Raw genomic sequence first — 200130 nt, forward strand, 5'->3', positions numbered from 1 at the left:
GGCGACGACCTCGGCGACCTCCCCGCCTTCGCAGCCGTCGACAAACTCCGCTCCGACGGCACCCCCGGCCTCCTCGTCTGCAGCGGCAGCGACGAGGTCACGGAACTACGGGAACGAGCGGACCTGGTGGTGGACGGCCCGCAGGGGGTCGTACGCCTACTACGGGGCCTGGCGGCGCAGCTCGGCCTTTCAGCCCGTCCGGCGTTTGAGGACAAGGCCCCTTAAGGGCCGAAAAGCGGGGGTCTGGGGGCGCAGCCCCCAGGCTCAGCCGCGCAACGCCTCCAATTGCTCGACGAACCACTGCGCCGGCGGCAACGCCGTGGCCGCGGCAGCAAGCCGCTTCGACCGCTCGGCCCGCTCAGCCGCCGGCAGGCACAGCGCGGCGTGCAGCGCCTCCGCCGTCCCGATCACGTCGTACGGGTTCACCGTGATCGCGTCCTCGCCCAGCTCGGCGTGGGCACCCGCCTCCCGCGACAGCACCAGCGCGCACCCCTCGTCGGAGACGACCGGCACCTCCTTCGCGACCAGGTTCATGCCGTCCCGGATCGGGTTGACGAGGGCCACGTCGGCCAGCCGGTAGGCGGCCAGCGAACGCGCGAAGTCGTCCTTGACGTGCAGCACGACCGGGGTCCAACCAGGCGTCCCGAAGCGGGAGTTGATCTCCTGGGCCACCCGCTGCACCTCGGCCGTGTAGTCGCGGTACACGGCGAGGTCCTGCCGGGAGGGATAGGCGAACGCCACGTGCACGACCCGCTCCCGCCACTCGGGGTGGTCCTCCAGCAGCTGCCGGTACGCCAGCAGCCCGCGCACGATGTTCTTCGACAGCTCGGTGCGGTCGACCCGCACGACCGTCCTGCGCCCGGCGCCGATCTCCTCCCGCAGTGCGGCCATCCGCTCGGCCACATCGGCCTCGTGCGAGCGCTTGCGCAGGAAGTCGGCGTCCGCGCCGAGGCCGTGCACGCCGATCGCCGTGCCCCCGAGGCCGCCCACCACCGCCGTGGCGCACGCCGTGAACGCGTCCGCCCAGCGCCGGGTCAAAAAGCCCAGCCGGTCGGCGCCCAGCATGCCGTTCAGGAGCCGCTCGGCGATGTCGTCCGGCAGCATCCGGAAGTAGTCCACCGGCGCCCACGGCGTGTGCGAGAAGTGCCCGATGCGCAGATCGGGACGGAGCTCGCGGAGCATGCCCGGCACCAGACACAGGTGGTAGTCCTGCACCAGCACCGCCGCGCCCTCGGCCGCCTCCTGGGCCAGCGCCTCGGCGAAGGCCCGGTTGTAGGTCTCGTACGACGCCCACTGCCGCCGGAACTCCGCGTCGAAGACCGGCTCCAGGGGCGTCTGGTACAGCATGTGGTGGACGAACCACAGCACCGAGTTCGCGATGCCGTTGTACGCGTCGGCGTGCACGTCGGCCGGGATGTCGAGCATCCGCACCCCGTCCTCGCCGACCCCGCGCCGTACCGCCTCGCGGTCGCCGTCGGACAGCGCCGAGCACACCCACAGGGCGTCCGCGTCGGGCCCGATCGCGGAGAGGCCGGAGACCAGCCCGCCGCCGCCGCGCCTGGCGGCCAGCGAGCCGTCCTCCTGCACTTCGTACGAGACCGGGCCGCGGTTGGACGCGACCAGCACCTGATGACCAGCGCCGTACGTGGAAGCCATACGCCTCAACCTAGCCCGGCCCGTAAACGCTCAAACGTACGTCTGCGCTCTGCGGGTGGACCGTATACACCGGCTGCAGCGCGTAACGCGCCGCCTCAGGCGACCTTGCGCGACGCGTACTCCGCGATCTCCACCATCGGCGGCCGCTCCTCCGTGTCCACGGAGTAGGTGCGCGGCTCGAAGCCGTCCTCGCCCCGTTCGAACTGGGTGAGGGAGGGACGGATGAGATGGCCGCGGGCCAGTCTCAGCTGTGCCGTGCGGTAGATCGCGGCGGACATCCGGCCCAGCGCCTGCCCGTCCTGATGGCGGTGCTTGCGCACCCCGACGTCCACCTGGGCGAGCGCGTCGAGGCCCACCAGGTGCAGGGCGTCCACCAGCATGCCCAGCTCGACGCCGTACCCGACGGGGAACGGCAGCTGTTCCAGCAGGCTGCGCCGGGCCGCGTACTCGCCGCCGAGCGGCTGCACGAAGCCCGCCAGCTGCGGCCAGTGCATGTTCAGCAGCGGACGCGCCATCAGCTCGGTGACCCGGCCGCCCTGGCCCTGCGCGCCGGCCAGCGGACGGTCGTACATGCCCTTGACCAGGTCGACCCCCGGCTCGGTGAGCAGCGGGCCGACGATCCCGGAGACGAAGTCGGAGGAGAACTCCTTCAGGTCGGCGTCGATGAAGCAGACGATGTCCCCGCCGGTGACCAGGAGCGAGCGCCACAGCACCTCGCCCTTGCCGGGGACGGTCGGGATGCGGGGCAGGATGTCGTCACGGTGGACGACCTTGGCCCCGGCCGCCGCGGCGACCTCGGACGTGCGGTCGGTGGACCCCGAGTCGACGACGACGATCTCGTCGACGAGCGGAACCTGCTGCATCAGGTCGTGACGGATGATCGCGACGATGTCGCCGACCGTCTCCTCCTCGTTGAGCGCGGGCAGCACGACGCTGACCGACTGCCCGGTGCGCTGCTTGGCGGCGAGGATCTGGTGGAGAGGGCGGTCGGTCAGGGACCAGGAGCGGGTGCTCAGCCAGCGCTCGACTTCTTCCAGCACGTAGGCGGCTCCTCTGCGTTCTCTCGGCGAAAACCGGATCACCGTGTGATCCATCTCGCGGTTCGGACGACTATCTCAACTGTCCTGGCCTTCGGTTACAGTCTTGAACAACGCTGGTGACCATCGCATGTCGGGGGTCGCCCGGCGTTGAACGAGTTGAACAACCGAATACCGCTCATCCAGAGGGGCAGAGGGATACGGCCCGATGAAGCCCCGGCAACCCTCCAGCCGGTCTCGTACCGATCGATGCCGATCGTTCCGCGAGGCTCCCGGCTAGGGAAGGTGCCAAATCCGTCTCACGGCGAGATGCGTCGTGAGGAAGATGAGGAGAAAGGGCCTCGCCTCACATGGCTGCGCAGACTGTTGCAAGCACCACCGACTCCACGACCGTCGACCTCGGTCCCGCTGCGGCGCTCTCCTGCCGCGAGTGCGGTCACCAGGTGCCTCTCGGCCCGGTCTTCGCCTGCGAGGAGTGTTTCGGCCCGCTCGAGATCGCCTACGACTTCTCGGCCTACGACACCGAGGAACTCCGCAAGCAGATCGAGGCGGGTCCCGCGAACATCTGGCGTTACGCGCCCCTGCTGCCCGTTCCGGCGGACGTGGCGGACAAGCCCAACATCAACCCCGGTTGGACCAAGCTCGTCAAGGCCGACAACCTCGCCCGCGAGCTGGGCGTCGACGCCGGCAAGCTGTTCGTGAAGGACGACTCCGGCAACCCGACGCACTCCTTCAAGGACCGGGTCGTCGCCCAGGCCATCGAGGCCGCCCGCGCCTTCGACTTCACCACCCTGTCCTGCTCGTCCACCGGCAACCTGGCCGGTGCGGTGGGTGCCGCGGCCGCCCGCGCCGGCTTCCGTTCCTGCGTGTTCATCCCGCACGACCTGGAGCAGGGCAAGGTCGTCATGGCCGCGGTCTACGGCGGCGAGCTCGTCGGCATCGAGGGCAACTACGACGACGTGAACCGCTTCTGCTCCGAGCTGATCGGCGACCCGGCCGGCGAGGGCTGGGGCTTCGTCAACGTCAACCTGCGGCCGTACTACGCGGAGGGCTCCAAGACCCTGGCGTACGAGATCTGCGAGCAGCTCGGCTGGCGGCTGCCGGACCAGCTGGTCGTGCCGATCGCCTCCGGCTCGCAGCTCACGAAGATCGACAAGGGGCTGCAGGAGCTGATCAAGCTCGGGCTCGTCGAGGACAAGCCGTACAAGATCTTCGGGGCGCAGGCCGAGGGGTGCAGCCCTGTCTCCGTCGCGTACAAGGCGGGGCACGACGTCGTACGGCCGCAGAAGCCGAACACGATCGCCAAGTCGCTGGCCATCGGCAACCCGGCGGACGGTCCGTATGTGCTGGACATCGCCCGCCGTACCGGTGGGGCCGTGGAGGACGTGAACGACGAGCAGATCGTCGATGCGATTCGGCTGCTCGCCCGGACCGAGGGCATCTTCGCGGAGACCGCCGGCGGGGTGACCGTGGGTGTGACCCGGAAGCTGATCGAGAACGGTGTTCTCGACCCGACCCTGACCACGGTCGTCCTCAATACGGGTGACGGTCTGAAGACGCTGGACGCGGTGGCCGGTACCGGGCTCACCGCGACGATTCGCCCGAGCCTTGAGTCGTTCCGTGAGGCCGGCCTCGCCTAGTCGCGTAGCCCGCGCCCCCCCATCCCTGACCGGAGGTTTTCATCGTGAGCGTGAACGTTCGTATCCCCACCATCCTGCGCACCTACACCGGCGGGCAGGCCGAGGTGACTGCCGAAGGCGGCACCCTCGGCGAGGTCATCGCCGATCTGGAGAAGAACCACACCGGGATCGCCGCCCGGGTTCTCGACGACCAGGGCAAGCTGCGACGGTTCGTCAACGTGTACGTGAACGACGACGATGTGCGGTTCGAGCAGGGGCTGGAGACGGCGACTCCGGACGGGGCGGGCGTCTCGATCATCCCGGCCGTCGCCGGAGGCTGACCGGAAACAGGTCGGACGGCCGATTATTACCGTCGGTAACGTCGGTTACGAAGAGTTCATCGAATTGCCCCCTCCGTGAGAGAAGCGGAGGGGGCAATTCTGCATGGTTGAGCACGGTACAGTTGGGGAACCTGCTCGACTCCGCTTGCCGCATGCATATGAGTTCTTGCTTCTCGGGCAGCGAGAAGTAGCCAAAGTGTGCAGGTTTTTTGCGTCTTATGCTCCATTTATGGGGCCCGACTTGCCCTGAATTCGGGCGAATTCTCCCTAAAGTCCCGACCGGCCGTGCCCGGAATTCTCGTCCGATTGACCTGTTGCAGACGGCAGTTGGACAGATACATTCAGCCGCGGTCGACGCGTTCCGGCGCACGCCCCCAACCGTGGGGGGTGAGGTCTGACCCGGATCCGCGAAGTGTGGATCTGTGCAAGGGCCAGTAATAGGGGAGTTAGGCATGGCTCAGGGCACCGTCAAGTGGTTCAACGCGGAGAAGGGGTACGGCTTCATCGCGGTCGACGGTGGTGCGGATGTTTTCGTCCACTACAGTGCGATTCAGATGGACGGCTACCGCACCCTGGAAGAGGGTCAGCGGGTCGATTTCGAGATCTCGCAGGGCCAGAAGGGGCCGCAGGCGGACATGGTCCGTCTGGCGACCAGCTGAAGCACGCGCCGGGTTAACTGCAGCGACGTTCTTCTGTTCTTGATCGAAGGGTCCGCACCTGAGGGGGCGGGCCCTTCGGCATGCCCGGAGGACCTGGCCCGGTCCTGGACGGGTGCCGCCCGCTCCGCGGGCGCACCTTGCGCCCACCCGTCGCCCGACCACCACCCCTCAACGAGCCCGCTCCGCGGGCGCACCTTGCGCCCACCCGTCGCCCGGCCACCACCCCTCAACGAGCCCGCTCCGCGGGCGCACCTTGCACTCGGGGGGGTCGAGTGCTAATCATTGGCGTTAGCACTCTGAAGGTGAGAGTGACAAAGATGGACCGGGTCGGTGAGGCCCGCAGGCCGGGTGGGGCAAGGAACCCACGGGTCGGCGAGCCGTCCGTCGCGGGCGCGGGCGCGGTCCGAAGGAATCACCCCCAGTCCTGGAGGGACCACTTCACATGGCCAAGATCATCGCGTTCGACGAGGAGGCGCGGCGCGGCCTCGAGCGCGGCATGAACCAGCTCGCGGACGCCGTGAAGGTGACGCTCGGCCCCAAGGGCCGCAACGTCGTCCTCGAGAAGAAGTGGGGCGCCCCCACGATCACCAACGATGGTGTCTCCATCGCCAAGGAGATCGAACTCGAGGACCCGTACGAGAAGATCGGCGCCGAGCTGGTCAAGGAAGTCGCCAAGAAGACGGACGACGTCGCCGGTGACGGTACGACCACCGCGACCGTTCTCGCCCAGGCGCTCGTCAAGGAAGGCCTGCGCAACGTAGCCGCCGGCGCCAACCCGATGGCCCTCAAGCGCGGTATCGAGAAGGCCGTCGAGGCCGTCTCCGGTGCCCTGCTCGAGCAGGCCAAGGATGTCGAGACCAAGGAGCAGATCGCTTCCACGGCCTCCATCTCCGCCGCCGACACCCAGATCGGCGAGCTCATCGCCGAGGCCATGGACAAGGTCGGCAAGGAAGGCGTCATCACCGTCGAGGAGTCCCAGACCTTCGGTCTGGAGCTGGAGCTCACCGAGGGTATGCGCTTCGACAAGGGCTACATCTCGGCGTACTTCGCCACCGACATGGAGCGGATGGAGGCGTCGCTCGACGACCCGTACATCCTGATCGCCAACTCCAAGATCGGTTCCGTCAAGGACCTGCTCCCGCTCCTGGAGAAGGTCATGCAGTCGGGCAAGCCGCTGCTGATCATCGCCGAGGACGTCGAGGGCGAGGCCCTGTCGACCCTGGTCGTCAACAAGATCCGCGGCACCTTCAAGTCCGTCGCGGTCAAGGCCCCCGGCTTCGGCGACCGCCGCAAGGCGATGCTGAACGACATCGCCATCCTCACCGGCGGCGAGGTCATCTCCGAGGAGGTCGGTCTCAAGCTCGAGAACACCTCCCTCGACCTGCTGGGCCGCGCCCGCAAGGTGGTCATCACCAAGGACGAGACCACCATCGTCGACGGCGCCGGCTCCACGGAGCAGGTGCAGGGCCGGGTCAACCAGATCCGCGCCGAGATCGAGAACAGCGACTCGGACTACGACCGCGAGAAGCTGCAGGAGCGCCTGGCGAAGCTCGCCGGCGGTGTCGCGGTCATCAAGGCCGGTGCCGCCACCGAGGTGGAGCTCAAGGAGCGCAAGCACCGCATCGAGGACGCCGTCCGCAACGCGAAGGCCGCCGTCGAGGAGGGCATCGTCGCCGGTGGTGGCGTCGCGCTCATCCAGGCGTCCACCGTCTTCGAGAAGCTGGACCTGGAGGGTGACGAGGCGACCGGCGCCCAGGCCGTGAAGCTCGCGCTCGAGGCCCCGCTGAAGCAGATCGCCGTCAACGCCGGCCTCGAGGGCGGTGTCGTGGTGGAGAAGGTGCGCAACCTGACCCCGGGCCACGGCCTGAACGCCGCGACCGGCGAGTACGTCGACCTGGTCAAGGAAGGCATCATCGACCCGGCGAAGGTCACGCGCTCTGCCCTGCAGAACGCCGCCTCCATCGCCGCGCTCTTCCTCACCACCGAGGCCGTCATCGCCGACAAGCCGGAGAAGGCCGCCGCGCCCGCCGGTGGCGGTATGCCGGGCGGTGACATGGACTTCTGATCGGCCTCCGGCTGATCCGGGTTCCCACCGAGGGCGGCACTCCCTGGAAACAGGGGGTGCCGCCCTCGGGCGTGTTCGAGGTCATAGGAGAGTTGCTTAAGTAGGTGCAACAATGCGTGTGCACATACCAGTCGGTTGATGCAGTCATCGCACGAGGAGCCCACCCACGTGACCACCGCCCCCTCCCGCGCAGCCGAGGTCCTCTCCCGGCCCACCGCGATCAACGGCCTGACCGTCCCCAACCGCATCGTCATGGCGCCCATGACGCGCATGTTCTCCCCGGGCGGCATCCCCGGTGAGGACGTGGTGTCGTACTACGCCCGCCGGGCCGCCGCCGGTGTCGGGCTGATCGTCACCGAGGGCACGTACGTCGGCCACGAGTCGGCCGGCAACAGCAACCGCGTCCCCCGGTTCCACGGCGAGGAGCAGCTCGCGGGCTGGCAGAAGGTCGCCGAGGCGGTGCATGCGGCGGGCGGCACGATCGTTCCGCAGCTGTGGCACATCGGGACGGTCCGCAACCAGGGTGACGGCCCCTACCCGGACGCTCCCTCGCACGGCCCCTCCGGTCTGCGCGTCACCGGCGTCGAGGACGCCACGCCCATGACGCAGGCCGACATCGACGCCGTCATCGGCGCGTTCGTCGAGTCCGCGGTCGCCGCCGAGCGCATCGGCTTCGACGGCATCGAACTGCACGGTGCGCACGGCTACCTTCTCGACCAGTTCCTGTGGGCCGGCACCAACCGGCGTACGGACGCGTACGGCGGCGACCCCGTGGCGCGTACGAAGTTCGCCGCGGAGATCGTGGCGGCCGTACGGGAGGCTGTGTCGCCCGAGTTCCCGATCCTGTTCCGGTACTCGCAGTGGAAGCAGGAGGCCTACGACGCGCGTCTCGCCGAGACGCCGGAGGAGCTGGAGGCGATCCTCGCGCCGCTGGCTGCCGCCGGCGTGGATGCCTTCCATGCCTCCACGCGGCGGTACTGGCTGCCGGAGTTCGAGGGCTCCGACCTCAATCTGGCGGGGTGGACGAAGAAGCTGACGGGGCGGCCGACCATCACCGTCGGGTCGGTGGGGCTCGACGGGGACTTCATCCGGGGGTTCGCCGGGGAGGGGTCGCCGATCCGCGGGATCGATGACCTGCTGGACCGGCTGGAGCGGGAGGAGTACGACTTCGTCGCCGTCGGGCGGGCGTTGCTGCAGGATCCTGAGTGGGCGGCGAAGGTGCTGGCCGGGCGGAGCGATGAGCTTGAGCCGTACTCGGCGAGTGCGTTGAAGACGCTGAGCTGAGCGGTGCGGTGCGGGCCGGTGGGGGTGAGCGTCCCTGGGGGCTGCGCCCCCAGACCCCCATCGGCCTTCGGCCTCGTCCTCAAACGCCGGACGGGCTGAAAGTACAGGTCAACTACGGCTAGCGTTCAGGGTTATGAGGATTCTGCACCTCTCGGACACCCACATCGAGCGTACGGACGCCCCCAACAGGCACGGCGTCAACGCCACCGACTCCCTCCGCCTGATGCTCGCCGAACTGCGCCACCAGCGGGGCGTGGACGCGATCGTCGTCACCGGTGACCTCGCCGACGACGGGGCCGTGGAGGCGTACACGACCGTACGAGAGCTGCTGACCGAGTTCGCGCTGCCGCTGGACGCGCCCGTGTTCTGCACGACCGGCAACCACGACGAGCGCGGGGCCTTCGGCAAGGTGCTGGGGAGCGGGCATCTGGCCGCGGACGGGTCCGAGCGGGCGGAGACGGTTCTCGAGTCCACGGCGGGGGAGCGGGCCGCGGTCAGTGTGGTGGACGGGTGGCGTTTCGTCACGCTGGACTCGCTCGTGCCGGGCAAGGTGCACGGGTGGGTCGGTGCGGAGCAACTCGCCTGGCTACGGGATGTGTTGGCCACGCCCGCGCCGCATGGGACCGTCCTCGCGCTCCATCACCCGCCGATCGCCCTGGACATCGGGACGCAGCGCGCCTTCGGGCTGCGCAATCCGTCGGCCTTGGCGGAGGCGATTCGTGGCACCGACGTCCGGGTCGTGCTCACCGGGCACTTCCACCTTCAGCTCTTCGGGCTGCTGGAGGCGACCCCGGTGTGGGTCACACCGGGCGTGGTCAACCGCATCGACCTGACGACACCCCCCGGCACCGAACGTGCGGTGCGCGGGGCGTCGGCCTCGTTGGTGGAGCTGGGCGACGGCGCCTCGGGCCCGATGTTCCATACCTTCCACGCGCGTGATCCGCGGGCCCACGAGACCGTGTACGAGATCGACGAGCAGCAGACACGCGCATTGATCGAACGGCTCGGCTAGTTCGCCCACCAGGAGTTGATGATGACGACCACTGTCGTGCGTACCGTCGGCGGAGCGGTGCGCGGGCGCCGTGAGGACGGGCTGACGGTGTTCCGCGGCATTCCGTTCGCCGAACCGCCCGTCGGGAAGGACCGGTTCGGGGCGCCGCGACCGGTGCGGACCTGGGAGGGGACCCGGGAGGCGTACGAGTTCGGGCCGCCGCCTCCGCAGGAGTCCGGCATCCAGGGACGCAGGGCCGTGCTGAACGCTGCTGAGGGCGATGAGTGGCTCACCGTCAACGTCTGGACCCCGGACGCGGATTCGGGCAGCCGGAGGCCGGTGATGGTGTGGATCTACGGCGGGGCCTACAAGCTCGGGCACTCCGGCAGTCCCGGTTACGACGCCCAGCGCATCGCCCGTGACGGTGACGTGGTCGTCGTGACGCTCAACTACCGGGTCGGGATCGAGGGGTTCGCGCTCATCGAGGGGGCGCCTGCCAACCGGGGACTGCTCGATCAGGTGGCGGCGCTGGAGTGGGTGCGGGACAACATCGAGGAGTTCGGCGGCGACCCCGGACAGGTGACCGTCTTCGGGGAGTCCGCGGGGGCCGGGTCGGTGGCCTCTCTGCTGGCCATGCCGAGTGCGCGGGGGCTGTTCCGGCGGGCCGTCGCGCAGAGTGTGCCGGGGACCTACTTCTCCGGCGAGCTGGCCCGTGACATCGCGTCCGCCATTGCTCAGGAGGCGGGGCTGCGGCCGACGGCGGCCGATCTCGCGACCGTCGAACCCCGGCAACTGACCTCGGTGGGCGAGGCGTTGAGCGCGCGGATGATGTCGTACGCGGACCGGTGGGGGCAGGTGGCCCCGACGGCCACGCCCTTCTCACCGGTGGTCGACGGCGAGGTGCTGCCGTGCACGCCCTGGCAGGCGCTGAAGGCGGGCGCGGGGAAGGACGTCGACCTGCTCGTCGGGCACAACCGGGACGAGTTCCGGCTGTTCCTCGCGCTCGGCGGGATGCTGGGCAAGATCGGGGAGGAGCAGGCGGGCTGGGCGCTGCGGACGTTCGGGCCGGGGCCGGACGGGGAGCGGGCGTACCGCGCGGCCTTCCCTGAGGCCACGCCGGGTGAGCTGTTCGAGCGCGTGCAGACGGACTGGTTGTTCAACATGCCTTCCCTGCAGCTGGCCGAGGCGCAGGTCGCGGGCGGCGGTCGCGCCCATGTGTACGAGCTGACCTGGGCGGCTCCCGGCGGCGGGGGCGGTCTCGGCGCATGCCACGGGCTGGACATTCCACTGCTGTTCGGCACGTTCGAGGCGGACCTGGGGCAGCTGCTGTTCGCGGGTACGGGGGCCACCGCGGAGGGAGAGGCGCTGTCGTCGCGTTTCCGGGAGTCCTGGACGGCGTTCGCGCGGACGGCCGATCCGGGCTGGCCGGCGTTCGAGACGGGAGAGCGCCTGGTCCAGGTGCTGGACGTCGGGCCGAAGGCGCAGGTCGGGCCGTATCCGGAGGAGACCTCGCGGCGGCTGTGGGAGGGGTACGAGTTCGCGCCGCTCCCGCTCCTCAAGTAGGCGGCGCTAGAGGTTTCCGAGCGGCTCGATGTCGACCTTCACCGGCGTGCCCCAGACGCGCAGCACCTCGTAGTCGGTGAACTCGTGCACCAGCCGGTACGCCATCGCGGGACGCGGGCCGCGGCGCTGAGCGGCCAGATACAGCTCGGCCTCGCGCCGGTCCCGCCTCGGCGTGCCGCACAGGTGCCAGGTCTGGCCGTTCCACGCCTCCGGCAGCCAGCGCTGCTGGGGCTGCGGGCGGTCGGCGCTGACGCCGTAGCGGGAAGGGGCCGTCTCGGTGGCGTGCGGGGGGACGGGGCCGCCGTTGAACTCGGCGCGGCGGGCCGCCCGGCGCCGGGTCTCGCAGAGCAGGCAGAGGTCGTGGGCGTTCTCGTCGACCGGGCCGTTCGGGTGCTCGCGGCAGCGGGTGGCGGGCGCGGCGGACGTGACGCTCTCGTCCAGCAGGTCCAGTGCGCGGCGGAGGTCGGCCTTGACCTCGTGGAGCTTGCCGTCGGGGGTGTCGGCGGTGAGGGATTCGCCGTGCTCGCCGAGGAGACGGAGGGCGCGGCCGAGGGCGGTCAGTTGGGCGTGGTTCATGGGTATCAGTGTGCGTAGTCCTTGAGCTTCTCGGTGTCCAGGGTGATGTTCACGGGGAGGGGATCTCCACGGTGGCCCCCCAGGGGTAGGACGGGGACTGCTGGTAGCGGCAGTCGTAGCTGTCATGTGGGTGTCCTTTCGTGTCGTCGTTGATCCATTGCGGCACGGATCTCCGCCGCGCGGGTGTGGACTGCGGGGGCCGGAAGAGGCGTGTGGTGGCGACCGGGGGCGCGTTCGCCCCGGCAGGCGCCGCAAACACCGCTCGGCAGGGCCTCCGGACGCCCCGGAGCACCGCACTTCGCACACTCCAGGACGCGCAGAGGCGGCCGTGTCTGTCGTACGGGTTCGGGTGGGAGCTTGCTGGTCAGGCGGGCGCGGACCAGGGATGCCGGGCTGTGCACGGGGTGGGCAGGCCGGAGGTCAGGGCACGGACCACGCTCTCGTCCGTGGCCCCTCGCGCGAACCACTCCGTCAGCAGCGGAGCGAGCGTCGCGCATTCCGCCTGGGAGAGCGACAGCGCGGGGGCCGTACGGCCGAGGGCGGCGAGGAGGATGTGGGCGCGGGTTCGGGTGGGGCGGGCTCGTTCCGGTGGTTCCTGCGGTACGTCGCCTCGGGTGAAGGTCGCCCACCAAATGTCGTCGCGTGCGGTTCTGGTGAACCACGTTCGGGTGATCCAGCGGGGGCTCTTCGTATCCGTCAGGTGTTCGCGGCCTCGGCGCAAGTGGCCTGCCCGTTGGAGGTTGTTGAGGGCCGTGCGGAGGGCACACTGGTCGTACGGAAGCTGCTTGGCCAGCGTTTTCACGGAGATGTCGGCGCCTTCGGGGAGGCGGTCGATGTACGCGGCGACTGCGGCTTCGCGGGGTGGCAGGTGGGCGAAGTCGTGTGCGGTGCGGCGGTGTTGGTCGGGGGCCGACCGTTTTCCGTAACCCGGACTGGCCATCGGGTGCGGGGTCGCGTGCGCGGGCGGGAAGGCGGCACTAAGCTTGGCGTCAGCCATGGGATCGAACTTGTCCTTCGATCTTGTAGGTCAAGCCCCCGCCAGGTGCTCCAACACCTGCGGGGGCTGTTCGTTATGCGGGCACGCCAGACGATCGTCACTGTGCGTGGCAAGTCGAACGCGTCAAGTCAACTCGCCGGGAGGGAGGGCGGGTTGAGGCCCGCCACCCATTCCAAGAAAAGAGGGCTCGGGGCTGGTGGCTTGAGCTTCGGGGCCTTGTCAGACCGCCCAGTAGTCGCGGTCCGGCAGTTCGACCCAGTGGTCCGGCGGCCCGAGGACCGCTCGGGCGTCGGTCGGGCGCAGGCCGGCGTACGCGAGCGAGTAGGCCACGGCCTGGTTGCAGTACACGTACGAGAACAGGACCTCCTCGGGGCTGTCCCCCACGTCCGGACCACCGCCCGGGTGCAGGTCCGAGCCCTCGCAGATGCCGTCGCGGTGGATGCTGCCCTGGTTGCCGCTCTTGGGGTTGGCGTACAGGCCGTAGGAGACGGTGCCCGCGGAGAGGCGGGTGTGTATGCCGGGCATTGAAGGCCCGTAGCCCCACGGCTGGGTGATGACGCAGCCGCCCGGCACGGTCGTCACGCCGACGATCCTCAGGGTTTCGTCCAGGTCGTAGGCGTACGGGTCCTCGTCAAGCTCGGCGATCAGCTCCGGGTCGGCCGGTGTCGCCCTCAGTCGGCGTATCGCCTCCGCCGCGTCGATCCCGCCCACGCACGCCAGCCCGAGGCCGTCGTCGTAGAAGTCGCCGAGGGCCGTGATGAGCCGTCGGCCCTCCTCCGCCACCGCCCGCTCGGACCCCGTGAGGCCGGGCCGGGCCTCGGGCAGGTCCGCGAACAGCTCAGGATCCGGCCCGGCGAGGCTCAGCCGCGCCGGTGTCCAGCCGCCGGGTCCGACCCACCCCGGGTCGGCGCCTGCGGCGACCAGCGCCCGGGCGTTCTCCGAACGCCTCTCCACCACCGCGTCCCACAGCGCCGTCGTCCCGCCCTCCAGCGCGTCGACGTCCGCGACCTGCCGGGCCACTACCGCGACGGTCTCGGGCGGGCCGAACAGCGCCGCTCGGTGCAGCGGGCGCGAGCCGCCGACGCCCCATCGCTCGGGATCGGCGCCCGCGTCGAGGCGCCGCCGCACGTCCTCATGGTCCTGCCAGCCCCGGTAGTCCATGCCCTCCCAGCCACCGCCGTCCGTGCGCGTCATCCCGTGCCCCCTCCAGCTCGTCGATCTCCGTGCCCACACCTTCGCAGACACCACCGACATTCAGTAACTCGACTTGGTCGCTTGACTTGAGCAGTCGACAAAGTCCATGATGAAGCCATCGCAAGGCGCTGTGGATCGAAGGCCGGGAACACTCTCAAGGCCGTCGGTGAGCGCCCGTCGCACCAGGAGGAATTCCGATGACCGACATGATCGCCGTGGCGTACCCCAGCGAGACCGTCGCCGGGCAGGCGCTCACGGAACTGCGCGCCCTGCACACCGAACACACCGTGCACGTGGCCGACGCGGTACTGATCACCCGTGACCACGACGGTGAGGTGAAGATCGCCGGCAAGCCCCATCCCGCCGCCTCCGGGGCTCTGGGCGGTGCGCTGTGGGGAGGTCTGATCGGGCTGCTGCTCCTGCAGCCGCTGCTCGGCGCCGCCGTCGGCGCGGCCGCGGGCGGAGCGGTCGGCGCGACCGCCGAGGACGACGAACGGACCCAGTTCATCAAGAGCCTCGGCGAGCGCCTGGCACCCGGGCACGCCGCGGTGATCGCGGTGATCTACGACGCCACCGCGGACAAGGCGCTGCCGCGTATAGCCCAGTTCGGCGGCGAGGTCCTGCACACCTCACTCAGCCAGGCGGACGAGGAGGAGATCCGCTCCGCCCTGAACGCCCACCAGGCGGCAACGGTTGCTTAGTGGGCCCGCACGTCCTCGACGAACGCGGTCCATGCCTCGGCCCGGAACACGAGCTTCGGGCCGAGGGGGTTCTTGGAGTCGCGGACGGGGACGACGGCGGGGTGGCCGTCGGCTACTTCGAGGCAGTTGCCGCCGCTGCCGCCGCTGTAACTCGACTTGTGCCAGGTGGCCGTGCTCAGGTCGTAGTCAGGGGTGTTCCTCATGGGCGTAATCCTGCGCCAACGCCTCGATCAGGGCCAGGGACTTCTCCTGCGGGAGTGCGGAGGCCACGAGAAGGTCGAACCTGAACCTCAGTTGGGTGACCGTTGACGGGTCGTCCTCCAGCCGTCCGGTGCCGACCCCCTCGAAGTAGGCCAGCGGAGGGGCGTCCTCGAACTCCATGAGCTTCAGTGCGCCCTCCATCACCGCGTGGGCTCCTGCGCTGAGCGGCAGTACTTGCACGATGACCCGGCTCCGGCGGGCCAGATCGCGGATGTGGCACAGGGCCTCCGCCATGACCGTCCGGCCGCCGGTCTCCCGACGCAATGCCGCCTCGTCAAGGACCACCCACAACACCGGCCTTGTTGGGTGGTTGAGTAGACGGATCCGCTCCAGTCGTGCGTCCACCCACTTGTCGACTGTTTCCTCTGGTGTCGTCGGGTCGTACGCGCGGATTACGGCCCGTGCGTACGCAGGTGTCTGCAGCAGGCCGGGGATCAGTTGGGGCGCATACTCCCTGATGGCCGTGGCCTGCGCTTCTGCCTCCGCCGCCTCCGCGAAGTGCTCGGGGTACTTCGACTTGGCCGCCGCCCGGCAGTTCCGCAGAAAGAAGCCCCCCGTCTCCAGGACTTCGTCCAGCATCCGTGCGTACTCCGGCTGCATCCGCCGCGTGCCCGCCTCCAGTTGTCCGATGAACGAGCCGCTCACGAACAGCCGTAGCCCCAGTTCGTCCTGGCTCAGTCCGGCCTGCTCGCGTGCGTGCCGCAGCTCCGCGCCCAGGAGGGCCCGTGGCGAAGACGACGGATCGAGGTCCTTGGGTCCCGGCATGTGCAACTCCCTGTCGGACACTGGGCGTTGTTGGAACGTGTCGTATGGCCAGGTTAGGGGCGTTGCCACCACGCTGTGTTGCGAACAGCAAACTCAGCGTGGAGGTAGGAGCGACGTGCGGTCGACCGAAGAAGTCGTCGAAAGCCTGCGGGCGGCCCTGACGGGCGTCGGGGTGGCCCTGCCGTCCCTCTGTGTCGATCCCGTGACCGGCGCGAGCGAGGAGCCGTTCGCGCTCGTCGACCTCGGGCGCTGCAATGTCCGTACGGCGGAGAAGCTGGCGTCCGTGCTGCGGGGGGAGCGGCCGGCGGTCGGTGCGTATGCAACCGATGAGCGGGACGGGCGGATCGGGGAGGTCATGGGGCATGTCGGCGGCCGGGTGCAGCTGCGTCCGGTCGGCGGCGGGCGTGAGTGGGAGTGCCCGCCGGAGGCGGTGGGGGCGGCGCCGCCGGAGGAGGTGCTGCGGGCTCGGGTGCGGAGCCGGAACCGAGGGGTGCACTTCTAGCTGAGGCCGCCATCGAGGGGCAGGCGCTGACACCATCGCCGCCAGGCTTGGTGAACTGAACCCATGAAGATCCTTACGCCTCGCCTCCTCCACGTCCTCGAACGCTTCAACTCCGCCCACCCCTGGGATCACAACGCCCACTACCACCCTTGGCTGCTACGGCAGTTGCCCCGCCGGTTCGGGCGTGCCCTCGACGTGGGCTGCGGTACCGGTGACCTGGTGCGGCTGCTGGCGGGGCGGGCGAGGGAAGTGCACGGGGTCGACTCGGATCCGGGGATCGTGGAGAAGGCGAGGGAGCTGACCGGCGACGGGTACGCCCACGTCACGTACTCCGTCGCCGACGCCCCGGACGGACTGCCTCCGGGGCCGTACGACGTCATCACCTGCGTCGCCGTGCTTCATCACCTGCCGCTCGCCGAGACGCTCACGCGCCTGCGGCGGCAACTCGCGCCCGGTGGCACGTTGTTGATCGTCGGGCTGGCCCGGGACGAGACGTTCGTCGCCCGTCTGCTGGGCTGCGCGTCGATTCCGCTCAACGCCGCCACCGGGTGGGTGAAGAACCGCGGTCGTACGGCGCCCCGGCCCGCCTCCATGACCGCGGTGACGAGGCCCGCGGAGACCACGTACGCCGAGATCGTGCGGGAGGCGCGCCGCATCCTCCCCGGCGCCCGCCTGCGCCGCCGTCTCTTCTGGCGGTACACGCTGGTGGCGCGCGCCGGGGCGGGGGGTGTCAGTTCTGCGGGACGCTCAGGAGCGTGATGATGCTGGAGAAGACACAGACGTCGTTCTGCACGGCGGTGATCAGGACCCGGTGCTGACCGGGCTGGTCCGTCGGGAACGGGTCGGTGTGGATCCAGCAGGGGGCGTCGAGCTCGGCGTAACGGGCGAAGACCACGTCCATGGAGAGCATCGCGGCCGGCTGCTGCACCGCCGTGTGGCTCGCTTGGCGCGCCGCTTCGAGGAGCAGCATGCCGGGGGCGTGGTCGACCGGGTGGTCGAAGAGCACCGGGTGGCCCAGGTCGACGCGCAACTGGTGCCGCCGGGGCGAGTCGGTCGGCGAGAGGACGACGTCGGCGAAGTCCTCGCGGGCGACCTGGGCGGGAGCGGCCGGTGGGGGGAGCGGCAGCGCGCGGGCGATCGAGGCGTCGAGGTCGGCGTAGGTGCCCCGCAGACGTCGGTAGAGCGCGGGGGCGGTGTTGGCGAACCGGGTCTGGGCGGTGCCCACCCGGACCCCGTCCCGGATCACGTCGACCTTCATCAGCATGCAGGCCAGACGGCCCATGCGCCGGATGACGTCGTGGCAGCTCACGCGGAGTTCGACCGAGGTCGCACCGGCGGTGGTGGCCAGTGCGGCGGGGGTCAGCGCGAAGCTGAAGTGGCTCCATGACTGACGGTGCCCGGCCGGGGCGTCGTAGGCGGCGTGGCTGAGCAGCGGTATGCACTGGCGGATCGATTCGGCCAGCAGCATGGGGTCGTGCAGGCCGTGCTGCGGTCCGTAGAAGGCGTGGTCCTGCGGCCAGTCGGCATGGACGGTGAAGACGTCGTTCCCGTTCTGGCACCACTGCGTCAGCAGTACTTCGGAGGCGGTGAGCTTGTGCACCTGCTCCTGGTTCACCGGCACCCAGGTCGGGGCGGTGGCGTCGACGTGCTGGATGGTGCTGGACATGGTGCTGGACATACGGAATCCCCCTGAGACGTATGTGAGCGCTGCGGCTGGCAGCCGCAGCTCCATAAACATAAAGAGTGCTCTGTTTGTTTGGCTCAAGTGGCGGTAAAGGGTCACTCATGGACCGCTCAAGCCATGTGGGGCAATGGCTTCCGGATCGCGGGGGTTTCGTGTGGCGTGTGGAGTGGCTGACCCTTGCACTGGACACCTCTCAGGGCCCGTGCGTAACCTGGGGCTGTTCTAACCAAGAGAGTGCTCTGTTTATTTAGCAAGGAGGTCCAGTGGCGCAGCCTCAACAGGAGCGTGCCGTGCGGACAAGGGCGGCTCTCATCAAGGCGGCCGCTGAGGAGTTCGACCTCGCGGGCTACGCCGGCACGAGCACCACGAAGATCATCAAGCGGGCCGGGTCCACCATGGGGGCCCTGTACTTCCACTTCGGCTCCAAGGAGGGCGTGGCCAGAGCGGTCATGGCCGAGCAGGCCGCCGACCTGCCGGAGCTGACCGGCCGCAGCGGACTCCAGCACCTGGTCGACCTCACCCTCGAACTGGCCCACGAGCTGCGGAGCAACGTCCTGCTGCGGGCCGGTGTGCGGCTGGCGGTCGAGCAGGGCGCCTTCGGCATCCAGGACGACACCGCCTACCAGCTGTGGATCACCCGGTTCAAGGAGGAGCTCATCGTCGCCGACGCGCTCGGTGAGCTGCGCGAGGGCGCGGACCCCGCCGGGTTCGCCCGTGTGCTGGTGGCCGCCTACAGCGGAACCCAGCTGCTGTCCCGGATCAGCACCGGCCACGAGGACCTGCGGGAGAGGATCGTCGAACTGTGGCGGTACTTCCTGCCCGCGGTCGCCACGCCCGAGGTGATCGGCAAGCTCGACTTCGGGGAGCGGGGACCGGAGGCGGTGCAGTGACGCCGGACGGCGAGGCCGGGCGGTGGACCGTCGCGGTGACGGGCTCCACGGGCTTCATCGGCTCCGCGGTGGTGCGACGGCTGTCCGGTTGCGCGGCTCCCGGCGGAGGGCCGCTGCGGGTGCGTGCCCTGGCCCGCGGCGCGAGTTCCGAAGCGCCGGGCGAGGGCACGGTGGAGCGGGTCCGGGCCGACGTCACCGACGCGGCGTCACTTCGCGCCGCTTTCAAGGGCGTCGACGCCGTCGTGCACGCCGTCTCCTGCGTCGGGGGCGATGCCCGGCAGGCCTGGTCGGTGAACCTCGAGGGGACCACCGCCGTCATGGCGGCCGCCCGGGAGGCCGGGGTCGACCGGATCGTCCACTTCTCCACGGCCGCCGTCTACGGCGCGGGTCCGCACCGCGGGATCGACGTCGACGGGGTCGACGCGGCGCCCGTGTCCGAGGCCAGCCGCAGCCGCCTCGCCGCCGAAGGGCCGGCGCTGGCGGCCGGTGCGCTCGTGCTGCGGCCGGGTCTGGTGCTCGGCGAGGGCGACCGCTGGGTGGGACCGGCCCTCGCCGAACTCACCCGCCGCGTTCCGCCCGAGTGGGACGGTGGGACGGCGCTGCTGTCCCTCGTGGACGTGGACGACCTGGCGCGGCTGGCCGCGGCCGCCGTGACCGCGGGCACGCCGGTGCGGGGGGTGCATCACGCCGCTCATCCCGTACCGGTGACCAGCGGTCGTCTCAGACGGGTCATGGCCGCACACGGTCTCGCCGAGCCCGCGCGCGGCGACGCCGACTGGGCGCAGTGCACCGCGCTGCTCGCGAACACGCAAGGTCGTTGGGGGCAACGGCAGTTGGAGCTGCTGGGCCGGGACCACCACTACCGCAGCGACCTGATCTGGGAACTGCTCGCCACCGACCCCGGGCCGGGCCCGCTCGAACGACTGGGCGCCGTCTAGGAAAGGCCTCAGGGTCACTCCGTCAGGCCCCCCTGCCTCGGTGAGGCAGGGGGGCCTGTTCCGTTCCCGGTCCCCGTCGTGCGGCCGATGGTGGAGTGGCTCATTCCGCCTGCTTGCGAAGCGGTCGCGGCTGCCAGAATAATATAGAGAGATCTCTTTTATTTGGGTCCACTGTACGGCCGGTGCCGACCGCGGGACGGACGGTCGGCCTCGGAACTTTGGAGGATGTATGGCAGTGCAGGCCAGGGCGGAGCGCACGCGCGAAGCTCTTATCAGGGCCGCGGCCGATGTCGTGGACGACAAGGGCTACAACGGGGCCACCCTGGTCGCGATCAGCAGGTCCGCCCGGGTCTCCATGGGGGCGCTGACCTTTCATTTCGCCAGCAAGAGCGAACTTGCCGAGGCTGTGGTGGAACGCGCCGCGACCGTGGCCGGCGAGCGGACCGCGTCCGCCGCCGCAGGCGAGGCGTCGCCGCTGCGGGCCGTCGGGGTGCTGCTGCAGGCGCTCGCCCGGCTCCTGGACGAGGACGTCGTCGTGCGGGCCGCCTCGCTGCTGGCGCGGGAGCGGCCGGACATCGACCCGGCCTGGCACTCCTCCTGGACGCCGACGCTGTCCCGGTTGCTCAAGGAGGCGGAGGCGGCGGGGGAGTTGCGGCACGGTGTCCGGCCGCCCGCGGTGGCGGGACTGGTGATGTACCTGCTCACCGCCGTCGAGGTGCACCCGCGCACCGCTTCGGGGCAGGAGCGGTTCAGGGGTGCGGCGGGCGCCATGTCACGCCTTTGGCCCTTCGTGTGCCACGGCATCGCCGCGGCCGCCGCCTAAGCAAAGAGAGCACTCTTTTTTCTTTGCCATCTGTGTACTCGTTCGGGCTCGATCTCGCTGGAAAAAAAGAGAGCTCTCTATATTCTTCTTGGGTGTAGGGCCTACTCGGCCAGGAGACCGTACGGGGGAGAGCGAGGACCCGGTGAGGGATACAGAGACAGCAGGGACAGCACAGTCGGCACCGACGGACGTCTGCAAGGTGCTCGCACGGGAGGTGCACGACCGGATCGGCAGCGGACTGGCACTGGCACTGCGCCGTCTGGACATGCTGGAGACCACGGCGGCGGGGTCCGACCCGGAGGCCGCTGCCCGTCTGCAGCAGGTACGGGCCGCCGTGGTGGACGTCCTGTGCGCGACCCGTCAGGTGACCTCGGCGCTGCGGGACTCGCCGCCGGCGGTCGCACCCTTCTCGATCGAGGACGCCCTGCGCGGCTTCGTGCAGGCCATGGAGATCAGCGAGCCGAGGGTGGACCTGCGGGTCGACGGCGTGGACGGTCTGCTGCCGGCCGCCGTGGGGGACGCGGTGTTCCTCGCGGTCCGCGAAGCGATGCGCAACGCCGTGGCCCATGCACGGGCCCGGCACGTCGCCGTCCACATCACCTGGGACGCCCGGGAACTGCACGCCTCGGTGGCCGACGACGGGGACGGCTTCGACCCCGCCGCGGTCGGCGAACGCGGTTCCACCAACGGACTGCTCGGCATGCGGGAGCGGATCCAGGCGGTCGGCGGCGTCACCACGGTCACCAGCGCACCCAGGCGCGGCACCCGGATCACGCTCTGGGTTCCGGTCAACGAGAGGAACAGCCGCCATGTCTGACACCCCGACCCGCATACTCGTCGCCGACGATCACACCCTTCTGCGCGAGGCGATGGTCGAACTCCTGCAGAGCGAGCCCGACATCGAGGTGGTCGCGCAGGTCGGCGACGCCCGTGCGGCCGTGCGGGCCGCCGCGGAACTGCGGCCCGACGTAGCGCTGATCGACGTGCAGATGCCGTACAACGAGGACCCGGGAGCCACCGTGCGCCGGCTTCTGGAGCGCCGGCCGGGGCTGCGGATCATCGTCCTCAGCATGGACGACCACCCGGCGCTGGTGCGCGGACTGCTCGCGCTCGGAGTGCGCGGTTACCTCCACAAGAGCGCCAGCCGCCAGTCCCTGCTCGCGGCCATCCGGGAGCGGCCCGGCAGCGGACGAGCCGTGGTCACGGTGTCGATGCCGCTGCTCGCCGCCGCCGAGGGAGCCGGCCGGCGGGCCGCGGTGATCTCCGAGCGCGAGACGGAGGTGCTCACCCTGGTCGCCGAGGCGCTGAGCAACCGGCAGATCGGCGCCCGCCTCGGTATCACCGAGGGCACCGTCAAGCGCCATCTGAGGAAGATCTTCGACAAGCTCGACGCGGTCTCCCGGCTCGACGCGGTGAACAAGGCGGCCGCGCTCCAGCTCATCCGCCCGCACAGCAAGCACTCCCTGCCGATGGCCGGGTGACTCCGCGCCGCACTGCGTACCGTGGCCCCTGCCGGTTGGAGGCGGGGGCCATTGGTGTGGGCCGCGGGGTCTGAGCGGCGGCTCGCCCATCGGGGAGCTGCTGTATGCCGGGTGCGGGTTCGTTGTGGCTGGACGCGCCCACGCGGCGGAGCCGCACATCGATACGGCCCCGCGCCCGTGGAGGCGGTGCCCGGACCGGCGCTGTCAGCGGCCGCCGTTCCACGGTCGTAGGGGCCGTCGCTGCTGCTTCCTCCGCGGTGTGAGTGGCCGTCGGTGCGAGTTCGGCCGACGGCCACTCGGCGCGGGGCCGGTCAGGTGAGTGCGGCGCCGGGCAGCGGTTCCCGGCGGGCGCGGGCGAGGGCCGTGAGGACCGTGGTGGGGGTCAGGTCGGTCAGGGTGGTGTGGAGGTGGCCGTCGGGACGGACTACCGCCGCGAGCGGGTGGCGGCCGAGTGCCCTGGTGAGCGGGCCCGCCGGGTGGGTGGGCGCCTCGATCACCTCGGCCGCGTCGCCGACGGCCGTGCGGATCGCCGCGCAGGTCCTGCGCCAGTCGGCCGGCCTGGTGCGGCCGGGGTGCAGCAGTACGGCGTACGAGCGGCCGGTGATCCGGGTCCAGGGCGCACCGGTGCGGACCGGTTCCGCGCCGAGCAGGAGGGGCAGCCGGTCCCCGGGGACGGCCTTCGGCCCCCCGAGGGAGGCCCTGCGTGCGGTGGGGCCGCGGTAGCCCGACGTGAGCTGGCCGATGGCCGGCGCCAGGGTCCGCTGCAGGACGCCGGTGCGGCCCGCGGCCCGTACCGCCGTGTCGCGCAGCGCCAGTTGGGCGGGCTTGGTCAGGGCTCCCCAGCGGGTCTGCAGGGAGGTGGACCGGGTCACCGTGTGCACTGCGGGGCGCCGCTCGGCGTCGTAGCTGTCGAGAATCGCCTCGTCGAGGGTGCCGCGCAGGACGCCCGCCAGCTTCCAGCCCAGGTTCGCGGCGTCCAGCAGGCCGGTGTTCATGCCCTGCCCGCCCGCGGGACTCATGAGGTGGGCGGCGTCGCCCGCGAGGAAGGCCCGGCCGCGGCGGAAGCTCGGCGCGCTGCGGACGTGCACCTGGAAGACCGTGCTGAAGCGCAGCTCGCCCACCTCGACGCCACCGGGCGCGCGCTCGGACACCACCTGCTGGAAGAACGCGCGGGTGGGCGTGGCCCCGGCCATCTCGGGCGGCACCGCGACGGCGATGCGGTGGACGCCGGGGGAGACCGGCGCGAGCCCGAGGCCGCCTGCGGCCGTGTAGCAGTAGCTCACCAGGTCCGCCGGTATCTCCCCGGACAGCTCGGCGTCGGTGATGGCGAAGTTGATCGGCAGTTTGGATCCCTCGAAGCCAAGGCCCAGTTCCTTGCGCACCGTGCTGTGCGCGCCGTCGGCGCCGACGACCCAGTCCGCCTCGATCTCCTCGGTGAGGCCGTCGGGCAGGGCGAGCACCGCCCGGGCGCACGGCCCGGTGGCGTCCAGCGTCTCCAGCCGCACCCCGCGCTCGACCTTGCCGCCGAGTTCCGCCAGGCGCTGCTCCAGCAGTTCCTCGGTGCGGTCCTGGGGCAGGCCGACGGCGAAGGGGTACGGGGTGTCCTCCAGGCGGTTCAGCCAGGCCGTCGCGAGATGACGGCGGTCCGAGTAGTACGCCACGCCCTGGATGCGGTGCCCGCTGTCGACCAGGCGGTCCGCGACGCCGATCCTGCGCAGGAGTTCGAGCGGGCGCGGCCAGATGGTGGTGGCCCGGGAGTGGGCCGAGTGGTCGCGTTCGGCGTCGACGATCCGGACGGGGACGCCTTGACCGAGCAGTTCACAGGCGATCACCAGGCCGATCGGCCCGGCGCCGACCACCAGGACGGGGTTGACCTTGGACATGTGCGCTCTCCCAGCATTTCGGATACTCGCACCGGCCGATGGGCACGGGCAATTCCGGACGCTAGTTCCGCAGCGCCGGATAACGTGCGGATATTGTCCGAACGTGCCGCCGCAAGCAAACGAAAGTAACACTCTGACCTGGTCGGACGCCCAGGCGTGCCTCCAAGGAAACACTCGCCGGACCACAAGGGGAATATACGGACCCGGTTCCGGTCCCTAGCGTGGAATTGCCATGGACACCGGCAGTTTTTCTGGAGGAAGAGAATCATGAGGGATCCGTCCCCGAATACGTCCCGCAATCCCGTCGTAAGTCTCGTCACCGTGGTGCTCGCATCGCTGCTGCTGCCGATCTCGCTGACCGGCGCGTCCGTGGCCATACCCGGTGTCGCCGCCGACTTCCACAGCAGCCTGGCCGCCGACGAGTGGATCGTGAACGGCTACGACCTGACCTTCGCCGGCTTCATGCTCGCCTCCGGCGCCTTCGCCGACCGGTTCGGACGCCGCAAGGTCTTCGTCCTGGGCACCGCCGTCTTCACGCTGTGCTCGCTGGTCTCCGCACTGGCCGGCAACATCGCGCTGCTGGACGCCTCCCGGGTCGTCGCCGGTGTCGGCGCGGCCGCCGTGCTGACGTCCGGCAGTGCCACGCTCGCCCAGGTCTTCGACGGGCCCGCGCGGGCGAAGGCGTTCGGCGTCTTCGGCACCACCGTGGGCGTGGGCATGGCCTTCGGACCGTTCATCGCCGGCGCCCTGTCCACCAACTTCGGCTGGCGGTCCGTCTTCCTGGTCCCCGCGATCGCGGGAGCCGTGGTGCTCGCCCTCGCCACCCGCCTGCCGGAGTCCCGCGACCCGCAGGCCGGCCGCGTCGACTGGGCCGGAACCATCACCTTCAGCGGCGCGCTGACCGCGCTGATCGCCGCCCTGATCGAGGGCTCCGCGCTCGGCTGGACCTCCGGCTTCAACGTGGTCATGTACCTCGCCTGTGCCGTGCTCTTCACCCTGTTCGTCGTGGTGGAGAAGCGGCAGGAGCGGCCGATGTTCGACCTGGGCCTGTTCCGGCAGCCGCAGTTCGTGTCGCTGTGCGTCGGCGTGGTGGCCCTGGTGCTGGCCTTCACCCCGCTGCTGGTCTACCTGCCCAGCTACCTCACCGCCGTCAACGGCCAGACCACCATGCACGCCGGCGTCGACATGCTGATGCTCACCGTGCCGACCATCTTCTTCCCGCTGATCACCGGATACCTGCTGCGCTGGATCCCGGTGCGGCACATGGTCACCGCCTCCGTCGGCCTGACCGCGATCGGCACGGCGTGGCTGACGGTGGTGCACCCCGGCATCGGCAACTGGGCCGCGCTGGGCCCGTACGCGGTGATCGGCATCGGGATCGGTGTCTCCTTCGGCGTGATGGACGGCGCGGCCGTCTCCAGCGTCGAGCCGGAGCGGGCCGGGATGGCCGCGGGCATGTTCAACACCATGCGACTGGCGGGCGAGGCCACCGGCATCGCGGTGGTCGGCTCACTGCTCGTCAACTTCACCCGGGTGGAACTCGGCAGCAAGCTCGACGCCTTCGGCGGCCCGTACGGCGGGAAGCCGGGCGAGCTGGCCAACGCGCTGAACCAGGGGCAGCTGTCCGGACCGGAGTCCACCGTGCCGGTGAGCGCCCGCGCCGCCTTCCACCAGGTCGCCACGTCGGCCTACACCGGCGGTCTGCACACCGCGCTGTGGATCATGGCCGGCTTCTGCGCCGCAGCGACGGTGCTCGTCGCGGCCGTCGGCGCCAAGTCCCGCCAGGCGGCACCCGCGGCCGAGGCCGTGACGCAGGCCGAGCCGGACAAGGTCGCGGCCTGACGCACCGACAGGTTGCCGGGGCGGCTGCCGGAACAGCCGGCCGCCCCGGCAACCGCCTGTCCCCACCCACCCGTAGCACGAAGAACGAGGGAGAACATCATGAGCGAGCTGACCGTCGAACGAGTCCGTGAGGCCTTCGGGGCCCTGGCGTCCGGAGACCGCCAGGCCATGCTGGAGTACTGGGACGAGGACGTCACCTTCGAGATACCGGGCAACCACGCGCACGCCGGCCGGCACGAGGGGCTGGACAGCTTCCTCGGGTTCCTCAAGACCGTGGGTGAGCTGTCCGGGGGCACCTACACCGCCGAGAACGTGACCATCATGGTCAACGCCGAGGACGGGTACTCGGTCGACGTCAACACCAACCGGGCGCTGCGGGCGGGAGCGCCCGCGGACAGCACCTCGCCCTACGACCTGCTCGACGTGACGGCGCTGCACTTGCTGCGCTGGCGGGACGGCCGCATCGTGGAGGGCCGCGGGGTCATCCTCGGCGACGGCGGCTCGACCTCCGCCCTGTGGTGGTCCCCGATCAACCAGGACGGCTCGCGCCGCGGGATCTGATCCCCGCCCGCATACGGCTTCGGGCCCTTCCCCAGCTGGGGAAGGGCCCGAAGCCGTATGCGGGCGGGACCGGTTCAGATGCCGCCGCCCACCGTGGTCAGCCCGCCGTCGACGACCAGGGTCTGGCCGGTCACCCAGGAGGCGTCGTCCGAGGCCAGGTACGCGACCGCCGCCGCGATGTCCTCGGGGGTTCCGAGGCGTCGCAGCGCGTAGTCCGCGGTGAGCTGCTGCTCGCGGTCCTCGTAGAGCTTCGACGCGAAGCGGGTCTTCACCACGGCGGGCGCCACCGAGTTGACGCGGATGTGCGGGCCGAGCTCCTGGCCCAGCTGCTCGGTGAGATGGATCAGCGCGGCCTTGCTGGCGCCGTAGACGCCGATCCCGGTCGCGGGCTTCAGCCCGGCCACGGCCGTCATGTTCACCACGCTGCCGCCGTGCTCGCCCATCCACGCCTCGCGGGCGCGGCGCAGCCAGCCCAGCGCCGCCAGCACATTGACGTCGAACACCTTGCGCCAGGCGGACTCCGTCAGATCGAGGACCGGGCCGAACACCGGGTTGATCCCCGTGTTGTTGACCAGGACGTCCAGCCGCCCGAAGGCGTCCAGCGTCCGCTCGACCGCCTCCGCGCGGTGGGCGTCGTCGTCCGCCTTGCCGGTCACGGCCACGGCGTGGCGGGGACCGCCGAGGCGCTCGACGGCCTCCGCCAGCGGCCCGGCCGAGCGGGCGGTGACGCAGACCCGGGCGCCCTCGGCGACCAGGCGCTCGGCGACGGCGAATCCGATGCCCCGGCTCGCCCCGGTGACCAGGGCGACCCGGCCTCGGAAACGGGCGGGGGAGACAGCTGTGCTCACGGTGGTGCCCTCCAGTGATGGCGATGTGGGTGGTGACATGGGTTGCGAGCAGACACGCGACGACCGCGCGGCAGTGGCCGGCGGTCGTCGTCGTGAGGCGCGGGGAGGGAGGCGGCCGGCGCGGCCGCCCGGACGGGGGATGGACGGGCGGCGGCTTGTTCCCGGAAGCAGGACCGGGTGGCCGGATCTTGGCGAATCCCCTCCCCGCGCTCCGTCGATGCTATGAATACAGGCGCTGACCAGGCCATTCCCCCTTCGAGGAGGACCCCGTGCCTCCGAAGCGGCACGAGGCGGTCGGTCCGGCGCGGCTCGTGGTTCACAGGGCCAGATAGCCCCCGTCCACGGGCACGGCCGCTCCGGTGACATAGGAGCCGGCGTCCGAGGCGAGCAGCAGCAGCACCCCGTTGAGTTCGCTGAGCCGGCCGGCCCGGCGCATCGGGGTGCGGCGCTCCACCCAGGCCCGCCCCTTGTCGCTGCCGAGCATCGACTCGGTCATCTCCGACCAGAACCAGCCCGGGCACACCGCGTTGACGCGGACGCCCCGCGCGCTCCACTCGGCGGCCAGCTCCCGGGTGAGGTTGACGACCCCGCCCTTGGAGGCGGTGTACGCGGCCTGCGGAAGGCTGCCGCTGGCCACCAGCCCGTAGATGGAGGCGATGTTGACGACGGAGCCCCGGCCGCGCTCCAGCATGCCCACACCGACCGCCTGGCTCAGCGCGAACACCGCCGTCAGGTTCAGCGCCACGATCGAGCTGAAACTCTCCACGGTCTGCGTCTCCGCGGGCACTGTCTCGGACAGCCCCGCGTTGTTGACCAGGATGTCGATCGGGCCGAGTTCCCCGGTGACCGTGCGCACCAGGTGCGCACGGTCCTCGGCCGAGGTCACGTCGCACGGCACGGCGAGCGAGCCGGGCAGCTCGGCGGCGAGTTCCTTCAGCGGGCCCTCGCGGCGCGCGGCAAGGGCCACCCTGGCACCCGCCGCGGTGAGCAGCCGGGCCACATGCGCGCCGATGCCGCTGGAGGCGCCGGTGACCACGGCCACCCGGCCGTCCAGCCGGAACAGCGCGGTCGGATCCTCGGCGGGGGCCGTCGGCTCCTCGACGGGGGCGGTCGGGTTCGTCACGGGCGGTTCACCTCCACGATCGCGGCGGACCAGGTGAACCCGGCGCCGGCACTGAGCAGGACGAGCAGATCTCCGGGCCGTACGTCGTCCCGGTCGAGCAGGTCGGACAGATTGGCGACGGCGTCTCCGGCGCCCAAGTGGCCGGTGTCCGCGCCCAGTCGGACGATCGGTGCGGCGCACACCTCGCCGAACGCGGGCTCGTACGCCTCGGCCATGACGTGCCGGGCGAGCCGGGGCAGCGCCGCCGCCCGCAGCCGCTCGTCGTCGGCGGCGACCCCGGCGTCGCGAAGGGCCCGCGCCACCACGGAGGTGACCGCGTCGTGCGCGATCGGCCCGAACGGCAGGGTCGGGTTGGCGGTGAGGAACTCCTTCTTGGCGAGCTTCGGCAGCAGCGTCTTGAAGCCGCTGGTGGGGGCGGGGCTGAAGGGTGCGTCGCCGCGGTGCATGCCCTCGAGCACCGGGGCGGCCACGGTCGCCGCCGACAGCAGGCGTACGGAGCGGCCGTGCGGGGCCCGGTCGACCAGGACCGAGGTGGCGCCGTCGCCGTAGCAGACCCCGTAGTCGCCGCCCCAGCGGTCGAAGCCGGGCTGCGGGAAGCAGTCGGCGGTGGTCACCAGGGCGGGGCTGGCCGCGGGGGCGGCGAGCAGCCGGCAGGCGGCCTGCACGAGCGCGGCCGCCCCGCCGTTGCACATCTGCTGGATGCCGACGGGCTCCGCGGCCACCGCGCCGACCTGCTGGGCGAGGTAGTGGGCGGGGGACCAGAACTCGTGACCCTGGTGGTACGTCCACGCGTGCAGCAGCTGGCCGATCCGCTCGGGTGAGACCCCGGACGACTCAAGGGACTTGCGGGCGGCGAGGGCGGCGAGCCGGACCGGCGCGAGGGTACTGGTACGCAGTGCCGTATAGGCGTACCGCTCGGCGTTGACCTCGTCGATCAGCAGGCCGGCGAGCGCGTCGGACACCGGCTGGGCGTGCTCGCCGAGCACCTGGACGGGGGCGCTCAGATGGACGGGTGCGTCAAACCGCATCGCCGGCTCCGGGGGTATGGGCCGCGGCCAGCCGGACCCGCATCCGGGCGACGGTCTCGTCCTGCTGCACGAAGGCGGTCTCGGTCCGCAGGCCGCCGTCCACCGGGTCGGACACGTTCCGGGTGACGACGGTGATGTCGCTGTCCAGCTCCGCGAAGCGCAGGTACTCGGCGTCCATGTACTGCGGGTAGTACCCGGCCGCGTCCTGTCCGTCGGCGGCGAGCAGCAGCGCGGCCTGCCGGGCGGCCTCCATCATCACCGGTCCCGGCACATGGTCCTGGGCGTGCTCGAACATGCTGGGATGCGTGGTCGGCACCCGCAGTCGCGCGCGTACGGCGCCGCCCGTCACCTCTGCGTTCTCCAGGACCACGTTCTCCGCGTGCTCGCGACCCACCAGCCGGGGAGGCGGGGCGACTCCGTCGGTGCGTACGGGCACGGCACTGGACATCGGCGGCGGTGTGGCGCGGTGGCTCATGCGCAGCTTCTCGTACACGGTGTCGGGGCGCTGCGCGGTGTCGACGGTGACGACGCCCACCTGCCGGCCACCGGCCATGACCCGCACCTGGTGCACCACGCGGGAGATGGCGTCCCGGTAGTTCTTGGCGAGCTGCACGTTGCCGAGCAGCAGCAGGTCCAGTGCTCCGCGGGCCCTGAGCGGGCCGGGGTCGGTGATCTCCAGGGAGGCGGTCGCGGTGATGGACTTGGTGTCGTGGCCCGCGTCGTGCTGCAGGTGCATCGCGCACAGCAGCATCTGGCGCACGCTCTCGAACACCGCGAGCGGGTCGTGCATCGCCGGACGGGCGGTGTGGTCGCCGTAGTAGAAGTGCCGCGGCGGCAGTTGGGCCGCCGCCCGGAAGGTGTTCTCGTCGACGGACTGGAAGTCGGTGAGGAACACCTCGGAGATCGCCGAACGGTGCACCAGCCGGCGGGACAGGGTGCGCTGGGTGGACAGGATCTGGGCCGCTTCGGTGGCCTGGACCGGCTCGACCTGGCTCAGTACGGACATGACGGGCTCCTGTGCGGTGCGTCGGGGGTGGTGGCAGGGTTCAGACGGCGGCCGGGGCGGCCGCGTCGAGGAGGCGGGAGACCTGGCGGGCGGCCTGGTCGGCGTCGTGGAAGTGCACGGCCTGCCAGCCGGCGGCGATCGCACCCACCACGTTCTTCTCCAGGTCGTCCACGAGGACGCACTGGTGCGGTTCGAGCCCGGCCCGCTTCGCGGCGAGTTCGAAGATCGCGCGCTCCGGCTTGCGGCTGCCCACGGCGTGGGAGAGGACGATGTCGTCGAAGTGCGAGTCGTCGATCATGAAACGGCGGTGCCGGTCCCACGACGGCGGCAGGTTCGAGAGCAGTCCGACGAAGGCCCCCCGGGCCCGGAACGTCTCCAAATGCGCCGCCCAGGCCTGGTTGGCGGGGCGCCCGGCGAACCAGCGGTCGCCGAAGTGCTGCAGGTCGGCGACGACCCCGAAGGTGCCGCCGAGGACGTCCTCCAGTTCGTCGGACCAGGCGGCCTCGTCGATCAGCGGGATGTCTATGGCGCCCATCGAGTCGGTGCCGTACTTCTCCCCGACCAGGCGCATCGACTCCTTCAGCGCCCACAGCGGGACGCCGACGCGGTCCGCGAACTCGTTGAAGGTGACGCCGACCGGCGGGGTGAGCACACCGCCGAAGTCGGTCCATACGGCCAGGGAGGAGGAGGGAGCGGGTGTGGGGCTGCTGAGACTCATGACAGGTCCTTGAGGTGGGTAGGTCGGCCGGGCAGAGGGCGGGTTCGGGTCACAGGCGGTACAGGAGCCCGCCGTAGTACCAGCCGGAGCCGACGGCCGTGGACAGCACCAGGTCGCCGCTCCTGACGACGCCCTTCTCGGCGTACTCGGACAGGGCGATCGGGATCGAGGCGCAGCCCGTGTTGCCGCGCTCGGCGAAGTTGGTGAGGAACCTGGCCGGCTCCAGGTCGAGGCCGTCGCGTACGCCGGCGTGGATGGCGTTGTTGCCGGGGTGCGGGACGAGCCAGTCGATCTCGGAGGTCTTGAGGTCGTTCCGGTCGAGGAGGTTGCCGGCGACCTTCAGGCTGGAGCGCACCGCCAGGTCGATGAGCTCGGGCTTCGGCCGCAGGAAGCCCTCGGGGGCGCGGGCGGCGACGGTGTCGGCCTCTGCTGCGTCGCAGTCCAGGACCGAGTCGATCAGACCGCTCGGGTCGTCGGGATCGCCCTTCTCCAGGACCACCGCGCCGGCCGCGTCCCCGAAGACCAGCTGGCCGCGGGTGCCGGGGCGGGCGCGGCGGGTGAAGCGGTCCGCCGCCACCACGACGGCGCGCTTCCAGCCGGGGTGCGCGGTGAGCATCGAGGCGGCGGTCTGGACGCCGTGCACGAAGCCGGTGCAGGCGCCGCAGACGTCGAAGGCGAGGGCACCGTGCGCGCCGAGGGCCGCGGCTACGCCGGGGGCTATCTCCGGTATCCACTGGCGGTCCGTCCAGTTGGCCAGGACCACCAGGTCGAGGTCGCCGGCCTCGCGGCCGGCGTTCGCCAGGGCGGAGGTGGCGGCCTGGACCGCCATGAACTCCAGGGTTTCGTCCTCGTCGGCGACGTGGAGGGCGCGGACGCCGAGTTCTTGTGCGGCCTGCGGGGGGTAGGTGCGGCCGTCGAGGGTGACTTCGCCGTCGTGGGTGCGGTGGGTTCGGGGGTAGTAGTGGCCGAGGCCGGTGAACTTGAGGCCGGAACCGGTCCAGGTGCGGGCTTCTGTGCGACGGTGCATTTTTTCTTTCTCCTTGTGTGGGTGGGTGGTTTTGGTGCGGGTTCGTTGTGGCTGGTCGCGCCCCGCGGCGAAGCCGCTGATGTCACAGCCCCGCGCCCCTTGAGGGGCGCTGCGGTCGCCGTCAGCCGAAGCGGCCCTGGGGATCGAGAGTGCGTAGAGCCGTCAGCTCCTCGGCCGTTATGGGCTTTTCTGGTACGACCCCCAAGGTGTCGGCCGTCCAGGACGTGCGGGCTGCTACTGCCTCTGCTGCCTGGCGGGAGAGTTCCTGCGGGTCGTCGGCGCTGTCGTCCGCGGGCAGGTAGGTCGCCAGGCGGAAGCCGGTCTCGGCTCGGGTGAAGCGGCCGAAGTCGCTGACCACCTCGCGGATGCGGTGGCCGGGGCTGGTGCGGTAGGCGACCTCGGTGACGTAGCGGCGGCGGGACGACGGGGCGATCACCACGCAGTCGGTGCTCGACGCGATGTCGTTGGCGCCGCCCGAGCCGGTCAGCCAGCGGCCGTCCGCGCCGAGGCTGGTGTTGATCGTGCCGCTCTCGTCGATCTCGGCGGCGGCCAGGACTCCCAGTGCCCGGGGGTTGGCCGCGACCATGCCGCCGAGGATCTCCGGGATGCCGGCCAGCATCTCGCTGCCCCTCGCGTGCAGCAGGCTGAACAGGAAGGTGTCCCCGCCTTCGGGCCGGAAGCCGTACATGCCCAGCTCGGCGACGACCTTGACGTCCTGTCCGCCGGCCCGCAGCAGCTCGGCCGCGAGCCACGCCGCCATGTGCGAGGTGCCGATCCCGGCGAGCAGGGTGTCGTAACCGTGCGCGCGGACCTGCTCGGCAACGGCCCTGGCACCGAGCACGATCAGGCGTTCCTGGCGGGTGGGAGGTGCCGCGGGGACCGGTACCTGTTCGACAGGTGGGGTGGGTGCGGGGCGTGCCGCGGTCGGCGTGGGGGTGACCCTGGCGACCGCCTCCTTCTCGCAGCGGTAGATCTCCGCCCAGGTCTCGGTTTCGGCGTCGTAGTCGTCGTCCGCCCGGGCGGGGTCCGGGATGCGCAGGGCGGTGCGGCGCCGGGCGCCCAGGCGGTGGACGTACTCCTGGTGGGAGCCGGGGGCGGTGACCCAGGTGCGGTACCAGTCCTGGCCGCGTTCCTCGCCGTGGCAGGAGGCGACGATGTCCTCCAGGAAGGCGTAGTCGTCCACATACCCGTCCACGCCGAGGAGTTGGTCGGTGCGCAGGGCCTGGGGGTGGGCCCCCAGGCGGGCCTCGGTCAGGCCCAGCACGCGTTGGCCGGGGATGACCACGCGGTCGTTGACGGCGCGCAGTTCCTCGCGGGTGACGATCTTCTCCACCGAGGCGATCACTCCCCGCCCGGCGGCGTACGCGGCCCAGGCGCCCTCGCCGAGCGGCGGCACCAGGGCGATGTTGCCGTCCTCGTCGGCGGCCACACCGTGCACGAGTGTCACGTCGGGGCGCAGCGGGGCGAGCAGGGTGATCTCCTCGCCCGGGCGGGCGGGGTCGGGGACGCGGTGCAGTACGTCCGGCTTGCCCTCGGCGAGATCCGTGCCGGCCAGCGAACCGGTGACCGCGTACGGGGCTCCCTGCGCGCCGGCGATGAGCCGCTGTACGTAACTGAGCAGCGACCAGGCCTCCAAGGTGAACGGTTCGCCCCTGTCCAGGTCCGTGTAGAGGGGGTTGGGCCGGGGCGAGGGATAGGTGTCCCCCACGAAACCGGCGATGACCTTGTCGGCGACACCGGACAGCGCGAGCGCATGGGCCGAGGAGTGCACGGCGGTCGTGGAGACCGTCAGACGGCCGTCGGCGCCGAAGACCCGGCACAGGGCGTAGGTGAGGGCGTTGGGGCGGGACGGGGTGCCGGCCAGATGGACGTGGTCACCGGGCCTGACCAGGGCGCGGACCAGTTCGTCCACGTCGGCGGCGATCAGGGGCCGGCTCATGACGGGGCTCCCAGCGCGACGACCGCCGTCTGGCTGCCGAAGGCGAACGACATGGACACCGCCAGGTCCAGCTCGGCCGGGCGCGGTCCCTCGAAGACGTGGTCGTGGTCGCACTCGGGGTCCGGCGTGGTGAAGTTGATGGTGGGCGCGAGCGTCCGGTGGTGGATCATCAGGCTGGTCGCGGCGACGTTGATGATGCCCGCCAGGCCGAAGGTGTGGCCGTAGATGGGTTTGTTGGAGCTCAGCGGCGGGAGGGCGGCGGGCGTGCGCTCGGGGTAGAGGGCGCGCAGCGCACGGGACTCGGCGATGTCGTTGTAGCGGGTGGCGGTGCCGTGCGCGCAGAAGTAGTCGACGTCGTCCGCGCGGCGGCCCGCGCCTGCCAGGGCGTCCTCGATGACCGAGGCGGTGACCTTGCCGGTCAGGTCCATGGTGGTGGGGTGGGCGGCCTCGTTCAGGGAGGCGGCCGAGAGGATCTCGGAGTAGACGCGGGCGCCGCGCCGGCGGGCGACCGACTCCCGCTCCAGGCACAGCACGACGGAGCCCTCGCCGAGCGCGAAGCCCTCGCGGTCGTTGCTGTAGGGGCGCACCGCGCGGCTCGGGTCCTCACGTTCGGAGGAGAGCACCCCGTGGCCCATCGCCCGGTAGCAGGCGGCGACCTCGGGCACGATCGGGAACTCGTGGCCGCCGACCAGCATGGCGTCCGCGGCACCGGAGCGCAGCTCCCGCAGCGCCAGCTGGATGGCCTGGTGGCCGCCGACGCAGGCGTTGCTGACGGTGGTGACCAGGCCCTGGGCGCCGGTGTAGACGGCGGACAGGGAGGCCGGGCAGCCGGGCAGGCCGCGGAACATCGCGCCCTTGTCGCCGAAGGCGTCCGGGTCCGCGCCGGTGAGCACGTCGCGCCACCAGCCGAACGGGCCGCGGGAGGAGGACATGACGATGCCCAGCCGGCGTGGGTCCAGGGCGCCCTGACCGAGCCCGGCGTCCCGGCGGGCCTCGGCGAGCGCCGACATGGCGATGAGGATCTCCCGGGAGTACTTGGCCGCGTGAGCGTCCGTCAGCTCCGGGAGGAAGGGGTGGTGATCGAAGTCGTCGATCTCGGCCGCCGCGTACACCGGAAGGCCCGCCTGCTCCGCGTCGAACCGGGTGAGCCGGCCCACCTGGGACCTGCCGCCCGAGATGTTCGCCCAGAACCGGTCGACGGAGAGGGTGCCCGGGAGGACGACGCCGATTCCGGTGACGACCACGCGTTCTTCGGGTATCTCGAATTCACTGTTCGTCATAAAGAAAACGGTAGGCGCGGCCGGGCCTTCGGCCATGGGCCGCCGGGTACCCTTTCAGGGGGAAATCAGTACTCGCGGTACCGGCTTCCAATTCCCCGCGGGAAATCGCCGTAGAAAACAAAAGGCCGCCCCTCCGGAATGGAAGGGCGGCCTTTTGGTGAACGGTCGTCAGGTGTTCTGGTAGCGGCGCAGTTCGCGGCGGGCCAGTGAGGCACGGTGCACCTCGTCGGGGCCGTCGGCCAGGCGCAGGGTGCGGGCGTGGGCCCAGAGCTCGGCCAGCGGGAAGTCCTGGGAGACCCCGCCCCCGCCGTGCGTCTGGATGGCCTTGTCGATGACCCACTCCGCCATCGCCGGCACCGCGATCTTGATGGCCTGGATCTCGGTGTGGGCGCCCTTGTTGCCGATCGTGTCCATCAGATAGGCGGTCTTCAGCACCAGCAGGCGGGCCTGTTCGATGCGCACGCGCGCCTCGGCGATCCACTCGCGGACCACGCCCTGCTCGGCGAGGGGCCGTCCGAACGCGACCCGGCTGCCGGCCCGCTCGCACATCAGGTCGAAGGCGCGTTCGGCCATGCCGATCAGCCGCATGCAGTGGTGGATGCGGCCGGGGCCGAGGCGGGCCTGTGCGATGGCGAAGCCCTCGCCCTCGCCCGCGATCATGTTCTCGGCCGGCACCCGGACGTCGTCGAAGACGACCTCGCCGTGCCCGCCGTGCGGACCGTCCGTGTAGCCGAAGACGTGCACACCCCGCTCGACCCGCACTCCCGGGGTGTCGCGGGGCACCAGGATCATCGACTGCTGTCGGTGGCGCGGCCCGTCCGGATCGGTCTTGCCCATCACGATCAGCAGCTCGCACTCCGGCGCCAGCGCCCCCGACGACCACCATTTGCGGCCGCTCACGACATAGCTGTCGCCGTCCCGTTCGATCCGGGTGGTGATGTTCGCGGCGTCCGAGGAGGCGACGTCCGGCTCGGTCATGCAGAAGGCCGAGCGGATCGTCCCGTCGAGCAGCGGTTTGAGCCAGCGGTCCTGCTGCGCGGGGGTGCCGAACAGGGCGAGGACCTCCATGTTGCCGGTGTCGGGGGCCGCGCAGTTGACGGCCTCCGGCGCGATGAAGGGACTGCGTCCGGTGATCTCGGCGAGCGGGGCGTACTGCAGGTTGGTCAGCCCCGCGCCGAACCGGTCGTCCGGCAGGAACAGATTCCACAGGCCCCGGCGGCGGGCCTCGTCCTTGAGTTCCTGCAGCACCGGGGGGCGTCCCCATGGGTGGCCTGCGGCGTGCTGGGCGTGGAAGACGGGCTCGGCGGGCAGCACCTGCTCGTCCAGGAAGGCGAGCATCCTGGTGCGCAGGTCCTCGGTCCGGGCGTCGTAGGAAAAGTCCATGGGGCAACTCCGTTGCAGACAGGGCGGGTTCTGGGCACAGGGGGTCAGCCGGCGGTGCGCAGGGCGTCGTGGCCGCGGGCCACGAGCAGCGGTACGGCGTCGGCGAGGTTCGCGGTCTCCTCGCCGACGGTGAGGCCCTGCACGGTGCGGCAGTGGATGCCCTCGAGGATCGCGGCGAGCTTGTAGAAGGCGAACGCGGTGTACCAGCCGAGCCGTTCGAGGCCGGCCGTGCTGTGCGCGGCGTACTGCTCCACCAGCGCCTCGCGGCCGGGCCAGCCGGGCCGGGCACCGGGGGAGGCGACCGGCGGGCGGTCGACTCCGGCGAAGCCGTCCCAGTACATGCAGAGCATGCCCAGGTCGGCCAGCGGGTCGCCGAGCGTGGACATCTCCCAGTCGAGCACCGCGGTGACCCGGCCCGGGTCCGCCCGGTCGAGGAGCACGTTGTCCAGCTTGTAGTCGCCGTGCACGACGGCCACCGCCCCGGACGGGGGACAGGTCGCCGCCAGGCGGTCGTTGAGCTGGTCGGCGCCGTCCACCTCCCGGGTGCGCGAGGCGTCCCACTGGCGGCGCCAGCGCCGCACCTGCCGGGCCATGAAGCCCTCGGGGCGGCCGAAGTCGGCCAGCCCCACCTCCTGGGGGTCCACGGAGTGCAACAGGGCCAGGGTGTCGACCAGCGCACGGGTGGTGCGCCGCGCCGAGTGCTCTCCCAGCGGCGCGAGTTCCGCGTCGCTGCGGTAGGTGATGCCTTCGGCGAACCCCATGACGTAGAACGGGGCGCCCAGCACGTCCGCGTCCCGGCACAGCGCATACGTCCGGGGCACGGGCACGCCGGCCGGACCGAGCGCGCTCAGCACCCGGTACTCGCGCGCCATGTCGTGGGCGGTGGCCAGCACATGCCCCAGCGGCGGGCGGCGCAGCACGAGGGTGCGGCCGCCCCAGGAGAGCCGGTACGTCAGATTGGACCGTCCGCCCGCCAGGGGGGTCACCCCGGTCAGCGGACCGCGGCCCGGCAGCCTGCTCTCCAGCCAGTGTGCGAGGCGCCCGGTGTCGATGCCGTCGAGGGCACCCGGCGCCGTCGTGGTGGTCGGTGTCGTCACGGTGCTCTCCGTTTCCGGCGGTAGGGGTCTGCGGCGATACGGCACGGTCCCGGCCGCCGACGAGGGGCGGCCGGGACCGTGCTGGGGAAGGGAAGAAAAGGGCAGGGATCAGCTGTCGGCGATGAGCTTGCCCGCGGCGCCCCAGCTGTCCGCCGGAACCTCCTGGATCCACACCTGAACCGTCTCCGCCGGAATCTTGTACGCGTCGACGAATGCGTCCGTGATACGGGCGACCAGATCACGCTTGAGCTCGACGTCACGCGGACCCTGCTGAACGGTCACGATGGGCATTTCAACCTCCTGGGAGTTTTCTTGGGAGTTCTGTTTCGAACGCCGCGCTTTTCGGCGACGGCCTCGGTATGAACGGAACGCTAGGCGCCGTCCACGGGCGCTTTCAAGGAGAATGACTCCTACGGCACCGCACCGTGTTTCGTAGGAGACATCGCGCCCCGGAGTTCCATGCCGGCCGAATAGCTTTGGGGCGGCCCGCCTCGCACGCTTTTCAGGAAGCGGTCGCGAGCGGGTCCCGGCGGGACAGCAATTCGCGCCGGTTCGCCACGCCGAGTTTGGCGAGCACGTTGCTGACATGGTTCTTGACGGTCTGCCGGGCCAGATGGAGTTCGGCCGCGATCTCGTCGTTCGAGTACCGGCCCAGAAGCAGCCCCAGTATCTGCTGTTCGCGTGCGGTCATTCCGGGCACGCGCGGCTGCGTTCCCGATTCGGGGGCAAGGCCGGCGTGCTCGCGCAGGTACCAGACGTGCCGTCCCGCCGCGAGGGACTCCACGGCCCGCACGAGCCGCTCGGGCGACGCCGTGCGGTGGACGAAACCGTCGGCCCCGCCGGCCAGGCACGCGGCGACCACCGCGGGGTCGTCGGCGCCCGTGAACATCAGGACGGTCGGTGGCCGGGCGAGCCCCTTGACCTGCCGGCACAGCTGCACCCCGTCGCCCCGGCCCGCCAGATCGACCTCGGTGACCAGCATGTCGGCCCGAAGCCGGCGCACCAGATCCAGGGCACCCTGCCGGGTCTTCGCCTCCTGGGCCTCGTCGACCGCTCCGGAGCGGCGCAGCAGTGAGGCCACCGCGGCGCGGGATATCGGGAACGGGTCGGCGATGACGGCGATATGACGGGCCGAGAGTGTTTTCTCCTCGCTCATGTTCTGTCTCCAGGTAGAGAGTGGCGGTGAATGCGCGACTCCTTCCGGCGGGGTGGGGGAAACAGGCCGGGGGAAACCGAATCTAACCGCAGGAGAGAGGAGTTGGCCCGGCAATGCCACCAGAGTGCCCGGGCGCCTTGTCACCTAGGAATCCCCTCGCCGCCCTTTCGGTGCGTGTGCTGCCCGGCCGGGGACGGGTCTGCCTAGCGTGGGCGGACAGCTGATTTCCGGTGCGCAGAAAAAGGAGTTCTCCATGCGTGAACGCCTGGGCGAACTTGCCGCTCTTCAAGGCGAGTTGCTGACAGGTCCCGATCCGGCGGCCACCGAGCGCCAGCACGCCCGGGGCAAGCTCACCGTCCGCGAGCGCCTCGCGCTCCTGCTGGACAAGGGCTCGTTCACCGAGGTCGAGGGGTTGCGGCGGCATCGCGCCACCGGCTTCGGCCTGGAGGCGAGGAAACCGCACGGCGACGGCGTGGTCACCGGCTGGGGCACCGTCGACGGACGGCAGGTGTTCGTCTACGGACACGACTTCAGGATCTTCGGCGGGGCGCTCGGCGAGGCCCACGCCCAGAAGATCCACAAGATCATGGACCTGGCCGAGGCCGCCGGGGCCCCGCTGGTCGCGCTCAGCGACGGGGCGGGTGCCCGTATCCAGGAGGGGGTGACCGCGCTCGCCGGATACGGCGGCATCTTCACCCGCAATGTTCGCTGCTCCGGCGTGATCCCGCAGATCAGCGTGATCCTCGGGCCGTGCGCCGGCGGCGCCGCGTACTCGCCGGCCCTCACCGACTTCGTGTTCATGGTGCGCGGCACCGCGCAGATGTACATCACCGGACCGGACGTGGTGCACGCCGTCACCGGTGAGCGGGTCGGCCACGACGAACTCGGCGGCGCCGACGTCCACTCGACGCGCTCCGGCGTCTCCGCCTTCCTGTACGACGACGAGGAGTCCTGCCTCCAGGACGTACGGCATCTGCTGTCGATGCTGCCCGCCAACAACCGCGAGCTGCCGCCCGACTCGCCGAGCGAGGACCCCGTGGACCGCAGCGGGGACGCCCTGCTCGACCTGGTGCCGGCCGACCCGCAGCAGGTCTACGACATACGCCGGGTCATCGAGGAGGTCGTCGACGACGGGGACCTGTTCGAAGTGCACGAGCTGTGGGCGCCCAACCTGGTCGTGGCCCTGGCCCGGCTCGGCGGCCAGGTCGTCGGCATCGTTGCCAACCAGCCGATGGCGGGTGCCGGCGCCCTGGACATCGCGGCCTCCGAGAAGGGCGCCCGGTTCGTACAGTTCTGCGACTCCTTCAACATCCCCCTGGTGACCCTGGTCGACGTGCCCGGCTTCCTGCCCGGCACCGACCAGGAGCACGACGGCATCATCCGGCGCGGCGCCAAACTGCTCTACGCCTACTGCAACGCCACCGTGCCACGGGTCCAGGTCATCCTGCGCAAGGCGTACGGCGGCGCCTACATCGTCATGGACTCCCGCTCCATCGGCTGCGACCTGTCGTTCGCCTGGCCCACCAACGAGATCGCCGTGATGGGCGCGGAGGGTGCGGCAAACGTCGTCTTCCGCCGTGAGATCGCCGCGGCCGAGGACCCGGAAGCCGCCCGGGCACGGCGCGTGGCCGAGTACCGGGAGGAACTCATGCATCCGTACTACGCGGCCGAGCGCGGCCTCGTCGACGACGTCATCGATCCCCGGCGCACCCGGGAGGTGCTGATCAGATCGCTGCGGATGCTGCGCGCCAAACACGCGCAGCTGCCCGAGCGCAAGCACGGGAACCAGCCGGTATGAGCGCCGGACACCCCGCGCCCGCGCCCGCGCCCGCGGTACGGCTGGTGCGCGGCACCGCCGACGCCGACGAACTCGCCGCGGTCCTCGCGGTGCTGCAGGCCGTGGCCGCCCGCAGCGCCGCCGCCCGGAACCGCCCGCCCGCCGCCCCGGTCAGAGCGGCCTGGAGCAGACCGACCCGGCATCCGGCAGCCGGCACCTGGCGCGCAGCCGGCCCGCGCCCACACGGTTGAACACACCCCCCGGACCGGGGCATGTCACTTTCGGTACACGGCGAACGCACTTGCGGAGCACATGCGTTGAGCAGCGCCGAAGACGGCTCCTAGCCTGCTGAGCACCAGCCGACACAGACACAGGACACAGGAGTCAGTCATGCCCGCAGCCGCGCCCGCAGGAGGTCACCCGATGAAGGCCCTGCTGCCCACCGGACGACCGGAGGAGATGGTCGGGCTCGGCGAGGCCGAGGTGCCGCAGCCGGCGCCGGACGAGGCACTCGTCGAGGTTCGGGCGTTCTCCATCAACCGCGGCGAGGTCTTCCAGCTCCACGGGCCGCTGGGACTGCGTGGCCGGCCGGGCAAGGACATCGCCGGAGTCGTCGTGCAGGCCGCCGCGGACGGCTCCGGGCCCGCCGTCGGGACCCGCGTCGTCGGCCACCCGCCGGCGAACGGCTGGGCCCAGTACGCAGCCGTACCCACCCACTCCCTGGCCGTACTCCCCGACGGGGTCTCCTTCGAGACCGCGGCCGCGCTGCCGCTGGCCGGGCTCACCGCCCTGCGGCTGCTGCGCGTGGCGGGCTCCGTCGCCGGCCGGCGGATCCTGCTCACCGGGGCGTCCGGCGGGGTCGGCCACTACGTCACCGAACTCGCTCTCGGTGAGGGCGCCGAGGTCACCGCGGTCACCGCGACCCCCGAACGGGGAAAGCTGCTGGCCGAGTTCGGTGCCACTGTCGTGCACGACCTCGACGAGGCCGTCGGCCCCTTCGACGTCGTCCTCGAGTCCGTCGGCGACACCTCCACGCCGCGTGCGCTCGCCCTGCTGCGTGAGCGCGGACAGCTGATCTGGTTCGGGCAGGCCTCCCGGCAGCCCGCCGAGCTCAGCTTCTTCGCGTTCTTCAAGGGCCCCCGCTCGGCCACCGTGCGCCACTTCCACTACGAGCACTTCGAGGAGCCGTTCGGCACCGATCTGGCCGCTCTGGTGCGGCTCGTCGACAGCGGCCGGCTGCACCCGCAGATCGGCCGTCTGGAGGACTGGCGGCACACCGCGACCGCCCTCGGCGACCTGCGCGACCGGCGGATCACGGCGAACGCCGTCCTCACCGTGGCACCGTGACCGGACTCCCCTCCTGAAGAGGCGTCAGCGGGCCGCCGCCAGCGCCGCCCGCAGATGCCCGTCCGAGTCCTCCAGCAGACGTGCCGCCGTGGGGCCGTCCACGCCGGCCAGGAGGGTGAGGATCGCGTTCTTCACCTCGCCGTCGGTGGCCGCGAGGGCGCGCTCGATCTCGTCGTCCGAGGCGCCCGTGGCCAGGGCGACGATCCTTCGCGAGCGGGCGCGCAGCTTCTCGTTCGAGGCGCGTACGTCGACCATCAGGTTCCCGTACGTCTTGCCGAGCCGGATCATCGTGATCGTGGAGAGCATGTTGAGGACGAGCTTCTGCGCCGTGCCCGCCTTGAGGCGGGTGGAGCCCGTGAGCAGCTCCGGACCGACGACGACCTCGATGCCGTGCTCGGCGGCCGCCGCCAGCGCGCTGTCCGCGTTGCAGGCGAGGCCGATGGTCAGCGCCCCCAGTTCGCGGGCGTGCCGCACGGCGGCGATCGCGTACGGGGTGCGGCCGGAGGCGGAGACGCCGACCACGGTGTCGGCGGCGAGGAGGCGCAGGGCGTCCAGGTCGCTGCGGGCGAGCTCCGCGGAGTCCTCGGCGCCCTCGACGGAGGTGACCATGGCGTCCGGGCCGCCCGCGATCAGGCCCACGACCTGCTCGGGGTCGGTGTTGAAGGTGGGCGGGCACTCGGAGGCGTCCAGCACGCCGAGCCGGCCGGCGGTGCCCGCACCGGCGTAGATCAGCCGCCCGCCCCGCGCCATCCGCTCGGCGACGGCGTCGATGGCGGCGGCGATGGCCGGAAGCTGCCGGGCCACGGCTGCCGGGACGGTGGCGTCCTCTCCGTTCATCAGCCGGGCGATGTCGAGTGTGGCCAGCCGGTCGATGTCGGCGAGCTCGGGCCGGAAGGCCTCGGTGGTCAGCGATTCCAACTCGGCGCGGAGGTCACGGGGGCTGGAGGTGGAGGTCATGGGGGCGGCTCTTTCAGATGTGCGGTCCGGTCTCGTGTCTGCGCGTGCTTACGACTACTTGCCACTGCCAGTGACTACCTGCGGTGCCGGTGCGCCAGTGCCTCGTACGAAGCGGCCAGCGCCGGCGCAGCCGTCTCGTACGTCTTCTGCGCCACCCCCACGAACAGGCAGTCCACGACGAGGAGTTGACTGGTCCGGGAGGACATGGCCGCGGGCCTCAGTTCGCTCTCCCGCGCCGTCGACGTCGTCAGCACATGGTCGGCGTACTGGGCGACCGCCCCGTCCGGTCGCCCGGTGATCGCCACCGTCGTGGCCCCGCGCTCGAAGGCGACCCGCAGCGGCTCGATGACGTCCCCGGTGGACCCGGAGTGCGTGATCGCGATGGCGACGTCCCCCGACCGCAACTGCACAGCGTTCGTCACGGCCAGATGCGGATCACTGTGCGCCTGGGCTATCAGCCCTATCCGCAGCAGCTTCTGCGTGAGGTCCTGGGCGACGAGGCCGGACGCCCCGACGCCGTACACATCGATGCGCCGCGCGACCGCCGCCGCGGCGACCGCCGCCCCCAGTTGCACCGTGTCCAGACCGGCCGCCGTGTCGGCCAGCGTCTGCTGCTCGTCGTAGGCGAGTTTCGTCACGACGTCGGCGATCGGATCGTCGACCGCGATGTCGGTGGTGATGGCGGGCGCCCGCCCGGACTGCTGCTGCGCCGCAAGGCCGGCGAGGGCGAGCCGCAGGTCCCGGTATCCCGGATACCCGAGCAGCCGGGCCGTCCGTACGACCGTGGCCTCGCTGGTGCCGGTGAGCTCGGCGAGGCCGGTGACCGTGAGGGCCGCGCAGCCGGCCGGATCACCCGCGACGGCCTCGGCGACGCGCTGCATGGAGCGGGTCATGGAGGGCGCGAGCGTGCGCACCTTCGCGGCGAGGGCGGCGGGAGCGGGAGGCGCGCTCGCCCGGCCCGCCGAACCGGCGAAAATTTCCTTCACGTCCTGGGTCACGAGTGAAAGATATTTTCGGCTCGGCGTCCCGGTCAAGAGTGCGCACAATGGGGGCATGCACCCCATCAGCCCCCTGGAACAGGCGCTGCACGCGGCACGCGCCCTCGTACTCGCCGATCTGGCCGCGGGCGAGGTCGCCGCGGCGGACGTGGTGTCCATGGTCGAGGAGTCCGTCGTCCAACGGCGATGGTGGGTGGAGCAGTGGCCGGAGGGCGTCGGGTACGTCGCCGGGCTGGTCGCGCAGGACGTGCAGGACGCCCTGCTGGAGAAATACGGCCGCTGGCCCCTGTGCCCGGTCTGCGGCGGCGGCGACCCGCACGCCCTCGACGTCGAGCCGGAACTCGGCCCCGACCCGCACTGGGTCTGCCACAAGGCAGGCGTGAAGGTCGCCGCGGTCGGCACGCTGGCCTCGGCCACGGGCGGGTCGTCGTCCTCGTGACGGTATACATCGACCCACCGACCTGGCCCGGCCACGGCCGCATGTGGTCCCACCTGATCAGCGACGTCTCCTACGACGAACTCCACACGTTCGCCGGGAAACTGGGCGTTCCCTCCCGTGCCTTCGAGCGGGACCACTACGACATCCCCTCGCACCGGTATGCGGAGGTGGTCGCGGCGGGCGCGGTGGAGGTCAGTAGCCGAGAGGTGGTGCGGCTGCTGACGGGGGCGGGGTTGCGGCGGGCGAAGGGGCGGGGCGTTCCTCCGGCTCAGGGGTGAACCAGTCCTCGATCTCGTGGCGCATACCGAGCCGCGCGGCGGTGAGGGCGACCTCGCGGAGGGTCTTGCCGGTCGACAGGCCCACCACGGCCAGGGTGACGAGCGAGAGCGGGGGAGCGTCGGGGGTTGTCGCCGACCGCGGGGCGCGATCGGTGGACAGCAGGGCCTGACAGAGCTCCTCCTCCAACCGGCGTTCCCGCAGCCATGCTCGGCTGGGTGGCACGACCTCGAATCCGAAATCCCGCAGCGGTCCGGCGGCCTTGGAACCCACCGCCTGGACCTCGGCCGGGGAGACCGGTCCGAACGAATGGGGGTCGGGGACCCTGCCGAGCACCGTAATGACGGCGCCGTTCCGCTCGGCCCGGGACAGGGCCTCCGCGGTGACGCTGCACTCGAAGCCCTGCCCGGCGAAGTGAGCGATCGCCTCGGCCAGGGGGATTCCGGTCGCCTCCGCACGCTGGGCCAGAGCGCTGAAATTGAGCGGACGGTTCACATCCAGCCTCGTGCCGTAACCGACGAGAGCGGTCTGTTCGTGTGAAGGCAGTTGTTCCTCGTCGGGCACGGGTGCCACCGTGTAGCCGAACTCCCGTAGACGTTCCGCGACGGCGGTGACGGGCCAGTGGATACGGCGCGCGACGGCTGCCATGTAGAGGAGCGAGACCTCCTGGTCCACCCAGGCCCACTGTCCGTTCCAGAACAGGAGGGGATAGTCGTCTTCCGTCGGCTCGGGTCCGGACGGGGCGTCAGCCGGCACGTCGAAGCCGAGGCCGGACAGGAAGTCCGCGGTGTGCCGCACGGTCGTGCGCGCGGTGTAGGTCACGGACACCAGCTGGGCGCGGGAGACGTGCACCGCCGCCTCCGGGGACGGCGGGGTGGAGTACGGCATCCACAGGTCCCGGAGCATGCTGCGCTCCTGGTCGGTCCAGTGATCCCGGGCCGGGATGTCCTCCGGCACGGTGAAGCCCAGATTCCGCAGGCGCTGTGCGGCCTGGTGGGTGGAGCAGCGCTGTTGCGCCGCGCTGACACAGACCTGGGCGACCGAGAGGCATGCGCCGGGAGTCAGCCAGTCCGTCGGATCGCCGATACGCCGAAGCAGTGGGAGGTCGGCGCAGTCTGCCTCCGCGCAGCCGGAGAGGGGTTCGACCCGGTATCCCAGGGCTGTGAGCCGGTCGGCGACTTCCACGGGCGGATGCTCCGACTTCAAGCTCAGGTCGAAGATCTGGGCGGCGCCGACCTGCTGAGCGGGATCACGCCAGCGGAAGAGCAGGCCGAGGCGGTTCACGGGGCTCTGCCATGCGCTTTCCGTCTGCCAGTCGGAGAACGCCTTGTCCCAGGACCGCATGTATGTGAAGCCGTCCTCGGCCAGCAGCAACAGGTCCGACGGCCGTGCGCACAAGGCGTCGGACTCCTCCGCGCCGGCCAGCGACCGCGGATCTCCGGCGCCCGCGCTGTACAGCACGCGCAGACGCCAACGCAGGATGAAGGAAGGGAAGTTGTAGAAGAACCGCGCGTTGCTGTGGGCGTGGTCGGCCGGGTAGTGGCCGGTCACCAGCGGGAGGAGGGCGGCATCCGGAGGGAAGTGGCCGACCTTGGTGAAAGGCAGGGAGAGGTCACCGAGCGGCCACTGGAGATCCGCGCGCCGCGCGTGCTCGGCCACCACGTCGGCGAACCGCAGAGCGGACTGGCTGACCGCGCTCAGCCACTCGGGGTTCGGAAGGGCGCGGCCGGTGCACGTCAGACTCGGCGCTGCAGCGGTCATGACGGCCAGCACATGAGGCAGGTCGAAGGAGCGCAGCGACGTGCGGTCCACGGTGAGGACCGGCGCGTGTTCACCGTGCAGATTGACGATGACGCCGTAGGGAAGGCGCTTCTCCACGGGCATGCCCGGACCCTCGGAGTTCGTCAGCAGGCCGTCCGACAGGGTGATCCCCTTGTGGTCGACCCACCAGAGATCCGGTGAGTCCGATGCGTAGCAGGCGGGAAGAACGGGTCGGCTCGCCTGCGGCCTGGAAGCCCTCATCTCCAGGGCGACACGGCTCAGTTCCCCCGGCACCCACTCGTGTTCCCGCGCCCCGTGGACGGCCTTGGTCCGGTACGGAGCAACCCACAGCAGCCGCTGCAGCGCCTCCACACACGAAACGCTCCGCCCCTGCCGCGACAGCAGCAGCCGCACCACCGTGCCCGGCTCCTCACCTTCCCCCAGGTCTTCGACCCGGAACAGGTTCCCCGGTCCGGCGATCGTCACCTGGAGCAGCCGCCCGGGCTTTCCGTCCCGTCCCATCCGGCAGGTCCGTACGACGATCTCGTCGGCGAGCATGAAGTAGCTCAATACGCCGATGCCGAAACGGGAGTTGGGGTAAATGCGGAGCTTCGGCTCGGGCAGTTCGCTCCAGGCGACCTGTTCTTCGACGTACTCCGGCAGGTCCACGAAACGGACACCGCCCTGGGAGAAGACGCTGCTGAGCTCCGTGATGCTCATACCGATGCCGTTGTCGCGGCATTCGAGGTACGGGCGCCCGTCGCTGTCGTCAACGCCCTGCACGAACTCGATCCGGCCCTCCGCCCACGGGGTCACCGGTTGCCCCGTCCGTTGCAGGTACTGCGTCCGGCAGTCCCGGTAACGCAGGGCGTCGAGGGCGTTCTGGTACAGCTCGCGGATGGCCAGCCTGCGGTCACCGTAGAGCTGTTCGCCCATGAGGAGTTCCTGGACGCGGTCCTCGGCCAGCTGGAAGCGGATGCCGTCGGAGAGCTGGTCCGGGGTGTTGCCGTCGAGGCGTACGAGGCTGCCGTCCGCGTAGGCCGGCAGGGGACGGAGGGAGATCAGGGACGGGTTGTCTCCCCGGTTGATGTCCCGCAGCAGCGCGTCGACCCGGCAGGCGTGCTCCCGCAGCGCGATCTGGACCGCGGGGTGGGTGCACAGGGCGTTGAGGGAGCGGCCCGCTCCGGAGTTGCGCCAGTCGGACCGGCGCACGGTGGTCAACAGGGAGCCGAGGTCGACGCTGTCGTAGATGCCGATGTGCTCGACCACGATCTCGGGCAGGTCGATCGGGTCCACGGCCATGGCGCATGCCGCCTTGACGAGCGCCGAGACGAGGGCGGAGCGTACTTCGTGCTCGTCTCCCGTACTCGCGGCGATGACGTCGTGGTCGTGGTGCGGCGCGCCGTCGGCCGCCGGGAGCGCGGGAGCCATGGCCCGGCGGGTCGAGAAGGGGGCCGTGCGGTGTTCCTTCAGCAGACGCATCAGACGGTCGGCGGAGAGCGCGTCGGCCACCCAGGGCGGCTGCTCCGGGTCGTGTGCCACATCGCCGAGGAGCGACTTGAGCGCCTCGGCCGCGTACAGCTCGGGTTGCTGGATCAGCCAGCGGTGGAAGAGCCACCACCGGATGCGTGCCACGGAGTCGCCGGCCGGCTTCTCGCCGTCCAGGGTGCGCAGCCGGCGCTTCAGGCGCGGGAAGCCCCTGGCGAACCTGCGGAAGCGGCTGTGGTCGGGGCCTGTGGCACCCGCGTCGTCGGTGAGCAGGCCGACGCGCTGGGCCGCCTCCTGCGCCCAGAAGGTCTGTTCGACGAGGGGGAGGAGGACGGCGAGTGCGGCCTCGGTCGGGGACAGCGGCTCACCGGCAGGCAGGCGGCCGATGAGGAAGCCGAGCCTGTCGTGGGTGCGCCGGGCCAGTTCGCTGTCGTGCCAGGGGTCGCCGTGCAGGGCGCGGGCCGCGTCCTCGTACGCCGTGGCCAGGCGTCCCCCCAGCATGACGCAGGTCTGCTGCAGCAGTTGACGGGCGCTGCCGTCCGGGGTGCGCTGCCAGATCGGGTGCTTCTCGACGGCACGGATCCAGGGGTGGGCCTCTGCGTGCCGGTCGGGGCCGGGGAGCAGCGGGAAGTTCCCACCCCCGGGAGTGGCGTCGGCGCGCACTGTGATGACCTGGGCGGCGCCTTCCTTGCCGTAGGCGCGGTGCAGGTCCGTGACCCGCTGCTGGACCCGTTCGAAGAAGTCGTGCAGGCGCAGCGCGTGGGGGTCGGCGCAGACCGTGTCCGCCACGGCGCGGGAGAAGAGGCTGAACGTCTCTCCCGGCCGGGTCGCCACGTCGTACCCCGGACGGACCTCGTCGGTAGGGCGGACGAACCGTGCCGGCTGGGGTGCCGTACAGGCGTACACGTACGCGACCTTGCGGCGCAGGGCGTCGGCGACCTTGCGCCTGGACCACTGTCTCAGGCCCGGCGGCGCCATGGTGTCGAGGTCGATGCCCTCCCGGCAGGCGTCGATGAGGAACACGACGTGGGTCGCGCGCGACTCCTCGAGCTCCCGCTCCCAGCCGATCTCGATACAGGTCTCGGCGAACACCTCCACGTCGAAGGTGGCGTCCTCCGGGATCAGGTAGTCGTTGCCCTTGAAGTGCTGGCCGTGGCCGCTGAGCACGATGAACAGCGTGTCGCCCGGGTCGGCCTCGCGCAGGAGGGAGCGGATCCGGCTGTTGACGGTGTTCGGGGTGATCCCCCGTTTGCTCTCGACGATCTCGGCGGACTGGAAACCGCGGTCGAGCAGAACGTCGCGCATCCGCTGCAGGTCGTCGGGGACGAACGGCAGGTCCGGGATCCGGGGGTCGTCGTACTCGCTCGCTCCGATGAGCAGTGCCTTGTGCTGGGGCGTCACGCTGCTTCTGCCCCCCTCGGCGTCCCGTGTCCCGTGAAGGACAACTTTAATCGCCGCTGGGGCAGTTGTGTCCGGTTCAGCGCGTCAGCCGGTAGGCGATGCCCTCCTCGTCCTCGCTCACCCGGCTGAAGCCGACGCGCCTGACCACAGCCTGGGACGGCAGGTTGTCCCGGTCGATCGTCGCGAACAGCGTCCGGACGTCGTCCCGGGCCAGCGCCCAGTCCGACAGGGCGCGCAGCGCCTCCGTCGCATACCCCTGGCCCCGTGCGCCCTCGACGAGGTCGTACCCGATCTCGGCCATGCCCTCCTCGTCGGGTACGCCGTGGAAGCCGATGCCGCCGATCGCGTGGCCGTCCTCGCGGCGTACCAGGGCGAAGACCCCGAACTCCGGTCGGTGTACGCCCCCTTCGTACGCCTTGGACATGAAGTCGGCGGCCTCCCGGGTGCCCTCGAACGGACCGCCCTCTGCCCACTCGAAGCCACCGTCGCCGCCCGCCGCCAGGTCGCGCGCGGCCGCGGGTGTGATGCCCTGGAGGGTGAGGCGGTCGGCGGGGAGGACGAGGTTGTTCTTCCAGCGCCACTCGGTGACCGGGGCGCGGCCGGGCAGTTCGCCGCGTCCGGTGGCCCACAGCAGGGTGCGCCAGTGGTCGGGGCCGGGCTGGACGTGCGGGAAGATGCGGGTGAGGACGAACTCGGGGAGGGCGGAGGGTGGTTCGTACGCCAGCTGCAGGGCCTGTGCGATGTCGTGCGTGTGGAGGAGGACTTCGGCGACTCCCATCGCGGCGAACCCCTCGCGGTTCGCACTGCGGAAGGGGTACGGGTGGAAGGCGCGGGCCTCGCGGGGCGCGGTGCGGACGGCTGCGCTGAGCAGGGCGCCCGTCGTCTCGATCACGTGCAGCAGGCCGGTGTTGTCCGTTCCCTCGTCCAGCTTGAGCTCGAAGGGGACGTAGGCGTCCTGTGCGCCACCGGCCAGGTTGGCGGCGTAGGCGACGAGGTCGTCGGCGATGTGGACCGCCGTAGCGTGCACGGACCACTCAAGCCCGGCCGCCCTCACCTGCGTCCAGTCCCGCTCCGCGGCGGGCCGCAGAGCCGCCACACAGCCCGTGACGGCGTCGGTCACGTGTTCCCCGCCCAGGTTTCTCATGACCGCAGGCTAGGGGAAGACGGGGATGAATGCGCGTCGGTTTTCGGGTGGCCGGGCGGGTGGCCGGACGGCCGGGCGGGGGGAAGGTCAGCCGCTTTCGCCGTCCCACCAGTCCTGGGCCTAGTGCAGGAAGCCGAGTTCCTGGGCGACCCCGATGAGAAGGGCCTTGTGGCGGGGCAAACCGACAGTCGCTTTCAGGGGCGCTTGAAGACCAGCGTCAGCCCGCGGGTGCCTTGCATCTGGCCGGTGCCGATGAGCTGGACGCCGCCGCTCGCGGTGACCTGGAAGGACAGCTGGGCCTCGGCGAGCGGCAGGGTGCCGCCCCGGGCCTCGGCATCGGCGAACAGCTGCTGGAGGGCGTCGACGGTCGCCGCGAGGTTCTTGCGCAGCGGACCGAGGGGCACGGACCGCAGGACCGGATCGCTGGTGCCGCCTCCGAAGATGCTCAGCGTGTCGCCCTCGCGTTCCTCGGTCTCGTTGACCCAGAACTGCAGGCTCGGCTCGGTGAGTTCGTTGTCGACGTCCATGCGCGGTCCCCTCCCCGTGACGGTGCTGGGCCAACATTAGGGCCTCACCGGACAGTTGAGGAGGAGAAACAGAAGGACATCACCCCATGAGCGCTCAGCCGGCGAGCAGTTCCAGCTCGGATGCGAGGTTGTAGCGCGCCGTCGCCTCCCACTCCGTCCGGCCGTACGGCGTCCTGAACAGGCGCGGCAGATCGAGGAGTTGGCGCAGGATCGTGGCCCGGCCCGTGCGGAAGGCGTCACTCGGGACGAAGTGGTACTCCTCGCGTACGGCGGCCGTGTACGCGGCGTACGCGGACGGGGGTGAGGCCAGGATCGCGAGGTCCGCGTCGCACAGGACCTGGCCGTCGTGGTCGTCGTCGGCCGGGTCGTGGGTGACGGTGAGACGGACCAGGCGGGCCACCTCGGCGGTCTTCGCCTCGGAGACACCCGCCTCGGGGAGGGCGCGCTCGGCGAGGCGGGCCGAGCGTTCCTCGTTCTCCGAGCGGTCGGGGAAGTAGACCGCGTCGTGGAACCAGGCGGCGAGGCGCACGACGTCCGGGTCGGCCGCGTACTTCTCCAGTACGTCGACGTGGTCGAGGACCGCCGTGAGGTGCGCGAGCGTGTGGTAGTGGCGCTGCGGTTCCTGCCAGCGGGCGAGGAGGTTGTCCGCGTACGGGGCCGGGTCGGGGCCGGCGGCGGGGGACCGGGCGCCTTCCAGGGCGCGGGTCCAGCGGGTGCGCAGGGCGTCGACATCGGGGCGGGCGTGATCGGCCATGCGCTCATTCTCCCGCCTCTCCGACGGCTGCGGCCTCTCCCGTCGATCACCCGGTGCCCCTAGCGTGGCCCCCATGACGACAACTGACGACGTACGCGACCCCGAACTGCCCGGACGCCTCCTGGCCGTCGAGCGCGACGCCCTGATCCCGCTCCTCCGCGCCCGCCCCGACGCGGACTTCGCCCTTCCCACCACCGCGTGTCCGGGCTGGACGGTGCGGGACGTCCTCGCGCACTGTTCGGCCGCGCTGCTGCGGGTGGTGGAGAGCCGTTTCGAGGAGGGCGTCTTCTCGCCCGCCTCCAACGACCGGGACATCGCCGAGCGCGCCGACTGGACGAACCAGCAGGTCGTGGACGAGCTGGAGCGCGGGATGACCGAGGCGGGACCGGCGATCGCCAAGGCGGGCGGTGTGCTGGACCGGGTCGCGCTGGGCGAGTGGGTGCACGCGGGCGACGTACGGGACGTCTGGGGTGAGCCTCAGGCCTACGGAGGCCCCGGCCTCCCGGACGCCCTCGCCCTCCTCGCCCGGATCACCCGCGAGCGGGGCCGCCTGCCGCTGCACGCCGACCTCGACGACGTGGACGAGCCGCTGCTGCTGGGGGAGGCGAGCGGGGAGCGCAACCCGGCGCGCTTCATCGGCCACTCCGCAACCCTCGTACGTCTGTACGCGGGCCGCCCGGTGCCGGAGGGCACGTCGTACGAGCTGGTGGGAGCGGAGGCGGCGGAGCTGAACATGTTCGGCTGACGCCCCGCGGCTCCGCCAGGGTCCGGGGGCGATCTCGCCCCCGCCGCCCCTACCCGTCCCGTACCGGGGGCCAGCCCCGGCCCCCGCTCCTCGAACGCCGGAGGGGCTGAATTTCGTCGGCCGGGACTGATCTTTTTTTGGGGGGCTCGCGGCGGTCGCCCTGGCCGGGCCCCTCGGCGCCCCGGGGGGGCGATCTCGCGGTCGTCCGCCCCGGCGTCGTACCCTGAGATTGGACTAGACCTGTAGTCGCTCCAGGGGAACACCGACGGAAGGGGCCCTATGAGCATGCGTGCAGTCCTGGAGGTGATCGCCCTCGACGTCGAGGACGCGGTCGCCGCCCAGGCCGGAGGCGCGGACCGGCTGGAGCTGGTCGCCGACATCGCGGCCGACGGGCTGACCCCGCCGGTCGAGACCTTCGCCGGGATCCGTGCCGCCGTCGACATCGACCTGCGCGTGATGCTGCGCCTGGCGGACGGGTTCGCGGCGGGGAACGTGGAGCGGCTGGTCCGGGTGGCCCAGGAGATGCGGGCGGCCGGGGCCGACCAGTTCGTGCTCGGGTTCCTCGACGCGGACGGGCAGGTCGACCTGGACGCCGTGGAACGGCTCCTGGCGGAACTGGACGGCTGCCGCTGGACCTTCCACCGTGCGATCGACCGGGCCGCGGACCGGGACGCCCTGCGCAAGCAGCTGGACGGTCTGCCGGGGCACGACACCTACCTCACGGCCGGTTCGGCCGCCGGGGTGGACGAGGGCCTCCCCACACTGCTCGCCGAGGCGGCGCGGTGCGGGGAGCCCGGCTACGAGCCGCGGATCATGGTCGGCGGCGGGCTGCGGCTGGACCATGTGCCCCAGCTACGGGCCGCGGGGATCGACGCCTTTCACATCGGCGGGGCCGCCAGGCCGGGGGGCTGGGACGGGTCCGTGTCGGTGGCCGCGGTTGCCGAGTGGCGGGCGGTGCTGGACGGGAGCTGAGCGCTCCGCGGGAAGTACCGCGATCGGCCGTCGCTCTGCTGCGGGCGGGTCGTGGCTCGTCGCTCCCCCACTCCCGGCCTCGCTCCAAGGGGGACCCCATCGCGGCAGAGCCGCATATCGACACAGCCCAACGCCCCTTCGGAGCGCCGCCGAACCGCGGCGGACGTCGTCCGACCTGCTCAGCGCTTCAGGGGACGCAGACACAGCGGCCCGTCGTGGTCCTTGTTGTACATCGGACCGAGGGGGTGATCCCCGGACGCGCACGAAGGGTTCCTCCAGGAGCGGACGCTGTACTGCGCGGCGGGGGAGTCACAGGACTCGGGCTTGACATCCTCCGCGGGCCAGGCGGCGTCGTTGCGGGCGCACGAACCGACCGTCAGGGCCGGGTAGTCGGTCGGATAGGCGGAGGCGTCGGTGCTCCCGGCGCTGTCGCCGCTGTGACTCGGCCCCACCACCAGGCCGATGATCAGGAGCAGCGGAATTGCGGCCATCACGAGGCCGACCAGGCACAGCGGGATCAGCGCCAGCACACCAGCCGGCCGCCGGAACACCGGCTTGCCCGGATCCAGCGGCGGCCGGAAGCCCGCCGTGACCGGCTCCGGGATGCGCCGGATGCCGGACAGGGCGCTGAGGTTGCCCAGCAGCGTGAAGGGCGTGATGAGCACCGACAGCGGTCCCCACCAGCCCATCACCATGGTGTCCGCCTGCATGTCCCGGAAGCTCGCCAGCGCGCAGGTGCGGCAGAACACCCCCTCCCGCCGCAGGAACCGCATCATCACCACCATGCCCTGGTGGCCGCGGATCGTCACCGGCGCGGCCGGCGTCGCCCCGCACACCTGGCAGGCCGCCCCCGGCCCGCCCACCGGCCCCCAGGCTCCGCCGCCGTACTGCTGCGGCCAGGCGGGAGCCGGCGGGTACGGTCCGGGAGGCTGCGGGTACGGACCCGGACCCGGCGTCTGCTGATACGGCCCGGAAGGATGCTGATACGGCCCCGGAACCGGTTGGTAGGCAGGGTGCGAGGGCGGCGGCGTGCTCAACTGGGGCCTTTCCGGGGGGACATGTCACAACGGAGCAGCACCCTACCCGGCCAGCTGCGGCGGCAGCGGTGCCGCATGCGTCACGATCAGCCCGGACACCGCGCGGGTCAGCGCCACGTACAGGCGGCGCAGGCCCGTCCGCTCGTCGGGCTCGCCGTCCACCACCGCCTGGGGCTCGTCCAGGACCACGTAGTCGTACTCCAGGCCCTTCGCGAGCGATGCCGGGACCAGGGTGAGGCGGGTCTCGGCCGTCGTCTCCTCACCGGGGCCCAGATAGGTGATCCCGGCCGCCGTCAGGCCCTCTGCAAGGGCGGGGACGCGGGCGTCGGCCGCGATCAGGCCCGTCGAGCCCTCGTTGCGGAGCAACTCCTCGCAGGCGGCGACCACTTCGGAGACGTCCTCGATGGAGCGGAGGGCGAAGAAACCCGGGTTCTCACGGACCGACGCGACCGGTGTGAGGCCTGGGGCGATGTGCGGCAGCAGGCGGGAGGCATAGGCGATGACGTCCGTCGGGACGCGGAAACCGGCCGTCAGCTCCTCGATCACGCCGTCCGGCTTGCCGAGGTGGGCGAGCGCCTCCTCCCAACTCCGCGTCGCCCAGGGCGTGGTGCCCTGCGCCAGGTCGCCGAGGACGGTCGCCGAACCGGTGGTGCACCGGCGGCCGACCGCGCGGTACTGCATGGGGGAGAGGTCCTGCGCCTCGTCCAGGACCACATGCCCGAGCGAGTGCGTGCGCTGCACGAGGTCCGTGGTCTCGTCGATCAACACGGCGTCCGCCGCGGACCACTTGGCGGCTTTGACACTGCGCACGGGCTTCGCCCAGAGGATCGTCTTCTGCTCGTCCTCGTCCAGGACTCCGTCCGCGTGCGCGGCGAGGAAGTCCGCGTCCGTCAGCAGGCGCAGCACCAGTTTCGCCGGGTCCACCGGCGGCCACATCTGTTTGACGGCCGCCTTGACCGCCGCGTTGCGGGCCACCGCGTCCTGCACCCGGTCGTCCGGCGCCTCCCCCGACCGCTCCATCTGCACCAGCACGGCGTGCGCGATGCGCTGCGGGAGGGCCTCGCGGGCGGCGCCGTAGCGGATGCCGCGGTCGAGCAACTCCCGGACGATGTCCTCCAGTTCGTATGCGGGCACCCGCCAGCGGCGTGAGCCGCGCACGACGACGACCGGTTCGGTCGGCATGGTGACGTGGGAGTGGACGGCCCGCCGCAGCACCTCCGCCATCCTCGCGTCGCCCTTGATGACCGCGGCCGCCGCGTCGTCGGTGCCCCGGATCTCGATGCCCCCGGCCACGAGGTCGTCCACCGTGGCCTGCTGGACCGTCAACTCGCCGAGGGCGGGCAGGACCTGCTCGATGTAGTGCAGGAAGGACCTGTTCGGCCCGATGACGAGGGTGCCGGTGCGGGCGAGCCGCTCGCGGTGGGCGTAGAGGAGATACGCGACGCGGTGCAGGCCGACGGCCGTCTTCCCGGTCCCGGGACCTCCCTGCACGCACACCGTCCCGCCCAGCCCGGACCTCACGATCTCGTCCTGCTCGGGCTGGATGGTCGCCACGATGTCCCGCATCGGGCCCACGCGCGGGCGCTCGATCTCCTGCTGGAGCAGTTTGCTGGTGCGGGCGGCCTCGGCGGGGTCGGAGAGATGCTCGTCCTCGTACGCGGTGATGTCGCCGCGGGTGTACCCGAAGCGGCGGCGCAGCGCGATGTCCAGCGGGTCCTTCTTCGACGCCCGGTAGAACGGCTGCGAGACCGGCGCCCGCCAGTCGATGACCATGGGGTCGCCGTCGTGGTCGTGCACGTGCCGGCGCCCGATGTAGAACCTCTCCCCCTCCGCGCCCTCGGCCTGGTCGGCGCCCGGGGAGTGCAGGTAGTCGAGGCGGCCGAAGAACAGCGGGGTGTCGCTGAGGTCGGCCAGCGCCTTGATGCGCTCGTCGATCTGGCGGGCCAGGACCTCGGCGTTGACCCAGTTCGCGGTGACGTCGCTGATGTCGAGCGACTCGACGTCCTCGCGCATGGCGCGCAGGGCGGCACGGGACTCGGCGAGGTGGGCGCGCTCGCGGGAGAGGGGGTCGTCGAGAGGGGCGGGGTCGTCGACGGGCGTGGACAAGGCGGTGCCTCCGAAGGTGCTGCTGGCTGGGGCTGCGAGGTGCCGGCCGGTTTCCGTCCGGGCGGCGGCCCTCCGTGGAGGGAGGCGGGCAAGAGCGGAGATTCTAGGTGAACGGGGGAGACGGAGGCCAACGGTTTTTCCACGCCCTGTCCACCATCAGCCCTCTCCTTCCGGGTCCCCTAGGGGATGTCCCCGTCATACCAGGGAGGGACGGCCGCGACCGGAGTCGTACGCGGCGACGAAGGAGGTTCGGTCCGCAGGCCGATGCTCCCTTTATGCCTGCCGATCCACCATGGATACATGAGCGCAGCAACCATCACCCCAGGCCCCGGCAGGCCGGGTCCGCCCGGCGCCACCCCCGTCCTCGGCAGCCACCGCCACCGCCTCGGCGACGCCCTGCGCGCCCTGAAGGTGTTCGCGGGTGCCGCCTTCGACGTGGTCATCCTCGGCGAGTACGGCGAGGAAGCGGGCGTACGCCGTAAGTAGCCGGCGCCGACCGGGCCCCGGCATGAGTACGCGATCAGCCGCCGGATGAGTACCCGCACCGGTGCCCCCGCCCTTGCCGGGCCGCTTCACTGCCCGTATGACGACGCAGCACACCGTGGCTCAGCCCACGAGCCCCTCCGGCACCACAGAGCCGGACCGCCGGGCCTGGGTGGCACCCCTCGTCGCGACGGTGCTCCTGATGTTCCTCGGCCCCGCCGCCCTCTTCTTCGGCGGTCTCTCCGCGATGGCGACCGACGCCTGCGGCCCCGACCACTGCTCTGCAGCGCTCGACTCCCGGCTGTCCGTGATCTACGGCACGCTCTCCTACGGCACCCTGCCCACGCTCGCTGCCCTGTTCACCGCCTGGGCGCTTCCCTGGCGGCTGCGCTGGCTCCCCTGGCGCGCAGGGGCTGCGGTCGCCTCGCTGCTGCCGTCGCTGTTCGTCCTGCTGATGGTGTTCACGCTGCCCGCGCCCTGACCGGCTCGGCTCAGCCCTCGGCCAGGAGCTCGTCCGCGTCCACGATCCGGTACGCGTAGCCCTGTTCGGCCAGGAAGCGCTGGCGGTGGGCGGCGAAGTCCTGGTCGATGGTGTCGCGGGCGACGACCGAGTAGAAGTGCGCCTGGTGGCCGTCGGACTTGGGGCGCAGCACCCGTCCGAGCCGCTGGGCCTCCTCCTGGCGTGACCCGAAGGTGCCCGACACCTGGATGGCGACCGTCGCCTCCGGCAGGTCGATGGAGAAGTTCGCGACCTTGGAGACCACCAGCACGCTGATCTCGCCCTCGCGGAAGGCGTCGAAGAGCTTCTCGCGCTGGGCGTTGGAGGTCTCCCCCTTGATGACGGGCGCGTTCAAGTGCTCGCCCAGCTCGTCGAGTTGGTCGATGTACTGCCCGATGACGAGGATCTGCTGACCCGCGAAACGGCGGACGATCGCCTCGGTGACCTTCCGCTTGGTCTCCGTCGTCGCGCAGTAGCGGTACTTCTCCTCCTGCTCGGCGGTGGCGTAGGCGAGCCGCTCGGAGTCGGTGAGGTTGACCCGGACCTCCACGCAGTCGGCGGGTGCGATGTAGCCCTGCGCCTCGATCTCCTTCCACGGCGCGTCGAACCGCTTCGGACCGATCAGCGAGAACACGTCCGACTCGCGTCCGTCCTCCCGTACGAGGGTCGCCGTCAGACCCAGCCGTCGCCGTGCCTGCAGATCCGCGGTGAACTTGAACACCGGCGCGGGCAGCAGATGCACCTCGTCGTAGACGATCAGCCCCCAGTCGCGGGAGTCGAAGAGCTCCAGGTGCGGGTAGATGCCCTTCCGCCTGGTGGTCAGCACCTGGTACGTGGCGATGGTGACCGGCCGGATCTCCTTGCGCGTGCCGCTGTACTCACCGATCTCGTCCTCGGTGAGACTCGTGCGCTTCACCAGCTCGTGCTTCCACTGCCGCGCCGAGACGGTGTTGGTGACGAGGATCAGGGTCGTCGACTTCGCCTGCGCCATGGACCCGGCGCCGACGAGCGTCTTGCCCGCGCCGCAGGGCAGGACCACGACTCCGCTCCCGCCGTGCCAGAAGTTCTCCACGGCCTGCTTCTGGTACGGGCGCAGCGCCCAGCCGTCCTCGTGCAGCTCGATCGGGTGCGCCTCGCCGTCGACGTATCCCGCGAGGTCCTCGGCGGGCCAGCCCAGCTTCAGCAGCGTCTGCTTGATCTGCCCGCGCTCGGACGGATGCACGGCCACGGTGTCCGGGTCGATCCGCGCCCCGACCAGTGGAGCGATCCGCTTCGAGCGCAGGATCTCCTCCAGCACCGGCCGGTCGGTGGTGGTGAGCACCAGCCCGTGCGCGGGGTGCTTGCTGAGGGTCAGGCGGCCGTACCGGTCCATGGTGTCCGCGACGTCGACCAGCAGCGCGTGCGGCACGGGATACCGGCTGTACTGCACGAGCGCGTCCACGACCTGCTCGGCGTCGTGTCCGGCCGCCCGCGCGTTCCACAGCCCGAGCGGCGTCACCCGGTAGGTGTGGATGTGCTCGGGCGCCCGCTCCAGCTCCGCGAACGCCGCGATGGCCCGGCGGCACTCGTCGGCCTGCTCGTGGTCGACCTCGAGGAGCAGCGTCTTGTCGGACTGGACGATGAGTGGACCATTCACGCGGGGCACCCTTTCCGTGGACCGGACGTCTCGGCCAAACGTCTCGGCCAAACGTCCAGTGTGCCGCATCCACGGATGATCACGGGCGGTCGCGAGGTGGCGGTAACCGCCCGCGGCCGGTCGGGTTCGGTCGTGGTCGTTCGTCTGCGCGCTAGGGAGTTCCTGTGACGCGGTGCAGCGGGTACGGCCGTACGTCGTCCGCTGTGTGGTTGTGGGGCGGTTGCGAAAGCCGCCTTCGAGGGGGGTCGGAGCGGGATCGGGAAATGGCGGTGACCGCCTGTGGCCGGTCGGGTTCGGGCGTGGTTGTTCGCCGCGCGTTCGGGGGCTCCTGTGAGGGGGTGCAGTGGGTACGTTTGTAGGTCGTGCGCTGTGTGGTTGTAGGGCGGTCACGAAAGCCGCCTTCGACGGGGATCGGAGCGGGATCGGGAAATGGCGGTGACCGCCTGTGGCCGGTCGGGTTCGGGCGTGGTTGTTCGCCGCGCGTTCGGGGGCTCCTGTGAGGGGGTGCAGTGGGTACGTTTGTAGGTCGTCCGCTGTGTGGTTGTGGGGCGGTTGCGAAAGCCGCCTTCGAGGGGGGTCGGAGCGGGATCGGGAAATGGCGGTGACCGCCTGGCCGGTCGGGTTCGGGCGTGGTTGTTCGCCGCGCGTTCGGGGGCTCCTGTGAGGGGGTGCAGTGGGTACGTTTGTAGGTCGTCCGCTGTGTGGTTGTGGGGCGGTTGCGAAAGCCGCCTTCGAGGGGGGCGGAGCGGGATCGGGAAATGGCGGTGACCGCCTGTGGCCGGTCGGGTTCGGGCGTGGTCAGTCGTCTGCGAGTTCGGCGACTCCTGTGACGCGGTGCAGTGGGTATGTCCTGACCTCGTCCGCTGTGTGGTCGTAGGCCGTCACGAAGCCGCCCTCGACGCGGATCGGGGCGATGACGCGCTGGCTGGCGGCGCCCTCGGCGTTGACGTAGCCGATCCACAGGGCTTCGCCGGTGAGGACGGCGGCCTGCATGGTGGCGAGGGTCTCGGCGGGGGTGGTGCGGGGGAGGTCGCCGGTCGGCGACGTCGACGGGGTCTGCTTGCGCGGGGCCGTGGAGGCCAGGTCGCCGGCCCGGATCGCGCGGATCGCCGCCGCCAGGAGCGTGGCGTCGGGGGTGGGCGGGCCGTCCGGGACCGGCTCGGGGGCGGTGCGCGGCGGGGTGCGGTGGGCGTCGGCGCGGGTGATCAGGACGTCGCCCTCGGCCGACTCGGCGGCCGGTGCGAAGCCCATCGCGCGCAGCCCGTCCAGGAGGGTCGCCGGATCGGCCTGGGTGGCGAGGACGGTGGGCGCGAGGCGGCGCAGCCGCAGGGCCGCGGCGCGCTTGTCGGCCATGATCTCGTTGAGCATCGTGTCGTCGTCGCAGCGGACGTACGCCGAGGCCGCGCCCACCCGCAGATGCCCGTGTTTGCGGGCCACGTCGTCGATCAGATACGTCAGCGGCTGCGGTACGGGCGTGCGGGAGTGGGCGCTCAGGAAGGCGTGCAGGTCGGTGGCCGTGCGGCCCGCGTCCAGAGCGCGCCGTACCGAGCCCGGTGTGAAGCGGTAGACCGTGGCCCCGCCCTTCGACTCCACGTCCGCCAGTACGTCCAGCATGTCGGCCAGCGGGCGCTTCAGCGGGCCGGGGGCGACCGCGGTGAGGTCCGCCTGGAGCAGCACGTGGTCCAGGGGCTCGGGCAGGAGCGGGGCGAGCAGACGGCCGGCCGTGGCGGAGGCGGTGGCCTGTTCGGTGGGGGTCAGGGGCTCGACGACGAGCGGCACGTGGTGGACGGGCAGCTTGTCGCCGGGGCCCTCCTGCGCGGGCTCGGTGTCCTTCGGCGCGGGTGCAGGCGCGGGCGCCCCGAGCAGCGCCCTGCCGTGTGCCGACAGCGCGCCCCGGCCCGTCACGCCCAGCATCTCCGCCTCCGACAGCGCCCAGGTGGCCAGCCGTCCGCGCAGGTCGTCGTTCTGCTGGGGGCCGCGCAGGGGCCGCTCCCAGCGCAGCCGGGCCAGGACGGACTCGGCGGACGGGGAGGCGCCCTCCGGCAGCCCGGCCAGCAGGCTCAGCACCCGGTGCCGTACCTCCGGAGCCGCGGAGCGGTCGAGGCCCGGTCCCAGCGCCGACAAGGTGCGTTCCTTGGCGTCCCGGCCCCCGACGACGCCCGCCGTCCGCGTCGCCGTCAGCCACGACTGCGCCAGCTGGGCCCAGCGCTCGGCGGCCGGCAGCTCCAGCCACTCGTCGTAGGCCGGGGTCGCCGCATACCGCTCGTCGGCCTCCCCGTCGGAGGCCAGCAGCCCGGCCGCGTACGCCAGCTCGACCCAGAAGGCGGCTACGGGCTCGGACACGTCGAGGGCCACGGCGGTGCGCTTGAGGTCGCGCACGCTGAGACCGCCGGCCCGCAGTACCGTGGGCCCGCCCTCGTCCCAGTCCTTCAGCAGTTCCTCCACGGTCGCCAGCGCCGTGTACGCCTGCCCGGCCGCCGTCGCGTCCACAACCTGTGGACGGTGCGCGGCCGTCACCTCCAGGGCGGGCGGCAGCGGCTCGACGGCACGATGCGCACGGCCGCCGCGCAAGTGCAGGGCCACTTCCCGGGGGAGTACGACGGTTCCGGGTGCCGTCGGCAGCAGCAGCCCGCGGTCCAGGAGCCAGCGCAGCCGGGGCGCCGGATCGGCCGTGACCTGCCCGTACGGCGGCCCCCACACCAGACGGTCCAGCACCTCCCGGGACTCCGGGGACGCCTCGGCCAGCAGCGCGGCCATCCGGGCGCGGTCGCCGAACAGGGCGGTGAGGGACGCCACGGCGGAGACCGAGTCGTGCGTCGAGGGCAGCCCGACCGCGGTGACGATCTCCTGGATGCGGCCCGGCGACATACCCGCCGTCGCCTCCTGCACCGTGGGCCCGAGCCCCGTCGGCGACGGGTGCTGCGGCGAGGGCGCGAGCAGCTCACGGGCCGTCCGCACCAGCCGCAGCCGGTCGTCACCGCCCCACACCAGGGCCTGCTCACGCAGGGTCGCCAGGGCACGGGGGAGCGCCGCTGCGACGGCCGGGTCGCCCCCGTCACCGCTCATCAGCCCGAGCAGCTCCTCGTAGCCGGCCGGATCCGCGGCCACCGCCAGCGCCTCGGCCGTCTGCAGCGCGAAACGGTCCAGCCGCTCCAGCGCCCGCACGACCGACGCACGGGTGCCGGCCCGGGTCGCCAGCTGCGTGAGGTCGGTGGGGACGGGCGTGATGAGATCGGGGCGGGCGCGCAGCAGTGCCGCCAGGGAGGCGTCGTCCCTGTTGCGCAGTGCCTCTGCGAGTGAACGCGGAGCGGCCGGGGTGCTCATCCGACCCACGGTAGCGGGTTGCCTCCGGCGGTTGGGCGGAGCAGGTGCGGGTGAGTGGGGCTCGCGGTCCCTGGGGGCTCCGCCCCCAGACCCCCGTCGGCCCTTAAGGGGCCTCGTCCTCAAACGCCGGACGGGCTGAGTTTGGCTAACGGGACGTTTCACAGGTGGCGCCTGGATGAACTTCAGCAGGACGATTGCGGCAATCCTGGCCCCACTCGGCACTCACTGGTCACCCTGGGCTCCCTGTCAACTGCGCGGCAGTTACGGGCGATTGGGCGTTCGGCGGAACACGGGGGAACTGGGGGCCCGGGGTGAACCTCGACTTCGACAAGTGGGTTGCTCTCATCAGCGTCGGCTTTCCTTTCGCGGCGTTCCTGTGGGAGTTCGCCGTCGTCGGCCGCAAGCGGCTCGGCTACCGCGTGCAGATGGACACGCTCGCCGCGGACGCGACCCAGTCGCCGTACGCCGGCGTGCTGCGGGACATGCAGCAGGACGGCCATCACCTGAAGGATCCTTCCTTCGTCCTGCTGCGGATCGAGAACGCCGGGACGGCCCCGATCGAGGAGGGCGACTACCTCACCCCCGACAGCGACCCCTGCGGCATACGCGTCACCTTCCGCGAGCGCCAGGTCGCGGCCCTGGTCGTCACCGAGCTGAGCCAGGACGAACTGCGTGACGCCTTCATCCGGGACAACCAGGCCGTCCCGGGCTTCGGCCACGACAACCACCTGCCCGAACGGCAGGGCGTCATCCGGCTGCCGAAGGTGAAGCTCCCGGTGCGGGCCGAGTACAAGGTGCTCGTGGTGTTGGAGCGCTGGCCCGACGACCAGAGCAGGGAGCCCTTCCCGAAGCCCGTCTTCCGTGGGGCCGTCGGTGGCCGCCGCCGGTGGTTCGACCCGGTGCTCCGGTTCTTCCGCTTCAAGGTCGCCAGGACCGAGAGCCATGTCTTCGCGTCCCGCCCCGCCTGGTTCGGCATCGTCCTGCTGGCGATGGCCGTCATGGTCCAGGCGGGCCTGACCCTCTTCGTACGCGACGAGCCCGCCCCACTGGACTGCGTCGGCGGCACCCTCCACCTCGGCGGCTCCACCGCCTTCGCCCCCGCGGTGAAGGCCGCCGCCGACGAATACGTGAAGCTGTGCGCGGCCAAGGGCGCACACATCCCCGTCGACGGGGGCACCTTCCAGGGCAGCGGGAACGGCGTCGCCGCCCTGGAGAAGACCGGCGATGACGCCGGGATCTCGGGCGAAGAAGGGCTCCGCGACCACATCGCCTTCACCGACGGCCCGACGGAGGGCAACCACCCCCAGATCCTGCCGCGTCCGATCGCGTACACACTGTTCACCCTCGTCGTCAACGAGGACGCCAAGGTCCGCAACCTCTCCCTGCAGCAGGTCCGCGACATCTACGCCAGGAAGATCACCAACTGGTCCGAGGTGGGCGGTGCCGACCTCCCCGTCCACCTCGTCGACCGCTACCGCAACTCCGGCACCCGCAACGCCCTCGAGAAACGCGTGCTCAAGGGCCGGCCCGTCCCCGAGGCCGACGTGAATGACTGCTCCGCCCTGGACCGCAACAAGCCCGGGGTCTGCGAGGCCGACAGCACCGACAACCTGCTGGACCGCACGGCCGCCATCCCGGGCGCCCTCGGCTACAGCGAGGTCAGCAGCGTGACCTCCGGCAGACTCGTCAAGCTCCGCATCGACGACATGCCGCCCACCCTCGACGGCGTCGAGAACGGCACCTACCCGTACTGGCAGACCGAGTACGCCTACACCTACGGCGAACCGCCCGCCGACTCCATCGCCGCCGCCTTCCTGCGCTACCTCACCGACCAGGGCGGCAAGGACGTCCTGCGCCAGTACGGCAACCGCCCCTGCTCGGAAACGAAATACCCGCTGGTGTGCCGACCGACGTGACCCGCGGCCTGCGCTACCGTCGTCACGGGAAGTACCACGGGAAAGCAACGCACCCACCCCAAAGGGGACTTCGTGGGGATCGAGAGTGACAAGGTCGTCTACGAGTATCTGAGCCGCGTCGGCGACGTGGCGCAGCAGCGGCAACTGCCGTCCGCCGCACGCATGCGCCTGGTCTCGGAGCTGCGGGGCGAGATCGACCGCCGCCGGGCGAAGGCCACCGTCGACAGTCCCGCCGCGGTCCGCCGCATCCTGTCCCGGCTCGGCACCCCCGACGAGGTCGTCGCCGCGGCGGGGGGCACCGCCTCGGAACCGCACTCCGCCCCCACCCATGTGCCGGTACAGCGCGACGACGAGCCGGAGGACGGCAGGCGCCTGCCGAAGAGCCTGCGCCGGGCCGTACCGCGCCCGCGCCCCGCCCAGCCGGTCCGGCCCGAGACGGCCGCCCCCTCCCCGCCGCACATGGCGAGCGCCGAGGAACTCGGCAACAGCGCCACCCAGCCCGACTGGTGGCGGGTCGACAGCACCCCCTTCGGCGACACCGTCCCCGGCTTCACCGGCGGCGTTGAGATCCCCGACCTGCTCAGGCCACCGCGCCCGAAGGAACTCGAGAAGGAGCCGCCACCGGCCGTCGAGCAGGCCCCGGAAGCCGGGGAGGACACCGCACCCGAGGCCGCCGCCCCGCGTCGCCGCCTCGCGCTCCCCGCCGGCGGCTGGAGCAACCCGCTCCTCCTGATCGCCGCCGGCCTGCTCGTCGTCGGCGCGATCCTCGGCAACTGGTTCGCCCTGCTGCTCGGCTGGGTCATCGCCTACGCCTCCCGTCGCCTCACCCGCAACGAGTCCAAGTGGGCGGTCATCGGCATGCCCGGCCTCGCCGTCACCGCCGGCCTCATCTGGCTCTGGGGCAGAAACACCGGCCGCTGGGGCACCCCCATACCCCAGGGCCACATGAACGAGGCGATCGCTCAGACCTGGCCGTGGGTGGTCAGGGGCGCGGCCCTGCTGTCGGCCCTCTTCATCACCTGGCGCTCACAAAGGCGCCCCTGAGGGGCGCGGGTCTGTATCGATATGCGGCTCCGCCGCGGGGCGCGACAAGCCCCCCACACACCCGCAGCCGCCACACAACGAATGGGATCGAGTCAGTAGGCACAATGGCCCATATGGCCTACACAACTGCGCCCACCGTCGGCTTCGACCTCGACATGACCCTCATCGACTCCCGCCCAGGCATCCATGCCTGCTACCTCGCACTGTCCGAGCGGACGGGAACGTACATCGACGCCGATCTCGCGATCACCCGGCTGGGACCTCCCCTCGCCGAGGAGCTCATCAACTGGTTTCCCCAGGAGCAACTGGCGGAGATGGCCGACCTGTACAGGTCGATGTACCCCACGATCGCCATCACCGCCACCCCCGCGATGCCCGGCGCCCGCGAGGCCATCGCCGCCGTACAGGCGGCCGGCGGACGCGCCGTCGTCGTGACGGCCAAGTACGAGCCGAACGCCAAGCTGCACCTGGAACACCTCGGCATCCACCCCGACGAGGTCGTCGGCGACCTGTGGGCCGAGCAGAAGGCGGAGGCGCTGCGCGAGCACGGCGCCGGGATCTACGTCGGCGACCACACCGGCGACGTACGCGGCGCGCGCAAGGCCGACGCGCTGTCGGTGGCCGTGGCCACCGGACCGTGCAGCGCGGAGGAACTGAGCACGGCCGGGGCGGACGTCGTCCTCGCGGACCTCACGGAGTTCCCCGGCTGGCTCGCCGACTACCGCCCGGCGCGAGCCTGACGGCGGCCCGCCGCGATCGACCGCAGCACTCCGGCGCCGGCGATCAGGAAGCCGACCCCCATGAGCATGCTCAGTCCGAACATGTACGTCGGAAATGGCTTCGCGTGGAGGAACAGCGGAGCCACAGTGACGAGTGTGGCCAGCGCACCGAGGAAGAACACGATGGCACCGGCACGGATCAGTCGGTCACCGGGCTCGGCGGAATTCGTTTGGGTTTTGTCACGCACCGGACCAGGGTAGTTCCCTGCGCGAAGGAACAACCCGGCGACGTCTTGTCACCGGCCTGAAGACCATTAGCCTTGGTACCGGCGGGTCCCCGACGACCCGCCCGAGTGCTATCAAGAGCCGTTTCCGAAGCAGTTTTCCGACGAGTACGAGGACGAGGACAGACGTGCCTACCGGCAAGGTCAAGTGGTTCAACAGCGAGAAGGGCTTCGGCTTTCTCTCCCGTGACGACGGCGGCGACGTCTTCGTCCATTCCTCGGTCCTCCCCGCCGGAGTCGAGACGCTCAAGCCGGGTCAGCGAGTGGAGTTCGGTGTGGTCGCCGGCCAGCGCGGCGACCAGGCGCTTTCCGTCACCGTCCTGGACCCGACCCCGTCGGTTGCGGCCGCCACCCGCAAGAAGCCGGACGAACTGGCCTCCATCGTGCAGGATCTGACGACCCTCCTGGAGAACATCACCCCGATGCTCGAGAAGGGCCGCTACCCTGACAGGGCTTCCGGCAAGAAGATCGCGGGCCTGCTGCGGGCGGTCGCCGACCAGCTGGACGTATAACCCTCAACAATTCCCGCATCCGCTACGGGAATTCGAGCGCATCCGGGCCGAGGGGCGGCACCAGCCCCTCGGCCCGCCGCTGCTCAGGGAAACGACAGGGCTTCGGGCCCGAGTGCCGGCACGAGACCTTCGGCCGCCGCACGAGTGAGCAGTCCCCGCACGGCCGCGTAGCCGTCCACGCCCAGGTCGTGGGTGAACTCGTTGACGTACAGGCCGATGTGCTGGTCGGCGACGGCCGGGTCCATTTCCTGGGCGTGCTCCATGACGTATGGCCGGGAGACCTCGGGCTCGTCCCAGGCGGCGCGCACGGACGAGCGGATCGACTCGGCGAGCCCCGTCAGCACTTCGGCCCCGAGCGACCGCTTCGCGATGATCGCGCCCAGCGGGATGGGCAGCCCGGTGGTGTCCTCCCAGTGCTCGCCCATGTCGGCGAGCTTGTGCAGGCCGTAGTTCTGGTACGTGAAGCGCGCCTCGTGGATGACGAGCCCCGCGTCGACCTTCCCGTCCCGCACGGCGGGCATGATCTCGTGGAACGGCATGACCACGATCTCGCCGACCCCGCCGGGCACCGTGTCGGCGGCCCAGAGCCGGAACAGCAGATACGCCGTCGACTTCTCGCTCGGCACGGCGACGGTACGCCCCGTCAGGTCTCCGGGCCCACGGGTGAGCACCAGCGGCCCGCAGCCCCGCCCCAGCGCACCCCCGCACGGCAGCAGCGCGTACTCGTCGAGGACGTACGGCAGCACGGCGTACGACACCTTCAGGACGTCGAACTCGCCCCGCTCGGCCATGCCGTTGGTGCTGTCGATGTCCGCGAAGGTCACATCCAGCGCGGGTGCGCCGGGGACGCGGCCGTGGGCGAGGGCGTCGAAGACGAAGGTGTCGTTCGGGCAGGGGGAGTACGCGATCTGCAGGGGCTGTGCGGGGTGTACGGGCTCACTGGTCATGCTGGTTCCAACTCTCCAGTACGGGCGCGAGCTTCCCGAAGGCCTCCGTCAGGGCCGCCAGGGCGTCGCCGATGCGCCAGGCGGCGCGGTCGCGCGGGCCGACCGGGTTGGAGACCGCGCGTATCTCCAGCACCGGCACACCGTGCGCGGCGGCCGCCTCGGCCACCCCGAAGCCCTCCATGGCCTCGGCGAGGGCGCGGGGGTGGCGGGCGCGCAGGGCGGCGGCGCGCTCGGCGGTGCCGGTCACGGTGGAGACGGTGAGTACGGTGCCGGTTCGCGCCCCGGTGGCGGCCGCGAGGTCTCGTACGAGTGCATCCGGCGGACGATGGGTGACGGTCCCGAAGCCGAGTTCCGTCACCGGGACGAAGCCCTCGGGCGTCTCGGCGCCCAGGTCGGCCGCGGTGATCTCGTCGGCGACCACGAGGGAGCCGAGCGGGGCCTCGGGCTGGAAACCGCCGGCGATTCCGGCGGAGACCACGAGGTGGTAGGGGGTGCCGCTCAGGGCGGCGGTGGTCAGGGCGGTCGCGGTGGAGGCCGCGGCGAGCGCCGGGCCCACACCTGCGGCGATCACCAGGTGGCCCTCACCCGTGAACGCCCGGGCCACCGCGTCCCGTTCGACGGGTACCGCGGTGGCCACGAGGACACGTACCAAAGACACGAAGGACCCGGCAGGCTCGGCAGGCGGGGTCAGTCGTTCTTCTTGAGCTTGAAGGACCACAGGCCGGTGACCGTGCTGCCGCCCTTCTTGCCGTCGCCCGCCTTGATGGTGACCAGGGTGGAGTTGCCCTGGGCGCCGTACTGGGCGTTGAAGAAGACGCTGCCCGGGATGGTGCGGTAGGTCTTGTTGCTGTCCTCGGTCAGCGGCTGACCGTTCATCAGGATCGTCCACCGCTTGTCGGCGATCTTGGGGTCGACGCCGAAGCGGACGGTGTCGTCGGGGTCGACCTTGATGGACTTGATGTCCGTGTCCTTCAGGCATTTCGCCAGGTCCGCGGTCTGCAGGGCCTTGCTCTCGCCGCCGCAGGTGGCCTCCGAGCTGACGGAGGAGCGGCCGACCGTGATGGTGGACAGCGGCGTCGGCTTGTCGCACGCCGACAGGACGAGCAGTCCGGCGGAAACGGCGCCGGCGGCGGCGACAGCGCGGCGGCGTCGCACAACGGATTGCATCGAGGTCATGGGCGAAGGCTATAGGGCGTGTCCGACGCTCTCTTTACCTGGGGGGCGGCGTGCCTGTGTGTTACGCCACGCGAGGCTTCGACACGCCCCCGTGCCGGGCCGAGCCGAGCAGCCCGCGGACCGTGGTGAGCCAGCCCAGGGCGATCACCGCGGCGGCCAGGGACAGCCCCGCCGCGCCGTTCAGCGGCATCACGATCCCGATCGCGCCGCCCAGCACCCAGGCCATCTGCAGCATGGTCTCGGAACGCGCGAACGCCGAGGGGCGCACCGTCTCCGGCACGTCCCGCTGGATCAGCGCGTCCAGTGCCAGCTTGGCCAGGGCCTGCGAGAACCCGGCGAACGCGGCGAGACACGCCACCAGGAACGCGCCGAAGAAGATCGCCGCCGTGATCGCCACGCCGAGCACGATCGGCAGCACCGTGACGACGATGATCTCCGGCGCCCGCTGCCGCAGCCACGCCCCGACCGCCGTACCGAGCGCGTTGCCCGCGCCCGCCGAGACGGCCACCAGGCCCAGCGACACCGCCGCGCTCTCGCCGGTCAGCGGATGCTCGCGCAGCAGGAAGGCGAGGAAGAAGGTCAGGAACCCGGACAGCCAGCGCAGGGCCGCGTTGGCGCCGAGGGCGTGGGTGACCGCGATACCGACGGTCCTCAGGCCCGGCTTCTTGACCGGTTTGATGTGCGGCCCGTGCAGATGCTGCTCGTCCGCCGCCAGCAGCGCTGTGTCCTCACCCTTGGCCGAGTCCACCTTCGGCGCCAGGGAGAAGGACAGGAACATGCCCCAGATGTAGATCACGAAGGCGCCGTACAGCGGCCAGCGCGGACCGATGGCGTGCAGCCCCGCCCCGATCGGCGCCGCGACACCCGTGGCGAGAAGACCGCCGAGCGTCACCCGGGAGTTCGCCTTCACCAGGGAGAACTTGGGCGGCAGCAACCGGGGCACGACCGCGCTTCTGACCACCCCGTAAGCCTTCGAGGCGACCAGCACGCCCAGCGCGGCCGGATACAGCTCCAGGCTGCCGCCGGCGACGGCCCCGGCGATGATCAGGGCCAGCAGCGCCCGGGCGAGCATCGAGCCCGCCATCGCCGCGCGGCGGCCGTGCGGCAGCCGGTCCAGGAGCGGGCCGACCACGGGTGCGAGGACGGTGAAGGGCGCCATGGTGATGGCGAGGTAGAGCGCGACACGCCCCCGTGCCTCGTCGGTCGGCACGGAGAAGAAGACGGTGGAGGCGAGTGCGACGGTGACCATGACGTCACCGGCACCGTTCACCGCGTGCAGTTCGATCAGCTTGCCGAGGCCCGACTCACCGGCGCCGTGCGCATGCGTGGCCTTTCTGATCCCGCGGGCCGTTCCGGTCACCGGGAAGTGCAGCGCACGGCCGATCGCGCGGACGGACCCGACGAACCGGCCCGAACCGCCACCACGACTGCTGCCCCTTATCCCACCGACCCTGGTGGCTCCTTGGGGCGTCCTTGCGGCTGCCACTCCGTCATAGTGCCCCGAGAAACCTGTGTGTAGTGCGGTTACCGCGCGTATGGGCGCGTAGTTCCTCTGCTTTTCCCAGGTGCATGCCAGATAGTTGCCGGGCCGGCGGGGGGAAACCTCCCGTCGGTGTAGGCCGAGCGGTCGGGAGAAGGTAGCGTGCGTAGCGCGTCGTGGCGAACGTTCTCGGCCGCGCGCCTCTCGGACATCCCGCAGAATGGATGCATGAGGTGCGCCCGAGTGCGATCGGGCGCGGACGTCGACGCGGTCCCCCGGTCCGCTCCGTCCGCACCCACCGCCTTCAGGCCGGCGCACCCGAGTGACGGCGTAGGAGAGAAGCGATACCTGTGAGCGCAGCGACAACGCGAAGCCGCACCCCCGACCGCCTGTGCGCCGAGGCCGTCGACCTCGCCCGCGCCGCCGCCGAGGAGGCCGCCGCACCAGGCGTGGTCGGCGAGCATGTGGGGCTGGAGTCCGAGGGCGACCGCGTTGTCACGCACTTCTTCGAGTGCAAGGAACTCGGGTACCGCGGCTGGCGCTGGGCCGTGACGGTCGCCCGCGCCTCCCGCGCCAAGTTGGTCACCCTGGACGAGGTCGTCCTGCTGCCCGGCCCGGACGCGCTGCTCGCCCCGGAGTGGGTGCCGTGGAGCGAACGCCTGCGGCCCGGCGACATGGGCCCCGGTGATCTGCTCCCGACGGACGCCGAGGACCTGCGCCTGGAGCCCGGCTACTCCGGCGAGGAGGAGCCCGTGCCGAGCTCGGCCGTCTCCGAGGAGATGGCGGAGCTGGTGGAGGCGGAGGACGCGGAGGTCACCGCGGCCGCACCCGCGAACCTCCCGGTCGCCCCGACCCGGGGCTCCATCGCCGCCGTCGCCGAAGAACTCGGCATGCGCCGCGCCCGGGTCCTGTCCCGCTACGGCCTGCATGTCGCCGCGGACCGCTGGGAGGAGTCGTACGGCGCCAAGACGCCGATGGCGCAGGCGGCACCGGCGTCCTGCGTGAGCTGCGGCTTCCTGCAGCCGATCGGCGGTTCCCTGGGCCAGGCCTTCGGCGTCTGCGCCAACGAGTTCTCCCCGGCCGACGGCCGCGTGGTGTCCTTGGCCTACGGCTGCGGGGGCCACTCGGAGGCCGCGGTCATGCCGAAGCCCCCGCAGCCGGCACCTCCGGTGATCGACGAGACCCGGGTGGACCCGTTCCCCCTGCGGCCCGCCCCGGACTCGGGGTCCGTACCGGCCGTCTCCGACGGGGAAGCGGCGGACCTGGGTCACTCGTAAGCCTCCACCGCTTCGGGCTGGGACGGGCTACGCCAGATCCAGCCCCTCCGGCGTTTGAGGAGCAGGGGTCCGGGGGCCGGCCCCCGGGACGGGACGGGTAGGGGCGGCGGGGGCGAAGAACAACTCGCGGTACCTTCGAGCTCACGCCGATGAGGGCCGATGAGGAGAGCCAACGTGAGCAAGTTCGTGCGGCCCGCACCAGAGGGCGCGGACCCCTTCGGAACCGCCCGCCTCAGGCGAGGCGTACTCGACGCCTGGGCCACCAGCCCCGCCCGCTTCCGCGAGGACGCCAACGCCGAGGAGGACCTCGTCCTCGGCGGCTACCGCGACCGCCTCGTCGTGGAGCTCGCCCAGAACGCCGCCGACGCCGCAGCCCGCGCAGCCGTCCCCGGCCGCCTCCGCCTCACCCTCCGCGACGGCGTCCTCGTCGCCGCCAACACCGGCGCGCCCCTGGACGCAACAGGCGTCGAGTCGCTCTCCACCCTCCGCGCCTCCGCCAAACGCGACGCCCACGACACGGCAGTCGGCCGCTTCGGCGTCGGTTTCGCCGCCGTACTCGCCGTCACCGACGAACCCGCCCTGGTCGGCCGCCACGGCGGCGTCCGCTGGTCCCTCGCCGAGGCCCGGGAAATCGCCGCCGACACGGCACGGCACAGCCCGGGCCTGGGCGACGAGATCCGCCGCCGGGACGGCCACGTCCCGCTCCTGCGGCTCCCCTTCGCCGCCCAGGGCACCGCCCCGGACCCGTACGACACCGCCGTCATCCTCCCGCTGCGCGACACCGCCGCCACCGACCTCGCCGAACGCCTCCTGGGCGCCGTCGACGACGCCCTGCTCCTCGCCCTCCCGGGCCTCGAAGAGGTCGTCGTCGAGATCAACGGCGGCAGCCCCCGCACCCTCAGCCGCCGCACCAACGGCTCCTTCACCGTCGTGGACGACTCCCGGGGCGGCACCACCCACTGGCGTACGTCCTCCGCGCACGGTCCCCTCACCCCCGACCTGCTCGCCGACCGCCCCGTGGAGGAGCGCCTCCGGCCGCACTGGTCCCTCACCTGGGCCGTGCCCGTCAACGCCACCGACAGCTCCCCGGCCCGCCCCCGCACCAGCGCCGTCGTCCACGCCCCCACCCCCAGCGACGAACCCCTCGGCGTCCCCGCCCTGCTCATCGCCTCCTTCCCCCTCGACACCACCCGCCGGCACGCGGCACCCGGCCCCCTCACCGACTTCCTCGTGCAGCGCGCGGCGGACGCGTACGCCGAACTCCTCGCCGACTGGCGCCCGGTGACCGGGGGCATCATCGACCTCGTCCCCGGCCCGCTCGGCAAGGGCGAGCTGGACGGCGCACTGCGCCAGGCGATCCTCGAACGCCTCCCGCGGACTGAGTTTCTCCCGCCCGCCGCCGAACCCGGCAAGGACCACGATCACGATCACGAGCACGAGCACGACTCCGACCTCCCGGAGTCCCTGCGCCCCCGCGACGCCGAGATCGTCGAAGGCGCGGGCCACGACACGGTGCAGGTCCTCGCGGAGGTGCTCCCGACCCTCCTGCCCGCCGGGCTCGAACGGCGCGTGGAACTGCGCACCTTGGGCGTCGCCCGCGTCCCGCTCACCGACGCGATCGACCGCCTCGCCGGTCTCGAGAAGGAGCCCGGCTGGTGGCGGCGGCTCTACGACAGCCTCGCCGGCGTCGACCCGGACCGCCTCTCCGGACTCCCCGTGCCGCTCGCCGACGGACGTACCACCATCGGCCCCCGCCAGGTGCTCCTGCCCACCGCCGACGCCGCCCGCATCGACCCCGAGGTGCTCGCCCGGCTCGGCCTGAAGGTCGCCCACCCGGACGCGGCCCACCCCCTCCTGGAGAAGCTCGGCGCCCTCCCCGCGACGCCCCGCGCCGTCCTCACCACCCCGCAGGTACGGGCCGCCGTGGCCGCCTCCCTCGACGACGAGGGCGGCCTCGACTGGGAGCAGGACGCGCCCGGCGCCGAGGAGCTGGCCGACACGGTGCTCGCGCTCGTACGGGACGCCGGTCTGGAGCCGGGCGACGAGCCGTGGCTCGGCGCCCTCGCCCTGCCCGACGAGGACGGCGAACTCGCCCCCGCCGGTGAACTCGTCCTTCCCGGCAGCCCCTTCCATCAGGTGATGCGGGCGGACGAACTCGCCACCGTCGACGCCGAGCTGGCCGACAAGTGGGGCGAACAACCACTGGCCGCCTGCGGTGTCCTCGCCAACTTCGCGCTCGTACGGGCCACGGACGTGGTGCTGGACCCCGACGAACTGGAGCCGCGCGAAGGCGACTACGCCGAACCCGACGACGCGGGGCTGCTGGACGCCGTGGACGTGTGGAGCGAGGACGTCCTCGACCGCTTCCCGGACACCCCCGTACCGCCGGTCGCCACCGAACTGGTCGCCGTACGGGACCTGGACCTGGTCGACGACGACAAGTGGCCGCAGGCCCTCGCCCTGCTCGCCCAGCCGCCCCTGCGCGACGCCCTCACCCAGCCGGTACGGATCCTGCTCCCCGACGGCACGCACGAGGTCGTACGGCCCTACACGGCCTGGTGGCTGCGCGGCCACCCGGTCCTCGACGGCCGCCGCCCGGCAGGCCTGCTGGCGTCCGGCGGCGACCCCCTCCTGCGAGGCCTGTACGACGAGGCCGACGCGACCGGCTTCGACGACGAGCAGGTGCTGCGGGCGCTCGGCGTACGGACGTCGGTGTCGGCCCTGCTCGACGAGCCGGGCGGCGCCGCGGAACTCCTGGACCGCCTCGCGGACCCGGAGCGTGAGGTCACGGGGGCCCAACTGCACGCTCTCTACGGCGCGTTGGCCGACCTGGACCCCGAGCAGGTGACCCTGCCGGACGAGCTGCGGGCCGTGGTCGACGGCCGGATCGAGGTCGTGGACGCCGCCGACGCCGTGGTCGTCGACTCCCCGGACCTGCTGCCCTTCACCGAGGGTGTCCCCCTCCTGCCGGTACGTCCGGCCCGGGCCGCCGAACTGGCCGAACTGTTCCAGGTGCGGCGCCTGAGCGAATCCGTGACGGGCGAAGTCACCTCCGAGGGCACCGAACACGACGTACCGGACGCGGTACGGGTCCTGCTGGGCGCCGGTACCCCCGCTACGTACGTCGAGCACGAGGAACTCGTCGTCGACGGCGTCGAGTTGGACTGGCGCCTGACGGCGGACGGAGTCCTGCACGCGGCCACCCTGGAGGGCGTCGCCGCCGGCCTCGCCTGGGCGGCGGGCCAGTGGCCCCGCCGCTTCGAGGTGGCGGCCCTGCTGGAGGACCCGTCGCGGACGGAGGAGCTGGCGCGGGACCGGTGGTTCGACTGACGGTCACGACCCGTCTGGGATGTGCAATCCCCGTAAAGAAATCCTCCTCGGCCGTACAACCTTGCACAACCGCCACGGATCTGATCACGCGAGCCAACAGGCTCCCCGATCACTTTCTCCACTTGGGGAACACATGCGCATACGTGCCACCGTGGCCGCCGTCTCCGGCGCCCTGGCCATCTCCACCTTCGCCCTGCCGGCCGCGCACGCCGCAGACTCCGCCGACTCGTTCCGGGCGGACGTCGCGAAGGTTCTGCAGGCCGCCCACGCGGCCTCCGGTAAGACCGCGTTCAGCTCGTCCGCGGACGCTGAGCCCCAGCCGTACCCGCTGGACGCCACCTTCTCCAACTTCAAGATCGCCAAGGCGATCAAGGTCGGCACGACCGCCGACGTCTCCACCAAGGTCACCTACACCATGACCCACGGCGCAGATGTCGACATCACGGCCGACGACTTCCTGACCGCCCCCTTCATCTACCGGGGCGACTTCGACAACCTGGACACGCCCGCGCTGTTCGGCGACAACCCGGCCACCTGCACCGCCACCTCGGCCACCATCGCCACCTGCACGGGCCTCATCACCGCTCACCCGGGCCAGGGCGAACTCAGCAACTCCGAAGCCGGAACCTGGAAGGGCGCGGCCCTGGCCATCGCCTTCAACGGGCAGGACCCGACCAGCGACACCTTCGACATCACCAAGGTCGGATACACAGAGAAGGGCGACCTCGGCAGCACCCTCGTCCAGCGCAACTCCAGGCTGACGGTCAACGCCACCCCGGAGCCGGTGAACAAGGGCAAGACCATCACCGTGGTCGGCAAGCTCTCCCGCGCCAACTGGGAGGACAACAAGTACCACGGCTACAGCACCCAGCCGGTGCAGCTGCAGTTCCGCAAGAAGGGCTCCAGCACCTACACCACGCTGAAGACCATCAAGACGAGCACCACGGGTGACCTGAAGACGACGACCACGGCCACGGTCGACGGCTACTACCGCTACGCCTTCGCGGGCACCTCGACGACCCCGGCGGTCAACGCCACGGGCGACTTCGTCGACGTGCAGTAGGCATCCGCACCCGCTAGGCGGGAACGCGGCGGTCGACCCACTTCCACAGCAGCTCCAGGGCGACCGCCGCCACCGCCGCGATGCCGACCGCGACCCACGGCATCGTCTCGCCGACCAGCTTCAGCGCGAAGAAGTGCTGGAGCTTCGGCACGATCAGCACGAAGAGGAACGCCACGCCCATCGAGGCCACCAGGGCGATCCGCCACCAGGTGTAGGGGCGGGCGATGATCGCCAGGACCCACATGGAGATCAGGAACAGGGTCAGCGTGGCGGCGCTGGTCTCCGCATCCAACTGGCCCGGCCCGGTGTAGTAGTGGCGGGCGATCAGATACGTCACGAAGGTCGCCACCGCGGCCAGCACCCCGCCCGGGATCGAGTACCGCATCACCCGCCGTACGAAGTGGGGCTTCGCCCGTTCCTTGTTGGGCGCCAGGGCGAGGAAGAAGGCCGGGACGCCGATCGTCAGGGTCGACAGCAGCGTCAGGTGGCGCGGCAGGAACGGGTACTCCACCTGCCAGCACACCACCAGCACCGCCAGCAGCACCGAGTAGACCGTCTTCACCAGGAACAGGGTCGCCACCCGGGTGATGTTGCCGATGACCCGCCGGCCCTCCGCGACCACCGACGGCAGCGTCGCGAAGCTGTTGTTCAGCAGCACGATCTGCGCGACCGCCCGGGTGGCCTCGGAACCCGAGCCCATGGACACGCCGATGTCGGCGTCCTTGAGGGCGAGTACGTCGTTCACGCCGTCGCCGGTCATCGCGACCGTGTGGCCGCGGGACTGCAGGGCGCCCACCATGTCCCGCTTCTGCTGCGGAGTGACCCGTCCGAACACCGTGCCCTTGTCGAGCGACTTCGCCATCTCCTCCTGCTCGGAGGGCAGGTGCCGGGCGTCCACGGTCGTGCCGGTCAGGCCCAGCTTGGCGGCCACCGCGCCGACCGAGACGGCGTTGTCGCCGGAGATCACCTTGGCGCGGACGTCCTGGTCGGCGAAGTAGCGCAGGGTGTCCGCCGCGTCGGGGCGCAGCCGCTGTTCGAGGACGACGAGGGCGGCGGGCCTCGCCCCGTTCGCGGGCTCGGGATCGTCCAGCTCGCGGCCGGCCCGGGCGAGCAGCAGCACCCGTAGACCCTGCTCGTTGAGCCGCCCGGTCTCCTTGAGGGCCGGATCGCCGGCGGCCAGCAGCACGTCGGGCGCCCCCAGCAGCCAGGTACTCGACTCGCCGTTGCCCTCGCTGAAGGTGGCACCGCTGTACTTGCGGGCGGAGGAAAAGGGCAGGGACTCCGTGCAGCGCCAGTCCTCGACGTCCGGGTAGGCGTCGATGATCGCCTGCAGCGAGGCGTTCGGCCGCGGGTCGGACTCGCCGAGGGCGCCGAGGACCTTGCGTACGTACGACTCGTCGGTGCCCTGCAGCGGCCTGAGTTCGGTGACGTCCATGCCGCCCTCGGTGAGGGTGCCGGTCTTGTCGAGGCAGACGGTGTCGATGCGGGCGAGGCCCTCGATGGCGGGCAGCTCCTGCACCAGGCACTGTTTTCGGCCAAGTCGTATGACGCCTATCGCGAAGGCGACCGACGTCAGCAGCACCAGCCCCTCCGGGACCATCGGGACGATGCCGCCCACCGTCCGCGCGACCGAGTCCTTGAAGCCGTGCTGTTTGACCACCAGCTGGCTGATGACCAGGCCGATCGCGGTCGGGATCATCATCCAGGTCACGTATTTGAGGATCGTCGAGATACCGGTGCGCAGCTCGGAGTGGACCAGGGTGAAGCGGGATGCCTCCTCGGCGAGCTGGGCGGCGTAGGCCTCGCGGCCCACCTTGGTGGCCTTGAAGGCACCGCCGCCGGCCACCACGAAGCTGCCCGACATCACCTGGTCCCCGGGCTTCTTGACCACCGGGTCGGCTTCGCCGGTGAGCAGCGACTCGTCGATCTCCAACCCGTCGGCCTCGACGCACACCCCGTCGACCACGGCCTTGTCCCCCGGCCCGATCTCGATCAGGTCGTCAAGGACGAGCTCCGAGGTGCTGATCGAGGCCGCCATCCCGTCCCGCCGCACCGTGGGCCGCGCCTCACCGATCACCGCGAGCGAGTCCAGGGTCTTCTTCGCCCGCCACTCCTGGATGATGCCGATGCCGGTGTTGGCGATGATCACGTACCCGAACAGGCTGTCCTGGAACGGCGCGACGAACAGCATGATCAGCCAGAGCACACCGATGATCGCGTTGAACCGCGTGAAGACGTTCGCCCGGACGATCTCGCCCATCGACCGGCTGCTGCGCACCGGAACGTCATTGACCTGCCCCCGCGCAACCCGCTCGGCCACCTCGGCCGCGGTCAGCCCCCGCGCCGGCACCGGAACGGGAACAGGGTGCACAGGGTCGAGCTCCGCGCCCGCGTCGATGTGCGTCATGCATTCGACGGTACGTGTGGATTTACCCCTTCACCCGCCGAGCACCCGGAAGATCCGACCTGGGGATGAGCGAACTAGTGCGGTGGTTGTACGCGCACTTCTCGGCGCCGGTCGGCATCTTCAGCCCGTCCGGCGTTTGAGGACGAGGCCGTTCAGGCCGAAAGCGGGGGTCTGGGGGCGGCAGCCCCCAGCGGGGCCCCGCACCACCGCCGGGTGCTACTCGGCCGACGTCGCCCGTTCCGTCGCCCCCGTTGCGGCCGCCCGCTTGATCGCGGCGTCCCGCTTCCTGACGAACCACACGCCGTACAGCCCGAGCACACCCCCGGTCAGGCACGTCCACAGCCACCACAGATGCCCGTGGTCGTCGAACCAGCCGTAGAAGGGAAGCTGCACCAGGAAGAGGACGAACCAGAGGATCGTGCCGCCGGTGATGGTGGCGACCACGGGGCCCTCAAGGGGCTCCGGCGCCTCGTGCTGGGGGGTCCACTTCGCCATGCGCACAGCTTACGAGGCGGACGGGTCTACGCGCGGAGATAGCGCCCTCGGACTCATATGTTCATACTGAAACCGTTTGCGCTAGTCCACTTCTGCTCGTAGGAATCTCCAATGTCCACCTCGGCTCCCGCCAAGGTCCCCACCCCCGAACAGTCGGGGAAGGCGCCCGTCTCCGGCGCTCTCGACCGCTACTTCAAGATCTCCGAGCGGGGCAGCACCCTGCCGCGTGAGATCCGCGGCGGCTTCGCCACCTTCTTCGCGATGGCCTACATCATCGTGCTGAACCCGATCATCCTGGGCAGCGCGAAGGACATGTACGGGCACCAGCTCGACAACGGCCAGCTGGTCACGGCGACGGCCGTGACGGCGGCGTTCACGACCCTCCTCATGGGCGTCGTCGGCAACGTGCCGATCGCGCTCGCCGCGGGGCTCGGTGTGAACTCGGTCGTCGCGCTCCAGCTCGCTCCCCGGATGGCCTGGCCGGACGCCATGGGCATGGTGGTCCTGGCCGGCTTCATCGTGATGCTGCTGGTCGCCACCGGACTGCGCGAGCGCGTCATGAACGCGGTGCCCTACAGCCTGCGCAAGGCGATCTCCATCGGCATCGGCCTGTTCATCATGCTGATCGGCCTGGTCGACTCGGGCTTCGTCTCCCGGATCCCGGACGTCGCCCAGACCACCGTCCCGCTCCAGCTCGGCAGCACCGGACACCTCAACGGCTGGCCCGTCCTGGTCTTCATCCTGGGCGCCCTGCTCACCCTCGCGCTCATCGTGCGCAAGGTCTCCGGCGCGATCCTGATCTCGATCGTGACGATGACGGTCCTCGCGCTGATCATCAACGCCGTCGCGAAGATCCCGACCTGGGGCCTCACGACGCCCAAGTGGCCCGGCAACCCGGTGGCCACCCCGGACTTCGGTCTGATCGGAAAGGTCAGCCTGTTCGGCGGCTTCTCCCACGTCGGTGTGCTGACCGGCATCCTGTTCGTCTTCACCGTGCTGCTGTCGTGCTTCTTCGACGCGATGGGAACGATCATGGGCGTCAGCGACGAGGCCAAGCTGACCGACGCCCAGGGCTATATGCCGGGCATCAACAAGGTCCTGTTCATCGACGGCCTCGCGGTCGCGACCGGCGGCGCCAGCTCCTCCTCGGCCACCACCGCGTTCGTGGAGTCCACTGCGGGCGTCGGCGAAGGCGCCCGTACGGGCTTCGCGAACGTCGTCACCGGCGGTCTGTTCGCCATCGCCCTGTTCCTGACCCCGGTCGCCACGATGGTCCCGTCCCAGGCGGCCACCCCGGCCCTGCTCGCGGTGGGCTTCCTGATCCTGGCCGGCTCCGTCAAGGAGATCGACTGGGCCGACTACACCATCGCCATCCCCGCCTTCGTGACGATGGTGATGATGCCGTTCACCTACTCCATCACCAACGGCATCGGCATGGGCTTCATCACCTTCGCGGTACTGCGTCTCGCGGCCGGCCGGGGCCGGGAGGTCCCGGTGGCGATGTATGTCGTCGCGGCGGTGTTCGGCTTCTACTACCTGATGCCCGCGCTCGGTCTCACGTGACGCCGTAGAACCTCTCGGTCTCCTCCACGGCGGACTGGAAGCGCTCGTCGAAGTCATCCCGAATGAGCGTCCGGACGACATAGTCCTGGACGCTCATTCCTCTTTTGGCGGCGTGGTGCCGGAGCCGTTCGAGCAGCTCTCCGTCTATCCGCAGGCTGAGCACACTGGTCCCCATGGCTACGAGGGTCGCGGCACCGTTCGGCGCGGTGTGTCACGTTCCGCGTCACGATCACCCATATGAGTGATGTTCCGGTTCAGTGGCGCGTGTCACGGGCATTCGGCGCGTCGCGCCTGGTCTTTAGCGAGAGTAATGAGTTACGCTAAAGAACATGTCGGACCTCAGCCATGGCGACGATGCTGCCGCCGTGAACTCCCTGCGATCAGCTGTCATGCGGCTGTCCCGTCGGCTCAAGCACCAGCGGGTCGACGAGTCGCTCAGCCCCACCGAGATGTCGGTGCTGGGCACCCTCTCCAACTGCGGTAGCGCCACGCCGGGCGAACTCGCCCGCAAGGAGCACGTGCAGCCGCCGTCGATGACCCGCATCGTCGCGCTGCTCGAGGCCAAGGGCCTGGTCCGGCTGGAGCCACACCCCGAGGACCGGCGCCAGAAGGTCGTCACCAAGACCGAACAGGCCGAGGCCATGCTCGCGGAGAGCCGCGCCAAGCGGAACGCGTTCCTGGCCAACCTGGTCGACGGCCTCGACGAGGACGAGTGGGCGAAACTGCGCGCCGCCGCCCCCGTGCTGGAGAAGCTCGCACACCTGTAAGCCACACCACGCGAGTGAGCCGAAGGGGCGCGCCGGTGTCGAGCGGCCGAGCGCGCGGAGGCCCGAAAAGTTGAGCACGGTCGGCCGCTCGACACCGGCTGAATGCGCCCCGGAGGCGAACGAGCCAACAAAGAGGAGGCGAACCCTTTTGAGTACGGGACCCGGAGCAGCTTCCGCCCCCGCACCGACACCTACTACCCCCGCTTCACCCCCGCCTTCCCGCAAGTCCTCGATGTTCAGCTCGCTGAAGGTCAGGAACTACCGCCTGTTCTTCATGGGCCAGGTCGTCTCCAACATAGGCACCTGGATGCAGCGCATCGCCCAGGACTGGCTGGTCCTGAGCCTCACCGGCTCCGCCACGGCCGTCGGCGTCACGACGGCCCTGCAGTTCCTGCCGATGCTCTTCCTCGGCCTCTACGGCGGAGTCCTCGTCGACCGCCTGCCCAGGCGCGGCACGCTGCTCGTCACCCAGACCTCGATGGCCGTCACCGGTGTCGCACTCGCCGCGCTGACCCTCTCCGGTCACGTCCAGGTCTGGCACGTCTACCTCGCCGCCTTCGCCGTGGGCCTCGCCACGGTCGTCGACAACCCGGCCCGGCAGTCCTTCGTCTCCGAGATGGTCGGCCCGGACCAGCTGCAGAACGCGGTCAGCCTCAACTCCGCCAACTTCCAGTCCGCCCGTCTGGTCGGCCCCGCCGTGGCCGGCCTGATGATCACCGGTGTGGGCACCGGCTGGGCGTTCCTCTTCAACGGTCTGTCCTTCGTCGCCCCGCTCGCAGGCCTGCTGCTGATGCGGGCGCGCGAGCTGCACGTCGTCGAGCGGGCACCGCGCGGAAAGGGCCAGCTGCGGGAGGGACTGCACTATGTCGCCGGGCGCCCCGACCTGATCTGGACCATCGTCCTGGTCGGGTTCATCGGCACCTTCGGCTTCAACTTCCCGGTCTATCTCTCGGCCTTCGCGGACGACGTCTTCCACGCGGGCGCCGGCTCCTACAGCGCCTTCAACACCGTGATGGCGGTCGGCTCCCTGGCAGGCGCACTCCTGGCCGCGCGGCGCGGTACGGCCCGGATGCGGGTGATGATCGGGGCGGCGGCGGCCTTCGGTGCCCTGGAACTGGTGGCCGCGACCGCCCCCTCCCTCTGGCTGTTCGCCCTGCTGATGGCCCCGATCGGCATGTTCGGCATGACCATCAACGTCACCGCCAACACCAGCATCCAGATGGCCACCGACCCCGCCATGCGCGGCCGGGTCATGGCCCTCTACATGATGGTCTTCCTCGGCGGATCCCCGATCGGCGCACCCATCGCGGGCTGGGTCACGGACTCGTACGGCGTCCGGGCGGGCCTGGCCGTGGGCGGCGCGATCTCCGCGGCGGCGGCCGTCACCATCGGCTTGATCCTGGCCAGGGTCGGCGGCCTGCGGCTGTCGGTGGGCTGGAACCACGGCCATCCGGTCGTGCGGTTCGTACCGCGGGAGCGGCGGGAGGAGCTGGCGGCCGCGGCGTAGGAAGAACGTCGGGCTCAGTCGCGGGGGAACTCGTCGGTCTTGAGGACGAGGCCCACCGGGGTGCCGGTCAGGTCGATGTCTTCCCCGAAGGGGAAGCTGACCTCGCTGTGGTACTTGCCGTCCTTCGGCAGGGTGTGCAGGTGCCACTCGCCGGCGTACGGGTCCACGATCAGGTAGAGCGGTACTTCTGCTGCGGCGTAGGTGTCCTTCTTGGGGCCGTAGTCGTTGCCCGCCGTGTCCTTGGAGATGACCTCGGCCACGAATTCGACGTCCTGATAGCGCCAGCGGCCCCTGCTGTCCTTGACCGACCGGTCGGCCATCGCCGCCAGGTCGCAGGCGAAGCCGTTCAGATGCCCGGGGAAGTCGATCCGCACGTCCGATGCCAACCGCTTGCGGGGGTACTTGGCGCGCAACTGCTCCGCGATACCGAAGATGATCTCCCAGTGGTTCTGCCGCTGCGGTGACATGAAGATGTTCCCCCCGACGATCTCGATCTTCGTACCCTCGGGGATGGGCATCTTCTCGAGCCACTCGAACAGAACGTCCAGCGTCAGCTCGCCGCACTCCTCGGCCATCTCGATCCTGTCGTCAAGGACGGTCATCGTGGCGCTCCTCCCCGGCTGCCGCTCGGTCACGGACAGCCGCGCAGTACAACGATACGCACGGTGACCAGGACACGGGGGGAGCGAACGCGCGTCCGACAGCGAGACTGGCCTCATGAGACTCTTCGCCGCCGTGCTGCCTCCCGAGGGGGTCGTCGATGAACTCGCCGCCGAGGTGGCCGAGTTGAAGGAGCTGCCGGACGCGGGGGCGCTTCGCTGGACGGCGCGGGAAGGGTGGCACTTCACGCTCGCCTTCTACGGGGAGGTCGACGACGGCCTCGTACCGGAGCTGTCGGCCCGGCTGGAGCGGGCGGCACGACGATCCGAGCCCTTCGCGCTGGCCCTGCGGGGCGGTGGCCAGTTCGGGCACGGGCGGGCCCTGTGGGTGGGGGCGGAGGGGGAGCTGCCGGCCCTGCGGCTGCTCGCCGACCGTGCCGAGGCCGCGGCGCGGAAGGCGGGGGTGGAGATGGGGGAGCACCGGCGGTACAAGGCGCACCTCACGGTGGCGCGGAGCCGGGACGCGGTGGACGTACGGCCGTATGTCGCCGCGCTCGGGGAGTTCACCGGCCGTACCTGGACGGTGGGGGAGCTGGTGCTGGTGCGGAGCAGGCTGCCGAGGTCCGGGGTGCCGGGGGAGCAGCCGCGTTATGAGGCGGTCGCCCGTTGGGCGCTCGGGGGTGCCGGTTAGGCTCGGGTACGTGGACCCGAAGACCCGGAACCGGATCATGGCCGGTGCGCTTGTTCTCTTGTTCGTTGTCGTTGCCCTGGCCGCCGTGCTCGGTAGGTAGCGGCGGGGAACTGCGCGTTCGTCGCCGGGTGCGGGCCGTATGTGGCTGGTCGCGCCCACGCGGCGGAGCCGCATATCGAATGCAGCCCCGCCGCCCCTAAAGGCGCGCTACCACGCGAAGGCCTCCGGGGACGGGCCAGGCCCCGGGAAGACCTCGTCCAGGCCGGTCAAAAGCTCCTCGCTCAGTTCCAGCTCCGCCGCCCTGATCGCCGACTCCAGCTGTTCCGCCGTGCGCGGGCCCACGATCGGGCCGGTGACACCGGGGCGGGTCAGGAGCCAGGCCAGGGCGGCCTCACCCGGTTCCACGCCGTGCTTGTCGAGCAGGTCCTCGTACGCCTGGATCTGCGCGCGGATGGTGGTGTTGGCGAGGGCGTCCGCGGCCCGGCCGCTCGCCCGACGGCCGCCCTCGACCTCCTTCTTGATCACACCGCCGAGCAGGCCGCCGTGCAGCGGTGACCAGGGGATGACCCCGAGGCCGTACTCCTGCGCGGCCGGAATGACCTCCATCTCGGCGCGGCGCTCGGCCAGGTTGTAGAGGCACTGCTCGCTGACGAGGCCGATGGTGCCGCCGCGGCGGGCGGCGATCTCGTTGGCCTGGGCGATCTTGTAGCCGGGGAAGTTCGAGGACCCGACGTAGAGGATCTTGCCCTGCTGCACCAGGACGTCGATCGCCTGCCAGATCTCCTCGAAGGGGGTGCGGCGGTCGACGTGGTGGAACTGGTAGACGTCGATGTGGTCGGTCTGCAGCCGCTTCAGGCTGGCGTCGACCGCGCGCCGGATGTTCAGCGCGGAGAGCTTGTCGTGGTTGGGCCAGGTCTCGCCGTCGGCGGCCATGTTGCCGTACACCTTGGTGGCGAGGACGACCTTGTCGCGGTGGGCCGCGCTCTTGGCGAACCAGTTGCCGATGATCTCTTCCGTACGGCCCTTGTTCTCGCCCCAGCCGTACACGTTGGCGGTGTCGAAGAAGTTGATGCCGGCGTCCAGCGCCGCGTCCATGATCGCGTGGCTGTCGGCCTCGTCGGTCTGCGGTCCGAAGTTCATGGTGCCGAGGACCAGTCGGCTGACCTTGAGTCCCGTGCGTCCGAGCTGCGTGTACTTCATGACCACCTAGCCAACGGCTTGGAGTGCGCTCTACGCAAGGGATTCCCCAGAAAATGATCTATCCCTGCAAATGATCTTCGCTGTGCGAGAAGAATTCAAAAGACAAACTGCTGGATGAAAAACGCTCTAGTCGATGTTTTCGTCGAATTGGCCTCACTCGTTTGCCGCGCATCCGGAGGAGGGGACGCGGCGTTAGCGGAATATGGCGAAAGCAAGGTTCCTTAACCCGTACCGTTCCGGAGCGACCGCGGAGGATCTGCCCCCCGCCCGTGCGGTGACAGTGGGGCGCTACACCTTCACGCCCGCCGCGGCGTACTCGGCGGCCGACGCGTGCGGCACCTTGCACGGGGACGGTGCGCGGATCGAACTGCAGGTCACCGGGACCCTCTTCAGCGAGTTCCTGGGAATCCTGGACACGGCTCAGGAGGAACTCGGGCGGCGGTGGAACGATCAGGGACGGTCCGGCTGCCACGCGGTTACATGACGGGGGCGGACCTCTATGAACGACGAATACCTGGATCTTTCCTTCACCCCGCACGAACGGTATCCCGGTGACTACCCCACCGGGCTGGCCACCGGCCGCCACCGGGGTCCCGCAGAGGACATGTACGCCACCGGCCCCCTGGTGGAGGGCTGGGACCCGGTCGAGGAACTCACGTCCCTCCTGCAGAACGCCGTGACGGCGGAGCAGGCGGGCACCGTTTCGCCCCCGCCTCGCCGCGAGCCGACGCCGCAGCCCGACCTCGACTTCACGGGCGAGTCGATGGACAACCTGGCGAGGATCACCGCCGAGTTGCCCCCCATCCGGCGCCGTACCGTCCGGCACCGGAAAGTGCGGTTCCGGCTGCGCTTCCGCTTCGGGTGGCTGCAGACCGTCAGCTTTCTGATCGCCGCGCTCGCCGCCGTGATCGTTTCGATGGTGAGCGTGTTCGGCGGCATGGTGGCCTACGCACCTCTGCGGCATGTCGCGTCGGCCACGCAGGGCGGAATACTGACCTGGTGGCCGCTTCTGGTCTACGGCCCCTGGATGGTGGCCTCGCTCTCCATCCTGCGCAGCGCCCTTCACCAACGCAGGGCCGTGCACTCCTGGTTCGTCGTTCTGCTCTTCTCCTTCCTTGCGATGTCACTCTGCGTGGCCGAGGCCGACAGGAGTTTCACCGGTGTCGCCGCGGCGGCCCTGCCGACGCTCGCGTCCCTGGCCTGCTTCCAGCAACTGGTCCGCCAGATCACGCTGACCCGGCCGCCCCGCAGAAACATCTCCCGCCACCGTCATCGCCAGACGCCCGCAAGCGCGAAATCCCCCGCCTCCAAGAGCGGTTCGACCACGTCGAAGCCGCGCCCCAGCGGTGGCGGCACGGCGTCCCGAAGCTGACCGGGATCAGGCCGGCTTCCGGTCGGCCTCCCGCGCCGCACGCTCCACCCGGTCCAGGTGGTTCTCCCACCAGGCCGCGTCGTCCGACGGCATGCTGTCGTTGCCCTGGTTCATCCCCACCGCGCCGTCCGTGAGTTCGCGGAGGATGTCGGCGTGGCCGGCATGCCGGTGCGTGTCGGCGATCACGCGCACCACGGCGTGATGCAACGTCACCTGGTCCCTGCCCTCGGGCCACCAGGGCACCCTGCCGAGGGTGCCCAGCGGCAGCGCGTCGATCGTCGCGTCCGCGTGCGCCCACACGCTGCGGTAGAGGTCCACGATGTACCCGCGGGACTCGTCGGCGGTGGCCCACATGTCCGCGTTGGGTTCACCGCCCGCGGCCATCCAGGGCAGCGGTCCGCCGGACAGCGGCCGCCCGAAGGTGTCGCCGAGGTAGCCCAGCTCCACGCCGGTCGCGTGCTTCACCAGGCCCAGGAGGTTGGTGCCGGTCGGTGTGCGTGGGCGGCGGATGTCGTACTCCGAGAGCCCTTCGAGCTTCCAGAGCAGGGCATCGCGGGCGGACTGCAGATAGAAGTGAAGGTCGGCCTTGGCGTCAGGGGCTGGGGAGGTCATGGGGGCAGTCTGCCGCCGGCGCGATCTTTGGGCACGGGCTTTTCCCGGCGGCTTTCCGCCGCCTGGGGGAGCCGCCGGGTTCAGTCGCGGGGGAACTCTTCGGTCTTGAGGGTGAGGTCGACGAGGGTGGTGGTCATGTCGACATCGCCGCCGAAGGCGACGGACAGCTCGACGACGTATTCGCCGTCCTTCGGCTGGGTGTAGAGGTGGCACTTGCCCTGATAGGGGTCGGCGATGAGGTAGACGGGGACCTCGGCGACGGCGTAGGCGGTCCTCTTGGGGCCGTAGTCGTTCGGGGCCGTGCCCTTCGAGATGACCTCGGCGACGAACTCGACGTCCTCGCAGCTCCACAGCCCCTTGTCGTTCTTCTCGGCGCCCTCGGCGACAAGAGTCACGTCGGATGCGAAGCCGTTGAGGTGGCCCGGATAGTCGACGCGGACGTCCGACTTCACGCGCTTGCGCGGGTACTTGGTGCGCAGTTGCTCGTAGATGTCGGCGATGATTTCCCAGTGCGTGTCCCGCTGCGGCGACATGAAGATGGCCCCCTCGACGATCTCGACCTTGTAGCCCTCGGGGGTGGTCCGCTCAAGCGACTCGAACAGGCTGTCCAGAGTCAGCTCGCCGCTGTGTTCAGCCATCTCGATCCTGTCTTCAAGGACGGTCATCGTGGCGCTCCTCCCCGGCTGCCCCACCGACGAGCGCAGCCGCGCAGTACCACGATACGCACGGTGACCAGGACACGTGGGGGATGCCGAACCTTCGTATGGCTCAGCCCTCGTAGGGCTCCCCGACGCCCCACGCCTGATACATCGCGTCCGCGAACGCCCCCGCGATCTTCCGCTCGCCGCTCGCGTTCGGGTGCGTGCCGTCGTAGGTGTCGAGACGGATGTCGTACGACGGCGGGGGAGAGGCCAGCAGGAGCGGGGAGCGGGATTCGTCCAGGTCGGCGACCGCCTTGGCCAGGAGTTCGTTGAAGCGGGTCACCTGCGCGGCGAAGGGGGCGTCCGCGGTGGCGCGGACGTTCGGGATCACCGGCAGGACGACCAGGCGGACGCGCGGGTTGGCCGAGCGGGCCGCCGCCACGAAGCGGTGCACGTTCTCCGCCGTCTGTTCCGCGTTCGTGTAGAAGCCCAGGTCGATCAGGCCGAGGGAGACCAGCAGGACATCCGCCTCGCAGGAGTGCACCGCCTCCCCGATCAGCGGCGCCATGTGCAGCCAGCCCTCGCCCCACCCCGCCAGATGGGCGCGCGGGAAGTCGGGATCGGCGTACTCGTACGACACCGGCGCGTCCGCCGCCTTGTCGTACAGCGTCTCGCGCGGGCCGACCAGGGCGAACGGGCCGCCGTACGTCTCGCGCAGGTGCTCCCACATCCGGTAACGCCATGTGTGCTCGCCCGCGCTTCCGATCGTCATGGAGTCGCCGACCGGCATGAACCTAAGCATCCGCTCATGATGGACGATCGGGGAGGGATCAGGGAGGGACCAATGGGACGCGTGGGATGTGAGGCCTGCCACGCGCGCCTCCCCGTCGCCCCTCCCCGTCACCCGTCGGTGAACACCGGGCCGGGATGGCAGGCTTGGGCCATGCGCCGACCGTTCGCTCTCCTCGCCGGGGTCCTTCTCGTGGGCGCCTTCGCCGCGCCCGCATCCGCCGCAGACGGCGACGGCAACGGTGACCAGGGGTTCACCATCAAGGACTCGCGTATCGCCGAGTCCAGCGGGCTGGCCGCCTCCCGCCTGCACCCCGGCATCTACTGGACCCACAACGACAGCGGCGACGGCCCGTACATCTACGCCGTCGACAGCGGCACCGGGAAGACGGTCGCCCGCGTCACCCTCAGCGGCATCGGCGCCCCCCGCGACACCGAGGCCATCTCCATCGGCCCCGGCAACCAGATCTATGTCGGCGACATCGGCGACAACCTCGGCGGCAAGTGGCCGTATGTGTGGATCTACCGGCTGCCCGAGCCGAAGAAACTGGTCGACCAGACGGTGCGGGCGACGCAGTACGTGGTCAAGTACACGGACGGGGCGCGCAACGCCGAGTCGCTCGTCATCGATCCGAAGACCGGGCGCGCCTACATCATCGACAAGAACGAGAACGGCGGGCACCTGTACGAGGGGCCGGCCAAGCTCTCCACCTCCGGGACGAACTACTTCAAGCCCGTCGCCACCGTCGACCTCTGGGCCACCGACGCCGCCATCTCCCCGGACGACAAGCAGCTCGCCGTGCGCGGCTACTTCGGCGGGATCTACTACGACTGGAACGGCGGCAGGATCAAACGCAAGGGGCGCCTGAACGTTCCGCTGCAGGGGCAGGGCGAGTCCATCACCTACACCGTCGACGGCTCGAAACTCATGTACGGCAGCGAGGGCGCCGACAGCTCCGTGCAGGCGCAGGACGTGCCGGGCGGGGGCGGGGGTTCGAAGTCGTCCTCCGGGGGCGCGAGTTCGAGTGCCTCGGGCGGGAGCGGTGGCGGTATGGGCGGCAACCTCAAGGTCGGCGCGCTCGCCGTCGCCGTAGCGGCGGCGGTGGTCTTCGGAATCCGGCGGCTGCTGCGCCGCTGACTGACGCCGTAGTCCTTGACGTGTCCATGTGGCGTGGCTTCCATGGAGGTGCCGGGTTGTGGGAGCGCTCCCACTCGTTCCGGGCCCGTGCCTCCCGAGAGGAAGCAGCGACATGTTCCGCAGCCTGCGAAGAGCGCTGTGCGCTGTTGCAGCGGCGCTCCTGATACCGCTGGGGGCCGGTGCGCACACCGCGCACGCGGCCGCCGTCCCCGGCGCCGGCTACTGGCACACCAACGGCCGTCAGATCCTCGACGCGGCCGGGCAACCGGTCCGGATCGCCGGGATCAACTGGTTCGGCTTCGAGACCGGCAACCACGTCGTCCACGGCCTCTGGTCCCGCGACTACAAGTCCATGATCGACCAGATGAAGTCGCTGGGCTACAACACCATCCGGCTGCCCTACAGCGACGACATCTTCAAGTCGTCCACCGTCCCCAACAGCATCGACTTCAGCAGTGGCAAGAACGCCGATCTGCAGGGCCTGAACTCCCTCCAGGTCATGGACAAGCTCGTGGCGTACGCCGGTCAGGACGGTCTCAAGGTCATCCTCGACCGGCACCGGCCGGACTCCGGCGGACAGTCGGCGCTCTGGTACACGGCGGCCGTCCCCGAGTCGACCTGGATCACCGATCTGAAGGCACTCGCGGCCCGTTACAAAGGCCAGGACACCGTCGTCGGCATCGACCTGCACAACGAGCCCCACGATCCGGCCTGCTGGGGCTGCGGCGACACGGCGACCGACTGGCGGCTGGCCGCCGAGCGGGCCGGCGACGCGGTGCTCTCCGTCAACCCCGACCTGCTGATCTTCGTCGAGGGCGTGCAGACCTACGGCGGGGTGTCGGGGTGGTGGGGCGGCAACCTGATGGGCGTCGCCCAGTACCCGGTCCGGCTCGACGTGGCCAACCGGGTCGTGTACTCCGCCCACGACTACGCGACCAGCGTGGCCCAGCAGCCCTGGTTCAGTGATCCGGCGTTCCCCGCCAACATGCCGGGCGTCTGGGACAAGTACTGGGGCTACATCTTCAAGCAGAACATCGCACCCGTGTGGGTCGGCGAGTTCGGTACGACGCTGGCCTCGACCGTCGACCAGAAGTGGCTGGCGGCGCTGGTGAGCTATCTGCGGCCGACGTCGACGTACGGGGCCGACTCCTTCCACTGGACGTTCTGGTCCTGGAATCCCAACTCCGGTGACACGGGCGGGATCCTGAAGGACGACTGGACGACCGTCGACACGGTGAAGGACGGCTATCTGACGAGCATCAAGGCGCCGCTCTTTCCCGGCACCGGTACAGGTGGAGGCGGCGGGGGCGGCGGTGGGGGTGGCGGCAGCACGGCCGCGTGCTCGGCCTCCTACACCGTCAGCAGCGACTGGGGCAGTGGCTTCAACGCCGAGGTGACGGTGACCAACACCGGGACCAGCTCGATCAGTTCGTGGAAGGTGAGCTGGACCTGGAACGGGTCGCAGCAGGTCACCAACATGTGGAACGCGTCGTACACCCAGAGCGGCGCGACCGTGACCGCGGTGAACGCCGCCCACAACGGCAGTGTCCCGGCGGGTGGCTCGGTGAGCTTCGGGTTCGGGGGAGCGCCGGGCGGCGGGGCGGTGCCTTCGCCGACCTGTACGGCGGCCTGAACCGGTGAGGGGCGGCCCCGGCATGCACCGGGGCGCCCCTCACCGACGTACGAGCAACGACGTCAGAGCTTCTCGATCACGTAGTCGATGCACTTCGTCAGCGCCTCGACGTCCGCCGGGTCGATCGCCGGGAACATCGCGACGCGCAGCTGGTTGCGGCCGAGCTTGCGGTACGGCTCGGTGTCGACGATGCCGTTGGCGCGCAGCACCTTGGCGACGGCGGCCGCGTCGATCTCGTCCGAGAAGTCGATCGTGCCGATGACCTGCGAGCGCTTGGCCGGGTCGGCGACGAAGGGGGTCGCGTACTTGGACTCCTCCGCCCAGGAGTAGAGGCGGGTCGAGGAGTCCTTCGTGCGGGCCGTGGACCAGGCGAGACCGCCCTGGCCGTTGAGCCACTCCAGCTGCTGGTTCAGCAGGAAGAGGGTGGCGAGGGCCGGGGTGTTGTACGTCTGGTTCTTGCGGGAGTTGTCGATCGCCGTGGGGAGGCTGAAGAACTCCGGGACGTGGCGGCCGGACGCGTGGACACGCTCGGCGCGCTCGATCGCGGCCGGGGAGAAGACGCCGATCCACAGGCCGCCGTCGGAGGCGAAGGACTTCTGCGGGGCGAAGTAGTAGACGTCCGTCTCGGACACGTCCACCGGGAGGCCACCGGCGCCGGAGGTGGCGTCGACCAGGACCAGCGCGCCCTCGTCGGCGCCGGCCACGCGCTTGATCGGCATGGCGACACCGGTGGAGGTCTCGTTGTGGGTGAAGGCGTAGACGTCGACGCCCGCCTCGGCCTGCGGCTCCGGGTGCGTGCCGGGGTCGCTCGCGATGACGGTCGGCTCGGCCAGCCAGGGGGCGAGCTTGGCCGCCTTGGCGAACTTCGAGGAGAACTCGCCGAAATTGAGGTGCTGCGACTTGTTCTCGATCAGGCCGTGCGTCGCGATGTCCCAGAACGCGGTGGAGCCGCCGTTGCCGAGGATCACCTCGTAGCCCTCGGGCAGGGAGAACAGCTCACTGATGCCCTCGCGCACCTTGCCGACCAGGTTCTTGACCGGGGCCTGGCGGTGGGAGGTGCCGAGGAGGGAGGTACCGGTCGCGGCCAGCGCGTCCAGCGCTTCCGTCCGCACCTTGGAGGGGCCCGCGCCGAAACGTCCGTCGGCGGGCTTGATGTCAGCGGGAATCTGGATCTCAGCCACGGGGTGAGGTTAGCCGTTTCGGGAAACCTGGGTGAAACGTGGTCCGTCCGGTGAGACGGCGGTGTCGTGCGCGTCGGAACCGGGGGCTGCACCCCCAGACCCCCCTTCGGCCTGAACGACCTCGTCCTCAAACGCCGGACGGGCTGGATGACCGCGGCCTTGGCTGATTTGCTGACTGCATGGCGGGTCTGGAGGCACGTTTGCGCGAGGTTGTCCGGGGTGAGGTGCGGTTTGACGTCGCCGCCCGGGCGCTGGTCACGATGGATGCGTCCAATTATCGGAGGGTTCCGCTGGGGGTGGTTGCCCCGAGAGACGCCGACGACGTGGCCGCCGTGCTGGAGGTCTGCCGGGCGCATGGTGTGCCCGTCGTGGCGCGGGGCGGGGGTACGTCCATCGCCGGGCAGGCCACCGGTACCGGGGTCGTGCTGGACTTCACCCGGCACATGGACCGGATCGTGTCCCTGGACCCTGAGACCCGTACCGCCGTCGTTCAGCCGGGGCTCGTTCTGGATCGGCTGCAGGAGGCCGCAGCGCCGTACGGCCTCCGGTTCGGGCCCGATCCGTCGACCCACAGTCGCTGCACGCTCGGCGGGATGATCGGGAACAACTCGTGCGGCTCGCACTCGGTGGCGTGGGGGACCACCGCGGACAGTGTGCGGGAGCTGGACGTGGTCACCGGACGCGGGGAGCGGCTGCGGCTCGGGCAGGGGTGGGGCGGGGCGCCGGACGGGTTGCGGGGACTGGTCGAGGGGGAGTTGGCGCGGCTGCGGACCGGGTTTCCGGAGCTGCCCCGGCGGATCTCCGGATATGCGGTGGACGCCCTGCTGCCGGAGAAGGGGGCCGATGTCGCCCGTTCCTTCTGCGGGAGCGAGGGCACCCTGGGGGTGCTGACCGAGGCCGTCGTACGGCTCGTGGAGGCGCCACGCGCGCGTGCGCTGGCCGTGCTGGCGTACGCCGACGAGGGCGCCGCCGCCGAGGCCGCGGCCGGGCTGCTGCCGTACCGGCCGCTGACCGTGGAGGGGATGGCGGCCGATCTGGTGCCTTCCACGGCGGGGCTGCCGCGGGGCGGGGCCTGGCTGTTCGTGGAGACCGGCGGGGAGACTCAGGCGGAGGCACGCGCGCGTGCGGAGGCGATCGTGCGGGCCGCCGATGTCGTCGACTCGCTGGTCGTCACCGATCCGGGCGGGCAGCGGGCGCTGTGGCGGATCCGGGAGGACGCCAGTGGTACGGCGACCCGGATGCCGGACGGGAGCGAGGCCTGGCCCGGGTGGGAGGACTGCGCGGTCCCGCCCGCGCGGCTCGGCGCCTACCTGCGGGACTTCCGGCGGCTGCTGACCTCCCACGGGCTGCGCGGCACCCCGTACGGGCACTTCGGGGACGGCTGCATCCACGTCCGTATCGACTTCGACCTGCTGAGCGAGGCGGGCGTCGGCCGGTTCCGGCGCTTCTCGGAGGAGCTCGCGGACGTGGTCGTGGCGCACGGCGGATCACTGTCCGGGGAGCACGGGGACGGGCAGGCGCGGGCGGAACTGCTCCCGAAGATGTACGGCGAGGACCTGGTCGCCCTCTTCGGGCGGGTGAAGGGCGTCTGGGACCCGGACGACCTCCTCAACCCCGGCATGCTGGTCCGCCCGGCACCGCTCGACTCCAACCTCCGCTTCTCGGTCCTGCCCCGGAAGCCGGTCGACGTGGCCTTCGGGTACCCGGCGGACGGCGGCGACTTCTCCGCGGCCGTACGGCGGTGCGTGGGCGTCGCCAAGTGCCGTACGACCTCCGCGTCCGGCGCGTCCGTCATGTGCCCGTCCTTCCGGGCGACCGGCGAGGAGGAGCACTCCACGCGCGGGCGTGCCCGGCTGCTGCACGAGATGCTGGCCGGCGAGGTCGTCACCGACGGCTGGCGCTCGGCGGAGGTACGGGACGCGCTCGACCTGTGCCTGTCCTGCAAGGGGTGCCGGTCCGACTGCCCGGTCGAGGTCGACATGGCCACGTACAAGGCGGAGTTCCTGCACCACCACTACGCGGGGCGGCGCCGCCCGGCCGCGCACTACAGCATGGGGTGGCTGCCGGTGTGGCTGCGGCTGGTGGACCGCACTCGCACCGCCCGGCTGGTCAACTTCCTCGCCTCGGTGGGCCCGCCCGCGGCGCTCGCCAAGCGGGTGGGCGGGATCGCGCCCGAGCGGCGGATTCCGCGGGTGGCGACCGAGACGTTCAGCCGGTGGTTCGGGCGCCGTGCCAGGGCGCGGGAGCGGCAGATGATCCGCGAGCTGGGACTGGAGTACGAGGAGCCCTTCGGCAGGCCTGTGCTGCTGTGGCCGGACACCTTCACGGAGCACCTCTCGCCGGAGGTGGGGATGGCGGCCGTGCGGGTCCTGGAGGCGGCCGGACTGACGCCGGTTCTGTGGCCGGCCCGCCGCCACCCCGTCTGCTGCGGGCTGACGTACCTCTCGACCGGTCAACTCGACCGCGCCCGCGCGGTGTTGCGCCGCACCCTCGACCAGTTCGACGTCCTGGGCTCCTCCCAGGCGGTCGAGAACTTCGCGCCCCTCGTCGTCCTGGAGCCGAGCTGCGCCGCGGCCCTGCGCACGGACCTGCCCGAGCTGCTGCACGACGATCCGCGCGCCGCCCGTCTCGCCGCCTCGGTGATGACCTTCGCGGAGGCGCTGGAGCGGTACGCGCCCGACTGGGTGCCGCCCGCCCTCGACCGCCCGGTCACCGGGCAGACCCACTGCCACCAGCACGCGGTCCTCGGCGACGGCGCGGAGCGTCGGCTGCGCGAAGCGGCCGGGCTCACTGGGGAGTTGGCGGGCGGGTGCTGTGGTCTGGCGGGCAACTTCGGCTTCGAGAAGGGCCATTACGAGGTGTCGACGGCCTGCGCGGAGGAGCAACTGCTGCCGGCCGTGCGTGACGCGGCGGACGGCACGGTCGTACTGGCGGACGGCTTCTCCTGCCGGACGCAGCTGGAGCAGCTGGCCGGGGTGCGCGGGAGGCATCTGGCGGAGGTACTGGCGGAGGGACTTCTCAAAGGGTCCTCCCAGGATTCATAAGCCGGTACGGGCCGTTCGAGGCGTGGCGGGTGCCGTCGTACGCCTACGACCCGTACGTACCGCAGCAGGGGGAGCCCTGGCCCGGTATCCGAGGCTGCCGTGTCCACCATGCAGGACAGTTGCAAAACGAGTTCACACGCCTGACCAGGTGCACTACCCTGGACCTGCCAGTGCATCGCGATGAACGAATCGTGAACCCCGAGCCGAGCACCTGGACCGCCCGTGACCAGCCCCAGCACCACCACCTCACCGTCAGCGGTGCACACTCCGACGGCCCCGCACCGCCGAGGCTCCCTCGGCCCGGTCGGCCTGGTCCTGTCCGGCGGTGTGTCCGTGCAGTTCGGCGCCGCGCTGGCGGTGAATCTGATGCCCAGGGCGGGCGCGCTCGGGGTGGTCACCCTCCGTCTCCTCGCCGCCGCCGTCGTCCTGCTGCTGGTCTGCCGCCCCCGGCTGCGCGGCCACTCGCGCACCGACTGGGGCACGGTGATCGTCTTCGGTATCACCCTGGGCGCGATGAACGGCCTCTTCTACCAGGCGGTCGACCGCATCCCGCTCGGCCCGGCGGTCACCCTGGAGGTCCTCGGCCCGCTCGCCCTGTCGGTCCTGGCCTCGCGCCGCGCTCTCAACCTCGTCTGGGCCGGACTCGCCCTCACCGGCGTCTTCCTGCTCGGCGGCGGAGGCTTCGACGGCCTCGACCCGGTCGGCGTCGCCTTCGCGCTGGGCGCGGGCGCCATGTGGGCGGCGTACATCGTGTTCAGTGCGCGTACGGGCCGACGGTTCCCGCAGGCGGACGGGCTGGCGCTGGCCATGGCGGTCGGGGCGCTGCTGATGCTCCCGCTGGGGATCGCGGAATCCGGCGCGAAGCTCACCGACCCGACGACGATCGCGCTGGGCTCGGCGGTGGCCCTCATGTCCTCGGTGCTCCCGTACACCCTGGAACTCCTGGCGCTGCGCCGCCTCCCCGCGTCCACCTTCGCGATCATGATGAGCCTGGAACCGGCCCTCGCCGCGACGGCCGGCTTCCTCATCCTGGGCCAGTCCCTCTCGCTCTGGCAGGCGGCCGCGATCGCCCTGGTCATCGGGGCGAGCATGGGGGCGGTGCGGACGCAGGTGGGGCGGGGGAAGGCGCCGGTGCCGGAGGCCTGACGGCCTCTTGTCGGATGCGGTCAGCCGGCGGGCTTCTCCCAGACCGACACGTGCTGTCGGCTGTCGCCGGTGAAGGGTTCGCGGGTCCAGCCGTCCCATCGGTCGCACAGCCGCATTCCCGCCAGTCGGGCCATGAGGTCGAGCTCCGATGGCCATACGTAGCGGAAGGGGACGGCGAGATACGAAGCGTGGCCCTCGCCGTCGACCCGCACATGATGCGAGCTCATCGACTGGGTGGCGACGTCGTACAGATCGAAGCCGAGCCGTCCGTCTTCCACCCGGAACGGTACGGCGTTCTGCCCGGGCGGCAGCCGGCGCAGATCGGGGACGCCGACCTCGACGACGAAGCGGCCGCCGGGTTCCAGATGCTCGGCGACGTTGCGGAAGCAGTCGACCTGGGCGTCCTGCGAGGTCAGGTTGTTCATCGTGTTGAAGACGAGGTACGCCAGCGAGAACCGGCCCTCCGCCTTGGCCGTCGCGAAGTCCCCGATCGTCACGCCGATCGCGTCACCCCCGGGCTTGGCCCGCATCCGCTCGACCATCGCCCGGGACATGTCGATGCCGTACACCTCCACACCGCGCGCCGCGAGCGGCAGAGCCACACGTCCCGTCCCGATGCCCAGTTCGAGCGCGCGCCCGCTCCCGGCAAGCTCCGCCAGCAGCTCGACCACCGGATCCAGCGCCTCCGCCGCGAACATCTCCGCCGCCGACTCGTCGTACCCCGCCGCGACGGACTCCCCGAAATAACCGTCCCCATCGATCACCCGGGGACCGTACTGCGGGGGCGCCGGGCGGCGCGCCTCAATTTTCAGCGGTTCGCGTTCAGCAGTTCGCGCTGTAACGGACGCAACCCGGTGGCGGGGAGTGGTCGTGGTTCCACTCCCGCTGCGCGGCCGTCAGCGCTCCGCCGGCCAGGAGCGCCACCAACAGGTGCGCGACCACGGTCCAGCGGGCACGGAAGACTGCCGCCACGACCGCCAGGACGAGTACGGCGATCAGCAGTTCCCGTAGCCGGTCCATGTGCGCGAGGGCTGCCGCGTCGATCTGCGCCCGGTCGCCCTGCGCCGCCCATACCGCCAGGCCGTAGCCGTATATCGAGTCCAGCACGAGCCACCCGGCCTCCAGCAGGAACAGGGGGATCGCGAGGGCGAGGTCCACGCCCAGCCGCGTTCTGCGCGACCAGGGCCACCGGCGGCCTGGGCGTACGAGGGTGTCGGTCATGCGTGCAGCGTGCCGCGCCGGGCGGCGACACGCATGAGCACCCGTACTCAGCCGCGAGCGTTCTCGACGGCACCCCGGAGGAAGGCGGAGAAGGCGGCCGCGCTGAGGGTGAGGACCCCTGCCGGGGGGTTCTTGGAGTCGCGGACGGCTATGAGGGCAGCCAGGGGCGCTACTTCCACGCACTCGCCGCCGCTGCTGCCGCTGTACGACGACTTACGCCACGTCGCGGTGCCGAGAGGGGCGCACTCGACACATTCGCCTCCGGTGCCGCCGCTGTAGGACGACTTACGCCAGCGAGCTCCGGTCAGGTCCTGGCTGTTCTGCATACCGTTCCTCCCGTACGCGGGCGATCAGCGCTGCCGAGTCCTCGACTGAAAGGGCTGCGGCCTGCAGATGATCGTAACGATGCGAACAGTCCCTGACGACGTCCGGGTTGGCGGTCATGTATCCCTTGTCGTAGTTCTCCGAGTAGGCGATGTCGGGGTCGTCATCGAAACGCAGGATGGTGAACGAGCCCGCCGTGGCCGGGTGTTGACCCACTCCGAACGGCAACAGCTGCACACGCAGCTGGCGACGTTTCTGGAGGTTCAACAGGTGCGTCAGCTGCTGGCGCATGACTTCCCTGCCGCCGAAAGGCCTGTGCAGCACCACCTCGTCCAGCACCACCCATGCCAGGGGCGGTTTCTCCCGAGTCAGGATGCGCTGCCTCTCCATGCGCGCCGCCACCTGGTCGTCGAGCTTGTCCGCCCAGCCTGCCTCCAGCACCGCACGCGCGTACGCCGGTGTCTGGAGCAGCCCGTAGACCACCTGGGCCTGGAACGTGGCGATGTTCGTCGCCCGCGCCTCCATCTCCGCATACGGCTGAAACCAACTCGGCAACTGGTTGCGCAGAACCAGCCCCACCAGCCTCGAAAACGTCCCGTCCGTCCCCAGCGCCGCATCCACCCGCTCGGAGAACTCCCGGGTCGGCACCCTCAGCGTCGTCTCGACCTGGCCGATCAGTGACCCCGTACAGAACACGATCGAACCGAGCGCCTGTTGGGTCAGCCCCGCTGCCTCACGGGCACGCCGTAGCTCGAAGCCGTAGTAGTCCAGCGGCGACGCACTGGGATCAAGTTCGCGGATATGCACGGCGACCACCTCCATTCACTGAGGGTAGCCATCTGACTGCGAACGGGTGTCAGGCCTGTGGAAAACAAATTAATGCAAGCACGCTTGCTTGTTTCTGGCCCCCCTGCCATGCTCGCCCCATGGCTGACCCGACGCCCGTGATCGACGATCTCTGCGCGGAGAGCGAGGAACTCGACCTGCTCGTGGCCGAGTTGAGCCCGGAGCAGTGGGCGCTCGCGACCCCGGCACCCGGCTGGACCGTCGCCCACCAGATCGCGCATCTCGCCTGGACCGACCACTCCTCCGTGCTGGCCGTGACCGACCAGGACGCCTTCGCCCGCGAGGTCGAGAAGGCGCTGGCCGCGCCCGGGAACTTCGTGGACAACGGCGCGGAGGAGGGGGCCGGGAAGCCGCCCGAGCAGTTGCTCGCGGACTGGCGGGCCGGGCGCAAGGCCCTGGCAGACGCCCTGCGTGCGGCGCCGACGGGGGCGCGTTTCCCCTGGTACGGCCCCCCGATGTCCGTCGCCTCCATGGCCACCGCCCGCCTCATGGAGACCTGGGCGCACGGCGGGGACGTGGCGGACGCGCTGGGCGTGGTACGCACCCCCACCGACCGGCTCCGGCACATCGTCCGCCTCGGCGTCCGCACCCGGGACTTCGCCTTCGGCGTGCACGGACTGACCCCGCCGTTCGAGGAGTTCCGGGTCGAACTGACGGCGCCTTCCGGCGAGTTGTGGGCCTACGGCCCCGAGGACGCCACGGATCGCGTCACCGGACCCGCCCTCGACTTCTGCCGCCTGGTCACCCAGCGCGCCCACCGCGCCGACCTCGCCCTGCACACGGAGGGCTCCGACGCCGACCGCTGGCTGGACATCGCCCAGGCCTTCGCGGGTCCACCGGGTGACGGACGCCCGCCGAAGGGCGGCACCGCATGACGACCTTGCGCATCGGCAACGCCTCCGGCTTCTACGGCGACCGTTTCGACGCCATGCGCGAGATGCTCACCGGCGGTGAGCTGGACGTGCTCACCGGCGACTATCTCGCCGAGCTGACCATGCTGATCCTGGGCCGCGACCGACTGAAGGACCCTGCCGCCGGATACGCCCGCACCTTCCTGCGTCAGCTGGAGGAGTGCCTCGGTCTCGCGCACGAACGCTCCGTCAAGATCGTCACGAATGCCGGTGGCCTCCATCCCGCCGGACTCGCCGACGCCGTACGGCAGTTGGCCGAACGCCTCGGCATTCCCGCCCGCGTCGCCCATGTCGAAGGCGATGACCTCAAGGCCGGCTATCCGGACAGCCTGGCGGCCCACGCCTACCTCGGCGGCTTCGGCATCGCGGCCTGCCTCCGGGAGGGTGCGGACGTGGTCGTCACCGGGCGCGTGACGGACGCGGCGCTGGTCACCGGGCCCGCCGCCGCGCACTTCGGGTGGGGGCCCAGGGAGTACGACCGGCTGGCGGGAGCCGTCGTCGCCGGGCATGTGCTGGAGTGCGGGGCGCAGGCCACCGGGGGCAACTACGCCTTCTTCGCCGAGCGCGCCGGTGACCTCCGGCGCCCCGGCTTCCCCCTCGCCGAGATCCACGAGGACGGCAGCTGCGTCATCACCAAACACCCCGGCACCGGCGGTTTCGTCGACGTCGGCACGGTCACCGCGCAGCTGCTGTACGAGACGGCCGGGGCCCGGTACGCGGGACCGGACGTGACGGCCCGCCTGGACACGATCCGCCTCACCCAGGACGGCCCCGACCGCGTCCGTATCGAAGGCGTGCGCGGCGAGGCCCCGCCGCCCACCCTGAAGGTCGGCCTCAACCGCCTCGGCGGCTTCCGCAACGAGGTCGCCTTCGTCCTCACCGGCCTCGACATCGAGGCCAAGGCCGCGCTTGTGCGGGGGCAGATGGAAACCGCCTTTGCGCAGGCCAAGTCCGCGCCGGCCGACATCAGTTGGGACCTCGTACGCACCGACGCCCCCGACGCCCCGACGGAGGAGACGGCGAGCGCACTGCTCCGGCTCGTCGTACGGGACCCGGACGAGCGGCTCGTCGGGCGGGCGCTGAGCGGAGCCGCGGTAGAGCTGGCGCTGGCCAGCTACCCCGGCTTCCATGTGCTGGCGCCACCCGGAAAGGGCGCGCCTTATGGGGTCTTCGAGGATGTGTACGTGCCCCATGGTGCCGTCGACCATGTGGCGGTGCTCGATGACGGGCGCCGGGTTCCTGTGGCCCCGGCACACGACACTCTCGTACTCGAAGACCTCCCGACCCCTGAGTTGCCCGAACCGCTCCCGGACGGGCCGACCCGGCGGGCCCCGCTCGGCCTCGTCGCCGGTGCCCGCAGCGGGGACAAGGGCCCGAACGCCAACGTGGGCGTGTGGGTGCGGACGGACGAGGCCTGGCGGTGGCTCGTCCACGAGCTGACGGCGGAGCGTTTTCGCGAGCTGCTCCCGGAGAGCCGCGCCCTGCCCGTCACCCGGCACGTCCTGCCGAACCTGCGTGCCCTCAACTTCGTCGTCGAGGGCATCCTCGGCGCGGGCGTCGCCGCCCGGCACCGTTTCGACCCGCAGGCCAAGGCCCTCGGTGAATGGCTGCGCTCCCGCCACCTGGACATCCCGGAGGCCCTGCTGTGACCGTGCTGCCGACCACCCTGGACATCAACGGACCGGACTACCGGGCGGCCCGTGAGGCCATGCTCGCCAAGCTCGCCGACCTCGACGCCGAGCACGCCAAGGCCCTCGCGGGCGGCGGCGAGAAGTACGTCGAACGGCACCGGGGGCGCGGCAAGCTGCTCGCCCGGGAGCGCATCGAACTGCTCCTCGACCCGGACACGCCCTTCCTGGAGCTGTCGCCGCTCGCCGCCTGGGGCAGCGAGTACGCGGTGGGCGCCTCGCTCGTCACCGGCATCGGGGTGGTGGCGGGCGTGGAGTGCCTGATCACCGCCAATGACCCGACCGTGCGCGGCGGCGCGAGCAACCCCTGGTCGCTGAAGAAGGCCCTGCGCGCCAACGACATCGCGCTCGCCAACCGCCTCCCCTGCATCAGCCTGGTGGAGTCGGGCGGCGCCGATCTGCCCTCCCAGAAGGAGATCTTCATCCCCGGGGGCGCCATCTTCCGGGACCTCACGAGGCTGTCGGCGGCCGGGATCCCCACCGTCGCCGTCGTCTTCGGGAACTCGACCGCCGGAGGCGCGTACATCCCCGGCATGTCCGACCACGTGATCATGGTCAAGGAACGCGCGAAGGTCTTCCTCGGCGGTCCGCCCCTGGTCAAGATGGCGACCGGCGAGGAGAGCGACGACGAGTCGCTCGGCGGCGCCGAGATGCACGCGCGCGTGTCGGGCCTCGCCGACTACTTCGCCGTCGACGAGCCGGACGCGCTGCGCCAGGCCCGCCGGGTGGTCGCCCGCCTCAACCACCGCAAGGCGTACGGCGATCCGGGACCGGCCGAGCCGCCCAAGTACGCCGCCGAGGAGCTGCTGGGCATCGTCCCGGGGGACCTGAAGATCCCCTTCGACCCGCGCGAGGTCATCGCCCGGATCGTCGACGCCTCCGACTTCGACGAGTTCAAACCGCTGTACGGGACCAGCCTGACGACCGGCTGGGCCACACTCCACGGCTATCCCGTGGGGATCCTGGCGAACGCCCAGGGAGTCCTCTTCAGCGAGGAGTCCCAGAAGGCCGCCCAGTTCATCCAGCTGGCCAACCAGCGCGACATCCCGCTCCTCTTCCTGCACAACACCACCGGCTACATGGTCGGCAAGGAGTACGAGCAGGGCGGCATCATCAAGCACGGCGCGATGATGATCAACGCCGTCTCCAATTCGAAGGTGCCCCATCTGTCGGTCCTGATGGGCGCCTCCTACGGCGCCGGTCACTACGGCATGTGCGGCCGCGCCTACGACCCCCGCTTCCTCTTCGCCTGGCCCAGCGCCAAGTCCGCCGTGATGGGCCCGCAGCAGCTCGCCGGCGTCCTGTCCATCGTCGCCCGGCAGTCGGCGGCCGTGAAGGGGCAGCCGTACGACGAGGACGGCGACGCCGCCCTGCGGGCCATGGTGGAGCAGCAGATCGAGTCCGAGTCACTCCCGATGTTCCTGTCCGGGCGGCTCTACGACGACGGCGTCATCGACCCCCGCGACACCCGCACGGTCCTGGGCCTGTGCCTGTCGGCCATCCACACCGCGCCGTACGACGGTGCGCGCGGCGGCTTCGGCGTCTTCCGGATGTGAGGCTCATGATCAGTTCTGTCCTGGTGGCGAACCGCGGCGAGATCGCCTGCCGTATCTTCCGCACCTGCCGTGAGTTGGGAATCCGGACGGTCGCGGTGCACTCCGACGCCGACGAGAACGCCCTCCACGCGCGCGTGGCCGACACGGCGGTACGGCTGCCCGGCGCGGCGCCCGCGGAGACGTATCTGCGCGGCGACCTGATCGTGAAGGCGGCCGTCGCCTCCGGCGCGGACGCCGTCCACCCCGGCTACGGCTTCCTCTCCGAGAACGCCGACTTCGCACGCGCCGTCATCGACGCCGGCCTGACCTGGATCGGACCGCCCCCCGAGGCCATCGAGGCGATGGCGTCCAAGACACGCGCCAAGGACCTCATGGGCATCGCCTCCCTGGAGCGAGGGCGGATCACCGAGGCCGACCTGCCCGTCCTGGTGAAGGCGGCCGCGGGCGGCGGAGGACGCGGCATGCGTATCGTGCGCCGCCTGGCGGACCTCGACGCCGCCCTGGAGGGCGCACGGGCCGAGGCCGCGAGCGCCTTCGGCGACGGCGAGGTCTTCGTCGAGCCGTACCTGGAGCACGGCCGTCACGTGGAGGTCCAGGTCCTCGCGGACACCCACGGCACGATCTGGACCCTCGGCACCCGCGACTGCTCCCTCCAGCGCCGCCACCAGAAGGTCATCGAGGAGGCGCCCGCGCCCGGCCTCCCGGACAGCCTCGTCGAGGACCTGTACGCGCTGTCGACACAGGCCGTGTGCGCCGTCGCCTACGAGGGCGCCGGCACCGTCGAGTTCCTGGTCGCCGACGGCCGCGCGCAGTTCCTGGAGATGAACACCCGCCTCCAGGTCGAACACCCCGTCACGGAGGCCGTCTTCGGCGTCGACCTGGTGGCCCTGCAGATCCGGGTCGCCGAAGGCCACCGCCTGGACAACGAACCCCCACGCGCGCGTGGCCACGCGATCGAGGCCCGCCTCTACGCCGAGGACCCGGCGAACGACTGGACCCCCCAGACCGGCACCCTCCACCGCCTGACCGCCCCCGAAGGCATCCGCCTGGACACCGGCTACGGCGACGGAGACGACATCGGCGTCCACTACGACCCCATGCTCGCCAAGGCCGTCGCCCACGCCCCCACCCGCGCGGAGGCCGTCCGCAGACTCGCCGGAGCCCTGGAGCGCACCACGATCCACGGCCCCACCACCAACCGCGACCTCCTCGTCCGCTCCCTGCGCCACCCGCAGTTCACCTCGGCCACCATGGACACGGCCTTCTACGACCACCACCTCCCCGAACTGACCACCCAGACCCCCGATCCCTACGCCCCCCTGGCCGCCGCCCTCGCCGACGCCCGATCCCACCCCTCCCGCTTCGGCGGCTTCCGCAACCTCCCCTCCCAACCCCAGACCAAGCGCTACGCGACAGCGGGCGAGGAGCACGAGGTCCACTACCGCCACACACGGGCGGGCCTGGAGGCGGACGGGGTACGGGTCGTACACGCGGACGCGCGTCTCGTCGTACTCGAAGTGGACGGCGTGCAGCAGAGGTACGAGGTGGCCCGGTACGGCGACGACGTGTACGTCAACACCACCCACCTGACCGCCCTGCCCCGCTTCCCCGACCCGACGACCCAGCACGCCCCCGGCTCCCTGCTGGCGCCCATGCCGGGAACGGTCGTCAAGGTCGCCGAGGGCCTGACGGCAGGAGCTGCCGTGAAGGCCGGGGAGCCGTTGCTGTGGCTGGAGGCGATGAAGATGCAACACAAGATCACAGCCCCGGTCACAGGCACGCTGAGCGCTTTGGAAGTAGTACCTGGCCAGCAGGTGACGGTCGGCGAATTGCTGGCGGTAGTGGAGCCGACCTAGAGGGGCGCGGGACTCCATCGATATGCGGTGACCGCCGCGAGCGCGACCAGCCACATGCAACCCGCACCCCGAAGGAGCCGAGATGGCCCACATCGAATCCGAAGAACAAAAAGCCCTCCGCTCAGCGGTCGCCGCCCTCGGCAAACGCCACGGCCGCGACTTCGACCGAGAGGCCCTCTGGTCAGAGGCGGCCAAGCTCGGCTACCTGGGCGTCAACCTGCCGGAGGCATACGGCGGCGGAGGCGGTGGCATAGCCGAACTCTCCATCGTGCTGGAGGAGTTGGGAGCCGCAGGCTGCCCCCTCCTCATGATGGTCGTATCCCCGGCGATCTGCGGCACAGTGATCGCCCGCTTCGGAACCGACGCCCAGAAACAGGAATGGCTCCCCGCCCTGGCGGACGGCACCCGAACCATGGCCTTCGGCATCACGGAGCCGGATGCCGGTTCGAATTCGCACCGCATCACCACCACGGCCCGCCGCGACCCCGACACCGGCGACTGGCTCCTGACCGGCCGCAAGGTCTTCATCTCCGGCGTCGACATCGCGGACGCCACCTTGATCGTCGGCCGCACCGAAGACGCCCGAACCGGCAACCTGAAGCCCTGCCTGTTCATCGTCCCCCGCGACGCCGAAGGCTTCACCCGCCGCCGGATCGACATGGAACTCCAGGCCGCGGAGAAGCAGTTCGAGCTGACCCTGGACGACGTACGCCTCCCCGCCGACGCTCTCGTGGGCGACGAGGACGCAGGCCTCCTCCAGCTCTTCGCCGGCCTCAACCCCGAACGCATCATGACCGCCGCCTTCGCCATCGGCATGGGCCGCTACGCACTCGCCCAGGCGATCACCTACGCCCGCGACCGCACCGTCTGGAAGACCCCCATCGGCGCCCACCAGGCCATCGCCCACCCCCTCGCCCAGGCGCACATCGACCTCGAACTCGCCCGCCTGATGATGCAGAAAGCGGCCCATCTGTACGACGCCGGAGACGACGTCGGCGCGGGCGAGGCCGCCAACATGGCGAAATACGCGGCCGGAGAGGCCTGCGTCAAAGCCGTCGACCAGGCCGTCCACACCCTCGGCGGAAACGGCCTCACCCACGAATTCGGACTCGCCTCGTTGATAACCGCCGCACGTGTGGCTCGTATTGCTCCGGTGAGCCGGGAGATGATTCTCAACTACGTCTCCCACCAGACTCTGGGCCTTCCCAAGTCGTACTAGACCGTCGTGGCCGCCTTGGAGGAACCGTGTTCCGCAGCGAGTACGCAGACGTCCCGCCCGTAGAACTCCCCATCCACGAAGCGGTGCTGGGCCGGGCCACCGAGTACGGTGACGCACCCGCCCTCATCGACGGAACCGACGGCACCACCCTCACGTACGAGCAACTGGACCGCTTCCACCGGCGCATCGCGGCCGCCCTCGCCGAGGCCGGCGTACGCAAGGGCGATGTGCTCGCCCTGCACAGCCCCAACACCGTCGCCTTCCCGACCGCCTTCTACGCGGCGACGCGCGCGGGCGCCTCCGTCACCACCGTGCACCCCCTGGCCACCGCCGAGGAGTTCGCGAAACAGCTGAAGGACTCGGCGGCCCGCTGGATCGTCACCGTGTCACCCCTGCTGGAAACGGCACGCAGGGCCGCCGAACTCGCCGGCGGCGTCGAGGAGATCTTCGTCAGCGACAGCGCGCCCGGACACCGCTCGCTGATCGACATGCTGGCCTCCGCCGCCCCCGAAGCGGACGTCGACATCGACCCCGCAGAAGACGTCGCCGCACTGCCGTACTCCTCGGGCACCACCGGCATCCCCAAAGGCGTCATGCTCACGCACCGCCAGATCGCCACCAACCTCGCCCAGCTCGAACCCGTCATGCCGGCCGGCCCCGGCGAACGCATTCTCGCCGTCCTGCCCTTCTTCCACATCTACGGCCTGACGGCCCTCATGAACGCACCCCTCAGGCAGGGCGCCACCGTCGTCGTCCTCCCCCGCTTCGAACTCGAAACCTTCCTCGCGGCCATCCAGAACCACCGCATCACCAGCCTGTTCGTGGCCCCGCCCATCGTCCTGGCCCTCGCCAAACACCCCCTCGTCGCCCAGTACGACCTCTCGTCCCTGAAGCACGTCATCAGCGCCGCCGCCCCCCTGGACGCCCAACTCGCCGCCGCCTGCTCCCAGCGCCTCGGCCTGCCACCCGTCGGCCAGGCCTACGGCATGACGGAACTGTCACCCGGCACCCACGTCGTCCCCCTCGACGCCATGCACGACGCACCCCCCGGCACCGTCGGCAAACTCATCGCAGGCACCGAGATGCGGATCGTCTCCCTCGACGACCCCGACAAGGACCTCGGCACCGGCGAGTCCGGTGAGATCCTCATCCGCGGTCCCCAGATCATGAAGGGCTACCTCGGCCGCCCCGACGCCACCGCCGCGATGATCGACCCGGACGGCTGGCTGCACACCGGAGACGTCGGCCACGTCGACAACGACGGCTGGCTGTTCGTCGTCGACCGCGTCAAGGAACTCATCAAGTACAAGGGCTTCCAGGTGGCCCCCGCCGAACTCGAAGCCCTCCTCCTCACCCACCCCGGCATCACCGACGCCGCAGTCATCGGCGTCTACAACGACGACAACAACGAAGTCCCGCACGCCTTCGTCGTCCGCCGGCCCACCGCAACCGACCTCACCGAAACAGAGGTCATGATGTACGTCGCCGAACGCGTCGCCCCCTACAAACGCGTCCGCCAGGTCACCTTCATCGACGGCATCCCCCGGGCCGCCTCCGGCAAGATCCTCCGCCGCGAACTACGGGAACTCCAGGAGCGCACATGACGTTGATCGGACGTACACGCGCGCGTGGCATCGAAACCCTCAGCCTCGACTCCCCGGCCAACCGCAACGCACTCTCCGCCGCACTCGTCGGGGAACTGGCCGACGCCCTCACGGACTGCGCCAAGGACACCGCCGTCCGAGCGATCATGCTCACCCACACCGGCAACACGTTCTGCGCGGGCGCCGACCTCCGCGACCCGCCGGCCCCCGACGCACTCGTTCGGGTGCTGAGGCAGATCGTGGAGCTGCGCAAACCGGTCCTGGCCCGCGTGACAGGCCATGTGCGCGCAGGCGGCCTCGGGCTGCTGGCCGCCTGCGACATCGCCGCCGCCTCGACACAGTCCACCTTCGCCTTCACCGAGGTACGCATCGGAGTGGCCCCGGCGGTCATCTCCCTGCCGTTGCTTCCCCGCACCGACCCCCGAGCCCTCGCCCGCTACTACCTCACCGGCGAACGCTTCGAGGCCCCCGAGGCGGCCCGCATCGGCCTCCTGACCGCCACCGGCGACGACGTGGACGCCGTACTGGAACCGATCCTGGACGGACTGCGCCGAGCCGCCCCACGGGGCCTGGCCGAGACGAAAGCGCTGCTCACAGCTAAGGTGCTCGAAACATTCGACCGGGACGCGGCCGACCTCACCGCGCTCTCGGCCCGGCTGTTCGCCTCCCCGCAGGCCCGCGAGGGGATGACGGCCTTCCTGGAACGACGGGATCCCACATGGGTGCTGTGACCACCGACAACGGCGTCGACCGCGCCGACCGCGTACCCAAACAGGACCGCAGCCGAGCCACCCGGCAGCGCCTCCTGGAAGCCGCCGTGGCCTGCCTCGCCGAACACGGCTGGGCAGGCTCCACGGTCTCCGTCGTGGCCGAACGCGCCGGCGTCTCCCGCGGCGCCGCCCAACACCACTTCCCCACCCGCGAAGACCTCTTCACGGCAGCAGTCGAATACGTCGCCGAAGAACGCTCCACAGCCCTCCGCGCCCTCTTCCCCCAGGGCGCGGCAGGCGACCGCCGGGCGGTCGTGTCGGCCCTCGTCGACCTCTACACAGGCCCCCTCTTCCGGGCGGCGCTGCACCTGTGGGTCGCCGCCTCCAACGAAGACCAGCTCCGCCCCCGCGTGACGGAACTCGAAGCCCACGTCGGCCGCGAAACCCACCGCATCGCCGTCGACCTCCTCGCCGCCGACGAATCCCGCCCCGGCGTCCGCGAGACCGTCCAGGGCCTCCTGGACATGGCCCGCGGCCTCGGCCTGGCAAATCTGCTCACGGACGACACCGGACGCCGGGAACGGGTTGTTGCGCAGTGGGCGGCCATCCTGGACCGGGAGCTCAGGGACTGAGCCGCTCCACCCGCCACCCCCCGTCCGCCTCCGCCGCATACCGCAACCGGTCGTGCAGCCGGTTCTCGCGGCCCTGCCAGAACTCCACCGCCTGCGGGGCGACCCGGAAACCACCCCAGTTCGGAGGCACCGGCACCTGCTCGCCCTCCGGGTAACGGGCGGCCAGTTCGGCGTACGAGGCATCGAGGTCGGCGCGGGTGGAGATCACGCTCGACTGGGCGCTGGCCCAGGCGCCGAGCTGCGAGCCGTGCGGGCGGGTGCGGAAGTAGGCGGCGGTCTCGTCCCGGCCGGTGCGGCGCGCGACGCCCGTGACGATGACCTGGCGGGCCATCGGATGCCAGGGGAAGAGGAGCGAGACGTACGGGTTCTCGGCGAGGTCGCGGGCCTTGCGGGAGTCGTAGTTGGTGTAGAACACGAAACCCTGCTCGTCGAAGTGCTTCAGCAGCACGGTTCGGGAGGTGGGGTGGCCTTCGGCGTTCGCCGTGGAGACGACCATGGCGTTCGGCTCGAAGAGGTGGGCCTCAGTCGCGGCCTGCTGGAACCAGCGTGCGAACTGCGCCACCGGGGTGGCGGCCAGATCGGACTCGGCGAGGCCCTCGGCCCGGTACTGCTTGCGCATCGAGGCGGGATCGAGGGGGACGGCGTCTCGGTCGGTCACCCGATCATCCTGCCGTATGCGCGGGTGCCGTTCGTCATGGCGTCCGTCATGATTTCGGCATGGGCGCCCATCGCCGTCCAGGAGCACCTGTGGCACTGAGTGCCGCGAAGCCTCCCCAAAAGTGGCACTCGGAGATATCGTGCTGGTGCGTTCTGGTTGAGCGACCAGCCGCGTGGGGCATCACCAGGGTGGCCGCCCAGGACCACGAGTCGCACGATACGACCGGGGATCCAGCGGCCGAGCCGCCGTTTTTCCGCCGTGCACATCTGTCGTACACATCACGAGGAGCCGCCTGATGTCCGACTTCGTACCCGGACTCGAGGGAGTCGTCGCGTTCGAGACGGAGATCGCCGAACCGGACAAGGAGGGCGGCGCCCTCCGCTACCGGGGCGTCGACATCGAGGACCTGGTCGGTCACGTCTCCTTCGGGAACGTCTGGGGGCTCCTCGTCGACGGCGCCTTCAACCCCGGCCTGCCGCCCGCCGAGCCGTTCCCGATCCCCGTGCACTCCGGCGACATCCGGGTGGACGTCCAGTCGGCACTGGCCATGCTGGCGCCCGTGTGGGGGCTCAAGCCCCTCCTGGACATCGACGCCGAGCAGGCCCGCGCGGACCTCGCCCGAGCCGCCGTCATGGCACTCTCCTACGTCGCCCAGTCGGCCCGCGGCCAGGGTCGGCCCATGGTTCCGCAGCGGGAGATCGACAAGGCCCACTCGATCACCGAGCGCTTCATGATCCGCTGGCGGGGCGAGCCGGACCCGAAGCACGTCGCCGCCGTCGACGCCTACTGGACCTCCGCCGCAGAGCACGGCATGAACGCGTCCACGTTCACGGCCCGCGTCATCGCCTCCACCGGAGCGGATGTCGCCGCGGCGCTCTCCGGCGCCGTAGGAGCGATGTCCGGCCCGCTGCACGGCGGCGCGCCCTCGCGGGTCCTCGGCATGATCGAGGAGATCGAGCGGACCGGGGACGCGGAGGCGTACGTCAAGCATGCCCTCGACAAGGGTGAGCGGCTGATGGGCTTCGGGCACCGCGTGTACCGAGCCGAGGACCCACGTGCGCGCGTGCTGCGGCGTACGGCCCGTGAGCTGGGCGCTCCGCGGTTCGAGGTCGCCGAGGCGCTGGAGAAGGCGGCGCTGGCGGAACTGCACGCGCGGCGCCCGGATCGCGTGCTCGCCACGAACGTCGAGTTCTGGGCGGCGATCGTTCTCGACTTCGCCGAGGTGCCGGCGCACATGTTCACCTCGATGTTCACGTGTGCTCGTACGGCCGGCTGGTCGGCACACATCCTGGAGCAGAAGCGCACGGGCCGACTGGTGCGACCCTCTGCACGGTATGTGGGGCCGGGAGTGCGGCGTCCTTCGGAGATCGAGGGATACGAGGGCATCGCCCGCTGAGAGGCAGCACCGAAACGCAGACGACCCGCGAACTCTGGTCCCTCCGCCTCGGCGGAGGAGCCGGCCGGACGTACCGGCGAGCTCGCGGGTCGGGTGACTGCTTGGGATTGGGCCGGCTGCACGGTTCTCTCCCGCGCTGGTCCGGCACCGCACTCGGTGTGGTGGCGAGCCGCTAGCCCGCAGTCACCTCACGCGTCCGGTATTCATACATCTGCCGAACCACCTCCCTTCTCGTGTAGCCCACACCTTAGGAACCGGTCGGCGCACGATCAACCACTTTTTTGACGGGGGCCGGTGACCTAGCTTTTCGACCATGACGGAGCGACGCGCGATTCTCAGTGGATCCACCTTCGAGGAGCAGATCGGTTACGCACGGGCCGTGGTCGACGGGGACTGGGTGCATGTTTCCGGGACCACGGGGTTCGACTACTCGACGATGACGATCTCGGACGGTGTCGTCGAGCAGGCCGAGCAGTGTGTGCGGAACATCGGGGCGGCGCTCGCGGATGCCGGGTGCGGGCTGGGCGATGTCGTACGGGTGCGGTATCTGCTGCCTGAGAGGGACGACTTCGAGCCGTGCTGGCCCGTGCTGCGGGAGGCGTTCGGGGAGGTGCGGCCGGCGGCGACCATGATGGTGGTCGGGCTGGCGGATCCTCGGATGCGGATCGAGATCGAGGTGTACGCGCGGCGACCGGTGCTGCGGATCGAGGCCGTGGGCTCCGAGGCGATGCTGGAGGAGTGGCGGTTCGTCCACAACGAGACAGTGCCGCCTGCTGCGATGTCCCTGGAGGAGGCTCGGGAGCGGCTTGGGCGTTATCGGCTGGAGAACGCGTATCTGGGGGATGTTCTCGTCGGGTGTTCGACCGTGCGGCCGCCGGAGGGTGATGAGGGTGTGGCCACGGTGATCGCGCGGGTGTTGCCCGAGTTCCGGGGGCGGGGGTTCGGGCGGGCGATCTACGAGAAGGGGCTGGCGCACGCGCGTGTGCTGGGTGCCGGGGTGGTCGAGACCTGTGTGCTGGCGGTGAACGAGGGTGGGCTGCGGTTTGCCGAGAAGTGCGGGTTTGTGGAGACCGAGCGGTATGCGTTGGACGGCGAGAGCGATCTGTGGATTGATCTTCGGCTGGTGATGGCCGGATCATAGGGATCGGCGGGTGTTACAACGATTCCTTCAATCTTGGGGAACTCGGTGTGTGCTGCGTCACGTTCCAGTTAGATGATTGCGAGTGAGCGAACCGACGCGCCGTACGTGCGGACGCAGCTTGGCAGGGGGTCCAGGTGAGTGCTTCCCGGCGTAGTGGGACCACCGACGAGCTGGGGCCTGATGAGCCCGAGCGGGCCGGCCCGGTGGGTCCTGACGGCTCCGATCTGCTGGCCGCGCTGCTCGACGGGATGGATGCGGCGCTGTGTGCCTTCGACGCGGGCGGGGTCGTCACGCATTGGAATCGTGAGGCCGAGCGGATTCTGGGGTGGACCGCGGCCGAGGCGGTGGGCCGGCACGGGTTCGCGGGGTGGGCGGTGCGCCCTGCGGATGCCGAGGAGGTCGAGAGGCGGCTGATGTCCGCCATGGAGGCCCCGGGGCGGCAGGTGCACGAGTTCGCGCTGCTGACGAAGGACGGCGGGCGGGTGCTGGTGCGGACGCAGTCCGCGGCGGTGCGCGGGCCCGACGGCAAGCCCGCGGGGGTGTACTGCGCCTTCAGTGAGGTGCATACGCAGATCGATCTGGAGCGGTCGATCGCGTTGAGCGAGGCGTTGTTCGAGGACGCGAGCTGGGGTGTCGTGCTGGTCGATGCCGATCTGCGGCCCGCGGTGGTGAACGCTCATGCGGCGCGGGCGCTCGGGATCGGGCGTACGTCGGCGCTGGGACGGCCGCTGGGGGAGTTGCTCGCCCAGGGTGTGGAGGAGCTGGAGAGCGCGCTCACGCATGTGCTCGCGGAGGGTGCGCCGCCGGCGCCGGCCGAGATCTGGGTGAGTGTGCGGACGCCGGATGGCGATCAGCGGCGGTGCTGGCGCTGCGGCTTCGTGCGGCTGGCGTCGCCGCTCGCGGAGGAGCCGGTGCCGTTGGGTGTCGCGTGGCTCTTCCAGGACGTGACGGAGGGCAAGCAGGGCGAGCAGGAGGCGGCGCTGCTGCGGTTCAGGACCAATCAGCTGCATCGGGCGGCTCGGGCGGCAGCGGAGTGCGAGGACCCGGGTGAGGCGGCGACCGTGCATCTGGACTTTGCGCTGGCCGGGTTCGCCGATCATGCGCTGATCGACCGGGTGGCGGGCGGTGCGGTGGCCGACGGGGCGGCGGAGGGGCCCGTACGGCTGGTGCGGGTCGCCACCACGCCGTCGGGGGCGCCGGGGCCGAGTCTGCTGACCGGGCAGGCGGGGTTGCCGGTGCGGTACGGGCAGGGGCATCCGGCGTTGCAGTGCGTGGAGCGGGCGGGGTCCGTGCGGGTGAGCGTGGGGGCGGTGCCGGCGGAGCAGGCGCGGGAGTGGGCGCTGGCTCGGCAGTGGCCGGGGGATGCGGTGCATGCGTTGTGTGCGGTGCTGCGGAGCCGGGGGCGGACGTTGGGGGTCGTGACGTTTCTGCGGGGGAGTGGGCGGAGTCAGTTCGAGCGGGCGGACGCGGTGTACGCGGAGGATGTCGCCGTGCGGATCGCTGCGGCGCTGGATTTGGCGGGGGTCGTGGGGCGGTAGCGCAGCCCGGCGCCGAAACGGTGCGCCGGTTCCTACTGTCTGGTTCCTACTGCTGGTAGAAGATCCGGTCCCCGTACTCCCGCATCACCCGTGCGTTCCATTCGTGGCCGCCGTCCACGTTTCCCGAGCGCAGCAGGGGCGGTTCGATGCCGCGTTCGGCCAGGGTGCCTGCTGCTGTGGCCATGACGGCCTGGAGGATCGCGCTGGTGACGACCGTGGAGGCCGGGGCGAAGGGGGCCGGGACGGTGTCGAGGGTGAGGGTGGCGTCGCCGATGGGGATCTTGGAGTCGAGGACGAGGTCGCAGTGGTCGCGCAGATAGGTGCCGGAGCTGTGCCGGGACCGGGTCTCGGTCGCGTACGCCACTGAGGTCACGCCGATGACCTTCACGCCGAGCGCGCGGGCGTGGAGGGCCATTTCGACGGGGAGGGCGTTGCGGCCGGAGAGGGAGATGATCACCAGGGCGTCCCCGGCGCGGAGCGGCGAGGAGTCGAGGACGGCGGTCGCGAGGCCGTCGACGCGCTCCAGGGCGGAGCCCAGGGTGGCCGGCATCACGTCGACGCCGACGACGCCCGGTACGGCGAGCAGGTTCATCAGGGCGAGGCCGCCCGCGCGGTAGACGACGTCCTGGGCGGCGAGGGAGGAGTGACCGGCGCCGAAGGCGAAGAGGCGGCCGCCGTCCGTGATCGTGTCGGCGAGGAGGGTGCCGGCCGCCGTGATGGACTGTGCCTCCTCGTCCCGGACCCGTTGCAGGAGGTCGATCGCGGCGTCGAAGAACTGGTCGGCCAGTTTGCCGTCGCTCATGCGGGTCCTTCCGGGGCGGTGTGGGGTCCGGGCGCGGATGTGTCGCGGATCACCGTGCGGTCTGGACCAGTGCCGTGTCAATACGGGGGGTCGAGGGCCCGGTCGTAACGCCGTGGTTTCAGCGGCGAGGCACGGTTGTCAGTGGTATGCGTCAGAATTGAAGCCAGGGCCAGCGCACACGCCGGGAAGCTGTCGTGCTTCCGGCAGATCTCATCGAGGGGCACGTATGTCCGGACTGATCGACACCACGGAGATGTATCTCCGCACCATCCTCGAGCTGGAGGAGGAAGGTGTGGTCCCCATGCGCGCCCGGATCGCCGAGCGGCTGGACCAGAGCGGGCCGACCGTCAGCCAGACGGTGGCGCGGATGGAGCGGGACGGTCTCGTGTCCGTCGCGACGGACCGCCATCTGGAGTTGACGGACGAGGGCCGGCGGCTCGCCACGCGCGTGATGCGCAAGCACCGGCTCGCCGAGTGTCTGCTGGTCGATGTGATCGGCCTGGAGTGGGAGCAGGTGCACGCGGAGGCGTGTCGCTGGGAGCACGTGATGAGCGAGGCCGTGGAGCGGCGCGTGCTGGAGCTGCTGCGGCATCCCACCGAGTCGCCGTACGGCAACCCGATTCCGGGGCTGGAGGAGCTGGGCGAGAAGGACGGCGCGGACCCGTTCCTGGACGAGGGCATGGTGTCGCTGGCGGACCTCGACCCGGGCGCCGACGGCAAGACGGTCGTGGTGCGCCGTATCGGTGAGCCGATCCAGACGGATGCGCAGCTGATGTACACGCTGCGGCGGGCGGGTGTGCAGCCCGGTTCGGTGGTGAGTGTGACGGAGTCGGCGGGCGGTGTGCTGGTGGGCAGTGGTGGTGAGGCGGCCGAGCTGGAGGCGGATGTCGCCTCCCATGTGTTCGTCGCCAAGCGCTGAAGTCGTCAACTTCCGTTGTTCCAGGGGGGTTTGGGGCGCCCTGCGGGCTTGGCGTCGATCTCTTCGACGGTCGGGATCCGGTGCGTCGAAATCGCAGCGCTCGGACGTTTCGCGTGCGAGGCTGTCGCGTGAGGCATATGACCTGAGGGGGCCGGGAGGATGTGCCGCAGACGTGTGGAGGGCCCCGGCGCCGTGTGGCGCCGGGGCCTGTCCTCCCCTGTGCTGACCCGGAGCCCCGAGCTCTCAGGGTCATCCCCTTCGGACCGTTTTCCCCGAGCGGTCCGCCTCCCGCTGAAGATCTCCCCTCGGTGGCGGCGATCATTCCTCGGGCGAGGTCACTCGTACGAGGGGTGTTGCCCGCAGGCACCACATTTTCGAATACCCATTCGATAGCCTTCGGTGACAGGTCACGCGGAATGTGCGCTTCAGGAGTGAGCGCACGAGAACTGAGCTCACACGAACAGCCAGCTGCACGGCACGGCAGGACACGGTTCACAGGACCGGCCGGCTCGAGCGGGAGCGAGCGGTCCGAGCGGAGCTAGGGGGGTGCCAGACCATGGCGCGACGCATCGACGTGACGGGCGCGGGCGGCGTACGCCTCGCGGCCTGGGAGTTCGGCGACCCTCCCAAGGCCGACCCGGCGCAACCCGCGCCCGAGACCACCCCCGGGGTGCTGTTACTGCACGGCCTGATGGGCCGCGCCTCGCACTGGGCGTCCACCGCCCGCTGGCTCTCCGGGCGGCACCGTGCCGTCGCACTCGACCAGCGCGGCCACGGCCAGAGCGACAAGCCCCCACAGGCCTCCTTCACCCGTGAGGCGTACGTCGAGGACGCCGAGGCCGCGCTCGAACAGCTGGGCCTCGCCCCGGCCGTCCTCATCGGCCACGCCATGGGCGCGCTGACGGCCTGGCAGCTCGCCGCCAAGCGCCCCGAACTGGTGCGGGGTCTGATCATCTGCGACATGCGGGCCTCCGCACTGGGGGTCGCCTCGCAGCGGGAGTGGGCCGACTGGTTCAAGGCCTGGCCCGTCCCCTTCGCCACGCTCGCCGACGTACGCAAGTGGTTCGGCGAGGACGATCCGTGGGTGGAGCGACCGAATCCGGCACGCGGGGAGTTCTACGCGGAGGTGATGCACGAGTCGCCCGACGGCTGGCGGCCCGTCTTCGACTACGAGCAGATGCTGCGCTCCCGGGAGACCTGGGTGTACGACGCGCACTGGGAGGAGCTTGCGCAGGTGCGGTGTCCCGCACTTGTCGTGCGCGGGGTCGACGGGGAGTTGGGGCGGGCCGAGGCCCAGGAGATGGTGCGGGTGTTGCCTCTCGGCGAGTATGCGGAGGTGGCTGATGCGGGGCATCTTGTGCACTATGACCAGCCGGTGGCTTGGCGGGCGGCCGTCGAGCCGTTCCTCGACGCGGTGTTCACTGCGTGAGGCGGGGCGCCTCATGGCTCGGGGGTGCTGGTTGTTGGGCGGGTGCGGGTCGGTGGGGGCTTCGCGCCCACGCGGCGGAGCCGCAAATCGACACAGCCCCGCGCCCCTTTGGGGGCGCTCCATGCCCCGGTGTCAGAAAGATCCGTCAGCCTTTGCTCACCGCCGTGAGGATCTCCGGGAGGCGGGCTGCCGTGCGCGGGGCCGCCAGGCGTAGGCCTGCCAGGGTGATTCCCGCTCCGTACGCCGCGCCGACCGGGAGCAGTAGCCAGCCCCACCGGTCGCCGTCCTTGGCCACGTTTGCCCAGATCGTGGCGACGATGACGGGGGCGGACAGCAGGGCCGCGGAGACCATGCCGCCGAAGATGGAGATCCAGGCGAGGCCGGCCTGGCCGGGGGCCACGTTCTTGTAGCCCTCCTGGGGGATGGAGTACGGGAAACGGGCGGATGTCCACGCGCCGGTCGCCAGCATCGCGCCCAGCAGGGCGAAGGACAGGCCGAGCACCTCGGGCAGACGGGGCCAGTCGCCGAGCATCGCGGTGGTCAGGACGGTCACGAGGGTGGCGTACGGCAGGGTGATCACCAGTAGGGCGAGGGCCCGGCCACGCAGCTCGACGTAGGCGTCGTGCGTGGAGGAGATGGTCGTGGCGACCATCCAGAACGCGGAGGTGTCCTGGCCGAACTGGTTGTACATCTGGATGCCGAGCATCCCCGCGGCGAAGCACGCGAAGTAGATCGAGCCGGTGCCCTGCAGCGCGTTGAACACGGGCACGATCAGGCCGATGGCGAGCGAGGTCACCCAGGCCGCCTTGGTCTTGGGGTCGCGCCAGATGTAGCGCAGGCTGCGTTCCATGACCGTGCCGGTGCGGCCGGAGGGCAGCAGGCGGGCGAGGCCGCCGGTGGAACGTTCGCGGGCGGCGGGTTCGGCGGCCTGGAGGGTGGAGCCGTCGGGCGAGGTCATCAGCCGGGTCAGATGGCGTGACCAGACGGCGAGCAGCAGTGTCAACGCGGCGATGCTCAGGGCCAGTTGGAGGGCGGCGATGCCGTACGAGCCGTTGCTCACCGAGTCCACCGCGCCGACGGCCGACGCGGGCGGCACCCACTTCAGGACGTCCGCCACCGGGTCGAGTTGCGAGAGCCCGGAGGAACCCAGGTGCTGTGCCCCGAAGTTGACCAGCTGCGCCCCGATCGCGATGACCAGGCCGCTCAGCACCGCCAGGTCGCGGCCCTTGCGGCTGGTCAGCAGGCGGATGTTGGCGGCGGCGACGGCCCGCGCCAGGGCCACGCACACCAGCAGCCCGAGGACGACGGCGAGGACACCGACGGCGTACGCCGCGCCGCCGTGCGCGACCGCGATCACCGAACCGGCCAGCAGAAGCAGCGTGAACAGCGGTCCGATGCCCACCAGCGAGGCCGCCAGCAGCGCCCGCACCAGCGGCCGGGGCCGCAGCGGCAGCATCACAAGGCGCGTCGGGTCGAGCGTCTCGTCTCCGCTGGGGAAGAACAGCGGCATCACCGCCCAGCCCAGCGCCAGCACGGCCATCAGGAGCACGACCACGGACAGGGCGTGCCTGTTGCCGTGCAGCGCGATCAGCCCGAGCAGCTGCAGCGCCCCGAACAGCACCACCACGACGGCCGATACGACATAGGCGGCCCGCCGTCCGCCGGACTGCCTGAGCCCGTTGCGCAGCAGCGACAGCTTCAGCCGTACGAAGACGGGTGTGAGGTTGGCTTCGCCCGTCATCGCGCGCCGCCGCCCAGCCAGTCCAGGTTCGAGCCCGTGTCGCGGCCGCCCGCGCCGACGAGTTCGAGGAATGCCTGCTGCAGCGAAGCCGCCTCGCCGCGCACCTCGGCGAGCGTGCCGTGCGCGCGGATACGGCCGGCGGCCATCACGGCCACCCAGTCGCACAGCGACTCGACGAGTTCCATGACGTGGGAGGAGAAGACGACGGTGGCGCCCGAGGCCGTGTACCGCTCCAGGACCCCGCGGATGGTCTGGGCGGACACCGGGTCGACTCCCTCGAACGGCTCGTCGAGGAAGAGCACTTCGGGGTTGTGGAGCAGCGCGGCCGCGAGGCCGATCTTCTTGCGCATACCGGTCGAGTAGTCGACGACGAGTTTGTGCTGGGCGCCGGCCAGGTCGAGCACGTCGAGCAGCTGAGTGGCCCGCTTGTCGACCTCGGCCCCGGGCAGCCCGCGCAACCGCCCGCTGTACGCGAGCAGTTCACGCCCCGACAGCCGTTCGAAGAGCCGCAGCCCCTCCGGCAGCACCCCGATCCGCGCCTTCACCGCCACCGGATCCCGCCACACGTCGTGCCCGACGACCTCGACACTCCCCTGATCGGGCCGCAGCAACCCGGTCACCATGGAGAGGGTCGTGGTCTTTCCCGCTCCGTTCGGCCCCACGAGCCCGATGAACTTCCCGGCGGGCAACTCCAGATCAATCCCGGCAACGGCAACCTGCTGCCCGAACCGCTTCCACAGCCCTCGCACACGTACGGCCGCTGTACCAGCCACTGCTCCCGACGTCATACAAGAACCCTACGGTGCGACAGCCGCCCCTTCAGGGGCGCGGGGAACGGCGCGAGCAACCACACACAACCCGCAGTCGCGAAACTACCGATCCCGCCCACACGCATAGGCAAGCGGAGAGATCAGTTCCTCCGCATCCGGCAGCCACCGATTGGCGGGCGTGGGCCGACACGCCCACTGAACGGCCCCCCGCGACCCGTACCGCGTAGGCGGCGCGGCCACATACGCCCCCTCCCCGAGCGCAACGAGATCCAAGGACGAGGGCGACCAGCCCAACTTCCGCACCAGTTCGGGCATCTTCACCGCCGCTCCGGGCAGCACGAAGAAGTGCATCCGACGATCCGGCGTCAACGTCACAGGACCGAGCGTCAACTCCATGCGCTCCATGCGCGCCAGCGCGAGGAAGCCCGCGGTCTCGGCGACCTCGATCGCGTCGAACGTGCGCCCCGTCGGCAGCAGGATCGACGCCGTCGGATGCTTCTGCCACATCCGGCGGGCGACGGTCGCGCTGCCCGTCGCCAGCGCCTCCCAGTCGTCGTCCGCCGGATGCGCGCCGCGCGCGGCGCACGCGGGGTCGCCGCAGGAGCAGTGCCACACCCCGTCGACGGCTTCCAGCCAGGTGCCGGGGAAGACGTCCCAGTGGCGCTCCTCGGCGTAGCGGACGGCGGTCTCCTGCAGCGATTCCCCACGCTGCTTCGGAATCTGAGCGGCTTCGGGGCCGGCGATCGTCTCTTCCACGGTGAACTCAACTCCCGTACCTACCTGGAGTTACGGGGGTAGCGCGCGCGGGGGAGGAGCATTGATTCCGTATCTGGGGCGCATGGATGCACGTGTGGGGGCGCGCGGGAGGAACCTCGGCGTGAGCTGGGTAGCCACCGGTGGGGTCGGGTTCCGCCTTTACCCCGGCAATCCGCGCAAGCCTCGCATTTTAGGTCTGTCGGCGGGGCATTGATCTTCACGGCCGGATCTTTTCGCTTCAGGGGTTGTTCCCAGGGGGTACGCCATGGCCGCAAGGCCTCTCGTCGCGCGACAGCCGAACGAACGGTTGCAGGCGCTCATCCAGGAGGCGGGGTGCTCGAACGCCGGGCTCGCCCGCCGGGTCAACATGTGCGGCGCCGAGCACGGCCTCGACCTGCGCTACGACAAGACGTCCGTGGCCCGCTGGCTGCGCGGGCAGCAGCCGCGGGGCCGCGCCCCGGCGATCATCGCGGAGGCGCTGGGACGCAAGCTCGGCCGTACGGTCACGATCGACGAGATCGGCATGGCCAACGGCAAGAACCTCGCCTCGGGCGTGGGTCTCCAGTTCTCGCCGACGGTACTGGGGGCCATCGAGCAGGTCTGCGAGCTGTGGCGCAGTGACGTGGGGCGCCGGGACTTCCTGTCGGGTTCGTCCGTCGCCGCCTCCGCGCTGGTCGAGCCGAGTCGCGACTGGCTGATCTCCTCGCCCGACTCGCAGGTGTCGCGCTCGGCGGGGCCGCGGGTGGGGCAGTCCGACGTGGCGGCCGTGCGCGCGATGACGCAGGCGCTGGTGGATCTGGACCATCAGTACGGCAGCGGGCATGTGCGCCCGGTCGTGGTCCACTACCTCAACAGCGTCGTCTCGGGGCTGCTGGCGGGGTCGTACCGGGAGGCCGTCGGCCGTGATCTGTTCGCCGCGGTGGCCCGGCTGACCGAGCTCGCGGGCTACATGGCCGTCGACACCGGGCAGCCGGGCCTTGCCCAGCGCTACTACATCCAGGCGCTGAGGCTCGCGCAGGCCGCCGGGGACCGCGGCTACGGCGGGTATGTCCTCGCCGCCTCCATGAGCCACCTCGCGGCGCAGCTCGGAAACCCGCGTGAGATCGCGCAGTTGGCGCGGGCGGCGCAGGAGGGGGCGCGTGGGCGCGTGACACCGCGCGCGGAGGCGATGTTCTATGCGGCGGAGGCGCGCGGGCATGCGTTGATGGGCGATGCGCGGGCGGCCCAGGTGGCGTCCGGGCGGGCGGTCACGGCGCTGGAGTCCGCCGATTCCGCCTCCGGGGACGACCCGGCGTGGATCGGGCACTTCGACGAGGCGTACCTCGCCGACGAGTTGGCGCACTGCCACCGGGACCTCGGACAGGCCGAGGCGGCGGCGCGGCGCGCGCAGGAGTCGCTGGCCGGGCTCCCCGAGACCAAGGCGCGCAGGCGGGCCATCGGGTATGTGCTGCTGGCCACCGCGCAGGTGCAGCAGCGGGAGATCGAGCAGGCCTGCAACACGGGGCTGAAGGCCGTGGAGCTCCTCGAGTCCCTGCGCTCCAACCGGGGCGCCGAGTACCTGGAGGACTTCCAGCAGCGGCTGGACCCGTACCGGGACGAGCCGGTGGTGCGGGAGTTCGGGGCCCGGCTCGACCTGCAGGCGGCTGCGTGAACCTGCGGACAACGGCCGGTTGCCGTGCGGGGTCGGCCGGAGCGGGTGACAGATACAGCGGTCTGTAGAGCGGTTTTGTTACTGCTGTCACAGGGAAGGAGGTTGCGCCCTGAGCTGCGTGGCACCCGGCTCGGGGGACCCGGTAGCGTGAGCCGACGATTCCGAAGGTCCCCCATTCGTAGGAGTCCCGGTGACGCAGAGTGGACAGGGCGAGGAGCCCTCGCCGCGCGAAGCGCGCGAAGGCATCGTGCTGCCCTCCGACGGCGGCGAGCCCCTGCTGCCGGGCATGCTGGGCGCCCAGGCCCCGACCGGCCCGCAGCCCGGCCCCTACGGCGGACCGCCTGCCGGCCACTCCGCCGGTCAGCAGTCAGGCCCGTACAACGGCCCCCAGGCGGGTGCCCACGGCGGTCAGCAGCCATGCCCGTACGGCGCGCAGGCCCCGGGTGCGGCCCCGCCCGGCGGCCAGGCCTGGGGCACGCCGTGGGGCCCCGAACAGCAGCAGGGCCAGACCCCGCCGCCGGGCCAGGGCTGGCCGACACCGCCGGCCCCGGCGTGGGGGGCACCCGACCAGCAGCAGTCGCCGCCCCCGGACCAGTGGGGGGCGCACGCGTCCGGGCCGCTGCCCCCCGAGGGCACCCCGGCCCCGTCGTACGGCGGGCAGCCCGCGATACCGCAGCCCCCGGCGAACGCACCCCTGCCGCCCGCCGCGCCGGGCGCGTATGGTGCCTCGGCTTCGGGCGCCGCGCCGCTGCCTCCCGCCGTCCCCGGTGGTGCTCCGCTTCCGCCCGCTGTGGATGAGGGCGCCACGCAGTACATACCGCCCGTTGCCGCTGCTTCCCATGCCGAAGGGGCGACGCAGTACATTCCGCCCGTTGCACCGGGGGCGTTGCCGCCCGAGGTGGGTGGGGGCGGTTCGGTGTCCGAGGCGACGCAGTTCCTCGGGCATGCGCCGCATGCGGCCGGGCCCGACTCGCAGGCCACCCAGTACATACCGCCGGTCACCGGGCAGGCGCCGTACGGCATGCCGCCGGGCGGGGACCGGCAGCCGCCCGCCGAGTTCGACAACCTGTTCCGCAGCGGACCCGGTGCCGAGAGCCCCGCCCAGGCCACGCAGCAGATGCCGCGCTTCCAGCAGCCGCCCCCACAGGTCCCACAGCCCCCGCAGGGCGCGTACTCCCCGCCCGGTGACGGCGGCGGTCGGAGCCGCTCACGGGTGCCGCTCATCGCCGCGATCGGTGTCGGCATCGTCGTGCTCGGCGTCGGCGCCGGCGCGCTGCTCAACGGCGGGGGCGGGGGTGGTGGCGGCAAGGACAAGAACCAGACCGTCTCCGCCACGGCCCCGGCGACCGACGGCTCCGCCTCGTCGGCCGGCGATGCGGCGAAGCAGCAGGCCGTAGCCCTGGACAAGCTGCTCGCCGACAGCGGTGGCAGCCGGGCCTCGGTGATCCGGGCGGTGGACAGTGTGAAGGGGTGCAAGGACCTCGGCCAGGCCGCCTCCGACCTGCGGGACGCGGCCAAGCAGCGCGCCGAGCTGGTCACCCGGCTGTCCGGCCTGTCCGTGGACAAGCTCCCGAACCACGCCGCGCTGACCGCCGCGCTCACCAGGGCCTGGCAGGCGTCCGCGGCGGCCGACAACCACTACGCGGCCTGGGCCGACCAGGTCGGCGGCAAGAAGGGCTGCAAGAAGGGCCAGGCCCGTCCCACCGGCCAGACCGCGGCCGGCAACCGCGAGAGCGGCACCGCCAGCCAGCAGAAGGTCAAGGCGGCCCAGCTGTGGAACGCCATCGCGACGACGTACGGCCTGAGCCTGCGCCAGCCGACCCAGCTGTGACGTGAAAGCGCGGACGTGGGCCTCAGTTCACGTCCGCGCTCTGCAGTGTCTTCGTCACGTCCACGAACCCCTTGTTCGCCGCCACGAGTTGACCCTGGCGCACGACCTGGAGCGTCACGTCGGCGTTGACCATGCGGGAGAAGCCGATGCTGGCCAGCGGGCCCTCGGAGGACCACTGCAGGGTCGGCGTCAGTCCGCCCGTGTCGACCTTCAGCCCGTCGTCGAGGGCCTTGCGCACCGTGTCGGCGGAGACATCGCCACTGCCCAACGACGCGACGACGGACCGGAACACCGTGTACGCGATCCAGGTCGTCTGCACCCCGGTGTCCGAGGCGTCGATGCGGTTGTCGCCGAAGGCCTGCTCCTGGATCACCTTCTTCATGGCGTCCCAGCGCGGATCGCTCGACACCGGGTACCAGCCGGTGACGTAGGACCCCTCGTACGGCCCCGACTGTCCGCCGGACTCGTTGATCACCGTCTGGTCGACGCTGTCGAGCGTGGCGGCGGTCTTCACCGCGGGATAGTCCTCGCGGTCGCGCCGGAAGGAGTCCATGAAGGTGTCGGTGCGGTCCCCGAGCGCGGGGATCACGCACCCGCCCTTCGCCGGGGTGCCGGTCGTGGCCGTCAGCGCCTGCCGCGAGGGGCCCGAGTACTCGGTGGTGTCGTCCGCCGCCCGCTGGTCGATCGCGGGGCGGTGCCCGCCCGCCTTCAGTCCGGAGTCGAGCATGGCGGGCAGTTCGTCGCCCGCGATGCTGTCGGGCCGTACGAGCGCCACCGGGCCGCAGCCGCCGGCGAGTTCCCTGCCGAGGCCGGCCAGCAGGGCGGGCTGACCGCCGTTGACCGGGTAGGACATAGGGCTGGTGAACTCGGCGGTCGTGACACCGTAGCCGCCGATGTAGGGGATGCCGGCGCCCTCCAGCTCGGGGAGGTAGGAGTCGCCGTACTGGCTGTAGGAGCCGACGACCGCGACGACGTTCTCCTTGACGGCGAGGCGGGCGCACTTCGCGGCGGCCACGCTGTCGTTGTGCTCGTTGCAGGTCAGGACCTTCAGCTTGCGGCCGTTGATGCCGCCCTGGGCGTTGATCCAGCGGGCGTAGGCCTGCGCGAAGGCCGGCATGCCGGGTTTGTTGGTCGCGCTGGTGTCGGAAGGGGCCCAGGTCATGACGGTGATCGGGGTATCCCCGGAACCCCCCGTGGTACCGGGGATGACCCCACAACCGGTGACGAGCGAGGCACAGGCGACCAGCGCCCCCGCCGAGAGGGCGGTGACTCTGAGATGCCGGGTGCGGGTGGGGAGGAAGGTGCTGCGATTGCGTCGCCTGCCGGTCATGGGCACACACGCTTCCGCCACATCGCCAACCCGGGGGTGACCTTCGGTTATCGACCGGTGACGGCGAGGTGAATTACGGGGGCCGGTGGGACGCCCGAGCGGGAGAACGTACGATCGATGACCGTGCAAGGTTCGGAGAACTCTTCCCGTCGCGGCCGTCGCTCCTCCACCATGGGCGGCATGCCACTGAACGACATGCCGTGGTGGCGCTGGCGCAGCAATGTGCGCTCCGCGCTGCACATGCTCTCCGACCCGGCGTTCCAGCAGAACGTCTGGCTGGCCGGCGTCGACGGATACGGGGACGTGACCGACGCCGTGTACCGCCTCGTCGAGGACACCTGGCTGGACAACTGGTCCGCCGAGAAATACGTCGGCACGATCTTCCGGGACTCCCAGGAGGCGGCCCTCGTCGACACCGCCGTGCTGCGGGTGCTGCGGATCATGCACCAGGTCGGGCCCGACGCGCCGGTCTCCGCATACGTCGAGAACCAGGCCTGGCCGGAAGCCGTCAGGGCGGCCCGGGACGCGCATGTGCGGATGGCGACAGCCGACGGCGAGGACCCGGACGCGCCGCCGCGCACGCTCGAGGTGCTGCGGATCATGACCAGGTCCGCGTAGCGGACTCCGGTCCGGACCGGGGGCCCGTTTATGGGACCCTGTCCTGCATGAACGAGCAGTCCACCCGAGCCGCGGCGCTCGACGACCAGTACGTCCTCACGCTCTCCTGCCCCGACAAGCGGGGCATCGTGCACGCCGTGTCGAGCTATCTCTTCATGACCGGCTGCAACATCGAGGACAGCCAGCAGTTCGGCGACCACGACACGGGTCTGTTCTTCATGCGCGTCCACTTCTCGGCCGAGGAGCCGGTGACGGTGGACAAGCTGCGGGCGAGCTTCGCGGCGATCGGTGACTCCTTCCACATGGACTGGCAGATCAACCGGGCCGACGCGAAGATGCGCATCGTCCTCATGGTCAGCAAGTTCGGGCACTGCCTGAACGACCTGCTGTTCCGGACGCGGATCGGGGCGCTGCCGGTGGAGATCGCGGCGGTGGTGTCCAACCACACGGAGTTCGCCGAGCTGGTCGGCTCGTACAACGTTCCTTTCCACCACATTCCGGTGACGAAGGACACCAAGGCGGAGGCCGAGGCGCGGCTGCTGGAGATCGTCCGCGAGGAGGGGGTCGAGCTGGTGGTGCTCGCCCGCTATATGCAGGTGCTCTCCGACGATCTGTGCAAGGAGCTCAGCGGGCGGATCATCAATATCCACCATTCCTTCCTGCCGAGCTTCAAGGGTGCGAAGCCGTATCACCAGGCTCATGCCAGGGGTGTGAAGTTGATCGGCGCGACGGCGCATTACGTGACCGCGGATCTTGATGAGGGGCCGATCATCGAGCAGGAGGTCGAGCGGGTGGGGCATGACGTCACGCCGGATCAGCTCGTCGCGATCGGGCGGGACGTGGAGTGCCAGGCGCTGGCGCGGGCCGTGAAGTGGCATGCCGAGCGGCGGATTCTGCTCAACGGGCGTCGGACGGTCGTGTTCGCCTAGGAGCACGGGGGCTTCTGCCGTCGGGCGAGTGCGGGATCGTCGTGGCTGATCGCGCAGTTCCCCGCGCCCCTTCAGGGCGCACCCGCAGCCGCCGACGAAACCGCACCGCCCCCTACATCCGGCTCAAACTCGCCGCCGCGAACAACACATCCCTGATCGCCTCCCGGTCCCCGACCTGCCCCACCGCTGCCTCCGCCGGAGGCACATGGCCTGCTGCCAGGCGGCAGAACTCCGCGCCGTCCAGGGCCACATGGGCCACCTCGTGCGCGGCGGAGCCGACCGCCGCGGGGGAGTCGAGGGGGATCAGCCACTCGCCGCCGCCCATCCCTTCGATCTCCAGCCGCAGGCTGCGGCCCGGCTCGCCCGCCGGGACCAGGTGCCGGTGGTGGGGAGGCGAGGCCAGGCCGGCCCGGCGGCGGGTCGCGAGTACGTCCGGCAGGACCCGCGCCGCGAGGTCGATCATGCGGTTCATATGGCGTGGGGCGGGCGGCTCGTACGGGTAGTCGACGGCCTCGGCGATGTCCTCGGCGTGCACCCAGCACTCGAAGGCCCGGTCCACCATCGCGTCCCGCAGCGGCAGCTCGAAGTCACCGTAGGAGACGGTCGGCCGGGCCGGCCCCGAGTCGCTGATGAAGGACGCCGTGCGGACGAGGTCATGGGTCTGCTCGCGCCAGGGGGCCCGTACGGAACGGCCCGGCGGGAAGTGCGAGGTGCGCCAGTACGCCTCGGTGCGGGCCCGGGGTGTGGAGCCCGCCTCGGCGACGTCGCCGAGCGGGTCGTCCATGCCGAGGGCGACCGCGACCAGCCCGTCGACCGACAGCAGATGGGCGATGACCCCGGCGACCGTCGTACGACGGGTCATCGGGCCCTCCGCCTCGAACCAGCGCAGCCGCACCGGCCTGTGCCACTCGGCGTCCCCGATGTCCTGCAGCAGCGCGTCGAGCCGGGCGGCCTCCGCGTCGTACGGAGCCGCCCATCCGGGCACCGGGATGCGGGGCGGGCGCCGGTCGAGGCAGCCGTCCAGGACGCGGGTGCGCAGGCCCGGGTCCAGGTCGAGGCTCTCCGGCTGGTGCAGCAGGCCGACCGCCTCGCGCAGCCGCAGCGCCTCGTCGGCGCAGGAGCCGCAGTCGCCCAGGTGCTCCTCGACGGCCGCCGTCTCTTCCGCCGAGCAGGCGGCCAGCGCCCAGGCGCCGAGGAGCGACTTCAGGACGCGGTGCTCCAGGACCGGCGGGGCGGGCCGCTGCGCTGTCTCGTCCAGGTCCTCCAGGGCGGGCAGCGGCCGTCCGCCGTCCTCGACGGAGGCGCGGGGCATCGGTATGCGGGGTGGCCGGCCGGAATCCTGGGAGATGTCGTCACCGTTGTCGTGCGTGGGTCCGCCCGGGATGCCGTACCCCTCCTGCCGCTCGCCCTTGTCCTGTTCGTCGTGTTTGCCGCTCTTGTCCTCGAAGTGGCCCTTGTCCGCGGGGCCGTTCGTGCCGCCCGGGTCGTCCTCGCCGTCGAATCCTCCGGGATCGAAGCGGTCCGCGCTGCCTGCGTCGTTCACACGGCACCCCCGTAACCGGGCGGTGCGCCGGGTGCGCCGACGTCGTGGGCGGTGGCCAGGAGCTGCAGGCCCAGGCGGAGCCGGCGGCGGGCCTCGTCCTCGGTGACGCCGAGGTCGGCGGCGGTCTGGCGGTAGTCGCGGCGCTGGAAGTAGGCCAGATCCAGGGCGGCGCGCAGCGGGGCGGGCATGGACGTGACGATGTAGTCGGCGCGGGCGGCGACCGAGGCGCGGCGCACCTTGCGCTCCAGGTCCTCGGTGGAGCCGCCGGAGCCCTGGGCCAGGGCGGCGGTCTCGGTGGTGCGCAGCCGCTGCACGGCGAGGCGGTGGGTCAGCGTGGCGACCCAGGAACGCAGCGGACCCTGCTGGGGGTCGTAGGCCTCGGGGTGTTCCCAGACGTGCGCGAAGACGTCACGCGTGATGCCGTCGGCCGCGCGCTCGTCCCCGAGGACGCGGTGGGCCAGGCCGTGCACGAGGGAGGCGAACCGGTCGTAGAGTTCGCCGAGGGCGGCCGCCTCACCGCGTGCAAGTCGCTGCTGCATCTTGCGGTCCCAGCGGGGCGGTGCGTCCTTCTTCGTCATACGGCCCCCTCACCCCTGCCCGTTCGTCGGCCCGGCCTGCGTCCATCGTCTCCTCGAATGTAGTCGGCACCTACGACAGTGCACGTCGCTTTGTCGCAATGTGTGCAGCCTGCGTTCTGTGCCTGCCTACCCGCTCGACCTCCGATCAGACCTGATCGAACAGGATCGAAGTCGATTAAAACAAGCCTCTTCCGATCGGTTCCCGTTTCTTGCGTCGTGTTTCAGGGAACGGCCGCTGGGCAGCCGCGCTGCAAGGAAGCGTAGGAACGGCTTCCGTTTTGCGGGGACTCCGGCGAGCGAAGGGCATGGTGGTGGCGTTCTATGTGACCGGTGGCGAGCAGGGCGACTGGACCGTGCTCCGTGTGTCGGGCGAGCTGGACCTGGTGACGTCGCCGGTGCTGCGTCAGCGGGTGCACGACGTGGTGGCCGACGGCCGCCACGGCCTCGTCCTCGACCTCTCCGAGGTCTTCTTCTGCGACTCCAGCGGCGTCGGGGTGCTCATCGCCGCCCGCCGCCTCATCCGCTCCTGCCAGGGCACGCTGCGCCTGATACTCCCGGCGCAGGGTGCGGTCGAGGGCTCACACGTCAACCGCGTCCTGGGCGCTCTGGGCGTGCGCCGATTGTTCGACGTGTACGCCGACGTGGCGTCGGCGGTCGCGGAAGAGGCCGATCCGCTTTCGGCCTGACCTGGGCCGAAGCCGTGCAGGGGGTCGTAGCTCAGCTCCATGTGCCACACAGTTGTCCCGAAATTCCCCCGGTCTTGGCACAAGCGCCGCTTTCCCGCGCCCGGACGGTCTCCCGCGTCGTACGCTCCGACGAGATGCACCCGAGATGACGTAAGGCGGCCCGAAAGACATGGTCAGCAGCGAGTACGAGCGCAGGATCGCCGCCCGGTTCGCCACCTTCGACCAGGACGGCAACGGCTTCATCGACCGCGAGGACTTCAGCGCAGCGGCCAAGGCGCTGCTCGCCGAGTTCGCCGTCGCGGCCCGCTCCGACAAGGGCCAGGCCCTGTACGGCGGAGCCGAGGCGTTCTGGCAGGGCATGGCCGGCATGGCGGACCGGGACGGCGACCAGCGCATCGACCGCGAGGAGTTCGTGAACGGCGCGGTCAAGCGCCTGCGCGACAACCCCGAGCGGTTCGCCGAGATCGCCCGCCCCTTCCTGCACGCGGCCCTCGACCTCGCCGACACCGACGGCGACGGGGCCGCCACCGTCGAGGACACCGCGCGCGTGCTGCGGATCCTGGGTGTCGAAGAGGGCATCGCCCACAGTGTGGCCGCCGCGCTCGACACCGACGGCGACGGCAAGGTCGGCGAGGCGGAGATCGTCCCGGCGTTCGCCCGCTACTTCACCGTCCCCGAGTAGCGTCCTGCCGCGGGTCGGCGTCCCGTCCGTAGCGCTCGCGCAGCCGGTACTTGAGCACCTTGCGCAGCGTCTCGTTGCGCGGAAGGGCGTCCACCACCTCCAGCTGCTCCGGCAGCTTGTGCACCGACAGCCCTTCCGCGCGCAGGTACGACGTCACCAAGTCCAGGGTCAACTCCGCGGCGCCTTCGGGCTGTGCCCCCACCTCGATCACCGCGCACACGCGCTCCCCGCGCTCCGCGTCCGGCAGTCCGATCACCGCCACGTCCCCGACCGCCGGGTGGGCGGCCAGCAGGTCCTCGATCTCCTTCGCCGAGATGTTCTCGCCCTTGCGGATGATCACGTCCTTGAGCCGCCCGGTGAGGACGAGATGCCCGCTGTCCGTCACGAACCCCAGGTCACCGGTGCGCAGAAACCCCTCCCCGTCGAAGGCCTCCGCCGTCTGCGCCGGATCCAGATAGCCCTGGCACACGGCCTCCCCGCGCAGCCGCACCTCCCCGTCCACGATCCGTATCTCCATCCCCTCCGGCGGCCGCCCCTCCGTCGTCGCGAGGTTCTCCGCGGTGTCGTCCGGCGCCCCCATGGTGATCATCGGCACCTCGGTCATGCCGTACCCGTGGGTGAGCTGCACCCCCATCTCCCGTACGACGCAGTGGTACACCTCCGGCGGCTTCGGCGCCCCGCCGCCCGCGAGCAGCCGGAGCGAGGGAATGACCTTCCGGCCGGGCTGCTTGCGCTGCTCGGCCAGGAACATCGAGTAGAACGCCGTCGACCCGCCCGCCACCGTCACCCCGTGCCTGCGGTACTCCTCCAGCGCGTCCGGCAGGGCGAACTGCTCGAACATCACCGCCGGGAAGCCGTACAGCAGCAGCATCACCGTGTAGTCCGGCCCGGCGATATGGGCGTACGGGAAGGCCATCGAGCCCACGTCGTCCGCCGAGAGCCGCAGCGCGTGCGCGAGACAGGAGCCGCCCGCTATCAGCGAACGGTCCGTGTGCAGCACGCCCTTCGGGTCGGAGGTCGTCCCCGAGGTCCAGTAGATCCAGCGCACGGAGGTGCCGTCGCGGGGCGGCGGGGGCAGTACCCGCGGATCTCCGTCCGGCAGCACGTCGTACGCCTCGAAGACCCCCTTCGCGCCGAGCCGCCGCGCCATCCCGGTGTGGTCGAAGCCCCGCCACTCACCGGGTACGGCGAAGAACTCGGCCCTCGACTCCCGCAGCGCGAAGCCGACCTCGCGGTCCCGGTAGAACGGGATGACCGGAGTCTGTACGGCACCCAGGCGGGCCAGCGCGAAGGACAGCAGGGCGGTCTCGATCCGGGTGGGCAGCTGCCAGGCGACCACCGTGCCGGGACGTACGCCCATGTCGTACAGACCGGCCGCGACGCGCTCGGCACGCGCGCGTAGCTCGCCGAAGCTCAGCGAGCGGTCGTCCTGGAGGAGAACCGGCCGGTCGGGGGTGAGATCGGCGCGGCGGGCGAGCAGGTCCCAGAGGGTGCGGGATGCGCTCAGTGCGTGGGCGGTGTCGTTCACGGCGGCCCCCTCGTGGAGCTGACACGGAGCTGATGCCGAACTGACGGGCAGTCAGATCGTGCGCAGAGCGTAGGGCTCGGCGCCTTGTCGGTCCAGGGGTGCGCGACTAGCCTGCTCGATGGAGCGAATCTGACGGTCCATCAGATAACTGAGTGCCCAGTGGGGGACCCATGACCGAACTGCCCCGCATCATCAGCGTCGACGACCATGTGATCGAGCCCGCCCACCTCTTCGAGACCTGGCTGCCTCAGAAGTACCGCGACCGGGGCCCGCAGGCGCTCACCGCGGGGATCGGCGAGCTCGCCTACATCGGCGGGAAGTACCGGATCACGATGGACCCCGAGGGCCAGCCGACCGACTGGTGGATCTACGAGGACCTGAAGTTCCCCTACAAGCGGAACATCGCAGCCGTCGGCTTCGACCGGGACGAGATGACCCTGGAGGGCATCACCCGGGAGGAGATGCGGCGCGGCTGCTGGGACCCCAAGGCCCGGCTGGAGGACATGGACCTCAACCACGTCGAGGCCAGCCTCTGCTTCCCGTCCTTCCCGCGCTTCTGCGGGCAGACCTTCGCCGAGGCGCACGACAAGGAGGTCGCGCTCGCCTGTGTGCGCGCCTACAACGACTGGATGGTCGAGGAGTGGTGCGGCGACAGCGGCGGCCGGCTCATCCCGCTCTGTCTGATCCCGCTGTGGGACGTGGAGCTCGCGGTCGCGGAGATCCGGCGCAACGCCGCACGCGGGGTGAAGGCGGTGACGTTCTCCGAGATCCCCACCTACCTCGGTCTGCCCTCCATCCACTCCGGCTACTGGGACCCGTTCTTCGCGGTCTGCCAGGAGACCGGGACGGTCGTCAACATGCACATCGGCAGCAGCTCCCAGATGCCCGCCGCCTCCCCTGACGCGCCCCCCGCCGTCCAGGCCTCGCTGAGCTTCAACAACGCCATGGCCTCGATGATGGACTACCTGTTCAGCGGGGTGCTGGTGAAGTTCCCCACCCTGAAACTCGCCTACTCCGAGGGCCAGATGGGGTGGATCCCGTATGCCCTGGAGCGTGCCGACGACGTGTGGGAGGAGCACCGCGCCTGGGGCGGGGTGCGCGACCTGATCCCGGAGCCCCCGTCGACGTACTACTACCGGCAGATGTTCTGCTGCTTCTTCCGCGACAAGCACGGGGTCGCCTCGCTGGACGTGGTGGGCCGGGACAACGCCACCTTCGAGACCGACTACCCGCACGTCGACTCGACCTTCCCGCACACCAAGGAGGTCGCCCTCGACCATGTGAAGGGCCTCGACGACGAGACGGTCTACAAGCTGATGCGCGGCAACGCGATCCGCATGCTGGGCCTGGACCTCGACCGCTGATGGACCTGTCGTACACGCCCGAGGAGGAGGAGTTCCGGGCACGGCTGCGGGAGTGGCTCGGCAAGGTGCTGCCGACGCTGCCCGTGAAGCCCTCCGCGGAGGACTGGCCCGGGCGCAGGGCGTACGACCTCGGCTGGCAGCGGATGCTGTACGACGCCGGATACGCCGACGTCCACTGGGACGCCTCCCCGACCACCCGGCTGATCTTCCTGGAGGAGACCGAGAAGGCGGGCGCCCCCTATGTGGGCGCGAACTTCGTCGGGCTGCTGCACGCCGGGCCGACCATCGCCGCCGAGGGGACCGAGGAGCAGCGGGCGCGCTGGCTGCCGCCGATCCTGCGCGGCGAGGAGGTCTGGTGCCAGGGCTTCAGCGAACCGGACGCCGGCTCCGACCTCGCGGCACTGCGCACGCGCGCGCGTAGGGACGGCGACGAGTATGTGGTGAGTGGGTCCAAGATCTGGACCTCGCACGCCGAAGTGGCCGACTGGTGCGAGCTGTTGGTGCGTACGGATCCGACGGCGGCGAAGCATCGGGGGATCAGCTGGCTGGCCATGCCCATGTCCTTGCCGGGCGTCACCGTACGGCCGTTGCGGACCCTGGCCGGGTCGGCCGAGTTCGCGGAGGTGTTCCTCGACGACGTACGGGTGCCGGTCGCCAACCGGGTCGGGGACGAGAACGACGGCTGGCGCGTGACCATGGTGACGCTGTCCTTCGAGCGCGGTACGGCGTTCGTGGGCGAGGTGGTCGCCTGCCGGCGGGTGCTGGGCGAACTCGCCGCGGAGGCGAGGAGGCGCGGCCGCTGGGACGATCCGGTGGTGCGGCGCCGCCTCGGGAGGCTGAATGCGGAGTTCCGGGGGCTGTGGCGGCTGATCCAGTGGAACGTGAGCGAGGCGGAGGCCTCCGGCGGTGTGCCGGGGGTGGGAGGTTCGGTTTTCAAACTGCGGTATTCGCATGCGCGGCAGGAGTTGTACGACGTTGCCGCCGAGGTTCTGGGAGCGGACTCCCTGGACTTGGAACGGCCGTGGACGCTCGACCGGCTGTCGTCGCTGTCGTACACCATCGCTGCCGGTACCTCGCAGATTCAACAGAACATCGTGGCCGAGCGGATTCTCGGGTTGCCGAAGGGGAGGTGAGCGGTGCGGTTTCAATTGACCGTGGAGCAAAGGGCCTTGCAGGCGGCTGTGCGGGATGTGACTGGTAGTCGGTCGTCTGCGGGCGGGTGGGGGCTGGGCGCGCCCCGCGGCGGAGCCGCTGATGTGTACAGCCCCGCGCCCCTGTCCGGCACTGCACGGGTCGGCGGTTCTACGTTCCGTCTCGACCGGGTTCTGTGGCGGGCTCTCGGGGGCCTCGGGTTCTTCTCCCTGCGCCTTCCCGAAGCCGATGGGGGAGCCGGACTCGGGCTTCCGGAAGCCGTGTTGGCATTCGAGGAGGCCGGGCGGGCGCTGGTGCCCGGGCCGCTCGTGGCCACGCATCTCGCGGCCGGGGAAGTGCCCGGAGCCGCCACCGGGGAGGTCGTCGTCGCCGCTGCGGACGGCAGGATCGTGGAGTGGCTGGACGAGGCGGACGTGGTGCGCCGCGGTGCCGAGGGGGCCGTACCCATGCGGTCGGTGGACCCGCTGACTCCCCTGCACCGGGTACCGGCGCCGGCACCCTCCGATCCCGTCGCAGACCTCCTCACCGCCGCGGAGCAGCTCGGCACGGCCACGCGTGTGTGCGAGCTGGCCGTGCAACACGCCCGGACACGTGAGCAGTTCGGGCAGCCGATCGGGGCCTTCCAGGCGGTCAAGCATCTGTGTGCGCAGATGCTGGTGCGCGCCGAACTGGCACGCGCCGCGGTCTATGCGGCCGCCGTCACCGCCGACCGCGGCGACATCGCCGCGGCCCGGCTGCTCGCCGACGAGGCCGCCGTGCGCGGCGCCCGCGACTGCCTCCAGGTGCACGGCGGCATGGGCTTCACCTGGGACTCCGAGGTGCATCTGCATCTGAAGCGGGCATGGGTGCGGGCGCAACGTGGCGGAGCGGTCACGGAGAGTGAGGAGCTGCTCGCAGCGGATCTGGTGGCCTGAACAGCGCCAGCCTGGGATGTCGCGGAAGCCGGGCTCGCGGTTGTCGCGGATTGTGGCATACCGGAATTACGGAGCGTTGATATCGGGTTGTGTCCTACGCGTGACCCGTCACGTCCTGGAGTCGGCGTCCCGCTCCGGTACCTTCTGTGGGATGCGAGAGGCTGCGAGCATGAGCCGTACCGGTGTTGCCCCCGGGGTGATGCCGGAACTGGCCTGTTCGAGTCCCCGCAGTGAGCGTCGCACAGTATGCCGCACGGGTACTCCTTCGCGCTGGAATATGCCCGAAGCGCTTGTTGGCGTGACTGTACGTCAACCATGCTGTCTCTTAAGGGATTCACGTTCCGTGACCCTTGCTCTGGGCTCTGCACTGGCCATTGTTCTGGTCATGCAGAAAATGGCTACGATCGTGGCCCTCGTTGCGGCGCGCGCGTGGCGCGAGGTCATGTGTCCGCCGGTTCGGATGGTGTGAGCGGTGCAGGTGCTTCAGGTGCAGCTGGAAGTCCGGCCCGACCCCGCTGAGGTGGGGCGAGCCCGGCGGTGGGCGCGTTCCCGCCTTGCCGGGTCCGGGATAGAGGCCGACGAGCCGCTCGCCGAGACGCTGATCCTGCTCGTCTCCGAACTGGTCACCAATGCCGTGGTGCACACCGGCTGTCCGGCCGTGCTGCGGCTCTCCCTGCCCGGTGTGGCCGCCGAATCGGCCACCGTCCGCCTCGAGGTGGCCGACAGCAGCGACCGGGCCCCCGTGCCCCGGTGCGCCGACGGTGACGCGACCGGCGGCCGCGGCCTCGCCCTCGTCGACGGTCTCGCCGACCGCTGGGGCTGGAGCCCCGAGGGCGCGGGCAAGCGCATCTGGTGCGAACTCGACCGCTGCGCACAGACCCGGCAGACCGCACAGGCCTGTGTGGGCGGCGCGACGGCGTACGAGGGGCTGGCGTTCGAGGCGGTGTGACCGGCGCACGGGCGCGGAGAATCCGTCAGCTCGGGTGCACGGTCGCAGAAACCGCTCTCACGCCTTGGCCGGCTGAGGCGATGCGCCCGGGTGTGCTTCTGTGCGCGCCCACGACAAATTGGGCTTAAGTAATAAATCCCCGTACGGGTGTTGACGCATCGTGTCCGTTTGATCACGCTTGTGGTCAGCGATTCGCCGTGAGGGGACGACGAGGGCTTCGGTGACGGGAGCCCTCGACGAGTGCGGATCGTGATTCGGCGTCGGCTCCCTCAGGGCCAGGAGGAGCCGATGGGGGTCCCCCCGCTCGAGCGAGGTCGGGAGCGGGGAGGGTGCGCCGAGTCGGTCGGCGGCGCGTGGTGCCGTGCTCGGGGCGGGAGCACCGCGCCGCCGGTCGGCGAACCTCACAGGATGGCGACGGGGGCCACCGGAGTCCCTGTCGCACCGACGAAGGGCTCGGGCATCGCCGACAGCAGGAACGTGTATCTGCCGGCTTCTCCACAGGCTGTGGACAACTCTTCGAGATTCCAGTTCTGGCCCTGCAGCATCCCCATCTCCACCAGGTCGAGCGCGTGCACGGGCAGCCACAGGTCCTCGATCTCGGGCGGGAAGATCTCGAACGTGAGGGTGTCGTTGGCGACGGCTGCGACATCGCGCGCGTGGAACCACTCCGGGGTGCGGATCGACAGACCCGGAGAGGGGTAGCCGTACGCGTGCCTGTCCCCGGCGAGACAGACCTGGATCTGCCCGGTGCGTACGAGCACGACGTCACCGGCACGCACGCGCGTACCGGCCATTTCCTCGGCGGCCTCCAGGTCTTCGGGGGTGACCGCGTGCCCGCCCTCCAGCCGGTCGACGCCACGCGCGCGTGCCACATCCAGCAGCACCCCGCGCGAGACGACGTGCCGCGCCTTGTCGATACCGCTGAACTCGGCGCCGCCGTGCGCGGTGACGGTGCCGGCCGGGCGGCCGTTGTAGAGCCGGCCCGAGTGTGAGACATGGGGCAGCGCGTCCCAGTGCGTGGCGGCCTGCAGCCCCATGGTCACGGCGTCGTCGCTGCACGCCACCGACCCCGGGCCGAACAGCTCCTGGTTGATCTGCACCATCGCGTGCAGCGGATTGACCCGCCCCGGGATCATCCCGGTCTGCACGCCGTCCTGCTGCAGGGGCAGCGCGAGGGGGATGCGGCGGCCCGTGCGGACGGTCGCGGCGGCCTCGCGGACGACCTCGTCGGTGATCAGGTTGAGGGTGCCGATCTCGTCGTCGGCGCCCCAACGACCCCAGTTGTTCACGCGCTTGGCGATCTCGTCGAACTCCGCGGGCATCGACATCGGCTTTCCCCGGGGCTTGTCTCCAGGTATCTGACGGGTCATAAAATCTAACGGTCCGTCAGAAACCGCGGGAAGGGGCCGGACGTGGGGAACTTCTTGGCAGGCAAGGTCGTCGCCGTGACGGGCGCCGGACGGGGCATCGGCCGTGCGGTGGCGCTGGCCGCGGCGGCCGAGGGGGCGAAGGTCGTCGTCAACGACTACGGGGTCGCCATCGACGGGGCCTCGCCCACCAGCGAGGTCGCCGAGGGTGTCGTCAAGGAGATCGAGGCGGCGGGCGGAGACGCCGTGGCGGTGGCCGACGACGTGTCCACGATGGCCGGCGGGCAGCGGGTGGTCGACGTCGCGGTCTCGACGTACGGGCGGCTCGACGGGGTGGTGTGCGTCGCCGGGATCCTGCGTGAGCGGATGCTGTTCAACATGTCCGAGCAGGAGTGGGACCCGGTCGTGGCCACCCATCTGAAGGGCACGTTCACCGTGTTCCGGGCGGCCTCCGCGGTGATGCGGGGGCAGCGGGCGGGCACCCTGATCGGGTTCACCAGCGGCAATCACCAGGGCTCGGTCTCGCAGGCGAACTACAGCGCGGCGAAGGGCGGGATCATCTCGCTGGTGCGGAGCGCCGCGCTGGGCTTGCACAAGTACGGGGTGAGTGCCAATGCGGTGGCGCCTGTTGCTCGCACGCGGATGTCGGCGAACGTTCCCATGGAGCTGACGGAGATCGGGGAGCCGGAGGATGTGGCTGCCCTGGTGGTGTACCTGCTGTCCGACCGGGCGAAGGAGCAGGGGATCACCGGGCAGGTGTACACGATCGCGGGGCCGAAGTTGGCGGTGTGGGCTCAGCCGCGGGAGCTTCGCTCGGCGTATGCCGAGGGTTCCTGGACTCCGGAGCGGATTGCGGAGGTTTTGCCGGGGGCGGTGGGGGTGGATCCGATGCCGATGCTTTTGCGGTTGGACGCGATGGAAAAGGCGGCGGCACGGGGTGACAGGCCGAACGCCTAGGAGCTCGTGGGGGCTTTGCGGTTCGGCGGGTGCGGGTCGGTTGTGGCTGGTCGCGCCCACGCGGCGGAGCCGCAAATCGACACAGCCCCGCGCCCCTAGGGAAGCGACCCTGAACGGCGCTAAGAGGAGACCCGTGGACTTTGCATTCACCACAGACGATGAGGCGTTTCGGATGGAAGCCCAGGCGTGGCTCTCCGAGCACGCCGAACCTGGGCTGGATCGTCGTGCCTGGGAACGCACCCTCGGTAAGGCGGGGTGGATAGGGCTCGGATGGTCCGAAGGGGGATATGGCAATCGGAGCGCCACGCTCACCCAGCAAGTCGTCTGGGCCGAGGAGTACGCGCGGTCTGGAGCTCCGCCGCGGTCGGGGCATATTGGGGAGAAGCTGCTGGCGCCCACCCTTCTCGCGCACGGAACGCCGGACCAGAAGAGCCGGTTTCTTCCTCCCGTCGCCGCCGGTGACGAGCTGTGGTGTCAGGGGTACAGCGAACCCGGTGCCGGGTCCGATCTGGCGGGGGTCCGGACCGCGGCCGTGCGGGACGGGGCGGGGTATCGGATCAGCGGGCAGAAGATCTGGACCTCGCTGGCGCACGAGGCCGACTGGTGCTTTGTGCTGGCCCGGACCGAACCCGGGTCCCGGCGGCACCATGGGCTGACCTTTCTGCTCGTTCCCATGGACCAGCCGGGGCGGATCGAGGTGCGGCCCATTCGGCAGCTGACCGGGACCAGCGACTTCAACGAGGTCTTCTTCGACGGGGCACACGCGCGCGTGGAGCACGTCGTCGGGGGTGAAGGGGGCGGGTGGAAGGTCGCGATGAGTCTGCTCGGGTTCGAGCGGGGGGTTTCCACGCTTGCCCAGCAGATCGGGTTCGCGGGGGAGTTGGGGCGGGTGGTGGGGGCTGCCGTCGAGACGGGGGCGGTCGCCGATCCCGTCGTACGGGAGCGGCTGGTGCGGCAGTGGGCCGAGCTGCGGGCCATGCGGTGGAACGCGCTGCGGACGCTGGGGGGTTCCACGGATGCCGGGGCGTCCAGCGTGGCCAAGTTGTTGTGGGGCGGCTGGCATCAGCGGCTCGGGGAGCTGGCGATGCAGGTGCGCGGGGCCGCGGCGGGGATCGGACCGGTGGACTGGTCGCCGACGGCGCCGTACGAACTCGACTCGTTGCAGCATCTGTTCCTGTTCTCCCGGGCCGACACGATCTACGGCGGTTCGGACCAGGTCCAGCGCACGATCATCGCCGAGCGTGTGCTCGGCCTGCCCAGGGAGCCCAAGGGGGTCTTCTGATGCGCGGTGTGGTGTTCGACGGCAAGCGGCTGGAGGTCGTGGACGACCTGGAGGTGCGGGAGCCGGGGCCGGGAGAGGTGCAGGTCGCCATCTCGGCAGCCGGGTTGTGCCACAGCGATCTGTCCGTGGTGGACGGGACCATACCGTTCCCCGTTCCTGTGGTGCTCGGGCATGAGGGGGCGGGGGTGGTGGAGGCCGTCGGCGCCGGGGTCAGGCATGTGAAGGTGGGTGATCACGTCGCACTGTCCACGCTGGCCAACTGCGGTGCGTGCGCGGAGTGCGACCGGGGGCGGCCGACGATGTGCCGGCAGGCGATCGGCCGTCCCGGGCAGCCGTTCGTACAGGGCGGCCGGCCGGTCTACCAGTTCGCCTCCAACTCGGCGTTCGCGGAACGGACCGTGGTGAAGGCGGTGCAGGCGGTCCGGATCCCCGGGGACATTCCCCTGCCGGCCGCCGCACTGATCGGGTGCGGGGTGCTGACCGGGGTGGGAGCCGTGCTCAACCGTGCGAAGGTCGACCGCGGGGACAGCGTGCTGGTCATCGGCACCGGCGGCATCGGGCTCAACGTCATCCAGGGCGCACGGATCGCGGGCGCCCTGCGGATCGTCGCCGTCGACGCGAACCCGGCGAAGGAGGCGGTGGCCCGGCAGTTCGGGGCGACGCACTTCCTGACGTCGACGGACGGGGTGAAGGAGATCCTGCCCACGGGGGCCGACCACGCCTTCGAGTGCGTCGGGCGGGTGGAACTCATCCGGCAGGCGATCGACCTGCTCGACCGGCATGGCCAGGCGGTCCTGCTGGGGGTGCCCGCGGCGACCGCGGAGGCCTCCTTCCTCGTCTCGTCCATGTACCTCGACAAGTCCATCCTGGGCTGCCGGTACGGCTCTTCACGCCCGCAGCGGGACATCGCGCTCTACGCCGAGCTGTACCGCGAAGGACGGCTGCTGCTGGACGAACTGGTGACCGAGACCTACCCGATCGAGGACTTCGAGAAGGCGAAGGCGGACGCGGAGGCGGGGCGGGTGGCCAGGGGGGTGCTCACTTTCTGACACCGGGCAGGCGGCGCCGAGTTGTCCACAGACCCGTGGAAATCCGATGGGTCACTGTCAGTGGCGGCCCCTACGGTCTTCGCATGAGCTACCGCGATGTCGCCTCCCCACAGGTCCTGGTCTGGGCCTGCACGTCCGTCGGCGCCCGTATGCCGGTGGCGATGGCGCCGCTGGCCCTGGTCTTCCTGGTGCGCGAACGCCCCGGAGGGTACGCGCTGGGTGCGGCCGTCGCCGCGGTCTATGTCCTCGGCGAGATCATCGGCGCGCCCCTCCTCGGCATGCGGCTGCGCCCCGATCGTGCCCGCCCTCAACTGGCGGCGGGACTCGGCCTCGGAGCGGTCGGTTTCGCGGGGATCGGGGTGCTTCCCGACACGCAGCCCGTGGTTCTCGGCGCGTTGGCGTTCCTCGCCGGTGCCGCGCCGGCCGCCGCGGCCGGGGGACTGCGTGCGCTGCTCACCGGCCTGGTTCCCGAACGGGCCGCGTCGCAGGCGCTGTCCGCCGAGTCGATGCTGGTGTCGGGCATATGGGCCGTCTCCCCGTCCGCCGTCACCGGCCTCGCCCTCGGCGTCGCACCGCGCGCCCCGTTGCTGCTCGCGGCCGCCCTGATGGCGTCGTCGGTCGCGGGTCTGTCCCTGCTGCCGGCCGGCTGGGACACGCGGAACATGAGGGAGGAGGGCGGTGAGGGGCGGTCGGACAAGTCCCCACTCCGGTTGCTGGCCGGTGCCTGGCCGCTGTTCGTCACGGGTGCGGCGGGCCTCGCCCTGCTCGGTCTGGCCGAGCTCGTCCTGCCCGCTCTGCTGCAACAGCGGGGCACAGGTGTCGGCTGGTCCGGGCCGATGCTGACCGGACTGGCGGTGGGCGGGGCGCTCGGGGCGTTTCTGCACGGTCTGCGCGCCTGGCCCGGTCCGCCGCGCACCCGCAGCGCCGTGCTGATGGTCGCGGTGATGGCGTGCGTGACGCTCGTCGCGCTGATACCGGACCCGGCGGGGATCGCGGTCGCGCTGGTCGTCGGCGGCATGCTCCAGTCGGCGGTACTGCTCGTCCGCACCCTGGCGCTGCGCGAGGCGCTTCCGCCCCGCGCCCAGGCGGCCGGCTACTCGGTCATGTACGCGGCTTCGGGCGCGGGTTATGCGGTCACAGGTTCTCTCGCCGGCGCGCTGCTGCGGGTGACGGCGCCCTCCACGGCGATCCTCTGGGGTGTGGCCCTGACCCTGGTGCTGACCGCGATCGGCTGGTGGGGCGAGGTCCGCCGCGCCCGGCGGTCAGCGCACGGCGCCGACACCGCCGTAATGTCCGGGACCGCTGCCGGTGGACCTCTCGCGGCCCTCCCCGGCACGGAAAGTACGGCGATACGCGGTGGGTGTGACCCCCAGGAGTGTCTGTAGGTGCTGGCGCATCGACTGGGCCGTGCCGAAGCCGGACTGCTGGGCCACCTGGTCGACCGACAGGTCGGTCGACTCCAGGAGGTGTCGGGCGCGCTCCACGCGCTGCTGGGTGAGCCACTGGCCTGGGCTGACGCCGGCCTCTTCGCGGAAGCGGCGGGTGAAGGTGCGGACCGACATGGACTCCTGCGCGGCCATGTCCCGGAGCTGGATCGGCTCGTGCAGGCGGCCCAGGGCCCAGGCGCGGGCGGCCGTCGTGGTCGCCGACTGGGGCTCGGGGACCGGGCGTTGGATGTACTGCGCCTGGCCGCCGTCGCGGTGCGGGGGTACGACCGTGCGGCGGGCGATCTCGTTGGCGACGGCGGTGCCGTGGTCGCGGCGCACCATGTGCAGGCACAGGTCGATGCCGGCGGCGACGCCGGCCGAGGTCAGGATGTCGCCGTCGTCGATGAACAGTACGTTCGGGTCGACGTCGATCTTCGGGAAGAGGCGTTGCAGCTGGTCGGTCTCCGCCCAGTGCGTGGTCGCGGGGCGGCCGTCCAGGTAGCCGGCCGCGGCGAGGACGAACACGCCGGTGCAGATGGAGGCGAGCCGGGTGCCGGGCCGGATGTGGGCGAGAGCGGCGGCCAACTCGTCGGTGAGGACGCCCTCCTCGAAGACCGGACCGAGTTCGTACGACGCCGGGACGACGACCGTGTCGGCGGTGGCCAGGGCCTGAGGGCCGTTCTCGATCTGGATGGCGAAGTCGGCGTCGGTCTCCACCGGGCCCGGTGGCCGGATCGAGCAGGTCACGACCTCGTACAGAGGCCGCCCCCGGGCGTCCTTGGGGCGTCCGAAGATGCGGTGCGGGATGCCCAGCTCGAAGGGGAGCAGTCCGTCGAGGGCGAGGACGACCACACGGTGCGGGCGGAACTCCGGGTCTGTCGGCTCACTGCTCATGGCCCGATCCTAGCGAATACTGTCCTTCGGGCCAGTGGTTGCGTCCGGTTCCGGCCTGGATGCTCTATGTCGTGACCCAGACAACCGAACCCGCAGCAGTCGAAACGGCGCCCGAGTCCGGGCGATCCCCTGGCACCCGTGTCCACCGTGCGTGGTTCGTCGCCGCCGTCACCTTCGTGACGATCATCGGCGCGGCCGCCTTCCGTTCGCTTCCCGGCCTGCTCATCGATCCGCTGCACCAGGAGTTCGGCTGGTCGCGCGGCACGATCGGGGCCGCGGTCTCCGTCAACCTCGCGCTGTACGGCCTCACCGCCCCGTTCGCGGCGGCGCTGATGGACCGCTTCGGCATCCGCAAGGTCGTGGCCGTCGCCCTGACCGTGATCGCGCTCGGCTCCGGCCTGACGGTGTGGATGACGGCCGCCTGGCAGCTCCTGCTGTGCTGGGGTCTGCTGGTCGGCCTGGGCTCCGGGTCGATGGCGCTGGCCTTCGCCGCGACCGTGACCAACCGCTGGTTCACCGAGCGCCGCGGCCTGGTCACGGGCATCCTCACCGCCGCCTCGGCCTCCGGCCAGCTGATCTTCCTGCCGCTGCTGTCCTGGATCGTCCAGCACCACAACTGGCGCCCGGCGGCCGTCACGGTGGCCCTCGCCGCCCTCGCGGTCGTCCCCTTCGTGTGGCTGCTGCTGCGCGACCACCCGGCGGACGTGGGCCTCAAGCCGTACGGCGCGAAGGAGTTCGTGCCGAAGCCGGAGCCCGCGGTGGGGGCCGCCCGCCGAGCGGTGACCGTGCTGTTCTCGGCGTCCCGCACCGGCACCTTCTGGCTGCTGGCCGGCACCTTCGCGATCTGCGGCGCCTCCACCAACGGGCTGATCCAGACCCACTTCGTGCCCGCCGCCCACGACCACGGCATGCCCGTCACGGCCGCGGCCTCGCTGCTCGCGGTCATCGGCGTGTTCGACGTGGCCGGCACGATCGCCTCCGGCTGGTTCACGGACCGCTTCGAACCGCGCCGGCTGCTGGCGGTCTACTACGCCCTGCGCGGCATCAGCCTGCTCTTCCTGCCGATGCTCCTGGCCCCGTCGGTCCACCCCCCGATGCTGTTCTTCATCGTCTTCTACGGCCTCGACTGGGTCGCCACCGTCCCGCCGACCGTCGCCCTGTGCCGCGAGCAGTACGGCGAGGACAGCGCCATCGTCTTCGGCTGGGTCCTCGCCTCCCACCAGGTCGGCGCCGCCCTCGTGGCCTTCCTCGGGGGCGTGGCGCGTGACGTCTTCGGCTCGTACGACATGGTCTGGTACGCGTCCGGCGCGCTGTGCGCGGTGGCGGCGCTGATGGCACTGGTGATCCGGCGCCGCCCGGCGGTTCCCGTGCCGGCCGTGGCCTGAACCCGCCTGAAGGGAAGGGCACGTGCTTGCCGGGTGTCCAGGTCGAGGCCTGGACACCCACGTCCGTTGTACGTCCTGTGGCGGGACGCCTCTATGCCGTCACTCCCTGTCCGCCGCCATCATGTCGACGCATTCGTCGAGCGCCGCGTGCAATGGCGGCACGAGAGCGGCGAGTTCGGCGTCTGACGCCTTGCCCGCCTCCAATACGGCCCCGACGACCGCCGCCAGGACGGCGGCGCTTTCCAAGGCGCGCGCGTCGGCCAGCGCCTCAAGAAAACCACCGGGGCGCGCGATCACGAACGCCTCCTTGCCGGTGGCCGGATCGACGCCGAGGCTCCGGGGATGCCGTGCGTTCATACGGCGACCTCCCAGGGGAAGCAGCGCCATTCGTCTTGGTCACGCTCGCGTTCCCATGCGACGACGTATGGACGGACCATGGGCTGGCCGTCGACGGCGACGACGTCCGTCAGGTACGGGAGCGACCGGCGCACGGGCATGGGACTGCGGGCTGGAAGGGGCGGACAGGATGTGGGAGATGGTGCTGTAGCGGCGCGGTGCGCTCCGCGCGGAGGCAGGAAGAGGCTCAGGATCGCGGCCAGTAGGCTGCGCATGGGTCGACTCCAGTTCAGTCGGCTCAGCCCCGGCATGGAAGCTCTCATCCTTCCCGCCGGGGCGTTTTCATGTCTTCCATGGTATCGCCTTGTATCGACTTGACGCGAGACGTATCTCAAAGAGCGCACATCAATCCACTTGCTTAGCGTCGACTTCATGAATCCTGACGCTGAGATTGATCATGGCGCTCCGCTGACCCCGTACCGGCAACTTGCCGAGATCCTGCGTGCGCAGATTTAGCGCGGAGACTGGCAGCCGGGGCGGATGCTGCAGAGTGAAGCTCAGCTTGTGCAGCGGTACGGGATCGCGCGGACGACCGTCCGGCGGGCGCTTGGTCTGCTGGCCGATGAGGGCTGGGTGTACGCCGTACCTCAGCGGGGATGGTTCGTCTCCGACCCTTTGCCGCCGTCACCAGAAATCCCTGCGTAGCCGAGTCGGCCCTCGGCCTTCTCCGAGCCGCGTGAGCAGCCACACTGGACCCCATGGACCTTGATCGCACGCGTCCGCTATGGCGGCAGATCGCAGCGGAGATCATCCGGCGCATTGAGGACGGCGTGTATCCGCCGGGAAGCCGTGTGCCGTCCACCCTGGAGATCGCCCATGAGTTCGGCGTGGTGAACGCGACCGCGGCGAAGGCCATGCGGCATGCACGGGAAGAGGGCTGGACGCGAGGCGAAGTCGGGCTTGGAACCTTCGTGGCAGACCCTTTGCCGCCCTCTCCCGAAACCCCCGACTCCTCCGCCTAGGCCAGCCGAGCCTCAGCTTCCGCCGAGCCGCCCGAACCGCCCCCGGTGAAAGACCAGCGGTCCGTCGGGGGCCTCGCCCGTCCCTAGCGCGTCCACCCGGCCGACCACGATCAGGTGGTCGCCCCCCGTGTGCACCGCGTAGATCGTGCAGTCGATCCAGGCGAGCGTGCCGGTCAGGCGCGGTGAGCCGGAGACCGGTGCCGCGTCGTAGGCCACGCCCGCGAACTTGTCCGCGCCGCTCACCGCGAAGCCGCGGCACAGGTCGCCCTGGTGGGCGCCGAGCACATTGACGCAGAAGACGCCCGCGCGGGCGATGCGCGGCCAGGTCGTCGACGTACGGCCGACCATGAAGGCGACCAGCGGTGGGTCGAGGGAGAGGGACGAGAAGGACTGGCAGGCGAAGCCGGCGGGACCGTCCTCGTCGCCCGCGGCGGGTGCGGTGACGACCGTGACCCCCGTCGCGAAATTGCCGAGGACACGCCGGAACTCGGCCTGGCCGACGGAGGCGCGCTCGTCCTCGCCGACGCACCGCAGCTCCGGGCGCGGCAGCGCTTCTACGGGGGCCGGGGTGCCGGCCGACCTGAGGTAGCGGACGGCGGCGGCGGCCGCCCCTGCGTGTCCCATCACCCCTCCATTGAAGCTGACGGTTCGTCAGATGGGAAGGTCAGCGCCCCTTGTACTCGGGGATTCTGCGCTCCACGAAGCTCCGTACGCCTTCCTGGGCGTCCCCGGTCGTCATGTTGATCTCCTGGGCGGCCGCCTCGGCGGCGAAGGCGGTCGCTCGGTCGGTGTCCAGGGAGGCGTTGACCAGCTGTTTGGTCAGGGCGAGGGCGCGGGTGGGACCCGCGGCCAGGCGGGACGCCCAGTCGCGCGCCGTCTTGTCCAGGTCGCCGTCCGGGACGACCCGGTTGACCAGGCCCAGGCGTTCGGCGTCGGCCGCGGACAGCGCGTCGCCGAAGAACATCAGCTCCTTGGCGCGGTGCGGGCCGATCAGACGGGGGAGGAGATACGCCCCGCCGCCGTCCGGGACCAGCCCGCGCCGTACGAACACCTCGATGAACCTGGCCGACTCCGCGGCCAGTACGAGATCGCAGGCGAGCGCGAGATGGGCGCCGAGGCCCGCCGCCGTGCCGTTCACCGCCGCGATCACCGGTTTCTCGCAGTCCAGGACCGCGGCGATCAGACGCTGGGCGCCCAGGCGGAGAACGCGGGCCACGTCCCCGGGGACCCGCTCACCGGCCCCCGAGCCGCCTCGCAGGTCGGCTCCCGCACAGAATCCACGCCCGGTTCCGGTGATGACGACGGCCCGTACGTCCGGGTCCGCGGAGGCGTCACCGAGCAGTCGGATGATGCGTTCGCGCTGGTCAGGAGTGATGGCGTTGAGGGCTTCGGGGCGGTTGAGGGTGATGCGGCAGACCTGGTTGTCAGTGGCGTGCTGTACCAATGACTCAGTGGAAATTTCCGGCTCGGAACTCTTCGCGCCGGTACGGGGGGAATCAGGCATGTTCATCTCATTACGCAGGTTCATCTCAGCGGCACACCGCCAGCGCGTCCAGCGCCACGGCTCCCTGCCCCCTGGGCAGCACCATCAGCGGGTTGATGTCGAGCTCCGCGAGCTCGTCCCCGAGTTCCAGCGCCATGCGCTGCACCCTCAGGACGACTTCGACGAGCGCATCGAGGTCGGCCGGGGGACGCCCCCGGACCCCGTCGAGCAGAGCCCGCCCGCGCAGGTCGCAGAGCATGTCCCGGGCCTGCTCCTCACCGAAGGGCGGCACGCGCACGGCGACGTCGTGCAGCACCTCCACCAGCACCCCGCCGAGCCCGACGGTCACGGTCGGCCCGAACAGCTCGTCGTGCGTGACGCCGACGACCATCTCCACGCCCCGCTCGACCATCTGGCACACCAGGACGCCGTCCAGGGACACGCCCTCGTAGCGCGCGACGTCGGTCAGCTCCCGGTAGGCGTCCCGGACCTGGCTGGCGGACGTGAGCCCGACCTTGACCAGCCCCAGCTCCGTCTTGTGGGCGATCTGCCCGCCGGACGCCTTCATCACCACCGGATAGCCCACCTGGCCCGCCGCGCGTACGGCCGCTGCCGCGCTGGTCACCAACTGCTCGCGCGGTACGCGGATCCCGTACGCCCGCAGCAGCTGTTTCGCCGCGTGTTCGCTGAGCTGCTTGCCCGGGCGCATCAGTGCCTGCGCCTTGCGGAAGGAGGGCGAGGTGGTGCGGGGCGCCTCGTCGAAGGGGGAGCGGTAGCCGGTGGTGAAGCGGTGGTGGTCGAGGTAGGCGCGGACCGCGGTGATGCAGTTCGCGACGGTGCGGAAGGTGGCCACCCGGGAGGAGCCGAGGAGGACCTCGCGGTAGGCCGGCTCGGTGCCGACAGGGGAGCCCCACACGACGCAGACCAGCTTGTCCGTCCGCTCGGCCGCGTCCACCAGATCCTGGACCAGCTTGTCGCTGAGGGGAGGGAAGGGGCCGGTGATCGGGCAGATCAGGACGCCCACCTCGGGGTCGTCCAGGATCGCGTCGATGATCTTCCGGCCGCGCCGGTCGCCGACCGGATGCCCGCCGTTGTCGACGGGGTTGGCCACGCTCAGGTAGTCCGGTATCCACTGGTGCAGCTCGGCCTGCTTGGCCTGGGAGAGGACCGGCAGCCGCAGCCCCGCCTCGGTCGCCAGGTCGGCGAAGTGCGCGCCCGTGCCGCCCGAGATCGAATACACGACGACACCCTCCGCCCGCGGCGGCCGAGCACGCGCCAACAAGGCCGCGGTGTCCTGGAGTTCGTCGAGCCCGTCCACCCGGATCACGCCGAACTGCCGCATCGCCGCGTCCACCACCGTGTCCGCGCCGGTCAGCTTGCCGGTGTGTGAGGCGGCCGTGCGGGCGCCGGTCTCGGTGCGGCCCACCTTGACGGCGACGACCGGCACCCCGCGCCGGGCGGCCCGGTCGGCGGCGAGCAGGAAGGACCGGCCGTCCTTGAGCCCCTCGACGTAGCAGGCGATGGCGCCGACCTCGGGCCGCTCGGCGAAGTAGGAGATGAAGTCGGCGGTCTCCAGGTCGGCCTCGTTGCCGGTGGGCGCCCAGTGGGAGAGCCGGATGCCGAGTTCCTGGAGGGCGAAGACGGGCCGGCCCTGGTGGCCGGACTGGGTGATGAGCGCGATGGCCGGACCGTCGAGGTCGTCCCGGAACCGCTCGAAGGCGTTGAGGTTGGTGTTGGGCCCGAGCAGCCGCATCCCGGAGCGCCGTACGGCCCCCGCCAGACGCTCCTGCGCGGCCGCACCCTCCGCACCGGTCTCCGCGAACCCGGAGGCGAAGACCACCGCGAACTTCACCTTGGCCTCGGCCAGTTCCTCGAGCACCAAAAGAGGCTCTGCGATCAGCAGGACGGCGAGATCGACCTGCTCGGGCAGGTCGGCGACGGAAGGGGAGCAGGCTATGCCGAAGACCGACGGGCGGCTCGGGTGTACGGGATGCAGCCGCGCCCCGACCCGTTCCGCCCAGGCCACCAGCTGCCGGGTGATACCGGTGTTGGGCCGCCCCTCGGTGTCCGAGGCGCCGATCACGGCGACGGATTCGGGCCGGAAGAACCGGTCCAGATCGGGTACGTCGGCGTACAGGGGCAGGCCGCTGACGTCGAGGTCGTCGGCCTCGGCGGGCCTGCCGTGGACGGCGGGCCCGGGTTGCTCGCCACAGGCGATGACCCGGGCCCGGCGGGAGTCGGTGGTGAGGGTGCCGTGGGTTGATCCAAGCATCGGTCCGCCCGCTCCTCTGAGAGACAGCCAATAACTGACGCCCTGTCAGATTACTGAACTGACGCCGTGTCAGGAACGGGCGTGTACGCAAAGTTGAACGGGCACTCAAGGCCGGACGGGAAGCCGATCGATCCCGGCGGGGCGCCTCACAGCTCGGCGAGCACCTCCTTGGCCACCCGTTCTCCCGACCGCACGGCCCCGTCCATGTACCCGTTCCAGTAGGTGGAGGTCTCGGTGCCCGCCCAGTGGATGCCGCCGACCGGCTTGCGCAGAGCGGCCCCGTACTCGGTCAGGACGCCGGGCGGGGCATAGGCGACCGGGCCGCCGCGGGAGAAGCCCTCGTTGTCCCAGCGCTGCAGCACGAAGGAGGTGGGCGACTTGGCCTTGTCGCCGAAGTAGTTGACGTAGTCCTTGAGCACGGCGGCCTTGACCTCGGCGACGCTCGACGCGTCGTACGCCCGCATCTCGTCGGCCTCGATGAACCCCATCAGGGCGCCGTAGGAGGCGTCGGGCGGTGAGTTGTCGAAGGTCGAGCGGACCACGCCGGAGTCGCTGACGACCTGGCCGTTGAGACCGTCGGCGCGCCAGAAGGGGGTGTCGTAGACGGCGATCGCCTTGCCGATCGAGCCCATCGGCAGCCGCTGGCTCAGCTGGTCCCGGGAGGCCGGCAGCAGCGGGTCGAAGGTGATGCGCGCGGCCAGCGGCGGCGGCACGGCCACGACGACCTTCCCGGCCGTCACCGTCACCCCGTCCGCGGTCACCACGTACTTGCCGCCCGACTGGGCGATCGACCGCACCGGCGCGCTCAGCACCACCCGGTCGCCGAGTGTGGCGGCCAGCTTGATCGGCACCTGCTGGGAGCCGCCGACGAAACGGGACTCCTGGGCGCCCTTCGCGGTGTCGGTGAGGCGTTCCAGGGTGCCGGCGTTGGACTCGTTGCCGGCGGCGGCGATGTAGAAGAGCACGAAGAGGAGGGAGAGTTCCCGGGGCTGGGCGGAGAAGATCGAGGTGCAGGCCACGTCCAGCAGGAATTTGGCCGAGGGGATGACCGCGTTGGCGTTCAGCCAGCTCTCGAAGGTCTGCTTGTCCCATTCGGCGGCCTTCGCGGCCGTCCAGGGCGCGTCGACCGGGACCTGCTTGGCCATGTCGTCCAACGACGCCTGCACGATCGCGGCGTTGGCGAGGCCGGCCGCGTCGACGGGCGGGACCGAGCCCAGGATGCCGTCGGTGGCGTACGGGGTCCTGGTGCCGTCCTTGTAGAGGAGGTTCTTGCCGGTGTTGTAGGTGGTGAAGGTCGCCACGCCCAGGGAGTCGGCGAGGGCCTTGATGCGGTCCTGGGTGGGGCCGATGAACTCGCCGCCGCCCTCGGTGAAACCGCCGTTCGTCAGGGACAGGTTGACGACCCGGCCGCCCACGCGGTCGCGGGCCTCCAGGACGGCGACGGTCCTGCCGGCGGCCACCAGGTCGCGGGCCGCCGTCAGCCCGGCGAGCCCGCCGCCGACTACGGCGACGTCCACGTCACGCGTGGTCGCGGCGGACGCCGTACCGGCGGCGGTGGCGGTGAGGGTGACGGCTCCGGCAGCGGCGGCGGCACCGCCGAGCAGGGAGCGCCGGGAGAGGGCTTGCGGGTGGTGCTGTCTTTCGCGTGCCACGTGCATCCTCCGTGTGGAGAGAGTGTGGAGCCAGAAAGTGAGCGGTGTTCACATTCTGGCCCCGAACGGCGGCACGCTTCAACGCCCCCGTCGCATCTGACTCAGGCGTAACAAGAGTTCCAGGGAAGGGAGTTGAGGGTTTTGCAGGGGGTTGCGGGCTTCTATGTCATCCGGGCAGACGGGACAGCGCGTCCCCGCCGTTCTTCACGATGGTCTTCGCGATCTTCTCGGAGTCCATCGCCACCTCGCGGAGGGTGCCGCTGATGGGGGTGGTGAAGCCGGTGAAGTGCAGACCGGGGGCGTGCTCCGAGGTGCGGGCGCCGTGCGCCACGGGTCTGCCCCGCCCGTCGAGCACGTCGAGGTGGCCGACCAGGCCTTCCAGGGCGCGGACGTAGCCGGTGGCGGCGACGACGGCTTCCGGGGAGACGCGGGTGCCGTCGGCGAGGACGACCTTGCCGTCCTCGAAGCCGTCGACGGCGGCGACGACCTCGACCCGCCCCTTGCGGACGGCGTCGATGAGACCGACGTCCTGCACCGGGATGGCGCCCTCCTTGACCCTGCTGTACAGCCCGGTGTCGGGGCGGGGCAGCCCCTGCGCGGAGAGATCGGGGACGCTCAGCTTCGCCATCGGCCGCGCGAGCCGGTCGACCAGCCCGGCCGGCAGCCGCCGTACCAGCACGCCCGTGTACTGGGCGGCCCAGCCGGCGGTCGAGCGGCGCACGATGTGCGGGGCCGTCCGCACCGAAAGCCGCACCCGCGAGGCGCCGCCCTCCACCAGGTCCACGGCGATCTCGGCGCCGGTGTTGCCCGCGCCGACGACGAGGACGTCACGGCCGGCGTAGGGGGCGGGGCTGCGGTACTCGCCGGCGTGCAGGAACTCGCCGGTGTAGGCGTCGAGACCGGGCCAGTCGGGGACGTACGGCGTGTGGTTGTAGCCGGTGGCGACGACCACCGCGGCGCCGGTCAGTTCGCGGCCGCCCGTGGCGTGCAGCAGCCAGCCCTCGCCGTCGGGTGCGCGCTCGACGCGGGAGACCTCGACGCCGGTGACGATCTCCAGCGCGTGCACCTCGGCGTACTTCTCCAGGTACCGCACCACGTCGTCCCGGGCCACCCACCGCCCGAACCGGCGCGGTATCGGAAGCCCGGGCAGGGCCGAGAGGCGGCGGGTGGTGTGCAGGTGGAGACGGTCGTAGTGCCGCCGCCAGGCCGCACCCACCCGGTCGGACTTCTCCAGGACGACGGCGCGTATGCCCCGGGCCCGCAGCGCATACGCGACGGAGAGCCCGGCCGGGCCGCCGCCGATGACGTAGACGGGGCGCCGGCGGTCCGAGGCGCTTGCGGACGGAGAGGAGTCGGCCATGAGCGCGAGCGTAATCACGCACCGGGTTGATGGGTCTCGGTCAAGCCCGGAATTGGTTGCGGATTGATCACGCCTGTAGGAGGGCCGGGTGGGACTGGTGACGTAGACCACCCGGTTGTGGCCATTCGGCGAGTGCTCGCCCCCCGGCCGGGGGCTCGCCGCGAGGGCGGGGCCTGTCTCTTCCTGGCCGCACAGCCCGGCCCCGCGTTCGCGGGAGGTGCACGGCGCTTCCCGGAACGCGCTATCTGACGTACCGTCAGATTCATGGATGCGATCTGGCTCACGGGCGCGGAATGGCTGGCCGTGCTGCGCATAGGACTCGGGCTGTGGTGGCTGGAAAGCTGGCGGCACAAGGACCGGAAGGCCTGGTTCGAGCGGGGGACCGGGATCGCGTGGGCGGCGGGCATCGCCGCGAAGCACCGCTGGAACGCGGTCCGGTCCGGCTTCGAGGTCATGGTGGCGCCGCGCCCGCGGACGATGGCGTACGTCGTGGTGTACGCGGAGCTGGCGATCGGCCTGGGGCTGGTCCTCGGGTTCCTGAGCCCGGTCGCGCTGGTCGGGGCGCTGCTGCTGAACGTCCTCTACTTCACCCTCATGATCCACGACGTGGCCGAGCAGGGGCAGAACTCGATGATGGCGCTGATGTCGGTGGTCGCGCTGTTCGGGATGTCGTGGCAGACGTGGTCGCTGGACAGTGCGTTGGGGCTGTTCTGATGGCCGGCTCCGGGGCGAGGGGCGCTGGGCTGAGCGGTCCTCGGTTCGACATACCGGAGGCCGACGCCTTCACGCGGACCTACTGGGACGCGGCCGCCGAGGGCAGGCTGCTGATCCGGAGCTGCGGGGCGTGCGGGCGGGCCCACCACTACCCGCGCGAGTTCTGCCCGCACTGCTGGAGCGAGGACGTGGAGTGGGAGCGGGCGAGCGGCCGGGCGGTGCTCTACACCTGGTCCGTGGTCCACCGGAACGACCTGCCGCCCTTCGGCGAGCGGACGCCCTACGTGGCCGCGGTCGTCGACCTTGCGGAGGGGCCGCGGATGATGACGGAGGTGGTGGGGTGCGGGGCGGGTGAGCTGCGGGCGGGGGCCGAACTGGAGGTGGCGTTCCGGGAAGGGGTGCCGGTATTCCGGCGGCGTGAGTGAGGCGTACGGGTTTGAATGGGCCGATGAGCTCTGTGGACGCGCGGCACATCGACCCGCCTTCGGCACCCCTGTCTTCGTCCTCCTCCTTCCCCTTTCCTGATCTGCACGGCCATGGCATCCGACTGCGCCCGTGGGACGCGGACTCGGACGCCGATGTCGCGGCCTGGCTGCGCGGGCTCACGGACCCGGAGTTCCGGCGCTGGAACACACCGCTCAAGCAGGTCGACGACCTGGCCGGCGCGCGCGAGTCGCTGCGGGCCAAGGTGCTGGCCTCGGCGGACGGTTCGGGGGCGTCGTACTGCGTGACCGACGCGGCGAGCGGCGCGGTGCTGGGGCACATCGGCGTCAACGCGATCGACTCCGTCCTGAGCGTTGCCCGCGTCGGGTACTGGGTGCTGCCCGAGGCCCGGGGGCGGGGAGTCGCCATCCGGGCTCTGGCCGTGGCCTCCCGCTGGGCGCTGACCGACCTGGGGATACACCGGCTGGAGCTCGGCCACGCCCTCGGCCATGAGGCCTCGTGCCGTATCGCCGAGCGGTGCGGCTTCCGCTACGAGGGGACCTTGCGGGGCGCGATGTTCGAGGCGGGACGGTACGACGTGTTCCGGGACGTGCATCTGCACGGGCGGATCGCCACGGATCCGGAGCCGCAGGTCCCGTAAATTCGAAGGCGTCGGGGCGGGGGTGGGCGGGATCATGGGGCATGCGTCCCGATGACTGGTATCTCACCGACGACCTGGACACGTTCCTCACGCGCGCCGGGGATTTCCTCCGCTCCCGCCCAGCCCTGCACACCGTCCCACTGACGGTGACCGAGGGGCTGCGGACGCGAGGCTCGCGGTACTACGGCGCCGAGGCGCCCTACTTCGGCGTACTGGAGTCGGAAGGCGCGGTCCGGGCGGTCTACTTCCGCACGCCGCCCTACCGGTTGAGCGTCACGCCCCTCACACCCGAGGAGGCCGACTCCCTTGCCGCTCACCTGACCGGTCTGGGCCGCCCGGTGCCGGGAGTCACGGGCGAGCGCTCCACGGTCGAGGCGCTCGCACGGTCCTGGGAGCGCCGCACCGGCGTGACGGCCACGCTGCACCAGCGGCAGCGGCTCTACCGGCTGGGCACGCTCACGGTCCCGCAGCCGATCCCGGAGGGGCGTCCGAGGATCGCCGACGCGGCGGACCGGGAGCAACTGGTGCGGTGGTACGGCGAGTTCATGCAGGCCATCGACGAGAGCGGCGCGCAGCCTGCGGAGGGGTGGGCCGACTCGCGCATCTCCTACGGCGGGGCGACGTTCTGGGCGGCTGCCGACGGGACCCCGGTGGCCATGGCGGGCGTGACACCGATGGTCGCCGGGCAGATCCGGGTCGCCCCCGTCTACACCCCGGCCCCTCTGCGCGGCCGCGGATACGCCGGGGCGGTCACGGCCGAGGTCAGCCGGGCGGCCCTCGCGGCGGGCGCGGGCGAGGTGCTGCTGTTCACGGACCTCGCCAACCCGACCAGCAACGCGCTGTACCAGCGGATCGGGTACCGGCCGGTGGCGGATTTCGCGGTGTACGACTTCACGGCCTGAGCCGCGACCTGAGCCCGGGGCTCGAGAGCGCGGTCCTCGTCGTCCCCGTCCGACCCGGATGCCTTGCTCCGGCCTTACGGCCACAGCAGCTCCTTGGCCCAAGTGCCGTCCTTCCGGCGGTAGCTCAGCCGTACATGCCGCCGATGTTCGTCCCCCTGGAAGAACTCCACCTCGTCCGGCCGCAGGCGGTACAGGGTCCAGGTCGGCACCGGAGCGTCGGGCTGCTGCTGGGCCCGTTCCCAGGCGGCCTCGGATGCCCGCGCCAACTCCTCGACGGAGCCCAGCACTTCGCTCTGCCGTCCGGTGAGAGCGGCGGCGAGGGCGCCGGTCGAGCGGGCGTGCAGGTCGCCCTGGGACTCCTGTGCCGGGGCGGCGGTGACCGGGCCGCGTACCCGGACCTGCCGGCCCAGCGCCGGCCAGTAGAAGCCGAGTGCCGCATACGGCCGGGCCGCCAGCTGCCCGCCCTTGCGGCTCGTCGCATGCGTCGCGAAGGCCCAGCCGTCGGCGTCGGCGCCGTGCAGCATCACGATCCGTACGTCCGGGTTTCCCTCCGCGTCCGCCGTGGCCAGGGACATGGTGTGCGGCTCCTTCTGCCCGGCCGCCACAGCCTCCGCGAACCACGCCGTGAAGAGGGGCAGCGGCTCGGCGGGGGCATTCTCCGGGTCGAAGGGGCGCAGCTCGGTGACCTCCGGGTCCCAGACTCGCAGCGACCTCAGCAGTTCATGAAGATCCGTTCCCATGGGGTGAGTATCACCCGCCGGATCCGCGCGTACGTCCAGCCGAACTGCCGGATGAAGGCCTGCCAGCGTGTCACGCGGTCACCACAGCCACACGCCCAGGACGACGACACCGAGGCCGATCATGATGATCACCGGCCCGACCGCGTAACCGGCCCACTTCCTTCGACCCACGACGTCCCGCACACCGATGGACATGGCTCCGCCGACAAGGACGATCACGCACCCCGCGAGCACGACGAGCGCCGCAACGAAGGAAACCCAGCCGGGGTCGTGGTTCGGGTTGTCGTGCGCCACCCCTGCCAGGATCAAGTCGCCGAGCCCATCGGGCACTGTCACCACAGCCCGAAGTCCCAGCCGGCGATGGCAAGACCGATCGCGAGAATCATCGGCCCGAGAACGTAGTTGCCCGACTTCTTCTGATCGCTGACTCTCCAGAGAGCGACGGTCAGGGCGGCGCCCACAACGGCGATCAGGCACCCGCCGACCCCGAGGAGCGCCCAGAAGAAGCCGGCCCAGGTGGCGGGGTGGTTCGGGTTCGGGGTCACCGTGGCCGCAAGCCTCACGTCGCCGATCATGCTCACGCGTCCTTCGCCGGATCCTGGACGTCTGCCTCCCTGGGCGTGATTGACGCCGTGGTTTCAGGTGTTGCCGAAGGCAACGGGCGTGGCGTCAAGGCCTCCTCCGCGATGGTTTCGCCGTCCTGGTGGTTCCAGACGTCGGCCGTGAGGTCGCTGACCCCATGGCACCGCTGACGGTGGTGCTGTTCAAAACAGCCACACGCCGAGGGCGATGATCGAAAGGCCCACGACCCCGAAGCACCCCGTCGTGGCGAGGAGCGCGCGCCAAAGGCCTCGTTCACGCGGCCGCTCGGCACTACGCCACGCAGTGCGGCCCGCGATCACACCCGCGACGACGAGCGCACCCCCGGCAATCACGACCAGCGCCGCGAAGAAGCCCTTCCAGCCGGGGTCGTAGTTCGGGTTGTTGTGCGCAACCCCCGCGAGGATCACGTTCCCGAGCTCGCCGTGCACAGATCACTCGCTCGCTTTCTTGGCATCCTTGGCCAGGTTCTGGGCATCCGACTCGATGCCGGAGCCCGCCGCGTAGACGGCCGTGTTGAGGCCGGTGGCGGCAGAGTTCTTGTACGCGGCGTCGGCGAGCTTGCCCTGTTCGCTGAGGTTTTCGCCGCCGAGGCTGCCGTGTTCCTCCATGTGATGGAAGTGCGCGTCGTTGGCGGCGTTTCCGGTAGCTCCGGTCAACGCGTTCGTCGCCGCGTCCCATCCGATCGTCGCGCCGTCCTGGTGGTTCCACACGTCGGCCGTGAGGCCGCCGCTGATGTTGCCCAGCGCGCCGTTGACCGCACTGCCGGCCCGGCCCTCGCCGCTGAGAACCTTGCCGACTGCGCCCGTCAGGTGAGCGCCTTCCGCCAGCGACGCGCCACCCACTGTGAACGCGGCCGTGCCCAGAGCTTCCTTGCCGCCAGTGGTGACGTCCTGTCCCACCGTGATCGGCTGGCCGTTGAGCGCCTGACTGAGCATCATGCTGCCCGAGTCGGCGACGAAGTTCGTGGCGTAGCTCTCGATCCCTTTCTTGGCGAAGTTTCCCAGCACCTTGGCCCCGGTTGTGAGTACCTTCTCCACGAATGCGGCTGTCTCGTCGGCAAGGTTGCAGAACCTCTCCAGCAGCGCCGCCACCTTCTCCGCCGCCGAGCTGAACAGCTTCACCAGATCGACGATCTTCGCCACCCGCGTGGCCACGGCCGTGTTCGCGACGAGGTCGGAGAGGAAGCCGGTGAAGAAGGACAGCGCCGCGCCCGCGATCTCCATCTCGGCGATCTCGACGCAGATGTCGATGATCTCCTCGTTGATCTTGTCGATCTCGTCGGCGTACGCCCGCAGCCCGTCGGCCACCTGGTGGAAGTTGTGGGCGACGTCGTCGATGACGCGCTTCTGCTCCGCCCAGTGCTTCTCGAAGGCGTCGCGGGCCTCACCGTGCCAGCCCTGCTTGTCGACGCCCTGGATTTGCACGTCGAGGGCGTGCGCGACTTCCGTCAGCTCGTTGCCCATGGTGTCCCAGGCACCGGCGATCGTGCGGAGCGTGTCGCCGTTGCCGCCCGGGAGCTCCACCCCGCAGGCCTGCAGGATGTCCAGAACCTTGCCGTCGATCCAGCTGTTGATGCTCACGCCGGGCCTCCCGCCGGGCGGGTCGCGGCGCGGAGGTGGTCGACGGCGGTCTGGTCCGAGTTCTTGTAGTTGGTGGCGTTGAGACGCAGCCGGTCGCCGTCGCTGGTGAGAACGGCGGGCAGCTGCCCGAGCGCCTTGAGGGTGCTGGTCAGCAGCGTCTGGTACTTCTGCGCCGCACCGTCGCAGGCGCCGAGCAGGCCGAAGGCCTCTCCGATCCGGGACGCGCTCGACGCGAAGCCCTCGATCGGCTTCGCCAGGTCCTTCGCTTCCCTGTCGAACTTCCCGGCTAGTTCGTTCAGCGTGTCCGGGTCGACACCGAACTGGCTCATTCCCGCTCCCCCGTTGTTGAGTACATGGACAGACACCAGCACTACCGGAGCCAGTGATCCACCGGGAAGGGCTGTTTGCGGGTTCCGGATGCGAAGATGGCGCGCCCTTTGCCGGAGACACCAGAGACCGCTTACCTCTCCGGTCATCGAGACCCCGCTTACCTCTCCGGTCATCGAGACCCCGCTTACCTCTCAGGTCATCGACCCCGCCGTGCCCGCCTGCCACGCTCGTCGCATACGGAGCCCGACCGACCGGAAGGACGGCAACACCCCATGACCGCCTACGCGATAGCCCACCTGCAGGAAGCCGCCCCGCACCCGGAGATCGCCGAGTACATCGAGCGGATCTCGGGCACTTTCGAGCCGTACGGCGGCCGTTTCCTGGTGCACGCCACGCAGCACGAAGTGAAGGAGGGCAGCTGGCCCGGGCACGTCGTGGTGATCGGTTTCCCCGGGATCACCGAGGCGCGGGCCTGGTGGGACTCACCGGCGTACCAGGAGATCGCTCCGCTGCGCTCGCGGCACATCGAGGGCGACATCATCCTGGTCGACGGCGTCCCGGGGGACTACGACCCCACCTCCACCGCGCGTGCGATGCGTGAGGCACTGCCCGCCGAGTAGCCCTCGCCCCTGATCACCTGCCCAGCACCACCGTCCCGGAGGAGCAGAACCAGCCACCGGTGCCGGAGGCGACCCCCAGCCGAGGCAACTGGCCGTCGGACGCCCGCACTTGCCGCGCCCCCGCCTCGCCCCGCAGCTGCCGCACCGCCTCCACCAGCAGGAACAAGCCCCGCATCCCGGGGTGTTGGGCCGACAGCCCGCCGCCGTCCGTGTTCACCGGCAGCTCCCCACCCTCGACCCTCAGTCGCCCCTTCTCCACGAACGCCCCGCCCTCCCCCTTTCCGCAGAACCCGAGATCCTCGAGCGTCACCAGGGTCATGTAGGTGAACGCGTCGTATATCTGAGCGAAGTCCATCTCCTCCGCCCGCACCCCGGCCCGCTCGAACGCCAGCCGTCCGCTCACCGCCGCAGGCGACACCGTGAAGTCGGGCCACTCGGACATCGCGGCGTGCGAGACGTGCTCCCCGGTGCCGAGCACCCAGACCGGAGCGGTACGGCAGTCCCGTACGTACTCCTCGGCGGCCAGCAGCACCGCCGCCCCGCCGTCGGAACGTATGCAGCAGTGCAGCTTGGTGAAGGGGTCCGCGATCATCGGGCCGGAGAGGACCTCGTCCACGGTGATCGGCGTGCGGAACATCGCGTCCGGATTCAGCGCGGCGTTCGCCCTCGCCTGTACGGCGACGGACGCCAACTGCTCGATGGTCGTGCCGTGTTCGATCATGTGGCGGCGGGCCGCCATCGCGTACTTGGCGATCAGCGTGTGGCCGTACGGCACCTCGAACTGCAGCGGGCCCCGCGCGCCGAAGGAGAGGTCGCCGGTGCGGCGGCCCGCCTTGATGTCCGCGCGGGCCGTCGAGCCGTAGGCCAGCAGGACCGCGTTCGCGTGCCCGGCCGCTATCGCGTCCGCCGCGTGGGCCGCCATCACCTCCCAGGTCGAACCCCCGACCGCCGTGGAGTCGACCCAGGTGGGGCGCAGGCCCAGGTACTCGGCCACCTCGACGGGGGCGAGGGTGCCCGTGCCCGCCGAGGCGAAGCCGTCCACCACCTCACGGGCCAGCCCCGCGTCGGCCAGAGCGCGGCGGGCCGCCTGGGCGTGCAGGGTGTACGGGGTCGCGCCGTCCACACGGCCGCAGTCGGAGAGGGCCACGCCGACCACGGCGACTTTCCGGCTCCGGGGCGTCGTCCGGTGTGCCGTCCGGGGAGTCATGAGCGGCCTCCTGCCTCTGTGCATATCGTTCCGGCGCTCCTAATATGACGGACCGTCAGATCCTGAGGGAAGAGAGTGGGGGACAGCCATGGACGCCGGCTTCACGGCCGAGCAGGACGGGATCCGCCGCACCCTGCGCGAACTGCTCCGCAAACGCTGCGGCCCCGCCGAACTGCGCGCCGCCCTCGACACCCCCGCCGGACACGACCCGGCCCTGTGGACCGCCCTCGCCGACCGGCTCGGCCTGCCGGGGCTCGCCCTCCCGGAGGCGTACGGCGGAATCGGCTGCTCGACGACCGAACTCGCCCTCGCGGCCGAGGAGTCGGGCAGGACCCTTGCCCCCTCCCCGCTGCTCGCGACCTGTGTGCTCGCCGCACCCCTGATCCTCGCCCTCGGCACCGACGCCCAGCGCGCCGCCCTGCTGCCCCGTATCGCCGACGGCACCCTCACGGCCGCCCTCGCCGTCCCGGGCACCGCCCTCGCCACCGCGCTCGCCCTCACCGGCAGGGGCGACGGCGACTGGGCGGGCGGTGGTCGTGCGGGAGGCGTCCAGGCCCGGCGGGCGGGCGACGGCTGGCGGCTGTACGGACAGGTCGACCAGGTACTGGACGGCCACAGCGCGCAGCTCCTGCTGGTCGCCGCCCACACCGGCGGCTTCGCCCGCTCGCGCACCCTCCTCTTCCTCGTCACGGGGGACGCAGCCGGGCTCGTACGCACACGGCAGACCGCGCTCGACGCGACCCGCCCGCAGGCCCGCATCCAACTACGGGAGGTGGAAGCCGAGTTGCTGGGCGCGGAAGACGGGGGTGACGTCCTCGACACCCTCTCCGCCGTGGGTGACACGGCCGCCGCCGTACTCGCCTGCGAAGCCGTCGGGGCCGCCGATCAGGCACTGGAGCGGACCGTGGCATACGTGAAACAGCGCGAGCAGTTCGGCCGGGCGATCGGCTCCTTCCAGGCCGTGAAGCACCGGCTGGCCGACGTGTACGTCCAGGTCCAGGCGGCGCGCTCGGCCGCCTACTACGCCGCCTGGGCCGCCGCCCAAGGAGAGCAGGTGGGCGGGCTCGCCCTGGCGCAGGCCCTTGAGGCGCTGCGCGGTGCCGCCGCCGAAGGGATCCAGTTGCACGGCGGCATCGGTTTCACCTGGGAGCACGAGGCGCATCTGTACTTCAAGCGCGCCGCGGGCGACGAGCTGCTGTTCGGGCCGGTACACAGGCTGCGGGCGCACGCCGCCGACGCGGCGCATCTCTTCGAGCAGGGTCGCGAGGTGGCGGTGTGATCGGTGAACGGCTGGTGCAGAAGGTGTCCTCCACGAGGGGCTTCGCGAAGGTGGCGCCGCACGTCGTGCCGCCGCTCGACAAGGCCGTACACCGCCTGACGCGCGGAAAGTACCTGCTCAGCGCGCAGATGCTGCCGGGAGTGATCCTGACGTCCACGGGTGCGCGGAGCGGCCTCCCGCGGCGCACGCCCCTGGCCTGTATGCCGGAGGAGGGCGGCTGGCTCCTCATCGGCTCGAACTTCGGCCGCACCGACCATCCGGCCTGGACCCACAACCTCCTCGCCCATCCCGACGCCGAGATCAGCTGGAAGGGCCAGGACATCCCGGTCACGGCCCGGCTGCTGGAGGGTGAGGAGAGGGCGGCGGCCTGGAAGGCGTTGTTGGCCTTCTGGCCGCCGTATGCGACGTATCAGGCTCGGGTGGAGCGGGAGATACGGGTGTTCAGGGTCACGAGGCGTGCTGAGTGACCTGGTAGCAGGCGACGTCGTACTGGGAGACCGCGTTGCCGCTGCCGGCGTGCTGGGTGGAGCCTGGGCCGTTACCGGCGTACATGCTGCCGGCGACGCCACCGGGGTCTTCGTTGAAGGCCGAGCCGCGGGCGCTTGAGGCGTTACCGGGGGAGCTGGTCGCGCCAGGGTCGCCGCAGGTCTTGCTCGGCTGACCCGTTGCGAAGGCCGGCCCCGCGGCGATGCCCGCGGTGCCCGCCACGAGCGCGGCCGAGGCCACCGCCAGGGCCGCACGCTTCAGAAGCTTCATGATCGCCTCTCCTCTCGTGAGGCATGTGCGGAGTACGTGCTCATACGTACGTAAACCGGGCGTGGAGTGTTCAATGAGCTACAACGTGGCCAACCGTTGCACCAGCAAAAACGCCCCGATCCCCAACATCGCCGCCCCCGACGTCCGCGTCACCGCACGGGCCGCGGACGGGCGGGTGCCCAGGACGGCTCGGGCGCCGAGGCCGACCGTGAGGTAGACGGCGGCGCAGCACGCCATGTGGAGCAGGCCGAGGGTGGCGGTCTGGACGGGGACGGGCAGGCCGCCGTGCGTGGTCAGGAACTGGGGCAGCAGGGAGAGGTAGAGCAGCAGGCCCTTGGGGTTCAGACCGCTGATCGTCGCGCCGCGCAGGAAGACGCGGATGCGGGATGCCTCGGCGGGTTCGTCCGTCGTGCCGGGGGTGCCCGGGCGGCGCAGCACGCCCCAGCCCAGCCACACCAGATACCCGGCACCCATCACCGTCAGTGCGGTCAGCAGCCGTGGCTCGCCCGCCACCAGCACCGCGAGTCCTGCCGCCGCCAGCGCCGTGTGCAGTGCGTACCCGGCGACCAGACCGCCCACCGCCCACCCGACCGAACGGCCGCGGAGTCCGGCCGAGATCGCGTACGCCCAGTCGGCACCCGGCACGCACACCAGCAGAAGGTCGAGGGCGAGGAAGGAAAGCAGTAGTCCGGTGTTCATGCGAGTGACATTAGGCCTGAATGTCCCGAAAGTGTTCCCGGATTTTGCTCACTGAGGCCCGATTCATGGAAGGATCTGCTCCATGGACGACGTTGATCGGAAAATCCTTGCCGAGCTGCAGCAGGACGGGCGGCTGACCGTGACCGAGCTGGCCGGGCGGGTGCGGCTGAGTGTCTCGCCGTGTCATCGGCGGCTGCGGGAGCTGGAGCGGTCGGGGGCGATCAGCGGTTACCGGGCGGTGGTGGAGCCGGCCGCGGTGGGGCTGACCTTCGAGGCGCTGGTCTTCGTCTCCATGCGGCAGGAGGACCGGGACACGGTCGCCGAGTTCGAGCGGGCGCTCGCGGACATCCCCCACGTTCTGGACGCGCAGCGGCTGTTCGGTGAGCCCGACTATCTGCTGCGGGTGGCCACCGCCGACCTCGCCGCCTTCCAGCGGCTGTACGACGAGCGGCTGGCGACGCTGCCGGGAGTGCAGCGGCTGACCTCGACGCTGGTGATGAAGCACGTGGTGCGGGATCGTCCGCTGCCCGCATAGCGCAGCAGGCGGCGGCTCACCGTCGGGTGAACCACCGCCTGCCAGACAGGACTTGGGCCTCGAAAGAGAGACTCCAGAGAGAGACTCGAAAAAGAGATCGTGAAGAGATCTGCGGAGAGACTATTTCGTCGGCTTCTTGCCGGTCACGCCCAGGTGTACCAACAGCGCCAGATTCGGCTTGAGTTCGGCCTGTTTGACGCCCCAGGTCTGGAATCCCTTCTGGTGCGAGGCGACCGCCGCGAGCATCGCCACCAGTGAACCGGCGACCGCAGCCGGGTTCACGTCCTTGTCGACCCTTCCCTTGGACTGCAGTTCGGCGATCGAGTCGGTGAGGGAGTTGTTCACCGAGTTGAGGATTTTCATGCGGATCTTGTAGAAGCGTTTGTCGCCCTCGGCCGCACCGAGGTCGACGACGCGCAGAATCGCGTCGTTCTTGCGCCAGAACTCGAGGAAACCGTCCACGAGTTCCTGCGCGGTCTGCCAGCCGGCCTTGCCGACCCAGGAGCGGCCCTCCAGGAGCGCGGTCAACTGCCCGCCCTCCGTGGCCATTTGCTCGGCGATCTCCAGGACGGCGCCCTCGACGTCCGGGAAGTACTGGTAGAAGGTCGCGGGCGAAGTCCCCGCTTTCCGGGCGACATCGATGACTTTGACGTCCCGGTAAGGGGAGGAGCTGAGCATCTCGCTGAGGCAGTCGAGCAGCTTCTGCCGGGTCGCCTGCCCACGCCGGCCGGCCACGCGGCCGTCGACGGTACGCACTTGTCCTGTCATGTCGTCAGCTTACCGAGGGGTGATGGGAGCGCGATTCGGCCGACTGCAAATGGGGTGCACGAGAGGGCGGAGACTGGTGTGCCTGGTCCTGCGGGGTGCGTGAGTCGCCGTTAGTTTGGCGGTATGGCCGAAAACAGGGCATCCGCGTACGGAGAGGGCGTCCCGTGCTGGGTGGACGCGCAGCTTCCCGATGTGGAGGCGGGCAAGCGGTTCTACGGCGAGCTCTTCGGGTGGACCTTCGAGGACCGGCCGGAGGTGTCCGGCGGCTTCGTGTGGGCCCGCAAGCAGGGGGAGCCGGTCGCCGCGCTCGCGCGCAAGGCGGACGGGCGGCTGCCCACCGTGTGGACCGTGTACTTCGCGACGCCGGACGCCGAGGCGCTGGCCGACCGGATCTGGGCGGCCGGCGGGCAGGTCGTCACGGCGCCCACGCAGCTCGCGGGACTGGGCACGGCCGCGCTGGTCACGGACCCCGAGGGCGCCGTCTTCGGCCTCTGGGAGGCGGGCGGCCACCCCGGCTTCGGCCGGCGGCACGAGCCCGGCACCTTCGCCTGGGCCGAGCTGTACGCCCGGGACGTGGAGGTCGCCAACACCTTCTACGGCGATCTCTTCCACGATGCCCTGTTCGGGCCGGACGCCAGGCCCGACTTCGGGCGGGCGGCCGTCTCGGAGGTCTTCCCGGCCGAGATGCCGCCCCACTTCCTGGTGCATTTCGGCGTCGAGGACTGTGACGCGGCACTAGGGACGGTGAGCCGTCTCGGGGGCCGGATCTGGGCGCCAGTATTCGAGACGTCGTACGGAAGGGCGGCCGTCGTCACCGACAATCAGGGGGCGTCGTTCGCGGTGCTGGAACGACGCAAGCAGACCGACTGAAAACTGCTGAAATAGACCGACTGAAACAGATCGTGCGGTGAAACGTACCGTTTTGGGGTGAGGCATCCCGACTCGGTCCCGGGTTCGCAACCAGTGCCCGGGACAGGAAGAATCAGGGTGCGTGCCGCCATGGCGGTGCGGTGGTGAGACGCTGCACGGGGTCGCGTAGAGATGTGGCCGGCGCGGCCCGTACGGGGAGGTGGCAGGCAAGTGGTGGATCAGCTGACACAGCACGATCCGCGGCGTATCGGTCCGTTCGAGGTGCTGGGGCGGCTCGGCGCCGGCGGCATGGGGCTGGTCTATCTCGCACGCTCGGCGTCCGGCCGGCGCGTGGCGATCAAGACGGTCCGTACGGAGCTCGCCGAGGACCAGCTGTTCCGCGTCCGCTTCTCTCGCGAGGTCGAGGCCGCCCGGGCGGTCTCCGGCTTCTACACGGCGGCCGTGGTCGACGCCGACGCACGCGCCGCCGTGCCGTGGCTGGCCACCGCGTACGTGCCCGCGCCCTCCCTCGAAGAGATAGTGAACGAGTGCGGGCCGCTCCCGGCCCAGGCGGTGCGCTGGCTGGCGGCGGGGGTGGCCGAGGCACTGCAGTCGATCCACGGCGCCGGGCTGGTGCACCGGGACCTGAAGCCCTCGAACGTCCTCGTCGTCGAGGACGGCCCCCGGGTGATCGACTTCGGTATCGCCTCCGGTGTCTCGAACACGCGTTTGACGATGACGAATGTGGCGGTGGGTACGCCCGCCTATATGTCGCCGGAGCAGGCGAAGGACTCGCGCTCCGTGACCGGTGCGAGCGACGTCTTCTCGCTCGGCTCGATGCTGGTGTTCGCGGCCACCGGGCACCCGCCCTTCCACGGCGCCAACCCGGTCGAGACGGTCTTCATGCTGCTGCGGGAGGGCCCGGACCTGGAGGGTCTCCCGGACGAGCTGCGCCCGCTCATCGAGTCCTGCATGCAGATGGAGGCCACCGCCCGTCCCAACCCGGCCGACCTCCAGGCCCAGCTGGCCCCCCACCTCTTCGGCTCCGGCACGGACGACAGCGGTACGGCCTCGGCCTGGCTGCCCGAGCGTGCGGTGAGTCTGATCGAGGCCCGCCGCAACGGCCGCCCGGCGGCGAAGCCGGGCCAGGGCGGTGGCCGCAGCGGCGGCGGCGCACGCCCCGCCCCTCTGCCGCCCCCGCCCTCGCACGACCCCGTCGTACCGGCGTCCCCCGTGTCCGTCGGCGCCCCCGACACCGGCCCCGTCCGGCTGGCCGGCGCCCAGGTGCCCATCGGGCCGGGGCCGCGGGTCTCCGACGTCCGTGCCGCCGCCGTGAAGGCACCTCCTCCGGAGGCCGCCCTCGCCGCCTCCTGGTCCAAGCCTCGCCCCGGAGTCAACGGCGCGGACCCCGTCGTACCTTCGTCGCCCCCCCGAGGCCGCGGCGGGCTGGCGTCCCTGGCGTTTCCGCATGTCGAACGATGTGTGGGGCACCCCGGCGGTCTCCGGCGACCTCGTCTACGTCACCTCCTTCGAGGTGCACGCCCTGGACGTGGCCACCGGCCGCCGGCGTTTCAAGACGCGGGACGTGGCCTGGTCGATGGCGGTCGCCGACGGCCGTATCCACGCCTCCGACGGGCCGACGCTGTTCGCCCTGGACTGCCGTGAGGGCGCCGACCTGTGGCGGCTGTCCACGGACGCCTGGGTGTACTCCCTCAAGGCCGACCGTGGCACCGTCGTCACCGGCACACGCGGCGGCGGGGTCCAGGCCTGGGAGGCCTCGAACGGCCAGAAGCTGTGGGAACTGACCGGGGCGCAGACCGACTTCGAGTCCCCGGAGGCCGGGCCCGTCGTCCACGAGGGCACGGTCTACGTCTGGCAGGACGCCCGGCTGCGCGCCCTGGAGGCCCGCACCGGCAAGGAGCGCTGGTCCTACCCGATCGGCGACGCGGCCTCCTGCGGCGGCGTGCCGGTACGGGTGACGCACGCCCCGGACGGATACGTGTACGTCTGTGCCGGCACCCGGGTCCTGGCGATCGACGTGGCCGGCGGCCATGTGAAGTGGCACTTCGAGGCCCCCGCGGTCTTCCTGTGCCCGCCCACCTTCGCGCCCGGCCCCGCGGTCACCGGCGGCGGCATCTACCTGGTCGACTACCTCGGCACGGTCTACGCCCTCGACGCCACCGACGGCCGTGACCGGTGGCGCATCGCCACCGAGTCCCGGGCGTCGATCGACCCCGTTCTGGTGGCCGCCGGGCACGTCCACGTCGGCAGCGGCAAGGGCCTGTACACCCTGGACGCGGTCACCGGCACACCCAAGTGGCGCTTCCAGGCGGGCGGCGACATCGTCGGTGCCCCCGCGGTGGCGGAGGGCCGCATCCACTTCGGGTCCACGGACCACCTGCTGTACACCCTGAAGGCCGACGACGGGCGGCTGCGCTGGAAACTCGCGACCGGCGGGGAGATCACCGGCTCCCCGGTCGTCAAGGACGGCGTCGTGTACGCGTGCAGCAAGGACCGCTGTGTGTACGCGCTGGACGCGGAGAAGGGGACGGGGACCGCGCGGCCCGCCTGAGGTGCGGGTGACGGCCGTCGTACCGGTGTCACGGAAGGGTGTGGACGGCGGCCGTCCCACCTAGACGCTACGCCGGGTACGCGCCGGTCGCCACGCGGTGACGCACCCGTCCCGTACCTGGGGGCTGCCGCCCCCAGACCCCCGCTTTCGGCCTGAACGGCCTCGTCCTCAAACGCCGGACGGGCTGAAAATCAGCGCGTTCGGAACGACCTCCTGCGCCCGGCGAACAGCTCCGCCTGCCGTTCCTCCGGGAGGTTTCCGAGCGCCACCAGATGGGCCGCCTGCGCGAACCCCGGCGCGACGGAGCTCTCCCTCGTCGCCCACAGGGCCCGCACGGTCCCCTGGACGCCCTCGGCCGGATACCCGGCGATCACGCCGGCGCACGCTGTCGCGGCCGCCAACGCCCCGCCGGGCTCGGTGAGTTCGGAGACGAGCCCGAGGTCGTACGCCCGTCGGGCCCCGATCCGTTCCGCCGTCCCCATCAGCATCATCCGCGCGACCTCCCCGTACGGCATGCGCTGTGCCATGAGCACGGACTCGTAGGCGCTGACCATGCCGTACGTGGTGTGCGGGTCGAAGAAGGCGGCGGTGGTGTCGGCGACGACGAAGTCCGACTCGCCGAGCAGATAGAAGGCGCCCCCGCAGGCCATGCCCTGGACGGCGGCGACGACCGGCTTCCACAGGTCGTTCGCCTTGGGGCCGACGCGCAGCAGCGGATCGTCGGCCATGTAGGGGGAGTCGGGCTGCGGGACGACGGCGCTCCGGTCGAGGCCCGTGCAGAAGGCGCGGTCACCGGCGCCGGTGAGGACGACGGCCCGTACCGAGTCGTCGAACCGCAACTCCCGCCAGATCTGCCGCAGTTCGTCCCGCATGGTCAGATCGACGGCGTTGAGCCGCTCGGGCCGGTCGAGGGTGACGACCGCGACGCCGGTGTCCTTGTCGGCCGTGAGCCGGACAGCGGTGGTCATGAGCGCTCCAGAACCCACTGCGGAAGACCCTCGCCGTCGAACACCACCTGCACCTTGGCGCCGATCCGGATGCGCCCGGCCGGCACCGAGTCGAGGCGGGCACCGGCCTCGGCGACGAGGTTGCCGACGAGACGGATCCGCGGGGCGTCGGTGAGCTCGACGACGATCACGTTGTACGGGGCCTGGTCCGCGTAGTCGGGCAGGAGCGGCGGGTGGGGTACGACGTACGACCAGATACGTCCGTGACCGGCGACCTTGCGCCAGTCGCCGGCGAAGGACTGGCAGTGCGGGCAGCAGGGCCGGGGCGGGAAGCGGAGCTCTCCGCAGTCGGCGCAGGCCTGGACGCGGAGTTCGCCCTGGCGGGCGTAGCCCCAGAAGGGGGCGCCGTCGGAGTCGATGACGGGATCGAGCATGGTCAGCTCCTCAGCAGGAGGGCGGAGGTGGGGACGCCTTCACCGGCGGTGACGAGGCAGGTGGCGGCGCCCGGGACCTGGGCGGTGCTGGTGCCGCGGAGCTGCCGTACGCCTTCGGTGATGAGGTTGAACCCGTGGACGTAGGCCTCGCTCAGCCCGCCGCCGCTGGTGTTGAGGGGCAGCCGCCCGCCGATCTCCAGGGCGCCCTGCTCGGTGAACGCGCCGCCCTCGCCGCGGCCGCAGAAGCCGTAGCCCTCCAGGGAGAGCGGTATGAGCGCGGTGAACGCGTCGTAGATCTGGGCGACGTCGACGTCCTGGGGGGTGAAGTCCGCGTGTTTCCACAGGTGGCGCGCGGCGGTCCAGGCGGGGCCGGTGAGCGGGTCGTCGTTCCAGTAGTTGACCATGCCGTGGTGCTGGGCGGGCAGGCCCTGGGCCGCGGAGTGGACGTACACGGGCCGTCGTCTGCAGTCGCGCGCCCGCTCGCGGGACACCACGACGCACGCCAACGCCCCATCTGTCTCAAGGCAGTTGTCGAAGAGGCAGAGGGGCTCGCTGATCCAGCGCGAGGTCATGTACATCTCGCGGGTCAGGGGCCGCTCGTACATGACCGCGGCCGGGTTCTGGTTGGCGCGGTTGCGGCAGGCGAGGGCGACGTTGAAGAGGTGGTCGCGGGTCGCGCCGTACTCGTGCATGTAGCGGCGCGTCAGCATGGCGATCTCGTCCGCGGGGCGCAGCAGGCCGAAGGGGCGGGTCCACTGGGCGGGGGTGGGCAGCTGGACGGTGGTGTTCTTCCACGGGCGGGGGCCGCTGCCGCGTTTGCGGGAGCGCCAGGCGACGCCGACGGTGGCCTGACCGGAGGCGATGGCGGCGGCGAGATGGGCGACGGTGGCGCACGAACCGCCGCCCCCGTAGCCGACCTTGCTGAAGAAGGTGAGGTCGCCGAGGCCGACCGCCTTCGCCAGCTCCACCTCGTCGGTCTCCTCCATGGTGTAGGAGGCGAGCGCGTCGACCTCGCCGGGTGCGATGCCGGCGTCGTCGAGGGCGGCGAGGACGGCACGGCAGGCGAGGGTCCGCTCGTCCTCGTCGAGGCGTTTGGCGAAGGGGGTCTGCCCGATGCCGACGATCGCGGTGGCGTCCTTGATTCCGGCCATGCTGGTGCACCTCCGCATGCTGTCCCCTCAGCTGACAGGGCGTCAGGCTACAGCTAATCTGACGGGTAGTCAGCTAGTAGTAGGGGGCTGTTGTGCGCGGTGACGTGGAGTGGGGCAGCATTCCGGGACTCGTCCGGTCGGCGGCCGAGCGGTACGCGGAGGCCGAGGCGGTGGTGGAGGGCCGTACCCGGATCTCGTACGCCGAACTGGGCGCCCGCGTCGAACGGTCGACGGCGGCCTGCGTCGCGGCGGGCATCGCACCGGGTGACCGGGTCGCGATCTGGGCCCCGAACTCCTCGGACTGGATCGTGGCGGCGCTGGGCGCGGTGTCGGCCGGGGCGGTGCTCGTGCCGATCAACACGCGCTTCAAGGGGGCGGAGGCGGCGGACGTCCTGCGCAGGAGCGGAGCGCGGCTGCTGTTCGTGACGGGGACCTTCCTGGGGACCTCGTACGTGGCCTCGCTGCGGCGGGCGGTCGAGCGGGGGCCGGGGCTGCCGGACCTCGACCAGGTGGTGGTGCTGTCGGACGACGCGCCCGAGGACTTCCGTACCTGGAAGGACTTCCTCGCGGGCGGGGACGGGGTCGGACCGGCGGAGGTGCGGGCGCGTTCGGCGGCGGTGGAGGGTTCCTGGCCGTCGGACATCGTCTTCACGTCCGGTACGACGGGCCGCCCCAAGGGCGCGGTGATCACGCATGCGCAGACGCTGCGGGCGTACGAGATCTGGTGCGACCTCGCGGGGTTGCGGCAGGGCGACCGCTATCTCATCGTGAACCCCTTCTTCCACACCTTCGGTTACAAGGCCGGGGTCCTGGCCTGTCTGATGCGCGGCGCGACGATGATCCCCCAGCCGGTGTTCAACATCGACACGGCCCTCGCGAACATCGCGGCGGAACGGGTGTCGGTGCTGCCGGGCCCGCCGACCCTCCACCAGTCCCTGCTCGACCACCCGGCCCGCGACGCCCATGACCTCTCGGCGCTGCGGCTCGTGGTGACGGGCGCGGCGGTGGTGCCGCTGCGACTGGTGGAGCGGCTGCGCGGGGAACTGGGCGTGGAGACGGTCCTGACGGCGTACGGCCTCTCGGAGGCCAGCGGCATCGTGACGATGTGCCGGCGCGGCGACGACCCCACGGTGATCGCCTCGACGTCAGGACGAGCGATCCCCGGCACGGAGGTACGGGTCGAGGCCGAGGTCGGCGAGCCCGGCGAGGTCCTGGTCCGCGGCTTCAACGTCATGCGCGGCTACTACGAGGACCAGGCGGGCACGGCGGAGGTCCTGACGCGGGACGGCTGGCTGCGGACCGGGGACGTGGGCGTCCTGGACGCCGGGGGCAACCTGCGGATCACCGACCGGATCAAGGACATGTTCATCGTCGGCGGCTTCAACGCCTACCCGGCGGAGATAGAGCAACTCCTCGGCCTGCACCCCGATGTGGCCGACGTGGCCGTGATCGGCGTGCCGGACGCGCGGCTCGGCGAGGTCGGGAAGGCGTACGTGGTGCGCCGTCCGCACTCCGCGATGACCTCGGACGACCTGATCGCCTGGGCCCGACGGGAGATGGCCAACTACAAGGTGCCGAGGTGGGTGGCGTTCGTGGCGGAGCTGCCGCGGAACGCGAGCGGGAAGGTGCTGAAGGGGGAGCTGCGCAGATCCTGACAACGCGTCGGCCGCGGCAGCTCCCCTCCGGGCTGCCGCGGCCGATCCCCGCGGGGAGGAAGGACTGGGCCTCAGGCCTTCTGGTCGGTGGCGTGCAGGTTGTCCGGCGTGACGGTGGCGGTGCCGCTGTCCGCCTTGAGCGGGTTCACCCCGGTGAGCTGTTCGCTCGTCGCGTGCAGGTTGTCCGGGCTCACCTCGGTGCCGTCCTCGACGTCCGTGGCGTGCAGGTTGTCCGTGGTGTTCTCGTCGCTCATGACGACTGCCTCCCCTGACAGTTCGGGTCTCTTGATGTGGCGACCGGCCCGGCGACTCCCCCGAGGACCGCCGGGCCGGCTTCGTGACCGCTCACCGTAGTGCAACGGTCCAGGTCGACCCGTCTGCCCCCCGACGCGACGGAACGACAGGACGAGAGTGCCGGTCGGCGATAAACGAACGATGAACGCCCGCCCCGGCCCCCCGGGGGGCCGTCGCGTCAGCGGAGCGCTCAGGCGAGTGTCAGCGGAGTGAGGAGCCGGCGGACCGTCTCGGCCTCCGGGGCACCGAGCGCCTCGAACAGCTCCAGGGCCTCGCGCCAGCAGACCTGCGCGCGCCCCGACTGGCCGATGCCGCTCAGCCCGTGGCCGAGGGTGACCAGGACGCCCGCCCGGCGCCAGTCGCCGCCGATCCCGCGCAGCACGGTGAGGGCGCTCTCGGCGTTGGCCGCGGCCTGCGCCGGGCGCCCGGCGGCCAGGTCGACCTCGGCCAGCCGGAACAGGGACATGCCCTCCCACAGCCGCTGCCGGCTGTCCCGGAACACGGTCAGGGCCTCCTGGAGGCGGGCGGCCGCCTCGGGCAGCTCGCCGTGCTCGGTGAGCGCGAGCCCCAGCGCGTAACGGCCGTTGGCGCCCTTGAGCGCATGCCCCATGGCGTCGTACATCTCCATGCCCTGCCGGGCCAGGGACACCGCGCTGTCGGTGCGCCCGGTGGCCAGGTGGATCCGGGAGAGGTTGCACAGCACGGCCGCCTCGCCCGCCCGGTCGTCGCAGGCACGGAAGCCCTCGATGGCGCGGTTGATGTGGGTCTCGCCGTCCTCGTGGCGGCTCTGGTAGAGCGCGATCACGCCCAGGATGTTGGACGCCCAGCAGCCGGCCAGCGGATCGGGCGCGGCGCCGATCAGCTGGTGGGCCAGGGCCGCCTCCTCGTCCGCCAGGTCGAAGCGGCCCGTCACGCTGTGCGCGTACCCCAGCGTGATCAGCGCCCGCGCCTCCGCCCGGGTGTCCCCGGCCTCCCGCGCGGCCTGGCGCAGGGCGGAGGCGACCCCTTCGTACGCCTTGGAGTTGGTGCCGGACTCGGCGAGGTCCACGGCGGCCCACAACAGGTCGACCGCGCGCCGCAGGAAGCCGGAGCCGGCGGACTGGCGCACGCAGGCCAGCAGGCAGACCGCCTCGGAGTACAGCCAGTCCTGCGCCTGGTGGCGGTCGGCGAAGCTCAGGCCCTGGTACTCCGGGGCGGCCAGGTGGTCGACCAACCGGTCACCGGGCCGCTCGATCAGATAGACGCCCGCCGCGGTGGCCAGATAGAAGTCCAGCAGCCGCGACATCGCCGCATCGCGCTCGCTCGGCGGCCACTCGTCCCGCTCCGCGCATGCACGCGCGTAGAGGCGTACGAGATCGTGGTACCGGTAGCGGCCGGGGGCCGCCGACTCCAGCAGCGAGGTGTCGACGAGGGCCTCCAGCAGGTCCTCCGTCTCCTCCACCGGCAGATCGAGGACCGCCGCGGCCGCCGCCAGCGAGATGTCCGGCCCGTCCGCGAGGCCCAGCAGCCTGAACGCCCGTGCCTGGGCCGGCTCCAGCGCGCCGTAGCCGAGTTCGAAGGTGGCCTTGACCGCCAGGTCGCCGGCCTGCAGTTCGTCCAGGCGTCTGCGTTCGTCCGCGAGCTTCGCGGCCAGCACGGAGACCGTCCAGGTGCGGCGGGCCGCCAGCCGGGACGCGGCGATGCGGATCGCCAGCGGCAGGAAACCGCAGGCCGCCACCACGTCCAGGGCGGCCTCGCGCTCGCTCGCCACCCGTTCCTGGCCCACGATCTTCGTGAACAGCGACAGGGCCTCTTCGGGGGACATCACGTCCAGGTCCACCAGATGGGCCCCGGCGAGATCGACCATCCGCACCCGCGAGGTCACCAGCGCCGCGCAGCCCTCCGTGCCCGGCAGCAGCGGCCGTACCTGCGCCGCGTCCCGTGCGTTGTCGAGCAGGACCAGCACCCGGCGGCCGTCCAGGACGGACCGGTACAGCGCCGCCCGCTCCTCCAGCGAGTCCGGGATCGCCGAGTCGGCCGTGCCCAGGGCCCGCAGGAACGAGCCCAGGACCGTCTCCGGTTCCGCCGCCCGTGCCCCCGCGCCCTGCAGGTCGACGTACAACTGGCCGTCCGGGAAGGCCGTCCGCGCCTGGTGGGCGACGTGCACGGCCAGTGTGGTCTTGCCGACGCCGCCGATGCCGGCCACCGCGGAGACCGCCATCACCCGGCCCTCGGCCGAGGACAGCACCTCGCCGAGCTCCTGCACGAAGGCCGCACGGCCGGTGAAGTCCGGGACGGTGGCGGGCAGTTGGGCCGGGCGGACGGGGGCAGCGGCCGGCTCGGCCTGCGGGGACTGCGGCTCCGCGAGCCCCGGGTCCGCCCGCAGGATCCGCTGCTGCAGCTCCCGCAGCCCCGGCCGCGGGTCCACGCCCAGCTCGTCCGCCAGCAGCCGGCGGGTGTCCGCGTACACCGCCAGCGCCTCCGCCTGGCGGCCGCTGCGGTACAGGGCGAGCATCAGCAGTTCGCGCAGCCGCTCGCGCAGGGGATGGGCGGCGGTGAGGGCGGTCAGCTCCGACACGGCCTCCGCGTGGCAGCCCTGCTCCAGGTCCATGTCCAGACGGGACTCCAGGAGTTGCAGCCGCCACTCCTCCAGGCGGACCCGCTGTGCCTCCGCGTACGGGCCGGGCACGCCGGCCAGCACCTCCCCGTCCCACAGCGCCAGCGCGCGGCCGAGCAGCTCGCGGGCCTTGCACAGGTCCCCGGCGCTCTTCGCCTTCTCCGCCTCGGCGGCCAGGTCCTGCGCCACCGCCAGGTCGAGGGCGCCCTCGGCCAGCCCGCGCACCGCGTACCCGCCGGACTCGCTCACCAGGACCCCGGGGTCCAGCACCTTCCGTAGCCGGGAGGCGTACGTCCGCAGCGCCGCGAGGGCCTGCGAGGGCGGCTCCTCGCCCCACACGGCGTCGATCAGCTCGCCCGCGGTGGCCGTGCGGCCCTCGCGCAGCAGCAGGGCGGCGAGCAGGGCACGTTGCTGCGGGGAGCCGGTGCTCAGCTGCTCCGATCCGCGTCGGGCTCGTACCGGACCGAGCACGGCGAAGCTCAGCGGAGCAGGCTCCGCGCAGGAGCCGGCCCGCCTCTGTTCCGGCACTCGCGGTACACCGTCCATCGCCGTCTCCCTAGACACAGTGGGCAAGCAGGCCCTGCCGTTCGGACCAGCTCAGCGTCGCGGGCCCGCTCGGGGCGGCCGGCAGGCACCGTTCCCTGCAGCTCCCTACAGCCGACCTGATCCAAACGACAGGGCCTACGTCAGTTTGCCTTGTTCATGCCGGATGCGTCAGCCGGGGAGAGCGCTTGTGCAGGCAGACGCGCGGGATATCACAAGGCCCTCACCTGCTCTTCGCACTCGCGGCGGAACCGCTGATGGCTCCCGCATAGCTGACGGGTCGTCAGATCGGCGCTACCGTGACCGCCATGGAGACCACGAAGGACTTCCCGGACTTCCCGCTGATCATCTCCGTCGACGACCACACGGTGGAGCCCGCCGACGTCTGGCAGAGCCGTCTGCCGAAGAAGTACCTCGACACCGGCCCCCGCATAGTCCGTGCGCCGCTGAAGGAGATCTCCTTCCTCGGCGGCCGCTTCCGCCCGGTGATGGGCGCCCCCGGCGACGACGGCCCCCTCGGCGACTGGTGGCTGTACGAGAGCCTCCAGCGGCCCCTCACCCGCCTGGACACCGCGGTCGGCTACAGCAGGGACGAGATCAAGCTCGAGGTCATCACCTACGAGCAGATGCGCCCGGGCTCGTACGACGTCCCGCAGCGCCTCGCCGACATGGACGTCAACCACGTCCAGTCCTCCGTCTGCTTCCCGAGCTTCCCCCGCTTCTGCGGCCAGACCTTCACCGAGGCCGCGGACCACGAGCTGGCACTGCTGTGCGTCCGGGCCTACAACGACTGGATGGTGGAGGAGTGGTGCGGCCCGCAGGCCCAGGGCCGGCTCATACCCCTCACCCTCATCCCCCTCTGGGACGCCGAGCTCGCGGCGGCGGAGGTCCGGCGCAACGCCGCCCGCGGGGTCCGTGCCGTCGCCTTCTCCGAGATACCCCCGCACCTGGGCCTCCCGTCCGTCCACTCCGACGACTGGGACCCCTTCCTCGCCGCCTGCGACGAGACCGGCACGGTCATCGCCATGCACATCGGCTCCAGCAGCCGTATGCCGTCCACGTCCAAGGACGCCCCGCCCGCCGTCGGTTCCACCATCACCTTCGCCAACTGCTGCTTCTCGATGGTCGACTGGCTGATGAGCGGCAAGTTCGAACGCTTCCCGAAGCTGAAGATCATGTACGCGGAGGGCCAGATCGGCTGGATCCCGTACATCCTCGAACGTGCCGACGTCGTCTGGGAGGAGAACCGAGGCTGGGGCGGCGTCGCCGACAAGGTCCACCGCCCGCCGTCCGAACTCTTCGCCGAGCACATCTACGGCTGCTTCTTCGACGACGCCTTCGGGCTGAAGAACCTCGACGCGATCGGCGTCGCGAACGTCCTCTACGAGACCGACTACCCCCACTCCGACTCCACCTGGCCGAAGTCCAGGCAGGTCGGCGAGGCGCAGATGGGTCATCTGGACCCCGAGGTGGTGGAGCGGATCGTGCGCGGGAACGCCATCGAGCTGCTGGGGCTCACCCCTGAGGGGCTCTGGCGGTGAGTGCCCTGACGTACGGGATGCAGCTGCCCGTCCAGTCCCAGAGCACCATCTACGCCGAGGGCTGGGAGGCCGCCGCCGGTCCCGAGGACCTGGTCGAGATCGCCCGGACCGCCGACCGCGCCGGCTTCGGCTATCTCGCCGGCTGCGACCACGTCGCCGTCCCGCGCCGGCTGGCCTCCGCCATGAGCACGGTCTGGTACGACCCCGTCGCCACCCTCGGCTTCCTGGCGGGCGTGACCGAGCGGGTACGGCTGCTCAGCCACGTAGCCGTCGTGGGACTGCGGCACCCGCTGCTGACGGCCAAGCAGTACGCCACCCTCGACCATCTGTCGGGCGGCCGGCTGATCCTGGGCGTCGGCGCCGGTCACGTACGGGAGGAGTTCGAGGTGCTCGGCGTCGACTTCGAGCGGCGCGGGGCCGTGCTCGACGAGTCGATCGACGCCCTGCGGGCCGCCCTCGGCCCGGACGAGTTCCCCGAACACCACGGCAAGCTCTACGAGTTCGAGGGGCTCGGGCAGCAGCCGCGTCCGGCCCAGGAGCACGTGCCGGTGTGGGTCGGCGGATCCTCCCCCGCCGCCGTACGCCGGGCCGCCCTCAAGGGCGACGGCTGGCTGCCGCAGGGCGACCCGCGGGACCGGCTGCCCGCGCAGATCGAGCGGATACGGCGGCTTCGGGACGAGGCGGGCCTCGACGGGCCGTTCACGATCGGCGCCATCACCGAGCCGCTCCACCTCGGCACACCCGCCTGGGACGTCGGCCGCCGCACCCTCACCGGCCCTCCGGACGCGCTCGCCGAGTCCCTGCGGGCCTATCGCGCGATGGGCGTGGATCAGATCCAGGTGCGGTTCCGCAGCCGCAGCCGCACCGAACTCACCGACCAGATGGCGGCCTTCGGCGCCGACGTGGCGCCCACTCTCTGAGGAGTTACGGCATGGGCAAACTGGACGGACGCGTCGTGATCGTCACCGGAGCGGCGCGCGGACAGGGCGAGCAGGAGGCCCGCCTGTTCAGAGCGGAGGGGGCCGAGGTCGTGATCGCCGACGTCCTCGACGAGCAGGGCGGCGCCCTCGCGGCGGAACTGGGCGCGCGCTACGTCCACCTGGACGTGAGCCAGGAGGACCAGTGGCGGTCGGCCGTCAGCGCCGTGAAGAACTCCCTCGGCCGGGTCGACGGCCTGGTCAACAACGCCGGCATCCTGCGCTTCAACTCCCTGCTCGACACCCCTCTCGACGAGTTCATGCAGGTCGTACAGGTCAACCAGGTCGGCTGCTTCCTCGGCATCAAGACCGTCGCACCGGTCATGGAGGACGGCGGCACGATCGTCAACACCGCCTCCTACACCGCCGTGACCGGCATGGCCGCCGTCGGCACGTACGCCGCCACCAAGCACGCCATCCTCGGCCTCACCCGCGTCGCCGCCCTGGAACTCGCCGACCGGCGCATCCGCGTCAACGCCATGTGCCCCGGCGCCATCGACACCGCCATGTCCAACCCGGCCCAGCTGGACCCGGCGGCGGACGCGGAGGAGACGGGGCGGGCCCTGGACGAGCTGTACCGCAAGCTCGTGCCGCTCGGCCGGATCGGGAAGCCGGAGGAGGTCGCGCGGCTGGCGCTGTTCCTGACCTCCGACGACTCCTCGTACATCACCGGGCAGCCGTTCGTGATCGACGGCGGGTGGCTGGCGGGGGTCAGCATTATCTGACTGCTCGTCAGCTATTGACCCTCCGTGCGGGTGGTGCAACAGTCATCCAAAACTGACGGTGCGTCAGAAACCTTCAGAACCGGGGACGGTGAACCTCCTTGGAATTCGGGCTCTTTGTACAGGGATACGTGGGCAAGCGCGCCGAGACCGACCCGCTCGCCGAGCACAAGGCACTGATGGAGGAGACCGAGTACGTCATCCAGGCGGACAAGTCGGGCTTCAAGTACGCCTGGGCGTCCGAGCACCACTTCCTGGAGGAGTACTCGCACCTCTCCGCCAACGACGTGTTCCTGGGCTATCTGGCGCACGCGACGGAGCGGATCCATCTGGGGTCCGGCATCTTCAACCCGCTGGCCCAGGTCAACCACCCGGTGAAGGTCGCCGAGAAGGTCGCCATGCTCGACCATCTCACCGGCAACCGCTTCGAGTTCGGCAGCGGGCGGGGCGCCGGTTCGCACGAGATCCTCGGGTTCATACCGGGTGTGACCGACATGAACTACACCAAGGAGATCTGGGAGGAGACGATCGCCGAGTTCCCGAAGATGTGGCTCCAGGACGAGTACGCCGGCTTCCAGGGCAAGCACTGGCAGCTGCCGCCGCGCAAGGTCCTGCCGAAGCCGTACGGGAAGTCGCATCCGGCGATGTGGTACGCCGCCGGGTCGCCGCCCTCGTACGCCATGGCCGCCCGCAAGGGCCTCGGGGTGCTCGGGTTCAGCATCCAGAAGGTCTCCGACATGGAGTGGGTGCTGGAGCAGTACAAGACGGCGATCGTGAACGCCGAGCCGGTCGGGGACTTCGTCAACGACAACGTGATGGTCACCACGACGGCCATCTGTGCGCCGACGCACGCCGAGGCGATCGAGATCGCGGTGAACGGCGGGCTGCACTATCTGCCGTCGCTGGTGTTCCGGTACCACGACACCTTCCCGCGGCCCGAGGGCTTCCCGGTGTGGCCGGAGACGCTGCCGCAGTACACGCCCGAGTTCGTCGAAGTCCTCATCGAGGAGGAGCTGCTGATCTGCGGGGATCCGGACGAGGTGCTCACGCAGTGCAAGCGGTGGGAGCAGGCGGGGGCGGACCAGCTGAGCTTCGGGTTGCCGGTGGGGGTGCCGAAGGAGGAGACGCTGCAGACGATTCGGTTGATCGGGGAGCATGTGATTCCGAAGATCGACACCGATCCTGTGCATCGGACGTCCCGGTTCCGGCAGTCCGCCTAGTCGCCGCAGGGGTGCGGACCGTTCGCGGGTGCCGGTTGTCTGTGGCTGGTCGCGCAGTTCCCCGCGCCCCCGAGGAGGCATGCCCTACGCAACTCAGGGAGTCACCGCATGCTTGATCACCTCATCAAGGGGGCGACCGTCGTCGACGGGACGGGTGCCCCCGCGTACACCGCCGACGTCGGGATCCGGGACGGGCGTGTCGCCGTCATCGGGATCGTCACCGAAGAGGCCCGGACCACGGAGGATGCCTCCGGGCTGGTCCTTGCGCCCGGGTTCGTCGACCCGCACACGCACTACGACGCCCAGTTGTTCTGGGACCCGTATGCGACCCCGTCCCTCAACCACGGGGTTACCACCGTCGCGGCCGGGAACTGCGGGTTCACGCTGGCGCCCCTCAATCCCGCCCGGCCCGAGGATGCCGATTACACGCGTCGCATGATGTCCAAAGTGGAGGGCATGTCGCTGGTCGCCCTCGAAGAAGGGGCGCCCTGGAGCTGGCACTCCTTCGGTGAGTATCTGGACGCCCTCGAGGGGCGTATCGCCGTCAATGCGGGGTTCATGGTCGGGCACTGTGCCCTGCGCCGGTATGTGATGGGGCCGGATGCGGTCGGCGGGCAGCCCAGTGCGGAGCAGCTGGCGGAGATCGTGCGGTTGCTGCATGCCGCCATGGATGCCGGGGCCTGGGGGTTCTCCACCACCCAGTCGTCCACCCACTCGGACGGCGACGGGAAGCCGGTTGCCTCCCGGCATGCGAAACCGGCGGAGCTGCTGGCGCTCTCGCGTGCCGTCGGCGAGCACGAGGGCACGCAGATCGAGGCGATCGTCGCCGGCTGCCTCGACCAGTTCAGCGACGCGGAGATCGACCTGTTCGCGGAGATGAGCGCGACGGCCGGACGCCCCCTGAACTGGAACGTCCTCACCATCGACGCCTCCGTACCCGAACGCGTGCCCCGGCAGCTGTACGCCAGCGAGCAGGCACGGAAGGCGGGCGGCCGGGTGGTCGCGCTGACCATGCCGATCCTGACGCCGATGAACATGTCCCTGGGCACCTTCTGCGCGCTGAACCTGATACCGGGGTGGGGTCCGGTCCTCGGGCTGCCGGTGCCGGAGCGGATCGCCCGCTTGCGCGACCCGGACGTACGCGCGGAGATGCTGAAGCACGCCACGTCCAAGGAGGCTGGTGTCTTCCGGCGGCTCACGAACTTCGGGCGGTACGTCATAGGGGACACGTACAGCGAGGCGAACGAGGGGCTGACCGGCAGGGTCGTCGAGGAGATCGCGCAGGAGCGGGGGCAGGACCCGTTCCAGTGCCTCGTCGAGATCTGCGCCGCCGACGAGCTGCGTACCGTCCTGTGGCCCATGCCCACCGACAACGACCCCGCGTCCTGGGCGCTGCGTGCCGAGACCTGGCAGCACGAGGACGTGCTGCTCGGCGGGTCCGACGCCGGTGCGCACCTGGACCGCATGTGCGGAGCCCCGTACACCACCCGCTTCCTGGGCGACTGTCTGCGCCGGCGGAAGCTGGTCGGTCTGGAGCAGGCGGTGAAGATGCTGACCGACGACCCGGCCCGGCTCTTCGGGCTGCGGGAGCGGGGCCGGGTGGAGGAGGGCTTCCATGCGGATCTGGTCCTCTTCGACCCGGAGCGGATCGACGCGGGCACGGCCACCCTGGTGCACGACCTGCCGGGTGACAGTCCGCGGCTGGACGCCAAGGCGATCGGGGTGCGGGCCGTGTGGGTCAACGGGGTCGAGGCGATCCGGGACGACGTGGTGAGCGGTGCCGTGCCGGGGAAGGTGCTGCGGTCGGGGCGGGACACCCGGACGGTGAGCACCAGGTGAACCAAGGGGCGGACGGGCAGCGGCTGTTCGTGGGCGGCCGGTGGGTCGAGCCGGACGGCGGCCACTACGAGGTCGTCGACCCGGCGACCGAGGAGACCATCGGGTGGGCTCCGGAGGCCTCGCGGGATCAGGTGCACGCGGCCTGCGCCGCGGCCCGCGAGGCCTTCGGGCCGTGGTCGAGGACCCCGCCGGAGGAACGCGCGGCGGTGCTCGGCCGCGCGGCGGACATCATCGCCAGCCGGTTCCTGCCGTACGCCGAGCTGGCGCAGGCGGAGACCGGGGCGACCACGGGGACGGCACGGGCGATGCAGGTCGGGGTGGGCGTGGCCCGCTTCCGGCGGTACGCGCGCGTGGAGCCCGCCGAGTGGGCCGTCCCACCGCAGATCAACGAGGCCGGGCCGATGGGGAAGGCGGGCGTGATGGGCGCGCTGGCCGTCCGCCAGCCGGTCGGCGTCGTCACCTGCATCACCTCGTACAACAACCCGTGGGCCAACCCGGCCGGCAAGATCGCCCCCGCTCTGGCCATGGGCAACACGGTGGTGGTGAAGCCTGCCCCCCAGGACCCCTTGTCCGTCTACCGGATGGCGGAGGCACTTCAGGGGGCGGGTGTCCCGGCGGGTGTGGTGAACGTGGTCTCCGGGCGGGCGGTGGGGGTCGGCGAGGCGGCCGTGGCGTCCCCGGACGTCGACATGGTGAGCTTCACCGGGTCGACGGCGGTCGGGCAGCGGATCGGTGAGGTGTGCGGCCGTTCCATGAAGCGGCAGCTGATGGAGCTGGGCGGCAAGGGCGCGGCGCTCGTCTTCGACGACGCGGACGTGGGCTCCGCGGTGGCCGGCATCGGCACGACCTTCTCCTTCTACAGCGGCCAGATCTGCACGGCACCGACCCGGGTGCTGGCGCAGCGGGGCGTGTACGACCGCCTGGTCGAGCAACTGGCGGCGTATGCCGGCCGGTTGACGGTCGGCGACCCTCGTGATCCGAACACGGTGGTCGGACCGGTGATCTCGGCCGCCCATCGGGAGCGTGTGGAGTCGTACGTCGAACTGGGCCGGAAGGAGGGCGCGGCGGTCGTGACGGGCGGCGAACGCCCGCCGTCCGACCGGGGTTTCTACGTCGCACCGACCCTCCTCGCGGACTGCACCAATGACATGCGCGTGGCCCGCGAGGAGATCTTCGGCCCGGTGGTGTCCGTCATCCCCTTCGAGGAGGAGGAAGAGGGCATCGCCCTCGCGAACGACACCGACTACGGCCTCATCGACTACGTCTGGTCGGGCGACGTGGCGCGGGCGTTCCGGGTGGCCCGGCGGCTGCGGGCGGGCGGGGTGGGGATCAACACGGTGGGCCGCAACATGGAGGCGCCGTTCGGGGGGTTCAAGAAGAGCGGTGTGGGGCGGGACGTCGGCGTGTACGCCCTGCATGCGTACGGCGAGGTGCAGGCGATCGTCTGGCCGGGGTGAGCCGGGCGGCCGCACCCGCCGCGCTCATCCGTCCAGATCCACCCGCACCGTCAGCTGTCCCGACCCGATCGCCCGTACCGCCACGCTGTTCAGCGAACGCAGAGCACGCAGACGGGCGGCGATGTCGTCGTCCGGGAGCAGATGCGCCGTGCCGGTGTGCCAGCGGCCCCGCAGCCGGACGCGCACCCGCGGGTCGGCCTTGATGTTGCGCACGTACTGGGACCGCTCCCCGAACTCGGAGACCAGCCAGAAGGAGTCGCCGACCCGGCGCCCGCCGACCGGTGTGCGGCGGGGCAGGCCCGAGGTGCGGCCCGTGGTCTCCAGGAGGGTCTGCAGCGGCAGGCGGCGCATGACGGGGTTGAGGCGGCGCTGGAAGGCCGTGGCAAGGCGGTACTTGGTCTCCGAGGGGGCGGGCCGGGGCATGGTGTCGGGGGCTCCTTGTTCGGTTGCGGCGCTCGTACTCTTCAATGTCTCCCACCTTTCCTCGACGAGAGACGGTGGGGCCATGCGCGTGGTGACCTGGAATCTGTGGTGGCGTTTCGGGCCCTGGGCCGAGCGGCAGAAGGCGATCCTCGCCGTGCTGCGCGAGCTGCGGCCGGATGTCGTGGGACTGCAGGAGGTGTGGGCCGCGGGCGGCGAGAACCTCGCGGAGTGGCTGGCCGGCGAACTCGGCCTGCACTGGACCTGGGCCGCCTCGCCCGCCTCCGAACGCTGGCAGCGGCGCATCGGGGAGCCCGGGGTCGAGATAGGCAACGCCGTGCTGAGCCGCTGGCCGGTGGCCGAGCGGGAGGTGCTGCGGCTGCCGGCTCCCGCGGACCTCGACGACGGACGCCTCGCCCTGTACGCCCGCCTCGATGCGCCCGGCCACCAAGTTCCCTTCTTCACCGCCCACTTGACCTCACCCCTGCATGCCTCGGCCGTCCGCCGTGAACAGGTCACCGCCTTGGCCGAGTTCGTCGCAGCCCATCGCCGTGGCACCGCCTTCCCGCCCGTCGTGACCGGCGACTTCAACGCCCTGCCCGACTCGGACGAGATCCGGCTGTTCGGCGGGACGAGAACGGCACCCGCCGTGCCCGGGCAGGCGTTCTTCGACGCCTGGGAGTACGCCGATCCGACGGCACCGTCAGCGACCTGGGACCACGCGAACCCGTACGTGCACCCGGGCCTCGGTCCCAGCGCCCGCATCGACTACATCCACGTCGGCGCCCCGGCCGGCCCCGACGGCATCGGCACGGTGTCGGGCGCACGACGAGCGGGCGCCGGTCCGGTCGACGGGGTCTGGCCCTCGGACCACGCGGCGGTCGTCGCCGACCTCACCGTGCTGTGACCGGAGCCAAGAACACCGGATTGGTGAACGCCGCCATCACGCCCGGCACGGGCCCCACCGCCGCCTCGTGCCGCAACTCCGCCCGCACATACGTGGCGTAAGAGGCAGTCGTACGCCACTCCGCCACCCCCGAGCCCGCCACCGGCAGCGGTTCGCTCGTGAACAGGACGCCCTGGTCGGTCACGAAGCGGATCGTGCAGCGCGGGGCGCCGGTCGCCTCCAGGCGTACGGTCACCGGCGTGTCATGATCGACGACCTCCAACCGCTCGCCGGGACCGGCGACCTGGCCGTCGGCGGAGGCCGTGAAGGCCAGCGAGACGCTCCGGGACTCGGCGACGTACGACCGCCCCGCCCGGATCCCCTCCAGGATCGCCTCCCGGGTCAGGTCGTCGGCGAGGACGACCGTCTGCGGCAGTCCCACCGTGTCCGGATCGCGGTGTGCGTCGCTGTTGCCCATGGCGGGCAGCCACCCGCGCCCCTCGCGTACGGACCTGACCAGTTGGTTGTCCCACTCCGCGAGCGTCACCTCGTCGTCCGGCGTCCACGGCCCGTTCCACACCTCCACCGCGTCCGCCTCGCCGAAGCCGAACTTCCAGCCGCAGCCGACGCAGGTGCCGTGCGGATGGGCGGGGACGACCAGGCCGCCCGTCTCGCGGATCCGGTCGGCGAAGCGGCCGAAGCGACGGTCCCGGGCCCGGTAGCGCCAGTCGACGAAGGTGCCGGGATCGGTGCCGAGGGCGAGGACATGGCCGTTCCTCGTCGTCACCTCCTCGCCGAGCATGATCAGCAGGTCCTCGCCAGCCTCCGGGGCCCAATGGGGATGCGAGGAGTGGGTGTTGTGGTCCGATGAGTTGATGAAGTCGAGGCCGGCCGCCCGCGCGAGGGAGGCGATCTCGGCCGGGGTGCGGCGGCCGTCGGAGTACCAGGAATGCAGGTGGCAGTCGCCGCGGTACCAGGCGCGCCCCCGGCCCTTCGCCCGCGCGGGTGGATACACCGGCTCGGGTGTCCCGCCCGGCTCCCCGTGCGTGAGCGTGACCGTGAGCTCGTACGACAGGCCCTGCGGGGCCACCGTGTACGGGCCCAGCACCACGTGCCAGGTGCCGGGGCGGATCGGGCCGGGGAGGTACCCGGGCGTCGCGTCGTCGGCCCGTACGAAGAACTCCGTACGCGCCCCGCCCGACCACCCCCGGAACCCCTCCCCGCCCAGCCCGGTGCCGCGCTCGTCGAAGAGGCCGATGTCGAGCGCGTTGCCGGGGGTGCCGGGCGGGACGGCGGGCTTGTCGTAGGTGTAGGAGACCTGCACCTCGCTTACACCGGGCGGTACTTCGACGGGTACGTACACGTAGTCCGGCGAGCCTGGGGGCAGCGTCCCGCGCATTGTCACCACACCCTCACCGTAAGCCGCCCCGGGGGCGCGGGACAGTATCGATGTGCGGCTTCCGCCGCGTGGGCGCGACAAGCCCCGACAACCCGCACCCGCCGACGATGACCAACCAGCCCCACCTCATGCGTAAATCCCGACCGGTCGGTATCGACATATGAGACCGCACCCGGTACAGATGACCCATGCGAATCGCCGTGACAATCTTCCTCACCGACGAGACCGTCACCCCGACCCGGCTCGCGCGGGAGCTGGAAGCGCGCGGTTTCGCGGGCCTGTATCTGCCCGAGCACACGCACATCCCGGTGGAGCGTGCGACCCCGTACCCGGCCGGCGGCGACCTGCCGCCCGAGTACGGCCGCACCCTCGACCCCTTCGTCGCGCTCGGCCAGGCGGCCGCGGTGACCGAACGGCTCGGCCTCGGCACCGGCATCACGCTGGTGGCCCAGCGCGACCCGATCGACCTGGCCAAGCAGATCGCGACCCTCGACCACCTCTCCGGCGGCCGCTTCACCCTCGGCCTCGGCTTCGGCTGGAACGTCGAGGAGGCCGCCGACCACGGGGTCGAGTGGCGTACGCGGCGGGAGCTGGTGCGGGACCGGATGGCGTTGATGCGGGCGCTGTGGAGTGACGAACCCACCGCGTACGAGGGGGAGTTCGGGAGCGTACGGGCCTCGTACGCCCACCCCAAGCCGGTGCAGAAGCCGCGCGGTCCGGTCGTCGGCCCACGCACTCTCGTCGGCGGGGCCGCCGGCCCCAAGCTCTTCTCCCACATCTGCGAGTACGCCGACGGCTGGCTCCCGATCGGCGGCCGCGGACTGACGGAGTCGCTGCCGGTCCTGCGGGCCGCCTGGACGGACGCGGGCCGCGACCCGTCGGGGCTGCAGGTCGTTCCGTACGCGGTCTTCCCCACCCCGGGCAAGCTCGCGCACTACGCGGAGCTGGGCATCGAGGAGGTCGTCGTACAGCTGCCGCCGGCAGGGGAGGCAGAGGTGCTGCGGGTGCTGGACGAGTACCGGCCCCTGTTGGGTTGACCCATGGCCACTGATCAGCTCGACCGTATCCTCGAAGGATGACGACATCCGCGACCGGAACCGGCCCCACCGACAACTCCATGCGTCGCGCTCTCAAACGTGCCCGCGACGGAGTCGCCCTGGACGTCACCGAGGCAGCCGTCCTCCTCCAGGCCCGCGGCGAGGCCCTCACCGACCTCGCCGCGTCCGCCGCCCGGGTACGGGACGCCGGCCTCGAACAGGCGGGGCGTCCGGGCGTCATCACGTACTCGAAGAGCGTCTTCATCCCCCTCACCCGGCTGTGCCGGGACAAGTGCCACTACTGCACCTTCGTCACCGTCCCCGGCAAGCTGCGCCGCGCCGGCCACGGCATGTTCATGTCCCCGGACGAGGTCCTCGACATCGCCCGCAAGGGCGCGGCCCTCGGCTGCAAGGAAGCCCTGATCACCCTGGGCGACAAGCCCGAGGACCGGTGGCCCGAGGCGCGCGAGTGGCTCGACGCGCACGGCTACGACGACACCATCGCCTACGTCCGCGCCATCTCCATCCGCATTCTGGAGGAGACGGGCCTGCTGCCCCACCTCAACCCCGGAGTGATGTCCTGGACGGACTTCCAGCGGCTCAAGCCGGTGGCCCCCTCCATGGGCATGATGCTGGAGACGACCGCGACCCGCCTGTGGTCCGAACCGGGGGGTCCGCACCACGGCTCCCCGGACAAGGAGCCCGCCGTACGGCTGCGAGTCCTGGAGGACGCGGGCCGCTCCTCGGTCCCCTTCACCTCCGGCCTCCTGATCGGCATCGGAGAGACGTACGAGGAGCGCGCGGAGTCCCTTTTCGCGCTGCGCAGGATCTCCCGCGCCTACCACTCCATCCAGGAACTGATCATCCAGAACTTCCGCGCCAAGCCGGACACCGCGATGCGCGGCATGCCGGACGCGGAGCTGGACGAACTGGTCGCGACGGTGGCCGTCGCCCGCCACATCATGGGCCCGGCCGCCAACCTCCAGGCCCCGCCCAACCTGGTCGACTCCGAGTACGAGAGGCTGATCGGAGCCGGCATCGACGACTGGGGCGGAGTGTCCCCCCTGACGATCGACCACGTGAACCCGGAACGCCCCTGGCCGCAGATCGAGGAACTCACCGAGCGCTCCCGCGCCTCCGGCTTCGAGCTGCGTGAACGCCTCTGCGTCTACCCGGAGTTCGTGCAGCGCGGCGAGCCCTGGCTGGACCCGCGGCTGCGGCCGCACGTCCGCGCCCTGGCCGACCCGGAGACGGGCCTCGCGCGTTCCGAGGCGCTGCCCGAGGGGCTTGCGTGGCAGGAACCGGAGGAGGCGTTCGTCGCCTCCGGCCGTACGGATCTGCACTCCTCCATCGACACCGAGGGCCGTACGTCCGACCGTCGCGACGACTTCGACGAGGTGTACGGCGACTGGGCGGCCCTGCGCGAGGCGGCCGCCCCCGGCATGCTGCCGGAGCGCATCGACACCGACGTACGGGCGGCCCTGGCGACCGCGGCGGACGACCCGACGCGCCTCACGGACGCGGAGGCCCTCGCCCTGCTGCACGCCGACGGCCCCGCACTGGACGCCCTCACGCGCATCGCGGACGACGTACGGAGGTCGGCCGTCGGCGACGACGTGACCTACATCGTGACCCGCAACATCAACTTCACCAACGTCTGCTACACCGGCTGCCGCTTCTGCGCGTTCGCGCAGCGCAGGACGGACGCCGACGCGTACACGCTCTCCCTGGAGCAGGTCGCGGACCGCGCCCAGCAGGCCTGGGACGTGGGCGCGGTGGAGGTCTGCATGCAGGGCGGCATCCACCCCGACCTGCCCGGGACGGCGTACTTCGACATCGCGAAGGCGGTGAAGTCCCGCGTCCCCGGGATGCACGTGCACGCCTTCTCGCCGATGGAGGTCGTCAACGGCGCGACGCGGACCGGCATGTCCATCCGGGAGTGGCTGAGCGCGGCCAAGGAGGCGGGCCTGGACACCATTCCCGGCACGGCCGCCGAGATCCTCGACGACGAGGTCCGCTGGGTGCTGACCAAGGGCAAGCTGCCGACGGCGACCTGGATCGAGGTCGTCACGACCGCGCACGAGCTGGGCATCCGGTCCTCGTCGACGATGATGTACGGCCACGTGGACCAGCCGCGCCACTGGCTCGGCCATCTGCGGACCCTGGCCCGCATCCAGCAACAGACCGGCGGCTTCACGGAGTTCGTGACGCTCCCCTTCATCCACACCAACGCGCCCGTGTACCTGGCGGGCATCGCCCGCCCCGGCCCGACGACGAGGGACAACCGCGCGGTGACGGCGATGGCGAGGCTCTTGCTGCACCCCCACATCCCGAACATCCAGACCAGCTGGGTGAAGCTGGGCACGGAGGGCGCGGCGGAAATGCTCCGCTCCGGGGCCAACGACCTGGGCGGCACCCTCATGGAGGAGACGATCTCCCGCATGGCGGGCTCCTCCTACGGCTCGTACAAGTCGGTCAAGGACCTGATCGCGGTGGCGGACGCGGCCGGCCGCCCGGCGAAGCCGCGGACGACGCTGTACGGGGAGGTGCCGGAGGAACGGCAACAGGCGGCGGCGGTCTCGGACGGGCACTTGCCGGAACTTTTGCCGGTCCTGGACTGAGTACGATGATCCGACCCCTGTTCCACGAGGGCATGGGGATGTGGAGCTGAGGAGATGCGTGCCGTGCCAGCCCCCAAGGTCTGGGTGACCGGTCTGACGGTGGGAGCGATCGCCGCTGTCGTCGTCCTGGCCGTACAGGCCGACAAGGGGCTGAAGCCCCACGCGGTCGCCGCACGGCCGAGCACCTCGGCGTCGGCGGGCGCGCATCCCACGCCCACGAAGTCCGCGGCACCGGCCGCGGTGCCGGCCGGCTCCGGCACCGGGCGGCGCGTCGTCTACTCCCTCGGGAAGAAGACGGTGTGGCTGGTCGACGCGGGCAATACGGCCCGCCGTACGTTCGCGGTGTGGCCCGGGACGGTGAGCCCGGACCCGGGCACCTACACGGTCGGCGCCCGCACCCGGGGCGCCATCACCGGCTCCGACGGCGTGAAGATCGAACACATCGTGTACTTCTCGGTCAAATCCGGCGTGAACGTGGCCTTCTCCAACGCGGTCGACGGTGCTTCACCGCCGCCCGCCTCGGGTGTGCAGACGGGCGGCATCCGGATGCGGGTGGCCGACGGGACGGCGCTGTGGACGTTCGGGTCGACCGGCACGAAGGTCGTGGTCGTCGGCTAGGGAGTGTCGTCCGGTCGGCGGGGGTGCACGTGCCGTCCCAGGACGACGGCCCGGCCGAGCAGTTCGGCCGGGCCGCAGGCGGGCGATACGACGGTCAGGCGGCGCTGTCCGACTCCCGGAACGGCAGGTGGTTGACGACCAGCACGAACCCGGTGAACACGATCACGCGGGTCGCCGCCTCCAGCCCGTTCCAGGTCTTCGACTGCCACATGGAGAACCACTCACCGCCGATCGCGATGAACCCGGCGCCGAAGAGCAGCAGGAGCATCAGCAGGCCGTAGGTGGAGATGTTGCGCGCGCGGGCGTAGTCGCGCCGGGCCCAGAGCCAGGTGCCGTATATGAGGACGAGTGCGGCAAGGGTCTCCCAGATGATGATGGCGACGTACGCCGTGTTCTGAAGTCCCTTGCTGGTGATGGCTCTCCACATCAGGTCGTCGTCCTTGAACGTCGTGTCCATGGCCAGCACATGCTGCACGAACGCCTGATTGGTGCCGAAGTCGGTGATGTTGCCGAAGGCCACGAGAGCGATGTAGAGGGCGACACTCGCGGTGAGAAGGGTGGCGGTGAGGTGGAGTGCGCTGCGTGGGGGTGTCGATGCCATGACGGCCATCTTCCCTCACGGGGCGACGAGTTCGAGAGGAGGCCTGGGTGCCGCATCAGCCGATAACTGAGCACTCAGGGTCACTCAGGGCCACTCCTGTCATGTCTCGCATACCCCTCCGCCCCCTAAACCGACCGTTCCCGTTCGATTACAGTGCTGAACTGTCATGCGTCGGGCGGAGCCAGCGGGGAGGTCTTGGTGAATGCGCCAGCCGGGGCCATATGGGGCCGTGTCGAGCAGCAGGATTTTCGGAGCCGGGTGCGGGGGACGCTGCTCGGGGCCGCCGTGGGGGATGCGCTGGGGGCGCCCGTCGACGGGCTGGATCTCGACGGGATCCGGGAGGCGTACGGGGCCGAGGGCCTCGCGGACTTCGCCTTTGCGTACGGCCGACGCGGTGCCGTCACCCACCTCACGCAGCTGACCCTGTTCACCGTCGACGGGCTGATACGGGCGCAGGTGCGCCGCGACACCGGTGCCTGGCATCCACCGACCGATCTGCACCGGGCATATCTGCGATGGGCGGCCACCCAGCGCGACTGGGGGCCCGACGAGCGCCGCAAGGACGACGGCTGGCTGGCGCGGGAGGAGTGGCTGTACGCCCGGCGGGACCCGGCGCGTTCGCTGCTGCTCGGGTTCGGGGACGAGCACATGGGGACCCTGGACGCGCCCAAGAGCCCCGCTGAGATCGGGCCCGAGGCGACCGCGCGCTCCGCGCCCTTCGGGCTGCTGGTCGGCTGGGAGCCGCAGCTGGTGGCCCAGCTGGCGGTGGAGTGCGCGACACAGACCCACGGGCATCCGGTGGCCTATCTGTCGGCGGGCGCGTACGCCGTGATCGTGCACGGGCTGGCCCGCGGCGAGACCCTCGACGGCGCCGTACAGCGGGCGCTCGCGCTGCTCGCCGCCCGGCCGGGGCACCAGCCGGTGTCGGACGCGCTGCAGCACGCGCTGGGCGCCGTACGGCAGGGCATGCCCACACCCGTGCGGGTGGAGGAACTGGCGGGGGACGGGTCGGCGGAGGGCGTGCTGGCCGCCGCCGTGTACTGCGCGCTGGTGGGGGAGGACTTCCGGCACGGGCTGTGCCTCGCCGTGAACCAGGACGGCCCCTCGGGCGCGACGGCCGCCCTCACCGGCGGCCTCCTCGGCGCCCTGCACGGCGAAACGGCCCTCCCCCCGGCCTGGCTGGCCGAACTGGAAGGCCGCCCGACGCTCCTGGAACTGGCCGACGACTTCGCCATGGAGATGACCCAGGGGCCCGCACTGCACGGCCCGGCGGGGTCGTCCCCGGGGTGGCTCGCCCGTTATCCGAGGGCCTAGGACAGGCCGGGCCCTGATGCTGCCTGCTGCCCAGAGGGGTACCGCTACTCCTTCACTGCCGTACCCACGGCGTCCTCCGCAGGGCCCGCCGGGGCGGGGATCGCCGCCGCGGCCGTGCCGTCGTCGTCCGTGTTGATGCGTTCGATGACGGCGAGGCGCTCCGGGGTGTCCTCGGGCTTGAGGTAGCCGATGAGGATGTAGAGGAGCAGGGAGACCGCCAGCGGGATCGAGACCTGGTACTGGAGCGGGACGCCGCCGTGGACGTTCCAGTTGATGGGGTAGTTGACCAGCCAGAAGGCGAGCAGGCCCATGGACCAGCTGGTCAGCGCCGCCGTGGGGCCGGAGCGGCGGAACGGGCGCAGCAGGCCCAGCATCATGGGGATGGCGATCGGGCCCATCAGACCGGCGACCCACTTGATGACCACCGTGATGATGTCCTTGAAGGTGGGGGAGTTGACCTGGGTCGCGACCGCCATCGACAGGGCGAGGAAGACCACCGTGGTCACCCGGGCCGCGATCAGCCCGGAGCGCTGTCCCCACTCCCGGGCCCGCTTGGACAGCACCGGAGCCGCGTCCCGGGTGAAGACGGCCGCGATCGCGTTGGCGTCCGAGGAGCACATGGCCATGGTGTGCGAGAAGAAGCCGACGATGACCAGGCCCAACAGTCCGTGCGGCAGCAGCTGTTCGGTCATCAGGCCGTAGGAGTCGGAGCCGTCCGGCTTCTGGGCGTGGACCAGCAGCGGTGACATCCACATCGGGAAGAAGAGCACGACCGGCCAGATCAGCCACAGCGCCGCCGACAGCCGCGCCGAGCGCTCCGCCTCGCGGGCGCTGCCCGTCGCCATGTAGCGCTGGGCCTGGTTGAGCATGCCGCCGTTGTACTCGAAGAGCTTGATGAAGAGGAAGGCGAGCAGGAACACCGTTCCGTACGGGCCCACCAGCGGCTTTCCGTGGCCGTGCAGGGCCGGCTCGTCCCAGGCGCCGAAGAAGCCGATGCCCTTGTCGTTCAGTTTCAGTACGACGGCGACGAACATCGAGATGCCCGCCAGCAACTGGATGACGAACTGGCCGAGTTCGGTCAGCGCGTCCGCCCACAGACCGCCGATGGTGCAGTAGACGGCGGTGATCGCGCCGGTGATGAGGATGCCCTGGTTGAGGGTGATGCCGGTGAAGACGGACAGCAGCGTCGCGATCGCCGCCCACTTGGCGCCCACGTCCACGATCTTCAGCAGCATGCCCGACCAGGCCAGCGCCTGCTGCGTCTTCAGGTCGTAACGGTTCTTCAGGTACTCCAGCGGGGAGGCCACATGGAGCCGGGAGCGCAGCCGGTTGATGCGCGGCGCGAACAGTTTCGAGCCGATGGCGATGCCCAGCGCGATCGGGAAGGACCAGGTGACGAAGGAGGTCACGCCGTAGGTGTAGGCGATGCCCGCGTAGCCCGTGAACATCACCGCGCTGTAGCCCGACATGTGGTGCGAGATGCCGGACAGCCACCACGGCATCTTTCCGCCGGCCGTGAAGAAGTCGCTGACGTCGTCCACGCGCTTGTGCGACCAGACGCCGATCGCGACCATCACGCCGAAGTAGCCGATGAGCACGGCCCAGTCGAGACTGTTCATGTGTCCCCTCCGCAGGGTCCGCCTTGTGAACGGCTCGCTCATCCTGGGCGCGCCTACATGGGCACGACAAGCAAGCGTCAGGTCAAAGGAAGGCAAAAATGTTCCTTGTGTTGACCTGCGTTCATGCACATGAACTGAATCGTGGGCCGGCTCCTCCAAGGGTCAGCGCATCAGCTCCCCCGCGTTGACCAGCAGCGACTGCCCCGTGATGGCCCGCGCCCGGTCCGAGGCCAGGAACACCGCCGCGTCCGCCACATCCCCGTCCGTCGCCAGCTCCGGCAGCGCCATCCGCCCGGTCAGCCGCTCCAGTACGTCGGCCTCGGGCACCCCCTCCGTCTGCGCCGTGAACTGGACGTACGCCTGCACCGGCGGCCCCCACATCCAGCCCGGCAGCACGGTGTTGACGCGTATACGATGCGGCCCCAGCTCCCGGGCCAGGGAGTACATCGCGCTCGTCAGCGCCCCCTTCGAGGCCGCGTACGCCGCCTGCTTCACCTGCGTCGGGGCCGCAACCGCCGACTGCGTCCCGATGAACACCACCGAGCCCCCGCACGCCTTCAGTGCCGGCAGGCAGGCCCGCGTCATCCGCAGCGAGCCCAGCAGGTTCACGTCGATCACCTGCTGCCAGCTCACGAAGTCCGCATCCGCCAGACCGCCGAAATAGCCGTCCATGGCGGCCACATGGACGACCGCGTCGATCCGCCCGAACCGCTCCCGCGCGAGCGCCGCCAGCGCCTCGCACTGCGCCTCGTCCCTGATGTCGGTCGCCCGGTACGCCGTGTGCGCCCCGTCCGGATCGATCTCGCCGGCGCTCTTGGCGAGGTTGGCCTCCGTGCGCGCCCCGAGCACCGCATTGCCGCCGTCGCGCACGACCGCAGCCGCGACCTGATGACCGAGCCCGGCGCCGACCCCCGACACGACGACGGTCTTGCCCGTGAGCAGTGACATCGGAGCCTCCCGGGTATGGCGGATTACCTGACGGGGCGTCAGAGTATGGGCGACCGGCGGAGGACGGAAGGGGAGCGACATGAGCGAGGAAACCCGCAGCGACGTGTACGCCGAGCTGGCCGCCGTGGGACCGTACGGAGTCCGCCCCGGCCATGCGCTGATCACCATGGTCGAGCCGCACCCCGGCCACGAGTACGCGTACAACCGCTGGTACGAGGACGACCACTACTACGCCGGCGCGATGGCCATGCCCTGGATGTACGCCGGGCGCCGTTGGGTGGCGACCCGCGACCTCCAACTCCTGCGCTACCCCGAGAAGTCGGCGATCGCGCAGCCGGTCACCGCCGGCTGCTACATCTCCACGTACTGGATCACGGACGGCCGCTACGACGACCACATGCGCTGGACCGTCGCGATCAACAAGCGGCTCAACCGGGACGCCCGGGTCTACCAGGACCGTACGCACGTCTTCACGGCGTTCCAGGACCACGAGGTGACGGTCTACCGGGACGGGGCCGCCGGGCCGCGCGACTTCCATGCCCTCGACCACCCGTACGCCGGTCTGGTCGTCGAGGTGGTCGACGCCGAATCGGCCGGGCAGCGGGCCGAGTTGCTGGAGTGGCTGCGCTCCCGCCACCTGCCCAAGCGGGTGGCGGGCTCACCGGCCGCGATGGTGACCGTCTTCCGCCCGACGCCCCTGCCCGGCGACCGCATGACGTACGTCAAGCAGGTCGAGGGCGTGGAGACCAGGCTGACCCTGCTGTGGTTCCTGGAGGCGGATCCACGCGACTGCTGGGAGGCGTACTTCGCGGACCTGGAGGCGCCGGTGCGGGAGGCGGGGCTGGGCAGGGTGGAGCTGGTGGCGCCGTTCGTCCCGACGGTGCCGGGCACGGACAAGTACGTGGACCGGCTCAGGTAGGTGCGTGGACCGCCGGCGCAGGCGCTGGGCACAGCCGAGCCCCCTCGGCAAGGACGGCGAGCTGGACGAGAGGGCTCTTCAAGTGCTGCTTGTGAAATTGTGGAAGGCGAACGCAGTCGAGGATCAGCAGATCCTCCCCCCTACGCCTTGATCGAGCCGACGAAGGTGTTCCACGCGTCGGCCGGGAAGGCCAGTACGGGGCCCTCGGGGACCTTGGAGTCCCGGACGGCCATGGCCGCGCGGACCGGCGACTTGATCTCGACGCACGCGCCGTTGCCCGTGGAGTACGAGGACTTGGTCCACGTGTCCGTGGCGCCCTGACGAATTGCCATTTTTGCTCCGGAATGCCAGTTGTTGAGTTGCTGTCACCGCACGACGGATCCGACTCCGAACCCACAGCGCGGTTTGCGCCAACCCTTGGTGTGTGGTGGCGTGATCGACGCTACTCGCCAACCTCGACCTACGAAGTGACCATTCACTCGACCGGGTGGCATATTCCAGATGGGTCTTCCAGTCCGACCCGGGGACGGTGTACCTTACGGCGCTTCAGCGCGCGTACTCCTTCGCGATGTCCGCGATGAACTGCCGTGACTGGTCCGGATTCAGGGCCTGGGCGCGCAGGTGCTCGTACATCACGCTGTATTTCTGCACGTCGTTGGCCTTCTCCAGGTACAGGTCGCTGGTGACGCCCTCGATGTAGACCACGCTGGAGTCGGCCGCGTCGGGGAACTCGAGGATCGCGTACTGGCCGTTGAGCCCCGGGTGGGCCCCCATGTCGAAGGGGATCACCTGCACGGTGACGTGCGGGAGTTGGGACTGCTCGACGAGGTACTCCAGCTGGTCGCGCATGAGGGAACGATTGCCCACGACCCGGCGCACCGCCGCCTCGTCCATCACCGTCCACAGCCGGAGCGGGTTCTCCGGGGCGGTGATTCGTTCCTGCCGGCGCAGGCGCACCTGTACGCGCTTCTCGACGTCGGTGGCGGCCGTCTCCGGCAACGCCCCCGCGATCAGCGCCTCCGCGTACTGCCGGGTCTGCAGCAGCCCCGGGACGACCTGGGGGTCGTACACCCGCAGACTCGCCGCATCCGTCTCCAGCCCGATGTAGACGCTGTACGGGATGTCACCGAAGGAATGCCACCATCCCTGCTGGCGGCTGTCCTTGGCCATCTGCATCAGCGAGTCGACGATCCGGTGGTCCTCCACCTCGTACACCCCGCACAGGTCGCGGACGTCGCGCTGGCTGATGCTGCGCCGCCCGTTCTCCAGGCGACTGATCTTCGACTGCGACACCAGCAGCCGCTCGGCCACCTCCTCGGCCGTCATGCCCTTGAGCTCGCGGAGCCGGCGCAGCTCCTGGCCCAGCCGGCGTCGCCTGACGGTGGGATTGACATTGGACGCCACGAGACGTGCACCTCCGGCTGCGTGCCTGCACTAGCTGTACTTTGCCACTTTGCGTATCTGCTGTTGAGCAGACTGCCACCAAGGGACTTGGTACCGCTGGGAAACGGCGTATATGCGCTGCCCGCACGACAGTTCATGAGTTCATGGAAAAACGGCCGCGCGGGGCGGCGGAACCGTTACGGCACCCGTATGGACGGATGGCGTACGGCCCCGCCGCCCCGCGCGGACCAGCGGCTCCCGTACCGGGTCTCGGGGACTGCCTCTGCAGGCTCGGTGCGGCGCTCGGCGGTGCGTGGTGCTGCGGTGCAGTGCGGTGCGTGGTGCTGCGGTTCGTGCTGCTCGTCGTGGGACTGCGGCTCAGTGGGCCACGACGCGCGCCATGGAACCGCGGCGCGGCTGCATCGGAACGCCACGAGCGGGTTCCGGTGCGGACCTGACCGGTCCGGCGGCGGCCTGGCGGCCGGCCGGGGCCGGGCTGCGGCGCGGCTGGGCCGCCACGCCGTTCTGGACGTCCATCACGGCGTGCGCGACGAGACCGCCCATGGGGTCGTGCCTGATGAGATCCCGCAACCGGGACCGAGAGGACCGCCCCTCGTTCCCCGGGTACAGGTGCTTGCCGAGGCCGACCGCGTGTGCCAGTGCGGCGAGTGCGGCGGTCCGCGGGTCCGGCGGTACGCCGGTGCGGATCGCGGAGTCCAGACGGGACCTGATCTCCCGGCTGATCTCGGTGTCCGTCGCCTGGTAGCGAGTCGTCGGCAGTACCCCGCACATCTGGCCCGCCACGGCATGCACCATGCCGCACCGCTCCAGATGCGAGAGGTAGGTCTGGCGCAGTCCCAGCCGGGGCCCGCCAATCCAGTTCACTGCACGTACCGGAGCGCCACGCCTGCGCAGCAGCTCCAACGCACAGTCCAATGTCGGATCTCCAGTCGGCCGTGGGGCTACCACGGCGATACGATCCCCGTCTGGGGCTATCCGTCCGGCCAGCGCCAGCTCCACTAGCTGTGCTCCGGCCAGACCGAGGTCGAGCGACTGCGGCTGTGCAGTGGTACCCGTGGCCGGGTCCAACGCCAGCAGCAGAAGCTCCTCCGGAAGTGTTCTGCGGCTCCTGCCCATCCATGCCTCCCCGCGTGGATGAAAGACAGGGTGACCCCTCTCACATTGGTCTGTCGAGGGTGCGTGACCTGTTTGTGAGGGAACCGGTAGGTATGTCGTTCTCGTCTACCGCAGGGGTTAAGCCCGCACACAGGACACTGGTACATGGTTCGGACAGCGCGTTTGAGCGGTGTTGCGGGCGGCGGTTCACGGTTCGGTAGGTCGCACGGAGCGCGTGCGGCATGGAGGAGGCATCGGTGGCGGGCGAGTCCCCCGACAGGTCGAAGCAGCGCGAGTCGTCGGCAGAACCGACGTCGGGGAACACGGGCCCGGTTCCCGAGCCCGCCCGCGATCCCCGTCTCCCGGTCTCCCGGGAGCCCGACTCCACCGACACGTCCGAGGCACGCGGCGGCGTGGACACGGCGACGCGGGTGTTCTCGGTACGGGATCTGAAGACGGCGGTCGAGGAGGCCGGGGGGACTACGGCTGAGGAGAGCGAGGCCGAGCGGCCGGAGGCCGGGGAGACCGCGGCCGAGGAGGCTGGGGCCGCGGAGGCGAAGGGCGCTGAGGCCGAGGACGCGGCTGTCCGGGACGGCGCTGCGTCCGAGGGCGCAGATTCGGCTGACGACGCCGCTGGGACCGAGGGCGGGGAGGGCGGTGACGCCCGGCTCCGGGCCGCTGTGGCGGCGTGGGTCCGCTCCGGGGGCACCGAGGACTCCGGGGAGCCCGGGAACGCAGAGAGCACCGCTGAGGCCGAGGAGGACGCTGCCACGGAGACCGAGGCGGGCCCCGACGCCCAGGACGAGGCTGCTGCCGACTCCGACGAGGCGGCAGAGGGGCCGGGGGACGCCGCCCCGGAGCCCGAGGCGGCCACCGACTCCGCCGCGGACGCCCGTCCCGAAACGGGCGCCGCCGCTGAAGCGGGCGTTGACGCCCAAACGGCCGCCGACGCTGAAACGGGCGACGAGCCCGAAACCGGCGCAGCCTCCGGCGCCGGCGACGGGTCCAAGACGAGCGGCGCATCCGAAGCGGGTGCTGCGTCCGGGACGGGCGGCGGATCCGAGACGCGCGGCGAAGCCAAGTCCGGCGGTGCATCCGTGGCGGGCGCTGAAGCCAAGTCCGGCGGTGCCTCCGGGACGGGCGGCGAGTCCAAGACGGGCCGATCCGAGACGGGCGGTGAAGCCAAGTCCGGCGGTGCCTCCGGGACGGGTGCCGAGCCCAAGAGGGGCGCCGAATCCGAGGCGGGCGCCGAACCGCCCAAGACGGGCGGTGCGTCCGAGACGGGCGGCGAAGCCAAGTCCGGCGGTGCATCCAAGACGGGCGGCTCCGAGGCGGGTGCCGAAGCCAAGACCGGCGGTGCATCCGTGGCGGGCGCTGAAGCCAAGTCCGGCGGTGCGTCCGAGGCGGGCGTTGAGCCCGAGACGGGCGGCGAGTCCAAGACGGGCGGTTCCGAGGCGGGTGCCGAAGTCAAGTCCGGCGGTGCATCCGTGGCGGGCGCTGAAGCCAAGTCCGGCGGTGCCTCCGGGACGGGCGGCGAACCCAAGAGGGGCGCCGA

General features: G+C 71.0%; 183 protein-coding genes, 4 pseudogenes and 1 riboswitch (1 of these 188 running past the window's edge). Of the genes and pseudogenes, 98 read left to right on the top strand and 89 right to left on the bottom strand.

Annotated features, from left to right (window positions below):
- A protein-coding gene (gene otsB, locus ABD355_RS08890) for a trehalose-phosphatase (protein WP_344399584.1) crosses the window boundary here: on the top strand, positions 1-225 show its end. It extends 681 nt beyond the left edge of the window; only the last 225 of its 906 coding nucleotides appear in the window; its start codon lies beyond the left edge, outside the window; its stop codon occupies positions 223-225.
- Positions 226-264: 39 nt separating this feature from the next.
- Here the strand turns inward: otsB and ABD355_RS08895 are convergent, their stop codons facing one another.
- Both ABD355_RS08895 and ABD355_RS08900 read right to left on the bottom strand, forming a co-directional pair.
- Entirely contained in the window at positions 265-1656 is a 1392-nt protein-coding gene (locus ABD355_RS08895) for an alpha,alpha-trehalose-phosphate synthase (UDP-forming) (protein WP_344399585.1), read from the bottom strand.
- A gap of 95 nt (positions 1657-1751) precedes the next feature.
- Positions 1752-2696: a glucosyl-3-phosphoglycerate synthase gene (locus ABD355_RS08900; protein ID WP_344399586.1), complete on the bottom strand. Its 945-nt coding sequence runs from the start codon at positions 2694-2696 to the stop codon at positions 1752-1754.
- Between the two features lie 172 nt (positions 2697-2868).
- Positions 2869-3025: riboswitch (SAM riboswitch) on the top strand.
- An 18-nt stretch (positions 3026-3043) separates the two neighbouring features.
- Between ABD355_RS08900 and thrC the strand changes: the two genes are divergently transcribed.
- From thrC to ABD355_RS08935, 7 genes are all read left to right on the top strand, one after another.
- Positions 3044-4333 carry a threonine synthase gene (gene thrC / locus ABD355_RS08905; protein ID WP_344399587.1) on the top strand — a complete coding sequence of 430 codons (1290 nt, stop codon included), beginning with the start codon at positions 3044-3046 and terminating at the stop codon, positions 4331-4333.
- Between the two features lie 44 nt (positions 4334-4377).
- Positions 4378-4653 (top strand): MoaD/ThiS family protein, encoded by a 276-nt coding sequence (locus tag ABD355_RS08910; RefSeq protein WP_030941262.1) that lies wholly within the window; start codon positions 4378-4380, stop codon positions 4651-4653.
- Between the two features lie 452 nt (positions 4654-5105).
- The gene (locus ABD355_RS08915; protein ID WP_019057200.1) at positions 5106-5312 is read left to right on the top strand and encodes a cold-shock protein; all 207 of its coding nucleotides are present in this window, start codon (positions 5106-5108) and stop codon (positions 5310-5312) included.
- 442 nt (positions 5313-5754) lie between these two features.
- Positions 5755-7377, top strand: coding sequence for a chaperonin GroEL (gene groL, locus ABD355_RS08920; protein WP_344399588.1), 1623 nt, complete (start codon positions 5755-5757; stop codon positions 7375-7377).
- Positions 7378-7515: 138 nt separating this feature from the next.
- On the top strand, positions 7516-8661 hold the full coding sequence (locus ABD355_RS08925; protein WP_344399589.1) for an NADH:flavin oxidoreductase: 1146 nt from the start codon (positions 7516-7518) through the stop codon (positions 8659-8661).
- A 133-nt stretch (positions 8662-8794) separates the two neighbouring features.
- A complete protein-coding gene (locus ABD355_RS08930) occupies positions 8795-9673 on the top strand; it encodes a metallophosphoesterase family protein (protein ID WP_344399590.1) in 879 nt (292 codons plus the stop codon).
- A 21-nt stretch (positions 9674-9694) separates the two neighbouring features.
- Positions 9695-11215 carry a carboxylesterase/lipase family protein gene (locus ABD355_RS08935; RefSeq protein ID WP_344399592.1) on the top strand — a complete coding sequence of 507 codons (1521 nt, stop codon included), beginning with the start codon at positions 9695-9697 and terminating at the stop codon, positions 11213-11215.
- Positions 11216-11221: 6 nt separating this feature from the next.
- On the opposite strand, the gene ABD355_RS08940 is transcribed toward ABD355_RS08935, so the two are convergent.
- The 3 genes and pseudogenes from ABD355_RS08940 to ABD355_RS08950 all read right to left on the bottom strand — a co-directional run bounded on the left by ABD355_RS08940 (position 11222) and on the right by ABD355_RS08950 (position 13982).
- Complete coding sequence (locus ABD355_RS08940) at positions 11222-11791, bottom strand: hypothetical protein (protein WP_344399593.1); 570 nt, start codon at positions 11789-11791, stop codon at positions 11222-11224.
- A 122-nt stretch (positions 11792-11913) separates the two neighbouring features.
- A pseudogene (locus ABD355_RS08945) lies at positions 11914-12731 on the bottom strand (hypothetical protein).
- Positions 12732-13007: 276 nt separating this feature from the next.
- On the bottom strand, positions 13008-13982 hold the full coding sequence (locus ABD355_RS08950; RefSeq protein WP_344399594.1) for an ankyrin repeat domain-containing protein: 975 nt from the start codon (positions 13980-13982) through the stop codon (positions 13008-13010).
- A 197-nt stretch (positions 13983-14179) separates the two neighbouring features.
- Here ABD355_RS08950 and ABD355_RS08955 point away from each other — a divergent pair, with 197 nt between their 5' ends.
- Positions 14180-14683 carry a DUF1269 domain-containing protein gene (locus ABD355_RS08955; protein ID WP_344399595.1) on the top strand — a complete coding sequence of 168 codons (504 nt, stop codon included), beginning with the start codon at positions 14180-14182 and terminating at the stop codon, positions 14681-14683.
- Here the strand turns inward: ABD355_RS08955 and ABD355_RS08960 are convergent.
- Both ABD355_RS08960 and ABD355_RS08965 read right to left on the bottom strand, forming a co-directional pair.
- Positions 14680-14886 carry a DUF397 domain-containing protein gene (locus ABD355_RS08960; protein WP_344399596.1) on the bottom strand — a complete coding sequence of 69 codons (207 nt, stop codon included), beginning with the start codon at positions 14884-14886 and terminating at the stop codon, positions 14680-14682. The two genes, ABD355_RS08955 and ABD355_RS08960, sit on opposite strands and share 4 nt — an antisense overlap.
- Positions 14870-15709, bottom strand: coding sequence for a helix-turn-helix domain-containing protein (locus ABD355_RS08965; RefSeq protein ID WP_344399597.1), 840 nt, complete (start codon positions 15707-15709; stop codon positions 14870-14872). The genes ABD355_RS08960 and ABD355_RS08965 overlap by 17 nt, the downstream gene beginning before the upstream one ends.
- 115 nt (positions 15710-15824) lie before the next feature.
- Here ABD355_RS08965 and ABD355_RS08970 point away from each other — a divergent pair, with 115 nt between their 5' ends.
- Together ABD355_RS08970 and ABD355_RS08975 are read left to right on the top strand one after the other, a co-directional pair.
- A complete protein-coding gene (locus ABD355_RS08970; RefSeq protein ID WP_344399598.1) occupies positions 15825-16211 on the top strand; it encodes a hypothetical protein in 387 nt (128 codons plus the stop codon).
- Between the two features lie 63 nt (positions 16212-16274).
- Positions 16275-16970: a class I SAM-dependent methyltransferase gene (locus ABD355_RS08975; RefSeq protein WP_344399599.1), complete on the top strand. Its 696-nt coding sequence runs from the start codon at positions 16275-16277 to the stop codon at positions 16968-16970.
- Here ABD355_RS08975 and ABD355_RS08980 read toward each other — a convergent pair.
- On the bottom strand, positions 16942-17889 hold the full coding sequence (locus ABD355_RS08980; protein ID WP_344399600.1) for a ScbA/BarX family gamma-butyrolactone biosynthesis protein: 948 nt from the start codon (positions 17887-17889) through the stop codon (positions 16942-16944). The two genes, ABD355_RS08975 and ABD355_RS08980, sit on opposite strands and share 29 nt — an antisense overlap.
- Positions 17890-18158: 269 nt before the next feature.
- Between ABD355_RS08980 and ABD355_RS08985 the strand changes: the two genes are divergently transcribed.
- The 5 genes from ABD355_RS08985 (at position 18159) to ABD355_RS09005 (ending at position 22027) form a co-directional block, all read left to right on the top strand.
- On the top strand, positions 18159-18785 hold the full coding sequence (locus tag ABD355_RS08985) for a ScbR family autoregulator-binding transcription factor (protein ID WP_344399602.1): 627 nt from the start codon (positions 18159-18161) through the stop codon (positions 18783-18785).
- Positions 18782-19723, top strand: coding sequence for an NAD-dependent epimerase/dehydratase family protein (locus ABD355_RS08990; RefSeq protein ID WP_344399603.1), 942 nt, complete (start codon positions 18782-18784; stop codon positions 19721-19723). The genes ABD355_RS08985 and ABD355_RS08990 overlap by 4 nt, the downstream gene beginning before the upstream one ends.
- 229 nt (positions 19724-19952) lie before the next feature.
- Positions 19953-20546, top strand: a complete 594-nt coding sequence (locus tag ABD355_RS08995) for a TetR family transcriptional regulator (protein ID WP_344399604.1) — start codon at positions 19953-19955, stop codon at positions 20544-20546.
- Positions 20547-20745: 199 nt separating this feature from the next.
- Positions 20746-21363, top strand: coding sequence for a sensor histidine kinase (locus ABD355_RS09000; RefSeq protein ID WP_344399605.1), 618 nt, complete (start codon positions 20746-20748; stop codon positions 21361-21363).
- Positions 21356-22027, top strand: a complete 672-nt coding sequence (locus ABD355_RS09005) for a response regulator transcription factor (RefSeq protein WP_344399606.1) — start codon at positions 21356-21358, stop codon at positions 22025-22027. The genes ABD355_RS09000 and ABD355_RS09005 overlap by 8 nt, the downstream gene beginning before the upstream one ends.
- 311 nt (positions 22028-22338) lie before the next feature.
- Here the strand turns inward: ABD355_RS09005 and ABD355_RS09010 are convergent, their stop codons facing one another.
- Positions 22339-23910, bottom strand: coding sequence for an FAD-dependent monooxygenase (locus ABD355_RS09010; protein WP_344399607.1), 1572 nt, complete (start codon positions 23908-23910; stop codon positions 22339-22341).
- A gap of 267 nt (positions 23911-24177) precedes the next feature.
- Here ABD355_RS09010 and ABD355_RS09015 point away from each other — a divergent pair, with 267 nt between their 5' ends.
- Both ABD355_RS09015 and ABD355_RS09020 read left to right on the top strand, forming a co-directional pair.
- On the top strand, positions 24178-25752 hold the full coding sequence (locus ABD355_RS09015) for an MFS transporter (protein WP_344399609.1): 1575 nt from the start codon (positions 24178-24180) through the stop codon (positions 25750-25752).
- 99 nt (positions 25753-25851) lie between these two features.
- Complete coding sequence (locus tag ABD355_RS09020; RefSeq protein WP_344399610.1) at positions 25852-26313, top strand: nuclear transport factor 2 family protein; 462 nt, start codon at positions 25852-25854, stop codon at positions 26311-26313.
- Positions 26314-26387: 74 nt separating this feature from the next.
- Here the strand turns inward: ABD355_RS09020 and ABD355_RS09025 are convergent, their stop codons facing one another.
- The 12 genes from ABD355_RS09025 to ABD355_RS09080 all read right to left on the bottom strand — a co-directional run bounded on the left by ABD355_RS09025 (position 26388) and on the right by ABD355_RS09080 (position 38918).
- Complete coding sequence (locus ABD355_RS09025) at positions 26388-27161, bottom strand: SDR family oxidoreductase (RefSeq protein ID WP_344399611.1); 774 nt, start codon at positions 27159-27161, stop codon at positions 26388-26390.
- 316 nt (positions 27162-27477) lie between these two features.
- Entirely contained in the window at positions 27478-28284 is an 807-nt protein-coding gene (locus ABD355_RS09030) for an SDR family NAD(P)-dependent oxidoreductase (protein ID WP_344399613.1), read from the bottom strand.
- Positions 28281-29312 carry a 3-oxoacyl-[acyl-carrier-protein] synthase III C-terminal domain-containing protein gene (locus ABD355_RS09035; protein ID WP_344399614.1) on the bottom strand — a complete coding sequence of 344 codons (1032 nt, stop codon included), beginning with the start codon at positions 29310-29312 and terminating at the stop codon, positions 28281-28283. The genes ABD355_RS09030 and ABD355_RS09035 overlap by 4 nt, the downstream gene beginning before the upstream one ends.
- Positions 29302-30318, bottom strand: coding sequence for an AfsA-related hotdog domain-containing protein (locus ABD355_RS09040; protein ID WP_344399615.1), 1017 nt, complete (start codon positions 30316-30318; stop codon positions 29302-29304). Before ABD355_RS09040 ends, ABD355_RS09035 begins: the two co-directional genes overlap by 11 nt.
- 40 nt (positions 30319-30358) lie before the next feature.
- Entirely contained in the window at positions 30359-31036 is a 678-nt protein-coding gene (locus ABD355_RS09045) for an HAD-IA family hydrolase (RefSeq protein ID WP_344399616.1), read from the bottom strand.
- 49 nt (positions 31037-31085) lie between these two features.
- Positions 31086-32063, bottom strand: coding sequence for a ketoacyl-ACP synthase III (locus ABD355_RS09050; protein WP_344399617.1), 978 nt, complete (start codon positions 32061-32063; stop codon positions 31086-31088).
- A 121-nt stretch (positions 32064-32184) separates the two neighbouring features.
- Positions 32185-34002, bottom strand: coding sequence for a CoA-transferase (locus ABD355_RS09055; protein ID WP_344399618.1), 1818 nt, complete (start codon positions 34000-34002; stop codon positions 32185-32187).
- Entirely contained in the window at positions 33999-35282 is a 1284-nt protein-coding gene (locus ABD355_RS09060; protein WP_344399619.1) for a beta-ketoacyl-[acyl-carrier-protein] synthase family protein, read from the bottom strand. Before ABD355_RS09060 ends, ABD355_RS09055 begins: the two co-directional genes overlap by 4 nt.
- A 168-nt stretch (positions 35283-35450) precedes the next feature.
- Positions 35451-36665 (bottom strand): acyl-CoA dehydrogenase family protein, encoded by a 1215-nt coding sequence (locus ABD355_RS09065; RefSeq protein WP_344399620.1) that lies wholly within the window; start codon positions 36663-36665, stop codon positions 35451-35453.
- A gap of 44 nt (positions 36666-36709) precedes the next feature.
- Positions 36710-37762: a phosphotransferase family protein gene (locus tag ABD355_RS09070; protein ID WP_344399621.1), complete on the bottom strand. Its 1053-nt coding sequence runs from the start codon at positions 37760-37762 to the stop codon at positions 36710-36712.
- A 108-nt stretch (positions 37763-37870) separates the two neighbouring features.
- Positions 37871-38053 carry a 4-oxalocrotonate tautomerase DmpI gene (gene dmpI / locus ABD355_RS09075; protein WP_030941186.1) on the bottom strand — a complete coding sequence of 61 codons (183 nt, stop codon included), beginning with the start codon at positions 38051-38053 and terminating at the stop codon, positions 37871-37873.
- A gap of 211 nt (positions 38054-38264) precedes the next feature.
- Positions 38265-38918 (bottom strand): LuxR C-terminal-related transcriptional regulator, encoded by a 654-nt coding sequence (locus ABD355_RS09080; protein ID WP_344399622.1) that lies wholly within the window; start codon positions 38916-38918, stop codon positions 38265-38267.
- A gap of 253 nt (positions 38919-39171) precedes the next feature.
- Here ABD355_RS09080 and ABD355_RS09085 point away from each other — a divergent pair, with 253 nt between their 5' ends.
- The 3 genes from ABD355_RS09085 to ABD355_RS09095 all read left to right on the top strand — a co-directional run bounded on the left by ABD355_RS09085 (position 39172) and on the right by ABD355_RS09095 (position 42042).
- Positions 39172-40716 (top strand): acyl-CoA carboxylase subunit beta, encoded by a 1545-nt coding sequence (locus ABD355_RS09085; RefSeq protein WP_344399623.1) that lies wholly within the window; start codon positions 39172-39174, stop codon positions 40714-40716.
- The gene (locus ABD355_RS09090) at positions 40713-40946 is read left to right on the top strand and encodes an acyl-CoA carboxylase epsilon subunit (protein WP_344399624.1); all 234 of its coding nucleotides are present in this window, start codon (positions 40713-40715) and stop codon (positions 40944-40946) included. Before ABD355_RS09085 ends, ABD355_RS09090 begins: the two co-directional genes overlap by 4 nt.
- 172 nt (positions 40947-41118) lie before the next feature.
- Positions 41119-42042 carry a zinc-binding dehydrogenase gene (locus ABD355_RS09095; protein ID WP_344399770.1) on the top strand — a complete coding sequence of 308 codons (924 nt, stop codon included), beginning with the start codon at positions 41119-41121 and terminating at the stop codon, positions 42040-42042.
- A gap of 24 nt (positions 42043-42066) precedes the next feature.
- On the opposite strand, the gene murQ is transcribed toward ABD355_RS09095, so the two are convergent.
- Positions 42067-42999, bottom strand: coding sequence for an N-acetylmuramic acid 6-phosphate etherase (murQ, locus tag ABD355_RS09100; RefSeq protein ID WP_344399625.1), 933 nt, complete (start codon positions 42997-42999; stop codon positions 42067-42069).
- 74 nt (positions 43000-43073) lie between these two features.
- Positions 43074-43997 (bottom strand): MurR/RpiR family transcriptional regulator, encoded by a 924-nt coding sequence (locus ABD355_RS09105; RefSeq protein ID WP_344399626.1) that lies wholly within the window; start codon positions 43995-43997, stop codon positions 43074-43076.
- 55 nt (positions 43998-44052) lie between these two features.
- Between ABD355_RS09105 and ABD355_RS09110 the strand changes: the two genes are divergently transcribed.
- The gene (locus tag ABD355_RS09110; RefSeq protein ID WP_344399627.1) at positions 44053-44436 is read left to right on the top strand and encodes a hypothetical protein; all 384 of its coding nucleotides are present in this window, start codon (positions 44053-44055) and stop codon (positions 44434-44436) included.
- A complete protein-coding gene (locus ABD355_RS09115; RefSeq protein WP_344399628.1) occupies positions 44433-44714 on the top strand; it encodes a DUF4031 domain-containing protein in 282 nt (93 codons plus the stop codon). Before ABD355_RS09110 ends, ABD355_RS09115 begins: the two co-directional genes overlap by 4 nt.
- Here ABD355_RS09115 and ABD355_RS09120 read toward each other — a convergent pair.
- The 4 genes from ABD355_RS09120 to ABD355_RS09135 all read right to left on the bottom strand — a co-directional run bounded on the left by ABD355_RS09120 (position 44629) and on the right by ABD355_RS09135 (position 51787).
- Positions 44629-49362: an HD domain-containing protein gene (locus ABD355_RS09120; protein ID WP_344399629.1), complete on the bottom strand. Its 4734-nt coding sequence runs from the start codon at positions 49360-49362 to the stop codon at positions 44629-44631. The genes ABD355_RS09115 and ABD355_RS09120 overlap by 86 nt on opposite strands.
- A gap of 76 nt (positions 49363-49438) precedes the next feature.
- Positions 49439-50506: a GNAT family N-acetyltransferase gene (locus tag ABD355_RS09125; protein ID WP_344399630.1), complete on the bottom strand. Its 1068-nt coding sequence runs from the start codon at positions 50504-50506 to the stop codon at positions 49439-49441.
- A 194-nt stretch (positions 50507-50700) separates the two neighbouring features.
- Positions 50701-51033: a Pepco domain-containing protein gene (locus ABD355_RS09130; protein ID WP_344399631.1), complete on the bottom strand. Its 333-nt coding sequence runs from the start codon at positions 51031-51033 to the stop codon at positions 50701-50703.
- Positions 51034-51127: 94 nt separating this feature from the next.
- A complete protein-coding gene (locus ABD355_RS09135; protein ID WP_344399632.1) occupies positions 51128-51787 on the bottom strand; it encodes an HD domain-containing protein in 660 nt (219 codons plus the stop codon).
- Between the two features lie 73 nt (positions 51788-51860).
- Between ABD355_RS09135 and ABD355_RS09140 the strand changes: the two genes are divergently transcribed.
- Both ABD355_RS09140 and ABD355_RS09145 read left to right on the top strand, forming a co-directional pair.
- The gene (locus ABD355_RS09140) at positions 51861-52532 is read left to right on the top strand and encodes a maleylpyruvate isomerase family mycothiol-dependent enzyme (protein WP_344399633.1); all 672 of its coding nucleotides are present in this window, start codon (positions 51861-51863) and stop codon (positions 52530-52532) included.
- Positions 52533-52811: 279 nt separating this feature from the next.
- Complete coding sequence (locus ABD355_RS09145) at positions 52812-53504, top strand: copper homeostasis protein CutC (protein ID WP_344399634.1); 693 nt, start codon at positions 52812-52814, stop codon at positions 53502-53504.
- 179 nt (positions 53505-53683) lie between these two features.
- Here the strand turns inward: ABD355_RS09145 and ABD355_RS09150 are convergent, their stop codons facing one another.
- Entirely contained in the window at positions 53684-54214 is a 531-nt protein-coding gene (locus ABD355_RS09150) for a hypothetical protein (RefSeq protein WP_344399635.1), read from the bottom strand.
- Here ABD355_RS09150 and ABD355_RS09155 point away from each other — a divergent pair.
- Positions 54213-54467 carry a hypothetical protein gene (locus ABD355_RS09155; RefSeq protein ID WP_344399636.1) on the top strand — a complete coding sequence of 85 codons (255 nt, stop codon included), beginning with the start codon at positions 54213-54215 and terminating at the stop codon, positions 54465-54467. The two genes, ABD355_RS09150 and ABD355_RS09155, sit on opposite strands and share 2 nt — an antisense overlap.
- Positions 54468-54583: 116 nt before the next feature.
- Here the strand turns inward: ABD355_RS09155 and ABD355_RS09160 are convergent, their stop codons facing one another.
- Entirely contained in the window at positions 54584-56647 is a 2064-nt protein-coding gene (locus ABD355_RS09160; RefSeq protein WP_344399637.1) for a HelD family protein, read from the bottom strand.
- A 300-nt stretch (positions 56648-56947) separates the two neighbouring features.
- Between ABD355_RS09160 and ABD355_RS09165 the strand changes: the two genes are divergently transcribed.
- Positions 56948-57133, top strand: a complete 186-nt coding sequence (locus tag ABD355_RS09165; RefSeq protein WP_181922421.1) for a hypothetical protein — start codon at positions 56948-56950, stop codon at positions 57131-57133.
- Between the two features lie 97 nt (positions 57134-57230).
- Positions 57231-57611 carry a hypothetical protein gene (locus tag ABD355_RS09170; protein WP_344399638.1) on the top strand — a complete coding sequence of 127 codons (381 nt, stop codon included), beginning with the start codon at positions 57231-57233 and terminating at the stop codon, positions 57609-57611.
- 10 nt (positions 57612-57621) lie between these two features.
- Here ABD355_RS09170 and ABD355_RS09175 read toward each other — a convergent pair whose 3' ends face one another.
- Both ABD355_RS09175 and ABD355_RS09180 read right to left on the bottom strand, forming a co-directional pair.
- On the bottom strand, positions 57622-59265 hold the full coding sequence (locus ABD355_RS09175) for a DNA repair helicase XPB (RefSeq protein ID WP_344399639.1): 1644 nt from the start codon (positions 59263-59265) through the stop codon (positions 57622-57624).
- 798 nt (positions 59266-60063) lie between these two features.
- On the bottom strand, positions 60064-62589 hold the full coding sequence (locus ABD355_RS09180) for a helicase-associated domain-containing protein (protein ID WP_344399640.1): 2526 nt from the start codon (positions 62587-62589) through the stop codon (positions 60064-60066).
- A gap of 311 nt (positions 62590-62900) precedes the next feature.
- Between ABD355_RS09180 and ABD355_RS09185 the strand changes: the two genes are divergently transcribed.
- From ABD355_RS09185 to ABD355_RS09195, 3 genes are all read left to right on the top strand, one after another.
- Positions 62901-64505: a PstS family phosphate ABC transporter substrate-binding protein gene (locus ABD355_RS09185; RefSeq protein WP_344399641.1), complete on the top strand. Its 1605-nt coding sequence runs from the start codon at positions 62901-62903 to the stop codon at positions 64503-64505.
- Between the two features lie 72 nt (positions 64506-64577).
- Positions 64578-65549 (top strand): hypothetical protein, encoded by a 972-nt coding sequence (locus tag ABD355_RS09190; protein ID WP_344399642.1) that lies wholly within the window; start codon positions 64578-64580, stop codon positions 65547-65549.
- Positions 65550-65653: 104 nt separating this feature from the next.
- A complete protein-coding gene (locus ABD355_RS09195) occupies positions 65654-66289 on the top strand; it encodes an HAD family hydrolase (RefSeq protein WP_344399643.1) in 636 nt (211 codons plus the stop codon).
- On the opposite strand, the gene ABD355_RS09200 is transcribed toward ABD355_RS09195, so the two are convergent.
- A complete protein-coding gene (locus ABD355_RS09200) occupies positions 66268-66516 on the bottom strand; it encodes a hypothetical protein (RefSeq protein ID WP_030941140.1) in 249 nt (82 codons plus the stop codon). The genes ABD355_RS09195 and ABD355_RS09200 overlap by 22 nt on opposite strands.
- Positions 66517-66680: 164 nt before the next feature.
- On the opposite strand from ABD355_RS09200, the gene ABD355_RS09205 reads away from it, so the two are divergent.
- The gene (locus ABD355_RS09205; protein ID WP_344399644.1) at positions 66681-67064 is read left to right on the top strand and encodes a cold-shock protein; all 384 of its coding nucleotides are present in this window, start codon (positions 66681-66683) and stop codon (positions 67062-67064) included.
- A gap of 83 nt (positions 67065-67147) precedes the next feature.
- On the opposite strand, the gene ABD355_RS09210 is transcribed toward ABD355_RS09205, so the two are convergent.
- The 4 genes from ABD355_RS09210 to ABD355_RS09225 all read right to left on the bottom strand — a co-directional run bounded on the left by ABD355_RS09210 (position 67148) and on the right by ABD355_RS09225 (position 70673).
- A complete protein-coding gene (locus tag ABD355_RS09210) occupies positions 67148-68011 on the bottom strand; it encodes a 1,4-dihydroxy-6-naphtoate synthase (protein WP_344399645.1) in 864 nt (287 codons plus the stop codon).
- Positions 68001-68669: a futalosine hydrolase gene (locus ABD355_RS09215; protein ID WP_344399647.1), complete on the bottom strand. Its 669-nt coding sequence runs from the start codon at positions 68667-68669 to the stop codon at positions 68001-68003. The genes ABD355_RS09210 and ABD355_RS09215 overlap by 11 nt, the downstream gene beginning before the upstream one ends.
- A gap of 29 nt (positions 68670-68698) precedes the next feature.
- Complete coding sequence (locus ABD355_RS09220; RefSeq protein WP_344399648.1) at positions 68699-69187, bottom strand: DUF2771 domain-containing protein; 489 nt, start codon at positions 69185-69187, stop codon at positions 68699-68701.
- Between the two features lie 61 nt (positions 69188-69248).
- The gene (locus ABD355_RS09225; protein ID WP_344399649.1) at positions 69249-70673 is read right to left on the bottom strand and encodes an MFS transporter; all 1425 of its coding nucleotides are present in this window, start codon (positions 70671-70673) and stop codon (positions 69249-69251) included.
- Positions 70674-71017: 344 nt separating this feature from the next.
- On the opposite strand from ABD355_RS09225, the gene ABD355_RS09230 reads away from it, so the two are divergent.
- From ABD355_RS09230 to ABD355_RS09240, 3 genes are all read left to right on the top strand, one after another.
- On the top strand, positions 71018-71944 hold the full coding sequence (locus ABD355_RS09230; protein ID WP_344399650.1) for a DUF3027 domain-containing protein: 927 nt from the start codon (positions 71018-71020) through the stop codon (positions 71942-71944).
- A gap of 174 nt (positions 71945-72118) precedes the next feature.
- Positions 72119-75274 (top strand): sacsin N-terminal ATP-binding-like domain-containing protein, encoded by a 3156-nt coding sequence (locus ABD355_RS09235; RefSeq protein WP_344399651.1) that lies wholly within the window; start codon positions 72119-72121, stop codon positions 75272-75274.
- Positions 75275-75407: 133 nt separating this feature from the next.
- Positions 75408-76337: a hypothetical protein gene (locus ABD355_RS09240; protein ID WP_344399652.1), complete on the top strand. Its 930-nt coding sequence runs from the start codon at positions 75408-75410 to the stop codon at positions 76335-76337.
- A 13-nt stretch (positions 76338-76350) separates the two neighbouring features.
- Here the strand turns inward: ABD355_RS09240 and ABD355_RS09245 are convergent, their stop codons facing one another.
- Both ABD355_RS09245 and ABD355_RS09250 read right to left on the bottom strand, forming a co-directional pair.
- Entirely contained in the window at positions 76351-78744 is a 2394-nt protein-coding gene (locus tag ABD355_RS09245) for an HAD-IC family P-type ATPase (RefSeq protein ID WP_344399653.1), read from the bottom strand.
- Positions 78745-78960: 216 nt separating this feature from the next.
- On the bottom strand, positions 78961-79239 hold the full coding sequence (locus tag ABD355_RS09250; protein ID WP_344399654.1) for a DUF2530 domain-containing protein: 279 nt from the start codon (positions 79237-79239) through the stop codon (positions 78961-78963).
- Positions 79240-79350: 111 nt separating this feature from the next.
- On the opposite strand from ABD355_RS09250, the gene ABD355_RS09255 reads away from it, so the two are divergent.
- Positions 79351-80802 carry an NCS2 family permease gene (locus ABD355_RS09255; RefSeq protein WP_344399656.1) on the top strand — a complete coding sequence of 484 codons (1452 nt, stop codon included), beginning with the start codon at positions 79351-79353 and terminating at the stop codon, positions 80800-80802.
- Here the strand turns inward: ABD355_RS09255 and ABD355_RS09260 are convergent.
- Positions 80795-80977 carry a ribbon-helix-helix protein, CopG family gene (locus ABD355_RS09260; protein ID WP_115907461.1) on the bottom strand — a complete coding sequence of 61 codons (183 nt, stop codon included), beginning with the start codon at positions 80975-80977 and terminating at the stop codon, positions 80795-80797. The two genes, ABD355_RS09255 and ABD355_RS09260, sit on opposite strands and share 8 nt — an antisense overlap.
- A gap of 154 nt (positions 80978-81131) precedes the next feature.
- Here ABD355_RS09260 and ABD355_RS09265 point away from each other — a divergent pair, with 154 nt between their 5' ends.
- A complete protein-coding gene (locus tag ABD355_RS09265) occupies positions 81132-81569 on the top strand; it encodes a MarR family winged helix-turn-helix transcriptional regulator (protein ID WP_030941110.1) in 438 nt (145 codons plus the stop codon).
- Positions 81570-81717: 148 nt separating this feature from the next.
- Complete coding sequence (locus ABD355_RS09270) at positions 81718-83076, top strand: MFS transporter (protein WP_344399657.1); 1359 nt, start codon at positions 81718-81720, stop codon at positions 83074-83076.
- Positions 83077-83090: 14 nt separating this feature from the next.
- On the opposite strand, the gene ABD355_RS09275 is transcribed toward ABD355_RS09270, so the two are convergent.
- Positions 83091-83678, bottom strand: coding sequence for a Uma2 family endonuclease (locus ABD355_RS09275; protein WP_344399658.1), 588 nt, complete (start codon positions 83676-83678; stop codon positions 83091-83093).
- A 115-nt stretch (positions 83679-83793) separates the two neighbouring features.
- Here ABD355_RS09275 and thpR point away from each other — a divergent pair, with 115 nt between their 5' ends.
- Positions 83794-84366 carry an RNA 2',3'-cyclic phosphodiesterase gene (gene thpR / locus ABD355_RS09280; protein ID WP_344399659.1) on the top strand — a complete coding sequence of 191 codons (573 nt, stop codon included), beginning with the start codon at positions 83794-83796 and terminating at the stop codon, positions 84364-84366.
- A gap of 207 nt (positions 84367-84573) precedes the next feature.
- Here the strand turns inward: thpR and ABD355_RS09285 are convergent, their stop codons facing one another.
- Positions 84574-85566 carry an aldo/keto reductase gene (locus ABD355_RS09285; protein WP_344399660.1) on the bottom strand — a complete coding sequence of 331 codons (993 nt, stop codon included), beginning with the start codon at positions 85564-85566 and terminating at the stop codon, positions 84574-84576.
- Between the two features lie 280 nt (positions 85567-85846).
- On the opposite strand from ABD355_RS09285, the gene ABD355_RS09290 reads away from it, so the two are divergent.
- On the top strand, positions 85847-86050 hold the full coding sequence (locus ABD355_RS09290) for a hypothetical protein (protein ID WP_344399661.1): 204 nt from the start codon (positions 85847-85849) through the stop codon (positions 86048-86050).
- 15 nt (positions 86051-86065) lie between these two features.
- A complete protein-coding gene (locus ABD355_RS09295) occupies positions 86066-86938 on the top strand; it encodes a DUF2637 domain-containing protein (RefSeq protein ID WP_344399662.1) in 873 nt (290 codons plus the stop codon).
- A gap of 6 nt (positions 86939-86944) precedes the next feature.
- Here ABD355_RS09295 and ABD355_RS09300 read toward each other — a convergent pair whose 3' ends face one another.
- The 3 genes from ABD355_RS09300 to ABD355_RS09310 form a co-directional block, all read right to left on the bottom strand.
- Positions 86945-87550 (bottom strand): DinB family protein, encoded by a 606-nt coding sequence (locus tag ABD355_RS09300; RefSeq protein ID WP_344399663.1) that lies wholly within the window; start codon positions 87548-87550, stop codon positions 86945-86947.
- A gap of 80 nt (positions 87551-87630) precedes the next feature.
- Complete coding sequence (locus ABD355_RS09305; protein WP_344399664.1) at positions 87631-88215, bottom strand: Uma2 family endonuclease; 585 nt, start codon at positions 88213-88215, stop codon at positions 87631-87633.
- Positions 88216-88318: 103 nt separating this feature from the next.
- Positions 88319-88993, bottom strand: a complete 675-nt coding sequence (locus ABD355_RS09310; protein WP_344399665.1) for an SGNH/GDSL hydrolase family protein — start codon at positions 88991-88993, stop codon at positions 88319-88321.
- Positions 88994-89134: 141 nt separating this feature from the next.
- Between ABD355_RS09310 and ABD355_RS09315 the strand changes: the two genes are divergently transcribed.
- Both ABD355_RS09315 and ABD355_RS09320 read left to right on the top strand, forming a co-directional pair.
- Positions 89135-90118, top strand: a complete 984-nt coding sequence (locus tag ABD355_RS09315; RefSeq protein ID WP_344399666.1) for a WD40 repeat domain-containing protein — start codon at positions 89135-89137, stop codon at positions 90116-90118.
- 112 nt (positions 90119-90230) lie between these two features.
- Positions 90231-91751, top strand: coding sequence for a cellulase family glycosylhydrolase (locus ABD355_RS09320; RefSeq protein WP_344399667.1), 1521 nt, complete (start codon positions 90231-90233; stop codon positions 91749-91751).
- Positions 91752-91813: 62 nt separating this feature from the next.
- Here the strand turns inward: ABD355_RS09320 and serC are convergent, their stop codons facing one another.
- Positions 91814-92932, bottom strand: a complete 1119-nt coding sequence (gene serC, locus ABD355_RS09325) for a phosphoserine transaminase (RefSeq protein ID WP_344399668.1) — start codon at positions 92930-92932, stop codon at positions 91814-91816.
- A 179-nt stretch (positions 92933-93111) separates the two neighbouring features.
- On the opposite strand from serC, the gene ABD355_RS09330 reads away from it, so the two are divergent.
- Both ABD355_RS09330 and ABD355_RS09335 read left to right on the top strand, forming a co-directional pair.
- A complete protein-coding gene (locus ABD355_RS09330; protein WP_344399669.1) occupies positions 93112-95976 on the top strand; it encodes an FAD-binding and (Fe-S)-binding domain-containing protein in 2865 nt (954 codons plus the stop codon).
- A 222-nt stretch (positions 95977-96198) separates the two neighbouring features.
- Positions 96199-97122 carry an EamA family transporter gene (locus tag ABD355_RS09335; protein WP_344399670.1) on the top strand — a complete coding sequence of 308 codons (924 nt, stop codon included), beginning with the start codon at positions 96199-96201 and terminating at the stop codon, positions 97120-97122.
- A gap of 20 nt (positions 97123-97142) precedes the next feature.
- On the opposite strand, the gene ABD355_RS09340 is transcribed toward ABD355_RS09335, so the two are convergent.
- Genes ABD355_RS09340 through ABD355_RS09355 form a run of 4 tightly spaced genes read right to left on the bottom strand, consistent with a single transcriptional unit; the run spans position 97143 to position 99489 of the window.
- Positions 97143-97886, bottom strand: a complete 744-nt coding sequence (locus tag ABD355_RS09340; RefSeq protein WP_344399672.1) for a class I SAM-dependent DNA methyltransferase — start codon at positions 97884-97886, stop codon at positions 97143-97145.
- Between the two features lie 58 nt (positions 97887-97944).
- The gene (locus ABD355_RS09345; RefSeq protein ID WP_344399673.1) at positions 97945-98343 is read right to left on the bottom strand and encodes a DUF6234 family protein; all 399 of its coding nucleotides are present in this window, start codon (positions 98341-98343) and stop codon (positions 97945-97947) included.
- A 47-nt stretch (positions 98344-98390) separates the two neighbouring features.
- Positions 98391-98669: a DUF397 domain-containing protein gene (locus ABD355_RS09350; RefSeq protein ID WP_344399674.1), complete on the bottom strand. Its 279-nt coding sequence runs from the start codon at positions 98667-98669 to the stop codon at positions 98391-98393.
- Positions 98629-99489 carry a helix-turn-helix domain-containing protein gene (locus tag ABD355_RS09355; RefSeq protein WP_344399675.1) on the bottom strand — a complete coding sequence of 287 codons (861 nt, stop codon included), beginning with the start codon at positions 99487-99489 and terminating at the stop codon, positions 98629-98631. The genes ABD355_RS09350 and ABD355_RS09355 overlap by 41 nt, the downstream gene beginning before the upstream one ends.
- 104 nt (positions 99490-99593) lie before the next feature.
- Here ABD355_RS09355 and ABD355_RS09360 point away from each other — a divergent pair, with 104 nt between their 5' ends.
- The 8 genes from ABD355_RS09360 (at position 99594) to ABD355_RS09395 (ending at position 109689) form a co-directional block, all read left to right on the top strand.
- Positions 99594-100388: a TIGR03084 family metal-binding protein gene (locus ABD355_RS09360; RefSeq protein ID WP_344399676.1), complete on the top strand. Its 795-nt coding sequence runs from the start codon at positions 99594-99596 to the stop codon at positions 100386-100388.
- Positions 100385-102073: an acyclic terpene utilization AtuA family protein gene (locus ABD355_RS09365; protein ID WP_344399677.1), complete on the top strand. Its 1689-nt coding sequence runs from the start codon at positions 100385-100387 to the stop codon at positions 102071-102073. Before ABD355_RS09360 ends, ABD355_RS09365 begins: the two co-directional genes overlap by 4 nt.
- The gene (locus ABD355_RS09370) at positions 102070-103668 is read left to right on the top strand and encodes an acyl-CoA carboxylase subunit beta (RefSeq protein ID WP_344399678.1); all 1599 of its coding nucleotides are present in this window, start codon (positions 102070-102072) and stop codon (positions 103666-103668) included. The genes ABD355_RS09365 and ABD355_RS09370 overlap by 4 nt, the downstream gene beginning before the upstream one ends.
- A gap of 5 nt (positions 103669-103673) precedes the next feature.
- On the top strand, positions 103674-105524 hold the full coding sequence (locus ABD355_RS09375) for an acetyl/propionyl/methylcrotonyl-CoA carboxylase subunit alpha (RefSeq protein ID WP_344399679.1): 1851 nt from the start codon (positions 103674-103676) through the stop codon (positions 105522-105524).
- 82 nt (positions 105525-105606) lie between these two features.
- Positions 105607-106743, top strand: a complete 1137-nt coding sequence (locus tag ABD355_RS09380; RefSeq protein WP_344399680.1) for an acyl-CoA dehydrogenase family protein — start codon at positions 105607-105609, stop codon at positions 106741-106743.
- A gap of 26 nt (positions 106744-106769) precedes the next feature.
- Positions 106770-108347, top strand: a complete 1578-nt coding sequence (locus ABD355_RS09385; protein ID WP_344399681.1) for a 4-coumarate--CoA ligase family protein — start codon at positions 106770-106772, stop codon at positions 108345-108347.
- Entirely contained in the window at positions 108344-109078 is a 735-nt protein-coding gene (locus ABD355_RS09390; RefSeq protein ID WP_344399683.1) for an enoyl-CoA hydratase family protein, read from the top strand. Before ABD355_RS09385 ends, ABD355_RS09390 begins: the two co-directional genes overlap by 4 nt.
- A complete protein-coding gene (locus tag ABD355_RS09395) occupies positions 109066-109689 on the top strand; it encodes a TetR/AcrR family transcriptional regulator (RefSeq protein ID WP_344399684.1) in 624 nt (207 codons plus the stop codon). Before ABD355_RS09390 ends, ABD355_RS09395 begins: the two co-directional genes overlap by 13 nt.
- Here the strand turns inward: ABD355_RS09395 and pdxH are convergent.
- Positions 109679-110347, bottom strand: a complete 669-nt coding sequence (gene pdxH / locus ABD355_RS09400) for a pyridoxamine 5'-phosphate oxidase (RefSeq protein ID WP_344399685.1) — start codon at positions 110345-110347, stop codon at positions 109679-109681. The two genes, ABD355_RS09395 and pdxH, sit on opposite strands and share 11 nt — an antisense overlap.
- A gap of 295 nt (positions 110348-110642) precedes the next feature.
- On the opposite strand from pdxH, the gene ABD355_RS09405 reads away from it, so the two are divergent.
- From ABD355_RS09405 to ABD355_RS09415, 3 genes are all read left to right on the top strand, one after another.
- Positions 110643-111743, top strand: coding sequence for a citrate synthase 2 (locus ABD355_RS09405; protein WP_344399686.1), 1101 nt, complete (start codon positions 110643-110645; stop codon positions 111741-111743).
- 313 nt (positions 111744-112056) lie between these two features.
- The gene (locus tag ABD355_RS09410; protein ID WP_344399687.1) at positions 112057-112884 is read left to right on the top strand and encodes a GNAT family N-acetyltransferase; all 828 of its coding nucleotides are present in this window, start codon (positions 112057-112059) and stop codon (positions 112882-112884) included.
- 134 nt (positions 112885-113018) lie between these two features.
- Positions 113019-114422, top strand: a complete 1404-nt coding sequence (locus tag ABD355_RS09415) for a PAS domain-containing protein (RefSeq protein ID WP_344399688.1) — start codon at positions 113019-113021, stop codon at positions 114420-114422.
- Positions 114423-114468: 46 nt separating this feature from the next.
- On the opposite strand, the gene ABD355_RS09420 is transcribed toward ABD355_RS09415, so the two are convergent.
- Entirely contained in the window at positions 114469-115224 is a 756-nt protein-coding gene (locus ABD355_RS09420; RefSeq protein WP_344399689.1) for an SIS domain-containing protein, read from the bottom strand.
- 226 nt (positions 115225-115450) lie between these two features.
- On the opposite strand from ABD355_RS09420, the gene ABD355_RS09425 reads away from it, so the two are divergent.
- Both ABD355_RS09425 and ABD355_RS09430 read left to right on the top strand, forming a co-directional pair.
- Positions 115451-116143 carry an iron-dependent transcriptional repressor DtxR gene (locus ABD355_RS09425; protein ID WP_030941023.1) on the top strand — a complete coding sequence of 231 codons (693 nt, stop codon included), beginning with the start codon at positions 115451-115453 and terminating at the stop codon, positions 116141-116143.
- A 556-nt stretch (positions 116144-116699) separates the two neighbouring features.
- On the top strand, positions 116700-117572 hold the full coding sequence (locus tag ABD355_RS09430; RefSeq protein ID WP_344399690.1) for an alpha/beta fold hydrolase: 873 nt from the start codon (positions 116700-116702) through the stop codon (positions 117570-117572).
- Positions 117573-117717: 145 nt separating this feature from the next.
- Here ABD355_RS09430 and ABD355_RS09435 read toward each other — a convergent pair whose 3' ends face one another.
- The 3 genes from ABD355_RS09435 to ABD355_RS09445 form a co-directional block, all read right to left on the bottom strand.
- Positions 117718-119313: a transporter gene (locus ABD355_RS09435; RefSeq protein ID WP_344399691.1), complete on the bottom strand. Its 1596-nt coding sequence runs from the start codon at positions 119311-119313 to the stop codon at positions 117718-117720.
- Complete coding sequence (locus ABD355_RS09440) at positions 119310-120101, bottom strand: ABC transporter ATP-binding protein (protein WP_344399692.1); 792 nt, start codon at positions 120099-120101, stop codon at positions 119310-119312. The genes ABD355_RS09435 and ABD355_RS09440 overlap by 4 nt, the downstream gene beginning before the upstream one ends.
- An 84-nt stretch (positions 120102-120185) precedes the next feature.
- Entirely contained in the window at positions 120186-120839 is a 654-nt protein-coding gene (locus ABD355_RS09445; protein ID WP_344399693.1) for a bifunctional DNA primase/polymerase, read from the bottom strand.
- A 265-nt stretch (positions 120840-121104) separates the two neighbouring features.
- Here ABD355_RS09445 and ABD355_RS09450 point away from each other — a divergent pair, with 265 nt between their 5' ends.
- The gene (locus ABD355_RS09450) at positions 121105-122490 is read left to right on the top strand and encodes an NsdA family TPR-like regulatory protein (protein WP_344399694.1); all 1386 of its coding nucleotides are present in this window, start codon (positions 121105-121107) and stop codon (positions 122488-122490) included.
- 190 nt (positions 122491-122680) lie between these two features.
- On the top strand, positions 122681-124321 hold the full coding sequence (locus tag ABD355_RS09455; RefSeq protein WP_344399696.1) for a hypothetical protein: 1641 nt from the start codon (positions 122681-122683) through the stop codon (positions 124319-124321).
- Positions 124322-124343: 22 nt separating this feature from the next.
- On the opposite strand, the gene ABD355_RS09460 is transcribed toward ABD355_RS09455, so the two are convergent.
- Positions 124344-125651, bottom strand: a complete 1308-nt coding sequence (locus tag ABD355_RS09460; protein WP_344399697.1) for an ABC transporter substrate-binding protein — start codon at positions 125649-125651, stop codon at positions 124344-124346.
- A 117-nt stretch (positions 125652-125768) separates the two neighbouring features.
- Between ABD355_RS09460 and ABD355_RS09465 the strand changes: the two genes are divergently transcribed.
- Entirely contained in the window at positions 125769-126269 is a 501-nt protein-coding gene (locus tag ABD355_RS09465) for an SCO4402 family protein (RefSeq protein ID WP_115907499.1), read from the top strand.
- Positions 126270-126316: 47 nt separating this feature from the next.
- Positions 126317-127198 carry a formyltetrahydrofolate deformylase gene (gene purU / locus ABD355_RS09470; protein WP_344399698.1) on the top strand — a complete coding sequence of 294 codons (882 nt, stop codon included), beginning with the start codon at positions 126317-126319 and terminating at the stop codon, positions 127196-127198.
- Positions 127199-127310: 112 nt separating this feature from the next.
- Here the strand turns inward: purU and ABD355_RS09475 are convergent, their stop codons facing one another.
- Positions 127311-128741 (bottom strand): maleylpyruvate isomerase N-terminal domain-containing protein, encoded by a 1431-nt coding sequence (locus ABD355_RS09475; RefSeq protein ID WP_344399699.1) that lies wholly within the window; start codon positions 128739-128741, stop codon positions 127311-127313.
- Positions 128738-129319: a sigma-70 family RNA polymerase sigma factor gene (locus ABD355_RS09480; protein WP_344399700.1), complete on the bottom strand. Its 582-nt coding sequence runs from the start codon at positions 129317-129319 to the stop codon at positions 128738-128740. The genes ABD355_RS09475 and ABD355_RS09480 overlap by 4 nt, the downstream gene beginning before the upstream one ends.
- Positions 129320-129624: 305 nt before the next feature.
- Here ABD355_RS09480 and ABD355_RS09485 point away from each other — a divergent pair, with 305 nt between their 5' ends.
- Positions 129625-130005 carry an STAS domain-containing protein gene (locus tag ABD355_RS09485; protein WP_030940995.1) on the top strand — a complete coding sequence of 127 codons (381 nt, stop codon included), beginning with the start codon at positions 129625-129627 and terminating at the stop codon, positions 130003-130005.
- 169 nt (positions 130006-130174) lie between these two features.
- Positions 130175-130687, top strand: coding sequence for an EF-hand domain-containing protein (locus ABD355_RS09490; protein ID WP_344399701.1), 513 nt, complete (start codon positions 130175-130177; stop codon positions 130685-130687).
- Here ABD355_RS09490 and ABD355_RS09495 read toward each other — a convergent pair.
- Positions 130671-132215 (bottom strand): class I adenylate-forming enzyme family protein, encoded by a 1545-nt coding sequence (locus ABD355_RS09495; RefSeq protein WP_344399702.1) that lies wholly within the window; start codon positions 132213-132215, stop codon positions 130671-130673. The genes ABD355_RS09490 and ABD355_RS09495 overlap by 17 nt on opposite strands.
- Positions 132216-132385: 170 nt before the next feature.
- Here ABD355_RS09495 and ABD355_RS09500 point away from each other — a divergent pair, with 170 nt between their 5' ends.
- From ABD355_RS09500 to ABD355_RS09515, 4 genes are all read left to right on the top strand, one after another.
- Entirely contained in the window at positions 132386-133579 is a 1194-nt protein-coding gene (locus ABD355_RS09500; protein ID WP_344399703.1) for an amidohydrolase family protein, read from the top strand.
- Positions 133579-134712: an acyl-CoA dehydrogenase family protein gene (locus ABD355_RS09505; RefSeq protein ID WP_344399704.1), complete on the top strand. Its 1134-nt coding sequence runs from the start codon at positions 133579-133581 to the stop codon at positions 134710-134712. The genes ABD355_RS09500 and ABD355_RS09505 overlap by 1 nt, the downstream gene beginning before the upstream one ends.
- A gap of 3 nt (positions 134713-134715) precedes the next feature.
- A complete protein-coding gene (locus tag ABD355_RS09510; RefSeq protein ID WP_344399705.1) occupies positions 134716-135645 on the top strand; it encodes an acyl-CoA dehydrogenase family protein in 930 nt (309 codons plus the stop codon).
- A 487-nt stretch (positions 135646-136132) separates the two neighbouring features.
- The gene (locus tag ABD355_RS09515; RefSeq protein ID WP_344399772.1) at positions 136133-136594 is read left to right on the top strand and encodes an ATP-binding protein; all 462 of its coding nucleotides are present in this window, start codon (positions 136133-136135) and stop codon (positions 136592-136594) included.
- 401 nt (positions 136595-136995) lie between these two features.
- On the opposite strand, the gene ABD355_RS09520 is transcribed toward ABD355_RS09515, so the two are convergent.
- Positions 136996-137922: a cyclase family protein gene (locus ABD355_RS09520; protein WP_344399706.1), complete on the bottom strand. Its 927-nt coding sequence runs from the start codon at positions 137920-137922 to the stop codon at positions 136996-136998.
- 84 nt (positions 137923-138006) lie between these two features.
- On the opposite strand from ABD355_RS09520, the gene ABD355_RS09525 reads away from it, so the two are divergent.
- The 3 genes from ABD355_RS09525 (at position 138007) to ABD355_RS09535 (ending at position 141249) form a co-directional block, all read left to right on the top strand.
- Complete coding sequence (locus tag ABD355_RS09525) at positions 138007-138918, top strand: SDR family NAD(P)-dependent oxidoreductase (RefSeq protein ID WP_344399707.1); 912 nt, start codon at positions 138007-138009, stop codon at positions 138916-138918.
- A 133-nt stretch (positions 138919-139051) separates the two neighbouring features.
- On the top strand, positions 139052-140200 hold the full coding sequence (locus ABD355_RS09530; protein ID WP_344399708.1) for an acyl-CoA dehydrogenase family protein: 1149 nt from the start codon (positions 139052-139054) through the stop codon (positions 140198-140200).
- On the top strand, positions 140200-141249 hold the full coding sequence (locus ABD355_RS09535) for a Zn-dependent alcohol dehydrogenase (protein ID WP_344399709.1): 1050 nt from the start codon (positions 140200-140202) through the stop codon (positions 141247-141249). Before ABD355_RS09530 ends, ABD355_RS09535 begins: the two co-directional genes overlap by 1 nt.
- A 1262-nt stretch (positions 141250-142511) precedes the next feature.
- On the opposite strand, the gene ABD355_RS09545 is transcribed toward ABD355_RS09535, so the two are convergent.
- On the bottom strand, positions 142512-143570 hold the full coding sequence (locus ABD355_RS09545) for a GlxA family transcriptional regulator (protein WP_344399710.1): 1059 nt from the start codon (positions 143568-143570) through the stop codon (positions 142512-142514).
- A 59-nt stretch (positions 143571-143629) separates the two neighbouring features.
- Here ABD355_RS09545 and ABD355_RS09550 point away from each other — a divergent pair, with 59 nt between their 5' ends.
- Positions 143630-144955: an MFS transporter gene (locus ABD355_RS09550; protein WP_425585717.1), complete on the top strand. Its 1326-nt coding sequence runs from the start codon at positions 143630-143632 to the stop codon at positions 144953-144955.
- Between the two features lie 99 nt (positions 144956-145054).
- Here ABD355_RS09550 and ABD355_RS09555 read toward each other — a convergent pair whose 3' ends face one another.
- Positions 145055-145312 carry a hypothetical protein gene (locus ABD355_RS09555; protein WP_344399713.1) on the bottom strand — a complete coding sequence of 86 codons (258 nt, stop codon included), beginning with the start codon at positions 145310-145312 and terminating at the stop codon, positions 145055-145057.
- A gap of 411 nt (positions 145313-145723) precedes the next feature.
- Here ABD355_RS09555 and ABD355_RS09560 point away from each other — a divergent pair.
- Positions 145724-145996, top strand: a pseudogene (locus tag ABD355_RS09560) (GntR family transcriptional regulator).
- Between the two features lie 53 nt (positions 145997-146049).
- A complete protein-coding gene (locus ABD355_RS09565) occupies positions 146050-146313 on the top strand; it encodes a GntR family transcriptional regulator (RefSeq protein ID WP_344399715.1) in 264 nt (87 codons plus the stop codon).
- A gap of 12 nt (positions 146314-146325) precedes the next feature.
- Here the strand turns inward: ABD355_RS09565 and ABD355_RS09570 are convergent, their stop codons facing one another.
- From ABD355_RS09570 to ABD355_RS09590, 5 genes are all read right to left on the bottom strand, one after another.
- Positions 146326-146937 (bottom strand): flavin reductase family protein, encoded by a 612-nt coding sequence (locus tag ABD355_RS09570; RefSeq protein ID WP_344399716.1) that lies wholly within the window; start codon positions 146935-146937, stop codon positions 146326-146328.
- Positions 146938-146977: 40 nt separating this feature from the next.
- Positions 146978-147817 carry an enoyl-CoA hydratase/isomerase family protein gene (locus ABD355_RS09575; protein WP_344399717.1) on the bottom strand — a complete coding sequence of 280 codons (840 nt, stop codon included), beginning with the start codon at positions 147815-147817 and terminating at the stop codon, positions 146978-146980.
- A gap of 25 nt (positions 147818-147842) precedes the next feature.
- Positions 147843-150068 (bottom strand): acetate--CoA ligase family protein, encoded by a 2226-nt coding sequence (locus ABD355_RS09580; RefSeq protein WP_344399718.1) that lies wholly within the window; start codon positions 150066-150068, stop codon positions 147843-147845.
- Positions 150069-150214: 146 nt separating this feature from the next.
- Positions 150215-151720, bottom strand: a complete 1506-nt coding sequence (locus ABD355_RS09585) for a flavin monoamine oxidase family protein (protein WP_344399719.1) — start codon at positions 151718-151720, stop codon at positions 150215-150217.
- Between the two features lie 166 nt (positions 151721-151886).
- The gene (locus ABD355_RS09590) at positions 151887-153080 is read right to left on the bottom strand and encodes a flavin-containing monooxygenase (protein WP_344399720.1); all 1194 of its coding nucleotides are present in this window, start codon (positions 153078-153080) and stop codon (positions 151887-151889) included.
- 264 nt (positions 153081-153344) lie between these two features.
- Here ABD355_RS09590 and ABD355_RS09595 point away from each other — a divergent pair, with 264 nt between their 5' ends.
- The 4 genes from ABD355_RS09595 to ABD355_RS09610 are packed head-to-tail and all read left to right on the top strand — an operon-like array spanning position 153345 to position 155780.
- Complete coding sequence (locus ABD355_RS09595; protein ID WP_344399722.1) at positions 153345-153794, top strand: DoxX family protein; 450 nt, start codon at positions 153345-153347, stop codon at positions 153792-153794.
- Complete coding sequence (locus ABD355_RS09600) at positions 153794-154219, top strand: Zn-ribbon domain-containing OB-fold protein (protein WP_344399723.1); 426 nt, start codon at positions 153794-153796, stop codon at positions 154217-154219. Before ABD355_RS09595 ends, ABD355_RS09600 begins: the two co-directional genes overlap by 1 nt.
- A gap of 23 nt (positions 154220-154242) precedes the next feature.
- The gene (locus ABD355_RS09605) at positions 154243-154878 is read left to right on the top strand and encodes a GNAT family N-acetyltransferase (RefSeq protein ID WP_344399724.1); all 636 of its coding nucleotides are present in this window, start codon (positions 154243-154245) and stop codon (positions 154876-154878) included.
- Positions 154879-154919: 41 nt separating this feature from the next.
- Positions 154920-155780 carry a GNAT family N-acetyltransferase gene (locus ABD355_RS09610; protein WP_344399725.1) on the top strand — a complete coding sequence of 287 codons (861 nt, stop codon included), beginning with the start codon at positions 154920-154922 and terminating at the stop codon, positions 155778-155780.
- 74 nt (positions 155781-155854) lie between these two features.
- On the opposite strand, the gene ABD355_RS09615 is transcribed toward ABD355_RS09610, so the two are convergent.
- The 6 genes from ABD355_RS09615 to ABD355_RS09640 all read right to left on the bottom strand — a co-directional run bounded on the left by ABD355_RS09615 (position 155855) and on the right by ABD355_RS09640 (position 159032).
- Entirely contained in the window at positions 155855-156520 is a 666-nt protein-coding gene (locus ABD355_RS09615; protein ID WP_344399726.1) for a pyridoxine/pyridoxamine 5'-phosphate oxidase, read from the bottom strand.
- Positions 156521-156598: 78 nt separating this feature from the next.
- Positions 156599-156856, bottom strand: coding sequence for a hypothetical protein (locus ABD355_RS09620; protein ID WP_344399727.1), 258 nt, complete (start codon positions 156854-156856; stop codon positions 156599-156601).
- Complete coding sequence (locus ABD355_RS09625; protein ID WP_344399728.1) at positions 156853-157095, bottom strand: hypothetical protein; 243 nt, start codon at positions 157093-157095, stop codon at positions 156853-156855. Before ABD355_RS09625 ends, ABD355_RS09620 begins: the two co-directional genes overlap by 4 nt.
- Positions 157096-157284: 189 nt before the next feature.
- Complete coding sequence (locus tag ABD355_RS09630; protein ID WP_344399729.1) at positions 157285-157551, bottom strand: hypothetical protein; 267 nt, start codon at positions 157549-157551, stop codon at positions 157285-157287.
- A 3-nt stretch (positions 157552-157554) separates the two neighbouring features.
- On the bottom strand, positions 157555-158703 hold the full coding sequence (locus ABD355_RS09635) for a WXG100-like domain-containing protein (protein WP_344399730.1): 1149 nt from the start codon (positions 158701-158703) through the stop codon (positions 157555-157557).
- Complete coding sequence (locus tag ABD355_RS09640; RefSeq protein ID WP_344399731.1) at positions 158700-159032, bottom strand: WXG100 family type VII secretion target; 333 nt, start codon at positions 159030-159032, stop codon at positions 158700-158702. Before ABD355_RS09640 ends, ABD355_RS09635 begins: the two co-directional genes overlap by 4 nt.
- Before the next feature lie 273 nt (positions 159033-159305).
- On the opposite strand from ABD355_RS09640, the gene ABD355_RS09645 reads away from it, so the two are divergent.
- Positions 159306-159653 carry a DUF1330 domain-containing protein gene (locus ABD355_RS09645; protein WP_344399733.1) on the top strand — a complete coding sequence of 116 codons (348 nt, stop codon included), beginning with the start codon at positions 159306-159308 and terminating at the stop codon, positions 159651-159653.
- A gap of 13 nt (positions 159654-159666) precedes the next feature.
- Here ABD355_RS09645 and ABD355_RS09650 read toward each other — a convergent pair whose 3' ends face one another.
- Positions 159667-160860: a thiolase C-terminal domain-containing protein gene (locus ABD355_RS09650; RefSeq protein ID WP_344399734.1), complete on the bottom strand. Its 1194-nt coding sequence runs from the start codon at positions 160858-160860 to the stop codon at positions 159667-159669.
- An 88-nt stretch (positions 160861-160948) separates the two neighbouring features.
- Between ABD355_RS09650 and ABD355_RS09655 the strand changes: the two genes are divergently transcribed.
- Positions 160949-162139, top strand: coding sequence for an acyl-CoA dehydrogenase family protein (locus ABD355_RS09655; protein WP_344399735.1), 1191 nt, complete (start codon positions 160949-160951; stop codon positions 162137-162139).
- Positions 162136-162606 carry a nitroreductase family deazaflavin-dependent oxidoreductase gene (locus ABD355_RS09660; protein ID WP_344399736.1) on the top strand — a complete coding sequence of 157 codons (471 nt, stop codon included), beginning with the start codon at positions 162136-162138 and terminating at the stop codon, positions 162604-162606. The genes ABD355_RS09655 and ABD355_RS09660 overlap by 4 nt, the downstream gene beginning before the upstream one ends.
- On the opposite strand, the gene ABD355_RS09665 is transcribed toward ABD355_RS09660, so the two are convergent.
- Together ABD355_RS09665 and ABD355_RS09670 are read right to left on the bottom strand one after the other, a co-directional pair.
- Entirely contained in the window at positions 162587-162895 is a 309-nt protein-coding gene (locus tag ABD355_RS09665) for a hypothetical protein (RefSeq protein WP_344399738.1), read from the bottom strand. The genes ABD355_RS09660 and ABD355_RS09665 overlap by 20 nt on opposite strands.
- Before the next feature lie 78 nt (positions 162896-162973).
- The gene (locus ABD355_RS09670) at positions 162974-163594 is read right to left on the bottom strand and encodes a LysE family translocator (protein WP_344399739.1); all 621 of its coding nucleotides are present in this window, start codon (positions 163592-163594) and stop codon (positions 162974-162976) included.
- An 82-nt stretch (positions 163595-163676) separates the two neighbouring features.
- Between ABD355_RS09670 and ABD355_RS09675 the strand changes: the two genes are divergently transcribed.
- A complete protein-coding gene (locus ABD355_RS09675; RefSeq protein ID WP_344399740.1) occupies positions 163677-164129 on the top strand; it encodes an Lrp/AsnC family transcriptional regulator in 453 nt (150 codons plus the stop codon).
- A gap of 120 nt (positions 164130-164249) precedes the next feature.
- Here the strand turns inward: ABD355_RS09675 and ABD355_RS09680 are convergent, their stop codons facing one another.
- Positions 164250-164885, bottom strand: coding sequence for a TetR family transcriptional regulator (locus tag ABD355_RS09680; protein ID WP_115907536.1), 636 nt, complete (start codon positions 164883-164885; stop codon positions 164250-164252).
- Positions 164886-165020: 135 nt separating this feature from the next.
- On the opposite strand from ABD355_RS09680, the gene kbpA reads away from it, so the two are divergent.
- Together kbpA and afsK are read left to right on the top strand one after the other, a co-directional pair.
- Positions 165021-165767: an AfsK-binding protein KbpA gene (gene kbpA / locus ABD355_RS09685; RefSeq protein ID WP_344399741.1), complete on the top strand. Its 747-nt coding sequence runs from the start codon at positions 165021-165023 to the stop codon at positions 165765-165767.
- A 210-nt stretch (positions 165768-165977) separates the two neighbouring features.
- A pseudogene (gene afsK, locus ABD355_RS09690) lies at positions 165978-168318 on the top strand (protein serine/threonine kinase AfsK).
- A gap of 191 nt (positions 168319-168509) precedes the next feature.
- On the opposite strand, the gene ABD355_RS09695 reads toward afsK, so the two are convergent.
- From ABD355_RS09695 to ABD355_RS09705, 3 genes are read right to left on the bottom strand one after another with little or no spacing between them, the layout of a single operon-like run.
- On the bottom strand, positions 168510-169286 hold the full coding sequence (locus tag ABD355_RS09695) for an enoyl-CoA hydratase/isomerase family protein (RefSeq protein ID WP_344399742.1): 777 nt from the start codon (positions 169284-169286) through the stop codon (positions 168510-168512).
- Entirely contained in the window at positions 169283-169699 is a 417-nt protein-coding gene (locus tag ABD355_RS09700; protein WP_344399743.1) for a Zn-ribbon domain-containing OB-fold protein, read from the bottom strand. Before ABD355_RS09700 ends, ABD355_RS09695 begins: the two co-directional genes overlap by 4 nt.
- Positions 169700-169701: 2 nt before the next feature.
- Positions 169702-170850 carry a lipid-transfer protein gene (locus ABD355_RS09705; protein WP_344399744.1) on the bottom strand — a complete coding sequence of 383 codons (1149 nt, stop codon included), beginning with the start codon at positions 170848-170850 and terminating at the stop codon, positions 169702-169704.
- 92 nt (positions 170851-170942) lie between these two features.
- On the opposite strand from ABD355_RS09705, the gene ABD355_RS09710 reads away from it, so the two are divergent.
- Positions 170943-172505 carry a FadD3 family acyl-CoA ligase gene (locus ABD355_RS09710; protein WP_344399745.1) on the top strand — a complete coding sequence of 521 codons (1563 nt, stop codon included), beginning with the start codon at positions 170943-170945 and terminating at the stop codon, positions 172503-172505.
- Positions 172506-172576: 71 nt separating this feature from the next.
- Here ABD355_RS09710 and ABD355_RS09715 read toward each other — a convergent pair whose 3' ends face one another.
- Both ABD355_RS09715 and afsR read right to left on the bottom strand, forming a co-directional pair.
- Entirely contained in the window at positions 172577-172759 is a 183-nt protein-coding gene (locus ABD355_RS09715; RefSeq protein ID WP_344399746.1) for a hypothetical protein, read from the bottom strand.
- A 230-nt stretch (positions 172760-172989) separates the two neighbouring features.
- Complete coding sequence (afsR, locus tag ABD355_RS09720) at positions 172990-175941, bottom strand: SARP-family global regulator AfsR (protein WP_344399747.1); 2952 nt, start codon at positions 175939-175941, stop codon at positions 172990-172992.
- Between the two features lie 305 nt (positions 175942-176246).
- Between afsR and ABD355_RS09725 the strand changes: the two genes are divergently transcribed.
- The 6 genes from ABD355_RS09725 to ABD355_RS09750 all read left to right on the top strand — a co-directional run bounded on the left by ABD355_RS09725 (position 176247) and on the right by ABD355_RS09750 (position 183694).
- The gene (locus ABD355_RS09725) at positions 176247-177479 is read left to right on the top strand and encodes an amidohydrolase family protein (protein WP_344399748.1); all 1233 of its coding nucleotides are present in this window, start codon (positions 176247-176249) and stop codon (positions 177477-177479) included.
- Between the two features lie 17 nt (positions 177480-177496).
- Complete coding sequence (locus ABD355_RS09730; protein WP_344399774.1) at positions 177497-178399, top strand: LLM class F420-dependent oxidoreductase; 903 nt, start codon at positions 177497-177499, stop codon at positions 178397-178399.
- A gap of 11 nt (positions 178400-178410) precedes the next feature.
- Positions 178411-179181, top strand: a complete 771-nt coding sequence (locus tag ABD355_RS09735) for an SDR family NAD(P)-dependent oxidoreductase (RefSeq protein ID WP_344399749.1) — start codon at positions 178411-178413, stop codon at positions 179179-179181.
- Positions 179182-179279: 98 nt separating this feature from the next.
- Positions 179280-180398 carry an LLM class flavin-dependent oxidoreductase gene (locus tag ABD355_RS09740; protein WP_344399750.1) on the top strand — a complete coding sequence of 373 codons (1119 nt, stop codon included), beginning with the start codon at positions 179280-179282 and terminating at the stop codon, positions 180396-180398.
- A gap of 108 nt (positions 180399-180506) precedes the next feature.
- Positions 180507-182237 (top strand): N-acyl-D-amino-acid deacylase family protein, encoded by a 1731-nt coding sequence (locus ABD355_RS09745; RefSeq protein WP_344399751.1) that lies wholly within the window; start codon positions 180507-180509, stop codon positions 182235-182237.
- A complete protein-coding gene (locus ABD355_RS09750; protein WP_344399752.1) occupies positions 182234-183694 on the top strand; it encodes an aldehyde dehydrogenase family protein in 1461 nt (486 codons plus the stop codon). Before ABD355_RS09745 ends, ABD355_RS09750 begins: the two co-directional genes overlap by 4 nt.
- Positions 183695-183718: 24 nt before the next feature.
- On the opposite strand, the gene ABD355_RS09755 is transcribed toward ABD355_RS09750, so the two are convergent.
- Positions 183719-184117, bottom strand: coding sequence for a nitroreductase/quinone reductase family protein (locus ABD355_RS09755; protein WP_344399753.1), 399 nt, complete (start codon positions 184115-184117; stop codon positions 183719-183721).
- Positions 184118-184199: 82 nt separating this feature from the next.
- Here ABD355_RS09755 and ABD355_RS09760 point away from each other — a divergent pair, with 82 nt between their 5' ends.
- Entirely contained in the window at positions 184200-185021 is an 822-nt protein-coding gene (locus ABD355_RS09760; protein WP_344399754.1) for an endonuclease/exonuclease/phosphatase family protein, read from the top strand.
- On the opposite strand, the gene ABD355_RS09765 is transcribed toward ABD355_RS09760, so the two are convergent.
- Positions 185008-186480: a CehA/McbA family metallohydrolase gene (locus ABD355_RS09765; protein ID WP_344399755.1), complete on the bottom strand. Its 1473-nt coding sequence runs from the start codon at positions 186478-186480 to the stop codon at positions 185008-185010. The genes ABD355_RS09760 and ABD355_RS09765 overlap by 14 nt on opposite strands.
- A gap of 107 nt (positions 186481-186587) precedes the next feature.
- Between ABD355_RS09765 and ABD355_RS09770 the strand changes: the two genes are divergently transcribed.
- The 3 genes from ABD355_RS09770 to ABD355_RS09780 are packed head-to-tail and all read left to right on the top strand — an operon-like array spanning position 186588 to position 190675.
- A complete protein-coding gene (locus tag ABD355_RS09770) occupies positions 186588-187436 on the top strand; it encodes an LLM class F420-dependent oxidoreductase (RefSeq protein WP_344399756.1) in 849 nt (282 codons plus the stop codon).
- 38 nt (positions 187437-187474) lie between these two features.
- Positions 187475-190057, top strand: a complete 2583-nt coding sequence (locus tag ABD355_RS09775; protein ID WP_344399757.1) for a bifunctional FO biosynthesis protein CofGH — start codon at positions 187475-187477, stop codon at positions 190055-190057.
- 54 nt (positions 190058-190111) lie between these two features.
- Positions 190112-190675: a hypothetical protein gene (locus ABD355_RS09780; RefSeq protein ID WP_344399758.1), complete on the top strand. Its 564-nt coding sequence runs from the start codon at positions 190112-190114 to the stop codon at positions 190673-190675.
- A 94-nt stretch (positions 190676-190769) separates the two neighbouring features.
- Here the strand turns inward: ABD355_RS09780 and ABD355_RS09785 are convergent, their stop codons facing one another.
- Positions 190770-191276 (bottom strand): DUF2165 domain-containing protein, encoded by a 507-nt coding sequence (locus tag ABD355_RS09785; RefSeq protein WP_344399759.1) that lies wholly within the window; start codon positions 191274-191276, stop codon positions 190770-190772.
- Positions 191277-191474: 198 nt separating this feature from the next.
- On the opposite strand from ABD355_RS09785, the gene ABD355_RS09790 reads away from it, so the two are divergent.
- Positions 191475-192590 (top strand): ADP-ribosylglycohydrolase family protein, encoded by a 1116-nt coding sequence (locus tag ABD355_RS09790; RefSeq protein ID WP_344399760.1) that lies wholly within the window; start codon positions 191475-191477, stop codon positions 192588-192590.
- 44 nt (positions 192591-192634) lie between these two features.
- On the opposite strand, the gene ABD355_RS09795 is transcribed toward ABD355_RS09790, so the two are convergent.
- Both ABD355_RS09795 and ABD355_RS09800 read right to left on the bottom strand, forming a co-directional pair.
- Positions 192635-194209: a sodium:solute symporter family protein gene (locus ABD355_RS09795; protein ID WP_344399761.1), complete on the bottom strand. Its 1575-nt coding sequence runs from the start codon at positions 194207-194209 to the stop codon at positions 192635-192637.
- 162 nt (positions 194210-194371) lie between these two features.
- Positions 194372-195157, bottom strand: a complete 786-nt coding sequence (locus ABD355_RS09800) for an SDR family oxidoreductase (protein WP_344399762.1) — start codon at positions 195155-195157, stop codon at positions 194372-194374.
- A gap of 79 nt (positions 195158-195236) precedes the next feature.
- Between ABD355_RS09800 and ABD355_RS09805 the strand changes: the two genes are divergently transcribed.
- Positions 195237-196076, top strand: coding sequence for a hypothetical protein (locus ABD355_RS09805; protein ID WP_344399763.1), 840 nt, complete (start codon positions 195237-195239; stop codon positions 196074-196076).
- Positions 196077-196216: 140 nt separating this feature from the next.
- Here the strand turns inward: ABD355_RS09805 and ABD355_RS09810 are convergent, their stop codons facing one another.
- From ABD355_RS09810 to ABD355_RS09820, 3 genes are all read right to left on the bottom strand, one after another.
- Positions 196217-196408: a DUF397 domain-containing protein gene (locus ABD355_RS09810; RefSeq protein WP_078912651.1), complete on the bottom strand. Its 192-nt coding sequence runs from the start codon at positions 196406-196408 to the stop codon at positions 196217-196219.
- A gap of 214 nt (positions 196409-196622) precedes the next feature.
- Complete coding sequence (locus ABD355_RS09815) at positions 196623-197480, bottom strand: helix-turn-helix domain-containing protein (protein ID WP_030940853.1); 858 nt, start codon at positions 197478-197480, stop codon at positions 196623-196625.
- Positions 197481-197837: 357 nt separating this feature from the next.
- Positions 197838-198596 (bottom strand): GOLPH3/VPS74 family protein, encoded by a 759-nt coding sequence (locus ABD355_RS09820; RefSeq protein WP_344399764.1) that lies wholly within the window; start codon positions 198594-198596, stop codon positions 197838-197840.
- A 221-nt stretch (positions 198597-198817) separates the two neighbouring features.
- Between ABD355_RS09820 and ABD355_RS09825 the strand changes: the two are divergent.
- Positions 198818-200130, top strand: a pseudogene (locus tag ABD355_RS09825) (hypothetical protein); the annotation flags it as partial.

The sequence above is a fragment of the Streptomyces longisporus genome (genome assembly GCF_039532765.1).
Classification (GTDB): Bacteria; Actinomycetota; Actinomycetes; order Streptomycetales; family Streptomycetaceae; genus Streptomyces; species Streptomyces longisporus.

Excerpts from the sequence above, each read along its gene's own strand:
- ABD355_RS08895 (WP_344399585.1), bottom strand. The coding sequence starts at position 1,656 with ATGGCTTCCACGTACGGCGCTGGTCATCAGGTGCTGGTCGCGTCCAAC.
- thrC (WP_344399587.1), top strand. The coding sequence starts at position 3,044 with ATGGCTGCGCAGACTGTTGCAAGCACCACCGACTCCACGACCGTCGAC.
- ABD355_RS08915 (WP_019057200.1), top strand. The coding sequence starts at position 5,106 with ATGGCTCAGGGCACCGTCAAGTGGTTCAACGCGGAGAAGGGGTACGGC.
- groL (WP_344399588.1), top strand. The coding sequence starts at position 5,755 with ATGGCCAAGATCATCGCGTTCGACGAGGAGGCGCGGCGCGGCCTCGAG.
- ABD355_RS08925 (WP_344399589.1), top strand. The coding sequence starts at position 7,516 with ATGCAGTCATCGCACGAGGAGCCCACCCACGTGACCACCGCCCCCTCC.
- ABD355_RS08930 (WP_344399590.1), top strand. The coding sequence starts at position 8,795 with ATGAGGATTCTGCACCTCTCGGACACCCACATCGAGCGTACGGACGCC.
- ABD355_RS08935 (WP_344399592.1), top strand. The coding sequence starts at position 9,695 with ATGACGACCACTGTCGTGCGTACCGTCGGCGGAGCGGTGCGCGGGCGC.
- ABD355_RS08940 (WP_344399593.1), bottom strand. The coding sequence starts at position 11,791 with ATGAACCACGCCCAACTGACCGCCCTCGGCCGCGCCCTCCGTCTCCTC.
- ABD355_RS08950 (WP_344399594.1), bottom strand. The coding sequence starts at position 13,982 with ATGACGCGCACGGACGGCGGTGGCTGGGAGGGCATGGACTACCGGGGC.
- ABD355_RS08955 (WP_344399595.1), top strand. The coding sequence starts at position 14,180 with ATGACCGACATGATCGCCGTGGCGTACCCCAGCGAGACCGTCGCCGGG.
- ABD355_RS08960 (WP_344399596.1), bottom strand. The coding sequence starts at position 14,886 with ATGAGGAACACCCCTGACTACGACCTGAGCACGGCCACCTGGCACAAG.
- ABD355_RS08965 (WP_344399597.1), bottom strand. The coding sequence starts at position 15,709 with ATGCCGGGACCCAAGGACCTCGATCCGTCGTCTTCGCCACGGGCCCTC.
- ABD355_RS08975 (WP_344399599.1), top strand. The coding sequence starts at position 16,275 with ATGAAGATCCTTACGCCTCGCCTCCTCCACGTCCTCGAACGCTTCAAC.
- ABD355_RS08980 (WP_344399600.1), bottom strand. The coding sequence starts at position 17,889 with ATGTCCAGCACCATGTCCAGCACCATCCAGCACGTCGACGCCACCGCC.
- ABD355_RS08995 (WP_344399604.1), top strand. The coding sequence starts at position 19,953 with ATGGCAGTGCAGGCCAGGGCGGAGCGCACGCGCGAAGCTCTTATCAGG.
- ABD355_RS09005 (WP_344399606.1), top strand. The coding sequence starts at position 21,356 with ATGTCTGACACCCCGACCCGCATACTCGTCGCCGACGATCACACCCTT.
- ABD355_RS09010 (WP_344399607.1), bottom strand. The coding sequence starts at position 23,910 with ATGTCCAAGGTCAACCCCGTCCTGGTGGTCGGCGCCGGGCCGATCGGC.
- ABD355_RS09015 (WP_344399609.1), top strand. The coding sequence starts at position 24,178 with ATGAGGGATCCGTCCCCGAATACGTCCCGCAATCCCGTCGTAAGTCTC.
- ABD355_RS09020 (WP_344399610.1), top strand. The coding sequence starts at position 25,852 with ATGAGCGAGCTGACCGTCGAACGAGTCCGTGAGGCCTTCGGGGCCCTG.
- ABD355_RS09035 (WP_344399614.1), bottom strand. The coding sequence starts at position 29,312 with ATGCGGTTTGACGCACCCGTCCATCTGAGCGCCCCCGTCCAGGTGCTC.
- ABD355_RS09040 (WP_344399615.1), bottom strand. The coding sequence starts at position 30,318 with ATGTCCGTACTGAGCCAGGTCGAGCCGGTCCAGGCCACCGAAGCGGCC.
- ABD355_RS09045 (WP_344399616.1), bottom strand. The coding sequence starts at position 31,036 with ATGAGTCTCAGCAGCCCCACACCCGCTCCCTCCTCCTCCCTGGCCGTA.
- ABD355_RS09050 (WP_344399617.1), bottom strand. The coding sequence starts at position 32,063 with ATGCACCGTCGCACAGAAGCCCGCACCTGGACCGGTTCCGGCCTCAAG.
- ABD355_RS09055 (WP_344399618.1), bottom strand. The coding sequence starts at position 34,002 with ATGAGCCGGCCCCTGATCGCCGCCGACGTGGACGAACTGGTCCGCGCC.
- ABD355_RS09060 (WP_344399619.1), bottom strand. The coding sequence starts at position 35,282 with ATGACGAACAGTGAATTCGAGATACCCGAAGAACGCGTGGTCGTCACC.
- ABD355_RS09065 (WP_344399620.1), bottom strand. The coding sequence starts at position 36,665 with ATGGACTTTTCCTACGACGCCCGGACCGAGGACCTGCGCACCAGGATG.
- dmpI (WP_030941186.1), bottom strand. The coding sequence starts at position 38,053 with ATGCCCATCGTGACCGTTCAGCAGGGTCCGCGTGACGTCGAGCTCAAG.
- ABD355_RS09080 (WP_344399622.1), bottom strand. The coding sequence starts at position 38,918 with ATGAGCGAGGAGAAAACACTCTCGGCCCGTCATATCGCCGTCATCGCC.
- ABD355_RS09085 (WP_344399623.1), top strand. The coding sequence starts at position 39,172 with ATGCGTGAACGCCTGGGCGAACTTGCCGCTCTTCAAGGCGAGTTGCTG.
- ABD355_RS09090 (WP_344399624.1), top strand. The coding sequence starts at position 40,713 with ATGAGCGCCGGACACCCCGCGCCCGCGCCCGCGCCCGCGGTACGGCTG.
- ABD355_RS09095 (WP_344399770.1), top strand. The coding sequence starts at position 41,119 with ATGAAGGCCCTGCTGCCCACCGGACGACCGGAGGAGATGGTCGGGCTC.
- murQ (WP_344399625.1), bottom strand. The coding sequence starts at position 42,999 with ATGACCTCCACCTCCAGCCCCCGTGACCTCCGCGCCGAGTTGGAATCG.
- ABD355_RS09110 (WP_344399627.1), top strand. The coding sequence starts at position 44,053 with ATGCACCCCATCAGCCCCCTGGAACAGGCGCTGCACGCGGCACGCGCC.
- ABD355_RS09125 (WP_344399630.1), bottom strand. The coding sequence starts at position 50,506 with ATGAGAAACCTGGGCGGGGAACACGTGACCGACGCCGTCACGGGCTGT.
- ABD355_RS09130 (WP_344399631.1), bottom strand. The coding sequence starts at position 51,033 with ATGGACGTCGACAACGAACTCACCGAGCCGAGCCTGCAGTTCTGGGTC.
- ABD355_RS09135 (WP_344399632.1), bottom strand. The coding sequence starts at position 51,787 with ATGGCCGATCACGCCCGCCCCGATGTCGACGCCCTGCGCACCCGCTGG.
- ABD355_RS09140 (WP_344399633.1), top strand. The coding sequence starts at position 51,861 with ATGACGACAACTGACGACGTACGCGACCCCGAACTGCCCGGACGCCTC.
- ABD355_RS09145 (WP_344399634.1), top strand. The coding sequence starts at position 52,812 with ATGAGCATGCGTGCAGTCCTGGAGGTGATCGCCCTCGACGTCGAGGAC.
- ABD355_RS09155 (WP_344399636.1), top strand. The coding sequence starts at position 54,213 with ATGTCCCGGAAGCTCGCCAGCGCGCAGGTGCGGCAGAACACCCCCTCC.
- ABD355_RS09150 (WP_344399635.1), bottom strand. The coding sequence starts at position 54,214 with ATGCAGGCGGACACCATGGTGATGGGCTGGTGGGGACCGCTGTCGGTG.
- ABD355_RS09165 (WP_181922421.1), top strand. The coding sequence starts at position 56,948 with ATGAGCGCAGCAACCATCACCCCAGGCCCCGGCAGGCCGGGTCCGCCC.
- ABD355_RS09170 (WP_344399638.1), top strand. The coding sequence starts at position 57,231 with ATGACGACGCAGCACACCGTGGCTCAGCCCACGAGCCCCTCCGGCACC.
- ABD355_RS09180 (WP_344399640.1), bottom strand. The coding sequence starts at position 62,589 with ATGAGCACCCCGGCCGCTCCGCGTTCACTCGCAGAGGCACTGCGCAAC.
- ABD355_RS09195 (WP_344399643.1), top strand. The coding sequence starts at position 65,654 with ATGGCCCATATGGCCTACACAACTGCGCCCACCGTCGGCTTCGACCTC.
- ABD355_RS09210 (WP_344399645.1), bottom strand. The coding sequence starts at position 68,011 with ATGACCAGTGAGCCCGTACACCCCGCACAGCCCCTGCAGATCGCGTAC.
- ABD355_RS09220 (WP_344399648.1), bottom strand. The coding sequence starts at position 69,187 with ATGACCTCGATGCAATCCGTTGTGCGACGCCGCCGCGCTGTCGCCGCC.
- ABD355_RS09240 (WP_344399652.1), top strand. The coding sequence starts at position 75,408 with ATGCGCATACGTGCCACCGTGGCCGCCGTCTCCGGCGCCCTGGCCATC.
- ABD355_RS09245 (WP_344399653.1), bottom strand. The coding sequence starts at position 78,744 with ATGACGCACATCGACGCGGGCGCGGAGCTCGACCCTGTGCACCCTGTT.
- ABD355_RS09250 (WP_344399654.1), bottom strand. The coding sequence starts at position 79,239 with ATGGCGAAGTGGACCCCCCAGCACGAGGCGCCGGAGCCCCTTGAGGGC.
- ABD355_RS09255 (WP_344399656.1), top strand. The coding sequence starts at position 79,351 with ATGTCCACCTCGGCTCCCGCCAAGGTCCCCACCCCCGAACAGTCGGGG.
- ABD355_RS09260 (WP_115907461.1), bottom strand. The coding sequence starts at position 80,977 with ATGGGGACCAGTGTGCTCAGCCTGCGGATAGACGGAGAGCTGCTCGAA.
- ABD355_RS09265 (WP_030941110.1), top strand. The coding sequence starts at position 81,132 with ATGTCGGACCTCAGCCATGGCGACGATGCTGCCGCCGTGAACTCCCTG.
- ABD355_RS09275 (WP_344399658.1), bottom strand. The coding sequence starts at position 83,678 with ATGACCGTCCTTGACGACAGGATCGAGATGGCCGAGGAGTGCGGCGAG.
- thpR (WP_344399659.1), top strand. The coding sequence starts at position 83,794 with ATGAGACTCTTCGCCGCCGTGCTGCCTCCCGAGGGGGTCGTCGATGAA.
- ABD355_RS09285 (WP_344399660.1), bottom strand. The coding sequence starts at position 85,566 with ATGAAGTACACGCAGCTCGGACGCACGGGACTCAAGGTCAGCCGACTG.
- ABD355_RS09295 (WP_344399662.1), top strand. The coding sequence starts at position 86,066 with ATGAACGACGAATACCTGGATCTTTCCTTCACCCCGCACGAACGGTAT.
- ABD355_RS09300 (WP_344399663.1), bottom strand. The coding sequence starts at position 87,550 with ATGACCTCCCCAGCCCCTGACGCCAAGGCCGACCTTCACTTCTATCTG.
- ABD355_RS09305 (WP_344399664.1), bottom strand. The coding sequence starts at position 88,215 with ATGACCGTCCTTGAAGACAGGATCGAGATGGCTGAACACAGCGGCGAG.
- ABD355_RS09310 (WP_344399665.1), bottom strand. The coding sequence starts at position 88,993 with ATGCTTAGGTTCATGCCGGTCGGCGACTCCATGACGATCGGAAGCGCG.
- ABD355_RS09315 (WP_344399666.1), top strand. The coding sequence starts at position 89,135 with ATGCGCCGACCGTTCGCTCTCCTCGCCGGGGTCCTTCTCGTGGGCGCC.
- ABD355_RS09320 (WP_344399667.1), top strand. The coding sequence starts at position 90,231 with ATGTTCCGCAGCCTGCGAAGAGCGCTGTGCGCTGTTGCAGCGGCGCTC.
- ABD355_RS09330 (WP_344399669.1), top strand. The coding sequence starts at position 93,112 with ATGGCGGGTCTGGAGGCACGTTTGCGCGAGGTTGTCCGGGGTGAGGTG.
- ABD355_RS09345 (WP_344399673.1), bottom strand. The coding sequence starts at position 98,343 with ATGACCGACACCCTCGTACGCCCAGGCCGCCGGTGGCCCTGGTCGCGC.
- ABD355_RS09350 (WP_344399674.1), bottom strand. The coding sequence starts at position 98,669 with ATGCAGAACAGCCAGGACCTGACCGGAGCTCGCTGGCGTAAGTCGTCC.
- ABD355_RS09355 (WP_344399675.1), bottom strand. The coding sequence starts at position 99,489 with ATGGAGGTGGTCGCCGTGCATATCCGCGAACTTGATCCCAGTGCGTCG.
- ABD355_RS09360 (WP_344399676.1), top strand. The coding sequence starts at position 99,594 with ATGGCTGACCCGACGCCCGTGATCGACGATCTCTGCGCGGAGAGCGAG.
- ABD355_RS09365 (WP_344399677.1), top strand. The coding sequence starts at position 100,385 with ATGACGACCTTGCGCATCGGCAACGCCTCCGGCTTCTACGGCGACCGT.
- ABD355_RS09375 (WP_344399679.1), top strand. The coding sequence starts at position 103,674 with ATGATCAGTTCTGTCCTGGTGGCGAACCGCGGCGAGATCGCCTGCCGT.
- ABD355_RS09380 (WP_344399680.1), top strand. The coding sequence starts at position 105,607 with ATGGCCCACATCGAATCCGAAGAACAAAAAGCCCTCCGCTCAGCGGTC.
- ABD355_RS09390 (WP_344399683.1), top strand. The coding sequence starts at position 108,344 with ATGACGTTGATCGGACGTACACGCGCGCGTGGCATCGAAACCCTCAGC.
- ABD355_RS09395 (WP_344399684.1), top strand. The coding sequence starts at position 109,066 with ATGGGTGCTGTGACCACCGACAACGGCGTCGACCGCGCCGACCGCGTA.
- ABD355_RS09405 (WP_344399686.1), top strand. The coding sequence starts at position 110,643 with ATGTCCGACTTCGTACCCGGACTCGAGGGAGTCGTCGCGTTCGAGACG.
- ABD355_RS09410 (WP_344399687.1), top strand. The coding sequence starts at position 112,057 with ATGACGGAGCGACGCGCGATTCTCAGTGGATCCACCTTCGAGGAGCAG.
- ABD355_RS09420 (WP_344399689.1), bottom strand. The coding sequence starts at position 115,224 with ATGAGCGACGGCAAACTGGCCGACCAGTTCTTCGACGCCGCGATCGAC.
- ABD355_RS09425 (WP_030941023.1), top strand. The coding sequence starts at position 115,451 with ATGTCCGGACTGATCGACACCACGGAGATGTATCTCCGCACCATCCTC.
- ABD355_RS09430 (WP_344399690.1), top strand. The coding sequence starts at position 116,700 with ATGGCGCGACGCATCGACGTGACGGGCGCGGGCGGCGTACGCCTCGCG.
- ABD355_RS09435 (WP_344399691.1), bottom strand. The coding sequence starts at position 119,313 with ATGACGGGCGAAGCCAACCTCACACCCGTCTTCGTACGGCTGAAGCTG.
- ABD355_RS09440 (WP_344399692.1), bottom strand. The coding sequence starts at position 120,101 with ATGACGTCGGGAGCAGTGGCTGGTACAGCGGCCGTACGTGTGCGAGGG.
- ABD355_RS09450 (WP_344399694.1), top strand. The coding sequence starts at position 121,105 with ATGGCCGCAAGGCCTCTCGTCGCGCGACAGCCGAACGAACGGTTGCAG.
- ABD355_RS09460 (WP_344399697.1), bottom strand. The coding sequence starts at position 125,651 with ATGACCGGCAGGCGACGCAATCGCAGCACCTTCCTCCCCACCCGCACC.
- ABD355_RS09465 (WP_115907499.1), top strand. The coding sequence starts at position 125,769 with ATGACCGTGCAAGGTTCGGAGAACTCTTCCCGTCGCGGCCGTCGCTCC.
- purU (WP_344399698.1), top strand. The coding sequence starts at position 126,317 with ATGAACGAGCAGTCCACCCGAGCCGCGGCGCTCGACGACCAGTACGTC.
- ABD355_RS09480 (WP_344399700.1), bottom strand. The coding sequence starts at position 129,319 with ATGACGAAGAAGGACGCACCGCCCCGCTGGGACCGCAAGATGCAGCAG.
- ABD355_RS09485 (WP_030940995.1), top strand. The coding sequence starts at position 129,625 with ATGGTGGTGGCGTTCTATGTGACCGGTGGCGAGCAGGGCGACTGGACC.
- ABD355_RS09490 (WP_344399701.1), top strand. The coding sequence starts at position 130,175 with ATGGTCAGCAGCGAGTACGAGCGCAGGATCGCCGCCCGGTTCGCCACC.
- ABD355_RS09500 (WP_344399703.1), top strand. The coding sequence starts at position 132,386 with ATGACCGAACTGCCCCGCATCATCAGCGTCGACGACCATGTGATCGAG.
- ABD355_RS09505 (WP_344399704.1), top strand. The coding sequence starts at position 133,579 with ATGGACCTGTCGTACACGCCCGAGGAGGAGGAGTTCCGGGCACGGCTG.
- ABD355_RS09520 (WP_344399706.1), bottom strand. The coding sequence starts at position 137,922 with ATGTCGATGCCCGCGGAGTTCGACGAGATCGCCAAGCGCGTGAACAAC.
- ABD355_RS09535 (WP_344399709.1), top strand. The coding sequence starts at position 140,200 with ATGCGCGGTGTGGTGTTCGACGGCAAGCGGCTGGAGGTCGTGGACGAC.
- ABD355_RS09545 (WP_344399710.1), bottom strand. The coding sequence starts at position 143,570 with ATGAGCAGTGAGCCGACAGACCCGGAGTTCCGCCCGCACCGTGTGGTC.
- ABD355_RS09550 (WP_425585717.1), top strand. The coding sequence starts at position 143,630 with ATGCTCTATGTCGTGACCCAGACAACCGAACCCGCAGCAGTCGAAACG.
- ABD355_RS09555 (WP_344399713.1), bottom strand. The coding sequence starts at position 145,312 with ATGAACGCACGGCATCCCCGGAGCCTCGGCGTCGATCCGGCCACCGGC.
- ABD355_RS09565 (WP_344399715.1), top strand. The coding sequence starts at position 146,050 with ATGGACCTTGATCGCACGCGTCCGCTATGGCGGCAGATCGCAGCGGAG.
- ABD355_RS09570 (WP_344399716.1), bottom strand. The coding sequence starts at position 146,937 with ATGGGACACGCAGGGGCGGCCGCCGCCGCCGTCCGCTACCTCAGGTCG.
- ABD355_RS09575 (WP_344399717.1), bottom strand. The coding sequence starts at position 147,817 with ATGCCTGATTCCCCCCGTACCGGCGCGAAGAGTTCCGAGCCGGAAATT.
- ABD355_RS09580 (WP_344399718.1), bottom strand. The coding sequence starts at position 150,068 with ATGCTTGGATCAACCCACGGCACCCTCACCACCGACTCCCGCCGGGCC.
- ABD355_RS09590 (WP_344399720.1), bottom strand. The coding sequence starts at position 153,080 with ATGGCCGACTCCTCTCCGTCCGCAAGCGCCTCGGACCGCCGGCGCCCC.
- ABD355_RS09595 (WP_344399722.1), top strand. The coding sequence starts at position 153,345 with ATGGATGCGATCTGGCTCACGGGCGCGGAATGGCTGGCCGTGCTGCGC.
- ABD355_RS09600 (WP_344399723.1), top strand. The coding sequence starts at position 153,794 with ATGGCCGGCTCCGGGGCGAGGGGCGCTGGGCTGAGCGGTCCTCGGTTC.
- ABD355_RS09605 (WP_344399724.1), top strand. The coding sequence starts at position 154,243 with ATGAGCTCTGTGGACGCGCGGCACATCGACCCGCCTTCGGCACCCCTG.
- ABD355_RS09610 (WP_344399725.1), top strand. The coding sequence starts at position 154,920 with ATGCGTCCCGATGACTGGTATCTCACCGACGACCTGGACACGTTCCTC.
- ABD355_RS09615 (WP_344399726.1), bottom strand. The coding sequence starts at position 156,520 with ATGGGAACGGATCTTCATGAACTGCTGAGGTCGCTGCGAGTCTGGGAC.
- ABD355_RS09625 (WP_344399728.1), bottom strand. The coding sequence starts at position 157,095 with ATGATCGGCGACGTGAGGCTTGCGGCCACGGTGACCCCGAACCCGAAC.
- ABD355_RS09640 (WP_344399731.1), bottom strand. The coding sequence starts at position 159,032 with ATGAGCCAGTTCGGTGTCGACCCGGACACGCTGAACGAACTAGCCGGG.
- ABD355_RS09645 (WP_344399733.1), top strand. The coding sequence starts at position 159,306 with ATGACCGCCTACGCGATAGCCCACCTGCAGGAAGCCGCCCCGCACCCG.
- ABD355_RS09650 (WP_344399734.1), bottom strand. The coding sequence starts at position 160,860 with ATGACTCCCCGGACGGCACACCGGACGACGCCCCGGAGCCGGAAAGTC.
- ABD355_RS09655 (WP_344399735.1), top strand. The coding sequence starts at position 160,949 with ATGGACGCCGGCTTCACGGCCGAGCAGGACGGGATCCGCCGCACCCTG.
- ABD355_RS09665 (WP_344399738.1), bottom strand. The coding sequence starts at position 162,895 with ATGAAGCTTCTGAAGCGTGCGGCCCTGGCGGTGGCCTCGGCCGCGCTC.
- ABD355_RS09670 (WP_344399739.1), bottom strand. The coding sequence starts at position 163,594 with ATGAACACCGGACTACTGCTTTCCTTCCTCGCCCTCGACCTTCTGCTG.
- ABD355_RS09675 (WP_344399740.1), top strand. The coding sequence starts at position 163,677 with ATGGACGACGTTGATCGGAAAATCCTTGCCGAGCTGCAGCAGGACGGG.
- kbpA (WP_344399741.1), top strand. The coding sequence starts at position 165,021 with ATGGCCGAAAACAGGGCATCCGCGTACGGAGAGGGCGTCCCGTGCTGG.
- ABD355_RS09695 (WP_344399742.1), bottom strand. The coding sequence starts at position 169,286 with ATGACCACCGCTGTCCGGCTCACGGCCGACAAGGACACCGGCGTCGCG.
- ABD355_RS09700 (WP_344399743.1), bottom strand. The coding sequence starts at position 169,699 with ATGCTCGATCCCGTCATCGACTCCGACGGCGCCCCCTTCTGGGGCTAC.
- ABD355_RS09705 (WP_344399744.1), bottom strand. The coding sequence starts at position 170,850 with ATGGCCGGAATCAAGGACGCCACCGCGATCGTCGGCATCGGGCAGACC.
- ABD355_RS09715 (WP_344399746.1), bottom strand. The coding sequence starts at position 172,759 with ATGAGCGACGAGAACACCACGGACAACCTGCACGCCACGGACGTCGAG.
- afsR (WP_344399747.1), bottom strand. The coding sequence starts at position 175,941 with ATGGACGGTGTACCGCGAGTGCCGGAACAGAGGCGGGCCGGCTCCTGC.
- ABD355_RS09725 (WP_344399748.1), top strand. The coding sequence starts at position 176,247 with ATGGAGACCACGAAGGACTTCCCGGACTTCCCGCTGATCATCTCCGTC.
- ABD355_RS09730 (WP_344399774.1), top strand. The coding sequence starts at position 177,497 with ATGCAGCTGCCCGTCCAGTCCCAGAGCACCATCTACGCCGAGGGCTGG.
- ABD355_RS09735 (WP_344399749.1), top strand. The coding sequence starts at position 178,411 with ATGGGCAAACTGGACGGACGCGTCGTGATCGTCACCGGAGCGGCGCGC.
- ABD355_RS09745 (WP_344399751.1), top strand. The coding sequence starts at position 180,507 with ATGCTTGATCACCTCATCAAGGGGGCGACCGTCGTCGACGGGACGGGT.
- ABD355_RS09755 (WP_344399753.1), bottom strand. The coding sequence starts at position 184,117 with ATGCCCCGGCCCGCCCCCTCGGAGACCAAGTACCGCCTTGCCACGGCC.
- ABD355_RS09760 (WP_344399754.1), top strand. The coding sequence starts at position 184,200 with ATGCGCGTGGTGACCTGGAATCTGTGGTGGCGTTTCGGGCCCTGGGCC.
- ABD355_RS09770 (WP_344399756.1), top strand. The coding sequence starts at position 186,588 with ATGCGAATCGCCGTGACAATCTTCCTCACCGACGAGACCGTCACCCCG.
- ABD355_RS09775 (WP_344399757.1), top strand. The coding sequence starts at position 187,475 with ATGACGACATCCGCGACCGGAACCGGCCCCACCGACAACTCCATGCGT.
- ABD355_RS09780 (WP_344399758.1), top strand. The coding sequence starts at position 190,112 with ATGCGTGCCGTGCCAGCCCCCAAGGTCTGGGTGACCGGTCTGACGGTG.
- ABD355_RS09785 (WP_344399759.1), bottom strand. The coding sequence starts at position 191,276 with ATGGCATCGACACCCCCACGCAGCGCACTCCACCTCACCGCCACCCTT.
- ABD355_RS09795 (WP_344399761.1), bottom strand. The coding sequence starts at position 194,209 with ATGAACAGTCTCGACTGGGCCGTGCTCATCGGCTACTTCGGCGTGATG.
- ABD355_RS09800 (WP_344399762.1), bottom strand. The coding sequence starts at position 195,157 with ATGTCACTGCTCACGGGCAAGACCGTCGTCGTGTCGGGGGTCGGCGCC.
- ABD355_RS09805 (WP_344399763.1), top strand. The coding sequence starts at position 195,237 with ATGAGCGAGGAAACCCGCAGCGACGTGTACGCCGAGCTGGCCGCCGTG.
- ABD355_RS09810 (WP_078912651.1), bottom strand. The coding sequence starts at position 196,408 with ATGGCAATTCGTCAGGGCGCCACGGACACGTGGACCAAGTCCTCGTAC.
- ABD355_RS09820 (WP_344399764.1), bottom strand. The coding sequence starts at position 198,596 with ATGGGCAGGAGCCGCAGAACACTTCCGGAGGAGCTTCTGCTGCTGGCG.